Consider the following 227,547-nt stretch of genomic DNA (forward strand, 5'->3'; position numbering starts at 1 on the left):
AACGCCCGGTTACATTCCGAACCCGGAAGCTAAGCCTCACAGCGCCGATGGTACTGCAGGGGGGACCCTGTGGGAGAGTAGGACGCCGCCGAACTAATTTTGATAGGGCTGGCCCCTGAACTTCGGTTCAGGGGCCAGCCCTTTTTTGTTTTGCTTAACTTTGCGTTCACATTACCCCCGAAACATGGGGTCCATGGCTACCGCTGAAATGCTCAGAGCCGCCGGCGTGGGTGCCGGTCACGAGGTCGTCGTACCGGCCTTCGGGAACGCGGAGATCGCCGAGGCCGTGACCCGGGCGGGCGCGCTGCCGGCCTTCGCCGACATAGACCCCGTCACCTACTGCCTGGACGCCGCCGCCGTGGAGGCGGCCGTAACGTCCCGCACCGCGGCCCTCGTTGTCGTGCACCGCTTCGGACGGCAGGCGGACACCGGGGCGTTGCGCGAGGTCGCCGCGCGGCACGGGCTGTTCGTGCTGGAGCACGGCGAGTCCGAGACGCCGTACGACGAGCGGGCCTCCCGCCGGGAGCGGGCCGCGTATCTCGACGCGCGGCTCAGGGGAGTGCGGACGCCGGCCGGGGGTGCCGGGCACACCTATCAGCAGTACGTGGTGCGGGTGCCGGGCAACGGGCGGCCGGACCGGGACGCGTTCGCGCGCGCCTTGCGGGCCAGGGGAGTTGACTGCCGGGTGCCCGTGCGGACGCCCGTCCACCGGCTGCCCGGATTCCGGCGCTGTGTGTCCCTGCCGGAGACCGAGCGGGCCGCCGACGAGACGCTGGCGCTGCCCGTCGACGCCGCGCTGACGAAGCGGGACATGCACCGGATCGCCGCCGCCTGCAACGCCCTTGGGGGACTTCTTCAGCCCGCTTGATGATCGGGCCCGAACGGATTTGGGAACCCGTGCGTGTTCGGGGTACGATCTTCTTGTTGCCGCGAGGGAAACCTCAAAAACAACAAGGCCCCTATAGCTCAGTCGGCAGAGCGTCTCCATGGTAAGGAGAAGGTCAACGGTTCGATTCCGTTTGGGGGCTCAGCGAAAAAGACCCCGCCCATTCGGGCGGGGTCTTTCGCATGTCCGGGGGCCGGTGGCCCCGGGCCTCAGTCCTGCTGAAGGCCCGGAACCCGCATGGCCAGGATCGCCATGTCGTCGGACGGGGCGTCGGAGGCGAAGCGCTCCACCGCGCGCAGGATGCGGGCGGCCACCGCGCCCGCGGTGAGCCCCGTGCAGGTGGTGAGGACGTCGGCGAGACCGTCGTCGCCCAACATGCGCGTGCCCTCGCGGCGTTCGGTGACGCCGTCCGTGACGCACAGCAGCACGTCGCCGGGGTCGAGGGTGACCGTCTCCTCGTAGAGCTCCAGGTCCTCGATCACGCCGAGCAGGGGCTGCGGTTCGGCCGCCGCCTCCACCGTGCCGTCCTGACGCAGGCGCAGCGGGAGCGGGTGGCCGGCGCAGACCATCTTCATCTCGGCGCCGCCGTTCTCCTGCGGCCGCAACTCGCCGTAGAGCAGGGTGAGGAAGCGGCTGCGGTCGCCCTCGTCGAGGATCGCGGAGTTCAGCCGCTCCAGGACCGCCGGGCCGCTCAGGCCCTCGCGGGCGAGCAGGCGCAGGGCGTGCCGGGCCAGGCCGGTGACGGCGGCGGCGTTCGGTCCGGTGCCGCAGACGTCGCCGATGGCGAAGCCGTAGGCGCCGTCGCCGATCGGGAAGAGGTCGTAGAAGTCGCCGCCGACCTCGTTGCCCTCGCCGGCCGCGCGGTAGATGACGTCGACCTCGACGCCGTCGATGTGCGGCAGGCCCGGGGGCAGCAGGCTGCGCTGGAGGGACTGGCTGATGGCCGTGCGCTCCGAGTACAGGCGGGCGTTGTCCAGGGCGAGCGCGGCGCGGCGGGAGAGGTCCTCGGCCAGTTCCAGGATCTCCTGGCGGAAGTGTTCGTCCGTGGGCTTGCCGAGGATCAGCATGCCGATGACGCGGTTGCGGGCGACCAGCGGCAGGACCACGGTCTCGCCGCCGACGGCGGAGGCCGTCGCCAGGGTCGGGCCGATGCTGGAGGTGAGCTGCTGGGCGGAACCGCCGGACAGGCCGAGGCTGCGCATGGAGGTGCGCAGGGCCGCCTGGTGGGCGACCTCGCCGGGCAGCGCCCAGACCCGGGCGCCGGGGGTGAGGACCGGCTCGGGCGGGGGGATCTTCGACAGCAGGGACTTGATGCCGTCGATGAGTTCCTCGTCCTCGTGGAGGACGTACGACAGATAGGGGTCGGAGGCGGGGTCGGCGATCGTGTAGACCGCGCACCAGGTGGCCAGGGTCGGCACCGTCATCTGGGCCATGAGGGCCAGCGTCTGGTCGCGGTCGAGGGTGCCGGCCAGCAGGTCGGAGGCCTCGACCAGGAAGCTGAGCGAGCCGCGGCGCAGCCGTTCCAGTTCGCCGAGGCGGGCCGATTCGACAGCCAGGGCGATGCGGTCGGCGGCGAACTGCAGGCGCAGCGCCTCCTCGTTGGAGTAGCGCCCCGGCCCCTCGGCGGCGACGCCCAGGGAGCCGGTGAGGCGGCCCTCGACCTTGAGCGGCACCGTGACGACCGAGCGCATCCCGGTGCCGGCCAGGAGGGGCACCGCGCCGGGTACGGAGGTGAGGTCCTCGTGGACGGCGGGCATCCGCGCCGAGCCGTAGCGCCCGGGGCCCGCCTCGACGGGGACGCGGGCGAAGCGCTGGCGGGCGGAGGGCAGGCCGGTGGAGGCGCGGACCTCCAGTTCGGTCTCGTCGTCGGTGGCGAGCAGCAGGAAGGCGGAGTCGCCGTCGAGCATGTCGCGGGCGCGTTCGACCGTGCGCTGGAGGAGGCCGTCGAGGTCGTCCGGGGCGGGGGAGCCGATGAAGACCTCGAAGGGGTCGGCGCTCGGTCCTTCGGCGCCCTGGTCGCCCGTGGGCACGCGGGAGGGGGTCTGGAGGACGGCGCGCTCGTGGTCGCGGACCAGGAGGCAGACGGTGGAGGGCTCGCCGCCGGTGTCGCGGACCCTGAGGTGGGAGGCGTAGACGGGGGTGACGCGGCCGTCGGCGCGGCGGACGCCGTAGCTGCCCTCCCAGCGGGAGAGCTGGAGCGCCTCGGCGATGCCGGTGCCGGTGCCCGGGGTGTGCGGCCAGGCGGCGAGGTCGGTGAGGGGCTTGCCGACGACCTCGTCGGCCGCGTAGCCGAAGAGGTCCTCGGCGTCCTCGTTCCAGGCGCTGACCGAGCCCTTGCGGTCGATCTGGAGGACGGCGACGCGGACCCGGCCGTCGGCGGTCGGCAGCAGGTCGGTGGGCAGAGCGGGACCGGCGGTTCGGGTGCCGAGCGCGCGTTCGGGCAGGTCGAGCTGGAACCAGACGTTCTTGTGCGTGGAGGTGTACTCCACACCCCAGCGGGAGGCGAGGGCCGCGCAGAGCTGGAGGCCGCGGCCGCCCTCGCGGTCGGGGCTGCCCATGACCGCGTGCGCGTTCTGCAGCCGGACCTCGCGCTCGGGGTAGCGGTCGGAGACCTCGATGCGGACGCCGTGCTCGGTGCGCAGGCACAGGACCTCGGCCTCGGTGCCCGCGTGGACGACGGCGTTGGTCACCAGTTCGCTGGTGAGGACCACGGCGTCGTCGACGATGTCGGCGAAGCCCCAGCCCTGGAGGGTGTCGCGGACGAAGGACCGGGCGGTCGCGACCGAACGCCCCACGGGCTCGAAGCTGGCGGCCGCGCGCGCGGTGATCACAGAACTCCCTGACCTGTCGTCTACGTGCAAGGCGAGGGCACCGGCCGGCTCGCTCCGCTGCCGCGGCATCCGCTCGCCCTTCGGCCCCTGCTCCGGGGTCTGTTCCCCCGGAATCGCTCCGGTCATGCTCTGCGGCCGCCCCTCCGATAACCGCTCTTCGTCGTCTCGGCGCACAGGCCGGCCGGGCCGGTGCGGCTGGACAGCCCGGTGCAAGGTTACTTACCTTCGCCGTCCGAGCGGATGCCGGTCACCGGTGTTTACCCCCCAGGGTGTGCGGACGATGTGCGAAGCTGCCGAACTGTTATGGCCTGGTTCGGCCGGGGTGAAACACTGGGCAGGATTTCGACGAAGGTCCGGCCATGCCGCGTGGGCTCCGCGAGCGGCGGGCAGCAGCCCCTGGTGCGGCCGGGACTTCGCGGACAGCGGTAACGGCAGAAGTACCGGGCGGCCGTGCGGGCCGGGCGGTGACGAGTACGCGGAAAGCAATCCGGTGCGCCGGCCGGCGGCGCACCGGGCCGGCGCCGCCGGGCACGGCAGTGACGGTCTACCCCTCCGGGAGGGACACAGTGGAGTCTGGCGCAGCGACGCGGGGCACGAAGACGCGCGCGAAGGGCGGACCGTCCGCGCGGAGGGGCGGGGGCACCACCGTCGTGGACACGGCTGCCCTGAACCGGTTGCTCTCGGCTCTGGAGGCCATGCGGGACGGCAACTTCCGCAAGCGGCTCACGGTGTCCGGCGACGGGGTGATGTCGGAGATCGCGGCGGTGTTCAACGAGGTCGCCGACCGCAATCTGCATCTGACCGGTGAGCTGTCCCGGGTACGGCGCATGGTCGGCCGTGAGGGCAAGCTGACGGAGCGGCTGGAGACGGGGGCCTGCGAGGGCTCCTGGGCGGCCGCGGTGGAGAACTCCAACGCGCTGGTCGACGAGCTGGTGTGGCCGGTCTCGGAGGTCAGCCGGGTGCTGACGGCGGTCGCGGAGGGCGATCTGTCGCCGCGCATGGATCTGCGCACCGAGGCGCCGGACGGGACCGGGCATCCGCTGCGGGGCGAGTTCCTGAAGGTGGGCCGGACCGTCAACAACCTGGTGGACCAGCTGTCCACGTTCACCGACGAGGTGACGCGGGTCGCCATCGAGGTCGGCACCGAGGGCAAGCTCGGCGGCCAGGCCAAGGTGCGGGGCATGTCGGGTTCGTGGAAGGACCTGACGGAGTCCGTCAACACCATGGCGAACCGGCTCACCGCCCAGGTGCGCGACATCGCCCTGGTGACGACGGCGGTCGCGAGCGGTGATCTCTCCCGGAAGGTCACCGTGCAGGTGGCCGGCGAGATGCTGGAGCTGAAGAACACCGTCAACACGATGGTGGAGCAGCTGTCGTCGTTCTCCTCCGAGGTGACACGGGTCGCCCGTGAGGTGGGCACCGAGGGCATCCTGGGCGGCCAGGCGCAGGTGCCCGGGGTGGCCGGGGTGTGGAAGGAGCTCACCGACTCCGTCAACACGATGGCCGGGAACCTCACCGCGCAGGTGCGCGGGATCTCCCAGGTGACGACGGCGGTCGCGAACGGTGATCTGTCGCAGAAGGTGACCGTGCCCGCGCGCGGCGAGGTCGCGCAGCTTGCCGAGACGATCAACCAGATGACCGAGACGCTGCGGATCTTCGCGGACGAGGTCACGCGGGTGGCCAACGAGGTCGGGGCCGAGGGGCGGCTCGGCGGCCAGGCGAATGTGCCGGGCGCGGCGGGTACCTGGAAGGATCTGACGGACTCGGTCAACACGGTCTTCCGGAACCTGACCACGCAGGTGCGCGACATCGCGGCCGTGACGACCGCCGTGGCGAACGGCGATCTGTCGCAGAAGGTCACCGTGGACGTGGCCGGCGAGATGCTGGAGCTGAAGAACACCGTCAACGGCATGGTGGACCAGCTGTCGGCGTTCGGCGCGGAGGTGACCCGGGTCGCGCGGGAGATCGGTGTCGAGGGCGAGCTGGGCGGTCAGGCGCAGGTGTCCGGCGCGGCCGGTACCTGGAAGGACCTGACGGACTCGGTCAACACCGCGTTCCGCAACCTGACCGGTCAGGTGCGCAACATCGCCCAGGTGACGACGGCGGTGGCCAACGGCGACCTCTCGCAGAAGGTCACGGTGGACGTCTCCGGCGAGATGCTCAAGCTGAAGAACACCGTGAACACCATGGTGGACCAGCTCTCCAGCTTCGCCGACCAGGTGACGCGGATGGCCCGTGACGTGGGTACGGAGGGGCGGCTCGGCGGTCAGGCGCGGGTGGACGGCGTCTCGGGCACCTGGAAGGAGCTGACCGACTCCGTCAACCTGATGGCCAACAACCTGACCATGCAGGTGCGCAACATCTCCCAGGTGACGACGGCCGTGGCGCTCGGTGATCTGTCGCAGAAGATCGGCGTGGACGCGCGCGGGGAGATCCTGGAGCTGAAGAACACCATCAACACGATGGTGGACCAGCTCTCCGCCTTCGCCGACCAGGTGACCCGGGTCGCCCGTGACGTGGGCACGGAGGGGCGGCTCGGCGGTCAGGCGCAGGTGCCGGGTGTGGCCGGTGTGTGGCGGGACCTCACCGACTCGGTGAACGGCATGGCCGGCAACCTCACCGCCCAGGTGCGCAACATCGCCCAGGTGGCCACGGCCGTGGCGCGCGGTGACCTCTCCCAGAAGATCACCGTGGACGCGCGCGGGGAGATCCTGGAGCTGAAGAACACGCTGAACACGATGGTGGACCAGCTGTCGTCGTTCGCGCAGGAGGTCACGCGCGTCGCCCGTGAGGTGGGCACGGAGGGCATCCTCGGCGGCCAGGCCGAGGTCCAGGGTGTCTCGGGCACCTGGAAGGACCTCACGCAGTCCGTGAACTTCATGGCGAACAACCTGACGATCCAGGTGCGCAACATCGCCGAGGTGACGACGGCGGTGGCCAAGGGCGACCTGTCGAAGAAGATCACCGTCGACGCCAAGGGCGAGATCCTCGAACTGGTCACCACGGTCAACACGATGGTGGACCAGCTGTCGTCGTTCGCCGAGCAGGTGACCCGGGTGGCCCGTGAGGTGGGCACCGAGGGCATCCTGGGCGGCCAGGCGCATGTGCCGGGCGTCACGGGCATCTGGAAGGACCTCAGCAACAACGTCAACCTGATGGCCAACAACCTGACCATGCAGGTGCGCAACATCTCGCAGGTCGCCTCAGCGGTGGCCAACGGCGATCTGACCCGGCAGGTGACGATCGAGGCGCGCGGCGAGGTGGCGCAGCTCGCGGACACCATCAACATCATGGTGAAGACGCTGAGTTCGTTCGCGGACCAGGTGACCAAGGTGGCCCGCGAGGTGGGTACGGACGGCATCCTGGGCGGTCAGGCGCACGTTCCCGGTGTGGCCGGCACGTGGAAGGACCTCACCGAGTCGGTGAACGGCATGGCGTCCAACCTGACCGGTCAGGTGCGCAACATCGCCATGGTGACCACGGCCATCGCCAAGGGTGACCTGACGAAGAAGATCGATATCGACGCCCGGGGCGAGATCCTGGAGCTGAAGACGACGATCAACACGATGGTGGACCAGCTGTCGTCGTTCGCCCAGGAGGTCACCCGCGTGGCGCGCGAGGTGGGCACCGAGGGCATCCTCGGCGGCCAGGCGCGGGTGCGGGACGTGGACGGCACCTGGCGGGACCTGACGGAGTCCGTGAACGAGATGGCCGGGAACCTGACCCGGCAGGTGCGCGCGATCGCCAAGGTGGCGACCGCGGTGACGCGCGGCGACCTGAACCTGAAGATCGACGTGGACGCCTCCGGCGAGATCCAGGAGCTCCAGGACTCCATCAACAAGATGATCGCCAATCTGCGCGACACCACGATCGTCAACAACGAACAGGACTGGCTCAAGGGCAACCTGGCCCGGATCTCCGCGCTCATGCAGGGGCGCCGCGATCTGAAGGACGTGGCCTCGCTCATCATGAGCGAGCTGACGCCGGTGGTCTCCGCGCAGCACGGCGCGTTCTTCCTGGCGATGCCCCTGGTGGACGGGCAGGACGTCGGCGGCGACTCCGAGGACGAGTACGAGCTGCGGCTGCTGGGCTCGTACGGCTGCAGCAAGGGGGCGATGCCGACGTCGTTCCGGCCCGGTGAGGGGCTGATCGGCGCGGTGGCGCAGGAGAAGCACACGCTGCTCGTGGAGCCTCCGGCCGGCTACCTCAAGATCACCTCGGGGCTCGGGGAGGCGCGGCCCGCGCAGCTGATCGTGCTGCCGGTGGTCTTCGAGGGCAAGGTGCTCGGCGTGATCGAGCTGGCGTCGTTCACCAAGTTCACGCACATCCAGCGGGACTTCCTCAACCAGATCGCGGAGATGATCGCGACCAGCGTCAACACCATCTCGGTCAACACCAAGACCGAGCAGCTGCTGGCGCAGTCGCAGGAGCTGACCGAGCAACTGCGCGAACGATCGGAAGAGTTGGAGAACCGGCAGAAGGCGCTTCAGTCGTCCAACGCCGAACTGGAGGAGAAGGCCGAGCTGTTGGCCCAGCAGAACCGCGACATCGAGGTGAAGAACACCGAGATCGAGGAGGCGCGGCAGGTGCTGGAGGAGCGGGCCGAGCAGCTCGCGGTGTCGATGCGGTACAAGAGCGAGTTCCTCGCCAACATGTCGCACGAGCTGCGTACTCCGCTCAACTCCCTGCTGATCCTGGCCAAGTTGCTCGCCGACAACGCGGAGAGCAATCTCTCCCCGAAGCAGGTGGAGTTCGCCGAGACCATCCACGGCGCGGGCTCCGACCTGCTCCAGCTGATCAACGACATCCTCGATCTGTCGAAGGTCGAGGCGGGCAAGATGGACGTCTCGCCGACGCGGATCGCCCTCGTCCAGCTCGTGGACTACGTGGAGGCGACCTTCCGCCCGCTGACGGCGGAGAAGGGCCTGGATCTGTCCGTGCGGGTCTCCCCGGAGCTGCCCGCGACCCTGCACACCGACGAGCAGCGCCTGCTCCAGGTGCTGCGCAACCTGCTGTCCAACGCGGTGAAGTTCACCGACTCGGGCTCGGTGGAGCTGGTGATCCGGCCCGCCGGGGCGGACGTACCGCAGTCCATCCGGGAGCAGTTGCTGGAGGCGGGGTCGCTGACCGATCCGGACGCCCCGCTGATCGCGTTCTCGGTGACCGACACCGGCATCGGGATCGCCGCGAGCAAGATGCGGGTGATCTTCGAGGCGTTCAAGCAGGCCGACGGCACGACCAGCCGCAAGTACGGCGGCACCGGGCTCGGTCTGTCGATCTCCCGCGAGATCGCCCAGCTGCTCGGCGGTGAGATCCACGCGCAGAGCGAGCCGGGCCGCGGCTCGACGTTCACGCTGTATCTGCCGCTGCACCTCAACGGGCTGCCGCCGCAGGGCTATTACCAGCAGTCCGTGCCTCAGCTGGAGGCCGGAGAGCTGGTCGCCGCCTCCGAGGCGCGGCTGTCCTCGGAGCTGTCGGCGGTGGAGACGGAGACCCCGGCCGAGGTGAAGTCGTACCGGGAGACGCAGAACGGCCCCGCCGCGCTCTTCCGGCGGCGCCGGCGCTCCTCGGCGCCCGAACCCCGGCTCGAACTCGCGCAGACCCCCGCGGAGCAGCAGGAGGACGAGGTGCGGCCGGAGAGCGCCGTACGGTTCGGCGGTGAGAAGGTCTTGATCGTCGACGACGACGTGCGCAACGTGTTCGCGCTGACCAGCGTGCTGGAGCAGCACGGACTGGCGGTGCTGTACGCCGAGAACGGCCGGGAAGGCATCGAGGTGCTCGAGCAGCACGACGACGTGGTGGTCGTGCTGATGGACATCATGATGCCGGAGATGGACGGCTACGCGACCACCACGGCGATCCGCAGGATGCCGCAGTTCGCGGGGCTGCCCATCATCGCGCTGACGGCCAAGGCCATGAAGGGCGACCGGGAGAAGGCGCTGCAGTCGGGCGCCTCGGACTACGTCACCAAGCCGGTCGACCCCGACCATCTGCTGGGCGTCATGCGACAGTGGATGCGGCCGGAGCCGGACGGCGGCTGAGGCGGGCGATTTCGGCGGCCGGGGCGTAGTGGCGGTGCCGCGCGCCCCGGTGACGGTGTGACAGGAGGGGATGTGACCGAGAACTCACCTCCCCGGCAGGTGTCGGAATCCCGGATTCCGGGAACGTTCCGGGCCCGGCCCGCGTTTCCGCTTCGTGCACAGTGACATCACGGTGACAGGGTGTGGCGACGGGCGGGGTGCGGCTACGATGACCGGCACAAGGACGGGCGGCGTAAGGGAGTCGTCCCCTGGGGCGGCGCCCGGTGTACCGCCGGGGCGAGGAGGGCGGGCCATGGTGCAGAAGGCCAAGATCCTCCTGGTCGATGACCGGCCGGAGAATCTGCTGGCGCTGGAGGCCATCCTCTCGGCGCTCGATCAGACGCTGGTGCGGGCATCGTCCGGGGAGGAAGCGCTCAAAGCACTGCTCACGGACGATTTCGCGGTCATTCTGCTGGATGTCCAGATGCCGGGCATGGACGGCTTCGAGACCGCCGCGCACATCAAGCGGCGGGAGCGGACACGGGACATCCCGATCATCTTCCTGACCGCGATCAACCACGGCCCCCACCACACCTTCCGGGGGTACGCGGCGGGCGCGGTGGACTACATCTCCAAGCCGTTCGACCCCTGGGTGCTGCGCGCCAAGGTGTCGGTGTTCGTCGAGCTGTACATGAAGAACTGCCAACTGCGCGAGCAGGCGGCGCTGCTGCGGCTCCAGTTGGAGGGCGGCGGCAAGAACGCGGTCGGCGGCAAGGAGCCCGCCGGGCTGCTCGCGGAGCTGTCCGCGCGGCTCGCGGCCGTCGAGGAGCAGGCCGAGGCGCTCTCCAAGCAGCTGGACGAGGAGTCGGCGGACGCGGCGGCGGTCGCCACGGCCGCCCATCTGGAGCGCAAGCTCACGGGGCTGCGGCGCGCGCTGGACGCGCTGGAGCCGGGCGCGGACGGCGGGAACGCGCCGCTGCCCCCGCAGAACTGACGTGCCGGAACCGGCGCCCGCCCGGAGCGGGCGTCCGTGAGGGCGCGTCAGTTCCGTGCCCCGGCAAGGGCGACACGAACGGGTGAAGCTCTGGGCACACGTGTCCGCCGCAGTTCTCACCGGTAACCTCACACCCATGGCCTCACGTCCCTCCGCAGCCAAGAAGCAGCCCGCCAGAAAGGCGGCCGCTCCCGCGAAGGCTCCGGCGGGGAAGGCCCCCGCGAAGAAGGCCCCGGCCAAGAAGACGGCCGCCAAGAAGGCCCCCGCGCGCAGGCCCGCGCCGGCGAAGCCCGCACCCAGCCCCACCGGGGGCGTGTACCGGCTCGTGCGCGCCCTCTGGCTGGGTCTCGCGCACGCGGTCGGCGCCGTCTTCCGCGGCATAGGGCAGGGCGCGAAGAACCTGGACCCGGCCCACCGCAAGGACGGCGTGGCGCTCCTGCTGTTCGCCCTCGCGCTGATCGTGGCCGCCGGGACCTGGGCCGACCTGCGCGGCCCGGTCGGCGACCTGGTGGAGATCCTGGTCACCGGCGCCTTCGGCCGGCTCGACCTGCTGGTGCCGGTCCTGCTCGCGGTGATGGCCGTACGGTTCATCCGGCACCCGGAGCAGCCCGAGGCCAACGGGCGGATCGTGATCGGCCTGTCCGCGCTCGTCATCGGCGTCCTCGGCCAGGTCCACATCGCCTGCGGCTCGCCCGCCCGCAGCGACGGGATGCGGGCCATAAGAGACGCGGGCGGCCTCATCGGCTGGGCCGCCGCCACCCCGCTGACCTACACCATGACCGCGGTGCTCGCCGTACCGCTGCTGGTGCTGCTGACCCTGTTCGGGCTGCTCGTCGTCACCGCCACCCCGGTCAACGCCATTCCGCAGCGCCTGCGCGCGCTCGGCGTGCGCCTGGGCGTGGTGCACGACCCGGCGGCCGACGGCCTCGTGGACGACGAGTTCGCGGAGTACGACGAGGAGTGGCGCGAAAGCGCTCCCGGGCGCCCCCGGACGCGCCGGGGCGCCCCGGAGGGCCACGGCCCGGACAGCGCCGAGGAGGACGCCCTCGCGCGCCGCCGGGGCCGCCCCCGGCGCTCCGCCGTGCCCCAGCCCGACCCGAAGCGGCCGATGGACGCGGTCGACGTGGCCGCCGCCGCGGCCGCCGCGCTCGACGGGGCCGTGCTGCACGGGATGCCGCCCTCCCCGGTGGTCGCCGACCTCACCCAGGGCGTGAGCGTGGGCGACCGCGAGGAGACGACACCGGTGCCGGCGCCGTCCCCGGTGCCGGGCGCCCGGCCGCGGCGGGACACCCCCTCGGGCTCCGGTGGTGTCCCGTCGGACTCCGGCAGCGTCCCCGACCTCACCAAGTCGTCCCCGCCGCCCGCGCCCCGCGAGATGCCCGCGCGCGCCGAACAGCTCCAGCTCTCCGGGGACATCACCTACGCGCTGCCCTCGCTCGACCTGCTCACCCGCGGCGGCCCCGGCAAGTCGCGCAGCGCGGCCAACGACGCGATCGTGGCCTCGCTGCGCACGGTGTTCAGCGAGTTCAAGGTGGACGCCGACGTCACCGGCTTCACCCGGGGCCCGACGGTCACCCGCTACGAGGTCCAGCTCGGTCCCGCCGTGAAGGTCGAGCGGATCACCGCGCTCACCAAGAACATCGCGTACGCCGTCGCCAGCCCGGACGTGCGGATCATCAGCCCGATCCCCGGCAAGTCGGCGGTCGGCATCGAGATCCCCAACACCGACCGGGAGATGGTCAACCTCGGCGACGTGCTGCGCCTCGCGCAGTCCGCAGAGGACGACGACCCGATGCTGGTCGCCTTCGGCAAGGACGTCGAGGGCGGGTACGTCATGCACTCGCTGGCCAAGATGCCGCACATGCTGGTCGCCGGTGCCACCGGTTCCGGCAAGTCGTCCTGCATCAACTGCCTGATCACCTCCATCATGATGCGCGCGACCCCCGAGGACGTGCGGATGATCCTGGTCGACCCCAAGCGCGTGGAGCTGACCGCCTACGAGGGCATCCCGCACCTGATCACGCCCATCATCACCAACCCCAAGCGGGCCGCCGAGGCCCTGCAGTGGGTCGTGCGCGAGATGGACCTGCGCTACGACGACCTCGCCGCCTACGGCTACCGGCACATCGACGACTTCAACCGCGCGGTGCGCGAGGGCAAGGTCACGTCGCCGCCCGGCAGCGAGCGCGAGCTGCAGCCGTACCCGTATCTGCTGGTGATCGTGGACGAGCTGGCCGACCTGATGATGGTCGCTCCCCGCGATGTCGAGGACTCCATCGTGCGTATCACGCAGCTCGCCCGCGCGGCCGGCATCCACCTGGTGCTCGCCACCCAGCGGCCCTCCGTGGACGTGGTCACCGGTCTCATCAAGGCCAACGTGCCCTCCCGGCTGGCCTTCGCGACCTCCTCGCTGGCCGACTCCCGCGTCATCCTCGACCAGCCCGGCGCCGAGAAGCTCATCGGCAAGGGCGACGGCCTCTTCCTGCCCATGGGCGCCAACAAGCCGACCCGTATGCAGGGCGCGTTCGTCACGGAGGAGGAGGTGGCGGTCGTCGTCCAGCACTGCAAGGACCAGATGGCGCCGGTCTTCCGGGACGACGTCACCGTGGGCACCAAGCAGAAGAAGGAGATCGACGAGGACATCGGCGACGACCTCGACCTGCTGTGCCAGGCGGCCGAGCTGGTGGTCTCCACGCAGTTCGGCTCCACCTCGATGCTCCAGCGCAAGCTGCGCGTGGGCTTCGCCAAGGCGGGCCGGCTGATGGACCTCATGGAGTCCCGGAACATCGTGGGCCCGAGCGAGGGTTCGAAGGCGCGTGACGTTCTCGTGAAGCCTGACGAACTGGACGGAGTGCTCGCGGTCATCCGGGGGGAGTCTGACGGCTAGAGCCTGTCGCGAAGCGGGCTCTAACACGCTGAAGGAGAGCGGGCCACCCGGCGTGTCGGTGTTGCGCCGGGTGGCCGCATCGCCGTGATCCACCCGTTAGATCTCGGCGGGCAACCGTTTCCCTTCGCAGTACGTCAAGTTGAGCGAGATGCGGGGTAGAGGTTTCCTTCGGAAGCCGATTCCCCCGTCCCGCCGTCGGACTGACCGGCCATTCCGATGGCGTACAAAGTCCCGTCGCCCGCTTGCCCCACCCTTTCGTACCCCGCCTAGACTGAACCTCCAGCACAGGTGGCTCACACGCTCGAAAGGCGCCCCCGTGTCCATCGGCAGCAACTCCCCCGAAGACGAGCGTCCGTTCCACGACGTACCCGACGAAAAGCGTCCTTCCGTCGGCCATGCCCTCAAGCAGGCGCGCCTCGCCGCCGGTCTGACGGTCAGCGACGTCAGCAACGCCACGCGCGTCCGTCTCGCCATCGTGCACGCCATAGAAGCCGACGATTTCGCGCCCTGTGGCGGCGACGTGTACGCCCGTGGGCACATTCGCACACTCGCCCGCGCCGTGCACCTCGACCCCGCGCCGCTGGTCGCGCAGTTCGACGCCGACCATGGCGGCCGGCCCGCGCCCACCCCGGCCGCGCCGCTGTTCGAGGCCGAACGCATCCGACCCGAACGGCGGGGGCCCAACTGGACGGCCGCCATGGTCGCCGCGATCGTCGTCGTGATCGGTTTCGTCGGCTTCACCGCCGTCAAGGGCGGCGACGGCGGCGGTGCCGACACGCAGGCCGCCGACGGCAGCCCCTCGCCCACCGTCACCAAGTCCCCGTCCGCCACGCCGACCACGGCCAAGCCCGTCACGCCGAAGTCCGACCCGTCCGACAGCGCCATCGCCGCCGCCCCGCAGGACAAGGTGACGGTCCAGGTCAGCGCGGCCAACGGGCGCAGCTGGATCTCCGCCAAGGACCACAACGGCCGGATGCTCTTCGACGGGCTGCTCGACAAGGGCCAGTCCAAGACCTTCCAGGACAGCTCCAAGATCAACCTCATCCTCGGCGACGCCGGGGCGATCCAGCTCTACGTCAACGGCAAGAAGATCGACGACGACTTCCGGCCGGGTGCCGTGGAGCGTCTGACCTACACCAAGGGCGACCCCGAGGTGGGCTGACCTACCGGGGTGACCTGGGGGCGACCTCGGGGTGAGCGGTGTTCCGACGGGGTTGGCCGGGTGCGGCCAACCCCGTCGACATAGGGTGCCGGTCAGACAAAGTAGTCTTGAGCCCATGCCTGAACGCCGTACCGTCGCACTCGTCACTCTCGGCTGCGCCCGTAACGAGGTGGACTCGGAGGAGCTCGCAGGCCGCTTGGAGGCGGACGGCTGGCAGCTCGTCGAGGACGCCGCGGACGCGGACGTCGCCGTCGTCAACACCTGCGGATTCGTCGAAGCCGCCAAGAAGGACTCCGTCGACGCCCTCCTGGAGGCCAACGACCTCAAGGACCACGGCAGAACCCAGGCCGTCGTGGCCGTGGGCTGCATGGCCGAGCGGTACGGCAAGGAGCTGGCCGAGGCGCTGCCCGAGGCCGACGGCGTGCTCGGCTTCGACGACTACTCCGACATCTCCGACCGGCTGCAGACCATCCTGTCCGGCGGCATCCACGCCGCCCACACCCCGCGCGACCGCCGCAAACTGCTGCCGATCAGCCCGGCCGAGCGCCAGGAATCCGCCGCCTCCGTCGCCCTGCCCGGCCACGGCCCCGTCGACCTCCCCGAGGGCCTCGCGCCCTCCTCCGGCCCGCGCGCGCCCCTGCGCCGCCGCCTGGACGGCTCCCCGGTCGCCTCGGTCAAGCTCGCCTCCGGCTGCGACCGGCGCTGCTCCTTCTGCGCCATCCCGTCCTTCCGGGGCTCCTTCATCTCCCGCCGCCCCAGCGACGTCCTCAACGAGACGCGCTGGCTGGCCGAGCAGGGCGTCAAGGAGATCATGCTCGTCTCCGAGAACAACACCTCCTACGGCAAGGACCTGGGCGACATCCGCCTGCTCGAGTCCCTGCTGCCCGAGCTGGCGGACGTGGACGGCATCGAGCGGGTGCGCGTCAGCTACCTCCAGCCGGCCGAGATGCGGCCCGGTCTGATCGACGTGCTGACCTCCACCCCGAAGGTCGTCCCGTACTTCGACCTCTCCTTCCAGCACTCCGCGCCGAACGTGCTGCGCTCCATGCGCCGCTTCGGCGACACCGACCGCTTCCTGGAGCTGCTGGACACCATCCGGTCCAAGGCACCCCAGGCCGGTGTGCGCTCCAACTTCATCGTCGGCTTCCCCGGCGAGAGCGAGTCCGACCTGGCCGAGCTGGAGCGCTTCCTGACCGGCGCCCGCCTGGACGCCATCGGCGTCTTCGGCTACTCCGACGAGGACGGCACCGAGGCCGCGACCTACGAGGGCAAGCTCGACGAGGACGTGGTGGCCGAGCGCCTCGCCCGCGTCTCGCGGCTCGCCGAGGAACTGGTCTCGCAGCGCGCCGAGGAGCGCCTCGGGGAGACCGTGCACGTCCTCGTGGAGTCCGTCGACGGCGAGGACGGCACCTACGGCCGAGGCGCGCACCAGGCGCCCGAGACCGACGGCCAGGTGCTGCTCACGAGCGGCGAGGGCCTGAGCGTCGGACGTATCGTCGAGGCCAAGGTGGTCGGCACGGAGGGTGTCGACCTGGTGGCCGAGCCGCTTCCGGGCTCGTCGGTGTGTAGCGAGGAGGCGGCCAGATGACCGGAGTCCCGGCATCCGCCTCGGGTGGCTCCCCGGGCGCGCGCAGCGCCTCGGAGCGGGCCGCCGACGGTGTTCCGGAGGTCTCCGGCCCCGCCCTCGCACCGGACGCGCGGCCCCTGCGCGGCGGCAAGCTCGCGGCCGCCGCCGTCAACCAGGCCAGCGTCTGGAACGTCGCCAATCTGCTGACCATGCTCCGGCTGGTCCTGGTGCCCGCCTTCGTGGTCCTGATGCTGGAGGACGGCGGCTACGACCCGGCCTGGCGTTCGTTCGCCTGGGCGGCCTTCGCCGTCGCCATGATCACCGATCTGTTCGACGGGCATCTGGCCCGCACGTACAACCTGGTCACCGACTTCGGGAAGATCGCCGATCCGATAGCGGACAAGGCGATCATGGGCGCGGCGCTCATCTGCCTGTCCTCGCTCGGTGACCTGCCCTGGTGGGTGACGGCGGTCATCCTCGGCCGGGAACTCGGCATCACGCTGCTGCGTTTCGTGGTCATCCGGTACGGGGTGATCCCGGCCAGCCGGGGCGGCAAGCTCAAGACGCTCACCCAGGGCATCGCCGTCGGCATGTACGTGCTCGCGCTGACCGGCTGGCTGGCCACCCTCAGGTTCTGGGTGATGGCCGCCGCGGTGATCCTCACCGTGGTCACCGGGGCCGACTATGTGAGACAGGCCATCGTGCTGCGCCGCCGGGGAATCGCGGAGCGCGCGGCGGCGTTGGAGGAACAGGAAGCGTGACGACCACGGCCACCCAACTGGTCCGGCTACTGACGGTGAGCGGAGAGACGCTCGCCGTCGCCGAGTCGCTGACCGGTGGCCTGGTCGCCGCTGAGATCACGGCGGTACCGGGGGCGTCCCGGGTCTTCCGTGGTTCGGTCACCGCTTACGCCACCGAGCTGAAGCACCGGCTCCTCGGTGTCGACGCCGCTCTCCTCGAGCGGCGCGGTGCGGTGGACCCGCAGGTCGCGGCCCAGATGGCCGCAGGGGTGCGCCAGGCCCTCGGGGCCGACTGGGGCATCGCCACCACGGGCGTCGCCGGCCCCGATCCGCAGGACGGGAACCCGGTGGGAACGGTCTTCGTCGCCGTCGCCGGACCGGCCGGAAAAAGCCCTGATTCCGCCCCCGGCGGAAAAGTGGAGGCCCTGCGGTTGAACGGCAGCCGTGCGGAAATTCGTAGGGAGAGTGTACGGAGCGTACTCGCCCTGCTTCTACGGGAGCTTGCGGGCGAACAGACCGGAAATGAGCGGGCACAGGATACGGAACGGAACGGGGGGTTTTGATGTTTGCAGCCCTGAGTGAACACGACATCGCTCCCCGCACGGCCGCGGCGCGAGGCGGTACGGTGGGGCGAGAAGGATGCGGCTACGCGGTCCGAGGAGGGAGCCACCGATGATTCTGCTCCGTCGCCTGCTGGGTGACGTGCTGCGTCGGCAGCGCCAGCGCCAGGGCCGTACTCTGCGCGAAGTCTCCTCGTCCGCCCGAGTCTCACTCGGCTATCTCTCCGAGGTGGAGCGGGGGCAGAAGGAGGCATCCTCCGAACTGCTCTCCGCCATCTGCGACGCGCTGGACGTACGGATGTCGGAGCTCATGCGGGAAGTGAGCGACGAGCTCGCGCTCGCCGAGCTCGCCCAGTCCGCCGCGGTCACCGACGCCGTCCCGGCGCCGGTCCGTCCGATGCTGGGTTCCGTCTCGGTGACCGGTGTGCCACCGGAACGGGTGACCATCAAGGCACCGGCCGAGGCGGTCGACGTGGTCGCCGCGTGAGGGTTGCGCGCGCGGCCTGACAGCCCCGAACGTGTGAAGCCCCGGCTGGGCTTCCCAGGGAGATCCTGGTGAGGCCCGGCCGGGGCTTTCGCATGTCCGTGCCTGTTCGCGTGCGCCGACTTTCCGGGGGTGTGCGCCCGCACTCCTCCGATCGGCGGGGCCTGGGCCGGGGCCCGGCGTGGCGGCTTGCGTCCCGGGAGTCCACCGTTTGCCGGGGTCGGCGGGGCCGGTCATGGTGGAGGCAGGCCGATGGAGGCAGGCCGCTGGCGGCTGCCCGAGAACCCCGGAGGAACGGCGATGTACGTGGTGAAGAGCCCGCTGCCCGAAGACGCGCTGAAGACCGTCTCCGACGCCCTGCAGGGCGCGCTCGTCGATCTGGTGGACCTCTCGCTGGTCGCCAAGCAGATCCACTGGAACGTCGTCGGACCGCGCTTCCGCTCCATACACCTCCAGCTGGACGACGTGGTCGCCTCCGCGCGCGCCCACTCCGACACGGTGGCCGAGAGGGCCTCCGCGCTCGGTGTCCCGCCGGACGGGCGGGCGGCCTCCGTGGCCTCCGGCAGCGGCATCGAGTCCCCGCCCGCCGGCTGGATCAGGGACACGGACGCGGTCGGTGCGATGGTCGACGCCCTCGGCTCCGTCATCACCCGTATGCGTGAACGGGTGCACGCGACCGGTGACGCGGACCCGGTGACCGAGGACCTCCTCATCGGGATCACCGGCGATCTCGAAAAGCACCATTGGATGTGGCAGGCGGAGAACTCCCAGGCGTAGGCGAATGCAGGGCACGGGCGGGGAGCGTGGCTCCCGGCCCTGCTCCGGTGAGCCCTCGGTGCGCCTTCCTCGCGGGACAGGCGGCGGTCTAGCGTCCGGCTGGAGGTGGCGGGCCATGGTGCGTGTGATGCGCTGGGGGGCTGTTCTCGGGCTGGGCGCGGTGTGGTGGTGGGCGGCCCTGCGGCTGGCCTTCGGGGACGGCGCGGGTGTCCTGGAGGGCTCCGTGGTGCTCGGCGGGTGGGGGCTGGGGGTCCTGCCGGTGCACTGTGTGGCCAGGGAGCGGGCGGCGGGGGCCGTGGGGCCGGGGCGGTGGCGGGAGGCTTGGCGGGGGAGCGGGGGCGGGAGCGGGGTGGTTTCGGGGATGCCCGAGGCGGGTGTCTGCGGGGCGGCTGCTTCCGGGCCGCCTGTTTCGGTGTCGTCTGCGGTGGGGCCGTCTCTTGCGGTGCCGGGCGGTCCTGGGGCGGGCGTCGGGGTGCCGCCTGCTTCGGCGCCGGGCGCGCCGGCGGGGCCCGGGGCGGCTGTCGCGATGCCGTCCGTGGAGCGGGGGGCCGGGGCGGGGGCGGATGTCGCGGTGCCGGGTGCCTCGGGGCCGGGTGGTCCGGGGGCGTCTGTTGCGGGGGCGTCTGTGGAGCGGGAGACCGGGGCGGGGGAGGGGCGCGCGGGGTGAGTGTTTCGGTCAGGGCGGGCGGGGCTGCGGTCCTGCTGGCCTGGCGCTGGCGCTGGGGTGAGTCGGGCCGGGGGCGGCTGCGGGGCCGTCTGTTCTCCGGGGTGTCTGCTTCGGGGCTGCCCGTGGAGGGAGGGGGCCGAGGCCGGGGAGACGCGCGGGCGGAATGGGTGCTCCCGGTCAGGACCGGCGGGGCTGCCGGTCGCGCCAGCGCTGGGGTGAGCCGGGGGCCGGTGCGGGGCCCGGCTGGCAGGTGGGGCACCAGTAGGTGGGGCGCTCCTGGGAGCCGTCGCCCTGGTCGGCCACCCGGACCGAGGTGCCGCAGCGCAGGCAGGGGCGGGGTGCGCGGCCGTACACGAAGAGGTCCTGCCGGTGCAGGCCCGTCGTCTGGCGGACCGGGCGGTCGCGGTTGATCTCCAGGAGCCGCTGGGCGACGGCCGGCAGCTGGGCGGCGCGGTCCTCCGGCAGCGCGCCGACCGGCAGCCAGGGGGTCACACCGAGCAGGAAGCACAGCTCGCTCTTGTAGATGTTGCCGATGCCGGCCAGGTTGCGCTGGTCGAGCAGGGCCTCGCCGAGCGGGCGGTCGGGTTCCCTCCGGAGGTTGGCGAGGGCGATTCCCGGGTTCCAGTCGGGGCCGAGCAGGTCCGGGCCGAGGTGGCCCACGACACGTTCCTCGTCGGTGGTGCGCAGGAATTCCAGCACCTGGAGGCGGTAGCCGACGGCCGTACGGTCGTCCGCGCCCAGGATCGCGCGAATCTGGTGCCCGGGACCACCGCGCCAGCGCTCACCGGGGCCGTACACCTTCCACGCGCCCTCCATGCGCAGATGCGTGTGCAGGGTCAGCCCGCCCTCGAAGCGGGTGAGCAGGTGCTTGCCGCGCGGGGCGGTGCTCAGGACCCGGCGGCCGGTGAGGTCGAGCGTCGCGTACCTCGGCACCCGGAAGTCGCCGCGGGTCAGCACCCGGCCCGCGAGCGCGTCGTGCAGCCGTTTCGCGGCCTGCCAGACCGTGTCACCTTCGGGCATGGCTCCAGCGTGCCACGGCGGGGCGCGGTGCGACTTCGGTCACTCGGGCGTGCTCTCGACGGTGCCCCCGTGCTCAGGTTCTGAGCCGCAGGCCGCGCGGGGTCGCGATGAAGCCCGCGTTCTCCAGGAGGGTGCCTATGGGCGAGGTCAGGGCCGGGGAGCCGTTGATCCGCTCCACCGTGACGGTGCCGAGGGAACCCGCGCGGGCCGCCGTAGCCAGGGTCTCGGCCGCCGCGCGCAGGCGCGGGTCGTCGGTCTCGGCGCCGTCCGGGGTGGACGGCCAGGCCAGCAGGGTCTTGCCGCCGCGCTCCATGTACAGCGTCAGCTCGCCGTCCACCAGGACGACCAGCGCACCCGCCTTGCGCCCCGGCTTGTGCCCGGCACCGGTCGGCGAGTCGGGCCACGGGAGCGCGGCGCCGTACGCGTTGGCGGGGTCGGCGGCGGCCAGGACCACCGCGCGGGAGTCGGGGGTACGGCCCCGGCGGCTCGCATACGTGTGATGCGTGCTCGCGCGGTTCGCGGCGGGGCCGGACGGGGACGCGGGGGAGCCGCCCCGGGGACCGCCGTAGCCCGCGCCCGCGAAGGGGGCGGCCGGGGCGTACGCGTCCGGTGCGGTGCCGTCGGCCTGCGGGGGCCACGCGAAGTCGCCGTCCGGGCCGGCCTGGCCGAGGGCGCCCGGGAACGGCGGGGTGCCGTCGGACGGCGCGAAGCCGTCCGGCGTGGTGGCGGGCGCGGGCAGGGCCTCCCCGCGATCGCGCGCGTTGGACACCGCGCGGAGCCGGTCGACCGCGCCGTCCATCGCGAACTGCGCGGCGCCCAGGCCTTCGACCACGTAACCGCGCCGGGCCTGACCGCTCTCCTCGAAGGCGGACAGCACCCGGTACACCGCGGAGAAGCCGCCCTCCACGCCCTCCGCCGCGACCGCGCCCCGGGTCACCACGCCGTGCCGGTCGAGCAGGGCGCGGGCGCGTGCGTGGGCGCGCACGGTGGTGTCCTGCTCGGGCGCGGGCAGCAGGGACCAGCGGCCTCCGACGGTCGGCGGGCCCGTACGGGAAGCCGCGCGCGCGGCCGCCGTCAGGGAGCCGTACCGCCCGCGCGGGATGTTGCGCTTGGCGCGGTGAGCTGTCGAACCGGCCGTACGACCCGAGCCGAGCAGCGAACGCATGGGCGCCAGCGTGTCGTTGGTGAGACGGCCAGCCCAGGCCAGGTCCCAGAGGGCGTCGGCCAGGTGGGCGTCGCTCGCCGTGGGGTGCGTGGTGGCGCGGACCTGGTCGGCGATCTGCCGGAAGAACAGGCCGTAGCCGCCCGAGAGGGCGTCGAGCACCGACTGGTGGAGCGGGGTCAGCTCCAGCGGGGGCGGCGGGGGCAGGAGCAGCGGGGCCGTGTCCGCGAGGTAGAGCGAGACCCAGCCGTCCTTGCCGGGCAGCGCGCCCGCTCCGGCCCACACGATCTCTCCGGCGGCGGTGAGTTCGTCGAGCATCGCGGGGCTGTAGTCCGCCACGCGGGACGGCAGGATCAGCTTCTCCAGGGCGGACGCGGGTACGGGCGCGCCCTGCAACTGCTCTACGGCGCGCACCAGTCCGTCGATGCCGCGCAGGGCGTGGCCCTTGCCGATGTGCTGCCACTGCGGCAGGAACTGCGCGAGCGCGGGCGGCGGGACCGGCTCCAGCTCGTGCCGCAGCGCGGCCAGCGAACGACGGCGCAGCCGCCGCAGTACCGTCGCGTCGCACCACTCCTGGCCGATGCCCGCCGGATGGAACTCGCCCTGTACGACACGGCTGCTCGCGGCGAGCCGCTGGAGGGCGCCCTCGGTGACCGCCACGCCCAGACCGAAGCGCGCGGCCGCGCTGGTGGAGGTGAACGGGCCGTGGGTGCGCGCGTACCGCGCGAGGAGGTCGCCCAGTGGGTCCTTGACCGGTTCGGTGAAGGCCTCGGGGACCCCGACCGGCAGGGCGGTGCCGAGCGCGTCGCGCAGCCGGCCCGCGTCCTCGACGGCCGCCCAGTGCTCCCGGCCCGCGATACGGACCTTGATGGCGCGACGGGTGGCGGCCAGCTCCGGCGCCCACTGCGGTTCGGCGCCGCGCTCCGCCAACTCCTCGTCGGTCAGCGGGCCGAGGAGGCGCAGCCGGTCCGCGACGCCCTCGACGTCCTTGATCCGGCGGTCCTCGGTGAGCCACTGGAGTTCGCGCTCCAGCTCCGTGAGCACGTCCGCGTCGAGCAGTTCGCGCAGCTCCGCCTGGCCGAGCAGCTCGGACAGCAGCCGGGAGTCCAGGGAGAGCGCGGCGGCCCTGCGTTCGGCGAGCGGGGAGTCGCCCTCGTACAGGAACTGGGCGACGTAGCCGAACAGCAGGGAGCGGGCGAACGGGGACGGTTCGGGGGTGGTGACCTCGACCATGCGGACCTTGCGGGACTCCAGGTCGCCCATCAGCTCGACCAGGCCCGGCACGTCGAACACATCCTGGAGGCATTCGCGGATCGCCTCCAGGACGATCGGGAATGAGCCGAACTCGCTCGCCACCTCAAGGAGTTGGGCCGCGCGCTGGCGCTGCTGCCACAGCGGGGTGCGCTTGCCGGGGTTGCGGCGCGGCAACAGCAGCGCGCGGGCGGCGCACTCGCGGAACCGGGAGGCGAACAGCGCGGAACTGCCCACTTGTTCGGTGACGATCCGGTCCACCTCGGCCTTGTCGAAGGCGACGTCCGCCGCGCCGACCGGAGCCTGCTCGCTGTCGAACTCCGTTCCCGTGCGCACGGGTTCGTGGTCGAGGAGGTCGAGGCCCATCAGGTCGGCGTCGGGCAGCCGCAGCACGATGCCGTCGTCGGCGTGCATGACCTGGGCGTCCATGCCGTACCGCTCGGACAGGCGGGCGCCCAGCGCGAGCGCCCAGGGGGCGTGCACCTGGGCGCCGAAGGGGGAGTGGATGACGACGCGCCAGTCACCGAGTTCGTCACGGAAGCGCTCGACCACGATCGTGCGGTCGTCGGGGACATGGCCGCAGGCTTCTCGCTGTTCGTCCAGGTAGGACAGCACGTTGTCCGCCGCCCAGGCGTCCAGGCCCGCCGTGAGCAGGCGCAGCCGGGCGTCCTCCTTGGACAGCGAGCCGACCTCGCGCAGGAACGCGCCCACCGCGCGGCCCAGTTCGAGCGGGCGGCCCAGCTGGTCGCCCTTCCAGAACGGCAGTCTGCCCGGCACCCCGGGCGCGGGGGAGACCAGCACCCGGTCGCGGGTGATGTCCTCGATCCGCCAGGAACTCGTGCCCAGCGTGAACACGTCGCCCACGCGCGACTCGTAGACCATCTCCTCGTCCAGCTCGCCGACCCGGCCGCCGCCCTTCTTGGGGTCGGACCCGGCGAGGAACACGCCGAACAGGCCGCGGTCGGGGATCGTGCCGCCGGAGGTGACCGCGAGCCGCTGCGCGCCCGGACGGCCGCTGATCGTGCCAGCCACGCGGTCCCACACCACGCGCGGGCGCAGCTCCGCGAACGCGTCGGACGGGTAGCGCCCCGCGAGCATGTCCAGGGTGGCCGTGAACGCCGACTCGGGCAGGGAGGCGAAGGGCGCCGCGCGGCGCACCATGGCGAGCAGGTCGTCGTACTGCCAGGTGTCCAGCGCCGTCATGGCGACGAGCTGCTGGGCGAGCACGTCCAGCGGGTTGGACGGCACCTTCAGGGACTCGATGCGTCCCGAGCGCATCCGCTCGGTGACCACCGCGGCCTGCACCAGGTCGCCCCGGTACTTCGGGAAGACCACGCCGGTGGAGACCGCGCCGACCTGGTGGCCCGCGCGGCCCACGCGCTGGAGGCCGGAGGCGACCGAGGGCGCGGACTCCACCTGGACGACGAGATCGACCGCGCCCATGTCGATGCCCAGCTCCAGGCTGGAGGTGGCGACCACGGCGGGCAGCCGGCCCGCCTTCAGGTCCTCCTCGACCAGGGCGCGCTGCTCCTTGGAGACCGAGCCGTGGTGCGCGCGGGCGATCACCGGCGGCGCGCCCTGGGCGGCGCCCGAACCGCCCATCAGCTGGGCCGGGGCGTGGTGTTCGTCGAGCTTCTCGCCGGTGGCGCGCTCGTAGGCGATCTCGTTGAGCCGGTTGCACAGCCGCTCCGCCAGGCGGCGGGAGTTGGCGAACACGATGGTCGAGCGGTGGGACTGCACCAGGTCCGCGATCCGCTCCTCGACATGGGGCCAGATCGACGGCTTCTCGGCGCCCTCGCTCCCGTCGGCCGCCGGGGAGCCGCCCAGCTCGCCCATGTCCTCCACCGGGACGACCACCGACAGGTCGAACTCCTTGCCGGACTCCGGCTGGACGATCTCCACCTTGCGGCCGGGAGAGAGGAACCGGGCCACCTCGTCCACCGGGCGGACGGTCGCGGACAGGCCGATGCGGCGGGCGGGCCTGGGCAGCAGCTCGTCCAGCCGCTCCAGGGTCAGCGCGAGATGCGCGCCGCGCTTGGTGCCCGCGACCGCGTGCACCTCGTCCAGGATCACCGTCTCGATGCCGGTCAGCGCGTCGCGCGCGGCGGAGGTCAGCATGAGGAACAGCGACTCGGGGGTGGTGATCAGGATGTCCGGCGGGCGCGTGGTCAGCGCGCGGCGCTCGGCGGGCGGGGTGTCGCCGGAGCGGATGCCCACCTTGACCTCGGGCTCGGGCAGGCCGAGGCGGACCGACTCCTGGCGGATGCCGGTCAGCGGGCTGCGCAGATTGCGCTCCACGTCGACCGCGAGGGCCTTCAGCGGTGAGACGTACAGCACCCGGCAGCGCTTCTTCGGGTCGGCCGGGGGCGGTGTGGAGGTCAGCCGGTCCAGCGCGGCGAGGAACGCGGCCAGCGTCTTGCCGGAGCCGGTCGGGGCGACCACCAGCGCGTCCGAGTCCTCCTGAATGGCCCGCCAGGCGCCTTCCTGGGCCTCGGTGGGCGCGGAGAACGCCCCCGTGAACCAGCCGCGGGTCGCGGGGGAGAAGCCGTCGAGGGCCGAAGGCGCGGAGCTGACCATGCATCCATCCTGCACCCCGCCACTGACAATCCGCCTGACCTGCGCAAACGGGACGCAAGCGGGCCGCGCGGACCGGCCTTGCGTGGCGGAGAATGGGCCCATGTCTTCAGGGGAGCGGGCAGGGTCTTCGACGGAGGGGGCGTCGTCCTCGGCGGAGGGGGCGACGTCCTCGACGGAGCGCGCACGGCACTGGCGGTCCGATGAACTGCCCGGCGTGGATCTGCTGCGGGCCCGCTACATCCGCAAGACCTTCGTCCGGCACACCCACGAGAGCTTCGTGATCGCGGCCATCGCCGACGGGGTCGAGGTCTTCCAGCACGGCGGCAGCGACGTGTCGGCGGGCGCCGGAGCCCTCGCGCTGGTCAACCCGGACACCCCGCACACCGGCCGGGCCGGCGTCCCCGAGGGCTGGCGGTACGGCGCGGTCTACCCCTCGCCCGAGGTGGTGGCCCGGATCGCCGCCGAGACGACCACCCTCCGGGGCACCCCGGGCTTCGTCACCCCGGTGCTCGACGACCCGTACGCCGCCCGCCTGGTCCACCAGGTGCTGCGCGCTGTCGACGAGGGCAACGCGCTGGCCGCCGACACCCTGCTGAGCCTCGCCGTGACCAGGCTGCTGCGGCTCAACGGCGGCCCGCTGCCCGAGCGGCGCCCCCGGAGCGCCGGAGCCTTTCTCGCCGCACGCGCGCGTGCCGTGCTCCAGGAGCGGATGGCCGCCCCGCCCACGCTGGAGCGGCTCGCCGCCGACCTCGGCACCAGCCCGTTCGCCCTGCTGCGCGCCTTCCGCGCCGCCTACGGGATGCCGCCGCACACCTGGCTGACCGACGCCCGCGTGCGCCGCGCACGGCTCCTCCTGGACGCGGGCAGTGCGCCCGCCGAGGCCGCCGTCGCCGTCGGCTTCACCGACCAGCCCCACCTCAACCGGCACTTCACCCGGATCGTGGGGGTGCCGCCGGGGGCGTACCGGCGCGAGCGCCACCAGGGGCCCGCGAGCGGCACCGGAGGCTGAGAAGGCGGGCGCAAGAACGTACAAGACCCGCGCGCGCGAGCGGCCGTAACGTCCGGGGCGTGGCACAGCAACAGACAGCACCAGAGGACAGGGCCGCCCAGGAGGCGGCACGGCCGGACAGCGCCGTCGTACGGGACGCACTCGGGGTGGGCGTCGCCGTGGGGCTCTCCGGATTCGCCTTCGGCGTCACCTCGGCCGGCAGCGGGCTCGGGCTGCTCCAGACCTGCGCGCTCAGCCTCCTGGTGTTCACCGGCGCCTCCCAGTTCGCGCTGGTGGGGGCGCTCGCCGCCGGAGGCGGCCCGTACACGGCCGCCGCCGGGGCGTTCTTCCTCGGCGTGCGCAACGCGTTCTACGGACTGCGGCTGTCCCAGGTGCTGTCGCTCTCGCGCGCGGTACGGCCGTTCGCCGCGCAGTGGGTGATCGACGAGACCACCGCCGTCACCCTGGCGCAGCGCGACCGGCGCGGCGCGCGGCTCGGCTTCACCGTCACCGGGCTCAGCCTGTACGTGCTGTGGAACCTGACCACACTGCTCGGCGCGCTGGGCGCCCGCGCCATCGGCGACACCGACGCCTGGGGCCTGGACGCGGCCGGACCCGCCGTCTTCCTGGCCCTGCTCGCGCCCATGCTGCGCACCACCACCGAGCGCGCGGTCGCGGGCCTCGCGGTCCTGCTCGGCCTCGGCCTGCTGCCCGTGCTGCCCGCCGGAGTACCGGTCCTGGTGGCGGCGCTCGCGGCACCGCTCGCCCTGCTCGCGGAGCGCCGCGTCACCGGCCGGGACGGCGACGGCATCCCGGACCCGGCTCCCCTGCCGGACGGATCGGAGGAGGACCGTTGAACACCTGGATCGCGATCGGCATGACCGCCGTCGGCTGTTACGCCGTCAAGCTCGCCGGACTGCTCGTCCCCGCCGGAGCCATGGAACGGCCCCTGGTACGGCGCCTCGCCGCCCTGCTCCCCGTCGCCCTCCTGGCCGCGCTCACGGCCCAGCAGACCTTCTCCGACGGCCACGCCCTGGTCCTGGACGCGCGCGCGGCCGGTGTCGCGGCGGCCGCCGTCGCCCTGGTGCTGCGCGCGCCGTTCCTGGTGGTGGTCGCGGTGGCCGTGGCGGTGACGGCGGGGGTGCGGATGCTGGGTGGGTGACGGGAGCCGGCTTCACCCCACGTAGCGGCCGTACGCCCTGAGGGTGCGCAGCGCGTCGATCGTCACGGCGGGACGGGCCTCCAGGGCCGGTACCGGTGCCCACTGGCGCCAGCGGACCGGCCAGCCGCCGTCCTCCTCCTGCTCGCCGGCGAGGAAGTCCAGGGAGCGGGCCATCTCCTCGTCCGTGAACCACGCGCGCGCGAGCGAGTCCGGAGTACGCGCGAAGTCGTGCGGGAAGTGGTGCTCGGCCGGGGCGTAGCCCGGCGCGACCGGATACGCGTCGAGACGGTCCGGCTCCAGCGCCGCGAGCCGCTGTTCGCGCACCAGGCGCCCGAGCCGGTCGGCGGCCGCCTCCGCGCGCGGGCGGTCGGGCACGGAGTCCAGGAAGGCCACGGCCGCCTCCACCTCGTAGGGGTGGGACTTCTCCAGCGACTCCACCGCCTCCCAGCAGAAGTCGGTGGCCCGGAACAGCCACGCGTGCCACACCTCGTTGCGGTGCAGCAGCCCCACCACGGGCCCGGTCGCGAGCAGTTCGCTCGGCGGGTCGTCCACGATCGGCACGAACGGCGCCGCCGGATAGCCGCGCTGAGAGGGGTCCACGGCGGGCAGCGCGCCGTCCATGGTGGACACCGAGGTCAGATAACGGCACACGCGCTCCACCCGCTGTCCTCCGCACCGCCCCACCGCGTCCAGCACGTGCAGCGCGCGGGCGGTGTGCAGCGGCTGGCTCACCGGGCCGCGCAGATCGGGTTCGAGAGCGTGGCCGTAGCCGCCGTCGTCATTGCGATAGGCGTCCAGCGCCGCCTCCACCGGGTCGGCGGCGCCGTTCAGGAAGTGGAACGCGAACAGCCGCTGCTCCAGTACGCGCGCGGTGAGCCAGACGAACTGCTCGGCACGGAAGAGCGGGGAGTGCGCCGGGGGCACAGGGGGGCGTGGGGTGGCTCCTGAGTCGGACATGGGTCAGACCGTAGGCCGGAACGGGGTCCTTGTGTACGGTCCGGGACAGGCGCACCCCCAGGGCGGGACACCGGAGTCGTGCGGTTGACGGTCTTCTCGCGGCGGACGGGGCCGGCCGTGGTCGGGCCGGGCTGAACGGCACGGCGCGGGCCGCGTGCCGTTCAGGACGCGTCAGACGTGTGCCCACCCCTCGGGCACACCCGGTCCGGTCAGGCTCAGGCGCAGGCCAGTTCCCAGGGGCTGTAGGTGCCGGACACGTACGTGCCGCCGTCTTCCAGGCCGACCCGGAAGTAGAAGCAGGCACCCTCGGCGAAGTCCTCGTTGACGAGGTGGCCTTCCGCGAAATCGAGACCGTTGTATCCGCCGGTGTAGTCGACGTAGGTCCTTGGGTCGGAAGTGCTGGCGAGGCCCTTGGTCGGCTGCGTCCACTCCAGGCGAACGCCTCGGCCGTCCTTGCACGCGTCGAGGATCCGGAAGTTGTCCCCGTCGCTCTTGAACTGGGCGAAGCCGCATGAGTCCGGCGTGTCCGTCCAGGTGGTCAACGCACTGGCGGAGGTGGTGACCCCGAGGGTTATGGCAGCCGCTGCCGCCGCGACCACGGCGAACCGCTTGACGTGATTCATGATGCTCCTCATGCGATCCGGGTAGTGTCGTCGACTGCGACCAGATGCCCCCGTGATCTTGGTCAGGACTATGTCCAGCGGAGAGGCTCCCGGACAACCCCTCAAGTGCTCTCCTTTACCTGTGAAATACCTGAATTTGCCTTCAGGACACACAGGCACGTGCAAGGCGGCCTTCCTGGACACCCCCGGCGGTCGTACTCGGGCGCGAAGGGTGGGAACATGCAGGTCATAGCGGCTGTGGAGTGGATTCATGAGGTTGACGGTCTTTTGGCAGCGGATGGCGGAACACTTCGGCGCGGGGTACGCCGAGACGTTCGCGCGCGATCACGTGATGTCCGAACTGGGCGGACGCACGGTGAACGAGGCGCTGGACGCGGGCTGGGCCGCCAAGGACGTCTGGCGGGTCGTGTGCACGGTCATGGACGTGCCGGGCGAGAAGCGCTGATATCCGCGCACCTGTGACGACCTGCCGCGCCGGACGGAAGGCGCCCGCGACATACGCGGATCGCCCGGCCGCGGGGGCCGTCCGCCGGCGTATGTGTCCACGGTCATAGGCCGAGCCGGTCCCGAGCGGCACCGGCTGTCGGCGGCGTGGGCGAGACTTGGCCCGTGGCACCTACTGACGACCTCGACGACCGGCCCACGGCATCCCCGGCCGGGCCCCCGGCGCCCCCGGCCGAACCGGTGGCGCCCGCCGCTGCGACGGCCGACGGCACCGCCCCGCGCAACGCGCGCATGCCGCGCTGGCTGCCGCGCGCCATGGTGCTCGCGCTCGCGCTCATCGCCACGTTCCAGTTCGGCAGCTGGGCGTTCCACCAGCTGACCGGGCTGCTGATCAACATCCTGATCGCGTTCTTCCTGTCGCTCGCGATCGAACCGGCCGTCAGCCGGATGTCCGCGCGCGGGATGCGCCGGGGACTCGCCACCTTCCTGGTCTTCCTCGGCCTCGCGGTCGTCACGGCGGGCTTCGTCACCCTGCTCGGCTCCATGCTGGCCGGACAGATCATCAAGATGATCGAGGGTTTCCCGGAGTACCTGGACTCGTTGATCAACTGGATTAACCAGACCTTCCACACGCAGCTCAAGCGCGTCGACGTGCAGGAGGGGCTGCTGCACTCCGACTGGCTGCGCAAGTACGCGCAGAACAGCGCGGCCGGTGTCCTCGACGTGTCCGCCCAGGTGCTCGGCGGCCTCTTCCAGCTCCTCACCGTCGGGCTGTTCTCGTTCTACTTCGCCGCCGACGGGCCCCGGCTGCGGCGCGGCCTGTGCTCGGTCCTGCCGCCCGCGCGCCAGGCCGAGGTGCTGCGCGCCTGGGAGATCGCGGTCGACAAGACCGGCGGCTACATCTATTCGCGCGGCCTCATGGCGCTCATCTCCGGTGTCGCGCACTACGTCCTGCTCCAGGCGCTCGGCGTGCCGTACGCGCCCGTGCTCGGTGTCTGGGTGGGCCTGGTCTCGCAGTTCATCCCGACCATCGGCACCTACCTCGCGGGCGCGCTGCCGATGCTGATCGCGTTCACCGTGGCGCCCTGGTACGCGGTGTGGGTGCTGGTCTTCGTCGTGGTCTACCAGCAATTCGAGAACTACATGCTCCAGCCCAAGCTGACCTCCAAGACCGTCGACATCCACCCGGCGGTCGCCTTCGGCTCGGTCATCGCGGGCACCGCCCTGCTCGGCGCGGTCGGCGCCCTGATCGCCATCCCCGCGGTCGCCACGCTCCAGGCGTTCCTCGGCGCGTACGTGAAGCGCTACAAGGTCACGGACGACCCGCGCGTCCAGGGACACCGCCTGCGCGCCAACCGGCCCGGGATGCTTCCCCGCCTGCTGTGGGCGCGCGAGCGGCCGGCGGAGGAGGAGGCGCCGTCCTGACGGGACGGGCGTAGCGGGCCGGCTCAGTACGTCAGCACGGCCCACACCACGGCCCCGGCGACCGCCGCGGCGTAGCAGCCGGTGGCCGTCGCCACGATCCGCCACCGGGTCCGCGCGCTCGCGGAGGTGCGGGACAGCAGCCAGGCCAGCAGCGGCAGGACCAGCACGGCGTGCAGGCTCACCCCGTGCAGCGGCTTGAGTGGCGCCGTCGAGTGGTACGCGGCCTCCTGGTGGCCGGTGCGCGTGAGGACCACCCCGCGCGCGATCATGACCGCGCCGGAGGCGAGCGCCACCAGCAGGATCGCGAACCCGGAGCGCACCGCGAGCGCCATCCCCGCCGGTCCGCCGGGCCGGCGGCGGAAGGACGCGACGGCGAAGACGGCGAGCACCACCACCAGGACGCCGCCCCCGACCGCGAGCACCATGGAGACGCCCGCGTCGAACGGCGTCTCCATGTTCAGATGCGAGGGCACCCGCCGCCACGCCTGGAGCGTGATCCCGCCGACCTCCACCACACAGTCGGCGGCGAAGACGGCGAGCAGCACCACGCGCGTGCGCGCGCCGAGACGCACGTACGACGTGACCCAGGTGACGGCCATGAGGGTCACCCCGAAGGACAGCCCGAACGTGACCGGCTTGCGCCAGGAGACCGGGCCGTCCCACGGGCCGCCGTCGACCGCGAACACCACCAGGTGGACGAGACCGGAGAGCACGAGGAGCAGGCCGGTCGCATGGCAGAGGCGTTCGACGGCGCGTTCGGTGGCGCGTGGATTCTTCACGCGCCCCAGGTTTCCGGGGGCACCCGGGCGCGGTCGTCGTACGGCCGGAGGCACCTGCCGTACGACGCCGGGAGCAGCGGGGGGCGCGTGCCGCTCCAAGATCCGGTACTGGCACGCTGGCACCGCCCGATCCGTTCGGCCGAGAGGTGAGTGTCTTCGTGAGCGCCGGCAGCTACTACGAGCCCATCGACGAGTACCGCTACAAGCCCACCCCGCATGCCGGTGGCGCCTGGGACGCCGACGAACAGCACTTCAGCCCGCTGGGCGGTCTCGTCGTCCACGCCATCGACCGCCACCTGGCCGGACGGCCGGACAGCGCTCTGGTGCCGTCCCGGATCAGCTTCGACATCCTCGGGCGTCTCGCCCTCGACGAGTGCGAGATCAGGGTGGAGACCGTCCGGCCCGGCCGCACCATCGAGCTGGTCGAGGCCGTCGTGCTCATCGCGGGCCGCCCGGTGGTGCGTGGCCGCGTGTGGTTCCTCGCGGCCGGTGACACGGCACCGGTGGCCGGGGGAGCACCCGAACCGCTCACCCCGCCCGACGCGCTCGCGCCCTGGCCGATGTCCTCGCTCTGGCCGGGCGGCTACATCGCCTCCCTGGACGCGCGTCCGGTCACGCCCCCGTGCCCCGGCCGCGCGACGGTCTGGGTCACCAGCGGACTCGACCTGGTCGCCGGTCAGCCCGCGAGCCCGCTCGCCTCCTACGTGGCCCTCGTGGACACCGCCAACGGCATCGCGGTCCGTCAGCCGCCCACCGAGTGGATGTTCCCCAACGTCGACCTGACGATCCATCTGTACCGCCGCCCCGAGGGCCCCTGGACCGGCCTCGACACCTCGGTGGTCTTCGGCCCCACGGGTCAGGGCGTGACGAGCACGGTCCTGCACGACATCCACGGCCCGGTCGGCCAGGCGCAGCAGATGCTGACGGTCCGGCGCATGGGGAAGTCGTGACGGCCGGGAGCTGGCAGCTCAAGCGGGGCGACTCCCTCGTCGGAACGCTGACGCTCGAAGGCGCCGACATGTTCTGGACGGACTGCCTCTTCCGGCCCGGTCCCGCCTGGGAGACCGTCCGTCCGCTGTTCGAGGCGTCGGAGGAGGCATGGGAGCGCGACGACGAGGACGCCGCCCTGGCCGCCGAGGAGGCGGTCTACGAGGCGGGGCTCGTGCTGGTCCCCGGGGATGGCGGGGTTCCGCTGACGGACTTCCTGCTCCGTGTCTCCGGCGCGACCGCGCGCTTCCGGGTCTAGCGAGGGGGCCGCGCCAGGGCCCGGCGAGCGGACGCACCCGGGCCCACTCGACCACGCGGCTTTCACCCCCGGGGACGCTTGACACAAAAATCGAACATCCATTCTGATGGAAGCTCGGGCGAGGCTTCTGGTGGGCGTTTCGTGGTGTTTCAGGCAGAAACGTCCCCTAGTTATCCACAGGCCGGACCGGCGTCGGGGCGCGTTGTCAGTGGCAGGCGTTAGCGTCTTTGACGTGAAGCGATCGACTCAAGCAAACCGGGTGGAACCCATGGCAGGAACCGACCGCGAGAAGGCGCTCGACGCCGCGCTCGCACAGATTGAACGACAATTCGGCAAGGGCGCTGTCATGCGCATGGGCGAGCGGTCGATGGAGCCCATCGAGGTCATCCCCACCGGGTCGACCGCTCTCGACGTCGCCCTCGGCGTCGGCGGCCTGCCGCGCGGCCGCGTCGTGGAGATCTACGGCCCCGAATCCTCCGGCAAGACGACCCTGACCCTGCACGCCGTGGCCAACGCCCAGAGGGCCGGCGGCCAGGTCGCCTTCGTGGACGCGGAGCACGCCCTCGACCCCGAGTACGCGAAGAAGCTCGGCGTCGACATCGACAACCTGATCCTCTCCCAGCCCGACAACGGCGAGCAGGCGCTGGAGATCGTGGACATGCTGGTCCGCTCCGGCGCGCTCGACCTCATCGTCATCGACTCCGTCGCCGCGCTCGTCCCGCGCGCGGAGATCGAGGGCGAGATGGGCGACAGCCACGTCGGTCTCCAGGCCCGTCTGATGAGCCAGGCGCTCCGGAAGATCACCAGCGCGCTCAACCAGTCCAAGACCACCGCCATCTTCATCAACCAGCTCCGCGAGAAGATCGGCGTCATGTTCGGCTCGCCGGAGACCACGACCGGTGGCCGCGCGCTGAAGTTCTACGCCTCGGTGCGCATCGACATCCGCCGCATCGAGACCCTGAAGGACGGCACGGAGGCGGTCGGCAACCGCACCCGCTGCAAGGTCGTCAAGAACAAGGTCGCGCCGCCCTTCAAGCAGGCCGAGTTCGACATCCTCTACGGCCAGGGCATCAGCCGCGAGGGCGGTCTGATCGACATGGGCGTGGAGCACGGCTTCGTCCGCAAGGCCGGCGCCTGGTACACGTACGAGGGCGACCAGCTCGGCCAGGGCAAGGAGAACGCGCGCAACTTCCTCAAGGACAACCCCGACCTGGCCAACGAGATCGAGAAGAAGATCAAGGAGAAGCTGGGCGTCGGCGTCCGTCCCCAGGAGCCCGCGGCCGAGCCCGGCGCGGACGCGGCGGTCACCCCCGCTGCCGCCGCCGACACCAAGACGGCTCCGGCGGCCAAGGCCACCAAGCCCAAGGCCGCCGCAGCCAAGAGCTGACCCATGACGCGCCGAACCGACTGGGCCGAGCACGAGTACGCCTCCCCCGGTGCCCCACGGGGGAGGGGCATCGGGGGCGACTCCGCCTCCGCCACGGCCGGCGACGACCTGGGGTACGGGGACGAGGTGTACGGGGGCCGCGATCACCGGCCCGGTGACCACGGCCACGACACGCACGAGGTCCATGGTCACGGGGGCCATGGGGACGACGGGCACGACGGACGCGGCGGGTACGACGGACCCGGCGCATACGGCGACCCGGCGTACGACCGGCCCGGCCAGGACGGCCCGGGGCCGTCCGGCGGCCGCCGGGGGTCCGCCAGGCGCGGTCGACGACGCCGCTTCGGGGAGACGGGCGGAGAACCGGGCGGTGAGACCGAGGACTCCCTCTCCTCGTCGAGGGGCGAGCGCGGGGAGTCCTCGGCGTCGGCGGACCCGGCCGAGCGGGCGCGGAACATCTGTCTGCGCCTGCTCACCGGTACGCCGCGCACCCGCAAGCAGCTCGCGGACGCCCTGCGCAAGCGGGAGATCCCCGAGGAGGTGGCCGACGAGGTGCTGTCGCGGTTCGAGGAGGTCGGACTGATCAATGACAGTGCCTTCGCGGACGCCTGGGTGGAGTCACGGCACCACGGCCGGGGGCTCGCGCGTCGCGCCCTCGCCCGTGAACTGCGGACCAAGGGCGTCGACTCGGCGCTGATCGACGAGGCCGTGGGGCAGCTGGACTCCGAACAGGAGGAGGCGACCGCCCGCGACCTGGTGGACCGCAAGCTGCGGGCGACCCGGGGCCTCGACCGCGACAAGCGGCTCCGCCGCCTGGCCGGGATGCTCGCCCGCAAGGGCTACCCGGAGGGCATGGCCCTCCGCGTCGTCCGCCAGGCGCTGGAGGAGGAGGGGGAGGACACGGAGTTCCTGGAGGGCGAGGGCTACTGAGGGGAGCGTTCGGCGAAGGTTCCCGAGGAGCCCGGGGCAGCGGCTTCCGGTCGCGCCCTCCGAGGGCCCCGGCGCCGGACCCCGCCCTCAGCCCCCCGTCGACTCCACCGGCAGCCCCGCCGCACGCCACGCCTGGAAGCCGCCCACCACGTCCGTCGCCCGGCGCAGACCGAGCTGGTGGAGGGAGACGGCGGCCAGGCTGGAGGCATAGCCCTCGTTGCAGAGGACCAGGACGCGTACGTCGTGGCCGGTGGCCTCGGGGACGCGATGGCTGCCCTGAGGGTCGAGCCGCCACTCCAGTTCGTTGCGCTCGACGACGAGGGCGCCCGGGACCAGCCCGTCCCGCTCACGCAGCGCCGCGTACCGGATGTCGACCAGCAGGGCGTCACCGGCACGCGCCGCCTCGTACGCCTCGCGGGCCTCCACGCGCCGGTAACCCTGGCGCACCCGCTCCAGCAACTCGTCGATGCCGACGGGGTGTTCGTCCGTGCCGGGGCGGCCGTCGCTCACTGCCAGTCCTCCGGGAGTTCCACCTGCTCCAGGCGCAGTACCTGACCGGTGCGACTGTAGCGGCGGATGCGCGGCAGCGGCGGGTAGTAGGCGTGGACGGAGACGGCGTGCCGGTCGGGGGACTCGTTGAGCACCTCGTGCACATGGTGGCGGCCGAAGGCGCGGCCCTGTCCGGCCGGCAGCCGGCGTTCGCGGTCGACGCCGTCGGTGAGTTCGAGGGTCCGCCAGCCGTCGGTGGGGAGCCGGGCGGCCAGCGCGTTCTCCTTCAGCTCGCCCGAGGCGGTGAGGAAGGCGCCGACGGAGTCGGCGTGGTCGTGCCAGCCGGTGCCGGTGCCGGGCGGCCAGCCGATCAGCCAGGCCTCGCTGCCACCGGGACCCGTCAGCCGCACCCAGGTACGGCCCTCGGGATCGAGCGGGAGCGAGGCGATCAGCTCCGTGTCGGCGGCCGTACGCCGCACGAAGTCGAGCAGTTCCGCCTGCGTGGGGGCCGCGGCGGCGGCCGGAGACGGGAGAGGGGAAGAGGACACGGGGGAGACAGACACGTGCACCGTCCTGAGAAGGGTTCGCCGAACGGGCGCGCGACGGCGCCCGGAGAAGGGGATGCGAATTCAGCAGGACGGACGACACACGCAGCCCACGTAGCGGACGAGGTCCATATGGACCCTCCGCCACAGGCGCACACAGGTGTCGGTCACGATTCGGAGTACAGCACGCGCCGGACCCCGAATCAATCCATGGTCACCATGTGGACAGGGCGAAAGGAAGTGACGCCGGAGCACTCCGGCGCACGGTCAGCGCGCGGCCGAACCCGCCCGCGCCTCCTCCTTCACCTCGTCCTCCAGCCGCTCGGCACCCCCGAGTGCCGCCTCCGCCGCCGCGTACAGGTCGGCCGGCCGGACCCCGCTCAGCGCGGTGACCAGATGGCCGTCGGGACGGACGAGCAGCACGCTGTGGGCGGGAGCGCCCGGGTACTCCTCGGCGACGAGCAGTTCGGCCCGGTGCGGCAGCGCGGTCACGGCGGCCGCGAGCCGGGGCATCACCCCGGCCGACATCCAGTGCTTGCGGTCCCACACGCCCGTGCCCGGGGCGATCAGGACGGCCAGCAGCGCACCCCGGCCCAGCCGGTCGCGCAGCCGGACGAAGGAGCCGTCCTCCGCCGTGACCCGGACATCGGTGACCGGGGCGCCGGGCTCGGTGCCGACCGGGATCTCGCCCTCCAGGTACCGGGGCGCGAGCGGCGAGACGGTGTACGCCCCCGGCTCGCCGAGCGCGCCGCGCCCGAGGTGGCCGTCGGCGAGCAGCGTGTCCTGACCACGGGTCGCGCCGGGCACGTAGGCGCGCAGCCCGCCCCCGCCGCGCAGCACCGGCAACAGCTGGTCGGCGGCGCGCAGCCGGGCGGAGACCACCGCGCGCCGTTCGGCCTGGTAGCTGTCGAGCAGGGCCTCGTGCGGGCCGTGGTGCCAGGAGACGGCGAGCTTCCAGGCGAGGTTGTCGGCGTCCCGCAGCCCCTCGTCCAGGCCCTGGGTGCCGAGCGCGCCGAGGAGATGGGCCGCGTCACCGGCGAGGAAGACCCGGCCTGCGCGCCACCGCCGGGCCAGCCGGTGGTGCACCGTGTGGACACCGGTGTCGAGGAGGTCGTACGCCGGAACGGGACCGCCGGTCCAGCCGCCGAGGGTCTCGCGGACGCGGGTCACCAGCAGATCGGGTGTGACCAGCTCCTTGCCCGGGGGCAGCAGCCAGTCCAGGCGCCAGACGCCGTCCGGCAGCGGGCGGGCCGTGATCTCCGGGCAGGGAGGGCCCGAGGACCGCCACGGCGGCGTACGGTGCAGCAACGCGCGCCCCTCGGCGGGGAGTTCGACGCGCAGCGCGGCGACTGCGTGCCGCTCCACCGCCGTACGGCCGGGGAAGCGGATGTCCTGGAGCTTGCGGACCGTGGAACGGGGTCCGTCGCAGCCGACCAGGTAACTGCCGCGCCACCAGGTCCCGTTGGGGCCGCGGGTGTGTGCGGTGACACCGGAGCGCTCCTGCTCCAGGGAGTCGAGGCGGCTGTCCACGGCCACCTGGACCAGCGGCTCGGCGGCGGCCGCGGCCCGCAGGGCGCCGGTCAGGACATGCTGGGCGATGTGCGGCGGAGCGGGTTCGTCCGGCCCGAAGACGGTCTCGCCCGTCACCTGACGTCGGCGCATCGACCGCCAGCCGGTCCACCTCGCCCCGAGCGCGTCGGCGGGCACCGAGGTCAGCCGTTCCACCAGCGCGGCCGTGTCCTCGCGCAGGACGACGGTGCGCGCGAGACGGGCCTCGTCCTTGCCCGGGCCCTCGTCCAGGACGACGGACGGCACCTCCTGGCGGGCCAGCGCCAGGGCGAGCGTGAGCCCCACGGGCCCCGCTCCGACGATGATCACCGGGTCCACGGCGCGACGCCCCCTGCCCACAGCGGTGCCCTGACGGACTCGGACGAACAGGAAGGTGAAGCGGGGTGCACGATCACAGAACGTATGCAACCCATTGGCAGAGTATGCGTCAAGTGACCGGGGCCCGTGGCGATCACACCTTCAAGGATCGGGCAACGGCGGCGTGTCCGCAACGGGGCGGGGCGGTGACGTCCCCGTCACCGCCCCGCCCGTGAAACGCCTGTGACGCCAGGTCAGATCGCTCTGCCCCCGTCGATGACGTTGACCGTCTCCTTGGCCAGCACCGTGCCCGTGCCGCGCTTGCTGCGCCGCAGTCGGCGCTCCAGCCAGGAGGCGAAGGAGGTGAGCACGGCGTTGAGGACGATGTAGATGACCGCCACCACGACGAAGCTCTGGATCACGTTCGCGTAGTTCGCCGCGAGCGTGCTGCGCGCGCTGAGGAGTTCCGCGAACTGGAGCATGACGCCGCCGAGCGCGGTGTCCTTCACGATGACCACGAGCTGGCTCACGATGGCCGGGAGCATCACGGTGACGGCCTGCGGCAGCAGGATGCCCGCCATGGTCTGGCTCTTGCGCAGCCCGATGGCGTACGCGGCCTCCGTCTGGCCCTTCGGCAGGGCGAGGATGCCGGCCCGGACGACCTCGGCGAGCACCGAGGCGTTGTAGAGCACCAGGCCGGTGATGACGGCGTACAGCGGGCGCTCGTCGCTCGCGATGTCGGTGGAGCGGACGTACAGCTCGTTGGCGAACACCATGAGGAGCAGCACCGGGATCGCCCGGAAGAACTCCACGATCACCCCGGCGGGTATCCGTACCCAGCGGTGGTCGGACATCCGGGCTATGCCGAGCACCGCGCCCAGGGGCAGCGCGATGACCATGGACAGCGCGGCCGCCTCCAGCGTGCTGCCGAGCCCCGGCAGCAGATACGTCGTCCACGCCTGGGAGGTGGTGAAGGGCTGCCACAGGCTCCACTTGAGCTGGCCCTTGTCGTCCATCTTGACCGCGACCCACCAGGCCAGCAGCCCGAGGAGCGCGAAGAACAGGACGGAGACGACCACATTGCGCACCTTGGCGCGCGGGCCGGGCGTGTCGAAGAGGACGGAACTCATCGCTTCACCGCCAGTCGCTTGCCGAGCCAGCCGAGGAACAGGCCGGTGGGCAGGGTCAGAACCACGAACCCGAGGGCGAAGACGGCACCGATGGCCAGCGTCTGCGCCTCGTTCTCGATCATCGTCTTCATCAGGGTGGCGGCCTCGGCGACGCCGATGGCGGCCGCCACCGTGGTGTTCTTGGTGAGGGCGATCAGCACGTTGGCCAGCGGGCCGATCACCGACCGGAAAGCCTGCGGCAGCACGACGATCCGAAGCGTCTGGGAGAAGCTCAGCCCGATGGCGCGGGCCGCCTCGGCCTGGCCGACCGGAACCGTGTTGATGCCGGAACGGATCGCCTCGCAGACGAACGCGGCCGTGTAGGCGGTCAGTCCGAGCACCGCGAGCCGGAAGCCCTGGATCTTGAAGTCCTCGGTGCCCATGGTGACGCCGAAGATGTCGGCGAGGCCGAGCGAGGTGAACAGGATGATGATCGTCAGCGGGATGTTGCGGACGATGTTGACGTAGGCGGTGCCGAAGCCGCGCATCAGGGGGACGGGGCTGACCCGCATGGCGGCCAGCAGGACGCCCCAGACGAGGGAGCCGACGCCGGAGAGGACGGTCAGCTGCACCGTCGTCCAGAACGCCCCCAGGACGTCGTAGCCTTCAAGAAAGTCGAACACGTTCTCCCGCGCTTCCGGGTGTGTGGCGTAGGGGTGGGTCGGCCCGCGCCGCCGTCCGGGAAGCGGTGGACGGCGGCGCGGGCCGTGGGACCGTGCGGGGCCTGCCCGGTCCTCGCGTCCGCGGCGACGGGACTACTTGACAATCTGGCCGATCTTCGGGGCCTGCTCGTTCTTGTAGCCGGCCGCGCCGAAGTCCTTCTCCACGGCCTTGTCCCAGGACTTGTCGGAGACCATCTGCTCCAGCGCCTTGTTGATCTTGTCGACGGTCGCGGAGTCGCCCTTCTTGACGCCGATGCCGTAGTTCTCGTTGCTGAGCTTGAGCCCGGCGAGCTTGAACTGGCCCTTGTACTTGTCCTGCGCGGCGTAGCCCGCGAGGATCGAGTCGTCCGTGGTCAGCGCGTCCACGGCGCCGCTCTGCAGACCGGCGAGGCACTCCGAGTAGCCGGGCAGGTTGCGCAGGTTGGCCTTCGGCGCGATCGAGTCGTGGATGTTCTGCGCCGAGGTGGATCCGGTCACGGAACACAGCTTCTTGCCGTTGAGGTCCGTGCCCTTGGAGATCTTCGAGTCCTTCTTCACCAGCAGGTCCTGGTGGGCCAGCAGGTACGGACCGGCGAAGTCCACCTTCTGCTTGCGCTCGTCCGTGATGGAGTAGCTGGCCACGATGAACTTCACGTCACCGCGCTGGAGCGCGTTCTCGCGGTCGGCGCTCTTGGTCTCCACCCACTCGATCTGGCTGGGCTTGTAGCCGAGCTGCTTGGCGACGTACGTGGCCACGTCCACGTCGAAACCGGAGAAGGAGCCGTCGGGCTGCTTCAGGCCGAGGCCGGGCTGGTCGTACTTGATGCCGATCTTGACCTTGCTGCCGCTGCCCGACGAACCGGCGTCGTCCTTCTTGTCGCCGCCGCACGCGGTGGCGGTCACGGCGAGGGCGAGCACGACGGCCGAGGCGGCGGTGACCTTGCGGAGCTTCATGGTGGACATCCTTTGCGTGATGCGTGAGGGAGAGAACGAGGTCCGTGCGGGCGCGGGTGCCCGGCGGGCAGCCCGATCGGCGCGAGCCGCCCGGCGATCAGTGGGTGCGTCCGGTCAGTGGTGCAGGATCTTCGACAGGAAGTCCTTGGCCCGGTCGCTGCGCGGATTGCTGAAGAACTGCTCCGGCGTGGCCTGTTCGACGATGCGGCCGTCGGCCATGAAGACCACGCGGTTCGCCGCCGAGCGGGCGAAGCCCATCTCGTGGGTGACCACGATCATCGTCATGCCCTCGCGGGCCAGCTGCTGCATGACCTCCAGAACCTCGTTGATCATCTCGGGGTCCAGGGCCGAGGTCGGCTCGTCGAAGAGCATGACCTTCGGGTCCATCGCCAGGGCGCGCGCGATGGCGACCCGCTGCTGCTGACCGCCGGACAGCTGCGCGGGGTACTTGTCGGCCTGGGTGCCCACGCCGACCCGGTCGAGCAGGGCGCGGGCCTTCTCCTCGGCCTGCTTGCGGTCCGCCTTGCGGACCTTGAGCTGGCCCAGCATCACGTTTTCGAGCACGGTCTTGTGCGCGAACAGATTGAAGGACTGGAACACCATCCCGACGTCCGCCCGCAGCCGGGCCAGCGCCCTGCCCTCCTGGGGCAGCGGCTTGCCGTCGATCGTGATCGAGCCGGAGTCGGTCGTCTCCAGGCGGTTGATGGTGCGGCACAGCGTCGACTTGCCGGACCCGGAGGGCCCGATGACCACGACGACCTCGCCGCGGGCGATCGTCAGGTCGATGTCCTGGAGCACATGCAACGCGCCGAAGTGCTTGTTGACGCTCTTCAGGACGACCAGTTCGTCAGTGGCGGCCGCGTCCTCCTTGGCCACCGATACTTCGGTCATCGCTTTCGGGCTCCGTCCTCCTCGGTTTCCGGTGGACCTTAGTGAGGCGCGGCGACCAGCGTCATCAGATCTGAGGTGAATCTGAGCATCACGATCCGATAGCAATCGGACACGTGTCGTAGCACTTGCCCTCAGTGTGAATATCGGCCGGATAACGGAAGCAGCGGGCGACCCGAACGCTCTTGACGCCGTACTCCTCCATCGGCATCACTGCCATGGTGCACGCGCGCGTGCACCGCGTGACAACCGCACGCGAACCATGACCGTACGCACAACGAACCGGAGGGGGCCGGGATGAGACTGCTGCTCGTCGAGGACGACGACCACGTCGCCGCAGCTCTGTCCGCCGTCCTCACCCGGCACGGCTTCCACATCACCCACGCGCGCAGCGGCGAGGAGGCTCTTCAGGCACTCGTCCCCGACAGCGAGTGCTTCGGCGTGGTCCTGCTCGACCTGGGCCTGCCCGACCAGGACGGATACGAGGTCTGCGGCAAGATCCGCAAGCTGACCGCCACCCCGGTCATCATGGTCACCGCCCGCTCCGACGTGCGCTCGCGCATCCATGGGCTCAACCTCGGCGCCGACGACTACGTGGTGAAGCCGTACGACACCGGCGAACTGCTCGCCCGCATCCACGCCGTCAGCAGACGCACCGTCCAGGAGGACGCGGCGGCCGGCGCCGAGGGCACGGCCCTGCTTCTTGGTCCGGTCCGCATCGAACTGCCCACCCGGCAGGTCAGCGTCGGCGGCGCGGTCGTCCCGCTCACCCGCAAGGAGTTCGACCTGCTCGCCCTGCTCGCGCAACGGCCCGGCGTGGTGTTCCGGCGGGAGCAGATCATCAGCGAGGTCTGGCGCACCAGTTGGGAGGGCACCGGCCGCACGCTGGAGGTGCATGTGGCCTCCCTGCGCTCCAAGCTCCGGCTCCCCGCGCTGATCGAGACCGTGCGCGGCGTGGGCTACCGGCTCGTCGCCCCGGCCGGATAGCGGGCAGGGGTGCGCACCCGGCTGCTGCCGCTGCTCATCGTCCTGATGGCGGCCGTCCTGCTCTCCCTCGGTGTGCCGCTCGCCGTCAGCCTGGCCGCGGCCGAGCAGCAGAAGGTGGTCGTCGACCGCATCGACGACACCGCGCGCTTCGCCGCGCTCGCCCAGTTCGTCACCGACGCGCCCAAGGGAGCCCGCGCGGCCGTCCCCGACGAGCGTCTGGAGACGCTCCAGCGCGAACTGGACAGCTACTACGACGTCTACGGCATTCGCGCCGGTGTCTTCTACCGCAGCCGTACGGCCATGGGCAGCGCACCGGCCCACTGGCGGATACCGCGCACGGGTGAGCTCGGCGCCGCCTTCGACGAGGCGCTGCTCAGCCGGCGGAGCCACGACCCCGGTCAGGCGTGGCCATGGCAGCACAGCCGGCTGGTCGTGGCCTCACCGGTCATCCGGGACGGCGACGTCGTGGCCGTGGTCGTCACCGACTCGCCCACCGACGAGATGCGCGCGCGCACCCTGCGCGGCTGGCTGCTCATCGGGGCCGGGGAGGTCGCCGCGATGCTCCTGGCCGTCGGGGCCGCGCTACGGCTGACCGGCTGGGTGCTCAGGCCCGTACGGGTCCTGGACGCCACCACCCACGACATCGCCACCGGGCGCCTGAAGTCCCGTGTCGCGGCCGCCGGGGGACCGCCCGAACTCCGGCGCCTGGCGCACTCGTTCAACGAGATGGCGGACCACGTAGAAGACGTCCTGGAGCAGCAGCGCGCCTTCGTCGCCGACGCCTCCCACCAACTGCGCAACCCGCTCGCGGCCCTGCTGCTGCGCATCGAACTCCTCGCCCTCGAACTCCCCGAGGACAACGAGGAGATCGCCTCCGTCCGCACCGAGGGCAAGCGGCTCGCCCAGGTCCTCGACGACCTGCTCGACCTGGCGCTCGCCGAGCACGCCGAGGCCGACCTCCGGCTGACCGACATCGGCGCGCTGGCCGACGAGCGGGTCGCGGCCTGGACCCCGACCGCCCGCGCCAAGGGCGTACGGCTGTCCGGCGACTGTCCGCCCACCACCGCTTGGACCGACCCCATCGCCCTGTCCAGCGCGCTGGACGCGGTGATCGACAACGCCGTGAAGTTCACCCCCGAGGACGGCGAGGTGCGTGTCACCGTCTCCTCACGCGGCGACTTCGCGACCGTCGTCGTCACCGACACCGGGCCCGGCCTCACCGAGGACGAACTGGCGCGCGTGGGCGACCGCTTCTGGCGCAGCGGCCGGCACCAGAACGTCAAGGGTTCGGGCCTGGGCCTGTCCATCAGCCGCGCCCTGCTCGCGGCGGCCGGGGGTGGCATCGGCTACGGGCACCACGAGCCCGGGGGTCTGCGGGTGACGGTCACGGTGGCGCGGAATCCTTGAGCGGGCGGGGGCGCGTTGGAGCGTGCGGGGTCCTGCCGGAGAGGGCGGGCGGGGGCCTGCCGGAGCGGGCGTGCGGAGTCCTGCCGGAGTTCTGCCGGCACCCTGGTCCGGTTCCGCCGGAGTCCGGAGGCGGCCCGGTGACCGGGTCCGTCAGGGCTTGACGGACCGGTAGTAGCGCCGCGCCCCGTCGTGCAGGGCCAGCGGGTCGGTGTAGATGGCGGTGCGCAGATCGACCAGCTGGGCGGAGTGCACGCGCTCCCCGATGCGGTCACGGCTCTTGATCACCGTGCGGGTCACCCACTCGGTGAGCCGGGGGTCCATGTCCTTGCGGGTCACCAGCAGGTTGGACACCGCGATCGTGGCCACCGTGCCGCCCCGCTGCACCGACGGGTACGCCGACTCCGGCATGTTGGCCGTCCGGTAGTAGCGCGCCGCCTCCCCCTCGCTGTGCAGCTTGCCGACCAGCTTGCCGTCGATGGGCACGAACCGGAACGCCCACTTCTTCGCGAGCCCCGACAGCCCCTTCGTCGGCAGACCGCCCGACCAGAAGAAGGCGTCCACCGTGCCGTTCCGCAGCAGGTCCGGCCCGTTGTCTATCCCGACGGACATCGGGGTGATGTCCTTGTGCGGGTCGATGCCGGCGGAGCGCAGCACCCGCTCGGCTATCAGCTGGACCCCGGAGTCCTTCAGCCCGGTGGCCACCCGCTTGTGCCGCAGGTCCGCCACACTGGTGATCTTGGAATCGCGGGCCACGACGAGCTGGACGTAGTCGTCGTAGAGCCGGGCCACCCCACGCAGCCGGTCCGCCTTCGCGGGGTTCCTCAGCTCGTACGACTGCACCGCGTCGGCCGCCGCGATGGTGAAGTCGGCCTCGCCGTCCGCCACCCGCCGGACGTTCTCCTGCGAACCGGCGCTCGGCCTCAGCTCCACCTTCAGCCCCGGCATGTCCTTGGCCAGGGCGCTGCGCAGGTGCTCCCCGTACTCCTCGTACACCCCCCGGGAGGTGCCCGTGCTGAAGACGACCTTGCCGGTGGGCGGTTCGTCGCCCAGGGGCAGCAGCCACCACGCCAGGAGCCCGAGGAGCACGACGCCGACGGCCGTGCCCCACAGGACGGGCCGCCGGCCGGGCACGGGGAACGTTGTGGACATGCGGGGGATCCTGCCAGCCCGGACGGCGGCCTGCCAGAGCCTCCGGCGCACCTGTGGACAACTCCCGGGCCCGGCGGGGAGGGCCTGTGGACAACTCCGGGCGCTGTCGGTGGCGGCGGCTAGAGTCGCCCGCATGAGCACTTCTCCCGCCCGCCTCGTCCGAGAGTTCCACCGCGCCTTCGGCCTCGACGCCCGTGAGACCCCCGCCGAGGTCTCCCCGCGACTGGCCGCGCACCGAGGGGAACTGCTCGCGGAGGAGGCCGCCGAGGTCGCGGAGGTCTCGGTCGAGGGCCCCCTGGACCACCTTGCGCAGGAACTGGCGGACGTGGTCTACGTGGCCTACGGCACGGCCCTGGTCCACGGCATCGACCTCGACGAGGTGATCGCCGAGATTCACCGCGCCAACATGAGCAAGCTCGGCCCCGACGGCGAGGTCCTCCGCCGCGAGGACGGCAAGGTCCTCAAGGGCGAGCACTACCGCGCCCCGGACGTGTCGGCGGTGCTGCGCCGCCAGGGCTGGATACCCGGGGGCGCCTGACGCCGTCGCGCACCGGCGGCACTGCGATGGCGGCCTCCGGGGAGCGCCTACCCTTGATGCATGACCAGCAGCAGCGACCGGAGCCCCGTGGTGGACGTTCAATCATCGAAGACGTATGAAATCCGCACCTACGGATGCCAGATGAACGTCCACGACTCCGAGCGGCTGTCCGGCCTGCTCGAAGACGCCGGGTACGTGCGCGCGCCCGAGGGGGCGGACGGCGACGCCGACGTGGTCGTCTTCAACACCTGCGCGGTCCGTGAGAACGCCGACAACCGGCTCTACGGCAACCTCGGCCGTCTCGCGCCGCGCAAGGCGTCCCGGCCCGGGATGCAGATCGCGGTCGGCGGCTGCCTCGCGCAGAAGGACCGCGACACCATCGTGAAGCGGGCGCCGTGGGTCGACGTCGTCTTCGGCACGCACAACATCGGCAAGCTCCCCGTGCTGCTGGAGCGCGCCCGCGTCCAGGAGGAGGCGCAGGTCGAGATCGCGGAGTCGCTGGAGGCGTTCCCCTCCACGCTGCCGACCCGGCGCGAGAGCGCGTACGCGGCATGGGTGTCGATCTCCGTCGGCTGCAACAACACCTGCACCTTCTGCATCGTCCCGGCGCTGCGCGGCAAGGAGAAGGACCGCAGGACCGGTGACATCCTCGCCGAGATCGAGGCGCTGGTCGCCGAGGGCGTCAGCGAGATCACGCTGCTCGGCCAGAACGTCAACGCCTACGGCTCCGACATCGGCGACCGCGAGGCGTTCAGCAAGCTGCTGCGCGCCTGCGGCAACGTGCAGGGCCTGGAGCGCGTGCGCTTCACCTCCCCGCACCCTCGCGACTTCACCGACGACGTGATCGCCGCCATGGCCGAGACGCCGAACGTGATGCCGCAGCTGCACATGCCGCTCCAGTCCGGCTCGGACACGGTGCTGAAGGCCATGCGCCGCTCCTACCGTCAGGAGCGCTACCTCGGGATCATCGAGAAGGTCCGCGCGGCCATCCCGCACGCGGCCATCACCACCGACATCATCGTGGGCTTCCCCGGCGAGACCGAGGAGGACTTCGAGCAGACGCTGCACGTCGTGCGCGAGGCCCGCTTCACGCAGGCGTTCACCTTCCAGTACTCCAAGCGGCCCGGCACCCCGGCCGCGACCATGGAGGACCAGATCCCCAAGGAGGTCGTGCAGGCGCGCTACGAGCGTCTGGTCGCCCTCCAGGAGGAGATCTCCTGGGAGGAGAACAAGAAGCAGGTCGGCCGCACCCTGGAGCTGATGGTCGCGGAGGGCGAGGGCCGCAAGGACGGCGCCACCCACCGGCTGTCCGGCCGCGCCGCCGACAACCGCCTGGTGCACTTCACCAAGCCGGACGAGGAGGTCCGCCCCGGCGACATGGTCACCGTCGAGGTCACCTACGCCGCCCCGCACCACCTCCTCGCCGAAGGCCCCGTCCTCGCCGTGCGCCGCACCCGCGCGGGCGACGCCTGGGAGAAGCGCAACGCCGCCGAGGCCGCCCAGCAGCCCGGCGTGATGCTCGGCCTGCCCAAGATCGGCGTTCCCGAGCCGCTGCCGGTCGCGGCGAGCGGCTGCGGCTGCGACTGACCGGGTTACGACACCCCGGGGCACCGGGGTGTCCGACACGAGGTGGCCCCGGCCCGGACGAACTCCGGGCCGGGGCCACCGGCACGTTCACCGGCGCGCTCCGGTCATGACGGATTCACCGTCGTCCGGGGTTACGCTGCCGATCATGCTTGTCGCAGCCGCCGTCTGCCCCTGCCCGCCCCTGCTCGTCCCCGAGGTCGCCTCGGGTGCCGCGCCCGAGCTGGACGCCGCCCGCGCCGCGTGCGCGGACGCGCTGGGCGTCCTCGCGGCCGCCCGCCCGGACCGGCTGATGATCGTGGGCCCCGACGACCGCGGCGGCCTCTACGCGCAGGGCACGGGGGGTTCCTTCCGCGGGTTCGGCGTCGACCTGGCCGTACGGCTCGGCCCGGCTGCGGACGCCGGACCGACCACGGACACCGGACCGGCCGGCCCCGGGCTGCCGCACTCGCTGGCCGTGGCGGCGTGGCTGCTGGAGCGCTGCGGGTGGGTCGAGTTCCCCGTCGAGGGCGTCGGCGTGCAGGACACGCTCACACCCGAGCGGTGTGCCGCGCTGGGCCGGGTGATCGGCGCCGAGGACGGGCGCACCGCCCTGCTGGTGATGGGCGACGGCAGCGCCTGCCGCACCGTCAAGGCGCCCGGCTACCTCGACGAGCGCGCCGCCCCCTTCGACGCCGACGCCGCCCGCGCCCTCGCGACGGCCGACCTGGCCGCCCTCACCGCCCTGGACGCCGGGCTCGCCCGCGAACTCAAGGCATCCGGGCGAGCCCCCTGGCAGGTCCTCGCCGGAGCGGCCGACGGCGCGGACCTGGGCGGCAGCCTGCTGTACGACGACGCCCCCTACGGCGTCGGCTACCTGGTCGCCTCCTGGAGCTGACGCCCGGGCGTCAGGCCTTCGGCGGCGTCTGGGCACCCCCGTCGCCCGGCTTCGCGTCGTCCTGGTGGGCGAGCTTCTCCACGGCCTCCTTCGCCTTGTCCGTACCGGTGTGGATCTTGTCGCTGTACTTGCCCTTGGTCCGCTCGTCGACGAGGTGGGCGGCCTTGTCGATCCCGTCCTGGACCTTGTCGCCGTGCTCGCGGGCGAGGTCCGCCGCCTTCTCCTTGGCCGTGTCGAGTCCGGCCTTCACGTTGTCGAACAGACCCATGGTCCACCTTCCGGAAACACCCAATTGCGCGTGATGCGCCTGCTTGCGGGGAACGTCTACCCGTGCGTACCGCGTGTCACACCCCGCGTCCGCTCCGGTTCCGCATGTCACCGGCCGCCCCCGGATCATCACTCGTTGGAGGACGGGCCCCGGGGTTTGCGAAACTGGTGCGGTGAGCAGTGCATCCCGCGCCCCCCGTGTCATCGCCGTCGTCGGACCCACCGCGGCCGGAAAGTCCGATCTCGGCGTCTTCCTGGCCCAGCGGCTGGGCGGTGAGGTGATCAACGCCGACTCCATGCAGCTGTACCGGGGCATGGACATCGGCACCGCCAAGCTGACCCAGGAGGAGCGCGGCGGCGTACCGCACCACCTCATGGACATCTGGGACGTGACGGTCACCGCCTCCGTCGCCGAGTACCAGAAGCTCGCCCGCGCCCGGATCGACGCCCTGCTCGCCGAGGGCCGCTGGCCCGTCCTGGTCGGCGGCTCCGGCCTCTATGTGCGCGGAGCCATCGACAACCTGGAGTTCCCCGGCACCGACCCCGAGGTCAGGGCCCGCCTGGAGGAGGAGCTGACCCTGCGCGGCCCCGGCGCCCTGCACGCGCGCCTCGCCGCCGCCGACCCCGGCGCGGCCCGCGCCATCCTGCCCGGCAACGGCCGCCGCATCGTCCGCGCCCTCGAGGTGATCGAGATCACCGGCAAGCCCTTCACGGCCAACCTCCCCGGCCACGACTCGGTCTACGACACCGTCCAGATCGGCGTCGACGTCGCCCGCCCCGAACTCGACGAGCGCATCGCGCGCCGCGTCGACGTCATGTGGGAGACCGGACTCGTGGACGAGGTGCGCGCCCTGGAGGCCCAGGGGCTGCGCGAGGGCCGTACGGCGTCCCGCGCGCTCGGCTACCAGCAGCTCCTGACGGCGCTGGCCGGGGACTGCACCGAGGACGAGGCGCGCGCCGAGACCGTGCGCGCCACCAAGCGCTTCGCGCGCCGTCAGGACACCTGGTTCCGCCGCGATCCGCGCGTGGAGTGGCTGAGCGGCGCGGCGGCGGACCGGGGGGAACTCCCTGAGCGGGCGCTCGCATTGCTCGAACGACCGGTTACAGCCTGATCACGTCATGGCATCGGGATGCGCCGCCGGTCAACGCGGTCGGCGGCGCCGTGCCATCATCGAGCTTCGATCGACCAGTGGAAGTCCTAGTTGGGAGGGCGCGTGGCGATGGAGGCCGGCCCTCGTGACACCGCACCAGGCACCGAGCACGTCACCACCGACGGTGACGGGCCGGACCGGGGCGAGGACCGTCTGACCGACGACGGACCCGAGGACGTGGCGGGCGGCGTGACCGCCGACGGACCCACGCCCGAGGAGATGTACGCGAGCGGTCCGGAGGTCGAGGTCGAGCTGCGTCCGCAGCGGCGGCTGCGCATCTGGCAGCTGGCACCCATCGTGGGCCTCGCCTCGCTCGGCTCCCTGATGTTCGCCTTCCCGCTCGCCTTCGACTTCGGCGACAGCGGCGCGGTGATTGCCATGCTGGGCCTGCTGATCTGCTCCTGCGCGGCCGGCTGGGGCATGATGGCCGCCCGCCGCGTCGGCTACACCTGGCCGGGCCTGCCCGCGCGCGGCTCCGGCCGCCGCCCGGACTGGCGGGTCGTGCTCGCCTACGTGCTCGTGATCGCCGTCGTCGCCTTCCTCGCGGTGTGGCGCGTGGCCCGGCTGCGCTGACGTTCCGCGCACCGCCGACCACGCCTTTCACCAGGGCGGCGAGGCGTTGTCCACAGGGCCCGACGGGACGGCGGCGCGTTGTCCACAGGACGGGCGGCCCGCCCAACGGCCTCGCCCGTGACGCCGTACGATCGAATCCATGAGCACGCGGATCGCCTTCCTCAAGGGCCACGGCACCGAGAACGACTTCGTGATCGTTCCGGACCCCGAGAACGCCCTCGACCTGTCCCCGGCCGCCGTCGCCGCCCTGTGCGACCGCCGCGCCGGCATCGGCGGTGACGGGGTGCTGCACGTGGTGCGGTCCGCCGCCCACCCCGAGGCCAAGGACATGGCCGGCGAGGCCGAGTGGTTCATGGACTACCGCAACAGCGACGGCTCGATCGCGGAGATGTGCGGCAACGGCGTCCGGGTGTTCGCGCGCTACCTCCAGCACGCCGGACACGTGGGCGAAGGCGACCTCGCGATCGCCACGCGCGGCGGCGTGAAGCGTGTCCACATCGACAAGGCCACCTCCGCCGGCGCCCGGGGCGACATCACCGTCGGCATGGGCCGCGCGCGCCTGCCCGGGGGCGAGGTCACGGTGACCGTCGGCGAGCGCAGCTGGCCCGCGCGGAACGTGAACATGGGCAACCCGCACGCCGTCGCCTTCGTGGCCGACCTGGACCACGCCGGGAACCTGTACGACGCCCCGCCCGTGAGCCCGGCCGGCGCCTATCCCGACGGCGTCAACGTCGAGTTCGTGGCCGACCGGGCCCCCCGGCACGTCGCGATGCGCGTGCACGAGCGCGGCTCCGGCGAGACCCGCTCCTGCGGCACCGGCGCCTGCGCCGTAGCCGTGGCCACCGCCCGCCGCGACGGCGCCGACCCGGCCGTGACCGGCCTCCCCGCCACGTACACCGTGGACGTGCCCGGCGGCCGCCTGGTCATCACCGAGCGGCCCGACGGGGAGATCGAGATGACGGGCCCCGCCGTGATCGTCGCCGAGGGTGAGATCGACGCCATATGGCTGGCCGGCACCCTCGGCTGAGCAGGCCGGAAAACCGCCCCGGCGACGCGGGACGCCGGGGCGGTGACGGCCGCGCCACCGGTCCGGTTCGAAACCGCGGACGACTTCAGGCCAGGTGGCGCAAACCTCAAACCTCATTTCCATCGCTCGAATGGGTGATCCGTTTCACGCTCGGCGGGAGGCGGTCAATCGCGCGTGATGGGCTCGGTAGCATCAAGCACCGGCACGGACGGGGGAACGTCGCCATCCCTGAGCCGCGTACGCCCCGCAGCCCCGTCCACCGGTCCACGAGCCGGAGGTGCCCATGAGTGCGGAGGCCACGAACCCTGCGACCGCCGGCCCGGTCGCGCCCACAGCGCCCACCGTGGCCCGCAGGAAGGCCCGGCCCCGGATCGACCTGCGCCGCCTCGGCCGGGCCGCGCTGCTGGGCCCCGCCACCCGGGGCAAGCTCCCGGCCGCCATCGGACACGTGGCCGAGGCCCACCGCGCCCACCACCCCGACGCCGACCTCGACCCGCTGCGCCGCGCCTACGAACTCGCCGAGTCCTCGCACCGCGGCCAGATGCGCAAGAGCGGCGAGCCGTACATCACCCACCCCCTCGCCGTCACCCTGATCCTGGCCCAACTCGGCGCGGAGACGACCACGTTGGTGGCCTCGCTGCTGCACGACACCGTCGAGGACACCGAGGTGACGCTGGAGCAGGTGCGGGAGGAGTTCGGGGAGGAGGTCCGTTATCTGGTCGACGGCGTCACCAAGCTGGAGAAGGTCGACTACGGCGCCGCCGCCGAACCCGAGACCTTCCGCAAGATGCTCGTCGCCACCGGCAACGACGTACGCGTGATGTCGATCAAACTCGCGGACCGCCTGCACAACATGCGCACCCTCGGCGTGATGCGCCCCGAGAAACAGGAGCGCATCGCCAAGGTCACCCGCGACGTGCTCATCCCGCTCGCCGAACGCCTCGGTGTGCAGGCCCTCAAGACCGAGCTGGAGGACCTGGTCTTCGCCATCCTCCATCCCGAGGAGTACCGGACCGTCAGAGCACTCCTCGCGGAGAACGCCGCCCGCGCCGACGACCCGCTCGAAGAGATCGCGGAAGAGGTGCGCGCGGTGCTGCGCGAGGCCGACATCCCCGCCGAAGTCCTCATCCGCCCGCGCCACTTCGTCTCCGTCCACCGCGTCAGCCGCAAACGTGGCGAACTGCGCGGCACCGACTTTGGCCGGCTGCTCGTCCTGGTGAACGAGGACGCCGACTGCTACGCGGTCCTCGGAGAGCTGCACACCTGCATGACGCCCGTCGTCTCGGAGTTCAAGGACTTCATCGCCGTACCCAAGTTCAACCTGTACCAGTCGCTGCACACCGCCGTCGCGCGCGGCGACGGCCAGATCGCCGAAGTCCTCATCCGCACCCACCAGATGCACCGCACCGCGGAGGCGGGCGTGATCGCGCTCGGCAACCCCTACACGGCGCCCGAGGAGCAGTCCGCGGCGGCCGACGGCGAGCGCGCCGACCCCACCCGCCCCGGCTGGCTCTCCCGCCTCCTCGACTGGCAGCGCGCCGCGCCCGACCCCGACACCTTCTGGTCCACCCTGCGCGAGGACCTCGCCCAGGACCGGGAGATCACCGTCTTCCGCCCCGACGGCGGCACCCTGGGCCTGCCCGAGGGCGCCACCTGCGTCGACGCCGCCTACGCGCAGTACGGCGACGACGCCCACGCCTGCATCGGCGCCCGCGTCAACGGCCGCCTCGCGCGGCTGAGCACCGTCCTGCACGACGGCGACACCGTGCAGCTCCTCATGGGCCAGGACCCCGCCTCCGAACCCTCCCGCGAATGGCTGGAGCACGCCCATACCCCGGCCGCGCGCATCGCCATCCAGCGGTGGCTCGCGGCCCACCCCGTCGCCGACGACCGGCCCGACGAGACGCGGGCCCCCGCCGACGGCGCCGCCCCGGCCCGCCCCGCCGCCGGTGCCCCCGCCGAGCGCCGCCCGGGCGCCGACGTGATCGCGGACACGCCCGGGGCCGCCGTACGCCTCGCCGGGTGCTGTACGCCCGTGCCGCCCGACGGGATCAACGGCTTCGCCGTGCGCGGGGGAGTGGTGACCGTGCACCGCGCCGAGTGCGCGGTGGCGGAGCGCATGAGGGAGCGGGGGCGCGCGGAGGTCGGCGTGCGCTGGGGGGACAGCGCCGGATGCCGGGTCACCCTGGTCGCTGAATCGTTCGGCCGCCCGCATCTGCTGGCCGACCTGACCGAGGCGATGGCCCTGGAGGGCGCCGAGATCGTCTCCGCGACCGTGGCCCCGCCCACCGAGCAGCGCGTCCACCACAGCTACACCGTCCAACTCCCCGACGCCGCACGGCTCCCGGCCCTCATGCGGGCGATGCGCGACGTGCCGGGGGTGTACGACGTGAGCCGGGCACAGGGGCCGGCGTCCTGACCCCGCGTCACGCGCGCGTACCCGCGTCCAGCGTGGGCCACGGGCGCAACCCGATCGGGTGGGCCGGGCGCGCGCCGTCGCCGTGGGGGAGCGGCGCGCTGGTAGCGGTGGGGCATGCCGTTCAACCTCCACCCGCGTCCGATCCCCGGCCTCCGTCGCGCACGCCGCTCCAGGGCGGGCCTGCTCGCCTCCGCCGTCGCGGTCTGCCTGGTCGCCGCCGGAGCCCCCGCCGAGCCCCTGGGCCTTGGCGACCGGCTCTACCCGACCCTGGGCAACCCCGGCTACGACGTGGCGTCGTACGACCTCGCCTTCACCTACTCCGGCCGCAACGACAAGCCGCTGAGCGCCGTCACCACCATCCGGGCCCGGACGACCGCCACGCTCGACCGCCTCAACCTCGACTTCGCCCACGGCACCGTGAAGTCCGTCCAGGTCGACGGCCACCCGGCCGCGTTCACCGGCGCGGGGGAAGACCTGGTCGTGACGCCGGACCACCCGCTGCCGCTCGGCAGCTGGACCCGGATCACCGTGCGGCACACCAGCGACCCGGTCGCCGCGAAGGGCCAGGAGGGCGGCTGGGTGCGCACCAAGGACGGCCTCGCCATGGCCAACCAGGCCGACGCCGCGCACCTGGTCTTCCCGTGCAACGACCACCCGTCCGACAAGGCGATGTTCACCTTCCGGATCACCGCGCCGAACGGCTACACGGCCGTCGCCAACGGACTGCCCACCGGCACCGCCCGGGGCGCCCGCACCACCACCTGGGCCTACCGCTCCGCGCACCCCATGGCCACCGAACTCGCCCAGGTGTCCATCGGCCGCTCCACGGTCGTCCACCGCGAGGGTCCGCACGGTCTGCCGGTGCGCGACGTCGTCCCCACCGCCGACCGCGAGACCCTCGAACCCTGGCTCGCCAAGACGCCCGGCCAGATCGCCTGGCTGGAGAGCAAGGTCGGCACCTACCCCTTCGAGACCTACGGCGTGCTCATGGCGCAGGCCAGCACCGGGTTCGAGCTGGAGACCCAGACCCTCTCGCTCTTCGAGAAGGGCATCTTCACCGAGCCCGCCTACCCGAAGTGGTACATCGAGTCGGTCATGGTGCACGAACTGTCCCACCAGTGGTTCGGCGACAGTGTCAGCCCCCGCACCTGGTCCGACGTGTGGCTGAACGAGGGGCACGCCACCTGGTACGAGGAGCTGTACGCGCAGGAGAAGGGGGACCACCCCATGGCGGACCGGATGAAGGCCGCCTACGGCGCCTCCGACCGCTGGCGCGAGGCGGGCGGCCCGCCCGGACGCCCCAAGCCGCCCGCCCCCGGCCAGAAGATCGGCATCTTCCGCCCCAACATCTACGACGGCGCCGCGCTCGTCCTCTACGCCCTGCGCCAGGAGATCGGCCGCCCCGCCTTCGAGCGCCTGGAGAAGGTCTGGGTCCAGCAGAACCGGGACTCCAGCGTCGGCACCGCCGACTTCGTCCGGCTCGCCTCGGCGATCGGCGGCCGCGACCTCACCGGCTTCTTCCAGAAGTGGCTCTACGGCGCGAAGACCCCGCCCATGCCCGGCCACCCCGACTGGAAACCGGCCGCCCCGGCCCCGGCCAAGGGCGCCGGCGGCCCCAAGGGCGGCGCCTGAGCCCAGGCCCTGTTCCGACCCGCTTCCCGGCCCCGCGATAACGCGGTGACGGGACATGCCGTGCCGTGCGAACATCTTCGGGCGGCGCGGCACGGTACCCGGGGAATCTCCCGGGGTACCAGAACGTTGTCCCTGATGTCCGGTGCCGACTGCGGCGACCGGACCGCATCCCATCGACGTAAGGACCCAATGACCTCCTCTTCTTCCCCTTCCCAGGACTCCAAGCGCCGTGCGCACGCCTACCCCGAAGGGCTTCGGGCCGATGCCCTGATGGAAGAGGACGTCGCCTGGAGCCACGACATCGACGGTGCGCGGGACGGCGACCAGTTCGACCGCTCCGAGCGCGCGGCCCTGCGCCGGGTCGCGGGACTGTCCACCGAGCTGGAGGACGTCACCGAGGTCGAGTACCGGCAGCTCCGTCTGGAGCGGGTCGTGCTCGTCGGGGTGTGGACCACCGGCACCGCCGCGGACGCGGACAACTCCCTCGCGGAGCTGGCCGCCCTCGCGGAGACGGCGGGCGCCCTCGTGCTCGACGGCGTGATCCAGCGCCGCGACAAGCCCGACGCGGCCACCTACATCGGCTCCGGCAAGGCGCTCGAACTGCGCGACATCGTGCAGGAGACCGGCGCGGACACCGTGATCTGCGACGGTGAGCTGAGCCCCGGCCAGCTCATCCAGCTGGAGGACGTCGTCAAGGTCAAGGTCATCGACCGTACGGCCCTGATCCTCGACATCTTCGCCCAGCACGCCAAGTCCCGCGAGGGCAAGGCACAGGTCGCGCTGGCCCAGATGCAGTACATGCTGCCCAGGCTGCGCGGCTGGGGCCAGTCGCTCTCCCGGCAGATGGGCGGCGGCCGCGGCGGTCTCGCCACGCGTGGTCCCGGTGAGACCAAGATCGAGACGGACCGGCGCCGTATCCGCGAGAAGATGGCGAAGATGCGCCGGGAGATCGCGGAGATGAAGACCGGCCGCGAGGTCAAGCGGCAGGAGCGCCGGCGCAACAAGGTGCCCTCCGTCGCCATCGCGGGCTACACCAACGCGGGCAAGTCCTCCCTGCTCAACCGCCTCACGGGCGCCGGCGTCCTGGTCGAGAACGCGCTGTTCGCGACCCTGGACCCGACCGTCCGCCGCGCGGAGACCCCGAGCGGCCGGCTGTACACGCTGGCCGACACCGTGGGCTTCGTCCGGCACCTGCCCCACCACCTGGTCGAGGCGTTCCGCTCCACCATGGAGGAGGTCGGCGACGCCGACCTGATCCTGCACGTGGTGGACGGCTCGCACCCCGTCCCGGAGGAGCAGCTGGCCGCCGTGCGCGAGGTGATCCGGGACGTCGGCGCCACCAACGTGCCCGAGGTCGTCGTGATCAACAAGGCGGACGCGGCCGACCCGCTGGTCCTCCAGCGGCTGCTGCGCGTCGAGAAGCGGTCCATCGCCGTCTCGGCACGCACCGGCCAGGGCATCGAGGAACTGCTCACGCTGATCGACGACGAGCTGCCCCGCCCCTCGGTCGAGATCGAGGCGCTCGTCCCGTACACGCACGGCAAGCTCGTCGCCCGCGCCCACACCGAGGGCGAGGTGCTCTCCGAGGAGCACACGGGCGAGGGCACCCTGCTCAAGGTCCGGGTGCACGCCGAGCTGGCCGCCGAGCTGGCGCCGTACACGCCCGCGGCCACGGCCTGACGCACCCGCGGCCCGGCCCGGGGCACACACGACGAGGCCCCGCCGCCTCTTCCTCACGGAAGGGACGGCGGGGCCTCGTCGTACACGCGCCGCTCAGTTCCCGGCGAACTCCTTGCTCACCGAGTCGTACACGCCCTTGGCCACCTCACCGAGCCGGGGACCGGCCAGCCAGCCCGAGGAGGCCGGGCCGATCGAGGTGTTGGAGACCAGCGTCGGCTCGCCGCCCGCACCCGCCTCCACCCAGCCGCCGCCGGAGGAACCGCCCGTCATGGTGCAGCCGATGCGGTACATCGTCGGGTCCGCCTTGGCGATCGACAGCCGGCCCGGCTTGTCGGTGCACTGGTACAGCCGCTGCCCGTTGAACGGCGCCGCCGCCGGATAGCCGCTCGCCGTCAGGCTCCGCACGTCCGTGGCCGCGGGGGCGTTGAAGTCCACCGGCAGCGCGCCGCCGACCGTCTCCTCCAGCGACTTGCCGCCGCTGCCCTGCTCCGGCGTCACATGGATCACCGCGAAGTCGTACGAGGCACCGTTGCCGCCGGTCTCACCGCCGCCGTCGATCCACTGCTGCGAGGTCTTCGCCGAGTCGGCCCACCACACCCCGTACGGCGCGACCTCCGCGCGCGAGGCGGTCTTCATCCCGGCGGGCGACAGGCTCTGGTTGTTGTACGACGGCACGAAGGCGATGTTGCGGTACCAGCCGCCGTCCTTGCCCGCGTGCACACAGTGGCCGGCCGTCCAGATGAGGTTGGACTTGCCGGGGTGCGCCGGGTCCTGCACGACCGTCGCCGAGCAGACCATCGTGCCCTTGGGGGCGTCGAAGAACACCTTGCCGGAGGTGGCCGCGTTGACGTGGTACGGCGCCTTCACCGACTGCGCCTCGACCGGCTGCGGCGTCGGGTCCGTCACGCCCTCGTCGCCGGAGAGGTCGCCGTCACCGACGCTCTTGGCCGGGTCGTCGGCGTCGCGCATCCGGTCGGGGTCCCACAGACCCTTGATGATCGGGTTGATGAAGTCATTGGCCTCGCGCAGCCAGTCGTCCCGGTCCCAGTCCTTCCAGGCGCCGTTCTTCCACTTGTCCATGTCGATCCCGTGCTCCCTCAGCTTCTTGCCGAGGTCGCCCGGAACCCTGACCTTGCCGTCGCCCAGATCGCCCGCGCCCGCCGCTGCCGTCGGCGAACCGCTCGCGTTGTCGTCGCCTCCGCAGGCGGTCGCCGTCAGCGCGAGCGCGGAGGCCAGCGCGACAGCCGCCAGCGTTCGACGGGTGCCGCCCCCTCCCCGGCGAACGATGGACGACGGACGTATGGATCGCATGGTCGTGACTCCCCCTGCTGTGAAGGAACATGGTGCTCCGGCCCGTCATCGGCGGTCGACTCGGGGCGAGTTCGTGCCTAAGGCGGGACCGAACGGGAACGGGAACACACACTATGCGGTCCCCGTGGGCGACTTCCGACGGAACCGCAACGGTTACGTCACGGCAAGGATCTTGAGGCAACCCGTAACCCGGCGGCCGGTGCGCGGTTGGTAGCGGTTGGGAGCCCGTGGCAGGTGCCCGGTCCCCGACCAACACACTCGCCTGTGGACAACGGGGAGGACAGCGAGCCGTGGCCGTGACCGAGTCGGAGGCTGAAGGCGCGTACGGGGAAGCCCCGGCCGTGCACGAGGGGATTCTCGGGCGCCAGTCGGCGCGCGAGTCGGCGGCCCGCACCTATGCCCGCGCGCTGCCCATCGTGCCGGTGCGGGCGCGCGGTCTGACCATCGAGGGCGCCGACGGCCGCCGCTACCTGGACTGCCTCTCCGGCGCCGGAGCGCTCGCCCTCGGCCACAACCACCCGGTGGTCCTCGAAGCCATCCGCAAGGTCCTGGACTCGGGGGCCCCGCTCTCCGTCCTGGACCTGGCGACCCCGGTGAAGGACCGGTTCATCACCGAGCTGTTCCACACCCTGCCGCCCGGGCTGGTCGGCCGTGCCCGCGTCCAGTTCTGCGGGCCCGCGGGCACCGACGCGGTTGAGGCCGCGCTCAAACTGGTCCGGGCCGCCACCGGACGCACCGGCGTCCTCACCTTCACCGGCGCCTACCACGGCATGACCGCGGGCGCCCTCGCCGTCTCCGGCGGCGCCGACGAGGTCCGGGTCGCCCGGCTGCCCTACCCGCAGGACTACCGCTGCCCGTTCGGCGTCGGCGGCGCGCAGGGCGCCGAACTCTCCGCCCGCTGGACCGAATCCCTCCTCGACGACCCCAAGTCCGGGGTGCCGCTGCCCGCCGGGATGATCCTCGAACCCGTCCAGGGCGAGGGCGGGGTGCTCCCGGCCCCGGACGACTGGCTGCGCCGGATGCGCCGGATCACCGCCGAGCGGTCCGTCCCCCTCATCGCCGACGAGGTCCAGACCGGCGTCGGCCGGACCGGCGCCTTCTGGGCCGTCGACCACAGCGGCATCACCCCGGACGTGATGGTCCTGTCCAAGGCCATCGGTGGCAGCCTCCCGCTGGCCGTGGTCGTCTACCGCGAGGAACTCGACGTCTGGCGGCCCGGCGCCCACGCGGGCACCTTCCGCGGCAACCAGCTCGCCATGGCCGCGGGCACCGCCACCCTGGCCTACGTCCGCGAGAACGGCCTCGCCGACCGCGCCGCCGACCTCGGCGCCCGGATGCTGGCCCAGCTCGGCGAACTGAAGAGCCGGTTCCCCTGCGTCGGGGACGTGCGGGGACGCGGGCTGATGATCGGGGTCGAACTGGTGAACCCGGAGGGCCCGAGCGCCTCCCTGGGCGCCGGCTCCTGCGGACCCCGCGCCACGACGGCCCCGTACCCGGCCGACCCCGAACTGGCTCGCGCCGTCCAGCGGGAGTGCCTCGACCGCGGCCTGATCGTGGAACTCGGCGGACGCCACAACGCCGTCGTACGCCTGCTGCCACCCCTGACCATCACCGACGAGCAGGCGGCGGCCGTCCTGGACCGCCTCACCGACGCGGTGACGGCCGCGGCCCGCCACCACGCGGACCACACCACCCCGCTCCGAGGGCCCGCGATCCCGGCCGAACGCACCGGCTAGCGACAACGGCTCCAACTCCCCGGCCGAGCGCTCCGACCCGAACGCGCCGACCGACTGCGGCACCCCGAACACCGGGGCCCGCCGCAGCGGTTCTGCACCAACGGCCGACCACCGCGGCCCGGACACCACCGCCCACCACGGCGGCCCGGACCCACCGGACAGCCGACGCGGCCGGACCGTCCCGCCCACCGAAGCGGGGCGAACGGACCGTCCCCGCCGGCCCGGACACCACCACCGTCGCGCCCACCCGGCCGTACGACGGACAGGCGACCGCACCCGGGCGCCCCCACCCGCGCGCCGCGACTCCCTCATCCCTGCCCTCCTGACCGAAACAGCCACCCCGAACCACCCCGCACACCCGCACAGCCCCGAGGAGCCGTCTTGACCGCCACACCCGCACCCGACGGCCGTTCCGAGACCCCCGACGAACCGCTCGACCCCGGCACCCCGCCCGCGCCCGCTCCCCTCGCCGAGGCCGTCCCGCCGCAGAAGCGGCGCGCCCCGGACCCCGCGCGACCGGGGGAGTCCGGCGCCGATCCGCTGGAACATCCGGACCCGCTCACCGCCGCGCAGGCGGCCACCGTCGAGAACCTGCTGCGCTGCTGGGTCCGCGAGACGGGCATCGCCGCCCCGGACGACGGCACGCTGCACGTCCCGCTGCCCGCCAGCGGCACCGCCCTGACCGTGCCCGTCCGCCACTGGTCCCCGGCCGGCTGGCACCGCTTCGGACCGCCCCGCCTCGACGGCGCCCCCGAACAGGCGCCACCCGTCGACGCGGTGACCCTCGCCGCCCTGCTCTCCCGGGAGACGGCCGGCACCACCTCCGGCCCCGAACAGCCCACCGGCGACGGCGCCGACCTCGTCGCCCGGGTCGCCGACTCGCAGCGCAACACCGCCGCCTTCCTCACCGCACGCCGCGCACACCCTGCCGACGGACCCGACCTTTTCCTCAGCGCCGAACAGGCCCTGCTCCTCGGCCACCCCCTGCACCCGGCACCCAAGAGCCGCGAGGGACTGACCGAATCCGAGGCCCGCCGCTACGCCCCCGAGACGCACGGCTCCTTCCCGCTGCACTGGCTGGCCGTGTCCCCCTCCCTCCTCGCCGCCGACTCGGCCTGGACCGAGCGCGGCCGGACCGTCACCGCCGCCGAACTCACCCGGCGCCTCGCCGGAATCGACCTCTCCCTCCCCGAGGACTACGCCGCCCTGCCCCTGCACCCCTGGCAGGCCCGCGAACTACGGCACCGCCCGGCCGTCGCCGCGCTCCTCGACGCCGGCCTGCTGTGCGAACTCGGCCCCCTGGGCCCCGACTGGCATCCCACCTCCTCCGTACGCACCGTCCACCGCTCCGGCGCTCCCGCGATGCTCAAGCTCTCGCTCGGCCTGCGCATCACCAACTCCCGCCGCGAGAACCTGCGCAAGGAACTGCACCGGGGCGTCGAGGTGCACCGCCTGCTGCGCACCGGCCTGTCCGAGCAGTGGCGCGCCGCGCACCCCTCCTTCGACATCGTCCGCGACCCGGCCTGGCTCGCCGTGGACGGCCCGGACGGACAGCCGCTGCCCGGCCTGGACGTGATGATCCGGCACAACCCCTTCCTCCCGGCCGACGACGTGAACTGCGTCGCCGGACTGGTCTCCCCGCGCCCGCTCGCCGCCCCGGGCACCGACGCCGCACCCGCCCAGGACCCCTGGCCGCTGCGCTCCCGGCTGGCCCGGCTCGTCGCCCGCCTCGCCGGCCGCACCGGCCGCCCTGTGGGAGCCGTCGCCGCGGAGTGGTTCCTGCGCTATCTCGAACAGGTCGTCCGGCCCGTGCTGTGGCTCGACAGCGAGGCCGGGATCGCCCTGGAGGCCCACCAGCAGAACACCCTGCTGCTGCTCGACCGGGACGGCTGGCCCGCCGGTGGCCGCTACCGCGACAACCAGGGCTACTACTTCCGCGAGTCCCACCGCGCCGACCTCGACGCCCGGCTGCCGGGAATCGGTGAGCACAGCGACACCTTCGTCTCCGACGAGGTCACCGACGAACGCTTCGCCTACTACCTCGCCATCAACAACGTGCTCGGTCTGATCGGCGCGTTCGGCTCGCAGCGCCTGGCCGACGAGCACCTCCTGCTCGCCGCCTTCCGCCGCTTCCTCGGCGCCGCCGCCTCGGGACCCGCCGCACTGCGCAGCTCCCTGCCCGGCCACCTCCTCGACTCACCCGTCCTGCGCTGCAAGGCCAATCTGCTGACCCGGCTGCACGGCCTGGACGAACTGGTCGGCCCGGTCGACACGCAGTCCGTCTACGTCACCATCGCCAATCCCCTCCATTCCTGAGGACCCGTCCCTTCCCGAGGAGCCGTTGCTTTCCGAGGCACCTCCCCTTCCTTCCTGAGTCGCCCTCCTTCCCGAGCGGAGCAACCGGTGTTTCCCACAAGCGAGTTCGCCGTCACGCGCAGACCGGGGCCGCTCCTGGCGGACGGCGACCCGCTCGACGCCCCGGCCACCTGGGGAGCGGTCGCCACGGTGGTGGGCCGGTTCGAGCTGGTCCCGGTACGCCCGGACCGGGACCTCGCGCTCCTCCACCGCTGGATGAACGACCCGGCGGTGGCCGCCTTCTGGGAGCTGGCTGGCCCCCTGAGCGTCACCGAGAGCCATCTGCGGGCGCAGCTCGACGGCGACGGACGCAGCGCACCGTGTCTGGGCGTCCTGGACGGCACACCCGTCGGCTACTGGGAGATCTACCGGGCGGACCTGGACCCCCTGGCCCGGCACTACCCGGCCCGCCCTCACGACACGGGTATCCACCTGCTGATCGGCGACGCCTCCCGCCGCGGGCGCGGGCTGGGCTCGGTCCTGCTCACGGCCGTCGCCGGCCTGATCCTGGACCGCCGTCCCCTGTGCACCCGCGTCGTCGCGGAACCGGACATGCGCAACACCCCCTCCGTGGCCGCCTTCCTGAGCGCCGGATTCCGGCGCGCCGCCGAGGTCGACCTGCCCGGCAAGCGGGCCGCCCTCATGATCCGTGACCGGCCTCATCCCCTACTGCCGTGACGCAGGGTCGTCGGCCCGTCACCTGTTGTACGTTCGGCGGCGCGCGCGAGTTCCGCCCCTTCGAAAAAAGATCCGAGAAAGTTCGCCCGGGAAAACATGGTGATCGCACCCCCTGCCTCCGTCCCCCGCTCGGCCGCCCGATTGTCAGTCGGGGGCCGTAGGGTGGTCGGGCTATGACGAAGCCCTCACTCCCCGAACTCCTCCATGCCGCCGTCGCCGCCGTCGGCGGCACGGAGCGCCCCGGCCAGGTCGCGATGGCCGAAGCGGTCGCGGAAACGATCGACGACGGATCCCATCTGCTGGTCCAGGCCGGCACCGGCACCGGAAAGTCGCTCGGCTATCTCGTGCCCGCGCTCGCACACGGGGAGCGTGTCGTCGTCGCCACGGCCACGCTCGCGCTCCAGCGCCAGCTGGTCGAGCGCGACCTGCCGCGCACCGTGGACGCCCTGCACCCGCTGCTGCGCCGCCGCCCGGAGTTCGCCATGCTCAAGGGCCGGTCGAACTATCTCTGCCTGCACCGGCTGCACGAGGGGATGCCGCAGGACGAGGAGGACGGCCTCTTCGACCAGTTCGAGGCGGCCGCCCCCAGCAGCAAGCTGGGCCAGGACCTCCTCCGCCTGCGCGACTGGTCGGACGAGACGAAGAACGGCGACCGCGACGACCTCACCCCCGGCGTCTCCGACCGCGCCTGGGCCCAGGTGTCCGTGTCCTCGCGGGAGTGCCTGGGCGCGACCAAGTGCGCCTACGGTGCCGAGTGCTTCGCGGAGATGGCCCGGGAGCGCGCCAAGCTGGCCGACGTCGTCGTGACCAACCACGCCCTTCTCGCGATCGACGCCATCGAGGGCGCCCCGGTGCTGCCCCAGCACGAGGTGCTGATCGTGGACGAGGCGCACGAGCTCGTCTCCCGCGTCACCGGCGTCGCCACCGGCGAACTCACGCCGGGCCAGGTCAACCGTGCCGTCCGCCGGGCCGCGAAGCTCGTCAACGAGAAGGCCGCCGACCAGCTCCAGACCGCCGCCGAGGGCTTCGAGCGGCTGATGGAGCTGGCCCTGCCCGGCCGCCTGGAGGAGATCCCCGAAGACCTCGGCTACGCCCTGGCCGCGCTGCGCGACGCCGCCCGCACGGTCATCACCGCGCTCGGCTCGACCCGCGACAAGTCGGTCCAGGACGAGGACGCGGTCCGCAAGCAGGCACTGGCCGCCGTGGAGACGGTGCACGGCGTGGCCGAGCGTGTGCTGAACGGCTCGGAGTGGGACGTCGTCTGGTACGAACGCCACGACCGCTTCGGAGCCTCCCTGCGCGTCGCCCCCATGTCGGTCTCCGGCCTGCTCAGGGAGAAGCTCTTCGCGGACCGCAGCGTCGTCCTCGCCTCGGCGACCCTCAAGCTGGGCGGCGACTTCAACGGCGTCGGCGCCTCCCTCGGCCTCGCCCCCGAGGGGCAGGAGGGCGAGGATCTGCCCCAGTGGAAGGGGCTGGATGTCGGCTCGCCGTTCGACTACCCCAAGCAGGGCATCCTCTATGTCGCCAAGCACCTCTCCCGCCCCGCGCGGGACGGCGACCGCGCCGACATGCTCGACGAACTGACCGAGCTGATTCAGGCCGCGGGCGGCCGTACGCTCGGCCTCTTCTCCTCCATGCGGGCCGCCCAGCTCGCCGCCGAGGAGCTGCGCACCCGCATCCCCGAGTTCCCGATCCTGCTCCAGGGCGAGGAGACGCTCGGCGAGCTGATCAAGAACTTCGCGGCCGACCCGAAGACCTGTCTCTTCGGCACGCTGTCCCTGTGGCAGGGCGTCGATGTGCCGGGGCCGAGCTGTCAGCTGGTCGTCATGGACAAGATCCCGTTCCCGCGCCCCGACGACCCGCTGATGAGCGCCCGCCAGAAGGCGGTGGAGGACGGGGGCGGCAACGGCTTCATGGCGGTCGCCGCCACCCACGCCGCCCTGCTCATGGCGCAGGGCGCGGGCCGCCTCGTACGGGCCACCGGCGACCGGGGTGTGGTCGCGGTGCTGGACCAGCGCCTGGCCACGGCGCGGTACGGCCAGTATCTGAAGGCCTCACTGCCCGAGTTCTGGTACACCACGGACCGTAACCAGGTCCGCAAGTCGCTCGCGGCGATCGACGCGGCGGCGAAGCAGACGGAAGGCGAGTAGGCGCGGGGGCAGCGGACGCGGGGGAACAGCGGGAAAGGCAGGGGCCCCGGAACCGGCGCAGGGGTTCCGGGGCCCGGTCAGGGGACGGGCTGCCAGGGCCCGGTCCGCCGCGCGGGTGTCACACGCGGCGGAGCACCGCGACGACCTTGCCCAGGATCGTCGCGTCGTCGCCGGGGATCGGCTCGTAGGCGGCGTTGTGCGGGAGGAGCCAGACATGGCCGTCCTCGCGCTTGAAGCGCTTGACCGTGGCCTCGCCGTCGAGCATGGCGGCCACGATGTCGCCGTTCTCCGCGACGGGCTGGCGGCGCACGGCGACCCAGTCGCCGTCACAGATCGCGGCCTCGATCATGGAGTCGCCGACGACCTTGAGCACGAACAGCTCGCCGTCACCGACCAGCTGCCGGGGCAGCGGGAAGACGTCCTCGACCGACTCCTCGGCGAGGATCGGGCCGCCCGCCGCGATGCGGCCGACCAGCGGGACGTACGACGCGGCCGGCTTGCCCGCCGTGTCGGTGGGCTGGACGGTCACGGCCTGGTCCGATCCGCGCACCTCGTAGGCGCGCGGGCGGTGCGGATCGCGGCGCAGGAAGCCCTTGCGCTCCAGGGCCATCAGCTGGTGCGCGACCGAGGAGGTGCTGGAGAGGCCGACGGCCTGGCCGATCTCGCGCATGGACGGCGGGTAGCCCCGCCGCTGCACCGAGTCCCTGATGACCTCGATCACCCGGCGCTGCCGGTCGGTGAGTCCGGAGCTGTCCGCGCGGATGCCTGGAGGTCGGCCCGGCAGGGAGCGCTTGTGTCCCTCGGGATTCGTGGCTTCGTTCATCGCGTGCACCGGCTCGGGCCGGCCGTCGGCTCGGCCCTGGGCAGTGATGGTGGCACTGTCGGCGGTGGTGGTCACGTCGGCCCCTCTCGATGGTCTCCCTGCTGCTCAACGGTAGTTGCTTTCGAAAGGTTGCGCCAAACACACGTTCGAGTGAAAAAGCGCGATTCGCCTGACGTGATCAAGTGTCCAGGTGTATGGCTCACGCGGCCCACGGTGGGCAAAATGCCCATTGCTGTACTCTTCACCACCGTGCGGGCGGACTCGCGCGCGTCGCCCAGTGTGCCATCCGGGGATTCTTCGGCGGCTTCCGGGTGATGTCGGACCCCTGTGGAGCTCTCGGGCCGAACCCCTCCCGGGGCCCCGTCCCGGGTGAATCCGGCTCCCTCGCGGGCGGAGTTCCAGGTGACGTCCAACGTAGTCCCGGGCGCCTTCCCGCGGCACCCATGAGCCCCGCGTGTCCGGCCGGCACCGCCCCGCGCCCCGCCTCGCACCCGCTGTTTCACGGCGACACGCGCCCTTGCCTCGGTGTTCGAGGTGATCCCCACATGTAGTGGTTGGATGGCTACAGATACCCACAAGTTGTGTTCGTCGCCGGTCCAGGGGTCTTCCGCACCTCCGCGATCGCCTATGCTTAGGTGCTGCTTCGCGGGGCTCCTGAGGTCCGGCGAGGCCATTGAGTCTGCTGTGAGGAGGGTTGGAGATCATGCACTGCCCCTTCTGCAGGCACCCCGACAGCCGTGTGGTCGACAGTCGTACGACCGACGACGGCACGTCGATCCGCCGGCGCCGCCAGTGCCCTGACTGCTCCCGTCGTTTCACGACCGTGGAGACGTGCTCGCTCATGGTGGTCAAGCGGTCCGGAGTCACCGAGCCGTTCAGCCGTACCAAGGTCATCAATGGTGTGCGCAAGGCGTGCCAGGGACGGCCGGTCACCGAGGACGCGCTCGCCCAGCTCGGGCAGCGGGTCGAGGAGGCGGTACGGGCCACCGGAAGCGCCGAGCTGACCACCCACGACGTGGGGCTGGCCATACTCGGTCCGCTGCAGGAGCTCGACCTCGTCGCCTACCTGCGATTCGCCTCCGTCTACCGGGCGTTCGACTCGCTGGAGGACTTCGAGGCCGCGATCGCGGAGCTGAGGGAGACGACGCGCGGCCCCGCCGCGGACGGCGAGGACGCGGAAGCGGGGCGCCAGGAGGACCAAGCCGGGCAGCCGGGAACCGCTCAGGTTCCGGTGCCCGCGCACGCCGCCGAATGACCGGCCGGCCGGAAGACGGGAGCAGTCCCGGAGTCCGGCCGGAGGGCGGCTCACCAAGACCCGTCGCGGGTGGCGCCGATGGTGCCCGCGACGCAAGACACAACACGTGCCCTGGGAACATCGGGGCACTTCAGGGCGTTTTGCCCGACAGGGAGGCGGCATGACAGAGACGGCGAGCGGTCCGGCACGAGGTTCCCGGGCGAAGGGCACCAAGGCCACCAAGGGACTGCGCATCGAGCGCATCCACACGACCCCCGGCGTGCACCCGTACGACGAGGTCGAGTGGGCGCATCGCGACGTCGTCATGACCAACTGGCGCGACGGCTCGGTCAACTTCGAGCAGCGTGGCGTCGAGTTCCCCGACTTCTGGTCGGTGAACGCGGTCAACATCGTCACCAGCAAGTACTTCCGCGGTGCCGTCGGCACCCCGCAGCGCGAGGTCAGCCTCAAGCAGCTGATCGACCGCATCGTGAAGACGTACCGCAAGGCCGGCGAGGACTACACGTACTTCGCCACGCCCGCCGACGCCGAGATCTTCGAGCACGAGCTGGCCTACGCCCTCCTGCACCAGATCTTCAGCTTCAACAGCCCGGTCTGGTTCAACGTCGGCACGCCGCAGCCCCAGCAGGTCTCCGCCTGCTTCATCCTGTCCGTCGACGACTCCATGGAGTCGATCCTCGACTGGTACAAGGAAGAGGGCATGATCTTCAAGGGCGGTTCGGGCGCCGGTCTGAACCTGTCCCGCATCCGCTCCTCCAAGGAGCTGCTCTCCTCCGGCGGCAACGCCTCCGGCCCGGTCTCCTTCATGCGCGGTGCCGACGCCTCCGCCGGCACCATCAAGTCCGGTGGCGCCACCCGCCGCGCGGCCAAGATGGTCGTTCTCGACGTCGACCACCCCGACATCGAGGACTTCATCCAGACGAAGGTCAGCGAGGAGGAGAAGATCCGCGTCCTGCGCGACGCGGGCTTCGACATGGACCTGGGCGGCGACGACATCACGTCCGTCCAGTACCAGAACGCCAACAACTCCGTCCGCGTGAACGACGAGTTCATGAACGCGGTCGAGGCCGGCACCGACTTCGGCCTGCGTGCCCGTATGACCGGTGAAGTCATCGAGAAGGTCGATGCCAAGTCGCTCTTCCGCAAGATCGCGGAGGCGGCCTGGGCCTGCGCCGACCCGGGCATCCAGTACGACGACCAGATCAACCACTGGCACACCTGCCCCGAGTCCGGCCGGATCACCGCGTCGAACCCGTGCAGCGAGTACATGCACCTGGACAACACGTCCTGCAACCTCGCCTCGCTGAACCTGATGAAGTTCCTCAAGGACGACGGCAAGGGCAACCAGTCCTTCGAGAGCGAGCGCTTCCAGAAGGTCGTCGAGCTGGTCATCACCGCGATGGACATCTCGATCTGCTTCGCGGACTTCCCCACCGAGAAGATCGGTGAGAACACCCGCGCCTTCCGCCAGCTCGGCATCGGCTACGCCAACCTCGGCGCCCTGCTGATGGCCACCGGCCACGCGTACGACTCCGAGGGCGGCCGCACGCTCGCCGCCGCCATCACCTCCCTGATGACGGGCACCGCCTACCGCCGCTCCGCCGAACTGGCCGCGATCGTCGGCCCGTACGACGGCTACGCCCGCAACGCCGACGCCCACAAGCGCGTCATGAAGCAGCACGCCGACGCCAACGCCACGGCCATCCGCATGGACGACCTGGACAACCCGGTGTGGGCCGCCGCCACGGAGGCTTGGCAGGACGTCGTGCGCCTCGGCGAGCAGAACGGTTTCCGTAACTCCCAGGCGTCCGTGCTCGCCCCGACCGGCACCATCGGTCTGGCGATGTCCTGCGACACCACCGGTGTGGAGCCCGACCTCGCGCTGGTCAAGTTCAAGAAGCTCGTCGGCGGCGGCTCGATGCAGATCGTCAACGGCACGGTCCCGCAGGCCCTGCGCCGCCTGGGCTACCAGGAGGAGCAGATTGAGGCGATCGTCGCCCACATCGCCGAGCACGGCAATGTGATCGACGCCCCCGGTCTCAAGGCCGAGCACTACGAGGTCTTCGACTGCGCCATGGGCGAGCGCGCCATCTCCCCGATGGGCCACGTCCGCATGATGGCCGCGATCCAGCCGTGGATCTCCGGCGCCATCTCCAAGACGGTCAACATGCCGGAGACGGCGACCGTCGAGGAGGTCGAGGAGATCTACTTCGAGGCCTGGAAGCTCGGCGTCAAGGCGCTCGCGATCTACCGCGACAACTGCAAGGTCGGCCAGCCGCTCTCCGCCAAGAAGAAGGAGGACGAGAAGGCCGAGGTGACCGCGAAGGCCGAGGCGACCATCCGCGAGACGGTCGAGAAGGTCGTCGAGTACCGCCCGGTCCGCAAGCGCCTGCCCAAGGGCCGTCCCGGCATCACCACCTCCTTCACGGTCGGCGGCGCCGAGGGCTACATGACCGCCAACTCCTACCCGGACGACGGTCTCGGCGAGGTCTTCCTGAAGATGTCCAAGCAGGGCTCGACGCTCGCGGGCATGATGGACGCCTTCTCCATCGCCGTCTCGGTCGGCCTCCAGTACGGCGTGCCGCTGGAGACCTACGTCTCGAAGTTCACCAACATGCGCTTCGAGCCGGCCGGTATGACGGACGACCCGGACGTGCGGATGGCGCAGTCGATCGTCGACTACATCTTCCGCCGCCTGGCGCTGGACTTCCTGCCCTTCGAGACCCGCTCCGCGCTCGGCATCCACTCCGCCGAGGAGCGTCAGCGTCACCTGGAGACCGGCTCCTACGAGCCGGCCGACGACGAGGTCGACGTCGAGGGTCTGGCCCAGTCCGCCCCGCGCCAGACCGAGCTGAAGGCAGTCGCGACCCCCAAGGCCGAGGCCGAGTCGGTCAAGCCCGCTCCCAAGCAGGCCCACACCAGCGCCGAGCTCGTCGAGATGCAGCTGGGCATCCAGGCCGACGCCCCGCTCTGCTTCTCCTGCGGCACGAAGATGCAGCGGGCCGGCTCCTGCTACATCTGCGAGGGCTGCGGCTCGACCAGCGGCTGCAGCTGATCGGTGACGCCCTGAGGGGCACCGACTGAGCCGCGGGGCGGGGAAACCTTCATCGAGGTTTCCCCGCCCCACGGTGTTTCTCCGCCCCACGATGTTTCTCCGCCCGGCGGTCACCAAAGGCCGCAGTTCACAGGCGTGCGGCTTCGCTCTCCATCTCCGCCCTCAGCTCGGGAAGGGGCTCTTTCTCGGCCGCGGCCAGGAGGATCCCGCGGGCCTGCGGGGGCAGCGCGTCGGCCGGCCACGCCCGGATCGCCCTGAGCGCCATACGGCGGTTCCGGCTCGTGCGGTTGTCCAGGGCGGTTTCCAGCAACTCCCAGCCGTGGCCGGGGTGCGCGTCCAGCCGGCTCACGATCATGTCGAGGAGGCCGTCGGTCCCGTCCTTCTCGCCGAGGCCGGTCGCGGGCGTCGGGCCGGTGCGGAGGTCCTGGAGGGGCAGCAGGCGTACCGCCGCCGCGACGACCGCCGCGATGTCCTCGCCCGGGCACCCGTCGACGAGCAGGAACCACATCGTGCCGTCGTACGGAGCCGACTCCACACCCCGCAGCAGTGCCGGGCGTATGGGGATGTCCATCCGCTGTGCGGCCCATGCCGCGAGACGCACAGTGGCCGGGGCGTCGCCGGCGAGGCCGTCCAGGACGACTTGCCGTGTCGCCGGATCGGCGATGAGGCGCGCGTAACGGTGCCGCAGGTGCCGCCACTCGGGCTGCTCGCGGCCTGCCGTGCCCACGTAGGTCTGCAGATATCGGTGGATCGACAGGAGGGTCCACACGCGCCGCAGCGTGACGCCTCCCGCCGTGGACCGGTGGAGGTAGCCGTTCAGCGCCTGCGGCGCGTCGTCGTACGAGGCGAGTGCCGGTCCTGGTCCGTCCACGTCGGTGAGCGCCTGCAGAAGTCTGCCGGCGCCGTCCATGGCGGCCTCGGCCGGTGTGCCCCGGGCCAGGGCGCCGGCGAGATCGCCGACTCGTGCGGCGGTCAGCGCGAAGTAGCTGTCCAGTACGTCGCCCGTGCACGACTCACGGATCAGCCACTCCTTGATCGCGGGGTCGGAGGCTCCTTCGAGTCCGCGGACGGCGTCGACGCGGGCCCAGCCTTCCGCCCGCCGGGCCAGGTCGAAGAGAGCCCGATGAGGGTCGGTCTGGGAACGCGTCAGAGCCGCACAGCACGCGGTGGAGAACGCCCAGAAGACACCCAGCGTCGTCAGCACGCCGGCGTCGTCGTCGGTCCCGGCCATGCCCAGCAGCAGAATTCCGAACCGGACGGCGTTGGGGTGCTCGCCATGTGTCGCGAACCAGCGGCCCAACTGGCGTACACGGTCCGGCGGAAGGGACCGTGCGCGCAGCATGGCTTCGACGGCGCGCCCATGCTCGCGCCACACCATGCGCCGCAGTTGCGTGTCCAGGACGGAGGCCACCGAGCGCTCCGCACCGGAACGGATCAGACGGGTGGCGGCGGCGACCGCGCGCGCGGCGGCATCCTTGGCGTGGCGCCTCGGCTTCGACGCTGTCCTGGGAAGCGGCCGGGGGCGCGGGGGCGCCGCTTGCTCGTGGCGGACCGTCAGGGCGTGGCTGTAGAGAGGGGCCGCCATTGAGGGTGCCACCCAGGTCCCATGAAGTGGAGTGGCTCACCGGACGAGGGCCCGGTCGTCCTTTCGCTTGATCATGAGGCGATCTTCGCAGGCGATTCGGGGCCGGGCAAGGCGATATGACGCGAGGTAAGGGGCGACGGCAATGGCCGGTGCCCCTTACCTCCGCAGTCCTGCGTCAGGCCTCCCGGACCCTTCCCATCAGCCGCGTGAACGTCGTCGGGTCCTCCGCGAAGCCATGGACGCCCGCCCGGAACGACCACTCGCCCAGGCCGTCGCGGACGAACTCCGCGACCGTGGCCGCCGTCGCGTCGGGGACGGTGGTGAAGTCGTCCTCGGTGAGGTCGGTGTAGCCGGTGCGGACGCGGAGGGCGGGGGCGAGGATCTGGCCGAAGGTGAGGGTGCCGTCCTCCTGGCGGATGACGACGCCGACCACCACGCGCGCGTAGCGGCGGTCGAGACGGTGGAGTTCGAGGGTCATGACCTCGTCCCAGCCGAAGCCCTTGCCGTCCGGGCTGTCCCGGTTGAGGAAGATCGTGCCGTCCGGCGAACGGCTGTCGAAGTGCACCAGATGGGCGGCCTGCCCGTACGCGTCGTCCGCCGTGAAGACCGCGGCGACGAGGTCCAGGTCGGAGGGCGGCCGTCCCGCGGGACTGGGGTTCCACTTCAGCGCCACCTCGACACCGCGGATTCCCTTGCCGAATCCGGTCACAGGTTTCCCCTCTCCCGAAGGCCCGCTTTCTCAACTTCCGCTGCACTATGACTCGTTGTTCATCCTGCCACGCGAACAGGGCGTCCGCGCGGGGGATATGAGCCGGAGCGTGACCGACGCCACGTCCCGGGGCCTTACGATGGCGCAGTGCTGGTCAAGTGGATTCGCTGCACCGTCGTGGACCGCCGGGGGTTCGAACGGGGACAGCGGAAATGGGCGGGGCTTCTGGGGGAGCCGGGATTTCGGGGACAGGGCGGAGGCTGGAGCCGGCAGCGGCCGGGCGTGGCGCACATCTTCGCCTTCTGGGAGAGCCGCGCCTTCTACGACTCCTTCATGGCGCGCTCGCACGACCGCCTCGCCGCGTCGCAGTCCGGCACGTTCAAGGACAGCCAGGTCAAGCTGTTCGAGTACCGCTTCGACGTGAAGACCGGCTTCGAACCCCGGTTCACCGACGCCGACCTGATCCGCGTCGCCCTGTGCCGCGCGCACGAGGAGCGCGTCGAGCACTTCACCCTCATGCAGGAGAAGGTCTGGAACCCCGCCATGGCGGGCTCGCCGGGCATGATCAGGGGCATGTTCGCCGAGGCACCCGCGCACGAGTTCCTGGTGCTGTCCATGTGGCGCTCGGCCGCCGAACACGGCAAGTACCGCACCGAACGTGTGGAGCGCCTCGCCCTGCGCGCCCAGACCGAGGCGGACATCGCCGCCCTCTCCGGCGACATCGTGGAACTGGAGCCGTCCTGGACGGTCTGAGACGCCCGGAGCGTGTGACCTACGCCGTAGGAAACCGGTATGCGTGCGCGCCCGTTACCGGGGCGATCTAGGGTGCTGGCATGGCACGACCACGGCGCATCATCCTTGTCCGGCACGGCGAGTCAACGGGCAACGTCGATGACTCCGTGTACGAGCGCGAACCCGACCACGCCCTCGCCCTGACCGAGCGCGGCCGGCGACAGGCCGAGCACACCGGCGAGCGGCTCCGCGAGATCGTCGGCGACGAACGCGTGAGCGTGTACGTCTCCCCGTACCGCCGCACCCACGAGACCCTGGACGCCTTCGGCCTCGATCCCGTGCGCATACGCGTGCGCGAGGAGCCCCGGCTGCGCGAGCAGGACTGGGGCAACTGGCAGGAGCGCGGCGACGTACGCCTCCAGAAGGCCTACCGCGACGCGTACGGCCACTTCTTCTTCCGCTTCCCGCAGGGCGAGTCCGGCGCCGACGTGTACGACCGGGTCGGTGGCTTCCTGGAGAGCCTCTTCCGCAGCTTCGAGGAGCCCGACCACCCGCCGAACGTCCTCCTGGTGACCCACGGCCTGGCCATGCGGCTGTTCTGCATGCGCTGGTTCCACTGGACCGTGTCCGAATTCGAGTCGCTGTCCAACCCCGGGAACGCCGAGCTGCGGATGCTCGTTCTCGGGGAGAACGGCAAGTACGCCCTCGACCGGCCCTTCGAGCGCTGGCGCGAACCCGTGCCGTACTGGATAGGCGGTTGAGGGCACGACGCGGGTCCGGGGTGGCTGAATATCGGATGATCGAGCGCCGGGTCCATGGATAGGCTGACCGAAGATGACCTCCGACTCCTCCTCTTCCGGGCGCCTCGGCCGCGCCCTGGCCAGCCTGCGCGGACTCGCGGTGGGCGACGCGCTCGGCTCGCAGTTCTTCGTCCCGGTGAACTACCCCCTCCTGGGCCGGCGCGAGCTGCCCGAGGGGCTCTGGCAGTGGACCGACGACACGGAGATGGCCTGCTCGGTCGTGTCCGTCCTCGCGGCCCACGACCGGGTCCACCAGGACGCCCTGGCCCACTCCTTCGCCCACCACCACGACTTCGACCGCGGCTACGGCCCCGCCGTGAACCGTCTGCTGCGCCTCGTCCGCGAGGGTGGCGACTGGCGTGAACTGGCCGCCCGGCTCTTCCAGGGCCAGGGCTCCTGGGGCAACGGCGCCGCGATGCGGATCGCCCCGCTCGGCGCCTGGTACGCCGACGACCCCGAGCAGGCCACCCACCAGGCGGAGATCTCCGCCTACCCCACCCACCAGCACCGGGAGGCCGTCGCTGGCGCCATGGCGGTGGCGGCGGCCGCCGCCCTGGCCGCCTCCCCGGACGGCCCGCCGGCCCCTGAAGCGCTCCTGGACGGCGTCATCGCCCTGGTGCCGAGAAGCGCCGTGGCGGCGGGCCTCAGGCGGGCCCGGGACATGCTCGACTACGAGGACGCGGCCACCGTCGCGGCCGTCCTCGGCTGCGGCCGCCGTACCAGCGCCCACGACACCGTCCCGTTCGCCCTGTGGTCCGCCGCCCGCGCCCTCACCGACTTCGAGCAGGCGTTCTGGACGACCGCCCAGGCGGGCGGCGACGTGGACACGACCTGCGCCATCGTGGGCGGCGTCCTGGCCGCGGGCATGGCCGGCGCCCCGCCCAGGGCGTGGTCGGAGCGGACCGAGGAACTGCCCGCATGGGTTCCCGACGGCCGCTGACGACCGTGGGCGACGCACGCTTCGGACGCCGGACGGCCCCGCCCCGGCCGTCCGAGACGCCGTAGGGAGGGGCGGGGTGTCGCACCCCGCTCCGGGCGGCGTACGCTAAGGGCGCCATGCCGTACGAACCACCCACTCATACCGTCGAGCGCTCCCTGCGCGCCACGACCGGAGCGAAGGTCATCGCCGGCGTCGACGAGGTGGGACGCGGCGCCTGGGCCGGGCCCGTCACGGTCTGCGCGGCGGTCACCGGACTCCGGCGTCCGCCCGAGGGACTCACCGACTCCAAGCTGCTCACGGTCAAGCGGCGTACGGAACTGGCCGGAATACTCCAGACATGGGTGACGGCCTACGCCCTGGGACACGCCTCCCCCGAGGAGATCGACGACCTGGGCATGACCGCCGCACTGCGCCTGGCCGCCGTACGGGCGCTGGAGTCGCTCCCGGTGCGTCCTGACGCGGTGATCCTCGACGGCAAGCACGACTACCTCGGCGCTCCCTGGCAGGTGCGCACGGTGATCAAGGGCGACCGGTCGTGCGTGGCCGTCGCGGCGGCCTCGGTGATCGCCAAGGTGCGGCGCGACAAAATGATGGCCGAACTCGGCGTCGGCCATGCAGACTTCGGATTCGCGGACAACGCCGGGTATCCCTCACCCGTGCACAAGACCGCACTGGAGGAGCGGGGCCCCACCCCGTACCACCGCCTGTCGTGGGCGTATCTTGATGCGCTGCCCCAGTGGCGGCATCTCAAGAAGGTCCGCAGCCGGGCCGACGGAGGCGCTCCGGAGATCGAAGGCCAGCTCGGCTTCGACTTCTGACGGTTCCGTTCGCACTGATGTGCCACCCGGCCGTCAGTGTCGTTTCAATGTTTGATAAAAATCAGCTCATGCCTCTCATTCCCGAGGAGCCTCAGATTCACGAGAGTGCCCAGGGTTCCAGCGTCACGGCGGCCAGCGGCCGCGTCGCGCCGACCCCTCGCCCCGTACCCGGCCCCCGCCCCGCGGCTTCGGCCCGCCCCGGTCGTCCCGGCCCTCCGCGGCCGGCTCCGCCGGTGCAGCGCATGCCGCGTGACGTGGCCCCGGCCGAGCCGAGCCCGTCGGGCCCGGCCGCTGCCGCCGCCCCCGCGGCAACCCCGCAGATTCAGCTGATCCCGGTTTCGGCCGAGGGTGCGCTCGACGCCGCCGAGGAGGCGCTGGACCTGCTGCTCGACTCGGGCCGTTCCCCGGGTGAGGTGCTGGTGATCACCACCGGCGCCCAGCACCCGTGGACCGAGCACGAACTGTCCTTCGGTGAGGCGTCCTACTGGGCGCAGCACGACGCGGGTGACGACGTGTTCTACACGGACGCGTCCTTCGCCGCCCGCGCCGCCTCCCGTCCCGTGGTCGTCGTGGCCGTCAACGGGGGCAGCACCGAAACCGCCACCACCGCCCTCTCCGCGGCCCACTCCCGGGCCGGAGCCCTGCTGATCGTCTGCGGCGACCCGCAGCAGATCAACTCGGTTCTGGGCGCCGGCGTCTGACCCCGGGCGGCACGGGTCGCCGGTCGCTCCGGTGACGTCCGTGCCGTCGTACGGCCCCTGCCGTGCCCGGAGCGTCGTCCGGTGGCCGCCCCTGTCATGAGGGCGGCCACCGGACGACGATTCGCGTTCATGGTGCGTGAGCGTTCATGGTGCGCGATACCGATCGGGCGGCGGCTCTGTGCCGCCGCCGATTCGCGGGTGTACGTGCCGTGCAGCCGGGGTCAGCGGGCCGCCGCCCGGCGCAGCACCTCGGAGACCGGACCGCCGGTTCGCGGTGCCAGCGGCGGGACCTCCGACAGGGCGAACGGCTCCGGTGCCGAACCGGCGTGGGGACTACGGCCCCCGCGTCCCTCGCCCAGCACCTGCCAGCCCTCCTGGGTCAGCGTGATGTAGGCACCGCAGCGCAGCCCGTGCAGCGTGCACGCGTCGCGCAGCCCCCACATCCAGGCGCCGTCCTCCTCGGTCCAACGCGCTTCGCCCTCGCGGCAGTAGAGCAGCACGGCGGTGCGCACCGGGGTGCGGCGGCGCAGGTCGTGCGGGATGATCCGACGCAACTGGTCGAGCAGGGCGTTGCGGAACATCCAGCCGTCGGCCGGGGCCGGGCGCCGCGTGAACGAGGCGCTGGCACAGAGCCGTTCGTCGGGATCGAGCACGGCCACGACGGCCGTGGACGGTCTGGGGCGATGGCGGACGTGCAGCCCGCCCACGACCTCGCGCGGGTTGCGCAGCAGCGGGATTCCGGCGGCGGCCCACTCGGCGGGTTCGAGCAGACGGCTGGCGGAAGCGGCGGTCACGGACGTCGACAACGAGGCCGCCGAGGACGAGGCGAATCCGAAGGTCACGTTCCTCCCTTCGGCTACGCGCCCACACTGCGGGCGAGGTCGGATTCGGGGGAGCGCGCACCGCAGTAAAGCCCAGCCGGAACACGGGCGAGCCGTGCGGGGAGCGGACTTCAATTCTTCCTGTCGAACTTGGATGCGGCAACGAGCAATTGGGGCCGCCGACGGTTATCTGGTGGTCCGTTACTTATATCCCTACCCCCGATGACCACCCACGACGCCTCCGGCGACCGTTTCGCGCCCTTTCCGCGCCCCGGCGCCGACGCCCGCTCGCAAGGGGGTGCGTCGCGCCGGCCGGATTCGCCGATTGTCGGTGCCATCGGGTTGCATGGAGGCATGGACGATCTCACGCTCCGCACCGAAGCCGATGCGGTTCTCGCCGAGCTGGTCGGCGCCCCGGAGGGCACGGCACGGCTGCGGGAGGACCAGTGGCAGGCCGTCGCCGCCCTGGTGGAGGAGCACCGGCGGGCACTGGTCGTGCAGCGCACCGGCTGGGGCAAATCGGCGGTGTACTTCGTGGCCACCGCGCTGCTGCGCTGCCGCGGCGCCGGTCCCACTGTGATCGTCTCGCCCCTGCTGGCGCTCATGCGCAACCAGGTCGAGGCGGCGGAGCGGGCCGGCATCCGCGCCCGCACCATCAACTCGGCCAACCCGGAGGAGTGGGACACCATCCATGAAGAGGTCGAACGCGGCGGGACCGACGTCCTCCTGGTGAGCCCCGAGCGCCTCAACTCCGTGGACTTCCGGGAGAACATGCTGCCCAAGCTCGCCGCCACGGCCGGGCTGCTGGTGGTGGACGAGGCGCACTGCATCTCCGACTGGGGACACGACTTCCGGCCCGACTACCGACGGCTGCGCACCATGCTGGCCGAGCTGCCGGCGGACGTGCCCGTCCTGGCCACCACGGCGACCGCCAACGCGCGCGTGACGGCCGACGTGGCCGAGCAGCTGGGCACCGGTGGCGCCGGCGCCCTGGTGCTGCGCGGGCCGCTGGACCGCGAGAGCCTGCGGCTCGGCGTCCTGAAGCTGCCGGACGCGGCACACCGGCTGGCCTGGCTGGGAGAGCGGCTGGGCGATCTCCAGGGCTCCGGGATCATCTACACGCTGACGGTGGCGGCGGCCGAGGAGGTCGCGGCCTACCTGCGCCAGCGCGGCTATCCGGTGGCCTCCTACACCGGCAAGACCGAGAACGCGGACCGCCTCCAGGCGGAGGAGGACCTGCTCGCGAACCGGGTGAAGGCGCTGGTGGCGACCTCGGCCCTCGGCATGGGCTTCGACAAGCCCGACCTGGGCTTCGTGGTGCACCTGGGCTCGCCCTCGTCCCCGATCTCCTACTACCAGCAGGTGGGCCGCGCGGGACGAGGCGTGGAGCACGCGGACGTACTGCTCCTGCCCGGCCGCGAGGACGAGGCGATCTGGGCCTACTTCGCCTCGGTGGGCTTCCCGCCCGAGGAACAGGTACGGCGCACCCTGTCGGTGCTGGAGCAGGCGGGCCGCCCCCTGTCGCTGCCCGCCCTGGAGCCGCTGGTGGAGCTGCGGCGCTCCCGCCTGGAGACCATGCTGAAGGTCCTGGACGTCGACGGCGCGGTCAAGCGCGTCAAGGGCGGCTGGACCGCCACCGGTCAGCCATGGGTCTACGACGCCGAGCGGTACGCGCGCGTGGCCCACCAGCGCGAGGCCGAACAGCAGGCCATGCGGGACTACGTGGCGACCACCGACTGCCGGATGGAGTTCCTGCAGCGCCAGCTCGACGACGAGAAGGCCACCGCCTGCGGCCGCTGCGACAACTGCGCCGGACCGTGGCTCGACCCCGCCGTCGCACCCGGCGCCCTCGCCGCGGCGCGGGGCGAACTCGAACGCCCCGGCGTGGAGATCGAGCCGCGCCGGATGTGGCCCACCGGAATGCCCGCGATCGGAGTCGAGCTCAAGGGCCGCATCCCCGCAGGGCAGCAGGCGGCCGTGGGCCGCGCACTCGGCAGGCTCTCGGACATCGGCTGGGGCAACCGGCTCCGCCCCCTGCTGTCACCCCAGTCGCCCGACGGTCCCGTACCGGACGACGTGCTCTCCGCCGTCGTGACGGTGCTCGGCGACTGGGCCCGCTCCCCGGGCGGCTGGGCGAGCGGTGCGGCGGAGGCGACACCGCGCCCGGTGGGTGTGGTCGCGATGCCCTCCCGCACCCATCCCCACCTGGTCACCTCCCTCGCGGAAGGCGTCGCCCGCATCGGCTGGCTGCCCCTCCTCGGCACCCTCACCCTGACCGACGACCACCCCACCCCCCGCAGCAACTCCGCCCAGCGGCTGCGGACCCTGACCGCGTCCCTGGCGGTCGCGCCCGAGCTCGCCGCTGCCCTTACCGCTGCCCCTGGTCCGGTGCTCCTCGTGGACGACTACACGGACTCGGGCTGGTCTCTGGCGGTGGCGGCGCGGCTGTTGCGGCAGGCGGGGGCGGAGGGGGTTCTGCCGCTGGTGCTGGGGGTGGGCGGGTAGCGAGCGAGGGGCGGGTTCTGGGCGCCGGGTTCTGCACGGCTGGGGGCTGGCCGCCTGAGGGGTGGCCGCCTGTGGACTGTTTGCCGGTGGGCCGTTCGCCGGTCGGCGTCTTGGCGTGTCCCTGATCCGACTTATCCACAGGCCCCAGCGGGATTCGGCGAACTGCGAGATCGTCAGCGCATGACGAATCACGGCGAAACGGCTGGACCGTTCGAGAACGGTGAGAACAGGGACTTTCCGGGAGGCGGGGCGGGCTCCGGGGCGGGAGGTGGTGCCGGGGGCGGCCCGGCGGAGGTGCCGTTCGGCGGCCGGAGTGCGCACGACGCCCAGGTCACGTTGCGTACCCCGGCCGAGCTGGCCGACGCGCTGCCCTATCTGCTCGGGTACCGGCCCGAGGACAGCATGGTCCTGGTCGCGCTGTACGACAGCGACGGTCCGGGCAGGTTCGGCGGGCGGGCCCGGCTGGGCATTCCCGCGAGCGAGGAGGACTGGAGCGCGGCCGCCCGACAGGTGGCCAGGGGACTGGTGCTGGGCAGCGAGCGGCGCGGGGCGCGTGCGGAGCGGATGGTCGCGTACCTCTGCCAGGAGCCACGGCCCGGCGAGTCCGGGCGGGACGTCATGCGCCGGCTCGGCCCCCTGGCTCAGCTGCTGCGTACCGAGTGCGGCGGCCTGGACGTCCCGGTGATCGAGGCGCTGTGCATCTCGGACGGGCGCTTCTGGTCCTACGTGTGCCCGGTCGACGCGTGCTGTCCGGCCGAGGGCACCGTGATGGGGCTGCCCGGCACCTCGGTGCTGGCGGCGGCGGCCACCTATGCCGGGCTCCAGGTGCGGGGCACGCTGCGTGAACTCCGCGCCAGGATGCTGCCGTGGGAGACCTCCGCCGCCCTGGAACAGGAGATCGCCCTGGACGCGGCGGGCCTGTCCCTGGTGCCCCGCATCCTGGACGAGGCGAGCCGGGAAGAGGTGGCGGCCGAGACCCTGGACCTCGCCGAACGGGTCATCGGCCGCTTCGCGCAGGCGCCCCCGGTGTCCGGTACGCACCCGGCGGACCTGTGTGACGACACGCTGCTCGCGCACGATGAGGCGGCCGCGCTGATCCTCGGCCTCCAGGACCGCACGACACGTGACCGTGCGGCCGCCTGGATGGAGGGCGACGAAGCGGCACCCGCCCTGCGGCTCTGGCGTGCCCTGGCCCGCCGCTGCGTCGGCCCCTACCGCGAGCACGCCGCCGCCCCGCTGACCCTGGCCGGCTGGGTCGCCTGGTCCACCGGTGACCAGCTGGAGGCGCGAGAGGCCCTGGCGATGGCCCTCGGAGCGGACCCCGACTATCTCTTCGCCCGCCTGCTGCACCAGGCCTGCAACGAAGGAATCGACCCGGAGAAGGTCCGGCGCTGCCTCCGCGTGGAGCGGGCGAACCGGGGGCGGGGGGCGGGACCGGAGGGAGCCGGCGCCGAGCGGGCGGACCGGGAGTGGGAGGCGGACCCAGAGGGCGTCGCCGTGGATCAGGATCCGGGTGCGGGCGGGCCACCCGCACCGTGCGCTCCCGAGGGTGCCTCCGCCCCCGAACCGGACGATCAGACTCACCACGACGACCGGGCCGAGAGCGACCCCGCCACGCCACCCACGCCCCCCAACTCACGCCGTCGGCACCGAAGCCGGCCCTCGGGGCACACCGGCCCCGACAGCACCGGCCCCACCCGCGCGGGCACCGCCCGTCGGCGCCCTCCAGGCCGGCGCACGGACTCCTCCTCGGCCGCAGCCACCCGGCCGGGAAGCGTGAGGCGGGACACCACCCGGACGTGCGCGACCGACGGAGAGAGCTGACGACAGCCGTCCGTCTTCGCGACGGCGACCGGAGAAGGGAGTGTTTATCGTCAAGGAGACGACTAAGATCGCCTTATGCCCTACGACCCGTCAGCGTTTCCGCCGTTCGCCGTCACCGTGGACCTGGTCGTGTTGACCGTTCGCCGACATGCCCTGTGCGCGCTGGCGGTACGCAGAGGCGAGCAGCCTTTCCAGGGGCGTTGGGCGCTCCCCGGCGGATTCGTACGGGCCGACGAGGACCTGTCCCAGGCGGCGGCACGGGAACTGGCCGAGGAGACCGGGCTCCGGGCCCACGACCCCGCCGTCCCGGCCCAGGACAACGGCGCGCATCTGGAACAGCTCGCCACCTACGGCGATCCGAAGCGCGACCCGCGCATGCGGGTGGTCAGCGTGGCGCACCTCGCCCTCGCCCCGGACCTCCCCGCACCCCGCGCGGGCGGCGACGCGAGCAACGCCCGCTGGGCGCCGGTCGAGGAACTGCTCCAGCAGGGCGGGTACGGCCGGGACGGCGAGCCCGTGGCGCCGCTCGCCTTCGACCACGGCCAGATCCTCGCGGACGGGGTGGAGCGGGCCCGCTCGAAGATCGAGTACTCGTCGCTGGCCACGGCGTTCTGTCCGCCCGAGTTCACGGTCGGAGAGCTGCGCCGCGTCTACGAGGCGGTATGGGGTGTGGCTCTCGATCCGCGCAACTTCCACCGCAAGGTCACCGGGACGCCGGGCTTCCTCGTGCCGACCGGCGGGACGACCACCCGCCAGGGCGGCAGGCCCGCCCAGCTCTTCCGGGCCGGCGGTGCCACCCTGCTCAACCCGCCGATGCTCCGGCCCGAGGTCTGAGGCGGGTGCCCGAGGCGGGCGTCCGAGGTGTGCACGTCCCCGAACGGCGCACCCGGGTTGCGCGGCTCCGCATGCCACAGTAGAGCGAATCGGGTCATAGGCAATAAAACGGACTTCGCGCGCTATCTTGCTTCGGGTGATCCAGGCTGTCGGACTGACCAGCAATCCCCGCAAGGCCCAACCGCCCGTCGTGGACGACGTCTCCTTCGAGGCGCGCGCCGGGCACCTCACCGTTCTGCTCGGAGCGGCGGGGGCGGGCAAGACGACCGTGCTCGGGCTGATGCTCGAACTCCGGCAAGGGCGTGGCATCACCTACTTCAGAGGGCGCCCCCTGCACCGGATCGCCCACCCGTCCCGCGAGGTGGGTGTCGTGCTCGGCGACGTGCCCGGACACCCCGCCCGCACCGTCCGCGGCCACCTGCGGATGCTCTGCGCGGCGACCGGAGTCCCCGCCCGGCGTGCCGACGAAGTCCTCGAAGCGGTCGGGCTCGTCAGCCTGCGCGAGGAACGGCTCGGCACCCTGTCGCGCGGCATGGACCGTCGACTGGGTCTCGCCTGCGCCCTGCTGCCCGACCCGCACACGCTCGTTCTGGACGAGCCCACCGCCGGTCTCTCGCCCGCCGAGGCCCGCTGGACGCACACCGCCCTGCGCGCCTACGCCGACCAGGGCGGCACGGTGCTGCTCACCACCGCCGACCCCAAGGAGGCCGCGCGGACGGCCGATCACGTCGTCACCCTCGACGGCGGCAGAGTCGTCGCGGACCAGGAGGGAAGTGAGTTCGCCCGCACCAGACTCCGCCCCCGGGTCGCCGTACGCAGCCCTCAGGCGGCACGCCTGGCGACCCTGCTCACCAAAGAGGCGCGCATCGAGCGTCGTTCGGTCGAGGTCGTGGCGGAGGGAGGCAACCGTATTTCCGTGTACGGCAGTACGACCGCCGACATCGGTGAGACGGCGTACCGGCACCACATCATGGTTCATCAACTGGCCGACGAAATCGGCGACATGGGGCCTGGCGGGGAGCGGGTGGACGCCGCCGGGGCTGAGGGGGAGTCGGCCGCCGGGACCCCGGAGGCCGAGAGTGTCACCCCCGACGGCACTTCGCCGGTGGCCGAAGTCGCCCTGGCCGACAGTGCTTCGTCCCCCTTGCCGCCCCCCATCTCCGTGCGCTCCACGCCCAGTCCGCTGCGCCCCCTCCGGTACGAGCTGCGGCGTGCCGCCGGGATTCGTACCGGGTTTCTCGTCGGCGGGGTCGTCCTGCTGGTGTCCGCGCTCATCGCCGTACTGCTGGCCCGGATCGGGCACACCCCGCAGGAGCGGCTGTTCGCCGCCTGGCCGAGGGAGTTCCCGCTGCCGCCCGTGGCGCTGGCGGCGGGGCTGCTCGGCGCGCTGTCCTTCGGGGACGAGTTCCGCCATCCCGCGCTGGCGGTGGACCGCGTGACCGTGCCCCGGCGGCTGGGCCTGCTCATGGCGAAGCTCTCCGTCTCCGGGGTCACCGCCGCGATCCTGGCCTTCCTCGCGCTGGGATGCGACGCCGAGGCGCTCTATCTCCTCTACGGCCGGGAATTGACCCAGGTTCCCGAGGACTGGCTGTCGATGGGCGTGAGTTGGTTCGCGCTCGTGATCGGGTGCGCGTGGGCCGGAGTGCTGGCGGCCGGTGTCTTCCGCTCGACCACGGCGGGGCTCGCGGCCGTGCTCGCGGTGCCGGTGGCCGTCGTACCGCTGGTGCGGCAGGTGTTCGAAGGGACGACCGTGCGCACCGCGGCCGGAATCACGGTCCGGATGCACGACCTTCTGCTGCTCCAGTGGCCCTTCGGCGGCGAACGCTATGTGCTGGCGGTGATCCGTATCGTCGGCCAACCCGTCGGCGGCGCAATGGTGTTGTCGCTCGGCGCGCTGCTGTGCGCGTATCTGTTCACGGCGCCGCGCGTCAGGGTCAGGTGAGGCCCGGCGTACGGTTCCCGCTCCACTGTGCGCACAACTCCCCGCAGAAAGCCCGTTTCTTTACGATAAGGCGTCAATTGCGACGGGGTGAGCGATCACCCTTTCGTGTGCTTTTCACCAAAGCCCTCAAGGCAGTTGGAGGCAACGCCGACAAAGGATGCGTGAGTACCCTTGCGCACACCATGATGACCGCCGCCCGCTCCGCCGACTCCGGTCTGGCCGGCCCGGGCGAAATCGACCGTTACCCCTACGCCGAGGCTCCGGTGGCCGATCGCGCCGCCGTGCCCGCCTGGGAGGGGGCAGATTCCGAGCTGGTCCGTGTCGGCCGGCGTACCGCGGGCAGCCGCGGGCGCGGATTGCACGGCCAGCTCGTCCAGCAGCTGGGTCAGATGATCGTCTCGGGTGACCTCGGGGCGGACCGCCCGCTGGTGCCCGAGGAGATCGGCCAGCGTTTCGAGGTCTCCCGCACCGTCGTCCGCGAATCCCTCCGGGTCCTGGAGGCCAAGGGCCTCGTCAGCGCCCGGCCGAACGTCGGCACGCGGGTGCGCCCCGTGAGCGACTGGAACCTCCTCGATCCCGACATCATCGAGTGGCGGGCCTTCGGCCCACAGCGCGACGACCAGCGCCGCGAGCTGAACGAGCTGCGCTGGACGATCGAGCCGCTCGCCGCCCGCCTCGCCGCCGGGCACGGCCGCGAGGAGGTGCAGCAGCGCCTGTCCGACCTGGTCGAGATCATGAGCCACGCCCTCTCCGGCGGTGACGCGCTGACCTTCTCGCGGGCCGACACCGAGTTCCACGCCCTGCTCATCCAGGTCGCGGGCAACCGGATGCTGGAGCACCTTTCCGGGATCGTCTCCTCCGCGCTGCACGTCTCCGGCGGCCCCGTCACCGGCTGCGACCGGCCCACCGAGACCTCGCTCACCCAGCACGGCCGGATCGTGGACGCGCTCGGCGCGGGCGACGGCGGTGCGGCCGAGGCGGCCATGCGCCAGCTCCTCACCGTCCACCCCGAGGTGGAGCGCGTGGTCCCGGCGCCGCGCGAGCACTGACCGGCACCGCGAGCGAACGTGAGGCGAACGTGAGCTGAGGCGAGCGAAGCGGTCGTCGGCAGGTGGTGCCCCGCGCCGGGCCGGGTGCACCACGGATGAGGGTGGTCCTGTCGGTGGTGGTGATGGCGGTGCCGGGCTCGGGGCCCCGCCGTCGCGACCCCGCCGGTTCCCCCGGGGATGCGGTGTACGTCGCGCGGCGGGGCGGACCGTCGAGAGTGGTGGCTCCGGTCCCGGCCGAAAGCCGGCTCGTCTCGTTAGGATGAAAAGAGCCCGTTCTGCTCGTGTCCGACAACTTTTGACCGCTTACGGGGTGTGACTCGGGCCACGCAGATTGGGCGTAACGCTCGTGGAGACAGCGCGATGACCTAAGAGGTAAAGCCGCGGAGGGAATACGGACGCCGTACCAGGCGCTGTGTGACTTCCCCGGCCCCGCCCGCGCCGTCGGCCCATCCCCAGGCCGGTGGTCGGTTCCTGTCCGTGTCGGACGGAGCCGGAAGCCGTTTTCCAACGTTCCGAGAGGTTGTTCGTGTCGGCCAGCACATCCCGTACGCTCCCGCCGGAGATCGCCGAGTCCGTCTCTGTCATGGCGCTCATCGAGCGGGGAAAGGCTGAGGGGCAGATTGCCGGCGACGATGTGCGTCGGGCCTTCGAAGCCGACCAGATTCCGGCCACTCAGTGGAAGAACGTTCTGCGCAGCCTCAATCAGATCCTTGAGGAAGAGGGTGTGACGCTGATGGTCAGTGCCGCAGAGCCCAAGCGCACCCGCAAGAGCGTCGCAGCGAAGAGCCCCGCCAAGCGCACCACCACCAAGACGGTCGCGGCGAAGACGGTGACCACCCGCAAGGCCACGACTTCCACGACCGCCCCGGCCGCCTCCGCGGCGGGTGACGACGAGGACGCCGCCCCCGCCAAGAAGGCCGCGGCCAAGAAGACCACCGCCAAGAAGACGGCCGCGAAGAAGACCACGGCCAAGAAGACCGCGGCGAAGAAGACGACGTCCAAGAAGGACGACGGCGAGCTCCTCGAAGACGAGGTCATCGAGGAGACCAAGGCCGCCGACGAGCCCGAGGGCACCGAGGCCGCCGGCTTCGTGCTGTCCGACGAGGACGAGGACGACGCGCCCGCGCAGCAGGTCGCCGCGGCCGGCGCCACCGCCGACCCGGTCAAGGACTACCTGAAGCAGATCGGCAAGGTTCCCCTGCTCAACGCCGAGCAGGAAGTGGAGCTGGCCAAGCGCATCGAGGCGGGCCTGTTCGCCGAGGACAAGCTCGCCAACTCCGACAAGCTCGCCCCGAAGCTCAAGCGCGAGCTGGAGATCATCGCCGAGGACGGCCGCCGCGCCAAGAACCACCTGCTGGAGGCCAACCTCCGTCTGGTGGTCTCCCTGGCCAAGCGGTACACCGGCCGCGGAATGCTCTTCCTGGACCTGATCCAGGAGGGCAACCTCGGTCTGATCCGCGCTGTCGAGAAGTTCGACTACACCAAGGGCTACAAGTTCTCCACGTACGCCACCTGGTGGATCCGTCAGGCGATCACCCGCGCCATGGCCGACCAGGCCCGCACCATCCGTATCCCGGTGCACATGGTCGAGGTCATCAACAAGCTCGCCCGTGTGCAGCGCCAGATGCTCCAGGACCTGGGCCGCGAGCCCACCCCGGAGGAGCTGGCCAAGGAACTCGACATGACCCCCGAGAAGGTCATCGAGGTCCAGAAGTACGGCCGCGAGCCCATCTCGCTGCACACCCCGCTGGGCGAGGACGGCGACAGCGAGTTCGGTGACCTCATCGAGGACTCCGAGGCCGTCGTCCCCGCCGACGCCGTCAGCTTCACGCTCCTCCAGGAGCAGCTGCACTCGGTGCTCGACACGCTCTCCGAGCGCGAGGCCGGCGTCGTCTCGATGCGCTTCGGTCTCACCGACGGTCAGCCGAAGACCCTCGACGAGATCGGCAAGGTGTACGGCGTGACGCGCGAGCGCATCCGTCAGATCGAGTCGAAGACCATGTCGAAGCTGCGCCACCCGTCGCGCTCGCAGGTCCTGCGCGACTACCTGGACTAGTCCAGGCCGTATGACGGCGAAGGCCCGGTTCCCCCTGCGGGAGCCGGGCCTTCGTGCTGCGGGCGGGCGCGAAGTGGATCACTCTGGGTGTCTCATCGCCACCCTGAGTGAGGAGCGCCTCGATGCGTCGTACCGTTGCCCGGATGCTGATCCGGCCGCTGATCCTGGCGGCCGTCCTGACCGCGATACCCCTGGCCGGGGCGGCTCCCTCGGCCGCCGGCGGCGTGGTGGTCGGGGGATTCCCGATCGATGTCTCGACGGCGCCGTGGACGGTGGCGCTGTCCAGCCGTGACCGGTTCGGGGGTACGCGGGCGGGGCAGTTCTGCGGCGGGGTGGCCGTCGCGCCGACCACGGTGCTCACCGCGGCGCACTGCCTGTCCGAGGGCGCCCTGGGCGGGCCGCCCGAGAACGTCCGCGATCTCAAGGTCATCGCCAACCGCACCGATCTGCTGTCGGGGGACGGCGAGGAGATCCCCGTACGCAAGACCGAGGTCAACCCGGACTACGACGCCGCGGCGAACTCCGGCGACTTCGCCGTTCTCACGCTCGCCCGGCCGCTGCCGGAGAACACCCTCGTGCGCATGGCGGAAGCGGGTGACGCGGCCTACGCGGCCGGTACGGAGGCGCTGGTGTCGGGGTGGGGCGACACCAGCGGGCAGGGTGCCTACGCGAAGCAGCTGCACGCGGCCCGGCTGCACGTCCTCGCGGACGAGGTCTGCGCCCGCGCCTACCCGGGCGGGGCGGAGGGTGCCTACCGCGCCGACACGATGCTGTGCGCGGGCGAGGAGGCCGGTGGTCCCGATGCCTGCCAGGGGGACAGCGGTGGCCCGCTCGTCGCCGGCGGGCGGCTGATCGGGCTGGTGTCCTTCGGGAACGGCTGCGGGCGCCCCGGAAGCCCCGGCGTCTACACGCGGGTGTCCGAGGTCGCGAAGGTGCTGGGAACGGCTCAGGGGGCCGTCAGTCGCCGTACAGCCGCCTTCGGTGGCGGCTGAGGGGTCTCTTCCGGCTGTGAGTCCGGTTACGAGCGACGGGCGGCCGCTTCCGCGAGGGGAGCGGCCGCCCGCTCACCGGCCTGGTGCCGGGGCTGGCTCGTCGGGTGTGCGAGGTTCAGCGCTCTTCGGTGGAGGCGGTGCCCGGAAGGGACGTCAGCCGCTCCGTCTCGTCCTGTATCTCAGCGGCGATCTTCTTGAGTTCCGGCTCGAACTTGCGACCGTGGTGGGCGCAGAAGAGCAGTTCGCCGCCGCTGAGCAGGACGACGCGCAGGTATGCCTGGGCGCCGCAGCGGTCGCAGCGATCGGCGGCCGTCAGGGGGCTCGCGGGGGTCAGAACAGTAGTCACGTCGCCTCTTCTCTAGCTCGACGAGCTGTCGTACCAGGGTCAACATCCAACCAGCCCGAAATCGTTCCCGCTCGGGGGTTTCCGTCGGAAAAATCTTTCCGGGTGGCTGTCTGCTGCCGGTTGGCGGCGAATGTGCCGTAGTGCGTTTCTTGTGTGCTTACGGGTTCGCGCTCATTCGGTCTGTGTCCTCCCGGCTGGGTTGCCGGTTGTTCATGAGGACGTGCCCGGAGCCTAAATGGTTCATGCCTCGAAGGGAACGTGATGTGGGTTTCACTCCATCGTGTGATCGAACGCTCGTACGAGCGTGCACTAGGGTGAGTTCCCCGACGAGGGTGGCGTTACACCGGCTCTACCAGGCATCGGTACCCTCTGAGCGGCGACCGAAGCCGGCCCCTTACCCATGAGGGGCTCATCTGAAATTCAGCGAGGAGCGAACCGCGTGACCGCCGATACGTCCGTGCCGTCCACAGCGCTGCTGGCAGGAGCAGACCGCGACGGTTCCAACTACACCGCGCGGCACCTCCTCGTCCTCGAGGGCCTTGAGGCCGTGCGCAAGCGCCCGGGCATGTACATCGGCTCGACCGACAGCCGCGGTCTGATGCACTGCCTCTGGGAGATCATCGACAACTCCGTGGACGAGGCCCTCGGCGGCTACTGCGACCACATCGAGGTGATCCTCCACGACGACGGCTCCGTCGAGGTGCGGGACAACGGCCGCGGCATCCCCGTGGACGTGGAGCCGAAGACCGGCCTGTCCGGCGTCGAGGTCGTCATGACCAAGCTGCACGCGGGCGGCAAGTTCGGCGGCGGCTCCTACGCGGCCTCCGGCGGTCTGCACGGCGTGGGCGCCTCCGTGGTGAACGCGCTCTCCGCGCGCCTCGACGTCGAGGTCGACCGCGGCGGCCACACCCACGCGATCGGCTTCCGGCGCGGCGTGCCCGGCGCCTTCACCGGCGAGGGCGCCGACGCCAAGTTCGAGCCCAAGAGCGGCCTGGTCAAGACGAAGAAGATCGCCAAGGCCCGGACCGGCACGCGCGTGCGCTACTGGGCGGACCGGCAGATCTTCCTCAAGGACGCCAAGCTCTCGCTGGAGAACCTGCACCAGCGGGCCCGCCAGACCGCCTTCCTGGTGCCCGGCCTGACCATCGTCGTGCGCGACGAGATGGGTCTCGGCGAGGGCGGCAGCAAGGGTGAGGAATCCTTCCGCTTCGACGGCGGCATCAGCGAGTTCTGTGAGTACCTGGCCGCCGACAAGCCGGTGTGCGACGTGCTCCGCTTCTCGGGCCAGGGCACGTTCAAGGAGACCGTCCCGGTTCTGGACGAGCACGGTCAGATGACCCCGACCGAGGTCACCCGCGAGCTGGGCGTCGACGTCGCCCTGCGCTGGGGCACGGGCTACGACACGACCCTGAAGTCCTTCGTCAACATCATCGCCACCCCCAAGGGCGGCACCCATGTCGCCGGCTTCGAGCAGGCGATCACCAAGACGATGAACGAGATGCTGCGCGCCAAGAAGATGCTGCGCGTGGCCGAGGACGACGTCGTCAAGGACGACGCGCTGGAAGGCTTGACGGCGGTCGTCACGGTGCGTCTGGCCGAGCCGCAGTTCGAGGGCCAGACCAAGGAGGTGCTCGGCACCTCGGCCGCCCGCCGCATCGTGCACAACGTGGTCTCCAAGGAACTCAAGGCGTTCCTCACCTCCAGCAAGCGGGACGCCGCCGCCCAGGCCCGCGTGGTCATGGAGAAGGTCGTCGCCGCCGCCCGCACCCGGGTGGCCGCCCGCCAGCACAAGGACGCCCAGCGGCGCAAGACCGCCCTGGAGTCCTCGTCCCTGCCCGCCAAGCTGGCCGACTGCCGCAGCGACGACGTGGACCGCAGCGAGCTGTTCATCGTCGAGGGCGACTCCGCGCTCGGCACGGCCAAGCTCGCGCGCAACTCCGAGTTCCAGGCCCTGCTGCCCATCCGGGGCAAGATCCTCAACGTGCAGCGCTCGTCCGTGACCGACATGCTCAAGAACGCCGAGTGCGGCGCGATTATCCAGGTCATAGGGTCGGGCTCGGGGCGCACGTTCGACATCGACGCGGCCCGCTACGGCAAGATCATCATGATGACCGACGCCGATGTCGACGGCTCCCACATCCGCTGTCTGCTGCTGACGCTGTTCCAGCGCTACATGCGGCCGATGGTCGAGGCGGGCCGGGTCTTCGCCGCCGTGCCCCCGCTGCACCGCATCGAGCTGATCCAGCCGAAGAAGGGGCAGGACAAGTACGTCTACACGTACTCGGACCGTGAGCTGCGCGACAAGCTCATGGAGTTCCAGCGCAAGGGCATCCGGTACAAGGACTCCATCCAGCGCTACAAGGGCCTGGGCGAGATGGACGCCGACCAGCTGGCGGAGACCACGATGGACCCGCGCCACCGCACCCTGCGCCGCATCAACCTCGCCGACCTGGAGGCCGCCGAGGAGGTCTTCGACCTGCTGATGGGCAACGACGTGGCCCCGCGCAAGGAGTTCATCTCCAGCTCGGCGGCGACGCTGGACCGGTCGCGTATCGACGCGTAGGCGCTGCGCTCGGCTTCGGCCGGGGCTTCGGCCGGGGCATCGGTCGGGGCGTCGGTCGGGCGGGTGAAAGTGCCGGCGGCCCGAGGTGCCGGGTGGCCGTGGCGAGCTTGGAAGGGGCGGGGAGGGCCTGGGTGGGCCCTCCCCGCCCCTTCGGGGTTTCCCCCCAGGGCGTCTCCACCCGTGGGTGGAGGACAGGGCGGCTCGGGTTTCCACCCGTGATCCACCCCCGCTCCGATCTCCCGGCTCCCGGATTTCCGTAACTTCGAAGGCATCGGCAGCGCTCGCCGCCGAATCCCCTTCTCGCTCACGGAGGCAGCCATGTCCGGGCTGGTCAACGCGCTGGTGATCGTGGTCATCGCCGCCCTTGTGATCGCGCGGCAGTTCCGCGCCCGTGCGATCGACACCGACCGGCGCTGGTGGCTGCTGCCCGCGATCCTGGCCTTCATGGCGCTGCGCGGCCCCGGCATACTCGACGACCACCACCGCGTCGGCTCGGCCGCCCTGCTCGCCGTCGAGATCCTCGTCGGCCTGGCCGTCGGGGCCGGCTGGGCGTGGACCTCCCGGCTGTGGACGGCGGAGGACGGCGTCGTCTGGACCAAGAGCACCAGGGCGAGTGGGCTGGTGTGGGCCGTGGGCATAGCCCTCCGGGTCGGTCTCTTCGGACTCGGCCGCGGCTTCGGCATCCACCAGGACAGTTCCGCGCTGATGCTCGGTCTCGCCGCGACCCTGCTCGTCCGCACCGGGGTCCTGACCTGGCGGGCCCGGACGCTGGGCTCCGCGACCGTTTCGCCGGGCGCCGCCACTGCCTCTCCGGGCGCTGCCACTGTCCCTCCGGGCGCCCCCACCGTCGCTCCGGGCACCGCGACCGGCGGCCTGGGCTCCGCCGGAGGTTCGGGCCCGGCGTACGGTGACGGAACGCGGCCGGCCTGGAAGGAGCGCGTGTGAACGAGAACATGTGGACCCGCTGGCCGTCCCGCGAGGCGTTGGGCCGCAGCGGCGTCTCCCAGGCCAAGCGGCTGTACTCCCGGGCGGTCAGGGTGCTGCTGCTCGCCGTGCTGCTGTGGGGCGCCTTCAGCCGGAAACAGCTCGGCATCGGGAGCGCGGCCATAGCCGTCGCCGTCGTGCTGCTCGCGGCCGCCGCCGCGTGGGGCTTCTTCCGGACGACCTACGCACACCGGCTCCTGCCGTCCCTGGCCCTCGTCTCCGCCCTGCTGGGCATCGCGGTCTTCGCGCAGGCCACGGGCTTCGGCGGACCCGCCCTGGTGATCTGGTGCGGCTGCGGGATCACCGCGCTCCAGCGGCTGCCGCTCGGAGCCGCCGTGCCGGTGGCGGCGGTGGCCCTCGCCTCCTACTCCGCGGTCAACAACGACGTGTGGCTGACCACCGCCGCCACGGTGGTGGGGATGGCTCTGGCCGGCTACGTCCTGCGGCTGGACGCGGAGTCCCGGGGCAACGCGCAGCGGCTGCTCGCCCAGGAGCGGGCCGCCCGGGAGGCCGAGGCGGAGTCGGCGGCGCTGGGGGAGCGGGCGAGGATAGCCCGGGAGATCCACGACGTGCTGGCCCACAGCCTCTCCGCGCAGCTGGTCCACCTGGAAGCGGCCCGGCTGCTCATCGAACGCGGCGCCGACCGGGAACAGATCCTGGAGCGGGTGGTGGCCGCGCGGGGCATGGCCCGGGACGGACTCGACGAGACCCGGCAGGCGCTGTCGGCGCTGCGGGGCGAGCTGAGCCCGCTGGAGGAGTTCCTGACCGGTCTCGTCAGCGGGACCGACGGCGCCGAGGTCACCGTCACGGGTGAGCGCAGACCGCTGCCGGCCGAGTGCTCCCAGGCCGTGCGCCGGGTGGCCCAGGAGGCGATGACGAACGTCCGCAAGCACGCCCGGGGCGCCACCGTGCGGGTCCGGCTGGACTACGGCGAGCGCGAGGTGACGCTGGACGTCCGCGACGCCGGGGGCCGTCCGGGGGAACTCGCCGGCTCCGGCGGCGGATACGGTCTGCTCGGTATGCGGGAGCGCGCCGAACTGCTGGGCGGCTCGCTGGACGCGGGGCCGGACGAGGAAGGGTTCGCGGTGACATTGAAGGTGCCCGTATGACAGGGGCGGACGGAGGGAGGAAGGCCGCGCGCGTGGTGGTCGCCGACGACCAGACGGTCGTGCGGGAGGGCATCGTGATGCTGCTCGGGCTGCTGCCCGGCCTGGAGGTCGTCGGCGCGGCGCGGGACGGCGAGGACGCGGTGCGGCTCGTCGGTGAACTCGACCCGGACGTGGTGCTGATGGACCTCAGGATGCCCCGCTGCGACGGGGTGGAGGCCACCCGGCTCATCCGCGGCCGCTATCCGAGGACGCAGGTCGTGGTGCTGACCACCTTCGCGGACGACGACTCGCTGTTCGCGGCGCTGCGGGCGGGAGCGCGGGGCTATCTCACCAAGGACGCGGGCGGGGACGAGATCGTGCGGGCGGTGGAGAGCGTCCTGTCGGGAGACGCGGGGCTCGCCCCGAGTGTCCAACGCCGTCTGCTGGAGCGGCTGTCGGAGACCGAGGCCGCTGCCACGCCCCAGCCGCCAGAGGCGCCCGACGGACTCACCGCGCGCGAGATCGAGGTGCTGGTGCTGATCGCGGAGGGGCTCACCAACCAGGAGATCGCGCGTAAGTTGCACGTCTCCACGGCGACGGTGAAGACGCACATCAACAACCTGTTCGCGAAGACGGGGCTCAAGGACCGTGCCCAGGCGGTGCGTTACGCGTATGCGAAACGTCTGGTGCGGCCGAGGGCGGAGTGACTTGCCTCACCTGATGGGGTGAAGTGATACGGCAGGAGCTGTCGGGGAACTTCCCGATCTGTCCATCCTTGGGTATGCAGTCGAGCAACGGCCGGACCCACGGGGCCGAGGAGAGCCCCCGCGGTGCGGCCGACAACCAGGAAGAGCAGGGCGTGACTTCCCCCGATGTCCGGCACGAGGACCCTTGGTACGACACGCAGACCACCGGCCGCGCCGACCTGGACGGAGTGGGCCGGCCCGCGCCGGCCGTGCCGGCCGCGCGCGGTGAGGCCGAGGCGGTGACCGTCCGGGCCCGGGATGTGTACCTGGAGGTCCAGCGCAGCGACGCGTTCCAGGAAGTGCGCAGCCGGTACCGGCGGTTCGTGGTTCCGGCGGTCGCGGCCTTCTTCCTCTGGTACGTCGCCTATGTGGTCACCGCGACCGCCGCGCCGGGGCTCATGGCCCGGCCCGTGGCCGGTGCGGTGAACGTGGGAATGCTCGCGGGGCTGGGGCAGTTCGTCAGCACCTTCCTGCTCACCTGGGCCTACGCCCGGCACGCGCGGCTGCGCCGGGACCGGGCCGCGCTGGAACTGCGCTGGGACACGCAGGAATTGGCCCGAGGCGTCCGTGGAGGTGTGCTGTGACGAGCCATCACCAGACGCTGACGCTGGTGCTGTTCAGCGTCTTCGTGGCCGTGACGCTGGGCATCACGACGTGGGTGAGCCGTCGGCGGCACGGTTCGGCGGAGGAGTTCTACGCGGGCGGGCGGCTCTTCACCCCGCTGGAGAACGGGTTCGCGATCTCGGGCGACTATCTGTCGGCGGCCTCCTTCCTGGGGGTGGCGGGACTCATCGCGCTGTACGGCTACGACGGGCTGCTGTATGCCGTGGGGTTCCTCGTGGCGTGGCTGCTCGTGCTGTTCCTCGCGGCGGAACTGGTGCGCAACTGCGGGCGGTTCACCCTGGCCGACGTGCTGGCCGCGCGGATGAGCGAGCGGCCGGTGCGGATCGCGACCGGGACGTCCTCGGTCACGGTGTCGGTGCTCTACCTGGTGGCGCAGATGGTCGGCGCGGGCAGTCTGGTGGCGCTGCTGCTCGGGCGCACCAGCGCGGCCGCGCAGGCGTGGACGGTCATCGCGGTCGGCGCGCTGATGGTGGTCTATGTGTCCCTGGGCGGGATGCGGGCGACGACCTGGATCCAGATCGTGAAGGCGGTCCTGATGCTCGTCGGGACGATCGCGCTGACCGTGATGGTGCTGGTGCGGTTCCACGGCGACCTCAACCAGCTGCTGGTGACGGCGGCGGAGCGCAGCGGGCACGGGTTGCGGTATCTGGCGCCGGGGCTGAAGTACGGCGGGGGCTGGACGGCGCGGCTGGACTTCATCAGCCTGGGGCTCGCGCTGGTGTTCGGCACGGCGGGGCTGCCGCACATCCTGTCCCGGTTCTACACGGTGCCCACCGCGCGGGCGGCCCGGCGGTCCACGGTGTGGTCGATCGGGCTCATCGGCGGCTTCTATCTGATGGCGATCATCCTGGGGTTCGCGGCGACGGCGGTCGTCGGGGCGGACACCCTGCGCTCCTCCAACGCGGCCGGGAACACGGCGATTCCGCTGCTCGCGCTCGACCTGGGCGGCGGTGCCGAGTCGACCGGCGGCACCGTCCTGTTCGCGGTGGTGGCGGCCGTGGCCATCGCGACGATCCTCGCGGTGGTCGCCGGGATCACCCTGGCCTCCTCGGCGTCGGTGGCGCACGACCTGTACGCGTCGCTGCGGCGGCCGGGTGCCAAGGCGCGCAGCGAGGTGACCGTGGCGCGGGTCGCGGCGGCCTTCATCGGGGTCGTGGCCATCGCGCTCGGGCTGCTGGCCCGCGATCTGAACGTCGCCTTCCTGGTCGGGCTGGCCTTCGCGGTGGCCGCGTCGGCGAACCTGCCGGCGCTGCTGTACTCGCTGTTCTGGCGGGGGTTCACCACGCGGGGCGCGGTGTGGGCCGTATACGGCGGGCTGGTTCCGGCGCTGGTGCTCGTGGTGCTGTCGCCGGTGGTGTCGGGCAGTCCGGGGTCGCTGTTCCCGGACGTGGACTTCCAGTACTTCCCGTTGCAGAACCCGGGGATCGTCTCGATTCCGCTCGGTTTCCTGGCGGGCTGGCTGGGGACGGTCACCTCGGACGAGGTGCCGGACGAGGCCAAGTTCGCGGAGACCGAGGTGCGTTCGCTGACCGGGGCGGGCGCGGTGTGAGCGCGGGAGACGAGCAGTACGGGCAGCCGGAGGCACCGGTCGCGTTCAGGGGGTCACCCAGGCGTACCGGTGCTCGGGGCGTCCCGTGTCGCCGTACTTGAGGGAGAGGCGCAGGCGGCCCGACTGCTCCAGGCGGCGGAGGTAGCGCTGGGCGGTGGACCGGCTCAGGCCGGTCCGGGCCGCGACCTCGTGGGCCGACAGCGGGTGGTCGGCGTGGTGCAGGACCTCGCAGATGAGTTCGTTGGTGGGTTCCGAGTGGCCGCTGGGCAGTCCCGGCACGGACGGGGCCGGGGCGGTGCGCAGGGCGCCGAAGATGCGGTCGACCTGTTCCTGGCCGGTGACCTGGCGGCCGCCGACGCGTTCCATGGTGCGGCGCAGCGCGGCGTAGGAGTCCAGCCGGCCGCGCAGGGCGGCGAAGGTGAACGGCTTGACCAGGTAGTGCAGCGCACCGAGGCGCATGGCCTGCTGGACGGTCGCCACGTCGCCCGCCGCCGTGATCATGATGACGTCGGCGCCGTGGCCCTGCTGCCGCATGCGGTGGACGAGTTCGAGGCCGGTGCCGTCCGGCAGATAGTGGTCGAGCAGGACCAGGTCGATGCTGCCGCGCTCGACGGCGGCCAGGGCCTGGGCGGCGCTGTGCGCGCGGGCGGCGACCCGGAAGCCGGGAACCTTTCCCACGTACTTGGCGTTGATCTCGGCAACGCGGTAGTCGTCGTCCACCACCAGGACGTCAATCATGAGGCCCACCCTTCCCAGGCCGGCGTGCAGGGGGCCCGCGCGTTAAGCCCGTGTTTCGGCTCCGCAGTTCTAGCGTGAGCAGAACGAGCACAACAGCCTCTTGCGAGCAAAAGAACGGGTTGCGCTCACAAGACTGCTGCTGTGGCGGGGGCCACACCTACCGTCCCCCGGTATGAGCGCAGACACCAGCCCCGCCATCGAGCTGAGGGGCGCGACCAAGAGGTTCAGGACGCCGTCCGGCGAACTGCACACGGCTGTCCGGGAGTTGGACCTGACCGTGGGGCGCGGTGAGTTCGTCGCCGTCGTGGGCCCCACCGGCTGCGGCAAGTCCACGACGCTCACCCTCGTCAGCGGGCTAGAGGAGCCCAGCGAGGGTGAGGTGCTGGTGGCCGGGGAGCCGGTCGACGGGGTCGGCGGCAAGGTCGGGTTCGTCTTCCAGCAGGACGCGACCTTCCCCTGGCGGACCGTGCTGGCCAATGTGATGGCGGGCCCCCGTTTCCGGGGCGTGCCCAAGGCGGAGGCCAAGGAGAAGGCGCGCGCCTGGCTGGCCCGGGTCGGGCTCGCCGCGTTCGAGGACCGCTATCCGCACCAGCTCTCCGGCGGCCAGCGCAAGCGCGTCGCCCTCGCCGCGACCTTCGTCAACGACCCGGAGATCCTGCTCATGGACGAGCCGTTCTCCGCGCTCGACGTGCAGACCCGGGCGCTGATGTCCGACGAACTGCTGGAGCTGTGGGAGGGCACCGGCGCCTCCGTCGTGTTCGTCACCCACGACCTGGAGGAGTCCATCGCCCTGGCCGACAAGGTCGTGGTGATGACCGCCGGGCCCGCGACCGTCAAGCAGGTCTTCGACATCGACCTGCCCCGGCCGCGCAAGGTCGAGTCGGTGCGCCTGGAGCCGCGGTTCATCGAGATCTACCGCGAGATCTGGGCCTCCCTCGGCGAAGAGGTCCGCATCACCCGTGAGCGAGGTGCCGCGGATGTCGCCTGAGACGCTGTCCACGCCCCTGGTCACCACCGCCAAGCCCCAGGACCGCGCGCAGTCGCGGGCCCGGGCCGCCCGCAGGCGCAAGGCGGTCGTCCTGGTCGCCCGGATACTGCTCCTCGTGGCCGTGCTCGGCCTGTGGGAGGGGCTGTCCCGCGCGAAGGTCATCGACCCGTTCAACTTCTCGATGCCGTCGGCCATCTGGGACCAGATCCAGTCCTGGACGCTGCACGGGACGGCGCTCGGTTCGCTGGGCGAGCAGATCGCGTACACGCTGTACGAGGCGCTGCTCGGCTGGTTCATCGGGGTCGCGGCCGGTGTGGTGCTGGGCATCGCGTTCGGCCGGGTCGCCTTCCTCGCGGACCTGCTCGGCCCCTACATCAAGGTGCTCAACTCGATTCCCCGGATCGTTCTGGCGCCGGTCTTCCTGATCTGGTTCGGGCTCGGCCCGGCCTCCAAGGTCGCCTCCGCCGTGGTGCTGGTCTTCTTCCCGGTGTTCTTCAACGCCTTCCAGGGCGCCCGCGAGGTGGACCGCAACCTCGTCTCCAACGCGCGGATGCTCGGCGCGAGCGACCGTCAGGTGACGCTCCGGGTGGTCATCCCCTCGGCCACCTCGTGGATCTTCACCAGTCTGCACGTCAGCTTCGGCTTCGCGCTGATCGGCGCCATCGTGGGCGAGTACATCGGCGCCACCCGGGGCATCGGTCTGCTCGTCGCCCAGTCGCAGGGCACCCTCAACTCCGCCGGTGTGTACGCCGCGATGGTCATCCTCGCGGTCGTGGCCCTGCTCGCGGAGGGCCTGCTGACCTTCGCGGAGCGCCGCATCTTCCGCTGGAAGCCGACGAACTCCGAGCAGTGACCGCTCCGTTCCAAGGCCGCCGCCCCGCTCCGAACCCACCGCCGCCCGCGCCCCCGCTCACAAGGACGTGACTCCCATGCGCACCCGCGCCCGCTACGCCTCCCTCGCCACCGCCTGTCTCCTCGCCGTCTCCTCCCTCACCGCCTGCGCCAACGAGGTGGCGGGTACGACCTCTTCGGGCAGTGGCGGCAACGGTGAGAAGGTCAAGATCATGGTCGGTGGCCTGGACAAGGTCATCTACCTGCCCGCGATGCTCACCCAGCGCCTCGGCTACTTCCGTGACGCCGGGCTCAACGTGGAGCTGCTCACCGAGCCCGCCGGGGTCCAGGCCGAGACCGCGCTCGTCTCCGGCCAGGTCCAGGGCTGTGTCGGCTTCTACGACCACACCCTCGACCTCCAGGTGAACGGCAAGTCGGTGGAGTCCGTGGTGCAGTTCTCGCGGGCGCCCGGCGAGGTGGAGGTCGTCTCGGCCAAGCGGAAGGGCGAGATCACCTCGCCCGGCGACTTCAAGGGCCGCAAGCTCGGCGTCACCGGGCTGGGGTCGTCCACCGACTTCCTCACCAAGTACCTCGCGGTGAAGCACGGGGTGAAGGTCAACGAGTTCAGCCCGGTCGCGGTCGGCGCGGGACCGACGTTCATCGCCGCGCTCCAGCAGGGCTCCATCGACGCGGGCATGACGACCGACCCGACCGTGGCGACGATCCTGGAGAAGAAGGCCGGCAGCGTGCTCGTCGACATGCGCACGCCCGAGGGCTCGCAGAAGGCGCTCGGCGGGCCGTACCCCTCCTCCAGCCTGTACATGCGCACCGACTGGGTGAACGACCACAAGGCGACCGTGCAGAAGCTGGCCGACGCGTTCGTCCGCACGCTGCGGTGGATGTCCTCGCACAGCGCCGACCAGATCGCCGCGAAGATGCCCGCCGACTACTCCCAGGGCGACAAGAAGCTGTACGCCGAGGCGATCAAGAGCACGCTGCCGATGTTCACCAAGGACGGCGTGATGCCCGAGAACGGGCCCGAGACCGTCGAGAGGGTCCTCAAGGCCTTCAACCCGAACATCAAGAACGCCGACGTGGACCTGGAGAAGACCTACACCACCGAGTTCGCCGAGAAGGCGGCCAGGTGACGGCCCGTCGACACCCGGCCCGTTGACACCCGGCGCGCTGAGACCCCTCAGCGCGCCTCGGCGGTCAGCGCCTCCGGCAGCACCACCGTGAACTCCGCGCCCCCGCCCTCCGCCGCCCCCACCGTCGCGCTCCCGCCCTGCCGCTGCGCGAGCCGTCGTACCAGCGCGAGCCCGATGCCGCGCTTGCCGTGCGCGGGCGGCTCCTTGGTGGACCAGCCCTCGGTGAACGCCGACTCGCGCCGCCCCTCGGGCACGCCGGGACCGGTGTCCCGTACGCGCAGGACGACCGTACGGTCCTCGGCGTACAGCTCGGCCTCCACGCGCGCCCGCGGGGTGCCCGCGACGGCGTCCAGGGCGTTGTCCACGAGGTTGCCGACCACCGTGACCAGCGCGCGGGGATCGACCAGCCGGTCCGGGACCCAGGTGCGTTCGGACAGGCGCAGGGCGACCCCGCGTTCGGCGGCGACGGTCGCCTTTCCCACCAGCAGGGCGGCGAGCAGCGGGTCCTGGATCTTCTCGGTGACCTGTTCGGCGGTGGCCCGGTGGTCGCCGACCACCTCGCCGATGAAGTCCACCGCGTCGTCGTACATCTCCAGTTCCAGCAGGCCGAGCAGGGTGTGCAGCCGGTTGGCGTGCTCGTGGTCCTGGGCGCGCAGGGCGTCGATCAGGCCCCGGGTGGAGTCGAGTTCACGGCCGAGGCGCTCCAGTTCGGTGCGGTCGCGCAGGGTGGCCACGGCGCCGCCGTCGCCGGTGGGCATGCGGTTGGCGACCAGGACGCGGGGCCCGCGCACGGCGAGCAGATCGGTGCCGGTGACCCGGCCCGTCAGCACCTCCGTCACCCGGCCCTCGCCCAGCGCCTCGTCCGGGGAGCGGCCCACCGTCTCGTCACCGATGCCGAGGAGCCGGGCCGCCTCGTCGTTGAGCAGCCGTATCCGGCCCGCGCGGTCGAGCGCGACCACGCCCTCGCGGATGCCGTGCAGCATCGCCTCGCGTTCCGCGAGCAGCGCCGAGATGTCGGAGAACGCCAGGTCACGGGTCTGCCGCTGGACCCGGCGGGAGATCAGCCACCCGGCCAGCGCGCCCACCGCGAGCGCGCCCCCGGCGTACGCCAGGAGCCCCGGCACCGCGCTCACCAGCCGGGCGCGCACGCTGTCGTAGGCGATGCCGACCGAGACCGCCCCGACGATCCGGTGACCGGCGTCGTACAGCGGCACCTTGCCGCGCGCCGAGCGGCCGAGCGTGCCCCGGTCGATCTCCATGACCTGGGCGCCGGACAGGGGGCGCCTCGGGCTGGTGGAGACGGGATGGCCGATCTCGCCGGGTGTGGGGTGGGACCAGCGCACGCCCCGGGTGTCCATGACGACGACGTACTCGGCGCGGGTCGCGCGCCGGATCCGCTCCGCCTCGCGCTGCACCGGCCCTGTGCGGGTGGGCCGCGTCGTCAGGACGCCCTGGGCGATGGCGGGGTCCTGCGCCGTGGTCTGCGCGATGACCAGCGCGCGGCGCATCGCCTCCTGGTCCAGCTGTCTGCTCAGCGGCGCGAGGAACAGCCCGGTCGCCAGGATCGCGACACCGGCGGCGGTCGTCACCTGCATGAGCAGGACCTGCGAGAACGCCCGCCGGGGGAGTCCGAGGCGGACCCGGCGGGCGGGGGAAGCGGCACTCATGGGCTGGACCGTACGCGGCGGACGCGCGCGGGCCCAGGGGTCGCGCGGAAGACGTTCCGGCTGCTCAGCCCGCCGACGTGCTCAGGCCCGCCGGCATGGTCAGCCCGCCAGCGTCGCCGGCCGCAGCTCGTGGATCGCCACGGCGTCCAGGCGGCCCGGTGCTCCGAGTACCGTCGCGCCGCAGCTCTCCGGGCGCGGCGGCAGTGAAGCCGTCTGTTCGATGACGACGCGCCAGGCCCGGCCGTCCGTGTGGGTGACGGTGACCTCCCAGCGCGGGGCCGCGCCCTCGGTGCGTACGACGGAGAGCACGCCCGCCTCGTACACGTCCGCCGCCGACCGTACGGCCAGTTCGGCGGCCTGGCCCGGGCGTTCCCAGGCGGAGCAGCCCCGGTTGTCCTGGACCGTCACGCGCCCTTCCTCGGCGCTGTGCAGAGCCTGCTTGACGGTGTGGGCCTCGGCGCGGGCGTACGCGTAGCCGTACGGCAGGACGAGCACCGTCGGGGCGAAGCGGTGTCCACCCAGATGAGTGACCTCCCAGACGCCCGGGACCCCGGAGGCGACGAGTTCGGCGGCCAGCGGACGGCCGAGCAGGGCGCAGCAGCGGTCGCGCTTGCCGTTGGTGCACACCAGCGCGAGCGGGTCGCCGGTGTGCGGCCGGGCGCCCAGCACCGAGGTCAGGGAGCGCGGGTCGCCGGCGCCGAGCGCGGCGAAGTCCAGGCCGAGCAGCCGGTGGGGATCGCGGGTGGTGGCCTCGTACAGCCAGACGTTCCCGGGGACGGTGTGGGCCACGTACACCCGGCGCTCGGAGGGCGTTCCGTGGTCCGCGTGGCGCCCCGGGCGCCGGATCAGGACGACGCGCACTCCCGTGCCCTGGGCGGCCGCCTCCAGGGCGCGGCCCAGCACGGGGTCGAGGTGGCTCGACGTGAGCGCTTTGACGCCCCACGGCCCGGGCTGTTCCAGCAGCAGCCACGTCGTCGCCGTGGCCGCCGTACCGGAAACGGGCTCGTCGAGGCTCCGGGAGACGGTCGCGCACCTACTCACAGAGGTGAGCCTAACCTGACTTCCGCCCGGGTCGCTCACCGGCGGGGGTATGTCCGGGTCGCGGTGTGGGTAGGACTCGGGGTTCACGAGTGGATCTCCCCGGGGTCCCTGCCCGGCGTACGGTTTCCGCGCCCGGCGTACGTCCCGGTCCCGCGCGGGCGCCCCTCGTATCCTGGTCGGACAGTCCGTCCGCCGGGCGCCGCGCCCCGTGCCGGGACGCCGTGCCCGGTGAGAGCCGAAGGAAGGGTGCCGCCCGGTGGGGAGCAGTCACAGTCCGCAGCAGATCCCGGTCGTCGTGCTCGCCGGGTTCCTCGGGTCCGGGAAGACCACGCTCCTCAACCATCTGCTGCACCGCAGCGGGGGCAGCCGGATCGGGGCCGTCGTCAACGATTTCGGGGACATCGAGATCGACGCCATGGCGGTCGCGGGTGCGCTCGGGGACTCCACCGTCTCGCTCGGCAACGGCTGTCTGTGCTGCGCGGTCGACGCGAGCGAACTGGACTCCTACCTGGAGCGCCTCGCCGCGCCCGCCGCCGGCATCGACGTGATCGTCATCGAGGCCAGCGGGCTCGCGGAACCGCAGGAACTCGTGCGGATGGTGCTGGCCAGCGAGCTGCCCGGGATCGTGTACGGCGGGCTCGTGGAGGTCGTGGACGCGGCCGAGTTCGACGCCACCCGCGCCCGGCACCCCGAGATCGACCGGCACCTCGCGCTCGCGGACCTCGTCGTGGTCAACAAGCTCGACCGCGCCGAGGACGCCGAACGGGTCCTCGCGCAGGTGCGCGAACTCGCCGACGGCGCCCCGGTCGTCGCCGCCACCTACGGCCGCATCGACCCGGAGTTCCTCTTCGAGTGCAGGCCCAGTGAGGAGCGCGTCGGCCAGCTCTCCTTCGACGACCTCCACACGGACGGCGACGAGGACGACGACACGCACGCCTCCCACCTGCACACCGGCTACGACAGCCTGTCCTTCACCTCCACCGCGCCCATGAACCCCCGCGCGCTCATGCGGTTCCTGGACAGCAGGCCGGACGGGCTGTACCGGATCAAGGGGTACGTGGACTTCGGGGCGCACGACAGCGGCAACCGGTACGCCGTGCACGCCGTCGGCCGCTTCCTGCGCTTCTACCCCGAGCCCTGGCCGCAGCGGGACGGGGACCGTCTCACCCAGCTCGTGCTCATCGGCTCGGGCATCGACACCGAAGCGCTCCGCAAGGAACTCGACGCCTGCCGTGACGACAGCGCGCCTCAGCCGGACGAGCACGCCATGTGGGGCGTCCTGCGCTACGTACCGGGCTCCGAGGACGAGCCCGGCACCTAGCGACCGGCGGGAACCGCCGCTACACCACCGGTCCCGCCACCACGGCCACCGGCTTCGCCAGCGACGTACCGGAGCCGTCCCGGCGCGGATCCAGCTCCGGCAGCTCCGCCGGGAGACCGTTCTTCTGCGCCGCCCGCGCCGGGACCGGTCCCGCCCAGGCCAGGGACAGACAGTCCTCGCCCTTCAGGAACCGCTGGCAGCGGACACCACCCGTCGCCCGTCCCTTGCGCGGGAACTGGTCGAACGGGGTCAGCTTGGCCGTCGTGTGCACCGAGTCGTCCAGCGTGCCGCGGGAGCCCGCGACCGTGAACACCACCGCGTCGGCGGCCGGATCGACCGCCGTGAACGAGATCACCTTCGCGCCCTCGGTGAGCTTGATGCCCGCCACACCGCCCGCCGGACGGCCCTGTGGACGCACCTGGTTCGCCTGATAGCGCAGGAGCTGGGCGTCGTCGGTGATGAACACCAGGTCCTCCTCGCCGGTGCGCAGTTCCACCGCGCCGACGATCCGGTCACCCTCCCGGAGCGAGATGACCTCCAACTCGTCCTTGTTGGACGGGTAGTCGGGCACCACGCGCTTGACCACGCCCTGTTCGGTGCCGAGCGCGAGGCCCGGTGACGACTCGTCGAGGGTGCTCAGACAGATCACCGTCTCGTCGTCCTCCAGGGACACGAACTCCGCGAGCGGCGCGCCGCCGGAGAGGTTCGGCGCGGTCGCGGTGTCGGGCAGCTGGGGCAGATCGACCACGTTGACGCGCAGCAGCCGGCCTGCCGAGGTGACGGCGCCGACCTCGCCGCGCGCGGTCGTCCGTACCGCCGAGACGATCACGTCGTGCTTGGTGCGTCCGCCGTCCTGCGGAACGGGCTCGGCGTTCGACGTACGGGCCAGCAGGCCGGTCGAGGACAGCAGCACCCGGCACGGGTCGTCGGCCACCTGGAGCGGCACGGTGGCGACCTGGGAGGCGGTGGACTCCAGCAGGACCGTACGCCGGTCGGTGCCGAACTTCTTGGAGACGGCGGCCAGTTCGTCGGAGACCATCTTGCGCAGCTCGGTGTCCGACTCCAGGACCCGGGTCAGCTCCTCGATCTCCTGGTTGAGCCGGTCCTGCTCGGCCTCCAGCTCGATCCGGTCGAACTTCGTCAGGCGGCGCAGCGGGGTGTCCAGGATGTACTGCGTCTGGATGTCGCTCAGCCCGAAGCGCTCGATCAGGCGCTCCTTGGCCTGCGCGGAGTTCTCGCTGGAGCGGATCAGCCGGATGACCTCGTCGATGTCGGCCAGCGCGGTGAGCAGGCCCTCCACCAGGTGGAGCCGGTCGCGGCGCTTGCCGCGGCGGAACTCGCTGCGGCGGCGCACGACCTCGAAGCGGTGGTCGAGGTAGACCTCGAGGAGTTCCTTCAGGCCCAGCGTGAGGGGCTGGCCGTCGACCAGGGCGACGTTGTTGATGCCGAAGGACTCCTCCATGGGCGTCAGCTTGTACAGCTGCTCCAGGATGGCCTCCGGCACGAAGCCGTTCTTGATCTCGATGACCAGGCGCAGGCCGTGCTCGCGGTCGGTGAGGTCCTTGACGTCCGCGATGCCCTGGATCTTCTTCGCGTTGACCAGGTCCTTGATCTTCGCGATGACCTTCTCGGGGCCGACCGCGAAGGGCAGTTCGGTGACGACCAGGCCCTTGCGGCGGGCGGTGACCGTCTCGACGGCGACCGTGGCGCGGATCTTGAAGGTGCCGCGGCCCGTCGCGTACGCGTCGCGGATGCCGTCCAGGCCGACGATCCGGCCGCCGGTGGGCAGGTCGGGGCCCGGGACGTGCCGCATCAGGGCGTCCAGGTCCGCGCCCGGGTGCCGGATGAGGTGGCGGGCGGCCGCGACGACCTCGCGCAGGTTGTGCGGGGGCATGTTGGTCGCCATGCCGACCGCGATGCCGGAGGCGCCGTTGACCAGCAGGTTCGGGAACGCGGCCGGCAGGGCCACCGGTTCCTGCTCCTGGCCGTCGTAGTTCGGCGCGAAGTCGACCGTGTCCTCGTCGATGGACTCGGTCATCAGGCTCGTCGCCTCGGCCATCCGGCACTCGGTGTACCGCATGGCGGCCGGCGGGTCGTCGTTGCCCAGCGAGCCGAAGTTGCCGTGGCCGTCGACCAGCGGCACGCGCATCGAGAAGGGCTGGGCCATGCGCACGAGGGCGTCGTAGATCGACGTGTCGCCGTGCGGGTGCAGCTTGCCCATGACCTCGCCGACCACGCGGGCGCACTTCACGTACGCGCGCTCGGGGCGCAGGCCCATCTCGTTCATCTGGTAGACGATGCGCCGGTGCACCGGCTTCAGTCCGTCGCGGGCGTCCGGGAGGGCGCGCGAGTAGATGACCGAGTACGCGTATTCCAGATAGGAGCCGCGCATCTCGTCCACGACGTCGATGTCGAGGATCTTCTCCTCGTACGCATCGTCGGGCGGCGGGGTCTTCGTACTGCGGCGGGCCATCGCTGCCGGCTCCTTGCTGAGGCGGTTGACGGATCTGACGCGGACCATTGTGGACCGAGGCACTGACACTGCGGGCCGCGCCCCGGTCCGAGAGGGGGAAAGCCCCGACGCCCGGCGGTCCGCCCGGTCCGGCCGCCGCGATTCGGCGCCGTCCGGTACCGCGCCCGCCATGAGCACGTCTGACGCAGGCTACGCGATCCGCTCAGGGCGTACGTCCGGCGGGAACTCCGCCGGGCCCTCGCACGCTTTGCATACAGTGGCAGGAACGGCAGGAAAACAGCGGTTTCTTTCGACCGCCTCCGCTTGCGAAGGGACGTACATGCCCATGGGTCACACGACCACAGCCGAGGCAGGCTCCGGGGGCCTGACAGCGACCGAGCACCGCCTGGCCAACGGTCTGCGCGTGGTGCTCTCCGAGGACCACCTGACCCCGGTGGCGGCGGTCTGCCTCTGGTACGACGTCGGCTCCCGGCACGAGGTCAAGGGCCGCACCGGACTGGCCCACCTCTTCGAGCACCTGATGTTCCAGGGGTCCGGCCAGGTCAAGGGCAACGGCCACTTCGAGCTGGTCCAGGGCGCGGGCGGCTCGCTGAACGGCACGACCAGCTTCGAGCGCACCAACTACTTCGAGACGATGCCCGCCCATCAGCTGGAGCTCGCCCTCTGGCTGGAGGCCGACCGCATGGGCTCCCTGCTGGCCGCCCTGGACGACGAGTCCATGGAGAACCAGCGCGACGTCGTCAAGAACGAGCGCCGCCAGCGCTACGACAACGTCCCCTACGGCACCGCTTTCGAGAAGCTGACCGCCATGGCCTATCCCGAGGGCCACCCCTACCATCACACGCCGATCGGCTCCATGGCCGACCTGGACGCGGCGACGCTGGAGGACGCGCGCGCGTTCTTCCGCACCTACTACGCGCCGAACAACGCGGTGCTCTCCGTGGTCGGCGACATCGACCCCGAGCAGACGCTCGCCTGGATCGAGAAGTACTTCGGCTCCATCGCGGGCCACGACGGCAAGCCCGCCCCGCGCGACGGCGCGCTGCCCGAGGTGATCGGCGAGCAGCTGCGCGAGGTCGTCGTCGAGGAGGTCCCGGCGCGCGCCCTGATGGCCGCCTACCGGCTCCCCGAGGACGGCACGCGCGCGAGTGACGCGGCCGACCTCGCGCTGACCATCCTCGGCGGCGGCGAGTCCTCCCGGCTGTACAACCGCCTGGTGCGCCGCGACCGTACGGCCGTGGCGGCCGGGTTCGGCCTGCTGCGCCTGGCCGGCGCGCCCTCGCTGGGCTGGCTCGACGTGAAGACCTCCGGCGACGTCGAGGTGCCGGTCATCGAGGCCGCCATCGACGAGGAGCTGGCCCGCTTCGCGGCGGAGGGCCCGACTCCGGAGGAAATGGAGCGCGCCCAGGCCCAGTTGGAGCGCGAGTGGCTGGACCGGCTCGGCACGGTCGCGGGCCGCGCCGACGAACTGTGCCGGTACGCCGTCCTGTTCGGCGACCCGCAGCTCGCCCTGACGGCCGTCCAGCGCGTCCTGGAGGTGACCCCGGAGGAGGTCCAGGAGGTCGCCAAGGCGCGCCTGCGCCCGGACAACCGCGCGGTCCTCGTCTACGAGCCCAAGTCCCCGGAGACGGTCGAGGACGCCGACCTGCCCGACGACCCGGAGCACGAGGCCACCGTAGAGGCCGGCCACGACAACGAGGAGACGGCCAAGTGACCGAGCTCGCCACCATGGAGTTCCACCCCCAGCCGCAGCCGGGCGAGGCGAAGCCGTGGGCGTTCCCGGCGCCCGAGCGCTCCACGCTGGACAACGGCCTCACCGTGCTGCGCTGCCACCGCCCCGGCCAGCAGGTCGTCGCGGTGGAGGTGCTGCTCGACGCGCCCCTGGACGCCGAACCGGCCGGGCTCGACGGTGTCGCCACGATCATGGCGCGCGCCTTCTCCGAGGGCACCGGCGAGCTGAGCGCCGAGGACTTCGCCGCCGAGCTGGAGCGCGCGGGCGCCACGCTGGACGCGCACGCCGACCACCCCGGCGTCCGGCTCAGCCTGGAGGTCCCGGTCTCCCGGCTGCCCAAGGGCCTCGGCCTGCTCGCGGACGCCCTGCGCGACCCGGCCTTCGCGGAGAGCGAGGTCGAGCGCCTGGTCCGCAACCGCCTGGACGAGATCCCGCACGAGCTGGCCAACCCGGCCCGCCGCGCGGCCAAGGAGCTGTCCAAGGAGCTGTTCCCGGCCTCCGCGCGCATGTCGCGCCCGCGCCAGGGCACCGAGGACACCGTCGAGAAGATCGACGCGGCCGCCGTGCGCGCCTTCTACGACCGCCATGTGCGCCCGGCCACGGCCACCGTGGTCGTCGTCGGCGACCTGACCGACACCGACCTGGACGGGCTCCTCACCGAGACCCTGGGCGCCTGGACGGGCACGCCGGGCACGCCCCGCCCGGTGCCGCCGGTGACGTCCGACGACACCGGCCGCGTGGTCATCGTGGACCGGCCCGGCGCCGTCCAGACCCAGCTGCTCATCGGCCGTACCGGCTCCGACCGGCACGACCGGGTGTGGCCCGCGCAGGTGCTCGGCACCTACTGCCTCGGCGGCACCCTCACCTCCCGCCTGGACCGCGTCCTGCGCGAGGAGAAGGGCTACACCTACGGGGTGCGCGCCTTCGGCCAGGTGCTGCGCTCCTCCGCCGACGGCACGGGCGCCTCCATGCTCGCCATCAGCGGCTCGGTGGACACGCCGAACACCGGTCCGGCGCTCGCGGACCTGTGGACCGTGCTGAACACCCTCGCGGCGGAGGGCCTGACCGACGCCGAGCGGGACGTGGCCGTGCAGAACCTGGTGGGCGTGGCCCCGCTGAAGTACGAGACGGCCGCCGCCGTCGCCGGGACGCTGGCCGACCAGGTCGAGCAGCACCTGCCCGACGACTACCAGGCCGAGCTGTACCGCCGGCTGGCCGCGACCGGCACCGTGGAGGCCACCGCCGCCGTCGTGAACGCCTTCCCGGCGGACCGGCTGGTGACCGTCCTCGTCGGTGACGCCGCTCAGATCAAGGAGCCGGTGGAGGCCCTCGGCATCGGTCCGGTCACCGTGGTGCCGGCCGAGTAGCGACGAGCAGCGAGGGGCGGAGACGCCCGTACGCGCGCAGGGGCCCTGACGGCAGACGATCCGTCAGGGCCCCTTTGTGTTCGCCCCGGTCGGCAAATGTCCGGATTGATGCGGAGGTTGCCCGTCTGCCCTGTGTCGTGCGCTACAAATGCCCGGAGTCGTTTGAGTATCGGCCGCCGTCCCCATTAGCTTCGTCCGGGCTGTCCGTCAGGCAGTGCGCCGCGCCCGCGGCACCGGACAGCCGACGCCGAGTCCCCGCATGGCGCGAGCCTGGGGAGCCGGGGAACCATGTTCCCGAGGTGAATCGGGCGCCCACGCGCGAGCGGGGGAGTCCGTAGGAGACCTTCCTCTCCGAACCTGTCAGCTAACCCGGTAGGCGTGAGGGAAGGAAAGGACCAGCCACCACATGGCGTTCATGTGCGCCACCGGGAAGCACCGCAGGCCCGGACGTGTCACGCGTACCACCGCTCGGGCGGCCGGAGTCGCGGCCCTCACCACCACCGGTGTCGTCGGCACCCTGACGGCCTCCCCGGCCCTCGCCGCCGACCACTCCGCCGAGCAGACCGGTCTCACCCCGGTCATCAGCGTCAACGACGACCTCGCCGCCGAGATCGACGCCCAGGCGGCCGCCCAGCGGGCCGCCGCCGAGCGCAAGGCCGCCCAGGAGGCCGCCGCCGCGCGCGTGAAGGAGGCGCGCGCCGCCGAGGTCCGCGCGGCCCGTGCCGCCGAGCGCGAGCGGCTCAACGCCTTCGTCGCGCCGATCGCCCACTCCTACGTCTCCACCGGCTACAAGACCGGCGGCTCCCTGTGGTCCTCCGGCAGCCACACCGGCATCGACTTCCACGCCGCGAGCGGGACCCCGGTCCACGCGGTCGGCGCGGGCACCGTCGTCTCCGCCGGCTGGGGCGGGGCGTACGGCAACGAGGTGGTGATCCGGATGGCCGACGGGATGTACACCCAGTACGGCCATCTGTCGTCCCTCGGCGTCACGGTGGGCCAGAAGGTCACGCCGGGTCAGCAGATCGGCCTGTCCGGCGCGACCGGCAACGCGACCGGACCGCATCTGCACTTCGAGGCCCGTACGGGCCCCGAGTACGGCTCGGACGTCGACCCGGTCGGCTACCTCCGCAAGCACGGCCTGGACGTCTGAGGCCGGCCCGCGTTTCGCGCCGTACCCCAGGGAGCCCCGGTCCGCACCGCCGCCGGGGCTCCCGCCCTTTCCGTACCGTTTCCGGCGCGTCGGCCGTCCGGCGGCCTGCCCCGCTGTCCAAAAAAGAACCATGAATTCCGGTCCGCCGTCGGAAATTCCCGCGCATTGCAATAGAGTCACGGAACGGGCGTCCATCGTCGACGTTTCACGGGGATTAAGGCGGAGGTGGCTCATGCGTATTCCGGCGCATTCGGTGTGCACGGCGATCCGGGACGACATCGTCGCCGGGGTCCACGAGCGCGGCAGCCGCCTCACCGAGGAGGTCCTCGCCCGCCGCTACGGCGTCTCGCGCGTCCCCGTCCGCGAGGCGCTGCGCACGCTGGAGGCGGAGGGGTTCGTGGTGACCCGGCGGCACGCGGGCGCGTGTGTGGCCGAGCCGACCGAGCGGGAGGCCGCCGACCTGCTGGAGATGCGCAGGCTGCTGGAGCCGCTGGGGGCCGCCCGGGCCGCGCAGCGGCGCACCGAGGCCCATCTCAAGGTGCTGCGCGGTCTGGTCCGACTCGGCCAGGAGCGGGCCAGGCGCGGGAACAGCGAGGATCTGCGGGCGCTGGGCGGCTGGTTCCACGAGACGCTGGGGCAGGCCGCGGCCAGCCAGTCGCTGACCGCGATGCTCACCCAGGTGCGGCACAAGATCGCCTGGATGTACACGGTGGACGCCCCCGCGAACCCGGTCGAGTCCTGGGCGGAGCACGGCGCGATCGTGGACGCGGTGGCGCGCGGGGACGGCGACCGCGCGCGGTCGCTCACCGCGCTGCACGCCGAGCGCGCGGCCTTCGCGCACCGGCTGCGGTTCGCCTCCGGCGACGGCTCGCGGCAGCCGCAACATGTTGTAAACACAGCGGGTCAGCGGAATTAACACGGGCGCTGTATACAAAGAAAAGCTCTTTCGGTGGCGGTGTTTTCTGCTGCTCTTTTTCTTTCCGCAACCTGAATTCGAGGACGCGTTCCGCGCTTATCCGTGAAAACGCGGAAGCCGCGCCACCGTGAACAGGTGACGCGGCTTTCCGTGCGGAACGGAGGCGAGACTCAGACGGTCTCGGGCAGCTCGTCCAGGCCCTCGGCGACCAGCTTGGCCAGACGCTCCAGCGCGGCCTCGGCGCCCTCGGCGTCGGAGGCGAGGACGATCTCCTCGCCCCCCTGGGCGCCCAGGCCGAGGACGGCGAGCATCGAGCCCGCGTTGACCGGGTTGCCGCCGGACTTGGCGATCGTGACCGGGACGCCTGTGGCCGTGGCGGCTCGGACGAAGATGGAAGCGGGGCGGGCGTGGAGGCCCTCGGCCCAGCCGACGTTGACGCGGCGCTCAGCCATGTGATGCTGCCCTTCAGTCTCTCAGGTTGTCTAGACCAGTTTCCCACACGGGGAAGCGTGCCCGGAGCGGCACTTCACCCCTCCGGAGCTCCTCCGGACCGGTCGTCGGACCGCGGCCTCGGCCCGACTCCCGTTTCCCACAGACTGCCTCGCGCTGTTGTCGTACGCGAGCCGTACTCTGGGGCCCATGCAGACCCCGGCGGACCCGCAGGACCGGCACGAGTACCCCGCCCACTGGGAGGCGGACGTGGTGCTGCGCGACGGTGGCACCGCGCGCATCCGGCCCATCACCACCGACGACGCCGATCGCCTCGTCAGCTTCTACGAGCAGGTGTCCGACGAGTCGAAGTACTACCGCTTCTTCGCCCCGTACCCCCGGCTCTCCGCCAAGGACGTCCACCGCTTCACGCACCACGACTTCGTGGACCGTGTGGGGCTCGCCGCCACGGTCGGCGGCGAGTTCATCGCCACCGTACGCTACGACCGGATCGGCGCCGACGGCATGGCCGCCTCGGCGCCGGCCGACGAGGCGGAGGTCGCCTTCCTGGTGCAGGACGCGCACCAGGGCAGGGGTGTCGCCTCCGCCCTCCTGGAGCACATCGCGGCCGTCGCGCGCGAGCGGGGCATCCGCCGGTTCGCCGCCGAGGTGCTGCCCGCCAACACCAAGATGATCAAGGTGTTCACCGATGCCGGGTACACCCAGAAGCGGAGCTTCGAGGACGGGGTCGTCCGGCTGGAGCTGGACCTCGAACCCACGGACCGCTCCCTCGCGGTGCAGTGGGCCCGGGAGCAGCGGGCGGAGGCGCGGTCGGTACGGCGGCTGCTGGCGCCCGGGTCCGTCGCCGTCATCGGGGTCGGGCGCGCGCCGGGCGGGGTCGGGCGCAGCGTGCTCGGCAACATCCGCGACGCCGGGTACCGGGGGCCGCTGCACGCCGTCAACACCGCCTTCCCCGAGGACGTCAAGGAGATCGACGGGGTGCGGGCCTACCGCTCGGTGCGGGACATCGAGGGTCCGGTGGACCTCGCGGTGGTGGCCGTCCCCGCGGACCGCGTGCCCGCCGTCGTCGCCGAGTGCGGGGAACACGGTGTGCAGGGTCTGGTCGTGCTCTCCGCCGGGTACGCCGAGATCGGGCCCGAGGGGCGCGAGCGGCAGCGGGCGCTGGTGCGGCAGGCGCGGGCGTACGGCATGCGGATCATCGGCCCCAACGCCTTCGGGGTCATCAACACGGCGTCCGACGTGCGGCTCAACGCCTCGCTCGCGCCGGAGATGCCCCGGCCCGGCCGGATCGGGATGTTCGCGCAGTCCGGTGCCATCGGGATAGCCCTTCTGTCCCGGCTGCACCGGCGCGGCGGCGGCATCACCGGGGTCACCGGTGTCTCCACCTTCGTCTCCTCCGGCAACCGCGCCGACGTCTCCGGCAACGACGTCCTCCAGTACTGGTTCGACGACCCCGACACCGATGTCGTCCTCATGTACCTGGAGTCCATCGGCAACCCCCGCAAGTTCACGCGCCTGGCCCGGCGTACGGCCGCCGCCAAGCCGCTGGTCGTGGTGCAGAGCGCGGGTTCGACTCCCCAGGGTCACGCGGTGCGCGTCACCCGGCTCCCGCACGACACGGTGTCCGCGCTGCTCCGCCAGGCGGGCGTCATCCGCGTCGACACCATCACGGAACTGGTCGACGCGGGGCTCCTGCTGGCCCGTCAGCCCCTGCCCGCCGGCCCCCGCGTGGCGATCCTCGGCAACTCCGAGTCGCTGGGGATGCTCACCTACGACCGCTGCCTGGCCGAAGGCCTCCAGCCCTCGACGCCGATCGACCTGACGACCTCGGCGACCGCCGCCGACTTCCACCGCGCCCTGTCCCACGCGCTGGCGGACGACACGTCCGACGCGGTGGTCGTCACCGCGATTCCGGCGATCGGCGAGGCGTCCCCCGACGACGCGGAACTGGCCGAAGCGCTGCGCACGGCGGCCGCCGCGGTCCCCGGCAAGCCGGTGCTCGTGGTCCATGTCGAGCTGGGCGGCCTGGCGGAGGCGCTGTCGCTGGCGACGAGCACGGCGCCGGTGCCTCCGGCGGACGGAGCGGATGAGACGGGGCCCGCTGGGGTGGGCTCCGCCCGGGAGACGGAGGGGAGCGCGGCCGGCGCGGGAAGCGGGGCCGAGGCTGAAGGGTTCACGTCCGCCGCGGGCGACCTGGCAGCGGGGCAGGGCTCCGCCGTCGCGGGCAGCCGGGAAGTCGGGCAGGGCTCCGCCGTCGCGGGCGGCCGGGAAGTCGGGCGGGGCTCCGCCGTCGCGGGCGGCCGGGCCGCCGAGCGGCACTCCACCGTCGCGGGCGACCAGGCAGCCGGGCAGCGCTCCGCCGTCGCCCCCACGCCCTCCGTCCGGCCACCCGCCGTACGCGGCACGCCCCCGACGTCGGGGCTCTTCGCCCCCGGCACGCCGAGTGCCTCGGTATCGAGCGGTGCCGGGCGGGGCGTCGCCGTGTCGGGCGCCCCCGCTTCCGGCGCCCCGGTGGGGAGCGGGTCCATGCTCGTACCCACCACTCCGCACCCCCGCCTCATCCCCGCCTACCCCGCCGCCGAACGCGCCGTCCGCGCCCTCGCCGAGGCCGTCAAGTACGCCCAGTGGCGGCGGGAGGCGGCGGAGCCCGGGCCCGTGCCGGAGTACGACGACATCGACGAGCGGCGGGCGGCCAAGCTGATCGCCGGGCTGCTGGAGCGCGGGGAGGGGCTGGCGGTCGGGCCCGAGGAGACCCGGGAACTGCTGGCCGCCTACGGGATCCGGGTCCGCCCCGCGCTGCCCGCGCCCACCCCCGACGCCGCCGCCGAGGCCGCCCACGCGCTCGGCTATCCCGTCGCGCTCAAGGCCACCGCCCCGCATCTACGGCATCGGGCCGACCTCGGGGGAGTACGGCTCGACCTCGCCGACGAGGAGCAACTGCGGCGGGCTTACGCGGAGTTGACCGAGCTGTTCGGGCCGGCGGAGCAGCTGCGCCCGGTGGTGCAGGCGATGGCGGCGCGCGGAGTGGACACCGTCGTGCGCGCGGTCATCGACCCGGCGGCCGGAGCGGTGCTGTCCTTCGGCCTGGCCGGAGCCGCGTCCCAGCTGCTCGGCGACACCGCGCACCGGCTGGTCCCGGTCACCGCCCGCGAGGCGTCCTCCCTGGTCCGCTCCATCCGCACCGCGCCCCTGCTGTTCGGCTGGCGCGGCTCCACCCCCGTGGACACGCCCGCCCTGGAGGAGCTGCTGCTCCGGGTCTCCCGCCTGGTCGACGACCACCCGGAGGTCGTCGCGGTCACCCTGGAGCCGGTCGTCGTCGCCCAGCACGGCCTGACGGTCCTGGACGCCACGATCCGCCTGGCACCACCCCCGGCCCGCGACGACCTGGGCCCGCGCACGCTGCCGGTGTACTGAACGGGAGGGAAGCCGACGGGGCCGGTCCCGGCCCCGTCCGAGCGTGCCCGGCGTCACGGCGCGCAAGCCCCCGTCCGCCCCCCTGACTGGCCCGGAGCGCCCCCCTCCACGGATTAGGATGGACGCCATGGCCAAGACCAGTACGACGACCCAGGGGCTCCGCGCGGCGATCGAGCGCAGCGGCTACTACCCGGCCCTCGTGGCCGAGGCGGTGGAGGCCGCTGTGGGCGGCGAGCCCGTGCGGTCGTACCTGGTGCACCAGGAGACCACGTTCGACCAGAACGAGGTCCGCCGTCATGTCACCGTGCTGGTCCTGACCGACACCCGCTTCCTCGTCAGCCACACCGACGAGCAGGCCGCCGACAGCACCTCCCCGACGCCGTACGCCACCACCTCCACGGAGTCGGTGAAGATCGGCCGCATCTCGTCCGTGGTGGTCAGCCGGGTCGTGGCGAACCCGGAGAAGTACACCCCCGGCACCCTGCCCCGCGAGGTCGTGCTGACCGTCGGCTGGGGCGCGGTCAGCCGCCTGGACCTGGAGCCCGCCGCCTGCGGCGACCCCAACTGCGACGCCGACCACGGCTACACCGGCAGCTCCACCGCCGACGACCTCAGCCTGCGCGTCAGCGAGGCCGGGGACGGCCCGGAGACCGTGCGCGAGGCGCTCGCCTTCGCCCAGGCCGTCTCCGAGGCGACGGCGACCGCGGGCTCCACCCGCTGATGTCGCAGCCCGCCGCCTGGGACGCCTACGAACCCCTCGCCCTGGACACCGCGCCGCTGCCGGAGTACGGCAGCGGTTCGCTCGCCGACCTCCTGCCCACCCTCGCGGCGGGCCTCGGCGTACCCGGCCTGAGCAGCACCATCACCGAGCTGACCCCCGCCGACCGCGTCTGCGTGTTCCTGGTCGACGGCCTCGGCTGGGAGCAGCTGCGGGCCCACCCCGACGAGGCGCCGTTCCTCAACTCCCTGCTCGGCACCTCGCGCGGCGGCACCGGGCGCCCGCTCACCGCCGGTTACCCGGCGACCACCGCGACCTCCCTCGGCTCCGTCGGCACCGGGCTGCCCCCCGGCGCCCACGGCCTGCCCGGCTACACGGTCCGCAACCCCGAGACCGGCGAGCTGATGAACCAGCTCCGCTGGCGCCCCTGGACCCCGCCGCACGTCTGGCAGCCGTACCCGACCGTCTTCGAGCTGGCCGAGCGCGCCGGCGTGCACGCCGCCCAGGTCTCCTCGCCCACCTTCCGCGACACCCCGCTCACGCAGGTCGCGCTCAGCGGCGGCACCTTCGTCGGCCGGCTCACCGGCGAGGAGCGCATGGACGCCGCCGCCGAGCAGCTCGCCGCGGGCGACCGCTCGCTGGTCTACACGTACTACGCCGAGCTGGACGGCGCCGGCCACCGCTACGGCGTCGGCTCCGACACCTGGCGCGGCCAGCTCATGACGGTCGACCGCCTCGCCCAGCGCCTGGCCGAGCAGCTGCCCCCACGCGGCGCGCTCTACGTCACCGCCGACCACGGCATGATCGACATCCCCTTCGACGACGAGCACCGCATCGACTTCGACGAGGACTGGGAGCTGCGCGCGGGCGTCGCCCTGCTCGGCGGCGAGGGCCGCGCCCGCCATGTGTACGCCGTCCCCGGCGCCGAGTCCGACGTCCTCACCTGCTGGCGCGAGGTGCTCGGCGACCGCTTCTGGATCGCCTCGCGCGACGAGGCCATCGCGGCGGGCTGGTTCGGCCCCCACGTGGACGACCGCGTGTACCTGCGCATCGGGGACGTGGTCGCGGCCGCGTACGACGACGTACTGATCACCGCGTCCGAGCGGGAGCCGAAGGAGTCGCTCATGGTGGGCAACCACGGCTCGATGACCCCCGCCGAGCAGCTCGTCCCGCTGCTCGAAGTACGCTCCTGACCCGTCCCCCCCCCACTCCCCGAAAGGTGCTCAACTCCTCATGCCCGAGCTGGTGTTCTTCTCCGGAACGATGGACTGCGGGAAGTCGACGCTGGCTCTGCAGATCGAGCACAACCGCTCCGCGCGCGGCCTCGTCGGCCTGATCTTCACCCGCGACGACCGCGCGGGCGAGGGCAAGCTGTCCTCCCGCCTCGGTCTGGTCACCGACGCGGTGGAGGCGGCCGACGGCATGGACCTCTACGGCTACCTCGTCCGCCGGCTGTCCGAGGGCGGCAAGGTCGACTATGTGATCGCCGACGAGGCGCAGTTCCTCACCCCCGAGCAGATCGACCAGCTCGCCCGCGTCGTGGACGACCTCGGCCTCGACGTCTTCGCCTTCGGCATCACCACCGACTTCCGCACCCGGCTCTTCCCCGGCTCCCAGCGGCTGATCGAACTCGCCGACCGCATAGAGGCCCTCCAGGTCGAGGCCCTGTGCTGGTGCGGCGCCCGCGCCACCCACAACGCCCGCACCGTCGGCGGCGAGATGGTCGTCGAGGGCGCCCAGGTCGTCATCGGCGACGTCAACCGCCCCGAGCAGGAGGTCGGCTACGAGGTCCTGTGCCGCCGCCACCACCTGCGCCGCATGACGGCGGCATCGGCCCAGGCGGCGACGCTGTCCCCGGACGTGCTGCCGGTCACGTCGGGCTGAGAACCGGGGCCCGCCCCCGCGACCGCACCGCCCCCGCGACCGCACCGCCCCGCGATCTCACCGCCCCCGCCCGGCAGCCGCCCGGCGCCCGGTGATCGCCGCCAGCACCGACGCGGCCAGGAACGCCACCGACGCGATGACCGCCGACGTGTGCAGCCCGGCCGTCATGCCGCCCGTCGCGCCCAGGAGCGTGCCGAAGAGGGCCACGCCCACGGCGCTGCCCACCTGGCGGGAGACGTTGAACACCGCCGACGCCACGCCCGCCTTGTCCGCGGGGCTCGCCTCCATGACGGCCACGGTGGCGGCCACGACGGTGACGGGTGTCGCCAGGCCGGTGGCCATGAGCGCGAAGAGCAGCACGGGGTAGGGGGTGCCGGGCCCGGCCGCCAGCCAGCCCAGGAAACCGGCGCTGCCGAGCAGCAGCGCACCGGCCATGGGCGGATACGGCCCGCCGCGCGCGGTCAGCCGGCTCGACAGCGGCGCCGCGAGGAAGCCCATGCAGACCGACGGCAGCAGGGCGAAGCCCGTGCTCAGCGGGCTCAGATGACGTTCCTGCTGGAAGTACAGCGCGGCGGCGAAGAGCAGTCCGTAGTAGCCGAAGCTGAGCAGCAGCCCGACGAGGTTCGTCGTGGTGAGCCGGACCTCGCGGAAGAGCGACAGCGGCAGCAGCGGCCGCCTGCCCTCCGGGCGCAGGGCGGCGCCCCGCTCCAGCCGCAGCTCGACCACGGCGAAGGCGGCCAGGGACACCGCACCCCCCGCGAACAGCGCCAGCACCTTGGGCGAGAGCCACCCCGCGGTGCCCGCCTCGTTGAGCGCGCCCGCCACGCCGAGCAGCCCGGTCACGCCGAGCACCAGGCCGGCCGGATCCATGCGGCCGGTCCGGACCCCACGGCCGGGGTCCGGCACGTGACGTACGGTCAGCAGCGCCGCCACCGCGGCCACGGGCACGTTCACCCAGAACACCGCACGCCAGCCGAAGCCCGCGACCAGCAGCCCGCCGGCCACGGGCCCACCGCCGAAGGCGACCGCCGAGACGAGCCCCCAGTAGCCGACCGCCCGGGCACGCTGGACCCGGTCGGGGTAGGCGGCCCGCACCAGGGCGAACGACGCGGGGACCAGCAGCGCGGCCCCGGCGCCCTGGGCGAGCCGGGCCACGATCAGGACCGGCGCCGAGAACGCCGCCCCGCAGCCCACCGAGGCGGCCGCGAAGACCCCGAGGCCCACGAGGAACAGCCCGCGGTGTCCGAAACGGTCACCGAGCCCGCCGCCGAGCAGCAGCAGTCCGGCGAAGAAGGCGCTGTAGCCGTCGACGATCCACTGCATGGCCGACGGACCGGCGCCCAGCGCGTCCTGGACGGACGGCACGGCCACGTTCACCACCGTGACGTCGAGCATCACCAGGAAGTGGCCGAGGCTCAGCGCGATGAGCGGCGGCAGCGCCAGCGCAGGCCGGCCGGGCGGCGGACCGGCGGCGACGGGGGTGCGCGCGGGAGAGAAGGAGGGGTCCGTGGAGGTCATGTGTCGCAGTCTCGGGGCGCGAAACTTCGTCACGTGTCGAAATGTCGCCGCCCTACGCTTGCCGCATGACCAGGACGACAACCGGCCTGCGCCGCGACCGGGTTCACCACCAGCCCGACATCGCCCGCGCCGCCGCCCTGATCGCCGACCCCTCCCGCGCCCGGATGCTGAAGGCGCTCGGTGACGGCCGCGCCCTGCCCGCGGGGCTGCTCGCCGCGGAGGCGGGCGTGAGCGCCGCGACGGCGAGCGCGCATCTGGGCAAACTCGTCGCAGCGGGTCTGGTCCGCGTGGAAAGCGCGGGCCGGTGCCGGTACTACCGTCTGGCCGGCCCCGACATCAGCCTCGCCCTGGAGGCGCTGGCCGTCATCGCGCCGCCCCTCCCGGTCACCTCGCTGCGGGAGAGCAGCACCGCCGGCGCCCTGCGCCGTTCGCGCACGTGTTACGACCATCTCGCCGGGCGGCTGGGCGTGGCCCTGCTGGACTCCCTGCTCCAGGGCGGGCTGCTCGCCGGGCACGACGGCACCCACCGGCCCGCCGAGGCGGTGCGCGACGGCGCGGCCGGATACGGACACGACGCCGACTACCGGCTCACCGAGACCGGCCGGCGGGCACTGGGCCGGTTCGGCGTCGACCTGACCCGGCTGCCGGCCCGCCGTCCCCCGATCCGCTACTGCGTGGACTGGAGCGAGCAGCGCCATCACCTCGCCGGGGCGGTGGGCGCGGCGCTGACGGCACGGCTCTTCGCGCTGCGCTGGCTGCGCTACGGCGCCAGCCCCCGCGTCGTCCACGTGACCGAGACCGGCGCCGACGGCCTGGCCGGCACCTTCGGAGTGCGCCTGGCGGACTGACCGAGGGCCCCGGCAGCCGGCCGCGACGCGCCGCTTTCCCTGCGGTTGACCCAAACCTGGGACAGGCTTTCCGCTCTCAGCTTGTAGTTGCAAGCAATGTGCAGAAACCTGGAGGCTGGGCACTTTCACGTGCCCGAAGCTCCACAGCCGAGAAAGCGAGGCCCGCCTCCCCATGACCGTCCCGCCCGATCCCGTGCTCACCCGCCCCACCACCGGACGCGCCATATCCTGGCACCGCGTCCGCGCCTCGATGAGCCGCAGGGAATGGGCGAGTCTCGGGGGCATGGCCGCCTTCATCGTGGCGCTGCACGTCATCGGGTGGTTCACGCTCGTGTGGATCGTCGCGCCGGAGCACTACAGCCTGGGCACGAAGACGTTCGGCATCGGCATCGGCGTGACCGCGTACACCCTCGGCATGCGGCACGCCTTCGACGCCGACCACATCGCGGCCATCGACAACACCACCCGCAAGCTGATGAACGAGGGGCGCCGCCCGCTCTCGGTCGGCTTCTGGTTCTCGCTCGGCCACTCCAGCATCGTCTTCGCGCTGGCCTTCCTGCTCTCGCTGGGCGTGAAGGCGCTCGCGGGACCGGTCGAGAACGACGACTCCACCCTGCACAGCGTCACCGGCTGGATCGGCACCACCGTCTCCGGTGTCTTCCTCTACGTCATCGCGATCATCAACCTGCTGATCCTCGCCGGTATCTGGAAGGTCTTCCGGCAGATGCGCGGCGGCCACTTCGACGAGGCCGCCCTCGAGGAGCAGCTCAACAACCGCGGCCTGATGAACCGCATCCTCGGCCGGCTGATGAAGTCGATCACCAAGCCCTGGCAGATGTACCCGCTCGGCCTGCTCTTCGGCCTCGGCTTCGACACCGCGACCGAGATCGCCCTGCTCGTCCTCGCCGGTTCGGGCGCGGCCTCCGGGCTGCCCTGGTACGCGATCCTGTGCCTGCCGGTGCTGTTCGCGGCGGGCATGTGCCTGCTCGACACCATCGACGGCTCGTTCATGAACTTCGCCTACGGCTGGGCCTTCTCCAAGCCGGTCCGCAAGGTCTACTACAACCTCACGATCACCGGCCTGTCCGTCGCCGTCGCCCTGATCATCGGCACGGTCGAACTCCTCGGCCTGATCGCCGAGAAGGCCCACCTCCACGGCGCCTTCTGGGACTGGGTCTCCGGCCTGGACCTCAACATCATCGGCTACGTCATCGTCGGCCTGTTCTTCCTCACCTGGATCCTCGCCCTGGTCATCTGGAAGGTCGCCCGCATCGAGGAGAAGTGGACGGCGGACCTGGCTCAGCCGGCCCCGGCCGACTCCGAGTAGCCGGACCGCAGCGCCGTACCGCCCGCCCGCCACGCGCCGAGCAGCCGCTGCGCCAGCCGGTCCTCCAGATACGTCGTCGCGCGGACGCCGAACACCACGTCACCGGCGAGGTGCGGCTCGTGCTCCAGCAGGCCCGCGACCACGTCGTGCCGTACGACCTGCTCGTGCACGGCGTCCGCCTCGACGTGCTCGGTGTAGAACCGCACGGCCGCCGGGCCCGCGCCGAGCCGCTCCAGCGCCCGGGCCAGGCGGCGGGAGGCGGGGGAGGAGGTCACCTCGACCGTGGCGAAGTGCCCGACGAGCGCGCCGCGCAGCGAGCGGTGCAGCCCGAACAGGGACATCAGGTTCACCGTGGCGAGGGCCTCGGCGGGGGCCGCGTCGAGGTACGTCCCGTACGCGGTGTCCAGGCCCAGGTCCGCCATCAGGTCCGCGAAGAGCTGGGCGTGGATCTCGTCCGCGCGCCCCGCGCCGAACTCGTCGTACTCCACCGCGACCATCGCCGCCTTGGCCCGCCCGCGCAGCCGGGGGATGACCCAGGCGTGCGGGTCGGCCTCCTTGAGGTGGTACAGCGAGCGCAGCGCCGCGTACTCGCGCGCGTGCCGGAGCGTGCCGTGATCCCGCAGGAAGTACGAGACACCGCTCCCGTCGGTGGGCTCCACCTGGAGTTCGTCCAGCGCGGCCTCGGGGGTGTCGTCCGGGCGTACGGGTACGTCCGCGCGCAGGACCTCCAGGAAACCGTCCTCCAGGCGGGCGCGCAGGGCCAGCAGACCGGGGTCCCACTCCAGGTGCTCGGGTACGCCGGCGAAGCCCTGGTAGTGGAGTTCGTAGAGCGTGTACAGGGCCAGCTGGAGGTCGTCGCCGTAGGGGTCGGGCGGCACGGGTACGTGAGTTTCCGTGCCGTCGCGCAGGGCGGTCAGCACGGCGGCCGACAGGGGGCCGCGTGCGGTGGGGAGCGGGGGCGGGCGCAGGAGGGCCGTCGTCATGCCGGGTCCTCCCCGCACCGCTTGGTACGGCGGCGGTGACTGGTGTCGCACCAGGGGTACATCCGGCTGCGGCGACAGGTGCACACCGCCACCAGGAAGCGGTCGGACACCGACACCCGGCCGCTCTCGTCCACCACCTCCACCGGCCCCTCGATCAGCAGCGGTCCTTCGCGCTGGACGCGGACACGGACGCGGCGGGCGCGTTCAGGCGTGTTCGGCACGGATCACCACCAGCTCCTCGGTCGTGCCCTCCGCCGACAGACCGCGCTCGCGCAGCCAGGCCAGCCGGGAGCGCAGCACGCGGCCGTAGGGCAGCCGGGCGCGGTCCACGACCTCGCCGTACAGCCCCGCCGCCGCGAGGCGGGTCAGGGTGTCGTCCACACCGCACAGATGCGAGTGCACCAGCAACAGCGTGCCCGCGGGCCGCAGGACCGCCGGCGCGGCCTCGCAGATGCGGTCGATCACCATGCGGCCGTCCGCCCCGGCGTCCCAGGCGCGGGCGGGGCCGCGCGGGGGAGCGGCGGCGGGCGCCGGGACGTACGGCGGGTTCGTCACCACCAGGTCGAACCGGCGGCCCGGCACCGCCGAGGCCAGATCGCCGTGGCGCACCCGGACCGACTGGCCGTTCAGCCGCGCGTTGCACCAGGCCGTCAGCACCGCCCGCCAGGAGATGTCCACCGCGGTCACCCGGCCGCCCAGCCGGGCCGCCTCCACGGCGAGCAGCCCGCTGCCGGTGCCGAGGTCCAGGACCTCCGTACGGCCGGGGGCGATGCGCTCGCGGCGCAGGGCCCGGCGCAGCAGGCCCGTGTCGAACTGGGGGGAGTAGACACCCCGGGGAACCCAGCAGCGCAGCCGCCCGGGGGCGGTCAGGGTCTGGGCGGTGGTCATGGGGTCACCTCGCGCACGGCTCCTCCGGGGGCTGGGGTCGCCAGGCAGGCCGGGCAATTCCGGCATTTCATTCCGTGCGGGTACCCCTGACCCCGGGCGTCACTCCGCTGACCTCGGGCATCACCCCGTCGGCCACCGCGCGCCCGCCCGCAGCGCGGCCAGCAGCGCGGCCGGGTCGGCGTACACGCTGTCCGCGCCCGCCTCCTCCAGGTCCGCGCGCGGGATGCCGCCGCAGAGCACGGCCACGCACCGCACCCCCGCACGGGTGCCCGCCCCCATGTCCCACACGGTGTCCCCGACGAACACGGCGTCCTCCGCCGGCACCCCCGCCAGCTCCAGCGCCTGCTCGACCGGCTCGGGGTGGGGCTTGCCCTCGGACACGTCGTCGGCGCTCGCGGTGGCCGTGATCGCCTCGTCGGCGTCGAGCGCGCGCCGCAGCGCGGACAGCTCCTGCCCGCCCGCCGAGGTGGCGAGCACCACCCGCCATCCGTCCCCGGCCAGGTGCCGCAGCAGGTCCCCCGCCCCGGGCAGGGGCGCGAGCCGACCGAAGTACTGGCCGTAGAGCGCCTTGTGTGCCGCGCCGAGCGCCTCCGCCTCCTCGCGGGCCCGCTCCTCGCCGAGCAGCCGGGCGACGAGGTCGGCGGACCGCAGCCCGACCGAGCGGTGGATGTCGTGCGCCGTCACCGTGTGCCCGGCCTGGCGGAACGCCTCCCACCAGGTCACCACGTGCAGGGCGTTGGTGTCGACGAGGGTTCCGTCCACGTCGAACACGGCGGCGCGCGGCCGGTCGTCGCTGCTGGGCATGTGCGGCACCTCGCCGGGGGGAGGGGGCGTACGGACGAGGTGCCGAGTACCCCGGACGCGCGCGATCGTGCGTCGTGTCACCCGCCGGGGAACGGGTACTGGGGCGGCCCGAAGGTACGTCCGGCGGTCCGGCCGGTCCGGTCGGCGACGACACGGAGGATTCCCATGGCCCTGCGTCTGCTGCCGCGCACGACGCGCTTCGCGTACCGCGTGGCCCGTCACGTACCCCGCTCGGCGTGGCCCCCTCCGGCGCGGTTCGCGTACCGGGCGGCCCGGCTGGCGCCCCACGTCGTCCCGCACGTCCCGCACGTGCCGCGCGCGGTGTCCCTCGCGGCGGCGGGTACGGCCTGGCGGCACCGGCGGCACGACGGTGGCCCGCGGGTCCCCGAGGCGTATCCCCAGGACACGGCCCGCCCCGGCGAGGCGGAGCACGCCGGCCACCGGTTCCCGCTGCTCGGCGTCCTGTCGCTGTGGGTGGTGCCCGCGGCGGCGGACTGGTGGCTGCGCCGCCGTACGCACATCGAGCGCACCAGCGGCACCGAGGAGTCCGCGGTGCACGCGCTGAGGGTGGCCGGGGCCGGGATGCCGGTGGTCCTCGGGCTGGTCGCGCGGGTCAACCCGCTGGTGCTCACGGTGATGGGCGGCGCGGCCGTCGTCCAGGGCGCCACGGCCGTCCACGACGCCTCCCCGGCCGCTGCCCGGCGCGAGATCCGCCCCGTGGAGCAGCGCTTCCACACCTTCCTGGAGGTACTGCCCCTCACCGCGCTCGCCGTCACCGCCTGCCTCCACCCCGACCAGCTCCGCGCGACCCTCCACGGCGGCCCGGGCCCGCACGACTGGCGTCTGCTGCCCAAGGAGCCCCCGCTCCCGGCCGCGTACCTGGCGGCCATCGGCGCGATCGTCACGGCGGGCGTGGTCCTGCCGTACGCGGAGGAGGTGTGGCGCTGCCGGCGGGAAGAGCGGGCCCGCGCCCATTCCCATGCCCGTGCCCGGGAGGCGTGAGCGGGCGACTCCTCGCCCGCCCGGCTTGTGCGGGTCCCGGCCCGCAGACCACAAAGACTTCTTTGCGAAGAACCCTTTGCGAAGAAGTCTTTGCGGTCTAGGGTTCACGGCATGGCTGACATCAGCGCGGGGCCGGACGGCCCGCACACCGACGTGAACGCGGTCGTCCTCGACGCCAAGGGGCTGCGCGCCCTGGCACACCCGGTGCGGGTGCAGCTGGTCGGGCTGCTGCGGAAGTACGGCCCCTCCACCGCCACCCGGCTCGCGGAGCGACTGGGCGTCAACTCCGGTACGGCCAGCTACCACTTGCGCCAGCTCGGCGCGGCCGGCTTCGTCGAGGAGGACACGGAACGCGGCAACGCCCGGGAGCGCTGGTGGCGTTCGGTGCATCAGGTGACGGAGCTCAAGGACCGGGACCTGGCCGACCGGGAGCCCGAGGCCACGCTCGCCTACCTGCAGTCCGTCGCCGCCGCCTACACCCTGCGCACCCAGCGGATGCTGAACGAGCTGCTGACGATGCCCCGCGAGTGGCGGGACACCTTCGACATGAGCGACGCGGCCCTGCGGCTCACCCCCGGCGAAGCCCTCGCGCTGCGCGAGGAGTTGAGGGCCGTCATCGGCCGGTACCGCCGCGACACACCGGAGGAGGCGGCCACGGCCCCCGAGGGCGCCGCACGGGTCGCCGTGATCACGCACCTCCTCCCCGAGCTGGACGCCCCCGCGCCCCGGGAGGCGACGGGGGAGGAGCCGTCATGACGGAGGACGTCCAAGTCGCCGACGGCATGCGCGGCAAGCGGTCTTTACGGCCGCTGGGCGGTGTGCTGGCGGCCATGGCCGTGTCGTTGACCGGTACGCGGATCTCGGCCGTGGCGCTGCCCTGGTTCGTCCTCGTCACCACCGGCAGCGCCACCCGGACCGGACTGGTGGCCTTCTGCGAGATGGCCCCCTATGTGCTGGTCAAGGCGTTCACCGGGCCACTGGTGGACCGGGCCGGACCGCGTGTCGTGTCCTGGAGCACGGACCTGGTCAGCGCGGCCGCCGTCGCCGCGGTGCCCCTGCTCCACGCGCCGCACGTGCTGTCCTTCCCGCTCCTGTTGGCCCTGGTCGCGGTGATCGGCGCCGCCCGCGGCCCCGGTGACCTGGCCAAGGAGGTCATGGTCCCGGAGGCCGCCGAGCACGGCGGGGTGCCGCTGGAGCGGGCGACCGGCCTGTCCGGCACGACCGAACGGCTCGCCGCGACCGTCGGCCCGGTGGCCGGCGGCTCCCTGGTGGCGCTGGCCGGCCCGCTGACGGGACTCTTCGTCAACGCGGGCTGTTTCGCGCTCGGTTCGGTGATCACCGCACTGGCGCTGCCCCGGGGCACGGGTCGCGCGGCCGAGGAGGCCGCACCGCGGGACGGGGGCGGACGGCCGGGCTACTGGCGGCGGTTCGGCGAGGGCTTCACCTTCCTGCGCGGCGAGCCGTTGCTGCTCACCGTCGTCGTCATGGTGGCGGTCACCAACCTGCTGGACGCGGCGTTCACCACGGTCCTCCTGCCCGTCTGGGCCAGGGAGTCCGGCAACGGGCCGACCGTGATCGGCCTCATCGGGAGCGTGCTGGGAGCCGCAGCCGTCGGCGGCAGCCTGATCGCCGCCATGGCCGCGCACCGGCTGCCGCGCAGGGCGGTGTTCTTCACCGGGTTCCTCCTGGCGGGAGCCCCGAGATTCCTGGTCCTCGCCGGCGACGCGCCCCTGGGCGTGATCCTCGCCGTCTTCGCCGTCAGCGGTTTCGGCTCCGGCTTCCTCAACCCGGTGCTGGGCGCCGTCCTCCTCGAACGGGTGCCGCGCCGGATGCTCGGCCGGGTCAACGCGCTCGGCGACTCGCTGGCCTGGGCCGGTATCCCGCTCGGCGGTCTGCTCGCCGGGGCGGTGGTGACCGCCACCGGACTCGTACCGGTGCTGCTGGCCTGCGGGGCCGCGTACTTCCTCACCACGAACCTGACCGGACTGCGCCCGGAGTGGCGCGAGATGGACCGCCCGGGCGGCCGGAGCGACCCGAAGCGGCACCCCGAGCACCCCGAGCACCCCGAGCACCTCCAGCACCCCGAGCACCCCGAGCACCTCCAGCGTCCCCAACACCTCCAGCACCCCGAGCCCCCGGAGGAGAACGACACCGCACAGCCCGGCGCCCGCGCCACGACATGACGACGACGCCAGCGGCGGCCGCCGCCGGACGTCACCCCGGAAGCTGAAGCACCGCGAAGACCGCCCCCTCCGGGTCCGCCACCGTCGCCGCCCGCCCGGCCGCGTCCTCCCGGACCGCCTCCAGCACCCGCCCGCCGAGCGCCGTCACCCGTGCGTGTGCCCGCTCCACGTCCGTGACCCGGAAATGGGTGAGCCAGTGCGCGCCCCGGTCGCGGGGCACCGCCCGGCCCGCGCCGCGCAGCCCGGCCACCGGGCGGCCGTCGCCGCGCAGGGTCACCCGGCCGGGGCCGGGCGGGACGGGATCCTGTTCGTAGCCGCACACCGTCTCGTAGAACTTGACGACGCGTTCGGTCTCGTACGTGATCAGCTCGGCCCACACCGGCAGGCCGTGGCGGTCGTCGCCCGGTGCCGGGGAGGCGCCCTTGTCCTCGCGCAGGCCGAAGACCGCGCCCGCCGGGTCCGCCGCCACCACCGCGCGGCCCTCCCCGGCGCTGTCGAGCGGGCCGACGGCCACCGTGCCGCCGCACAGCCGGACCTGACCGGCCGCCACGTCCACGTCGGACGAGGTGAAGAACGGCGTCCAGGCGGCCGGAAGCTGACGGTCCGGCGGGGATTGGCCGATACCCGCCACCTCCTGCCCGTCCAGCAGCGCCCGCGTCCGGCGGCCGGGCCCGGACGCGAACTCCCAGCCGAACAGCGCCCCGTAGAACTCCTTGGCGGCCGCCGGCCGGTGTGTCAGCAGGCTCACCCGCCAGGGTGCGCCGGGCGCACGTGACGCCCGGGGAACCGCCGCCCGCTGTGCCTGGGTCATCCGCCACTCTCCCTCCGGCCCCGCACAGGAGCCGTGTCGCGTCCGCTCACCCGGAAGGGGCGCGCGTCACCCGATGGGGGCGCACGCCCGGGCGGAACCGGTGTCGGGTGTGCCGTACGCGCCCGGTGTCCCGTACGGAGGAACAGCCGTCCTCCCGCGCACGCGCCCGGCGCACGATGCGTGCCCGGTCGCGTACGCCCCGTGATCGTGTCCGTCCGGCCGAGCAGAGTAGCCGTACCTGGACGCCGGGGCTACCCCTGGCGTATGGATGGACCCCATGACAGTCATCATTTCCCCATCCGAGCTGGCCCAGGAGCTGTCCGGGCAGGCGCCTCCCGTGCTGCTGGACGTCCGCTGGCAGCTCTCCGCGGCCAAGGCGGCGGGGGCGCCCGCCTTCGACGGGCGGGCCGCGTACACGGCCGGGCACATCCCCGGCGCCGTCTACGTCGACCTGGACCGCGAACTGGCCTCCACACCCGGTGAGAAGGGCCGCCACCCGCTGCCCGACCTGGAGGTGTTCGGCGCGGCCATGCGCCGTGCGGGAGTGTCCGCCGGGCGGCCCGTCGTGGTCTACGACGGCGGGCAGGGGTGGGCGGCCGCCCGCGCCTGGTGGCTGCTGCGCTGGACGGGTCACCCGGACGTGAAGGTGCTCGACGGCGGGTTGACGGCCTGGGACGGTCCGCTGTCCACCGACCATCCCGCCCCGGCGGAGGGCGACTTCGAGCCGTCTCCCGCCGCGGCCGGCGTTCTGGACGCGGACGCCGCCGCCGAACTGGCGGGCGTCGGTGTGCTGCTCGACGCGCGGGCGGGGGAGCGGTACCGCGGCGAGGTCGAGCCCATCGACCGCGTCGGCGGCCACATCCCGGGCGCGCTGTCGGCGCCGACGACGGAGAACGTGGGCCCCGACGGCCGCTTCCTGCCCGCCGCCGACCTGCGCGACCGCTTCAAGGCGCTGGGCGTCTCCGGCGAGGCCCCGGTGGGCGTCTACTGCGGCTCGGGCGTCTCGGGCGCGCACGAGGTGCTGGCCCTCGCGGTCGCGGGCATCCCGGCGGCGCTGTACGTCGGTTCGTGGTCGGAGTGGTCCGCCGATCCGTCCCGTCCGGTGGCTACGGGGCCGGACCCCCGGTAGGGACACGAGGGAACGAGCACGCGGAAGCGGGGGCGCGCTGAACACGCCCCCGCGATACACCTATTCGCACAAACGGTCGTACAACCCGTTTGCTCCCGCCGCTACTCCTGCTTCTTGCGCCGCGTGCCGAAGACGATCTCGTCCCAGCTGGGCACGGCGGCCCGGCGTCCGGGGCGCACCCCGTCGGCCTCGGCCTGGCGGTCGGTGGCGCCCACGAGCCGGTCGCGGTGGCTGCCGACCGAGCGGGGCATGAGCACGTCCGCGTAGGCGGAACCGGCCGACGCGGCGGGCGCCGGGGGCTCCTCCGCCTCGGGCTCCTCGGGGGGTTCCTCGTCGGTCTCGGGCGGCCGCTCCGGCACCACCAGGTCGCCCCGGAAGCTGGGTACGGCCTCCAACAGGCTGGTCAGCGAGTCGCGTTCACCGGCGGTGGACTCCTCGTCGGACTCCGGCGCCGGCGCGGGCAGGCCGGGCCGGTCGAGGGCGCGGTCCATCGTGCGGTCGCGCGGCAGCCGGGCGATGCGCGGGACGAACGGGAAGCTCGGCTCCGCCGAGGCGAGGTCGTCGGACTCCCCGATCAGCGAGCGCGCCTCGTCGTCCACGGCCTGGACCAGGCGGCGCGGCGGGTCGTAGGTCCAGCTCGCGGTGTGCGTCTCACCGGCGACCCGGTAGACGAGCAGCACCTCCCAGGTGCCGTCGTCGCGGCGCCAGGAGTCCCACTGCACGGTGTCCTTCTCGGCGCCCCGCAGCAGCAGCCGCTCCTGCACGGCCTCGCCGAGCGGCGGGCCGGAGTTCTCGCCGGGGCGGCGGACGGAGGTCTTGCGGGCGCGCTCGGCCATGAAGGCGCGCTCGGCGAGGACGGGGCCCTCGAAGCGCCGGACCCGGTCGACGGGGATGCCGGCGAGCTGGGCGACCTCTTCCGCGGTGGCCCCTGCTCGTATCCGCGCCTGGATGTCACGGGGGCGGAGGTGGCTCTCCACCTCGATCTCGATCTGGCCGAGCCGGGGACGGTCGCCGCGCACGGCGGCGCGCAGCCGCTCGTCGATCGGAAGGGTGTACTCCGTCGCGTCGGCAGCCTTGAGCACCAGCCGTGTGCCGTCATTCGAGACGGCCACGACACGCAGTTCGGGCATGGGGACCTCCCGGGTGGTGCCTGCCGACGTCACGTGCGTCGCTGCTTCCGCTAGTCGAGTGTGGCCTGCCCGGGTGCAGCCTGCCACAACCTTGCCGAGTTGCCCGGCGTGTCGGGCTCGGACCCGAGTTCGCCGTTATGGCACGGTTACCTGTTCGCAACGCTAAGTGACGAACTCCATCACCCTGTGCAAGTAGCCCCCTCCCGGCGGTCCTGCCAGGCTCCGGACACCCTGGTGGGAGACCGGACCCAGGGCTCGCAACAGTACTCCATTCGGACCACTCGCGTGGATTGGCGCGCCGCCCGAGTTCTGACAAGGGGTGCGTCTCGGCCGCGCGCGAGTCGGTCTGATCGGTCGTCAACGTGGCGAACTTCACGCAATGGCCCGAAACGGAACTAAAGGTTTCGCCCGTACGTCCCTCTCTCGTGCACAGAGCCGGTCAAGGCCGGTCAGGCAGGGGAAAGGCAGGCAGGTTCCGGGTATGGGTGAGACGCCCGAGAGGGGTCGCAAGCGGTTCGACCTGAGCGTGCCCCAGGTGGCGGGCAGCGCGCTGGCCGCCGTGGTGGCGGCCAAGCTGGCCTCCTACTTCGGGGTGTACGGCACGATCCTCGGCGCGGGGGTCGTCAGTGTGGTGGCCACCTGCGGCGGTTCCCTCTTCCAGCAGGTCTTCCGGCGTACCGGCGAGCAGCTGCGCGAGGTCAAGGGCGTACGTCCGAGGCCGCAGGCGGCCGGTCAGACGGCGGTCCTGCCGGGGGAGTTCGGCATGGGAACCGTCTACCGGGCGCGGGTCAAGAGCTGGAAGCGCCCGCTCGTCGCGGCCGCGCTCGTCTTCGGCGTGACCATGGCCGGTATCACCGTCTACGAGCTGGTCTCCGGCAGCAGTTTCAGCGGCGGCCGGGGCACCACGGTCAGCGACGCGGTGGGCGGCCGTAGCGCCTCCCACCACAAGTCCCCGGCTCCCACGCCCTCCTGGACGCCGTCCACCGGTGCCGGGACGGCCTCCCCGGACGGGACCGCCCCCTCCGGAAGCAGCGGTACGACGAGCCCGGCGAGCCCCGACCCGAGCCGGAGCCCGGACCGGTACGGGAAGCAGGACGCCGTGCCCAGCCCCGGGGCGACCACCCCGGCCCCCACGACGGACGCCCCGGCCGCGAGTCCTACTCCCCGAGAATCCGCCGGGAGTAGTCGTTCCGGAACAGCCGTTCCGGATCCAGCCGGTTCCGCAACTCCCTGAACTCACCGAAGCGCGGATACACCCGATCGAAGTACTCCGCGTCACGGGTGTGCACCTTCCCCCAATGGGGTCGCCCCTCGTGCGCGGTGAAGATCCGCTCGGCCGCGCTGAAGTAGGCGTGGTACGGCGTGCCCCGGTACATGTGGACCGCGATGTACGCGCTGTCCCGGCCCGAGGCGGTGGAGAGCGTGATGTCGTCGGCCGGGGCGGTGCGCACCTCCACCGGGAAGCTGACCCGCAGCCCCGAGCGCTCGACCGCGGCCTTCAGCTCCCGGAGCGTCCCGGCGAGGGCCGCGCGCGGTACCGCGTACTCCATCTCCAGGAACCGCACCCGGCGCGGCGAGGTGAACACCTTGTACGGGATGTCGGTGTACGAGCGCGCGGACAGGGCCCGGCTGGAGATCCGGGCGATGGCCGGGACGCTCGCGGGCGCCGCGCGGCCGACCCACTGGGCCACCTGGAAGACGCCGTTGGAGAGGAACTCGTCCTCGAACCAGCCGGCCGGCTGCCCCACCGGCCGCGCCGGGCCCGCGCTGCGGTTGTTGCGCTTGGTGTTGGTGCTGCCGGTGTGCGGGAACCAGTAGAACTCGAAGTGCTCGTTCTCCGCCCAGAGTTGATCGAACTCGGCCAGCACCCGGTCCAGCGGCATCGGCTCCTCGCGCGCGTGCAGCAGGAACAGCGGCTCCACGGCGAAGGTGACGGCCGTGACGATCCCGAGGACGCCGAGCCCGATCCGGGCCGCCGCGAAGACCTCGGGGTTCTCCTCCCGCGAGCAGGTGAGCACCGAGCCGTCGGCGGTGACCAGTTCGAGCGCGGTGATCTGCGCCGCGATCGAGCCCGACTCGCGGCCCGTGCCATGGGTGCCGGTGCTGATTGCCCCGGCCACGGTCTGCTCCATGATGTCGCCCATGTTGGCCAGCGACAGGCCCTCGCGCGCCAGGGCCGCGTTGAGCCGCTTGAGCGGGGTGCCCGCCTCGACGGTGACCGTCATCGTCGTGCGGTCGATCTCCCGGATGCCGGCCAGCAGTCCGGGCCGTATCAGCACCCCGCCGGTCGCGGCTATGGACGTGAACGAGTGGCCCGAGCCCACCGCCTTGACGGGCAGCCCCTCCTCGGCTGCCCTGCGTACCTCGGCCGCCAGCTCCTCCACCGAGGCCGGAGTCGCCTCCCGGGCCGGACGGGCGGTCACATTGCCGCCCCAGTTACGCCACGTGCCGTGCTTCCCGCTCGCCGTGCTGCTCAACGGTGCCTCCCCGACCCGCGGCCGGCCTGCTCAGCCGGCGGTACCCGAGGAACCCGACCGCGACCGCGACGGCTCCGGCGGCGGCCGGAACCCCGTACCCGGCGCGTGCCCCGGCGGCGTCGATCACCCAGCCGGCCGCGGACGAGCCGAGCGCGACACCGACGGCGAGGCCGGTACCCACCCAGGTCATGCCCTCGGTGAGGTTCGCGCGAGGTACGTGCTCTTCGATCAGGGACATCGTCGTGATCATCGTCGGTGCGACGGACAGCCCCGCCACGAACAGCGCCACGGCCAGGAGCGGCAGGTTCCCGACCAGTAGGAGGGGGATCATACTCACGGCCATCGTCGCCAGGCCCAGCACCCACCGGCGCTCGGGCCGCCCGGCGAACCGCAGCAGGCCGAAGACCAGCCCGGCCGTGCAGGAACCGGCCGCGTACACGGCGAGGACCACGCTGGCCGCGGCCTTGTGTCCGCGCTCCTCGGCGAAGGCCACGGTCGCCACGTCCACCGCGCCGAAGATGGTGCCCGTCGCCGTGAAGGCGGCCACCAGCACCTGGAGCCCCTTCGAGCGCAGCACGCTGCCGCCGACGTGGTTCTCGTCGCGCGGGTGCGGCACCGGCTCGGTGGCCCGCTGGGCGGTCAGCCAGAAGACGCCGACGGCCAGGAAGCAGCCCGCGAGCAGCGGGCCCGCCTCCGGGAACCAGGCCGTGGACAGGCCCACCGAGACGATCGGGCCGACGATGAAGCACACCTCGTCGACGACCGACTCGAACGAGTACGCCGTGTGCAGCTTCGGGGTGCCGCCGTACAGCGCCGCCCAGCGGGCGCGGACCATCGCGCCGAGGCTCGGCACCGAGCCGATCGCCGCGCAGAACACGAACAGCGTCCAGTCCGGCCAGCCCAGGTGCGCGGCCAGCAGCAGTCCGGTGGCGGCGCTCAGCGCGACCATGGTGGCCGGGCGCAGCACCCTGCGCTGCCCGTGCCGGTCCACCAGCCGGGATATCTGCGGCCCGATCAGGGCGGCGGACAGCGCGATGGTGGCCGTGAGCGCGCCCGCGAGGCCGTAGCGCCCGGTGAGCTGCGAAATCATCGTGATCACGCCGATGCCCATCATGGACAGCGGCATCCGGCCGACGAGACCGGCGGCGGCGAAACCCTTGGTGCCGGGCTCGGCGAACAGGGCGCGGTAGGGGCTGGGCACGGCGGTCTCCGTTGTCCGGTGCGGGCGGTCCTGCGGAAGTGCGGACGGTCGCGCTGTCGAGCTGTAAGGCGTGAAAGGGGCGCATACAGCTTACGAGTTAGGCAACCCTAACGCACCAGGTCAGCGCGGGACACGGGGCGGCGGCCCCGGCCCGTTTTCCCAGCTGTCGGTGCCTGGTGGCAGGATCGGAGACATGCCAGACGCGCTCGATGTCCCCCCGCCGGACGCCGGTCCCTACGACGCCCTCCTCCTGCTCTCCTTCGGCGGCCCCGAGGGCCCCGACGACGTGGTCCCGTTCCTGGAGAACGTGACGCGCGGGCGCGGCATCCCGAGGGAACGCCTCAAGGAGGTCGGGCAGCACTACTTCCTGTTCGGCGGCGTCAGCCCGATCAACGAGCAGAACCGCGCGCTGCTCGACGCCCTGCGCAAGGACTTCGCCGAGCACGGCCTGGACCTGCCGGTCTACTGGGGCAACCGCAACTGGCAGCCGTATCTGACCGACACCCTGCGCGAGATGACCGCCGACGGCCGCCGCCGCGTCCTGGTGCTCGCCACCAGCGCCTACGCGTCGTACTCCGGCTGCCGCCAGTACCGCGAGAACCTGGCCGACGCGCTCGCCACGCTGGAGGCGGAGGGGCTGACGCCCCCCAAGGTCGACAAGCTGCGGCACTACTTCAACCACCCCGGCTTCGTCGAGCCCATGACCGAGGGCGTGCTGCGCGCCCTCGCCGACCTCCCCGAGGAGGTCCGCGACGGCGCCCACATCGCCTTCACCACGCACTCCATCCCGCTCACCGCCGCCGACACCTCGGGTCCCGTCGAGGACCACGGGGACGGCGGCGCCTACGTCCGCCAGCACCTGGAGGTCGCCGGGCTGATCGCCGACGCGGTGCGTGAGCGCACCGGCGTGGACCACCCCTGGCAGCTCGTCTACCAGTCCCGCTCCGGCGCCCCGCACATCCCCTGGCTGGAGCCGGACATCTGCGACCACCTGGAGGAGCGGCACGCGGCCGGGGTCCCCGCCGTCGTCATGGCGCCCATCGGCTTCGTCTCGGACCACATGGAGGTCCTCTACGACCTCGACACCGAGGCCACCGCCAAGGCGGCCGAGCTGGGCCTGCCGGTGCGTCGCTCGGCCACGGTCGGCGCCGACCCGCGCTTCGCCGCCGCCGTGCGCGAGCTGATCGAGGAGCGCGCCGCCACCGAGCGCGGCGAGAAGGTCACCCCGTGCGCGCTCGGCTCCCTCGGCGCGAGCCACGACCTCTGCCCCGTCGGCTGCTGCCCGGCCCGCGCCCCGCGCCCGGCCGCCGCCGGCGCCGACAGCCCCTACGCGTGAGGAGCCACGTGACGACCCCGCACCCCGACCTGCTCGACGGCCTGCTCGGCATCGCCCTGGAGGCCGCCGGCCGCGCCGGTGAGCTGCTGCGGGACGGCCGCCCGGCCGACCTCGCCGTGGCCAGGACCAAGTCCAGCCCCATCGACGTCGTCACCGAGATGGACATCGCCGCGGAGAAGCTGATCACCGGCCTGATCGCCGGGCACCGCCCCGACGACGGCTTCCTCGGCGAGGAGGGCGCCGCCGCCGAGGGCACCAGCGGGGTCCGCTGGGTGATCGACCCGCTCGACGGCACGGTGAACTACCTCTACGGCCTGCCGACCTGGGCCGTGTCCATCGCCGCCGAACTGGACGGCGAGACCGTCGTCGGCGTCGTCGCGGCCCCGATGCGCGGCGAGACGTACCACGCGGTGCGCGGCGGCGGCGCCTTCGCCACCGGCGCCTGGGAGGGCGAGCGAGCCCTCGCCTGCCGCCCGGCCGCGCCGCTGGACCAGGCGCTCGTCTCGACCGGCTTCAACTACGTCACCGAGGTCCGCACCCACCAGGCCCAGGTGGCCGCCCGGCTGCTCCCGCTGCTCCGGGACATCCGGCGCGGCGGCTCGGCGGCGATCGAGCTGTGCGACGTGGCCGCGGGCCGGCTCGACGGCTATTGGGAGCGCGGACTCCACCCGTGGGACTACGCGGCCGGTGCCCTCATCGCCCGTGAGGCGGGCGCCGTGACCGGTGGACGCCCCGGAGGGCCCGAGTCACCCGCCCTCGCCCTCGCGGCCACCCCGGCCGTCTTCGAGGCCCTCCAGCCCCTCCTGGAGGACTTCGGCGCCTGGCACGACTGACCGGCGTCCGACCCGTGACGCGTGTGGGCCCCGGCGGATCCGATCCGCCGGGGCCCCCACGCGTCACGGGGTCGGTCAGTGCTGTGACACGGCGACTTCCACGCCGTGCTCGGCCGCGAGACGGCGCAGGTCGTCCAGCTCTCCCTGCTCCACCTCGGCGAGGAAGTCGTCGCCCTCGTCACGAGCGCGCGACAGGTCGGACTCGGTCGTCTTTATGCGCTGCAGAAGTCCTGCGGTGAAAGCGTCCATGCTGCGCCCCCTCGTCCTGGGTCGTGGGTCGGTGGCACGGGGGTGTGCCGGTAGGGAAGGGGCGATCACGTGGCCCGCGGATGCCCGGCACAGCCCTGCCGGGGCGGCTGCGGTGCCGGACACCCGCGCCCGCTCCGCCGGGGCTGATCGCGGAGTGACCGCATGGTGCCTCGGCACATGCGGAGCGTGATCGCGGGGTGTAAAGCCGTCCTCCCCCCGCTGCTCGCCCGGGAAACCTCCGGCGCCGCAGAAAATCCCGCTTTCCCGCCCCCCGACCGCCGTACCTGCGGCGACCGTCCTCGGCTTACCGCCGACTTATGGCCGAAAAGGGCAGGATGGAGGGCACAATCCCACGGACCCCCCGCCCGCCCGCGCCCCGGCGCGCGTGGGCGGGCATGAGGAAGGACAAGCGACGTGCGCGTACTCGTCGTCGAGGACGAGCAGCTGCTCGCCGATGCGGTGGCCACCGGACTGCGCCGGGAGGCCATGGCCGTCGACGTCGTGTACGACGGTGCGGCCGCCCTGGAACGCATCGGCGTCAACGACTACGACGTGGTCGTCCTCGACCGCGACCTCCCCCTCGTGCACGGCGACGACGTCTGCCGCCGGATCGTGGAGCTGGGCATCGCCACCCGCGTGCTCATGCTCACCGCCTCCGGTGACGTCAGCGACCGTGTCGAGGGCCTGGAGATCGGCGCCGACGACTATCTGCCCAAGCCCTTCGCCTTCAGCGAGCTGATCGCGCGCGTACGCGCGCTCGGCCGCCGCACCAGCGTGCCCCTGCCGCCGGTCCTGGAGCGCGCCGGGATCAAGCTCGACCCCAACCGCCGCGAGGTCTTCCGCGACGGCCGCGAGGTCCAGCTCGCGCCGAAGGAGTTCGCCGTCCTGGAGGTGCTGATGCGCAGCGAGGGCGCGGTCGTCTCGGCCGAGCAGCTGCTGGAGAAGGCCTGGGACGAGAACACGGACCCGTTCACCAACGTGGTCCGGGTGACCGTGATGACGCTGCGCCGCAAACTCGGCGAGCCTCCCGTCATCGTCACCGTGCCCGGCTCCGGCTACCGGATCTGATCCCCCATGGCCACCACCCCCGCGCCGCCCCAGACGCCCCCGAAGCCCACCTGGGACCCCCGCCGCCCCCAGCCGCCCTTCCCATGGCTGCGCCCGACCATCCGCATACGGCTGACCCTGCTGTACGGCGGCATGTTCCTGATCGCCGGCATCCTGCTGCTGTCGATCATCTACCTCCTGGCCGCGCAGGCGATCAGCTCCGGCAACCAGCCGCTGTTCAAGATCGTCAGCTTCCAGCCGCCGCTGAAGGTCTCCAGCGACAACTGTCCGGCGATCAACGCCAACAGCCTGTCGCTCCAGGAGTTCAACGACGTGATCAGCCGGTGCGTCGACCAGCAGCGCCAGGTCGCCCTCGACGAGCTGCTCAGCCGCTCGCTGCTCGCCCTGCTCGGCCTCGCCGTGATCGCCTTCGCGTTCGGCTACGCCATGGCGGGCCGCGTCCTGTCCCCGCTCGGCCGGATCACCCGCACCGCGCGCCAGGTGGCCGGCTCGGACCTGTCCCGCCGGATCGAGCTGGACGGCCCCGACGACGAGCTCAAAGAGCTGGCGGACACCTTCGACGACATGCTGGAACGCCTGCAACGGGCCTTCACCGCCCAGCAGCGCTTCGTCGGCAACGCCTCCCACGAGCTGCGCACCCCGCTGGCGATCAACCGCACGCTCCTGGAGGTCCACCTCTCGGACCCGGGCGCGCCCGTGGAGCTGCAACAGCTCGGCAAGACCCTGCTCGCCACCAACGAACGCAGCGAGCAGCTCGTCGAGGGCCTGCTGCTGCTCGCCCGCAGCGACAACCAGATCGTCGAGCGCGGGCCCGTGGACCTCGCCGAGGTCGCCGGGCAGGCCGTCGACCAGGTGCGCGCCGAGGCGGACGCCAAGGGCGTCGAGATCCGCGGCGAGCAGAAGCGCGCGGTGGTGCTGGGCAACGGCGTGCTCCTGGAGCGCATCGCGCTGAACCTCGTGCAGAACGCGGTGCGGTACAACATCCCGGAGGACGGCTGGGTCGAGGTCACCACCGACACCGAGCACAACCAGGCGGTGCTGACCGTCTCCAACACCGGGCCCGTGGTCCCGGCGTACGAGATCGACAACCTCTTCGAGCCCTTCAGGCGGCTGCGTACCGAGCGCACGGGCAGCGACAAGGGCGTGGGGCTCGGGCTGTCCATCGTCCGGTCCGTGGCCCGCGCGCACGGCGGTCATATCGCGGCCCGGCCGCGCGAGGGCGGAGGGCTGGTGATGCGCGTCACCCTGCCGCTGTGAGCGGGTATCCGGCACGCCCGGAGATTGTTCGCTTCGCGCGGAATTTTCCACCACCCTGCCGGGGTTGTCCCTGTGTGATCAATCACATGTGTGGATTTCCGGCCATGTACTGAACGTGATCAAGAAGTGGGCTACAAAGCCTGGAAAGTCCGGGTTTTCAGCCCTCCTGATCACGGGAAGTACACGATGAGGCGCCTTTGAGGTGCGGCATTCCAACCGTGTACGGTCCTCACCGCCAGCCAAGCCGATCACTCTTGAGGGATCGGGTTGGGTGTCGATTGAGTAACAGACCTTGATGTGAGGCAAAATCTCCGCCTCAGGTCGGGCACAAGTCCGGCCTCTCACGCGTTACGTGCGCTGAAGACACCGCAGACACCCAGAGGGGGAGAGCGACCATGGCAACCGATTACGACACTCCACGCAAGACCGACGACGACGTCGACTCGGACAGTCTCGAAGAGCTGAAGGCCCGGCGGAACGACAAGTCCACCTCCGCGGTGGACGTCGACGAGTTCGAGGCCGCAGAGGGCCTCGAACTGCCCGGCGCCGACCTCTCCAACGAGGAGCTGGCCGTCCGTGTGCTGCCCAAGCAGCAGGACGAGTTCACCTGCATGAGCTGCTTCCTCGTCCACCACCGCAGCCAGCTGGCCCGCGAGAAGAACGGCCAGCCGATCTGCCGCGACTGCGACTGAGGACGGGTCGGCCGTGACTGGCTCGACCCCTCCGCGGAAGCGCCGTTTCCGGTTCCCGGGAGCGGACAAAGGGCCGTTCGGCGGCTCGCACGGCACGCGTGACCACGAGCGGGGCTCACCGGAAGCGGGAGCCTCGCTCGAACCACCGGCGGAGCGCCACGCTCCGCGGGCCGGGACGGGGGAGTCCGCCGGCCCCGACACCGGTCATGACACCGGCCATGACGCACCGGTCCGTCACCCACGGGCCGCGGCGATCCGCGGCAAGGCCCGTCATCTGGCGCGCGAAGGCGCACGCCGGGGCGGCGGCCACGCCCGCGCGGGCATCGCCTACGTCGCGGACCGGATCATCGACATCGCCCCGCGCGTCCCCGTACGGGACCTCGCGACGCTGCGGCGGCAGTTCCCTGGCCTCGGGCCCGAACAGCTCGCGGACAAGCTCGTGGCGGGCGCCGCGAAAGCCACCTCCACCGTCGGCGCCGGAGTCGGAGCGGCGGCCATGCTGCCCGTACCCCCTGCCCTGCCGACCGAACTCGCCGCGGAGATCACCGCGGTGGCCGCGATCGAGCTGAAGCTCATCGCCGAGCTCCACGAGGTGTACGGGCAGCGCGCCCCCGGCGGCCTCGGCGCCCGCAGCACCGCGTATCTGGGCTCCTGGTCCGGAGAGCGCGGCATCGACGTGATGAAGCCGTCGACCATCGACGCGGCCCTGGGCGGCCGCATGAAACGCGAACTGCGCCAGCAGATCATGAAGCGCATGGTCCGCAACCTGCCCAACCTGACGCCCTTCATGGTGGGCGCCGCCGTCGGCGCGGTCATGAACCGCCGGGACACCAGAAGGCTCGCCGACCGCGTCCGGGCCGATCTGCGCACCGTCCAGGTCCCCTGGGACGAGCTGGCCGCGCAGCCCCCGCTGGACCAGCCCGAACACCCCGTACGGATCGAGGAGACGCCCGAGGACCCCGGGGCGCCGGGAAACCCGAAGAGCTGACCTCAGGCCGCGCTCTCGGCCGTCTTCGCCGCCTCGATGGCCGCCGCGAGGCGCTCCGGCTCCCGCGTCGACAGGTACAGGTACGGCGTCGGGTCCTGCGGGTCGGTGACCTCCACGCGCAGCGCCGTCGGGATGTACGCGCGCAGCAGCAGGAACGCGCGCGTGTCCGCCTTGTAGGTCCGCCAGGCCCGCGCCTCCTCCGCGTCGAGGACCTCGCTGGCACCGAGCGCGGACACCGGGATCCTCGCCTCGCCCGCGATCAGCGCGTCGCCCACGATCCGGATGCGCTGGGAGCCGTACGCGCTCGCCATCACCGCCGCCACGGCGGTGCCCCCGACCAGCCCTCCGAGCAGCGGCAGCACGCCGAAGGGAAGCAGGATCAGGGCGAAGGAGACACCCACGAGGAAGCTGATCAGCCACCACGAGCGGGGGGCGGTCAGACGTTCTTCGTAGGGGGTGGCGGCAAGCTGCATGGAGCCAAGCTTGGCACGCCGACGCCGGGCACCGGGCGGCCGGGTAAGGTCTGCGCCTGTGAGTGGTAGTTCCCCAGCCCTTGAGCCGCCCGCCGACGCGGTGCGCCCCGTACGGCACCCCGACGCGCCCGCCCCCGGCCAACCGCTGGGCACCCACTACGAACACTGTTTCGGATGCGGGCCCGGGCAGCCGCACGGGCTGCACCTGGAGGCCCGCGCGGGCGACGGCGTCTCGCTGACCGCCGAGTTCACCGTCCAGCCCGCCCACCAGGGCGCCCCCGGCCTCGCGCACGGCGGGGTGCTCGCCACCGCCCTGGACGAGACGCTGGGCTCCCTGAACTGGCTGCTGCGGACCATCGCCGTCACCGGCAGACTGGAGACGGACTTCGTACGGCCCGTCCCCGTGGGCACCACGCTCCATCTGGAGGCCGAGGTCACCGCCGTCGCCGGACGGAAGATCTACTCCACCGCCACCGGCCGCATCGGCGGCCCCGAGGGCCCCGTCGCCGTCCGTGCCGACGCCCTCTTCATCGAGGTCAAGGTCGACCACTTCGTCGACCACGGCCGCGAGGAGGAGATCAGGGCCGCCATGAGCGACCCGGACCAGATCCGCCGTACCCGCGCCTTCGAGGTGAACCCGTGAACACCGACCGGACCGCCCCGCTGGACGTCCGTATCCGCCGCGTCGACCCCGACGTCCCCCTCCCGGCGTACGAGCACCCCGGAGACGCCGGGGCCGACCTGCGCACCACCGAGCCCCGCGAACTGAGCCCCGGAGAGCGCGCCGTACTGCCCACGGGCATCGCGATCGCGCTCCCCGAGGGGTACGCGGCCTTCGTGCACCCCCGTTCGGGCCTGGCCGCCCGCTGCGGTGTGGCGCTCGTGAACGCCCCCGGGACGGTGGATGCCGGGTACCGTGGAGAGATCAAGGTAATCGTGGTGAACCTCGATCCGCGCGAGACCGTGCGGTTCGAACGCTTCGACCGGATTGCCCAACTGGTCGTCCAGCAGGTCGAGAGGGTCCGCTTCCAGGAGGTCGCGGAACTTCCCGCCTCGGTACGCGCCGAGGGGGGCTTCGGGTCCACCGGAGGCCATGCCTCCGTGGACGACGACAGCGGCACAGAGGGTCGGTCCGCCGACGGCGGCCCGACGGGTGGGAATCGATACGCTTCGGTCGTATCCGACCGGGAAGGACAGTGACGTGTTCGGACGTCGCAACAAGAAGGGTGCCGCCGAGGGCGCGGCCGGCGAGGCCGAGCAGGTCGTCGACAGCGTCGGCACCGAGGCGGACGGAGACCGTGAGCGCGTGCGCCTCGAACCCGAGCCGCGGCCCGACGGACCCTGGGACTCCACCGAGGTACGCGACCCGGCCGAGGGCCGTGTCGATCTCGGCGGCCTGTTCGTGCCGGGTGTGGACGGCATGGAGCTGCGCGTCGAGGTCGCCGGTGACGCGATCGTCGCCGCGACCGTCGTCCTGCGGGACAGCGCCATCCAGCTGCAGGCCTTCGCCGCCCCCAAGCGCGAGGGCATCTGGGGCGAGGTCCGCGAGGAGATCGCGGGCGGCATCACCCAGCAGGGCGGCATCATCGACGAGGTCGAGGGCCCGCTCGGCTGGGAACTGCGCGCGCAGGTCCCGGTCCAGCTGCCCGACGGCACCGGCGGCTTCCAGGTCGTGCGCTTCGTCGGCGTGGACGGACCGCGCTGGTTCCTGCGCGGTGTGATCTCCGGCCAGGGCGCGGTGCAGCCGCAGGCCGCGGGGCTTCTCGAGCAGATCTTCCGGGACACGGTCGTGGTCCGCGGCGAGGGTCCGATGGCCCCGCGCGACCCGATCGTCCTCAAGCTGCCCAACGACGCCCAGATGGTCCCCGAGAACGTCCAGCAGGAGGAGGGCTCCCGCTTCTCCGGCGGCATGGGCCAGCTCCAGCGCGGCCCGGAGATCACCGAGGTGCGCTGACCGGCGGTACGACTGGTACGACGAGCGAGGGGCCGTACTCCCCCGGGGGTACGGCCCCTTCCGTGTGCCCGGGCCCCGGGTGTCCGGGTCCCCGTGCGCGTCAGGGTTGTGTCAAAGCGCCCCGGTGCGGTGGCCCCCCGCCCGCTTTGTCCGCATCGTTGGCCGTAAGGTCGACGCCGGACGGGGGAGCGGACACCGGAAGACAATGGGGCCATGGCACGCGGCAAGCTTCGGATCTACCTCGGCGCCGCACCGGGCGTGGGCAAGACCTACGCGATGCTCTCCGAGGCGCACCGGCGCGTCGAGCGCGGCACCGACTGCGTCGTGGCCCACGTCGAACACCACGGCAGACCCCGCACCGAGGTCATGCTGCACGGCCTGGAGCGCGTCCCCGGCCGGGAGCTGGAGCACCGGGGCGCCGTCTTCACCGAGATGGACGTGGACGCCGTACTGCGCCGCGCCCCCGCCGTCGCCCTCGTCGACGAGCTCGCCCACACCAACGTCCCCGGCTCGCGCAACGCCAAGCGCTGGCAGGACGTGGAGGAACTGCTCGCGGCCGGCGTCGACGTGGTCTCCACGGTCAACATCCAGCACCTGGAGTCGCTGGGCGACGTGGTCGAGTCGATCACCGGGGTGCGCCAGCGCGAGACCGTGCCCGACGAGGTCGTCCGCCGGGCCGACCAGATCGAGCTGGTGGACATGTCCCCGCAGGCCCTGCGCCGCCGCATGGCGCACGGCAACATCTACCAGCCGGACAAGGTCGACGCGGCCCTCTCCAACTACTTCCGCCCCGGCAACCTCACCGCCCTGCGCGAGCTGGCGCTGCTGTGGGTGGCCGACCGGGTCGACGAGTACCTGAACGAGTACCGCAGTGCGCACGAGGTCTCCCGGATCTGGGGCTCGCGCGAACGCATCGTGGTCGGCCTGACCGGCGGACCCGAGGGCCGCACCCTCATCCGCCGCGCCGCCCGGCTCGCCGAGAAGGGCGCGGGCGGCGAGGTGCTCGCCGTCTACATCGCCCGCAGCGACGGCCTCACCGCCGCCTCCCCGAAGGAACTCGCCCTCCAGCGCACCCTGGTGGAGGACCTCGGCGGCACCTTCCACCACGTGGTCGGCGACGACATACCCGCCGCCCTGCTGGACTTCGCGCGCGGCGTCAACGCCACCCAGATCGTGCTCGGCTCCTCGCGCCGCAAGACCTGGCAGTACGTCTTCGGACCCGGCGTCGGCGCCACGGTCGCCCGTGAGTCGGGCCCCGACCTGGACGTCCACATCGTCACCCACGAGGCGGTCGCCCGGGGCCGGGGACTGCCCGTCGCCCGGGGCGCGCGGCTCGGCCGGGGCCGGATCGTCTGGGGCTGGCTGGTGGGCGTCGGCGGCCCGGCCGGTCTCGCGGTGCTGCTCAACACCGTGGACCTCGGCCTCGCCAACGACATGCTGCTCTTCCTGGCCCTCACGGTCGCCGCCGCCCTGCTCGGCGGACTGCTGCCCGCGCTGGCCTCGGCGGCCATCGGGTCCTTCCTGCTGAACTACTTCTACACCCCGCCCCTGCACCGGCTGACCGTCGCCGACCCGAAGAACATCGTCGCCATCGCGATCTTCTTCGGCGTCGGGATGTCCGTCGCCTCCGTGGTGGACCTCGCCGCCCGGCGCACCCACCAGGCCGCCCGGCTGCGCGCCGAGTCGGAGATCCTGTCCTTCCTCGCGGGCAACGTCCTGCGCGGCGAAACGGGCCTGGAGGAACTCCTCGAACGGGTCCGGGAGACCTTCGCCATGGAGTCCGCCGCCCTGCTGGAGCGGGCCAGCGACGTGGACCCCTGGACCTGCCAGGGCCGCGTCGGCGTCGGACCGCCGCCGGAGCGCCCCGAGGACGCCGACGTGGACATGCCGGTCGGGGACCACATGGCGCTCGCGCTCACCGGCCGGGTGCTGCCCGCCGAGGACCGCCGGGTGCTCGCCGCCTTCGCCGCCCAGGCCGCCGTCGTACTGGACCGGCGCCGCCTCCAGGCCGAGGCCGACCAGGCCCGCACCCTCGCCGAGGGCAACCGCATCCGTACTGCCCTGCTCGCCGCCGTCAGCCACGACCTGCGCACCCCGCTGGCCGGCATCAAGGCAGCGGTCTCGTCCCTGCGCTCCGACGACGTGGCCTGGTCCGAGGAGGACCGCGCGGAGCTGCTCGAAGGCATCGAGGAGGGCGCCGACCGGCTCGACCACCTCGTCGGCAACCTCCTGGACATGTCCCGCCTCCAGACCGGCACCGTCACCCCGCTCATCCGCGAGATCGACGTGGACGAGGTGGTCCCGATGGCGCTGGTCGGGGTGCCCGAGGACAGCATCGACCTGGACGTGCCCGAGACGCTGCCCATGGTCGCCGTCGACCCCGGTCTGCTGGAGCGCTCGGTGGCCAACCTGGTCGAGAACGCCGTCAAGTACAGTCCGCCCGGCCGCCGCGTCCTGGTCGCCGCCAGCGCCCTGGACGACCGGGTCGAGGTGCGCGTGGTGGACCGGGGGCCCGGCGTGCCCGACGACGCCAAGGACCGCATCTTCGAGCCCTTCCAGCGCCACGGCGACGCCCCGCGCGGTGCCGGGGTCGGCCTCGGCCTCGCCGTCGCCCGGGGCTTCGCCGAGGCCATGGGCGGCACGCTGATCGCCGAGGACACCCCGGGCGGCGGGCTGACCATGGTGCTGAGCTTGCGCGCGGCGGGGCGGGGCACGCAGGAGCGCGCCACGCAAGACGGTGGGCACGCCACGCAAGACGGCGGGCACACCACGCAACGAGAAAGGCAGGCCCTATGACCAGGGTGCTGGTGGTCGACGACGAACCGCAGATTGTGCGGGCCCTCGTGATCAACCTCAAGGCGCGCCAGTACGAGGTGGACTCCGCCGCCGACGGCAGGACCGCCCTCGAACTCGCCGCCTCCCGCCACCCCGACGTCGTCGTCCTCGACCTCGGCCTGCCCGACATGGACGGCGTCGAGGTCATCCGGGGCCTGCGCGGCTGGACCCGGGTGCCCGTCCTGGTCCTCTCCGCCCGGCACTCCTCCGACGAGAAGGTCGAGGCCCTCGACGCCGGCGCCGACGACTACGTCACCAAGCCCTTCGGCATGGACGAACTGCTCGCCCGGCTGCGGGCCGCCGTACGCCGGGCCGAGCCCGTCGGCGCGGGCGAGGGCGAGGTGACCACCGTGGAGACCGCGGGCTTCACCGTCGACCTGGCCGCCAAGAAGGTCCACCGCGCGGGCAAGGACGTACGCCTCACCCCCACCGAATGGCACCTCCTGGAGGTCCTGGTCCGCAACACGGGCCGCCTGGTCGGGCAGAAGCAGCTGCTGCGCGAGGTGTGGGGTCCTTCGTACGGCACCGAGACCAACTATCTGCGCGTCTACATGGCCCAGTTGCGCCGCAAACTGGAGGCCGACCCCGCCCACCCCCGCCACTTCATCACCGAGCCGGGGATGGGGTACCGCTTCGAGAAGTGACCGGCGGTGGCGGCGCGTCCGGTGGCGCGGGGGAGGCCGGGGCGCCACGAGTACGGCCTTGTCGGCCTGCCCCGGTACGCTTCAGACATGAGTGCCGTTCCTCGTTCCGAAAAGCCGGTCGGCCGGTTCCGCCGCATGCTGGACCGGCTCTCCTCGTCGCAGGAGGACCTGGAGTCGGAGGAGCTGCGGGAGGACGCCGACACGGCCGGCTGCACTCGCATCGGCGACTGCCACGACCGGCAGATCGTCACCGTAACTGGTACCTTGCGCACGGTCACTCTGCGCCCGCGCGCCGGAGTCCCGGCCCTGGAGGCGGAGCTGTTCGACGGCACCGCCGCACTGGACGTGGTGTGGCTCGGCAGGCGTTCCATCACGGGGATAGAACCGGGGCGCAGGCTGATCGCATCGGGCCGGATCTCGATGAGCCGTGGCCGCCGCGTGCTGTTCAACCCGAAATACGAACTGCGACCCCTCGGACGGGAGTAGCCGGTGACGTCCCTCGACAAGCCGACCCAGGACAGCGGACCGACACCACCGGACGACGGCCACGACTCGCGCGCGGTGACCGAGGCCGCGCTGTTCGAGGCGTTCGGCGGGGTCCGGGGGATGGTCGAGACGGTCCTGCCCGGACTGCTCTTCGTCACGATCTACACCATCAACAAGGACGTGCACCTCTCCGCGCTCGCCGCGCTCGGCGTGGCGGTCGTGATGCTGGTCGTCCGGCTGCTGCGCCGGGACACCCTCAAGCACGCCTTCAGCGGCGTCTTCGGTGTGGCCTTCGGTGTCGCCTTCGCGATGTTCACGGGCAACGCCAAGAACTTCTACCTGCCCGGCATGCTCTACACGCTGGGCCTGGCGCTCGCCTACATCGTCACCACCCTCGCCGGGGTGCCCCTGATCGGCCTGATGCTCGGCCCGGTCTTCAAGGAGAACCTCTCCTGGCGCACCCGCAACCCCGGCCGCAAGGCGGCCTACACCAAGGCCAGCTGGGCCTGGGGCCTGATCCTGCTCGCCAAGTGCGCGATCCTCTTCCCGCTCTACTTCTGGGCCGACACCACCCAGCTCGGCTGGGTCCTGGTCATCCTGAAGATCCCGCCCTTCCTGCTGGCGGTCTGGCTCACCTGGGTCTTCCTCGCCAAGGCGCCGCCGCCGATCGACGTGTTCGCCGAGATGGAGGCCGCCGAGCAGGCGGAGAAGGCCGAGAAGGCCGAGCGGGAGCGCGCGGCGGCCGAGTCGGGCGAGCCGACCGGTGGACGGCACCGCAGGGGCGCGTAGACGCGTGGAACGCGGAGAACCCCGGCTGCCAACGTTGGCAGCCGGGGTTCTCCGTCGTACGGCCGTACGGGACTCAGCTGTCCTCGCGCCGTACCGACAACAGGTCCTCCAGCTGCTCCTCCCGGGCCTGCGCGGCCACGAAGAGGAGTTCGTCGCCCGGCTCCAGGGAGTCCTCCTTGGAGGGGGTCAGCACCCGGGTGCCGCGGATGATCGTGACCAGGGAGGTGTCTTCCGGCCAGGCCACGTCCCCGACCTGGGTGCCGGCAAGCGCCGACTCCTCCGGCAGGGTCAGCTCGACCAGGTTGGCGTCGCCGTGGCTGAAGCGGAGCAGCCGGACCAGGTCGCCGACGCTCACCGCCTCCTCGACCAGGGCGGACATCAGGCGCGGGGTGGAGACGGCCACGTCCACGCCCCAGGACTCGTTGAAGAGCCACTCGTTCTTGGGGTTGTTCACCCGGGCGACGACGCGCGGGACGCCGTACTCCGTCTTGGCGAGCAGCGAGACGACCAGGTTGACCTTGTCGTCACCGGTCGCGGCGATGACGACGTTGCAGCGCTGGAGCGCGGCCTCGTCCAGGGAGGTGATCTCGCAGGCGTCGGCGAGCAGCCACTCCGCCTGCGGCACGCGCTCGACCGAGATGGCGGTCGGCGCCTTGTCGATCAGCAGGACCTCGTGGCCGTTCTCCAGCAGCTCGGCCGCGATCGAGCGGCCGACGGCACCGGCACCGGCAATGGCGACCCTCATCAGTGACCGCTCTCCTCTTCCGGGCCCCCGGCGAACGCCGCCTCGACCTTCTCCACGTCGTCCGTGCGCATCATCACGTGCACCAGGTCACCTTCTTGCAGGACCGTCTGCGAGGTGGGCAGCACGGCCTCGCCCAGGCGGGTCAGGAACGCCACGCGGACGCCCGTCTCCTCCTGCAGCTTGCTGATCTTGTGGCCGACCCACTTCTCGGAGGCGTGCACCTCGGCGAGCTGCACCCCACCGGTGGGATCGCGCCACAGCGGCTCGGCTCCGGAGGGCAGCAGACGGCGCAGCATCTGGTCGGCGGTCCAGCGGACCGTGGCCACCGTCGGGATGCCCAGGCGCTGGTAGACCTCGGCCCGGCGGGGGTCGTAGATGCGGGCGGCCACGTTCTCCACACCGAACATCTCGCGGGCGACGCGTGCGGAGATGATGTTGGAGTTGTCACCGCTGGATACGGCGGCGAAGGCGCCCGCCTCCTCGATGCCGGCCTCGCGCAGGGTGTCCTGGTCGAAGCCGACGCCGGTGACCCGGCGGCCGCCGAATCCCGGCCCCAGCCGGCGGAAGGCGGTGGGGTCCCGGTCGATCACCGCGACCGTGTGGCCCTGTTGCTCCAGGGTCTGCGCGAGCGCGGAACCCACGCGTCCGCAGCCCATGATGACGATGTGCACGACCGTCCTTCCGGTGTCCAAAAGTTACTGCTCAGCCTCAGGGTCTCAGACCGACGCCCAAAGCTACACACGCGCGGTCCCCGTAAGGCCCCCGCTGGTCACGTGCTCACCTGTGCCGCTCGGTGACGCCCGTCACCCCGGGTTCCCCGCGTCGCGTGATGCTGCGCACGCTGCACCGGGTCAGGACGGCGAGGGCGAGCAGCGCGAGGGTGGCGCCGATCAGTTCCGCGGCCGCGGGCATGGGACCTCCGAAGGGCGATGAACTGCGACGACGGGCCGGTCTGCCATCTAGGCACGGGGGGCGCGGGGACCACGGAAACCGCGGTTCCGCGCGCCCCTGATTTCACTCGTGAGGCAGAATGCGTCTTTCGGGTGGGCGGCTGCCTGTTCGAAGCCTTACGATCCTCTGTCGTGTCCAAACTGACCGACGTGCCCAAACGCATTCTGATCGGGCGCGCCTTGCGCAGTGACCGGCTGGGCGAAACGCTCCTGCCGAAGCGCATCGCCCTCCCCGTCTTCGCCTCCGACCCGCTGTCCTCCGTCGCCTACGCGCCGGGGGAGGTTCTGCTGGTCCTGTCCATCGCGGGCGTGTCGGCGTACCACTTCAGCCCCTGGATCGCCGTCGCGGTCGTCGTGCTGATGTTCACCGTGGTCGCCTCCTACCGGCAGAACGTCCACGCGTACCCCAGCGGCGGCGGCGACTACGAGGTGGCGAACACCAACCTCGGTCCCCGGGCCGGCCTCACCGTCGCCAGCGCCCTGCTGGTGGACTACGTGCTCACCGTCGCCGTGTCCATCACCTCGGGCATCGAGAACCTGGGCTCCGCGATCCCCTTCGTGATCGAGCACAAGGTGCTCTGCGCGTGCGCGGTGATCCTCCTGCTGACGCTGATGAACCTGCGCGGCATGAAGGAGTCGGGCAAGCTCTTCGCCATCCCGACGTACGTGTTCGTCGGCGGCGTCTTCATCATGATCGTCTGGGGTGCGATCCGGGGCCTGGTCCTCGGCGAGACCATGCACGCCCCCACGGCCGGTTTCCACATCAAGGCCGAGCACCAGGGACTCGCGGGCTTCGCGCTGATCTTCCTGCTGCTGCGGGCCTTCTCCTCCGGCTGTGCCGCGCTCACCGGCGTGGAGGCCATCTCCAACGGCGTGCCGGCCTTCCGCAAGCCCAAGTCCAAGAACGCGGCGACCACGCTCGCCATGATGGGCCTGCTGGCCGTCACGATGTTCTGCGGCATCATCGGCCTCGCGATGTCCACCGGCGTCCGCATGGCCGAGAACCCGGCCACCGACCTGCTCAAGGGCGGCGTGCCGATCGGCCCCGGCTACGTCCAGAACCCGGTGATCTCCCAGGTGGCCGAGGCGGTCTTCGGCAAGGGCAGCCTCCTGTTCGTCGTCCTCGCGGCGGCGACGGCCCTGGTCCTCTTCCTCGCGGCGAACACGGCGTACAACGGCTTCCCGCTGCTCGGCTCGATCCTCGCCCAGGACCGCTATCTGCCCCGCCAGCTGCACACCCGCGGCGACCGCCTCGCCTTCTCCAACGGCATCGTGCTGCTGGCCGGTACGGCGATGCTGCTCGTGGTCATCTACGGCGCCGACTCCACGCGGCTGATCCAGCTGTACATCGTCGGCGTGTTCGTGTCCTTCACGCTCAGCCAGACGGGCATGGTCCGGCACTGGAACCGCCACCTCGCGGCCGAGAGGGACCCGGCCAAGCGCAGCCGCATGATCCGCTCCCGCGCGATCAACGCGTTCGGCGCCTTCTTCACCGGCCTGGTGCTGGTCGTCGTGCTGTTCACCAAGTTCACCCACGGCGCGTGGGTGGCCCTGCTCGGCATGTGCATCTTCTACGCCACGATGACCGCGATCCGTAAGCACTACGACCGCGTCGCCGACGAGATCGCCGCCCCCGAGGGCCCCAGCGACGACAGCGTGCGCCCCTCCCGGGTGCACTCGCTCGTCCTCATCTCCAAGATCCACCGCCCCACCCTGCGCGCCCTCGCCTACGCCAAGCTGATGCGCTCCGACACGCTGGAGGCGCTCACGGTCAACGTCGACCCGGCCGAGACGAAGGCGCTCCGCGCGGAGTGGGAGCGCCGGGGCATCGACGTCCCGCTCAAGGTCCTCGACTCGCCCTACCGCGAGATCACCCGCCCGATCATCGAGTACGTCAAGAACCTGCGCCGCGAGTCCCCGCGCGACGCGGTCTCCGTGATCATCCCCGAGTACGTCGTCGGCCACTGGTACGAGCATCTGCTGCACAACCAGAGCGCGCTGCGGCTCAAGGGGCGGCTGCTGTTCACGCCGGGCGTGATGGTGACGTCCGTGCCGTACCAGCTGGAGTCCTCCCAGGTCGCCCGCGACCGTGCGCGGCGCCGGCAGGAGTGGAGCGCGCCGGGTGCGGTGCGGCGGGGGCCTGCGGAGCGGGCCAAGGAGGGGGCGGGGGTTCGGGAGTAGTCGGAGGCTCGGGAGTGGCCGGACGGGCTGCCGGGGTTTTCGGCCGAGGGGGGCCGGGGTCTCCAGGGACGGCCGCTTGCTCCGGGGTCCTGGGGTGGCCGGGGACGCCGTAGACTGGTGGGCTGTTGTCCCCCCAGGGCGCCGTACCGGCCCCCAGCCCCTTGATCTGGAGTCCCCCCACCATGCAGGCAGAATCGACGAAGTCTCTGGTGGGCCGGGAGTACGAGGTCGAGGTCGGCCCCGTCGCCCACGGCGGCCACTGCATCGCCCGTACGTCCGAGGGCCAGGTGCTGTTCGTCCGGCACACGCTGCCGGGGGAGCGGATCGTGGCCCGGGTGACGGAGGGCGAGGAGGGCGCGCGGTTCCTGCGTGCCGACGCGGTGGAGATCCTGGACGCGTCCAAGGACCGTATCGAGGCGCCGTGCCCGTTCGCCGGCCCCGGCAAGTGCGGCGGCTGCGACTGGCAGCACGCGAAGCCGGGCGCGCAGCGCCGCCTCAAGGGCGAGGTGATCGCCGAGCAGCTGCAGCGGCTCGCGGGCCTCACCCCGGAGGACGTCGGCTGGGACGGCACGGTGATGCCGGCCGAGGGCGACAAGCTGCCCGCCGGTGAGGTGCCCCAGTGGCGCACGCGCGTGCAGTACGCGGTGGACGCCGAGGGCCACGCGGGCCTGCGCCGGCACCGCTCGCACGAGGTCGAGCGGATCGACCGCTGCATGATCGCGGCGGAGGGCGTCAGCGAGCTGGGCATCGAGTCCCGCGACTGGTCCGGTATGGCCTCCGTCGACGCGATCGCGGCGACGGGCTCGCAGGACCGCATGGTCATCCTGGAGCCCCGCCCCGGCGCCCGCCTCCCGATCGTCGAGCTGGACAAGCCGGTCTCGGTCATGCGGGTCGGCGAGAAGGACGGCGGCGTCCACCGCGTCCACGGCCGCCCCTTCGTCCGCGAGCGCGCCGACGGCCGTACGTACCGTGTCGGCAGCGGCGGCTTCTGGCAGGTCCACCCGAAGGCGGCCGACACCCTGGTGAAGGCGGTCATGCAGGGCCTGCTCCCGCGCAAGGGCGAGATGGCCCTCGACCTCTACTGCGGCGCCGGCCTCTTCGCCGGCGCCCTCGCCGACCGCCTCGGCGAAAAGGGCGCGGTCCTCGGCATCGAATCCGGCAAGCGCGCCGTGGAAGACGCCCGCCACAACCTCGCCGACTTCCCCCGCGTCCGCATCGAACAGGGCAAGGTCGAATCCGTCCTCCCCCGCACGGGCATCACGGAGGTCGACCTGATCGTCCTGGACCCCCCGCGCGCGGGAGCGGGCCGCAACACGGTCCAGCACCTGGCCGGCCTTGGCGCCCGCCGGATCGCGTACGTGGCGTGTGATCCTGCCGCGCTGGCCCGGGATCTGAAGTACTTCGGGGAGCACGGGTATCGGGTTCGGACGCTTCGGGCGTTCGATCTTTTTCCGATGACGCATCATGTGGAGTGTGTGGCGATTCTGGAGCCGGTGAAGTAGGACGGCGGCCGTTGGGGTCAGTTCGGGAAGTCGAGGCTTTCCTGGTCCGGGCCGGGGCTGCGGCGGGAGCTCCGTGGTGGCTTCGGTTCTTCGGCCGCGTAGGCGGACACCGGCAGGACGCCCTCGTGGCGGAGGTCGTCGGTGGGGTGAGGGGGCCGCTGCTCTCACGGCGTCCAGGAGCCGGGCCTGCCGGGGTTCGAGGGCTATGAGGAGCCGGTCTGCGCTTGCGGAAGCCGAACCACTTGCGGATCACCTGCACCTCGCCGATCCGATAATCCCAGACCTCCGGCGCCACCGGACGTATGCGGCCGGTGCCCACGGTCAGGGTGCGCGTGGGCGCGTCGTAGGAGATGTCCTCCGGCGGCCCGTCGTCCTCTCCGATCGCGACGACGGCGTCGGGTCGCTCCTCCGGCGGAAGTCTCGGGGCCGTTCCGGGCGGACTGTCCTGCTGGTGGGAGGCGAAGCGCCGGCCGTACGTGCGGAGCCACACCGTGCGCCTGCCGACGTCCACCACCTTTGCCCACAGGACCGGGTCGCGCGTCAGGGGGATACGGGTGGCCCCGCTCGGCGAGGTGCGCGGAGAAGCGCCGGGTGCAGCCGCTGTGGCCGGCCGTGCCCGCGATGTACGCGAAGAGGTCTTCGGCCGTGACCGTCACTCCGTGCACCTTGGTGAGCAGTTGCAGCAGGCCGGGGGTCACGTTCGGCTCTGCTTGGTGAGGGTGGCGGTAGAGGGGTGCTACGCGGCCGCCTTCGGTGCCTTTGAAGTGATGAACGTCGGGAAGAAGGGCGGTGAAGCTCACCGCCGGGCCCGGACGGCCTGATTCCGTGTGGAGTTCGGACAGGTAGATCTGACGCTGGTCGTCGTGCGCGAACCACAGGGCCGGTCGCGGCCGGTCGATCACTCTTCGGTCCGCGATGACGTACTGCCGGTCGAAGGTCATCCGGCCGTACGGGACGATGACCGGAACCGTCTCCTTCTCTGCGGCGAGACTGCCCGTCTCCTGCTGCCCGGGCAGGGGCGGTTCCAGTTTGTCCGGACGGCGGTCTCCAGTGCTCTTCATCAACGCCGCCTTGGCGTCCGCAGGGGCCTTGACGAGCCTGCGCCGGCGCTCTTCCAGAATGTCCCGGCTGGGTGAGACGGGCCAGTTGCGGTTGTTGGTGTTGCGGGTGCTCGTCCAGGGCAGCAAGGCGTTCACCGGTGGCATGGGCGACCACTCGGGGGCGGGCGGGACCTGAAGAGGCGCGGTCCACTGTGTGGGGCAGGGCTGCCAGGCCGTTCCGTCGAGGGACCTTCGGGGGAGAGCCCGATGATCCAGCCCTCGTCGGCGGCCTCGCGCAGACAGTGACGCATGCCGGCCGTGCCCTCGCTGTCCAGGTAACCGGAGTTGGTGATGAGGGCGACGATCTCGCTGGGGGCCTTCGACGCTGACGTAGAGGTTGTCGAGGGTGTACCCGACGCGCCCGTTGTCCTCGGGGTGGAAGCGGGCGAGGATCGGGCCCTGGCCGTTCGGGTTGCCCTCGGTGACCCAGCGGCCGACGCCGGAGTTCGGCGACCGCGTACGGTCCCGTGTGCTTCTCCAACCCGACGAGCCGGCCCGAGAGTTCGCGGAGAAGCCCTGCCTTGAGGTCCTTGCTGTACGTCAGTGACAGGGACTTGGCGACGTGGTCGATGATGTTGATGAGGAAGGTCCCGGTACCCATGGCCGGGTCGACCACGGTGACCTCCTCGCTTCCGTACCCGTCCGCCCGTCGCAGTTCCGGGTCGTAGGCGCTCAGAAAGCCCTCGTACAGGGGGAGGCAGGCGTCTCCGGTCTCGTCCTTGAACATCTCGGGATCGACGGCCGATATGACGTCGATCAGAGGGTCGGTGATCCCTCGCAGATCGTCGAGGGCCTCGTCCGTCAGCACCGCCAGCGCCTTGCCCATCAGGGAATGGCGTTTGCCCAGGCGGATGGCGACATCGGGGAGGGAGAGCCGGTGGAAATCGATGCGTTCGAGGCGCGCCCGAGTGATCCGGCTCGTGTTGGTGGCGGTGGAGAGCCCCCTGCCCCAACATCGGATGCCTCGCGCCGCCTTGGTCACGACTGGGTCTCGCTTGGCAAGTGAAGGCAACCTCACAGCGTCTTCACAAGTCGCACACACGCAAGACGTGACAACAGCCCCAGGGGAGACCATGAACCATCCGCAGCAACCGCCTCTCGGAGCACGCGAGTCGAGGCGGCCGCGAGTCCCCGTGCGCGGAAACGGCAAGGCGTGGCGTACGGGCCTCGGCGTCTCCGCGCTGATATGCGCGCTCCTGACGGGCTGCGGCAGCGGCGGCGACGAGCCGGTGAAGGCGAAGTCCACGCCCACCGTGACCGTCACCGCGACCGTCACGGCCACCCCCGAGGCGATGACCAGTCAGGTGAGCAGCACGCTCGCGGATGCCACCGGCGTCGCCGAGAAGCACGGATACGACGTCTCCGCGCACGACGCGAGCGACAAGGACGCCTCCCCGGGTGACGACTGGACGGTGTGCTTCGAGAAGTACACCTACGACAGCGTCGAGTTCGCCGCCGTGACCTCGAACGCGCCGTGCCCCAAGGCGGACGGCCGCCCGATCCCGTGGCCGGCCATGCCGACCGCGGTCGGCGGCACTTACGCGCACGCCGTCAAGACCGTCGCCAAGGCGACCACCGGCGACATCACGGTCAAGGCGTCCTACAAGGACGAGGACGTCGACGACTCCCAGGCCTCCGACGGTGACTACGACGACTGGAAGGTGTGCTTCCAGACCCCCGCTCCCAACACCCGGCTCGTCGGCGACCCTGACGTCACGCTGTGGCTGACCGAGAGCAACTGCCCTGCGACGAAGGGCACGTACCAGGACCCGGCCAACGACCCGGACTACACGCCGCCGAGCCACACCAGCGGCAGCGGTTCTTCTTCGGCCTCCTCCGCCTCGGGCGGTGGTTCGTCCAGCACCGGCGGCGCGACGACGTGCGAGATCCGTTCCAACGCGGGGAACTGCTACAACGCCGGCCAGTTCTGCCGCAACAGCGACGTGGGAAGCTCCACCCACGCCGGAAACGGCCGCCTCATCTACTGCCGCGACGAGGGCGGCCGGAACCGCTGGAACTACTGACCCGGCATCCGCGCGGCCGACCCCGCCTCGGCTCCGGACGACACCCGGAGGGGGCCGCCCGTCCCCTCCGGACCGGCCGTCGAGAGCCGCACCGGGAGTTCGCTGCCCCGGGATTCGCCCCGGAATGTCAGCGCCGCCCTCTACGGTGGCTATTCGAAGGCCCGGGGTACGGCGCTCGGGGAAGAGCTGGTGGCCGATGTGCTGTTGGAGGACCTCGCCGGGGCGGTGCGGGGCTGCGGGCCGGTTCGATAATGGCGGCATGATCAAGGGGCGTCTGCGTGTCGTGCTCGCCGAGGATTCCGTCGTGCTTAGGGACGGGATGGTCGAGCTTCTCGGAGCCCGGGGGTGTGAGGTGGTGGCTACCGCCGGGACGGCGGATGAGCTGCTCGCGGGGGTGGGGGAGCATCGGCCGGATGTGGCCGTGGTGGATGTGCGGATGCCGCCCACGCACAGGGACGAGGGGATTCGTGCCGCTGTCGAGATCCGGGAGAGGATGCCGGAGGTGGGGATTCTGGTGTTCTCGCAGCATGTGGAGGCGGCCTGGGCGTCCCGGCTGCTGGGCGGGGGTGCGGCCGGGGTCGGGTATCTGCTGAAGGAACGGGTCGCGCGGACCTCGGAGTTCGTGGACGCGTTGCACCGGGTCGCCGAAGGGGGCGTGGCGCTTGATCCGGAGGTGGTCAGCGTCATGATGCGCGGGGGTCGGCGTAGTCGGGTGGATACGTTGACCTCGCGGGAGCGCGAGGTGGTGGAGTTGATGGCGCAAGGCCATTCCAACCGTTCCATCGCCGCGCTGCTGGTGGTGTCGGAGCGTGCGGTGGAGAAGCATGTCGCCGCTGTCTTCGGCAAGTTCGGGCTGCGGGCGACGCACACCGACAACAGGCGGGTGAAGGCCGTTCTGGCCTACCTGGGGGAGAGCGGCGGCTGATTCAGCGCAGGCGCGTCGGCAACTCGGCGGTCACCAACGTGGGGCCGCCGGGTGGGCTGTCCACCCGTAGGGTCCCGTCCACCGCCGCCAGTCGCTCGGCGAGGCCGGTCAGGCCGGTGCCGGTGCTGGTGCCCGTGCCTGGCGTCGCTCCGCCGCAGCCGTTGTCTCGTACGACCAGACGCGTGCGGCCGTCTGCCGCGGATGCCCTGAGTTCCGCCGAGCGGGCACCGCTGTGCCTGGCGATGTTGGTGAGGAGTTCGGCGGCGCAGAAGTAGAGGGTGCGGGCTACCGCCGGGTGGGGGTCCTCCCGTAGGTCCAGGTGGACGGTGACCGGTATCGGCGAGGTGGCGGCCAGGCCCGGCAGTGCCTCGTCGAGGCCGCCGTCCAGGGCCAGGGGGTGGATGCCCTGGGTGAGCCGTCGTAGTCCGGTGATGGTGTCGTCGGTCTGGGTACGGGCGCGGTCCACCAGGGTCCGTAGCCGCTCCGGGTCCGGGCCGTCGGGGGAGGAGAGCGCGTCGTCGGCCAGCGAGAGCGTGATGGCCAGGGCGACGAGCTGGGCCTGGGTGCCGTCGTGCAGGTCGCGCTCCAGGCGGCGGAACTGGTCGGTGCTCTCCGCGAGCAGGGTGGCCCGGGCGGTCTCCAGCTCCCGGACGCGCCGCTGGGTACGGGCCGGGCCGAGCAGCAGCCGTGCGAGACGGCGGTTCGCCTCGCTCAGGATCCGGATCGCGCCGGGCACCGCGTACAGGAGAAGCGGGCCCAGCATCATGGAGGCCGCGTTCAGCCGGCCGGCCGGCCGCGCACCCGGCTGCAGCAGACGGCTCCAGAGGGGGAAACCGGTCAGCCAGACACAGCCGAGGGGGATCACCACGGCGGTGACGAACCCGAGCACGCCGAGCGGCAGCCGCAGTACGAGATAGAGCAGCGCCCGCCAGGCGACCGGATCTGTCAGTGCGATACGGCCACGGGCGATCAGGCCCGCCGGGCGGGGCAACTTCGCGGGGGCCTCGACCTGTTTGCCGAGCAACCCGTCGACCAGCCGCCGGTGCAGCCCGCCCAGGCCCCGCGCCCCCAGCAGCGCGGCGACCACGAACGGCAGACCGAGCACCGTGAGCGAGAGCAGCGCGCCCGCGTACAGGACGGCGAAGGCGTAGACACCGCCGAGCAGGGCGAGCGGCAGTCCGACGACGGCGAAGGTCCATTCGCCGCCCCGCACGGACAGGTGACGCGGCCACCGCTCAGCCATCTGCGGGCCCGGGTGTCGTGGCCGCCGGCGTACGACGTTCCGTACGGCTCGCCGCGCGAAGTCCCGTACAAAATAAGAGAGTTCGTGCTCCTGACCCACCCACCCCGCCCCCGCCGTACTCAGTCACGCGCACCCCCCACCAACTCCGCCGCCCGCCCCTGGACCGCTCGCAGACCGGTGGCCAGGATGGCCGGTACGGTCAGCAGCGCCGGGCCCGCGACGATGAACCAGCAGGCGGCCAAAGGGAGATACGGCATCGGCGAGCCGGTCACCGCCGTGCTGAACGCCGCCGACGCGGCACCCGCGACCGCCGCGCCGAGCAGGACGCCCCCGGCCGTGGTCAGGACCGCTTCCACCGTCAGCATGCGTATCAGCTGCGGCCGGGTGGCGCCGACCAGTCGTAACAGGGCGAATTCACGGCGCCGTTCGGCGGTCACGGCGACCAGGGTGTTGAGGGTGGAGACGGCGGCGAAACAGGCCAGGAGCGTCAGCTCGGCCTGGCGCAGCCAGCTGTCCGTCGCCGAAGTGGCGCTCGTCGCCGCCGAGTTCACGGCGTGCTCGGCGGTGCTTGTCATGGTGAGCATGGTGCCCGACAGCCCCACGAGCAGTGCCACCGGTACGACGGCGGACGACAAACGCCGGGCGTAGCCACGGAGGTTGGCGTCGGCCAGCCATCCCGCGCCCGGTGCCAGTGTCCGTACCGGCGCGCCCAGGGCGGCCGTCAGGAGACGTACCGTGAACGGCCCGGTCAGGGCGACGGCGGTCAGCAGGACCAGCGAAGCGAGCAGGGCCGCCTGCCCCGCCTTGTCCGCCTGCGCCGCCGACCGCGTCGCGGCCAGTCGTAGGAGCAGAACTCCCCCTGTCAGTACGACAGTTCCGGCAAGCAGACGTGGTACGCCCGTCCGCCCGTGCTCCGTTGAGCTCGCGGCGAGGGCCGCGGCGGGCGCGATACGGGAGATCCGGCGAGCCGCGACGGCCGAGGCGGCCAGGCTTACGGCGAGTACGGCGGCCGGGGCGACCAGCAGCGGTACCGGCGCCACCGGTACCCGTATGTCCGGTGCCGCAAGCCCCAGTTGCTGCACTTCGGCGAGGAAGCGACGGGCCAGGGCCACTCCGGCGAGCCAGCCCGGCACGGTCGTCAGCAAGGTGGTCGCGCAGACCTGGACGCGGACCAGCCGCCGGGTCTGCCGGGGCGTCGCCGCGATGGTGCGCAGCAGGGCCAGCTCACGGTGTTGCTGACGCAGCGCGAAACCCAGGGAGTTGACCACGACGAAGAACGCGACCAGGACGGAGATCTCGCCGAAGGCGCCGGCGATCACCATCAGCCCGGGACCCGTGGCCGCCTCCCGGGCGGAGGCGGGCGCGGTGACATCGGCGGCGAACAGGGAACCGAACATCGTCAGGGTGGCGATGGCGAGGAAAAGCGCAACCGCCAGACCTGCGAAGGCGGTTGGGCGGCGGCGCAGCTGTGCCAGGGCGATCAGGGTCATCGGGTTCACCCGCCCAGCCGGCTCAGGCGTTCGGCGACCCGCGCGGCGGTGGGCCGGTCGAACGCGTCCACCACCAGACCGTCGGCGAGCAGCAGCACCCGGTCCGCGTATCCGGCGGCGACCGGATCGTGGGTCACCATCACACAGGTCTGGCCCTCCCGGTCCACACCGGCGCGCAGCAGCGCGAGGATCTCGTGCCCCGTCCGCCGGTCGAGCGCCCCGGTCGGCTCGTCGGCGAAGAGCACCTCGGGGCGGGAGACCAGGGCACGGGCGATCGCCACCCGCTGCTGCTGGCCGCCGGACAGCTCCCCGGGCCGGTGCCGCTCACGCCCGGCCAGTCCGACCCGGGCGAGCGCGTCCGTCACGCGGCCCCGGCCGGGCCGCTTCCCGGCCAGCCGGCCGGGGAGTTCGACGTTCTGCGCGACCGTCAGCGCCGGCATCAGATTGAACGCCTGGAAGACGAACCCGACCCGGCCGCGCCGCAGCTCCGCCAGCCGCCGCTCGGGCAGCCGGGACACCTCCGTACCGCCCCACCAGACCGAGCCCCGGGAGGGCCGGTCCATCCCCGCGAGACAGTGCAGCAAGGTGGTCTTGCCGGACCCCGAGGGCCCCATCACCGCCGTGAACGTCCCCGGCGCGAGCGCCACCGACACCCCGCGCAGCGCGTGCACGGCGGCCGCGCCGCGCCCGTACTCCCTGTGCAGCCCCTCCGCCCGTGCGGCGGCTCCGGTCCCGACATCCGTCGTCGTCTCAGCCATGCCCCCATCCTTGGCGGGCCCGGCACGGCGGTCGATCGTGGCAGCACCCGAGCCGGGGGTTCGGGAAACCGCACCCCATGCCCTCTTACCGGCACCCGCGGAGTTCCGTGGGCCAGGTGATGGTCCGGGATTCGTTCGCTGCGTGGGGCGCGCCGCGGAAGGTGCGGCGGTATGCCACCGGCGTTACGCCGATCGTCGCGTGCAGGTGTTCGCGCAGGGAGGTGCCGGTGGCGAAGCCGACCTGGGTGGCGATGTCGTCCACGGGGAGGTCGGTGGTTTCCAGGAGGTGGCGGGCGCGGTCGACGCGGCGCTGGATCAGCCAGCGGCCCGGGCTGGTGCCGACCTCCTCGGTGAAGCGGCGGGCGAAGGTGCGGACGCTCATGCGGGCGTGTTCGGCCAGCTCCGCCAGGGAGAGGGGTTCGTGGAGGTGCTCCAGGGCCCAATGGCGGGTGGCCGAGGTGCTGTTGGCGGAGTCCTCGGGGACCGGGTGCTGGATGTACTGCGCCTGGCCGCCGTCCCGCCACGGGGGTACGACACACGCCCGGGCGACCTCGTTGGCGACGGCGGCGCCGTGATCCCGCCGTACGACGTGCAGGCAGACGTCGACCCCCGAGGCGGCGCCCGCCGAGGTGAGGACGTCGCCGTCGTCCACGAACAGCACGTCCGGGTCGAGCGTCACCCGTGGGTACCAGGAGCGGAAGAGGTCCGCGAGGGCCCAGTGCGTGGTGGCCGGGCGGCCGTCGAGCCGTCCGGTGGCGGCCAGCGCGAAGGCGCCGGTGCAGACGGATACGATCCGCGTGCCGGGCGGTACGGCGGCGAGCGCCTCGGCGGCCTTCGGCGGCAGATCGCGGCTGAGCCGCTGGATGTCGAACGGCGGCAGCACCACCGTGTCCGCCGTCGCCAGCACCTCGGGCCCGTGGCCGACCGTGACCGAGAAGTCGGAGTTGGTGGCGACGGGGCCGCCGTCGGCCGAGCAGGTCAGCACCTCGTAGCGGCCCCCGGCCGAACCGAAGACCCGGCTGGGGATGCCCAGCTCGAAGGGGTAGACCCCGTCGAGGGCGAGGACGACGACACGGTGAGCGGTCATGGCACGATCCCGGTGGAAGTGGTGGCACGATCCCGTTGAAAGATGGCTTTCATGCCATGGTACGCGCGGCCGGCCCCGGCGAACCTGGACGTATGACGAATCACGCCACCATGCGCGCCATCAGCCAGGACGAGTACGGCACCCCCGAGGTCCTGAAGGAGACCGAGCTGCCCCGCCCGCAGCCGGGCCCCAGCGAGATCCTGGTCGCCGTCCGCGCCGCCGGTCTCAACCCGACCGACTGGAAGCACCGGGCCCACCGCGTCTTCCTCGACCGGCTCCCCCTCGTCCTCGGCTGGGAGGCGTCCGGCGTCGTGGAGGCGGTCGGCTTCGGCGTGACCCTCTTCAAGCCCGGCGACGAGGTCTTCGGGATGCTGCCCTACCCGCACGGGGTCGGCGCCCACGCCGAGTACGTCACCGGTCCCGCCCGCGCCTTCACGCACAAGCCCGCCGCGATCGGCCACGTCCAGGCGGCCGCGCTGCCGCTGGCCGCGCTCACGGCGTACCAGGCGCTCGTGGACACCGCTCAAGTCCAGCCCGGGCAGCGGGTGTTGGTGCATGCCGCCGCCGGTGGCGTCGGGCACCTCGCCGTGCAGATCGCCAAGTCGCTCGGGGCGTACGTGATCGGTACGGCGAGCGCGCCGAAGCACGAGTTCCTGCGGTCGCTCGGGGCGGACGAGGTGATCGACTACCGGTCCGTCGACTTCCGGGAGGCCGTGCGGGACGTGGACGTGGTGCTGGACGCCATCTCCGGTGACACACGCGCCCGTTCGCTCGACGTGCTGCGTCCCGGCGGGGTCCTCGTCTCGCTGCTGCCCGGCACCGATCCGGAGGAGGCGGCGAAGGCCGCGGCCCGTGGGGTACGGGTGGAGACGCTGCTCGTGGAGGCCGACCAGGCGGGGATGAAGGCCGTCGCCGAACTGGCGGCCTCCGGCGCGCTGCGGGCCCACATCGAGGAGGTGTTCCCGCTGGCGGAGGCGGCGAAGGCGCATGCGCTGGGGGAGACGGGGCGGACGACTGGGAAGATCGTGTTGGTGGTTGACGCGGGCTGAGGCCTCTTGGCGGGGCTGGTAGGGCTGACTGGCCTGGCGGGGCTGACTGGCTTGACGGGCTCCAGGTGTGATGATCCGGCTCGCGTCGGCGGTGGCGAATCCCACCGCCGACGCGAGCCGGAGCCGTATCGGGGGCTACTTCTCGAACGCGTTCACGCCCGTCAGCTCCGCCGACAGCTCCCACAGCCGCGCCGCCTGCTCCGGGTCGGTCGCCCAGGCCTTCACACCGGACCAGGCGCCGTCCTCCGGGGTGAGTTCGGCGATGTCGCAGTCTTCGAGGTAGAGGCCGCCGAGGGTGTCGAGCTGGGGGGAGGTGGCGGCCCAGACCTGGGTCGCGGCGCCCTGCTCGGGGGTCTTGAAACCGGGGTTCGCGGGGTTGCCCTGTTCGTCGATCCAGCCGCGCTCGATCATCTCCTCCTTGGCCAGGTGGCGCTGGAGGGGCGTCATGATCCCGCCGGGGTGCAGGGAGAAGGCGCGGACGCCGGAGTCGCGGCCGAGCTTGTCGAGGTGGAGGGCGAAGAGGGCGTTCGCGGTCTTGGCCTGGCCGTAGGCCTGCCACTTGTCGTAGCCCTCGTTCCACTGGACGTCGTCCCAGCGGATGGGGGAGAGACGGTGGCCGCTGGAGGACACCGACACCACCCGGGCGCCGCCGTCCGCGAGCGCCGGCCACAGTCGGTTGGCCAGGGCGAAGTGGCCGAGGTGGTTGGTGGCGAACTGGGCTTCCCAGCCGGGTCCCACCCGGGTCTCCGGGCACGCCATGATCCCGGCGCTGTCGATCAGGATGTCCACGGTGCGGCCCGATGCGAGGAACCGCTCCGCGAACGCGCGCACGCTGTCCAGGTCGCCGAGGTCGAGCTCGTCCACCTCCACGTTGTCGAGGCCCGCGAGTGCGGCTTGGGCGGTTTCGGTACGGCGCGCCGGCACGACGACATGCGCGCCCGCCTTCGCCAGGGCGCGGGTCGTCTCCAGGCCGATGCCCGAGTAGCCGCCGGTGACGATCGCGAGCTTGCCGGTGAGGTCGATGCCGTGCAGGACCTCGTCGGCGGTGGTGTCGGCCCCGAAGCCGGAACCGATCTTGTGCTGTGCGGGAGTGGTCATGTCGGGAACGGTACGGATTTGAGTGCACGCGAAGTCAAGGGGGCTTGCGGGGGGGTGGGGGGAGGTGGGCTCGGTTGGGGGTCAGTGGGGGTGTGGGGGGTCGTGTTTCGGGGTGGGGGTTTGGTTGACGCTGTCCACGTAGCGTAGGGCGATTTGGACGTCGGACTCTGTTACGCCTTTTTCTGCGAGTTCGAGGAGGAGCTGCTTTGCTTCTGGGCGCTCGGGCCAGGCGAGGGTGAGGAGTTTCAGGGGCACGTCACTTGTATCGCGGAGGGTTGCCGCTGCGTTTGGTACGCAGGTGTAGGTGTCTTCCTGGTCCGGCCACCGTTCTCCAAGCGCTCGCAGAGCAGCAGGTGTCACCCCGGTGGGCCAGGGCGGCCGGGCAAGTTGGACGGCTTCACGCGGGGTACGGCACAGCGCCGCGGCGACGACATGCGGCGTGCTTCCCGGATCGAAATCCATCCATGTGCGGTGCCAGCGCTGGAAGCGCTCCCGGCCCGTCCAGGACCAGGGGAAGGCCATCAAGGCGGGAACCGCGCCGTCCAGATTGACGTAAGGGTTGTTCACCAGCTGGGCGATCAGGGAATCCAGGACGGCATTCGGTACGGGAAGGCGCACGCGGAATCCGGTGGGCCTCGGCCAGAACCCGGATGGCGAATTCCAGGAACGCCGACCGCAACCGAAAGTCCCGGTGCGACCGATTGTCCCGGTGCATCCGGAGAAGCCGCGCGATGAACGTGGCGTGTTCCGCCTCCGCCTGTCGGCTGATCTCCCCGATGAACAGCAGGATGACCTCGTGCCAGACAGGATTCACGGCGCGCTCGGCCAGCATGTCGATCAGCTGTTCCGGGGTCCACTCGCGTCCCGCGTACCGCTGGCCGAGGTCTCGTGCGGCCAGGTATTCCAGGAACGTCCGGTGGACGAAGTCGTACATGCCCGCGCCGTAGGGGTGCAGCAGGAACGCGCGGTCCTGGAGGCGTTCGACCATGGCGTGGGCGACGATGCGGCCGACGTTGGGCTCGTAGTTCATGTCGGTGGTGACGTAGTCGGCGATCATGACGGTGAGGTCGGCGCGGGAGATGAGGGGGCTGCCGCCGGGGGTGCTCGCGCTCTCCTGGAGGCGGCGGGCGAGGCGTTCGAGGAGTTCTTGCAGGAGGCCCGTGTCGAGTTCGTCGAGGGCGGCGGCGACCTCGGGGTGGTGCCGGCGGGGGAGCGTGAGGTGTTTGGCGTCGCGGTCCCAGCGGCCGGTGAGGACCTCGACGGCGTGACCGTAGACCTGGCGGCGGTCGCGGGGGATGGTCGCGCCGAGGCCGATGGAGGACAGGATGGTCAACAGCAGTGGGTTGCCCGCGAGTTCGGCCACCGAGGTGAACCCCCGTACCGCGCCGATCAGACGCTCGCTCAGACGCGACGCCTCGCCGGGCTCGTCGGGGTGGGCGGCGGCGTACCAGCGGCGGATGAACGACTCGATCTGCCGCCGGGACAGGTTCTCGATCTTGGCCCGGCTGAAGCCCGCGTTGGTGAACACCTCCGGGGCGAAGCCGATGACACGCGAGGTGACGACGACGCGTACGTGCGTGTGCACCTCGGCGAACGCGGCCACCTGGCGCGCGACTTCGGCCCGTCTGCACGGGTCGAAGATCTCGTCCAGGCCGTCGAAGACGACCAGCACCGGCCGGTGCGTACGCTCCAACAGGTATTCCAGAACGTGCCGGGGCAACCCCATGCGTTCGGTGGCGTCGAACTCCTCCCAGAAGTCCTCCACGGTCCGCCCCTGCCACTGCTTGCCGTCGGCGAGCCGGCGCAGTTCCACCACGACCGGCACCGCCCCGGCCGCCACCAGCTCGCGCAGTTCGGAAGGCACCTCCGGCAGGCCGCCGGCGAGGGCCAGCGCGAGATAGCGCGACAGTGTCGACTTGCCCGCCCCGGGGTCTCCCAGCAGCACCAGGCGTCGTCCCTTGGGCGAGGCGACCGCCTCCAGCACCGGCACCGGTGGCCGCTCCACCCGCGACTTGTGCCACGCGTGGACCTGATCCGCGCGCAGACCGGGTGGCGGTTCCTCGGCCGGCACCTCGCCGCGTTCCACGAGTTCCTGCCAGAGGCGGGCCGGCAGGTCAGACTTCGGCGCGTCCCAGGATGCGGGCGGTGCCTCGAAGACCTGCGGCAGCCGGATCGCGGGCTGCTCACCGGCCCGCTCGCTCCCGCCGAGCACATCGAGGTTCAGCCGGCCGCACGTCTGCATCAGGCGCGTGAAGTACCGCTCCACGGCGGCGTCCGCCTCCGCCTCCTCGCCGGAAGCGGAGGTGGACGCCGCCGACGCCTTGCGCCGGACCGCCCCGGCGTTCTCCCGGTGCGCGGCCTCCAGGAGCCTCCGCCAGTCCCGGCCGCCCACGTCGGAAGCGAGCCACGCCCGCCTCACCCGGCCGTCGCCTTCGAGCGTCCGGGCGCCGGTCCAGGACGCCCACACCGCGACCATCGCGAGTACCTGATCGGCGCTGCCCGGCTGCGGAACGCTGAAGCTTGCGAGCGTGCTCGGCGCCCAGCGGCTGGCGACCTTGCCCTCCCACGAAGACGTACCCGACAGCCCGGTCCCGCGGACCTGCTTCTCCAACGGCCTTTGCAGACCGCGCCCTCCGTGCCGTTGGCGATAGGCGGCCTCCGCCTCAACTCGCAGCGCACGCAGCCTGCGATACAGCGCCTCACGGTGAACTCCCACAGGCCTCGGCGCCCTTCGACGCCGTTCACCCGAAACAGGTGAACCGGGCAACCGGCCCCCACCGGCGCGGACCAGCAGATTAGTACCCGACTCGCCTCACGCGCCCGGTACTTGGGACCACATCACCCCCACCAGGCCAGTCTTGAATCAACGCCGGGCCCGGCGCACCGACCGAGACCAACACCGCCACCTGGGGGAGACCCGCCATGGCACACCGCCGCCGCAAGCCCGCGAAGCCCGGCACCCGTACCCGTACCACCTTGTCGCAGGGGTGGAGTGGTGGCTGCGCGCCCAGTGACGGCTCCTCTGTCTGTGCCAGACGGCGCGCGCTACTTCCGCCAGAACAAGTGATGCGTCACCCCGCTCGGGCTCGGTACGACGTCCATATGGAAGCGGTCCAGGAGGTCGTCGGGGGAGTCCCACAGGCGCAGGCCGTGGCCGAGTTTCACGGGGGAGACCGCCACATGGAGCGTGTCGACCAGGTCGGCGTCGAGGAACTGCCGGATGGTCGAGACGCCGCCGCCGAGCCGGACATCCTTGCCCTGCGCGGCCTCCCGCGCCTGCGCGAGGACGGTCGCCGGGTCGCCCGACACGAAGTGGAACGTGGTGTCCGAGAGCGTCAGCGGGGGACGCTCGTGGTGGGTCAGGACGAAGACCGGGGTGTGGAACGGGGGTTCGTCGCCCCACCAGCCGCGCCACTCGTCGCCCTGCCAAGGCCCGCGTACGGGGCCGAACTTGTTGCGGCCCATGATCTCGGCGCCGATGTTCCGTGGGTAGTCCCGGGTCAGGTAGTCGTCCAGGCCCCGGCTGCCCCCGGGGTCGGTCCGCATGGGCCAGCTGGCCGTCGCCCCGGCCCAGGCGAACAGCCGCCCGGGATCGACGTGGCCGAACGGCCGTTCCAGGCTCTGGTCCTCCCCGGCGCCGATGCCGTCGCTGGAGACGTTGAAGTTCTGGACCCGCAGCAGCTGTGTCATGTGTTCCCTCCGAAGCGGAAGCCTGTGCCGGCACCTCGCCGACGGGACTTGGACCGTGTGGAACGACGGAACTCATCGGGTGGATACGGAGTCCCTTCTCCCCACGCCCGTACGGACGCGAGGCATACGTGAGAGTCGCACGGGCACGCGAAGCAGAAGTCGTAGAGGACGGATGAAGACCGTCTTCAAGAAAGCTTCCGGCGGGCGGAGTTCATGAGCGGCAACGACGACGAGAGCCAGAAGGACGGCAAGAACACGGAAGAGCGGCTGGACCTGCCGACGGTCGTCAGCCGGGCGGGCAGCCAGCTCTCCGCGTTGCTGCAACGCGAGGCGGGCGCGGTCTCGGCGGTGCGGGCGACCGATGACGGGTGGTCCGCGGAAGTCGAAGTGGTCGAACTGGAAAGGGTGCCGGACACGATGAGCGTCATGGCGTCCTACCGCATCGAACTCGACCACCGCGGCCGCCTCCTCGGCTACGAACGGCTGCGCCGTTACGCCAGGGGCCAGATCGACCGCCGCTGAACCGCGGTCGCACGGAAAGGAGTTCACCATGACACTCGTCCAGCAGAGCAGTACCACCTCCGGAGGGAGCGGCTCGGGAAATCTCTACGACGTCCTCGAACTCATCCTCGACCGGGGGCTCGTGATCGACGCGTTCGTCCGCGTCTCGCTGGTCGGCATCGAGATTCTCAAGATCGACGTACGGGTCGTCGTCGCCAGCGTGGACACCTATCTCCGGTTCGCCGAGGCGTGCAACCGCCTCGACCTGGAGTCGGGCCGCAAGGCGCCCAGTCAACTCACCGACCTCGTGGGTGACATGACCGAGAGCGGGGCGAAGGGGAAGTCGAAAGGAGCGCTGACGGGAGCGGTCGAGGCCTTCACGGACTCCCTCCAGGGCAAGCACGACGAGCCCGAGGAGGAGCCCCGCAAGCGCACCGCCCGCAAGTCGACGTCCAGCCGCCAGTCCGCCCGCCGCGAGGAGTAGGAAGTGCCCACTTACGTGTACGGCATCACCGGTGCCGATCATCCCCTGCGCCTCGACGACGTACGCGGCGTCGGCGAACCCCCGGCCGAGCTGCGGACCGTACGGACCGGCACGCTCACCGCCGTCGTCAGCGACGCGCCCGAGGGGCTGCGCGCCAAACGCCGTGACGTCCGCGCCCACCAGGGGGTCCTGGAGGCGCTGATGGCCGACGGCGCGACGCTTCCCATGCGCTTCGGACTCCTCGCGCCGGACGACGACGAGGTCGCGGCGGCGCTCGACGCCGAGAGCGACGGCTACCGCAGCCGCCTGGCCCAGCTCGACGGCCAGGTCGAGTACCACCTCAGGGTCGTGCGCGACGAGGACGACCTGCTGCGCGAGATCGTCAACAACTCCGAGCGGGTACGGGAGTTGCGGCAGCGCACGCTGGCCGACCCGGGCGCGCACGACGAGCGGATCGCCCTCGGCGAGACGGTCTCCCACGAGGTGGAGGCCCGCCGCGCCGCCGAGGCGCGGGTGCTGTCCGACGCGCTGTCCCCCCACGCGACCAGCGTCTCCCCCGGGGAGCCCGGCACCGACATCCTCAGCGTCTCGTTCCTCGTCGAGGACGCGAAGGCGGACACGTTCGTCCAGACCGTGCAGCGCGAGGCCGAACGCCTGGGTGACGCCTACACGTTCACCCTCACCGGTCCGCTGCCGCCGTACAGCTTCGTCTGAAGCGGCCGCACGCGGCCATCGCCGGAAGGGAGTCGGCCATGGGCCTGATCACCGGCATCCTCACCCTCCCGCTCGCCCCGGTCCGGGGCACGGCCTGGGTCATCGGCCAGGTACTGACGGCGGCGGAGCGCGAGTACTACGACCCCGAGCCGGTGCGTCGCCAACTCACCCAGTTGGAGAGCGAGTTGACCGAGGGGCGCATCTCCGAGGAGGAGTACGACCGCCTGGAGGACGAGCTGCTCGACCGGCTGGACGAGATCGAGCGGTACCGGCAAGGGGGTTGACCGGCAAAGGGGTTCAGAGAGGCGGGTGCGGTGAGGAGGCCGAGCCGGTCCATGAGGAACCGCGACGAGAGAAGAACGGAAGAAACCGGGGTGCACACACCATGACGAAGAACGCCAAGATAGCCGTCGCTCTCGTGGGCGGATACGTCCTCGGGCGCACGAAGAAGGCCAAACTGGCCCTCGGGCTGGGCATGTTCCTGGCCGGCAAGAAACTCGACCTCGACCCCCGGCGGGTCGGCAAGCTCATCGCCAACTCGCCCGCGCTCGGCGGACTCAACGACCAGGTACGGTCGCAGCTGGTCGACGCCACGCGCACGGCGGCCACCGAGGCGCTGACGCAGCGGGCCGCCGGACTGGCCTCGTCGCTCGCGAAGCGTACGGAGGCCCTGCAGGACCCCACGGGCGTCAGCGACAAGGTGCGGGACGGCGACGGCGGCTACGCGGACGACTCCGCCGACGCCACGGACTCCGCCGACTCCGCCGGTGAGGAGCCGGCCCGCCGCAGGTCCTCCGGCGACAGCGGCCGCGCCCCCGCCCAGCGGGCCCGCTCGGCCCGCTCCTCCGCCGAGGGCGGCACGCGCCGTACCGCCGGGACCGCCCGCAAGCGCACCGGCGGCACCGCGAAGTCCGCCGCCACGAAGGCGAGCAGCGGCGCCCGCAGCGCCAAGAAGCGGACCACCTCCACGCGCAAGAGCGGCGGTGACAGCGATGCCTGACTCCACCGTCGGCAAGATCCGCGACGACGTGCTGTCGAACCCCGCCACCGACCGGCTCAAGGAAGAGCTGCGCAACTACCTGGTCGCGCGCGCCGAGCACACGGTCACCGGCCTCGGCCGGCGGCTCGGGGAGGGTGTCTCCAGGCTGGCGGAGCCCGGTGCCGCCTCCGGCCCGCTGAAGAGTCTCGCCAAGGGCGGGCAGGCGCTGGCCGACGGCAAGTCCCCGGCGCAGGCCGCGATGAGCGCGGGCGTCTCCCACCTCAAGGAGACCGTGAAGGACAAGGTCAAGGGCCTGTTCGGCAAGGGCCGCAAGGCGGGTGGCGGCAAGTCCAAGAGCGTCACCATCGTCGAGGACATCGACGTGGGCGTGCCGGTGCGCGAGGCGTACGACCAGTGGACCCAGTTCCAGGAGTTCAGCACCTTCGCCAAGGGCGTGGTGAGCGTCGAGAAGGCGGACGACACCAGCAGCAACTGGAAGGTCAAGGTCGCCAAGTCCACGCGGAGTTGGAAGGCCAACGTCACCGAGCAGGTCCCCGACGAGCGGATCAGCTGGACGACCGAGGGCGCCAAGGGCACCGTCAAGGGCGTCGTCACCTTCCACGCCGTCACCGACGACCTCACCAAGGTGCTGCTCGTCCTGGAGTACTTCCCCAAGGGCCTGTTCGAGAAGACGGGCAACATCTGGCGCGCCCAGGGCCGCCGCGCCCGGCTCGACCTCAAGCTCTACCGCAAGTTCCTCATGATGCGCGGCGAGGCCACCGACGGCTGGCGCGGCGAGATCCGCGACGGCGAGGTCGTCGTCCCGCACGAGGAGGCGGTCGAGCGCGAAGAGGCCGAGGAACAAGAGCAGTTGGAAGGCCCCGCGGAGGAGGAGCGGGACTCGGAGGCCCCGGAGCGCGACGAGTCCGACGAGTCCGACGAGTCCGGCGACGAGGCCTACGAAGACGACGACGAACTCGATGCCTATGACGACGAGTTGACGGACGAGGAGCCGTACGACGAGGAGGAGCCGGAGGGTTACGAGGACGAGGCCGAACTCTCCGACGGCGAGCCGTCCGAGGCCGCCGACGAAGAGACCGCGCTCTCCGACGACGACGAGCCCGAGCCTTCCGACGACGAGCCCGCTCCCCGGGGCTCCCGGCGCCGCCGCCGTACCGCCGGCGCGCGGGCGTGAGCGGGGACCGGCCGACAGACAAGGGGTGACGACGTGACCGATTCACTCAGCGGCCGCCTGCCCGCTCCCACGCGCTCCGCGTCCCCGTACGCGGGACAGGGGTCGTCCGCGAACCTGGCCGACATCCTGGAGCGAGTCCTCGACAAGGGCATCGTGATCGCGGGTGACATCCAGATCAATCTGCTCGACATCGAGCTGCTGACCATCAAACTCCGCCTGCTGGTGGCCTCGGTGGACAAGGCCAAGGAGATGGGCATCGACTGGTGGGAGCACGACCCCTCCCTCTCCTCGCGGGCGCCCTCCCGTGCCCCGGCCCCCGAACTCGCCGAGGAGAACGAGCGGTTGCGCGCCGAGATCGCCCGGCTGCGCACGGCCGCCGGCCAGGAACCCGCGCTGGAGGCGGAGTCCGAGGGGAGGCCCGGTCATGAGTGACGCGGAACTGCGGTACGTCTACGCGGTCGGCCGGGACGAGCGGGCGCTCGACCGGGTGACGGGCCTGGTCACCGGGGTGGACGGGCACGATCTGCGCACCGTGCGCGGCGGCGGGCTGGCCGCCCTGGTGTCCGCCGTCCCGGCCGGCCGGTTCGACGAGGCCGCGCTGACCGCCCAGTTGGAGGATCTGGACCGCCTGGAGAGCCTGGCCCGCGCACACCACGCCGTCGTGGACGCGGCCTTCGCCGAGGCGACGGTCCTGCCGCTGCGCCTCGTCACGGTGTACCGCGACGACGCACGGGTGGCGGCGATGCTCGACGAGCGGCGGGTGCCGTTCGGCGAGCTGCTGGACCTGCTCGACGGCCAGGTGGAACTCGGCGTGAAGGTGTACGCCGTACCGCACGCCGCCGCGCCGGCACCCGCGTCCGAGGTCCCTGAGCAGGCCACCACACCCGGACGTGACTATCTGCGGCGCCGCAGGGCCCAGCGGGACACCGCGCGGCACGCGTACCGCGTCGCGACCGGCGTCGCGGAGGCCGCGGCGCGGGAGGCGGAGGCGCTGGCGGCGGCCCGGGTGACGCACCGGCCCCAGCAGGGGGAGTGGTCCGACGGACGGGGCGAGAACGTGGCGAACGAGGCGTACCTCGTGCCGCTGGGCGCGATGGCGGAGTTCCGCGACCGGCTGGAGGCGCTCGCGCGGCCGGGGGCGGTGGTGGAGGTGACCGGGCCGTGGGCGCCGTACTCGTTCGCGACGTGGGAGCCGCGGGAGTCGCAGGAGCCGCGGCCGGCTGAGGAGGCCCCGGCGGGCGGGGGGCGGCCATGAGCGTACGTACCGCCGGCGTCCACGACCCCGAGCCCCTCTCCGGCCCGCCCGTCGCCCTCATCGACCTGCTGGACCGGCTGCTGAACGGCGGCGCCGTCCTCACCGGCGATCTGGTGCTGAGTATCGCCGACGTGGATCTGGTCCATATCAATCTCCGCGCGGTCATCCGGTCGATCACCTCCGGCGAACCGGCTCCCCAGGAGGCTTTTCCCCGGCCGCGCGGTCAGGAGTGCTGAGCGATGTCCGAAAGCCAGGGAATGGCGAGTCCGCGGTGGAAGACCGATTCCGACACGGTGGAGCGGGACCTCATCAAACTGGTCCTCACCATCGTGGAACTGCTGCGCCAGCTGATGGAGCGGACCGCGATCCACCGCGTCGACCAGGGGGACCTCAGCGAGGAGCAGGAGGAACGCATCGGCGTGACGTTGATGATCCTCCAGGAACGAATGGAGGAATTGTGTGAACGGTACGGCCTCACGATGGATGATCTGAATATGGATCTCGGCCCGCTGGGATCATTGCTCCCGCGTGAATTCTGAGCGATTTCCGATGCGGTGCCGAAAACCTGTTTGGGTTACAGAACCCGGGACAGAAGGAGCATCATGACCACCGAGAACAAGAACACCCGGAATTCGACCGCCAACGGCGCCAAGAAGGCCGCCGCTTCTCGGACGGCCACCGCGCGGGACACCGCCCGCGAGGCGAAGGACACGGCGCTGGACGCCAAGGAGACGGCGCACGAGGCGACGGGCACGACCGCCGCCGGGGTCCAGGCGGCCGGTCAGGCCGCCCAGCGTGTGAGCAAGGCGGCGGCCGTGGGTCTCCAGAGCGGGCAGCAGGCCGTGACGGCCAACGCCGCCAAGGTCGCCGCGGCCGCCGGGTCGGCGTGGACGGTCGTCAAGCACCGCAAGGCGATCGCCGCCGGAACCGCCGCCGCGGTGGCGGGCGTCGCCGGAGCGGCCTTCGCGATAGGCCGCTCGACGGCCAGGACCCAGGCGGGCCCCCTGACCCGCCTCACCGGCGGCCGCATCTGAGGCCCCACCCCGGCCCGCACCCGGACGCCCCAACGACGAGGCCGGTCCCGCCAATTCGACGGCGGGACCGGCTTTGCCGTGTCCGTACGACGCCGACGTACGACGTCCGCTGCCCGGCGCCCGCTCACCCCGGCAGCGTGCTGACCTCGCCCCCGTCGGCATAGAGGACCGCGCCGTTGACGTAACTGCTCGCGGGGCCGGCCAGGAAGGCGGCGGCGTCGGCGATCTCCTCGGCCTCGCCCACCCGGCCGCGCGCGTTGACCCGGTCGAGTACGTCAAGGCCGTCCCCGAAGATGGCGGAGAGGCCCTCGGTCCGCACCGGGCCCGGGGAGACGGCGTTGACGCGTACACCGCTGCCGCCGAACTCGGTGGCCCAGTAGCGGGTCAGGGTCTCGACGGCCGCCTTCGAGGCCGCGTAGGCGCCGCCGATCGGTGCGGGGCTCCTGGCCGCGCTGGAGCCGATGGTGACGATCGCGCCGCGGCCGCGTCGGACCATGCCCGGCGCGAGGGCGCCCACAAGGAGGAACGGCGCCCGGGTGTTGACGGCGAAGTGCCGGTCGAAGGCGGCGGCGTCGGTCCGCGCGGTCGGCCTCAGGTCGTACACCCCCGCGTTGTTCACCAGGATGTCCACCTCCCCCGCCTCGGCGGCCAGCCGGAGCGTGTCCTCGGCGTCGGTCAGGTCGGCGGCGACGAAACGGGCCGTGCCGCCCTGGCGCGTGATCTCCTTCTCCACGGCCTCGCCCCGGGCCCGGTCCCGGCCGTGCAGGACGACCCGCGCCCCCTGCTCGGCCAGCCGCTGCGCCACCGCCCGGCCGATGCCCGAGGTGGCTCCGGTCACCAGGGCGGTGCTGCCGCTCGGGCCGGTACTGCCCCGCAGGTCGGTGCTGCTCATCGCACATCCCACTTCCCGTATGTGTCCACATGGGCCGCGCGTCACAGGTGTGCCCTGCGCATATGTGTCCGCAGCCCCTGCTGGAAACTATGCTCGACAGATGTTCTGTTCGCAAGAACATCTTGGGGGCAGAGGGGTCGTGCGATAGGTTGAGCCCGTGAGTGACACGCCTTCCGCAGCCGACGCCGGACCGCCCGGGGACACCGGCCTCGCCTCGGACCTCGGCTGGAGCATCCGCATGGTCTCCACCGCGTTCCGCCGCGTGGCCACCAGCTCGGTGGAGGACCTGCCCGGCGGCCCCCGGGGCTATCTGGTCCTGGTCGCCCTGGCCTCCGGCGAGACGCCTTCCCAGCTCGCCCTCGGCCGGCAGGTGCACCTCGACCGCACCGTCATGACCTATCTGCTGGACGACCTCGAAGCACGCGGCCTGATCACCCGCAGGCCCGACCCCCGCGACCGCCGCGCCCGCCAGGTCCTGATCACCGACGAGGGCCGCACCCTCCTCGACCAGGCCCGCGCCCGTATCGCCCACGCCGAGTCCCGCCTCCTCGCCGACCTCGACGAACCCGACGCCCGCCGACTCCGCGAACTGCTGGCCCGGGTGGCGCGAACGGCTCAGCGGGAGGCGTTGGCGTCCGAGGGCGGGTGCTGAGAGACGGGCTCCGCGAGCTTCGCGGCGAGGTCGTGGTGGCCCAGGGTCGCCAGGGCGGCGCCGAGGAGCTTCAGGAGATCCTCGGCGGTGTCCTCGGTGATGCGCTCGCCGAAGGTCTGGAGCACCCGCGCGGTCACCACCCAGCGTGACTCGGGGTGCCAGCGGTGGGCGTCGTCGACCAGCTTGTCCAGGTCGGCGCCCGGGAGCGGTCCGCCCAGGCGCGGGGACGGCGGGAGCAGGCTGTACAGGAGGGCGGAGGACGGGTCGGCGAGGAGTTCGTCGCGGAGGAACTCCATGCGGGCGCGGGCCTGCCGGCGCTCCAGTTCGTCGAGTTCACAGGCGTGCAGCGTCTGCTGCCTGCGGCGGGCCGCCGCCACCACGGCGTCGTCGACCCGGACGGAGGCCGTCACGGCCGTCACCGTCACGTCGTCGCCGAGCGGGACCTCCTCGCGCAGTACGGCCGCCAGGTCCTGTTCCGCCGCGTGCGGGCGCAGGACGGACGACTCGTTCAGCGTCTTCTCGATGAACCGCCGCACCAGACGTCCGGCGACACGCGGGGCGTCGGCCGGTGCCGGGCCCCGCTTCGACCAGTGCCACTCGACGCGGGCGGACACCTCGAAGGCGAGCCCCGCGTCCTCGCTCTCGCACACGTCGGTGAAGACGTGCACGGACCGGGTACGGCGCCGTCCCGGCCACCTCACGCGGGAGCCCCGGCCCCGGCGGCGCGGGAGAGCCGGCTCCGGAAGCTGTCCACGAGACCGTCGTCCAGCAGATGGGTCAGGGCCGTGTACACGGCCGTACGGCTCGGGGCGTTCGCCGGCAGCTCGCAGGCGCCGGGTGCGGACGCGTCGGGGTCCGGGGTCCGGGCCCAGGTGCGGACGATCGCCCGGAGCCGGTCGCGGGGGTTCTCCGCCGGTGCGGCCGGTTCCTCGCCGGCTTCGGTACGGACCGCCGTGGCGAGAACCGTGAGAACTTCGCGCAGCAGGCCCGGGTAGCGCCGCGCCGCGTCCAGCCAGAGCCGGACGGCCGTCGCGTCGGCGTCGTCCGGTTCGAGGCCGCGCGCGCCGCACAGCACCGCGCGCCAGCCGGTGGTGAGCTCCTCCGTCGACGGGGCGAAGTCGCTGTCGCCGTCGCGGGTGAGCAGGACGGGGAGGGCGGAGGCGGCGGCGTCCGTGGTGGAGGCCAGCGTGCGGAACGACTCGCGCCCGGCCTCCCGGGTCGCCTCGGCGCCGCACCAGGTCACCACGTAGGAGAACAGGTCGGAGCGGGCGGTGGGTTCGGACCACAGCGCCCGCACCGCGCCCTGGAGTGCCCGGCGCACCTCGGGCTCCGGACCGCCGGCGGCGTGGCGCAGACGTCGTAGCGCCTTCACGGTGTGCTGTCTGCCGAATTCGCCCGCGCACACCTCGATCACGGCGAGACGCAGGGCCGGGGAGTCGGTCTGCGCCCACTGCCGCAGCATCTCGTGGATGTACGGCGCGCTCGCGGCATGGACGCCGGCCGAGGTGAGGATCTCGATCAGCGTGGGCCACAGCACCTCCCCGTGCCAGCCCAGCGCGAGCTGCCGCAACGGCTCCTGCCGCCGCTGGCGTACGGCCCACTGCACGGCGAAGGAGCCGATGCGCAGCGCCATGGCCTGCTGCTGTGCTCGGCTGAGGCTGTCCAGGGACCGCCGGCTGGTCTTCAGCGGTGCGGCGGCCAGCCATTCCAGGAACTTGGTGCGGGACAGCGGGCGGTCCACCCAGAAGTACTCCAGCGCCGCGTCGTCCCAGTCGGGCCGGCCGAAGACGACGGTGCCGTCCTCCGTCAGCTCGCCGTCGATGGAGGCGACCATCTCGATGACCCCGGGCTCCTGCTGGCCGCCGAGGGAGACCTTGGGTTCGCGCAGTCGCTTCCCCAAGTCGGCGGCCGCGGCGTAGAGATGGGCGACCGGGGCGCCCCGCAGCGCGGAACAGGACACGAGGAAGTTGCGCTGGAAGGCGGTACGTCCCGTCTCCCGGTGCCAACCGAGCAGCTGAGCACGCCAGTTGGAGCGAGCGGCGAGGACGCTCAGTACCTGGCGGTCGAACGGGGTGCGGCCCTCGCGCTTGTACTTCCGCGCCAGCGCCTCCAGCGCCTCCAGTTGCGGCAGCCGGTCGTCGTCCGACCGGTGGGCGTGCAGGATGTGGCCGACGATCTCCAGTACGTCCACCGGGGGCCGGCCGTCGAGCAGCGCCGCGATGTGCCCGTCCGTGAGCCACCGGTCCACCGGGAATCCGGGGGACTCCGCCGTGAGCCACTTGCGGGCGATCTCCAGCGGGGGCGGCGTTCCCAGGGGCTGCCGGGTGCCCACCGGGGCGCCGGAGCCGATGCGCCGCCACTGCTCCGGAGTGGTCAGCACGACGAGCCGTGCCCTGCGGTGGGCCAGCTGGTCCCGCAGTCCGCCAAGGGTCGCACCGAAGGTGTCGGCCACCGCGAAGTCGTCCTCGTCGGGCGGGAGTTCCATCACATAGGCCCAGTCGGTGACGTGGGGGAGCCGGTGCGCGGGGAAGTCGGGGGAGGCGCCGAAGCCGAGCCGGCCGACCCGTACGTCCGGGTGCTCGTGCCGCAGTTCGGCCAGCAGGGCGCGGGCGGCGGTGGTGCGGCCCCTGCCCGGGCCCTCGGCGAGAACGGTGACCGAGCCGGGTTGCCTGAACGACCCGTAGACGGCGCCGAAATCCGTGCCGCCCTCCGGGGCGACGAACACGGCGCGTACCGCTTCCATGAAGTCGTCGGAGAACGCGCCGTGTTCGAGCGGCATGTCGAATCCCGCGCTGACCTTGACGGCGTTCATCTCGCCGAAGTTCAGCAGGGCGAGCTGGCGCAGCCGGGCGACGGCGTCGCTCTCCAGCAGCGCTGCCAGGCCCAACGGATCGGGCGGCGCGGGATGTTCGTCGTGCATGGCGTGCGTTTCCTGACCTTGTGACGTCGAGAGGGGCGCGGAACCGGCGGGGATTCAGCCGAGGGTGCCTTCGACATGCAGGCCGGTGACCTCACCGCCAGGACGCACGGTGCGCGCGGTCTGCTCGATGTCGACGGCTGCCCGGTCGGTCACGTGGCGCGCCTTGACGCCCTGCGCCACGGCGTTCGCCTCGATGTCGTCCAAGCGCTGGACGACCCTGACGCCGGGCGCCGGCCGGCGCTCACCCGCGAAGGTGAAGCGCTGGGCGTAGACCACTTCGAGGTCGTCGCGCACCTGGCTCAGTGTCCGCAGCAGGTTCGCGTCCTCCGGCCGGATCAGGTCCGGGTCGCGCCTGTACCTGCTCAACTCCTGCTCCGCGCGGGTGAGTCGGGCGAGGCGGTCTTCGGTCAGGGCTCCCGGATGGAGGACATAGGGGGCCGGAGGCTCCGCGAGTGCCGGGCGGAACTCCCCGTCCGCACGGGATTCCGCGCACCGGTCGAGTGCCTCCCCGAGCCGCCCGAAGAGGAATCCGAAGATCTGCGGCAGCGCGGTCGTGGCCACGGTCGCCAGCGAAAGCTGGTCCGTCATGGTGGTTCCCCCGGTGTGATCGTGCTGTGGAGCGGCTGAGATCGTCACCAAGGTTAGGGTTTCGGGGGGTTCTGAGGTGAAGAGGGGATTTTGCCAGTTGTGGGGGGAGCTGGGCCGGGTTGTGTTCGGCGCGCCGATTCGAACTGGGTCCCTCGGAGGTGGTGACGTAACGGGTCAGGGGCCTTACGCGCTCCACAGGGGCGTATTCGGCGGCGTTCGAGCGGCGGGGGGTGCGGGTACGCGCCATGGCCTGGCCGGAAACGGCGCCGGCCCGCCGCGCGAGAGGTACGGGCGCGGCGGGCCGGGGTGTCGGGGCGGGGGTGCCGGAGCGGTCAGCCGGCGGTGGGCCGCAGCCGTACCGGCAGGCTCTGGTGCCCGTTGCTGATCAGGGAGTGGACCGGCTTCAACTCGTGCGCGGGGACCGCCGGTTCCATGTCCGGGAAGCGCTCGAAGAGCTGCCGGAGCGCGGCGGCGATCTCCATGCGGGCGAGCGGGGCGCCGATGCAGAAGTGGACGCCGTGTCCGAAGGCGAGGTGCTCCTTGGAGAGGCGGGTCACGTCGAACCGGTCGGCGGTCGGCCCGTGCCAGTCCGGGTGGCGGTTGGCCGCGGCGTAGGAGGCGAGGATCGCGTCGCCCTTGGGGATGACCCGGCCGTCGGGCAGCGTGATGTCGTTGACGGCGTAGCGCAGCGGAAGGTGCTTGACCGAGGGCTCGAAGCGCAGGGTCTCCTCGACCACGTCCTCCCACGCCGCGCGCCCGGCCCGCAGATGCTCCAGCTGCTCGCGGTCGGCCAGCAGGGCGGTGACGGCCTGGTCGATGGCGTTGACCGTGGTCTCGTACCCGGCGCTGATCATCAGCAGCAGGGTGTCGCGCAGCTCCTCGTCCGTCATGCCCTTGCCGTCGCCCTCCTCGTCGCGGGTGGCGATCAGCAGGGAGGTCATGTCGTCGCCGGGCTCGGCGCGCTTGGCCGCGATCAGCTCGTCCAGCGCCGCGTAGAGGCCGGCCGTGTTCTTCATGGCCTCCTCGGTGGTCAGCGTGGTGTCGAAGACACCGTCCACCGTGGTGCGGAACACGGCGGTCTGGTCCATGGGCACGCCCATGAGCCGCCCGATCACGGTGATGGGCAGCGGGTACGCCAACTGCTCGCGCAGATCGGAGACTTCGTCGGCGGGCCGGGCGGCGAGGGCGTCGAGCAGACCGGTCACCGTCTCCTCCACGACCGGTTTGAGCACGGCGATGCGGCGGGCGCTGAAGGCGGGCGCGACCATGCGGCGCAGCCTGCGGTGGTCGCCGCCGTACGCGGTGAACATGTTGTTCACCGCGACCCAGAGCACCAGCGGCCAGGTGGTCAGCGCCTGCTCGAAGCCGGGCCAGTGCGCGCGGGGGTCCTTCGAGACGTCCGGGCTGGTCAGGAGCTGCTTGAGGAGGTCGGGGTCGGTCACGGACCACGCGGTGACCCCGAGGATGTCCACCTGGGTGGCCGCACCCCGGGCGCGCAGCGCCTTCAGTTCGGCGTGGTGGTCGCCGCCGGTGGGGTCGAGGACGAGGACGGACTGCTCGGTCGCGGATATCGACTGTTCGGGCACGGGGCTCCTTCAGCGATGGACGGGGAACAGGACGGGAAGGGCTTCCAGGGCGCGGTGGAACGGGCCGGGGCGCCACCGCAGTTCGGACGGCGGGACGGCGAGGTCCATCTCCGGGAGGGCGTCCAGGAGATGACTCAGCGCGGTCTCCGCGATCAGATACGCGTGGGAGCGCGCCGGACAGGTGTGGGGGCCGATGCTCCACGCGAGGTGGGCACGGTTGCCGCTGACGCTCGACGCGGGCGTCCCGAGGGTGAGTTCGGGGTCGTTGTTGCACGCGGACAGGGAGATCACCACCGGCTGGTGGGCCGGGAGCAGGTAGCCGTCGATGTCCGTGGGGTACGGCGGATAGCTGATGCAGTAGTTCGCCATCGGCGGGTCGCTGTAGAGGACGGTGTCCAGCGCGTCGCGCAACGTCGACTGACCGGCGTGGAGTTCGGCGGAGAAGTCGTCGTCGGTGAGGATCTTCAGCTGGGTGTTGGCGATGAGGTTGGTCAGCGGCTCGATGCCCGCGCCGTAGAGCGTGACGAGCTGGTGGGCCATCTCCTCGTCGCCCAGGGCGGCTTCGTGCGCGATCAGCCGGGAGGTCACGTCGTCGCCGGGCCGTTCGCGGCGCAGCCCGACCAACTCCCCGATGGCCTGGGCGAGAAGCGCGTTGCCGTGGTCGGCGTCCTTCGCCTCGAAGATCTTCGCCATGCCGTCCGCGATGCGCGCCCCGATGTCGTCCGGGCAGCCGAGCAGCGCGCTGAGCACCCGGAAACTGATCGGCCACGCGTACTGGGTGAGCAGGTCGGCCCGCCCGGTGTCGCCGAACCCGGCGATCGCCTCCTCCGCGATCGTCTCGACCAGCGCCCGGAGCCGGTGCTGGTCCACCGCGTCCAGGCTCGCGGTGTTGGCGCCCCGGTAGCGGGCGTGATCGGTGCCGCCGCTGCGCAGCGCGTTGGGCCGCCACTCCATCATCGGCAGCACCGGGCAGGTGCGCGGCACCGCCTTCTGCCACACCCGGGGGTCGGCGGGGAAGCGCAGCGGGTCGTTGAGGATGCGGCGCGCGGCGTCGTAGCCGATCACCAGCGTGGCGGGGATGCCCGGGGACAGCTCGACGGGCACCAGCGTGCCGTACGTGCTCCGCATCCGCTCGTAGGCGGCGTGCGGATCGGCGGCGAACTCCGGTGCGTACAGCGGGATACGGGCCGGGGCTTCGAGATCGGCGGAGGTCATCGCAGGGACTCCAGGGAAGCGGCGGGGCCGAGCCCGACCAGGTGTTCCGTGAGGGTGATCAGGGCGCGCAGGGAGGAGACCCGGTCGCGGGCGTCGCAGCTGGTCAGCGGGGTGTCGGGGTCGAGGGCGAGGGCTTCGCGCAGTTCCGCCTCGGGGTAGACGGGGGCGTCCGGGAAGGTGTTGACCGCCACCGCGTACGGCGTGCCCCGGTCCTCCAGGAGCCCGAGGGCGCCGTGGCTGGCGTCCAGGTCCCGGGTGTCGGCCAGCACGAGGCAGCCGAGCGCGCCCTCGGACAGGTCCTCCCACAGCGGCTTGAAGCGGACCTGCCCCGGCAGCCCGAACAGGTACAACGCGAGGGCGCCGTCGGCGAGATGGATGCGGCCGAAGTCCATGCCGACGGTCGTGGTGGTCTTGTCCGGGGTGCCGCGCATGTCGTCGATGCCGACGCTGACCTCGGTGATGGGCTCCTCCATGCGCAGCGGCCGTACCTCGGACACGCTGCCGATGAAGGTTGTCTTGCCGACCCCGAACCCGCCGGCTATCACGATCTTGGCCGACTGCGTCACCGTGTGGGGCACGTAAGTGACGGGCGGGTCAGAGGAGTTGTCGAAGTCCATGGAGCACCCTTACGAGAATGTCGTCCTGCGGCTGGTCGGAGTCGGCGTCCACCGGGCTGGTGAGCCGGCCGGTGTCCATGAGGCGGGAGACGAGAATGCGGACGGTGGAGGGCGGCAGTTGCAGCGCGGCGGCGATGTCGGCCACGGCCAGACCGCCGCAGCCGGGTGAGAACAGGCTCATCACCCGGCGTTCGTCCGTGGCGAGTTCACCGGCGGAGCCGGCCGCGGCGATGACCACGCTCTCCCAGCGCACGTCGTCCCGTGGGCGGATCTGGCCGCCGGTACGGACGTAGGGCCGGATCATGTCCGGGTCGCGCCGCGGCCCGCTCATGCCCCGAGACTCCCGTCGCGCTGCGGAACCGGAGTCCGTTCGCCGGTCGAGAGCCGCGTGCCCAACTGCACCGCGAGGCGCACCATGTGATCGGTGATCAGGCCGACGTCCGCCAGGGGTCCGGTCGTACAGACCATCAGCGTCGTGTTCTGCCCGGCGGCCGTCGTCAGACAGAAGTTGTCCGCGCACTCCACGAGATGCTGGCGCACCCCGCCACCGCCGGTGAACTCGTCCCACGCCTTGGCCGAGGCTCGCAGCGAGGCGGTCAGCGCGGCCAGTTTCTCGCCGCCCTCCTGGTCGATGGTGTGCGTACGGGCCTTGAGCAGGCCGTCGCCGCTCACCAGCACCGCGTACCGGACCCCCTCGACCGAGCCGAGCTGTTCGTCCAGCAGCCAGCCCAGGGAGTTGGCGTGAGTCTCCGACATGGTGTTCAACGTCCTTCTTCCGTGCGGGGGGTGCTGCTGTGGTGGTGGTTCCGGCCCCGCCGGGTGCCCGCCATCCAGGAGGCGGCGACGCCGGGGGTGCCCGGCTGGACCGAGGGGGCGGCCGGCTTGGCGGCGGGGGCGGCCTGCGTGCCCGGCTCGGCGGAGGCGGAGGCCGAGGCGGAGGCGGATCCCACGGCGGATGCGGATGCGGATCCGGAGGCCGCGTTGCGCGGGGCGCGCTTGCGGACCGTGAGGCCGCTCGCCGTCGTGGTGGCCGGCTCCGGCCGGGTCCGCTGCGGCGCGGCCGGCGTCTGCTGCCCCGGGAGGGCGGCCCTGGTGCGGGCCGCGGTGCGGGACGGCACCGACCTGGCCGCCTCGGGGCTGGTCAGCAGGTTCTGCGGGAGCACGATGACGGCGCGGGTGCCGCCGTAGATGTTCGGCGTGGTGATGTCGACGCGGAAGCCGTAGTCCTTGGCCAGCGCGGCGGCCACCCGGAGCCCGGTCTGCGGGTAGGCGCCGAGCGCGGTGATGTCGTCGCGCTGTTCGCCGGAGAGCACCTTGCGGGCCCACAGCACGCGCTCGTCGTCCATGCGCAGTCCGGCGTCGTCCACGATCAGGAAGGCCGCGTTGTGGCCGTGGTCGAGGGTGACGTGCACGCGCGCGGCGGGCGGCGAGTAACGCAGGGCGTTGCTGAGCAGCACCGCGAGGGTGTGGATGACGGCCTCGACGGCCCGGCTCTCGACCGCGAGCGTCTCCATCTCCGGGTGCTGGACGCGCTCGTACCCCTCGACGCGGCCCATGGCGGCGCGCACGATGTCGGTCAGGGTGGTCGCCCGCCAGCGGGCGGAGAGCTTGTCCCCGGCGAGCACGGAGAACCCGGAGGCGATGAGCAGCATCTGCTGCGAGAGGTGGTCGATCTCGTTGAGCGTGGCGTACGCCTCGTCGGAGATGTGGACCTTGCGCACCCCCGCGCTCACCGAACGGCTCAGGTTCTTCGCCCGCTGCACCAGGCTGGAGGCGAACGCGCGCACGGTGGCCCGGGCGACATCGACCGACTCCCGCCGGGCGTCCGCGACTTGGGCGTCCGCCGTCTGCTGGATCGCGGCGGCGCGCTCCTCGGACCGCTTCTCCGCGCGCCGCTCCAGGAGCGCCACGGCGTTCCGGGTCTCCTCGCTCAGCCCGGTCAGCGCCTGAGCGAGCGGGGTGCCGGCGAGCTGGGGCGGCAGGGCGGGGGCGTCGGCCGGTTCGGCCGGTTCGGCCGTGGAGGACGTGACGGAGGCGGCGATCCGCCCCACGAACTGCTCGGCGGCGCGCAGCTGTTGGGACAGCGTCTCGGCGCGCTCCCGCAGTTGCTCGGCCCGCCGCCGCTGACGTGCCGCGACGCGTGCGTAGTACGCCACCGCCGCTGCGCCGGCCGCCACGAGCACCAGGAAAAGAATCGGTTCGGTCATCGGGCCGTCCTCGCGACGATGGTGCGGGGGGTGCCGGCGGCGAGCCGGACGCGGTGGCGGGACGGGCCGGTGCCCGGGGCCACGGCCGACGGGATCGCCCTGGCGGGTAACCCCGTTGCCGGTCCGTGCGCCTCCGGCGGCGCCGACGAGGCGCGAGCGGTACGGGCTGCCCGTAAGAGACGCATGACTGAACTCCTGCTGGGGAACGGCCGGGTCGCGCTGCGGAGCGCGCGTGTGCGACGGACCTGAGCGTGCGGTGGGCGGCGTCGGGCGAACCGGGATGTCCAGCGGGGGCCGTCGGTGCGGGCGGCGGCGGTCGGGCCACACGTCACGCGCTGGAGCAAGACGTTGGTCCTGGGGCGCCCCTCCCGGTCCGCCGCGGCGTGCTGCCGCGCATGTCGGCAGCTCTTTGACGACGGTGAGAATACGGTCCGTAACGTAGTCCTCGCAACGCCGGACGAAAATGCGGATATGCGTGATCTCGCGTACTCCGTACGGCAGTTGGCGCGGACGCGGCCAGGCCGAATACCGCACCCCCGGCACTCCCGCGAGGCCGCGCGGGGCGGCCGGGGCGGGGGTGGCGGGGGCTGAGGTGATCCGGTGAAGATTTCACCACGTGTGTGAACGAGGGAACCGTCGGCGGTCTTGCGGACTCACCCGTGCGCGTGACTCACCACGGCAGCACCCCCGCCGCGTTCTGGAACGTCCCCGTCGGCCCCTCCGCGCCCACGCACGCCAGCCGGACGACGACCTCGGCGCCCTCCTCGACGGTCTGGGTGCCGGTGCGGTGGTTGAGGTCGGTGGACGTGAAGCCGGGGTCGGCGGCGTTGATCCGGACGCGGTCGAACGCCTTGGCGTACTGGACGGTGAGCATGTTCAGGGCGGCCTTGGACGCGGGGTAGGCCAGGCCCGGGTAGAAGTGCTCGGGGGCGGCCGGGTCGGCCAGGGCCGGGGTGTACGCCAGACCGCTGCTGACGTTGACCACGACCGGCCGGTCCGAGCGGAGCAGCAGTGGGAGGAAGGCGTGCAGGGTGCGGACGGCGCCGAAGACGTTCGTCTCGAAGACGGCGCGTACGTCGTCGGCCGTGGTCTCGGCGGGCAGGACGAAGCCGCCGTCCGGGTGGCGCGGTTCGATGCCGGCGTTGTTGACCAGCACGTCCAGTCCGCCTTCGGCCTCGATCGTCCGCACCGCGGCGGCCACGGAGGCGTCGTCGGTGACGTCGAGCGGGACGAAGCGGGCGCCCAGCTCCTCGGCGGCGCGCCGTCCGCGCTCGGGGTCGCGGGCGCCCGCGTAGACGGTGTGCCCGGCGGCGAGCAGACGGCGGGCGGTCTCGCGGCCGATGCCCTTGTTGGCTCCGGTGATCAGTGTTCTCGTCATGCGTCCAGCCTGCGCCGGGCGTCCGCCACCAGCCAGAAGACCGCTTTTCCTGGGACTGGCGGTACCAGGCACGGCCCGCCGCGCGGCGGCACACTGGGGGCATGACGACCACGGACCTGGGCGACGCGATCCGCCGCTGGCGGGACCGGCTGGCCCCCGGTGACGTGGGGCTGCCGGCCGGGGGCCGCAGACGGGCGGCGGGGCTGCGCCGCGAGGAGCTGGCGCAGCTCGCGGGGATCTCCGTCGACTATGTGACCCGCCTGGAGCAGGGGCGCGCGGCCAACCCCTCCTCGCAGGTCGTGCAGGCGCTGACCCGCGCGCTCCGGCTCTCGGCGCAGGAGCGGGACCACCTCCACCGGCTGGCCGGACTCGCGCCGCCCGGACCGAGGACCGTACCCGTCTTCATCCCGCCCAGCGTGCACCGGCTGCTCGACCGGCTGGCCCACACCCCGGTCGCCGTGTACGACGCCGCCTGGACCCTGCTCGCCGCCAACCCGCCCTACGCCGCGCTGATGGGCGACTCCACCCGGTGGCGCGGGCGTGAACTCAACGGTGTCTGGCGCCACTTCCTCGGTCCCGGCGGACCCGTCACCTATACCCCCGAGGCGCGCGCCGCCTTCGAGTCCGCCCTCGTCGCCGACCTCCGCGCGGCGGCCGCCCGCTACCCGGCCGACCGCCAGCTGCGCGCCCTGGTGGCCGAACTGCGGGGCGGAAGTCCGGAGTTCGCCCGGCTGTGGGACTCCGGAGCGGTCGGCGTGCACGAGGCGGCGCGCAAGACCATCGGCCATCCGGCGGTCGGTCCCGTGACCCTCGACTGCGACATCCTCTCGGTCGCGGGCAGCGACCTGCGCGTCATGGTCTACACGGCGCAGCCGGGCACCGAGGACGCGCAGCGGCTGGAGCTGCTGATGGTGTGGGGGACCCAGCGGGTGGAGCCTCAGCCGCCGCTGCCCGGCGCCACCGGATAGCGGTGCACCGGCGGCAGACACGGCAGCAGCCCCGGCCACACCGTGTCGATCACATGCGCGCTCGGGGTGAAGAGCGGCTGGGGGAGCGTGGGCAGGTCGGCGGGGTCGTGCCACTTCCAGCGGTCGATCAAGTGCGGCTCCTCGACGGACGGTTCACCGGTGAAGGCGTGCACGCGGACGGCGGCGGTCAGCCGGGGCAGACCGTGGACGGAGTCCATCAGCAGCGCCACCGTCCGCGTCGTCTCCGGATCGGCCCGCAGACCGGTCTCCTCGGCCAACTCCCGTACGCCCGCTGCCGTGAAGTCCTCGCCCGCGTCGTTCTTGCCACCGGGCAGCTCCCAGACCTCGCGCTTCCTGGACCAGCCGAGCAGCACCCGGCCCGCCGGGTCGGTCACGACGACACCGGCGCCGGTGAGCGCGTGCGGCGAGGGGCGCCCCTTGTCGGCGTACGGGATGCGGTCGGTCTCTGTCACGGTTCTCCCTGCTCCTTCTGCCATGCCCGGACCCCCAGTCTGCCCGTCGTACCGAGATCCAGTTCGGGGGTCACCATCACGGGCGCGGCGCCCGCCCTGGCACGGACGCGGAGGTAGGGGGCGTTCACGGGGGCGCCGACCGTCAGCACGGTGTTGCGCCAGGCGATGGTCGAGAGGGCCCGCTCGCCGGGGTTCAGGGTGACGGGGCGGACGACATCGGGGCTGCCGTCGAGGTTGGCGACCTCGTCGCCGGGCACGAGGCGGATGCCCTCGACCGGCTTGTGCCCGGCGTCGAGGATCTGGAGTTCGGGGCGGCCCTCCAGCGGGTACGGGCTCCTGCCGCAGTTCTCCAGATGCAGGCCCGTCACGCGCAGCCCCATCGCGGCGTCCCCCCGGTCGGCCCACACCCGCACCCCGGACGCCGGACACGGCCCGCTCTCGGACGGCGCCTCGGCGGTCGGGACGCTGCGGACGGACACGACCGACACGTGCGGACCGCCCACCGAATCGCCGAGACTCCGGCGCATCGCCACCGTCCCGCGCAGGGTCTTCCCCGGCCGGACGGGACCGACGATCCGGGTCACCCCGGTGTACCCCCCGGCGTCGAGGACGATCGTGTACGTCATGTCCTGCGTGTCGGGGCTGGTCACCGAGAACGCCGCCGTCAGGCCGTTCGGCCGGCAGACGCCGTGCTCGTCGACGGCGCCGGAGTACACCCCGGTGACCCGCACCCCGTCCCGCTCGGTGTCCGTGGCCGACGGGACCGGGCTGGGCGTGCCCGGCGGGCGTGAGGCGTCCGCGGTGGCCGTGGGCCGGGTGAGCGGGGGCGTGCTGCCGGGGGTGGGCGTCGCCGAGGGGCACGACGGTGCGGCGCCCACCCCGCCGGCCGCGGGCGGGTCCGTCTGCCCGGCGCCGCATCCGGCGAGGGCGAGAGCCGTGGTCACGGCGAGCGTGCCGACGGTGATCCGGTCGGCAAATGGTCTGCGCATCAAGCGAGTCGACCAGCACCGGAGCACTCCGGCTGTGACGGAGGCCACTGTTCCGGTCACGGCTCTGTCACAGGTGCGCCGCGCCCGCCCCGAGCCCCGCGAAGGCGTCCCGCACCGCCGCGAGTCCCGCCTCCCGCTCGGCCTCGGTCATCCGGGCCGGGCCGTAGGTGACGACCGGGGGCAGCGGCTCGTAGCCGACGAACTCCAGCATTCCCCGGTGGACGTGGAAGAGGAATTGGTCCAGCGCGCCGAACGCCCCGCCCGGTGCGAACGCCTCCTCGGAGCCGCCCGTCGTGATCAGCGCCATCGCCCGCCTGCCGCGCAGCGCGGCCCGGTCGAACAGCCCGAATTCCCCGCCGAACACCGCCCCCATGACGAACACCCGGTCGATCCAGCCCTTGAGGATCGCGGGCATCGAGAACCACCACAACGGAAAGGACAGGACGAGCAGATCGGCCGACAGTACGGCGTCCAGATGTGCGCGCACCTCGGCGGACAGGGTGCCTTCGCGTACGGCCCGCATCTGCTCGGCCTGCGGCTTGAACGGCCCTTCGGGCGACGGGAATTCAGCGCGGTCGAGCACGGGGTTCCAGCCGTCGGCGTAGAGGTCCAGCACCCGCACGGAGTAGCCGGAGCGGCGCAACTCCTCGACGGCCGCCCGCATTTGAGCCGAGGCGAACGAGTCGGGCTCCGGGTGGGCGTGCACGACGAGAGCGGACGGCTGAACGTCCATGGCGGGATCCACGGTGGGCGCGATGTCCATACCGCCGATCGTATCGCAATATTCCGATGTGTCGATGTGAAGCGATGGCATGCGGCCGCCGTGGCAGCGGTCGAGCCGGGGGTGGCCCGGCCGGGGACGGCCCCGCCGTGAGCGGTCGCTCAGATCAGCCCGCCGACCGCCTCCGACAGCCGCCGCAGCCGCTCCTCGTCCCGCCGGTAGTGGGTCCACTTGCCGACCCGCGTCGAGCGGACGAGACCCGCCCGCTCCAGGGTCGCCATGTACGAGGAGACGGTGGACTGGGCCAGCCCGCTCTTGGCCTGGATGTGGCTGACGCACACCCCGACGGTGTCGCGGTCCGCGATCGGCTCGTACGCCGCGAACTCCGCGTCCGGGTTCCGCAGCCAGCGCATGATCTGGAGCCGGACCGGGTTGGCCAGCGCCTTGAACGCCTCCAGCGTCTCCACGGTGTCGGGTGCTTCCGCGGCCTGCGTGGCCGTCTCGTCGTTCCTGCTCATGTCCACCCAGGGTCCTGTCCGGTCACCGTCACGTCGACATACCAGGATATCTCGATGGATGAGGACCCGGGTCAGGGCTCCCGCCGTATCCCGTCCTCGAACGCCCGCAGAATCCGCTCCGCCGCCAGCGTCGCCGTCAACGTCCCCTCCCGTACCCGCTGTTCGAGCCCGGGTGCGGTCTCGCGGACGGCCGGGTCCGAGCGGAGGCGGCCGAGGAGTTCGTCGCGGACCATGGACCAGGTCCAGCCCACCTGCTGGTCGCGCCGCTTGGCGGTGAGCCGGCCCGTGGAATCGAGCAGCGCGCGGTGCTGCTCCAGGCGCTCCCACACGGTGTCCAGACCGTTCGCCTCGCGTGCGCTGCAGTGCAGGACCGGCGGAGTCCAGAACGCGTCCTTGCCGTGCATCAGCCGCAGCGCGCCCGCGAGTTCACGTGCGGCCGTCTTCGCGTCGCGCTCGTGCGGGCCGTCCGCCTTGTTGACGGCGATCACGTCCGCCAGCTCCAGGACGCCCTTCTTGATGCCCTGGAGCTGGTCGCCGGTGCGGGCCAGGGTGAGGAGCAGGAAGGAGTCGACCATGTCGGCGACCGCCGTCTCCGACTGGCCGACGCCGACCGTCTCGACCAGGATCACGTCGTAGCCCGCCGCCTCCATGACGATCATGGACTCCCGGGTCGCCTTGGCCACCCCGCCCAGCGTGCCCGCGCTGGGGGAGGGCCGTACGAAGGCGTCCGGGTCCACGGCGAGGCGCTCCATGCGGGTCTTGTCGCCCAGGATCGAGCCGCCGGTGCGCGTCGAGGACGGGTCCACGGCGAGCACCGCCACCCGGTGTCCCAGCGAGGTCAGCATGGTGCCGAACGCGTCGATGAACGTGGACTTGCCCACGCCCGGCACCCCGCTCACCCCGATCCGCCGCGCCCGCCCGCTGTGCGGCAGCAGCTCGGTCAGCAACTCCTGCGCCAGCGCTCGGTGTTGCGGTCGGGTGGACTCGACGAGGGTGATGGCACGGGCCACCACCGCCCGCTTCCCGTCGAGCACGCCCTTGACATAGGCGTCGAGATCCATCGCGGCCATCGGCGCCTACAGATCGTGGCCGAGATCGGCGGCGAGCCGCTTCACCAGGTCGTGCGCCGCGTCCGGGATGACCGTGCCCGGCGGGAACACCGCCGTCGCGCCCATCTCCAGCAGCGTCGGCACGTCCTGCGGCGGGATCACCCCGCCCACCACGATCATGATGTCCTCCCGGCCCTCCTCGGCCAGCTTCTCCTTCAGTGCCGGGACCAGCGTGAGGTGACCCGCGGCCAGCGAGGACACCCCGACCACGTGCACGTCCGCCTCCACCGCCTGCCGGGCGACCTCCTCCGGCGTCTGGAACAGCGGGCCGACGTCGACGTCGAAGCCCAGGTCGGCGAAGGCGGTCGCGATCACCTTCTGGCCCCGGTCGTGTCCGTCCTGGCCCATCTTGGCGACCAGGATGCGCGGCCTGCGCCCCTCGGCCTCCTCGAAGGCGTCCACCAGGGCACGGGTGCGGTCCACGGAGGGCGACTCCCCTGCTTCGTTGCGGTACACGCCGGAAATCGTACGGATCTGGCCCGCGTGCCGGCCGTACACCTTCTCCAGGGCGTCGGAGATCTCGCCCACCGTCGCCTTCGCGCGGGCCGCGTTCACCGCCAGCTCCAGCAGGTTGCCCTCGCCGTCCGCCGCCCGGGTCAGCGCGTCGAGCGCGTCCCGGCACGCGACGTCGTCCCGCTCCGCGCGCAGCCGCCGCAGCTTCTCGATCTGCTGGGCGCGCACCGAGGAGTTGTCGACCTTGAGGACCTCGATCTGCTCGTCGGAGTCCACCCGGTACTTGTTCACGCCGATCACCGGCTGCCGGCCGGAGTCGATCCGCGCCTGGGTGCGGGCCGCCGCCTCCTCCACGCGCAGCTTCGGGATGCCCGCGTCGATGGCCTGCGCCATGCCGCCCGCCGCCTCGACCTCCTGGATGTGCTGCCACGCCTTGCGCGCGAGGTCGTACGTCAGCCGCTCGACGTACGCGCTGCCGCCCCACGGGTCGATCACCCGCGTGGTGCCGGACTCCTGCTGGATCAGCAACTGCGTGTTGCGCGCGATCCGCGCCGAGAAGTCGGTCGGCAACGCCAGCGCCTCGTCCAGGGCGTTGGTGTGCAGCGACTGGGTGTGCCCCTGGGTCGCCGCCATCGCCTCGACACACGTCCGCGTGACGTTGTTGAACACGTCCTGCGCGGTCAGCGACCAGCCCGAGGTCTGCGAATGCGTGCGCAGCGAAAGCGACTTGGCGTTCTGCGGATCGAACTGCTTGACCAGCTTGGCCCAAAGGAGCCGGGCGGCGCGCAACTTGGCGATCTCCATGAAGAAGTTCATGCCGATCGCCCAGAAGAACGACAGCCGGGGCGCGAACGCGTCGACGTCCAGTCCCGCTTCACGCCCCGCGCGGATGTACTCCACGCCGTCCGCGAGCGTGTACGCCAGCTCCAAGTCGGCTGTCGCACCCGCCTCTTGGATGTGGTAGCCGGAGATGGAGATGGAGTTGTAGCGCGGCATCCGCTGCGAGGTGTACGCGAAGATGTCGGAGATGATCCGCATCGACGGCTTCGGCGGATAGATGTAGGTGTTGCGGACCATGAACTCCTTGAGGATGTCGTTCTGGATGGTCCCGGCCAGCTTCTCGGGCGGTACGCCCTGTTCCTCCGCCGCCACGATGTAGAGCGCGAGCACCGGTAGCACGGCGCCGTTCATCGTCATCGACACGGTCATCCGGTCCAGCGGAATCCCGTCGAACAGCTGCCGCATGTCCAGGATCGAGTCGATGGCCACGCCGGCCATGCCGACGTCACCGGTCACGCGCGGGTGGTCGCTGTCGTACCCCCGGTGCGTGGGCAGGTCGAAGGCGACCGACAGACCCTTCTGCCCGGCCGCCAGGTTGCGCCGGTAGAACGCGTTGGACTCCTCGGCGGTGGAGAAGCCCGCGTACTGCCTGATCGTCCAGGGCTGGTTGACGTACATCGTCGGGTAAGGCCCGCGCAGATACGGCGCGATGCCCGGGTACGTCTCCAGGAAGTCCAGGCCCTCCAGGTCACGCCCGGTGTAGAGCTGCTTCACCCCGATGCCCTCGGGGGTCTCCCACACCGGCTCGGCGCCCCCGGTCGCCCGCTTGACGGCCGTACGCCACTCCTCGGCACCACCGTCCACGGCCGGGGTGCCCAGTTCGATCCCGGAGAAGTCGGGGATTCCCATCAGGACGCTCCCATGCGGTCGAGAGTCGCGGACAGTACGGCGACGGCGTCGCAGCCCGCGAAGACGTAACTGTCGACGCCCGGGTACCCGGCGGGGCGTCCGGCCAGGGCCACATGGCGGGCCCCTGCCGCGCGCAGGGCCTCGGCGGCCTGCTCGGCCTCCTCCGCGTACCGGCTGTCGCTGGAGCAGAGGACGGCCTCGGTGGCGCCGCTGTCCTCGAAGTTCCCGCCCGTGACGGGTTCGATGCCGCCCGCCTGGAAGAGGTTCGCGGCGAAGGAGGCCCGGGCGGTGTGCTCGGCGGCGGGGCCGAGCGTGGCCAGGAAGACGCGGGGGCGGGTGCCGGTGGCCGCCAGGTGGGCGTCGGAGCGGGCCCGCAGCGCCTCGTAGGCCTCGTCCCGGCGCACGCGCGGCAGGCCGCCGGAGCGCGGCTCGGGCGCGGGTTCGCGGACGACCGGCTTCTCGGCCAGGAACGGGAACTCGCTGACACCGGTGATGGGTTCACGCCGCTTGGCGAGCCCGCCGGACCGCTCCCGCCAGGTCCTCGCGAGGTCCTCGCGCAGCCGGCCCGAGCGCAACACGGCCGTCTGGCCGCCGTCCTGCTCGATCGACCGGAAGAACTCCCAGGCGGCCTCGGCGAGTTCGTCGGTCAGCCGCTCCACGTACCAGGAGCCGCCCGCCGGGTCGATCACCCGGGCCAGATGCGACTCCTCCAGCAGGATCGTGGAGGTGTTGCGCGCGATACGGCGGGCGAACGCGTCCGGCAGGCCCAGGGCGTGGTCGAAGGGCAGCACGGTCACCGAGTCGGCGCCGCCGACCCCGGCCGCGAGCGTGGCGATCGTGGTGCGCAGCATGTTCACCCACGGGTCGCGGCGGGACATCATCACCGGCGAGGTCACCGCGTGCTGCGTCTGCGCGCCCGGCGCCCCGCACACCTCCGCGACCCGCGCCCACAGCCGGCGCGCGGCGCGCAGCTTGGCGACGGTCAGGAACTGGTCGGCGGTCGCGGCGTAGCGGAACTCCAGCTGGGCGGCGGCCTGTTCGACGCTCAGCCCGGCCTCGGTCAGCTCCCGCAGATACGCCACGGCGGTGGCCAGCGAGGCACCCAGCTCCTGCGCGGCCGAGCCGCCCGCCTCGTGGTACGGCAGCGCGTCCACGGTGAGCGTGCGCAGCCCCGGGTACGTCCCGGCGACGCGCTGGGCCAGCGCGGCCACCGGAGCGAAGTCCGGCGCGGTGCCGGTGCGGGCCTCGTGGCCCAGCGGATCGGTGCCGAGGTTGCCGCGTACGGCCTCGGGCGCGACGCCGCGCTCCTCGTACAGCCGCAGCAGCGCGGCCGCGGCCGCCTCGGTGCCGGCGCCCGCGTCCAGTACGACGGGGGCGAGGTCCAGGTAGACGCCGTCGAGCGCCCGGCCGAGGTCCGCCACGGGGATGCCGCCCTCGCCGAGGACCAGCCAGAGCGAGGTGACACCGTTCTCCAGGTCGGCCAGGACGGTGCCGTCGCCGAGCGCCGCGTGCCGCTGCCGTACGTCCCAGCCGCCCGCGGTGTTGCCCTCGGGCCTGCCGCCGCGCGTGAACGGGGCGAAGCCCGGCAGCCCGGGGTCGGGGGCGGCGTCGCGCGCGGTGTACAGGGGACGGGTGCGCAGCCCGTCCTCCAGCGTCGTGGACAGGGCGTCCTCAGCGGCGTTGCCGGAGACTTCCTTGCCGGACTTGCGCAGTACACCCTCGACCAGGCGTTGCCACTGCTCGTGCGTCGCGTCAGGGAACTCGGCGGCCAGGGAGAGCCCGTCGTCAGGCAGGACCGTCATGCTCGGATGTTAGGACAGGGGGCTCAGATGGCAGCAGAAGGCCGGGCTGTGACGTTTCCCTCGTTGCGGTTGTGATCCGGACCTCTGGACGGCCCATGTGACGCCGTGCGCACGGCGGATGGCGCCACGAGCGGACATGCGGAGGGTCGCACAGTGTGTCGCTGTTGGGCTGAACGGGTGACTTGGCGTAAGAATTGGCAGGTGCAGGCATCGCAAGCGAGTCAGGTCAGGGGTTGCCGGTGAGCCGTTACGACGTCACCGATGAACAGTGGGAAGGGCTCGCCCAGGTCGTGCCGCTGCGGGGCCGGGACGCGTGGCCGTCCGCGGTGAACCACCGCTCGCTGCCGGACGCCGACACCGAGACACGCCGCCGGTTCGTCGTTCTGCGGGTCAATGTGTTCGCGGACGCACGCGACGTGGCCGAGACCCTCATGGCCGGGATCCCGGTGCTGCTCGACCTGTCCAGCGCGGAGACCGAGGTCGCCAAGCGCGTCCTGGACTTCAGCACCGGCGTGGTCTTCGGGCTGGCCAGCGGGATGCACCGGGTGGACCGCAACGTCTTCCTGCTGACGCCGCCGGGGACCGAGGTCAGCGGGCTGATGGGCATGGAGGCGTCGGGGGGCTGAGGGGCCGTCACGGCGGCACGGTGTCACGGCGTCACGGCGTCACGGCGTCACGGCGTCTCCGCGTCGCGCGGGTGGCGCTCGTAGGACGGTTGGGCCGGGCGGGTGATGTGGTCGCTGATGACCCGGTCGCCCGATCGTAGGAAGGTCCGAGGGCAAAACGGTTCGGCGCTCCGGGGCGGTCCTACGGTCCGCGTATGTCCGTGCCTTCCTTGTCCGCCGAGCCGTCCGCCCCGGCCTCTGCCGTGCCTTCCGCGGAGCCCGCCGTGCCCGTGGACCCGGGCGCCCTCATCGACGTCCGCGCCCGGATCACCGAGCTGCGGCTGTCCGCCTTCGCCGGGCACCGCAGGGCCGCGTTCCCGCTCGGCGCGGTCACCCTGTTCGCGGGGCCCAGCGGTACGGGCAAGTCCACCGCGCTCGCGGCCTTCGAGGCGCTGGCCCGGCTCGGCGGCGGGGCGCGCCTCGCCGAGGTGTTCCCGGACCCGCCCGCCTGGGTGCCGGAGCGGGCGCGCCCGGACCGCGAGGGCAGGCGCGGCTTCCGCATCGGCTGTACGGCGGACGGGGCCGCGGGGCCGGTACTGCTCGATGTCGCGGTCCAGGCCGAGCCGCAGCTCAGGATCGTGGGGGAGCGGCTGACGGCGGGCGGGACGGTCCTGCTGGAGACCGCGCTGCGCGATCCGGCGCGCCGGGCCGTGCAGGCCGCCTGGCACACGGCGGGCACCGCCCCGGTGACCCGCGCCCCGCTCCCCGACGACCGCCTGGGCACCCCGCTGCTGCCGTTGCGCGTGGCCGGGAAGACGGACGGGCAGCGCCGGGTGCTGGCGGCGGCCGAGCAGATGATCGTCGCGCTGCGCTCGGTCTTCCCGTGCGATCCGCGTCCGGAGTTCATGCGGGTGCCCGTCCCCACCGGTTCGGGACGGCTGCTGCCGGGCTGCGACAACCTGGCCGACGTCGTCGCCCGCACCCGCACCGAATGCGGGCGGCGGCACGCCCTGCTGGTCGAGACGGTGCGCGCGGGCTGCGCGGGCCCGGTCGCCGGCCTGCTGGCCGAACGGCTGCCGGACGGCACGGTACGGGCGCTGCTCGACCGGGGCGACGGCCACCGCACCGATCTGGCCCGCCTCGGCGAGGGCGAACTGCGCTACATCGCGCTCGCCCTGGTGCTGATGACCGGGCCCGGCGTGCTGGACGTGGACGCGCCGGGGGAGGTGCCCGACGCGCTGCGCACCCTCACCGTGCTGGCCGACGGCTTCGACCGCTGTCTCGACCCCGGCCGGCGCCGTGAACTCCTCGGTCTCGCCGCCCGGATGGGCGAGCGCGGTCATGTGCGCTGCGTGGGGGCGGTGAGCGACGGCTCCTGGGCCTCGGGGACACCGGGCGTCACGGTGGTAGACCTGGGGGCGTGACCGAACGCCCCGATCTCCCCGGACTCCAGCGCAGGCTGGCCGAGTTCGCCGCCGCGCGCGACTGGCAGCCGTACCACACCCCGAAGAACCTCGTCTCCGCGCTCAGCGTCGAGGCATCCGAACTCCTGGAGATCTTCCAGTGGCTGACGCCCGAGGAGTCCTCCCGGGTGATGGCGGACCCGGACACCGCGCACCGTGTCACCGACGAGGTGGCCGACGTGCTCGCCTATCTCCTCCAGTTCTGCGAGGTGCTCGGCATCGACCCGCTGACGGCGCTCGCGGCGAAGATCGAGCGGAACGAGAAGCGGTTTCCCGTGCGGGGTGAAGGGACCGGCGAGGGGGATGAGGGAGCGGCGCCACCGCTCCAATAACCGGACTATCAGACTCCGTTATTACTCTATGGAGTCAACTTCCCTGCCGATTCCGAATTGTTGTCCACAGATTTCCGTCTTCCTCTGGCTTTTCGCACCAAGCGCCCTCACTCTGGGTAGTGAACAGAAGAAGCGTGGACAGATGTACGGCGGCTTCGGCGGACCGGGGGCAGCGGATGGAAGCGGTGCGGCTCATCGAGACGAGCAGGCGTGCCCTGGCGGCGGAGGCCGAGGCACCCGAGGGCATGGCGGAGGTGTGGCAGGCACAGGCCCTGGCCCAGGCGATAGGCAGCCGCCTGGCGGTCTCCGGTCCGCCGGAGCTGCGCGGAGAGGCGCTGGGGCTGACCGAGCTGGCGGGCCGGGGCTGCGGCGTCCTCGACCCTCCCGAACTGGAGCTGGGCGACCTGCGCGCTGCCCAGCTCACCGAACTGGCCGACGCCCGCCAGACTCTGCTGTGCCTGTGCGGACTGCTCGGCGAGGTGGGCATCGCCCTGGTCGGCATGGCCAGCGCGGCGGCGGACGAGACGACGTACTGGCAGTGCATGGAGGCCATCGACGCGGCCGACGAGTCCCGCGACCGGGTCCTGGAGATGCTGCGCAAACTGGCGGCGCGGGAGGAGATGGTGCACGAGAGAGAGGCGGGCTGAGCTGCGTCCTTGCCACCGGTGGGGGAGAGGGGTGTTGCAGGATGGATGTATGGACCTTCGAATCTTCACCGAGCCCCAGCAGGGGGCCACCTACGACACCTTGCTGACCGTGGCCAAGGCCACCGAGGACCTGGGCTTCGACGCCTTCTTCCGGTCGGACCACTATCTGCGCATGGGCAACGTCAGCGGTCTGCCCGGCCCCACCGACGCCTGGATCACCCTGGCCGGCCTCGCCCGCGAGACCCGGCGCATCCGCCTCGGCACCCTCATGACGGCCGGTACGTTCCGGCTGCCCGGCGTGCTCGCCATCCAGGTCGCGCAGGTGGACCAGATGTCCGGCGGCCGGGTCGAGCTGGGCCTGGGCGCGGGCTGGTTCGAGGAGGAGCACAAGGCGTACGGCATCCCCTTCCCCAAGGACAAGTTCGCCCGCCTGGAGGAGCAGCTGGAGATCGTCACCGGGCTGTGGGCGACCGAGACCGGCAAGACCTACGACTTCCACGGCACGTACTACGACCTCACCGAGTCGCCCGCGCTGCCCAAGCCCGCCCAGGCGAAGGTGCCGGTGATCATCGGCGGCCACGGCGCGAAGCGCACCCCGCGCCTCGCGGCGCGCTACGCGGACGAGTTCAACATCCCCTTCGCGTCCGTCGAGGACTCCGCCCGCCAGTTCGGCCGGGTCCGCGCGGCGGCCGAGGAGGAGGGCCGGGCGCCCGACTCGCTCGTGTACTCCAACGCGCTCGTGGTGTGCGTCGGCCGCGACGACCAGGAGGTCGCCCGCCGCGCCGCCGCCATCGGCCGCGAGCCCGAGGAGCTGAAGGCCAACGGACTGGCGGGCACCCCGGCCGAGGTCGTCGAGAAGATCGGCCGCTACGCCGGGGCCGGCTCCGAGCGGATCTACCTCCAGCTCCTGGACCTGACCGACCTCGACCAGCTGGAGCTGATCTCCGCCGAGGTCATGCCGCAGCTGTCCTGAATTGCGCCCCGGGGCGGCCGGCTGTGACGGTCCTGTGACCGGAACTGTGGCCTCCATCACGGCCCTTGACGGGCCGTGATGGTCCTCTCGGGCGATGGAAGTCCTGCGCTCGATCATCTTCGCCCTGTTGTTCTTCCCGGCCGTCATCGGGGCCTTCGTCTGGTGTGTGGTCCTGCTCGGCAAGATCCTCTCCGTCGCGCTCCCCGGACGCCGCCCCGACTGGCGGGACAGCCTGCTGCGCTGGGGGGCCTGGATGGCGGGGGCGGCGGCGGTGATCCTCTACTTCCTGGGCGCCGGAAGCGTCGCGATGTCCGTGAACGAGTCCTCCCACGGCGCGGACTCCACCCCCGCCCTCGAATGCCGGGACGACTACCCCATGGACCGGATCAGGGGCCAGCGGGGCTCCTACTTCCCCCTCGGCTTCGACTGCGTCCTCGACGACGGCAGCACCGGCTCCAGCGCGAACGGCTACTTCTGGCTCAACACCTCCATCGCCGTCTCCGCGCTGACCTCCTTCGGGCTGGTGATCACCATGGGCGGGATCGCCGAACACAGAGCCCGCGTCGCCCTGCGAAAACCACTGGTCACCGCACCGGACAATCCACCAGACTCGGACACGTGTTCCTGACGATCTCCACGCGCGGCACCGCCGCCACACCGGCCACCGACCTCGGGTATCTGCTGCACAAGCACCCCGATCACGCCCAGACGTTCGCCACGTCCCACGGCACGGCGCACGTCTTCTACCCCCAGGCGGACGCCGGGCGCTGCACGGCGGCGCTGCTGCTGGAGATCGATCCCGTCGCGCTCGTCCGCAAGGGCAAGGGGAAGGGCCGGGGCGGCGCTCCCGACACCGCGCTCGCGCAGTACGTCAACGACCGCCCCTACGCGGCCTCCTCGCTGCTCGCCGTCGCCCTCAGCTCGGTCTTCTCCAGCGCCATGCGCGGTGTCTGCAAGGCCCGCCCGGAGCGCGCCGCCGCCCCGCTGCCGCTGCGCGTCGAGGTGCCCGCGCTGCCCGCCCGGGGCGGCCCGGAGCTGGTACGCCGCCTCTTCGCGCCGCTGGGCTGGACCGTGGGCGTCGAGGCCGTCCCCCTGGACCTCCGGTTCCCGGAGTGGGGCGACTCGCGCTACGTCCGGCTCGTCCTGGAGTCCGACACCCTCACCCTGGCCGAGGCGCTGCGCCATCTGTACGTCCTGCTCCCGGTCCTCGACGACGCCAAGCACTACTGGGCCTCCGCCGACGAGGTGGACAAGCTGCTGCGCGCCGGTGAGGGCTGGCTTGCGGACCACCCCGAGCAGAAGCTGATCACCAGCCGCTACCTCTCCCGCCGCTGGTCCCTGACCCGGCAGGCGATGGAGCGACTTGAGCTGGCCCGGCTCGCCGAGGCCGACGACAGCGAGATCGAGGACATCGACAACGCGGTGGCGCAGGAGACGCGGGAGTCCGAGGAGTCCGGAGGCGAGGACGGCACGGGCGGCACCGGGACGGGAGCCGGCATCGGCGGTACCGAGCCCGGAGCCGGCACCGGCGGCATCGCGGTCGGCGTCGGAATCCGCACCGGGGCCCAAGCGGGCGCTCCCGCCGCCGAGGTCGCCCAGGGCGCCGAGGCCGCCGACGGCACCCCCGCCGGCGCCAAGACCCTCCCCCTCGCCGTCCACCGCCGCGAGGCGATCCTCGCCGCCCTCCATGACTCCGGCGCCGCCCGCGTCCTCGACCTCGGCTGCGGTGAGGGCACCCTGCTGCGCGCCCTGCTCCAGGACCCGCGCTTCACCGAGATCGTCGGCATGGACGTGTCCGCCCGTGCCCTCGCCATCGCCGGGCGCCGGCTGAAGCTGGACCGCATGGGGGAACGCCAGGCGTCCCGCATCACCCTGCTCCAGGGCTCGCTGGCCTACACCGACAAGCGGCTCGCTGGCTACGACGCCGCCGTGCTCAGCGAGGTGATCGAACACCTCGACCTGCCCCGGCTGCCCGCGCTGGAGTACGCGGTGTTCGGCGCCGCCCGCCCGCGCACGGTGATCGTGACGACCCCGAACGTCGAGTACAACGTCCGCTGGGAGTCGCTGCCCGCCGGACACGTCCGGCACGGCGACCACCGCTTCGAGTGGACCCGCGCCGAGTTCCGCGCCTGGGCCGACCAGGTCGCCCAACGGCACGGCTACACCGTCGAGTTCCGCGCCGTGGGACCCGACGACCCCGAGGTGGGACCGCCCACCCAGCTGGCCCTGTTCCAGCAGCACACCACCACCCAGGAAGAGAAGAAGGAGGCGAAGGCGGCATGACCGGAAACAGCGAGGGGCGCGTGCTGCCCGTCACCGACCTCTCCCTCGTGGTGCTCGTCGGCGCCTCCGGCTCCGGCAAGTCCACGTTCGCCGGGCGGCACTTCAAGCCCACCGAGGTGATCTCCTCCGACTTCTGCCGGGGCCTGGTCTCCGACGACGAGAACGACCAGAGCGCCACCCGCGACGCCTTCGACGTCCTGCACTACATCGCGGGCAAGCGGCTGGCCGCCGGGCGCCGCACCGTCGTGGACGCCACCAGCGTGCAGCCGGACGCCCGCCGTCAACTGATCGACCTGGCCAGGCAGTACGACGTGCTGCCCATCGCCATCGTGCTCGACGTGCCCGAGGAGGTGTGCGCCGAGCGCAACGCGGCCCGGGCCGACCGCGCCGACATGCCCCGCCGGGTCGTCCAGCGGCACATCCGCGAACTGCGCCGTTCGCTCCGGCACTTGGAGCGCGAGGGCTTCCGCAAGGTGCATGTGCTGCGCGGTGTGGAAGAGGTCGAGCACGCCACCGTCGTCACCGAGAAGCGCTTCAACGACCTGCGCCACCTCACCGGCCCGTTCGACATCATCGGCGACATCCACGGCTGCTCGTCCGAACTGGAGTCGCTGCTCGCCAAGTTGGGTTATGAGAACGGCGTGCACCCCGAGGGCCGTACCGCCGTGTTCGTCGGCGACCTGGTCGACCGGGGGCCCGACTCCCCGGGCGTGCTGCGCCGGGTGATGGGCATGGTCGCCGGGGGAAGCGCGCTGTGCGTGCCGGGCAACCACGAGAACAAGTACGGCCGTTACCTCCGGGGCCGCAAGGTCCAGCACACCCACGGCCTCGCCGAGACCATCGCCCAGATGGAGGGCGAGAGCGAGGAGTTCAAGGAGGAGGTGCGCCGCTTCCTGGACGGCCTGGTCAGCCACTACGTCCTGGACGACGGCCGGCTCGTCGTCTGCCACGCCGGCCTGCCGGAAAAGTACCACGGCCGCACCTCGGGCCGCGTCCGCTCGCACGCCCTGTACGGCGACACCACCGGCGAGACCGACGAGTTCGGCCTGCCCGTGCGCTACCCGTGGGCCGAGGACTACCGGGGCCGCGCCGCCGTGGTCTACGGCCACACCCCGGTGCCCGAGGCCACGTGGCTCAACAACACCCTCTGCTTGGACACCGGCGCCGTCTTCGGCGGCAAGCTCACCGCGCTGCGCTGGCCGGAGCGCGAAGTGGTCGACGTACCCGCAGAGCGCGTCTGGTACGAGCCGGCCAGGCCGCTGCGCACCGAGGCGCCCGGCGGCCGCGACGGCCGTCCGCTGGACCTGACGGACGTACGCGGACGCGGTGGCGTGGAGACGCGGTACCAGGGCCGGGTCGCGGTCCGCGAGGAGAACGCGGCCGCCGCCCTGGAGGTGATGAGCCGCTTCGCGGTCGACCCGCGCCTGCTGCCGTACCTCCCGCCCACCATGGCCCCGACCCCCACCTCGCGGGAGGACGGCTACCTGGAGCACCCGGTTGAGGCCTTCGCGCAGTACGCGCGGGACGGTGTCGCCCGGGTCGTGTGCGAGGAGAAGCACATGGGCTCGCGGGCCATCGCCCTGGTCTGCCGGGACGCGGAGGCCGCGCGCGAGCGGTTCGACGTGGAGGACGGCCGCACCGGCTCGCTCTACACCCGCACCGGGCGCCCCTTCTTCGACGACGGGAAGGTGACGGAGGAGATCCTCGGCCGGCTGCGCTCGGCGGTCACGGAAGCGGGGCTGTGGGACGAACTCGACACCGACTGGCTGCTGTTGGATGCCGAGCTGATGCCGTGGTCGCTGAAGGCGGGCGGGCTGCTGCGCCGCCAGTACGCGGCGGTGGGCGCCGCCTCCGGGGCGGTATTCCCGGACGCGCTCGCCGCCCTGGAGTCCGCCGCCGCACGCGGCGCCGAGGTGACGGAGCTGCTCGGCCGGCAGCGTGAACGCGCCGTGGACGCGGCCGCGTTCACCGACGCCTACCGGCGCTACTGCTGGCCGACCGACGGCCTGGACGGCGTCCGTCTGGCACCCTTCCAACTGCTCGCGGTACGCGGCCGCAGCCTCGCCGCGCTCCCGCACGACGAGCAACTCGCCCTGCTGGACCGGCTGGTGGAGCACGACTCCAGCGGACTGCTGCAGACCACCCGGCGCCTCTACGTCGACACCGGCGACCCCGAGTCGGTGCGCGCGGGCGTCGACTGGTGGCTGGAGATGACCGGGCGGGGCGGCGAGGGCATGGTCGTCAAGCCGCTCGGCGCCCTGGTCCGCGACGACAAGGGCCGCCTGGTGCAGCCGGGCGTCAAGTGCCGGGGCCGGGAGTACCTGCGGATCATCTACGGCCCGGAGTACACCCGCCCCGACAACCTCGCCCGGCTCCGGCAGCGCTTCCTGAACCACAAGCGCTCCCTCGCGGTCCGCGAGTACGCCCTCGGCCTGGAGGCCCTGGACCGCCTCGCCGACGGCGAGCCGCTGTGGCGGGTGCACGAGGCGGTCTTCGGGGTGCTCGCGCTGGAGTCGGAGCCGGTGGACCCGCGCCTCTAGCGGACCGGGGTTCTGGTGCGGACTACCCGTGCCAGGGCCCCGTCACCGCGAACGTGGTGCCGGGCGTGTAGCAGTTGACGTACATCGTCTCCCCGTCCGGGGAGAAGGTGACGCCCGCGAACTCGCCCCACTCCGGCTGCTCGGGCGTGCCGATGTTCTGCCGGCCCCGGGCCATCGCGTACACCTCGCCGCCCCGGGTGACGCCGAAGACGTGCTGGGCCCCGTTGCCGTCCTCGCACACCATCAGGCCGCCGCTCGGGGCGAGGCAGATGTTGTCCGGGGACTCGCCGGGCAACTGGACGTCCGTGTCCGGGCCGAAGACGATCACCAGGGTGAGCCGGCGCCGGTGCGGGTCGTAGCGCCAGATCTGGCCGTAGTGGTCGGCGGCCGAGCCCTCCGCGCTGTGGGCGAAGGACGACACGAAGTACACGCAGGTGCCGCCCCAGTAGCAGCCCTCCAGCTTCTGGGCGTGGGTGATGCCGCCGGTGCCGTAGTCCTGGAGCCGGGTCGGGGTGGCGGCGGCCAGCGGGTCGGGGACGTCCACCCACTCGACGCCGTCGAAGCTCGCCCCCGTCTCCTGGACGGTCGACAGGTCGGGTACCCCGGGTACCCGCATCGCCTGGAGCCGGCCGCCCGCGCGCAGCGAGCCCACTCCGCCGAGCGGCTTGTGCGGCAGGAAGCGGTAGAAGAGGCCGAAGGGCTTGAGGAAGGCGTCCTCGGTCTCGTAGACGACGCCGGTGCGCGGGTCGATCGCGATCGCCTCGTGCTGGAAGCGGCCCATCGCGGTCAGCGGGACGGCGCCGGTGCGGTGCGGGTCGGCGGGGTGGACCTCGAAGATGAAGCCGTGGTCCTTGGTGTGGCCGTTGTCGCCCGCCCGGTCCTCGGTCTCCTCGCAGGTCAGCCAGGTGCCCCAGGGGGTGCGGCCGCCCGCGCAGTTCACCGCCGTACCGGCGATGGCCACACGCTCCGACAGCACCCGGTTGCGCGAGTCCAGCTCCAGGGCCGTACAGCCGCCGTGGCCCTCCGGGTCGTAGGTGAGGCCCTCGACGGCGGGCACCCGGATCTTGGCGGTGGGGCGGTTCTCGTGGTTGCGCACGAGGTGGGTGCGGCCGCCCCGGCCGGAGAAGGCGGCCATGCCGTCGTGGTGGGAGGGCACCGGGCCCTCGCCGGAGCGCAGCGGGGCGCCCTCGCGGGAGAGCACCCGGTAGCGGAAGCCCTTCGGCAGGTCGAGCAGTCCTTCGGGGTCGGGCACGAGCGGACCGTAACCGGTACGGCCCAGCGAGCGGGCGGCGGCGGTGCCCGCGAAGAGCTCGGAGAGCGCGCCGGTGAAGACGATGCCCGCCCCCACCGCGCTCGCGGAGGCCAGGACCTGGCGTCGTGTCGTGGACATGGGGCGGCAGCCTTCCCGTTGGCGGACAGGAACTGTGCGTCGCCTGTGTCTACCACCGCGCACGGATCACGGGAACCATGCGTGCGCCGGCTGTCACTCTCCGAGCACGGGTCACGCCGGACCCCGCCCGTCGCGTCGCCCGACGAAAGCCCAGACGAAAGCCCCGACGAAAGCCCCGACGGAACCCGCAGCGAAAACCAGCGCGCGTAAACGGTCGGGAAGCGCGTGAACCCGGTCGCGGACGGCCAGGATGAAGGCATGGCATTCCACGTCGATTCCGAGGCCGGACGGCTGCGCCGGGTGATCCTCCACCGCCCCGACCTCGAACTGAAACGGCTCACCCCGAGCAACAAGGACGCCCTGCTCTTCGACGACGTCCTGTGGGTGCGCCGGGCGCGCGCCGAGCACGACGGGTTCGCCGACGTGCTGCGCGACCGAGGGGTCGAGGTCCACCTCTTCGGCGACCTGCTCACCGAGACGCTGGCGGTCCCCGAGGCCCGCGCCCTGGTCCTGGACCGGGTCTTCGACGAGAAGGAGTACGGCCCGCTCGCCACCGACCATCTGCGCGCCGCCTTCGACCGGATGACCCCGGACGCGCTGGCCGAGGCGCTGGTCGGCGGCATGACCAAGCGGGAGTTCCTGGACGCGTACGCGGAGCCCACCTCGGTCCGCTTCCACGTCATGGAGCTGGACGACTTCCTGCTCGGCCCGCTGCCCAACCACCTCTTCACCCGCGACACCTCGGCGTGGATCTACGACGGTGTCTCCATCAACGCCATGCGCTGGCCCGCCCGGCAGCGCGAGACCGTGCACTTCGAGGCGATCTACCGGCACCATCCGCTGTTCCGCGACGAGACCTTCCATATCTGGTCGCGCGGCCAGGCCGACTACCCCTCCACCATCGAGGGCGGCGACGTGCTGGTGATCGGCAACGGCGCGGTCCTCATCGGCATGAGCGAGCGCACCACCCCGCAGGCCGTGGAGATGCTCGCGCACAAGCTGTTCGCGGCGGGCTCCGCGCGCACCATCGTGGCGCTCGACATGCCCAAGCGGCGGGCCTTCATGCACCTCGACACGGTGATGACCATGGTCGACGGCGACACCTTCACCCAGTACGCCGGGCTCGGCATGCTGCGCTCGTACACCATCGAGCCGGGCGCGGGCGACAAGGAGCTGAAGGTCACCGACCACCCGCCGGAGCATATGCACCGGGCCATCGCCGCCGCCCTCGGCCTCGGCGAGATCCGTGTCCTCACCGCCACCCAGGACGTCCACGCGGCCGAGCGCGAGCAGTGGGACGACGGCTGCAACGTCCTCGCCGTCGAACCCGGCGTCGTCGTCGCGTACGAGCGCAACGCCACCACCAACACGCATCTGCGCAAGCAGGGCATCGAGGTGATCGAGATCCCGGGCAGCGAACTGGGCCGGGGGAGAGGCGGGCCGCGCTGCATGAGCTGTCCGGTGGAGCGCGAGGCGGTGTGACGCGGGGCGGGGCCTCGGCGGCAGCCCGTTGTGAGACTCCGCATAATCATGCCGCGAAATGAATAGCCATGCCGAGCCTCGTATAGAATTACCGCAGTCCCCGCACCCGTACCCCTGGAGCGCCCCCATGGCGACAGTCCCGAACGCCCTCGCCGGCCGCCACTTCCTCAAGGAGATCGACTTCTCCGCCGAGGAGTTCCGCGGTCTGGTCGAGCTGGCCGCGGAACTGAAGGCCGCCAAGCGCGCCGGGACCGAGACACGGCACCTGACCGGCAAGAACATCGCGCTGATCTTCGAGAAGACCTCGACGCGCACCCGCTGCGCGTTCGAGGTCGCCGCCGCCGACCAGGGCGCCCACACCACCTACCTCGACCCGGCCGGCTCCCAGATCGGGCACAAGGAGTCCGTGAAGGACACCGCCCGCGTGCTGGGGCGGATGTACGACGCGATCGAGTACCGGGGCCACGGCCAGGGCGTCGTCGAGGAGCTGGCCGCCCACGCGGGCGTCCCCGTCTACAACGGGCTCACCGACGAGTGGCACCCCACCCAGATGCTCGCCGACGTGCTCACCATGACCGAGCACAGCGACAAGCCCCTGGACGGGATCGCCTTCGCCTACCTCGGCGACGCCCGCTACAACATGGGCAACTCCTACCTGGTTACCGGCGCCCTGCTCGGCATGGACGTCCGGATCGTCGCCCCCCGTGTGCTCTGGCCCGACGAGACGATCGTCGCCCTGGCCCGGCAGCTCGCCGAGGCATCCGGCGCCCGCGTCACCCTCACCGAGGACGTGCAGGAGGGCGTGCGCGGCGCCGACTTCGTCGCCACCGACGTCTGGGTGTCCATGGGCGAGCCCAAGGAGGTCTGGGACGAGCGGATCGCGCTGCTCGGCCCGTACGCCGTCACCATGGACGTGCTGCGCGCCACCGGGAACCCGGACGTGAAGTTCCTGCACTGCCTGCCCGCCTTCCACGACCTCGGCACCGCCGTCGGCCGCGAGATCTTCGAGCGGCACGGACTGACCGAGCTGGAAGTCAGCGACGAGGTCTTCGAGTCGGCGCACTCGGTGGTCTTCGACGAGGCCGAGAACCGTATGCACACGATCAAGGCGGTGCTGGTCGCGACGCTCGGCGATATCTCACAAACCCTTGCGTGACCCTCCTCACCTGGCCTTATCCTGACCGACGGCCTGGCCCCACCCCCGCCGCGCCGACGCAGCGGCCTCACCCGGGCCGTCCGCACCACCCAGAAACGAGCACCACCCCTATGCCCGCTCCCCGCATCAAGTCCCCGCACCTGCTCGTCGCCGAATCGGGCGCCGACCGCGAGGGCCACGGTCTGAAGCGCACCATGGGCCTCTTCCAGCTCATCTGCTTCGGCGTCGGCGCCATCGTCGGTACCGGCATCTTCGTCGGCCTCTCCTCCTCCGTCGCGCAGGCCGGTCCCGCCGTCGTCATCTCGTACATCCTCGCCGCGATCACCTGCGTGTTCACCGCCTTCTCCTTCGCGGAGCTGGGCGGCGCGATCCCGGTCTCCGGCTCCTCGTACTCCTTCGCCTACGCCGGTCTCGGCGAGACCACCGCCTTCCTGGTCGGCTGGTGCCTGCTCCTGGAGTACGGCATCTCCATCTCGGCCGTCGCGGTCGGCTGGAGCGAGTACGTCAACGAACTCCTGCACAGCCTCACCGGCTGGCAGATCCCGGCCGCGCTCTCCGCCGGGCCGGGCGACGGCGGCATCGTGAACCTGCCCGCCGTCATCGTCATCGCCATGGCCTCCGTGCTGCTGGTGCGCGGCGTGCGCGAGAGCGCGCGGGCCACCGCCGCCATGGCCGCGGTCAAGCTCGTCATCCTGCTCGCGTTCTGCGCCATCGGCTACAGCGCCTTCAAGCACGGCAACCTCACGCCGTTCTCCCCGGCGGGCCTCGGCGGCATCGGCGCGGGCACCACCGCCGCGTTCTTCTCCTACATCGGCTTCGACGCGATCACCACGGCCGGTGAAGAGGCCAAGAACCCGCGCCGGGACATCCCCGTGGCGATCCTCGTCTGCATGGGCCTGGTCACGCTGCTGTACTGCGCGGTCGCGCTCGCCGCGATCGGCGCCATCGGCGGCAAGGAGGTCGGCAGCCGCCCGGCCGCGCTGTCCTACGTCGTCAACGAGGTCACCGGCTCCGCCGTCGGCGGCGCGGTCATCGCCTTCGGCGCGGTCGTCGCCATCGCCTCGGTGGTCCTCGCCGTGATGTACGGCCAGACCCGCATCCTGCTGTCGATGTCCCGCGACGGCCTGGTCCCGCGCGTCTTCGAGAAGGTCTCCCCGAAGACCTCCACGCCGGTCGCGGGCACGCTGATCGTCGCCGTCGTCTTCGCGATCCCGGCGGCCTTCGCCTCGCTGGACGCCACGGTGAACCTGTGCACCATCGGCACGCTGGCCATCATGGCCGTCGTCAACATCGCGGTGATCGCCCTGCGCCGCCGCCAGCCGGACCTCAAGCGCGGCTTCCGGGTCCCGCTGTACCCGGTCGCGCCGCTGCTCGGCGTCGCCTTCTGCCTGTACCTGATGTACGAGACGGGCTGGCGGACCTGGGCGCAGTTCGCGGTGTTCCTCGTGGTGGGCCTCGGCGTGTACTTCGCCTACGGGCGCCGGCACTCGCTGATGGCCAAGGGCGCGGGCACCGAAGCCGCTGAGGCCGCTGAGGCCCCCGAGGTCACGCCGAGCGCCGCTGAGCGGGAACCACAGGCAGTCTGAACCAGACCGCCTTGCCCGACGAGGTGGGGCGGTGACCGCAGGACGAACTGAGGGCGCGGATCAGCAACAGGCCGCGCCCTCCCTCCTGCCAGGGGTCGGGCTCCTCGATCACGGGCCGCGTCAGATGGCCCGGCGGCGCCGGGTCCGGGTCGTGCACCTCGACCTGGCAGCCGCTCGGGCGCAGCTCCACCACCAGCTCGATCGGTCCGCTCCCGGCGGTGTGCTCCACCGCGTTGGCGACCAGCTCGGCCGTGAGCAGCTCGGCGGTGTCGCTGTCGGCGGTGTGCTCCACCCCGGCCAGCGCCGAACGCACCAGCGCGCGCGCCACCGGCACCGCGGCCGCGGTGTGCGGCAGCGCGATGCGCCAGGAGGCCGATTCGGTGGGGCGTTCGTGCAAGGCGAGTAGTCCGTTCATGGAGCAGGCTGTCCTGCTTTCGACTGTAGGAAATGGTACGGGCCCGCCCTCACGGTCGGTCGGCGGCCGCCGGACGGCGCCCGAGGGCCCCGCCAAGCCGCTGCCTACCCGCCCGGGAACCCCGCCGCACCTGCCCGTGCCAGCCGTTACGGCATGGTGGAACCCCGGTGACACGTGTGACGCGGCCGGGCTCGGGGGAGTGTCCGGCCGCACCTACGTGACGACATTCACAAACGATCCGGGGGCACGCGAGGTCACTTCCGTACGCGTCCGTACACGCGCGCGCACGAGGCGTGGGCGCGGTCACTGCGCGCGGACGGGGACTCACGCCCCGCCGCCGGCGGCGCGCGGGGTCACACGGGGGCGAACCCGGCCTCACACTCCGGCGAACCCGGCCCCCGCGTCGCGCAGCCGCTCGCGCAGGGCGCGGAAGACCTCCGCCGAGGCGGTGCCGGGCCAGTCGGCGGGCAGCAGCCGGGCGGGCAGCCCGGGGTCGGCGTAGGGGAGATGGCGGAAGGAGTCCAGGGCGAGCAGATAGTCGCGGTAGGCGTCCTCGGCCGGGGTGTCCGCGCGCTGCCGCCAGGCCCGCAGCACGGGCTCGTGGGCGTCCAGGAACCGCTCGTGCTCCTTGGCGATCGCCGCGAGGTCCCACCAGCGGGCGACGGCCTCGCCGGTCGGCGCGAAACCGAGGTGCTCACCCCGGAACAGATCGACGTACGGGGCCAGGCCCAGCCGGCCGAGCACGTGCCGGGTCTCCTCGTACAGCCGCGCCGGGGCCACCCACACCCCGGGCGCCGCCGTGCCGAAGCCGAGCGCGGCCAGCCGTGAGCGCAGTACGTGCCGCTTCTGGCGCTCCGACTCGGGCACCGAGAACACCGCGAGCACCCAGCCCGCGTCCTCGGCGGGCCCTGCGGTACGGGTACGGCGGTCGCTGTCGTCCAGCAGCCGGCGTGCCTCGGCGGAGAGCTCGTACCCTGCGGCGCCCTCGGCCGTGCGGGCGGGCAGCAGCAGACCTCGGCGCTTGAGCCGGGACACCGAGGAGCGCACCGAAGGGGCGTCGACGCCGACCGCGGCCAGCAGCCGGATCAGCTCCGCGACGGGCATCGGACCCGGCATGGAGCGGCCGTACGCGCCGTAGAGCGTGACGATGAGAGACCTGGGGGCGTGCTGCTCGGACACGTTGATCATTTTAGATCTTCGACATCAGTGCTGGTCACCACCGGTGTGACGAGCGGGTGGTATGCCCGGCCCAGTGACGTGCCACCGCTCGGGTGATGATCGCGCCCGGCCTTGGGGGCGCCCGGCGGCGAGGGGAAGTCCCACCCAGAGGCACCCCCTTCGAACCCGACTGGAACCCCGCCCGGAAGGTACCCCCATGTCCGTACGCCCCGCCCTCGCCGTCGCGCTCGGCGCCGCCGCGTTGCTCTGCGCGCTCGCCGCACCGGCCGCCACCGCCACCGCCGCCCCGTCCGAGAACGTCACCGTCGACGCGGTCGCCACGATCGAGGAGGACGGCACCGTGACCCTCTCCGGCACCTACCGCTGTCTGCCCGCCACCGGCCCGGTCTTCGTCAGCTCCTCGATCGACCAGGACGACTCACGCGTCAAGTACGGCATCGGCGGCACCCGCGCCCGGTGCGACGGCACACGGCACCACTGGACCAACTCCGGCCAGGTCCCGGACGACGCGCTGCGCGTCGGTCCGGCCCATGTGGAGGCGACGGTGATGGAGCTGCGGCCGTCGGGCATCGCGTTTCTGCCGGTGTTCCACGCGCGGGGGGAGCGGGATGTGCGGCTGGTGGAGGACTGAGGGCGGGGAGGGCTGAGGGGCGGGGGCTGAGGGGTGAGGGACGAGTGCCGGGCCGCGCCGCCGGTTCGGCACCCGTCCCCGCTACCCGGGCGGCATCTTCCCGGTCAGCGCCCGCCACTTCAGCCGTTCGGCCTCCAACTCCTCCCGCGCGGTGCGCAGATGAGGGTTGTCCTTGTTGCGCTCCTGGACCCGGGCCAGCCGTTCGCGCGCCCGCTCCTGGGCGGCGGTGTCCTCGCGGACGCGGTCGAGGTCGGCCTCCGCCTTCTTCAGGCGCTCGGGGAGGCGGGCGCGGAAGGTGTTCTCCGTGGCAGCGGTGTCCCGGACGGTGTCCGCGAAGTCCCGTACCTGCTTCTCGGTGAAGCGCGTCTCCTGCCGCTCCTTCTGCTCCGCCTCGTCCGGGCTCACGCCGACGCGGGCGTAGTCGGCCCGGACCCGCCGCCCGTCCGTGCGGACTAGGTAGAGGTAGTAGCTCTCCTCGCTCCATTCGAACTCGACGCCGAGCCCCGCGAGTTGAAGGGTGTGCCGAACCCCCTTGGCGTCCTTCGCCACCACCACGTGCTCGTACAGGGCCACTTCACCAAGACCCGCCAGCCGCTTGCCCGTTCCGGGTTCGTTCAGCGACGCGATGAGCCGCTCCCGGGTCCGCAGCTCGCTCTTGTACCGCTGCTCCTGCTCGGCCACCTCGGCCCGCGCCGCCGACTCGTCCGCGCGGGCGGTGCCCTCCAGTCCGCGTACCTTCGAGCGCGCGTGGGCCAGTTCGCCCCGCTCGGCGGCGAACCGGGACGCCAGGGCGTACCCCCAGCCCCCAGGGAACAGATGCCGCCGCCACCCGGCGAACGCCCCGACCGCGACCGCCACCACCACGATCAGCCACATGGCCCCCATACCGCCCCCCCGCACCCGGCCGCAGTACCGTCCCGGAGGGGTTCTGCTCACCACCGAAGCGGACCAAACGGGCTGCGGGAGAAGGGAGTTGGAGCCACAGGAGGCCGGCCTGCGGGAGCGGTCGCCGGAGAACCGGGGAAGCGGTCTCCGGCAGTGCCGCACCCCGGTGCCGTCCGGCCTCGTTGTTCTGGTCGGACACCCCCTCACCGGAGAACGGACCACCCATGCACAAGCTCTCCCTGGACGCCGAGGCCCGACTGCAGCTGCAGCGCGCGAAGGAGGCCTCCGCCGGACGCAGCGCGACGACGGTCTACGGCGGCCACGAGCACACGCTGCGGCAGACCCTCCTGGCCCTGACCGCCGGCACCGTCCTGGCCGAACACGAGAACCCGGGCGAGGCGACCGTCCTGGTGCTCGGCGGACGGGTACGGCTCACCAGCGGCGACACCTCCTGGGACGGGCGCACCGGCGACTTCCTCGTCGTACCGCCCAGCCGGCACGCGCTGGAGGCGCTGGAGGACTCGACGGTGCTGCTGACGGTGGCGAAGGAGGTCTGAGGGGGCGCCGGCAGCCGACTCGCCCGGTTCCCGCACGCGGCATACGCTGGGGTGGGGAACGCCCCGAGGCCCCGGCCGCGGTGGAGGACCACCTCCCGCAGGCGACTGTCCGGCCCCGGCTCCGGCTCACCCTCGACATCATTCACCCGGAGGACCTCCCCGTCCGCGCCCGGCGCCCTCGTACCCGGTGGCTTCGCGCCCGGCCGGGGCGGCCCCGCGTACCCCTGGAGCGGTTCGTCATGCTCTCGGAAACCTCCCGGCCCGTCGTCGCCGCCACGCTGCCTGTGGTCGCCGAGCACATAGGGGAGATCGCCCAGCGCTTCTACCGGCACATGTTCGCCGCGCACCCCGAACTGCTCGACGGTGTGTTCAACCGGGGCAACCAGGCCCACAGCGACCAGCAGAAGGCCCTGGCCGGATCGGTGGCGGCGTTCGCGACCGGACTCGTGGAGTCGCCGGAGCACGTGCCCGGGCATCTGCTCTCCCGCATCGCGCACAAGCACGCCTCGCTCGGCATCCGCCCCGAGCAGTACCAGATCGTCCACGACCACCTGATGTGGGCCATCGGCGACGTGCTCGGCGAGGCGGTCACCCCCGAGGTCGCCGCCGCCTGGGACGAGGTCTACTGGCTGATGGCCGACTCCCTGGTCAACGAGGAGCGCGGCCTGTACAGCGCGCGCGGCGCGCGCCCGGAGACGGTCTGGCGGGAGTGGGAGGTCGAGAAGAAGATCCGCGAGACCGCCGACGTGGTCACCTTCGTGCTGAAGCGGATCGACGACCGCCTGGTGAAGAGCTCGCTGCCCGGCCAGTACGTCACCGTGCGGATGCGGATGCCCGACGGGGTGCGCCAGCCGCGCCAGTACAGCCTGACCCGGGCCGACGACGGCGAACACCGCCAGTTCTCGGTCAAGCGCGTCCGGGGCGACGGCATCGACCCCGACGGCGAGATGTCCACCCTCCTGCACGAGGTGGTCCAGGTGGGCGACACGGTCACGACGTCCCTGCCGTACGGCGACGTCGTCCTCGACGACGCGGGCCGCCCCGTCGTCTTCGCCACCGCCGGCATCGGCATCGCCCCGGCCGCCGGCATGCTCTCCCACCTCGTCAAAGCGGGCTCCGGCCTGCACGTCAAGCTCCTCCACGCCGACCTCGACGAGGCCTCCTTCCCCCTGCGCCGCCAGGTCGTCGGAGACATTCTGGAAATGCGCGACGCGGAACTCTACGCCTGGTACGAAACCGGCGCCGAGACCATGGAACCCCTGACCGGCGTCTTCCAGGGCCGCCTGAACGTCCAGGACATCGACCTCCCCGACGACGCCCTCTACTACCTCTGCGGCCCCCTCCCCTTCATGCAGGCGGCACGCACGAAACTCCTCGAACGGGGGGTCGCGCCGGGGGACATCCAGTACGAGGTGTTCGGACCGGATCTTTGGCAGGCGGATCTGGACTAGGCGGGGGCGGCGCCGTCCCTCACCGGCACATCGATGTCCGGGAGCGCGACGGAAGCAGGCCACATCGACGCCACGAAGAGGGGGAGGACCACCGATGGCGTGGTACGAGTGAGAACAGTTCAAGGCGGGTGCGGGCCGGCAGACGCGCATCGACCATGGGGACGATCAGGGCGGGGGAGGCGGAGGACGGAGTGGCTCACCGAATACGAGGAAGCGCCGACGGCTGGGGCAACGTCAGTTACCGCGTGGACGTCGCACGCATCCGGGACCTGACCCGGTTGAGCCGCGACCACCGCCATCTGCGCGGCAAATGCGGTCTCGTCCGCACGAACCTGAACGGTCTCGCACAGAGGAAACCGAGCCGCCGGGCCGGGCTGCTGCTTCGTTCCGTACGGCCTGGCATCGCTCTTGCCGCCGCCCTGTGCTCCGGGTTCCTGCTGTGTGCGCTGTCCGCCTGCTCGTCCTCGCCCACCGCTGCTCCTTCGCGCGGTGGGAACGGTGTGCCTCATTGGGTTCCCAAAACGACGCCGCAGGAGGTGGCGGACCGGCTTCACGTCGCCGTTCCCCCGAAGGCGACGGACCTCCGGGCCGCGTATCAGGACGGCCCGCAGGACGACGGCCTGCTTCTCGCGTTCGTCCTGCCCGGCGCGGAAACTCCCGCCTTCCTCAAGGAGTTGGCGCCCGAAAACCCCCTGTCGCATCGCGCCGAGCCGCTCCTGTCGGCCGATGAGGTCAAACCGGCCACGCCCTTCGCCCGCCTCGGTCTGAAGGAACCCGAGGCGCTGCCCGACGTGACGGAAGGTCCGGTCTGCGGTCCCTGTGAGGACGACCTGAACTCGCTGTCGGTCTCGGTGCACCCTCTGGACGCGCAGCGCGACCAGGTGTACTTGAGGGGTGTGGACTGAGGCCCCGAGGTGAAGGTTCCGTCCCGCCCGTCACGCCTGGCACACTGACCCCCATGTCTCAGGGCCTCAGGGTCGGGTTGCTCGGGGCGGCTGCCATTGCGCCGGCCGCGTTGGTCAAGCCCGCGCGTCGGACTCCGCGGGTCACGGTGACCGCGGTTGCCGCTCGTGATCGGCGGCGTGCGGGGGAGTTCGCGCGGCGGCATGGTATTCCCGTCGTGCACAGTGGGTACGACGAGCTGCTCGCCGATCCTCAAGTGGACGCCGTTTACGTGCCGTTGCCCAACGGGCTGCACGCGGAGTGGACGTTGAAGGCGCTGGAGGCCGGAAAGCACGTCCTGTGCGAGAAGCCGCTGACCGCCAATCGCGCGGAGGCGGAGCGTGTCGCGGAGGCCGCCGACGAGGCGTACGCGCGCAGTGGACTGGTGGTGATGGAGGCGTTCCACTACCGCCATCACCCCCTGGCCGCGCGGATGCGGGAGATCGTGGAGGGCGGCGAACTCGGTGAGTTGCGGCATGTCGAGGCCGAAGTCTGTTTTCCGCTGCCCCGGTTCGGCGACATCCGGTACGACTACGGGCTGGCGGGCGGCGCGACCATGGACGCCGGCTGTTACGCGGTCCACGTCGCCCGTCTCCTCGGCGGCGGCGCCCCGGCGGTGACGGCAGCCCGGATGCTGACCCTGCGCAAGGACCCGCGCGTCGACCGCGCGATGAGCGCCGACCTCGCCTTTCCGGGCGGAGTGAGCGGGCGGGTGCGCGCATCCATGTGGTCGCGCCGGCTGCTGTCGATCCGGGCTCGCGCGATCGGGTCCGCCGGTGAACTGCACGTCACCAACTTCGTGATGCCGCAGCTCTACCACCGGCTCACCGTCCGCGCCCCACGTGCGGAGGGCGGACGCGTGCTGCGGCGCGAGCGCCTCCGGCACACCCCCTCCAGCTACGCCTGCCAGCTGTCGGCCTTCGCGTCGGCCGTGCTGGACAAGGCCCCGGTCCTCACCTCACCCGCCGACGCCGTGACGAACATGGGCGTCCTGGACGAGATCTACCGCGCCTGCGGCCTCCCGGTCCGCGGCGAGCCGCAGCAGTCATGAGGCAAGCCGCAGGATTCATGCGGCGAGCCGCAGGAGCGATGAGCTGAAGCCGGCACCCGGCTCACGGGAGGGCAGCGCACGCCGGACAACAGCTCAGCCGCCCCCGGAGGGCGAGTCCGGCTCCGGCGGGCCGTCCGCGTCGGCCGGGGTGAACAGTCGGCGCGGTCCGGGCCCCGACTTGCCCAGCGAGTCGTACGGATTGGTGAGCGGGCAGTTGGACACCGACAGGCAGCCGCAGCCGATGCAGTCGCTGAGGCTGTCGCGCAGGACGGTCAACTCCCTGATGCGGGAGTCCAGATCGGCCCTCCAGATCCGGGACAGCTCCTCCCAGTCCTGCCGGTTGGGCGTGCGGTTGCTGGGCAGCGACTGCAGCGCCGCCCGCACCACGGCCAGCGGGATGCCCAGCCGCTGGGCCACCCGGATCACCGCCACCCGCCGGAGCGTGTCACGGGTGTAGCGGCGCTGGTTGCCGGACGTACGACGGCTCTTGATCAGCCCCTTCGACTCGTAGAAGTGCAGCGCGGTCACGGCGACTCCGGTGCGCGTGGACACCTGTCCGACCGTGAGTTCCCGGGCGGTGGGGGAAAGCGGGTTCAGGCGGGGCGACATGCGCTCCATCAACCTCCGGTGTCGTCAGCCGACTTCGGTCCGTTCGTTCCAGGCGGTCTCCAGGGCCGCGGTCAACCGGTCGGCCGACGGTGTCCCCGAGGCGCCGTCGATTCCGGCGGTCCCGTCGATACGGAAGGCCGGTACCGCCCTGAACCCGGCCGTGGCCGCGAGCCGTTCGTCCTCGCGCACCGCGTCGGCGAAGCCGTCGCCCGCCAGGACGGCGGCGGCCGCCGCGCCGTCGAGGCCGACGTCCTCGGCGACGGCCGACAGCACCGCGTGGTCGGCGATGTTGCGGTGCTCGGTGAAGTACGCGCGGAAGAGCCGGTCCTTCGTCCGGGTGGCCAGTCCCCGCCTCGCGGCGAGGTGGACGAGCCGGTGCGCGTCGAAGGAGTTGACCGGCCGCAGGTCCGACAGCACGATGCCGGCCCCCTCGCGCGCCCCCAGTTCCTCGATGTGCCGGAACAGCGTGGCCACCCGGGCGGCGTCCAGGCCGTAGTCGGTGGCCATCATCTCGGCGAGGGTGCGTCCCGGCAGTCCCGGCTGCCCCGGGCGGAGTTCGAAGGCGCGCCAGACCGTCAGCACCTGCTCGCGGTGCGCGAACCGGGACAGCGCGGTACGCAGCCGCAGATGCCCCAGGTAGCACCACGGGCACATCAGGTCCGACCAGATCTCCAGCCTCATCGGCCCCTTCCTCTCGTCCCCCTGCGGGGCGGTCGGGTCGGCGACGGCCTTCGGCGCCGACGGTGTACACACGCGCCTCCGCTCAGGAGCCGGCGGGCCCACGCTGCCGTATCAGGAGGGACACCAGGACGCCCAGCACCAGCAGACAGCCGCTGACCAGGTACACGGTGCTCATCGAAGCGGTCATGGCGTCCAGCAGCGGGCGGGCCAGCCGAGGGTCCGCGCTCTTCAGGAACGACGTGTCGTCGAGGTTCAGGCTGCCGTCCATGCCCTTCAGCAGCACCCGGTTGGCGGGCGCCGAGGCCACGGCCGGGTCGTGCGCGGCGGCCTGGAATACGGGGCTGTCCGCGGCCTCGGCGTAGGCGTCCGCGACCCGGCCGCCCACCGTTCCGAAGAAGACCGCCAGGAAGACGGCGGCCCCGGCGGTGCCGCCGATCTGGCGGAAGAACGAGTACGACGAGACGGCGGCGCCCATGGTGCCGGGTTCCGCGCCCCGCTGGATCGCCACCAGCATGACCTGCCAGGAGAAACCGACACCGGCGCCCATCAGCAGAGCGGCCCCGCCGGTCTGCCACAGCGCGGTGTCCGTCCCGGTGGCGCTCAGCCACCAGGACGCGGCGGTCATCAGGGCCACCCCGGAGACGATGACCGGCTTGTAGTTGCCGGTCCTCGCGACGTACGGTCCGGCCACCCGGCCGGAGACGACGATGCCGACCGTCTGCGGGAGCAGCATCAGCCCCGCCTGCGTGGGGGACAGGCCCCTGACGATCTGCACGTACAGGGGCAGCACGGTGAGCACCCCGAACAGAGCCATGCCGACGATGACGTTGACCACGTTGACCAGGGTGAACACCCGGTCGCGGAACAGGCTCAGGGGCAGCAGCGCGCTCTGCCCGGCGCGCCGCTCGGCGAGCACGAACAGCACCAGGCCGAGCGCGCCCACCGCGAACAGACCGAGCGTCGGCCCCGCGCCCCAGCCCCACTCGCGGCCCTGTCCGGCCGCCGTCAGCAGGGGCACCAGGCAGACGACCAGGGCGAGGAGGCCGAGGACGTCGACGCGCCCGACGGCCGCCCGTGGTCTGGGCAGTTTCAGGAGCAGCCCGATCAGGAGCATCGCGACGGCGCCGATCGGCAGGTTGACGAGGAACGCCCAGCGCCAGCCGGTGACTCCGAGGACGCTGTCCGCCCCGGCGAACCACCCTCCCAGGACGGGCCCGGCCACCGCCGAGACACCGAAGACCGAGCCGAACCAGGCCTGGTACCGGGTACGTTCCGGAAGCGGCACCAGGTCCGCGAGGACGGTGAACGCCAGGCTCATCAGCCCGCCGGCGCCCAGTCCCTGGACGGCCCGGAAGGCGGTCAGCTCCCCCATCGACCGGGCCAGCCCGCACAGCAGCGAGCCGAGCAGGAAGACCCCGACGGCGATCAGGTACAGCGGCCGGCGTCCGTACAGGTCCGAGAACCTGCCGTACAACGCGGTGGAGATGACGGAGGTGATCAGATAGGCCGTGGTCACCCAGGCCTGTTCGGTGAGCCCGTCGAGATCGTCCGTGATGGTCCGCATGGCGGTGGAGACCACGGTCTGGTCCAGCGAGGACAGGAACATGCCAAGCATCAGTCCGAAGACGATCAGGCCGGCCGGAGCCCTGGGGATGGCCGGCCCCTCGGTCTCCGTCTGCGCGACATCGGTCATGAGGTGGCTTCCTCCACAGCACGGTCCGGGACAAGGGTGTCCGGCGCGCGCCTCCCGCGCCGCCGGCACCGCAAGCCTGCAACCTCTACTTAGGTCGAGGTCAAGCCCGGCCGGCGTGCCGCGAAGTCCCGGAAACGCCGCCGCGCCCCGTCCACCCGGCCGAGCGGCGGGGTGGACGGGGCGCGACGGTGTCCGTGCCTCAGATGTCCCGGAAGATCTCGATCTGCGCCCCGATCGAGTTCAGCCGCTCCGCCAGGTCCTCGTACCCGCGGTTGATGACGTACACGTTGCGGAGCACCGACGTGCCCTCCGCCGCCATCATCGCCAGGAGGACGACCACGGCGGGCCGGAGGGCCGGCGGGCACATCATCTCGGCGGCGCGCCAGCGGGTGGGGCCTTCCACCAACACGCGGTGGGGGTCGAGGAGTTGGAGGCGGCCGCCGAGGCGGTTGAGGTCGGTGAGGTAGATCGCGCGGTTGTCGTAGACCCAGTCGTGGATCAGGGTCTTGCCCTGGGCGACGGCGGCGATCGCCGCGAAGAAGGGGACGTTGTCGATGTTGAGGCCGGGGAACGGCATCGGGTGGATTTTGTCGATCGGCGCCTCCAGCTTGGAGGGGCGGACCGTGAGGTCGACCAGGCGGGTACGGCCGTTGTCGGCGAAGTACTCGCGGCTGCGGTCGTGGTCGAGGCCCATCTCCTCCAGGACCGCCAGCTCGATCTCCAGGAACTCGATCGGCACCCGGCGGACCGTCAGCTCCGACTCCGTCACCACGGCGGCGGCGACCAGGCTCATCGCCTCGACCGGGTCCTCGGAGGGGGAGTAGTCGACGTCGATGTCGATGTTGGGGACGCCGTGCACGGTGAGGGTGGTGGTGCCGATGCCCTCGACCCGTACGCCCAGGGCCTCCAGGAAGAAGCAGAGGTCCTGGACCATGTAGTTGGAGGAGGCGTTGCGGATGACGGTCACGCCGTCGTGGCGGGCGGCCGCCAGCAGCGCGTTCTCGGTCACGGTGTCGCCGCGCTCGGTCAGGACGATCGGGCGGTCCGGGCGGACCGTGCGGTCCACCACCGCGTGGTACTGCCCCTCGGTCGCCGCGATGTCCAGGCCGAAGCGGCGCAGCGCGATCATGTGCGGCTCGATGGTGCGGGTGCCGAGGTCGCAGCCGCCCGCGTACGGCAGCATGAAGCGGTCCATGCGGTGCAGCAGCGGGCCGAGGAACATGATGATCGAGCGGGTGCGGACGGCCGCCTCCGCGTCGATGGCGTCCATCTCCAGCTGGGCCGGGGGGACGAGTTCGAGGTCGACGCCGTCGTTGATCCAGCGGGTGCGGACGCCGATGGAGTTGAGCACCTCCAGGAGGCGGTACACCTCCTCGATCCGGGCGACCCGGCGCAGGACCGTACGGCCCTTGTTCAGCAGGGACGCGCACAGCAGGGCGACGCAGGCGTTCTTGCTCGTCTTGACGTCGATGGCGCCGGAGAGGCGGCGGCCGCCGACGACGCGCAGATGCATCGGACCCGCGTAGCCCAGCGACACGATCTCGCTGTCCAGGGCCTCCCCGATGCGGGCGATCATCTCAAGGCTGATGTTCTGGTTCCCGCGCTCGATGCGGTTGACCGCGCTCTGACTCGTGCCGAGAGCGTCCGCGAGCTGGGTCTGAGTCCAGCCGCGGTGCTGCCGGGCGTCACGGATGAGCTTGCCGATGCGTGCGAGGTAGTCGTCTGACATGAGGTTGAGGCTATCTCAGATATGAGATGGCGCCCCGCCGGGGGGTCCATTCGGGTGATGCCGGGTCAACGGCGCCCGGTCAGTGGCCCTTGGTCGTGGTCTTGCGCCAGCCGAACGGGCCGGGCAGATCCATCGAGGTCGTACGGCGTCCCGTGCTGCTGTGGGTGTGGCGGGGGCCGTGCTTGCCGCCGCCGGTCGTGAGGGACCAGGAGTGGCGGTTGATGTTCAGGCGGACTCCGGGCAGGATGCGGAAGCTCTTGCGGAATGTGAGGCCCATGACTGTCTCCTCCGATTGTCGGTGCGGCGGAAGGCCGCTCAACCCGGATACCCCCGAACGGGTTACTGATGGCCGCGCCTTCAGCGTCCTTGCTTCTTCTGCTTCTTCTGCTTCTTCCGCTCCTCCCTGCGCAGTGCCCGCCGCTGCTTTCCCGGCAGCGCTCCGGACAGTTCGCCCACCCGGGAGACGTGGTGGCCGCCGGCCTCCGTACCTCCCGGACACCACCAGGTGACCGCCTCCGCGTCGGACCGCACATGTGCTCCCAGCTTGTGCGCCGGGCAGACCGGCCACACCTGCCAGGCCATCTCCATCACCGTCTCCTGGGCGGCGTCGGCGGTCCGGGTGAGCAGGTCGGCGGGGTCGGCCGGCTCCGGTGCGCCGGAGTCGTACGTCACGTCGTCGGGGTGCACGGGATTGCCCTGCCGGCGGCCGTCAGGCAGCGCCACGTACAGCCGCTCGGGCTCGCCCGCCTCGTGCGCCGGCTCCACCATCAGCACCAGAGGCGGATGCTCGGGCAGGGTGGCCGCGAGGTCCCGGTTCACGGCCTCCAGCGCCTTCTCGAACCCCGGCCACGCGCCGGACTCCGCGCGCCGGGGCTCGGGGATGTGGAAGCGGGCGGCCGGCACGCCCTCGGGGAGCGAGTGGTACGAGAAGTGGCTCACCGGGGGATGGTCTCACCGGGTACGGGCGTCCGGCGAGGAAATTCACCTGGGCGGCGGTGTCCGGGAGGGGTGGGGGTGTGCCAGGCGGTCGTCCGGTGGGAGGGTGGCGGAATCCGATGATCATGCGCCGCCCGCCACGGTGGGACGTGCCGCCCGCCACGGTGAGACGTGCCGCCCGCCACGGTGGGACGTGCCGCCCGCCACGAGGAGACGAGATGGCCCAGCACGACGAGACGACCCGGCACGACGGGACCGTCCGGCACTTCGTACGACCCGACGGCGCGCCGCCCGTGAACGGCTACAGCCACGCCGTGGCGTTCGGCGCGGCCGGGAACCTCGTCGCCGTCTCCGGGCAGGTGCCGCTCGACGCCGAGGGGCGGCTCGTGGGGGAGGGGGACGCGGAGGCGCAGGTGCGGCAGGTGTACGCCAACCTGGCCACGGCCCTCGCGGCGGCGGGCACCGGCCTCGGCCATGTGGTCAAGCTGACCGTCTTCCTCACCGACCTCGCGGACCTCCCCGCCTTCCGCCGGGTGCGCGACGAACACCAGGACTCCGCGCGCCCGCCCGCCTGCTCGCTGGTCCAGGTCGCCGGGCTCGTCCACCCCGCGTTCCGGGTGGAGATCGAGGCGTGGGCCGTGGTGCCGGGCTGAGGCGGGTCCTTCACCGCTCGGCCGCCCGAGCCGCCGCCTCCAGCCGGCCCCGGTACGTCTCCCACCACTGCGCGTCGCCCGGCGGCAGACCGGCGTTGTCCCGGCCCACCCCGACGGCGCCGTCGAGGAGTTCGCGGAGGATGTCGGCGTGCCCCGCGTGGCGCTGGGTGTCGGCCGTGACCCGGACGACCGCGTGATGCAACGTCACCTCGTCCTTCCCCTCCGGCCACCACGGCACCCTGCCCACCGTGTCCAGCGGCAGCGCGTCGACCGTGGCGTCCGCGTGCGCCCACGCCCTGCGGTAGAGGTCCACGATGTCCGCGCGTGACTCCTCGGCGGTGGCCCACATGTCCGCGTTGGTCTCGGCGCCGTCGTCCAGCCAGGGCAGCGGCTCGCCCGACGGCCGCCCGAAGACGTCCCCGAGGTAGCCCAGCTCCACCCCGGCCGCGTGCTTCACCAGCCCCAGGAGGTTGGTCCCGGTCGGGGTGAGCGGGCGGCGGATGTCGTACTCCCCGAGACCGTCGAGCTTCCACAGGAGGGCATCGCGGGCGGACTGGAGGTAGAGGCGCAGGTCGGCCTTGGGGGTTGAGGCGGTCATGGGGTGAGTCTGCCGTCACCCGCGCACGCGGTACGGAGGTTTTCCCGACCCTGTCCTGTGAGCTCCGGCCCCACCCTGCGGGCCGGCCGCTCCAGTGGGCTGTCAGCCCGCCTGGGGTCCGCCCAGCGGCAGGCCCGTCTCGCGCAGCCAGGCCTGGGCGGCGGGGGTCCAGGCGCTGCGGGCGCCGAGGGAGATCCAGACGCCGAACTCGCCGGGGGCCGGCTCGGCGTGCTGTGCGGTCCAGACGCTGTTCAGGCAGAGCTGGACACCGCAGCCCTTGGCGTCGGGCAGGCCACGCCAGCGGCAGTCCCAACCGGCGTCCAGGGCCAGGGGTCCGAGTGCCAGGACCATCTGGTCCAGTTCCTCCTCGGTGCACTCGTCCTCGGGCTCGGTGCCGGGGCCGCCGAAGGGCGGCGTCAGGCTCAGGATGAGCTCCAAGTCCTCGGGCAGCGGCCAGAGTTCGGCCAGTTCCGGGCGGAGCCGTGCGTCCACCATGAACAGCCAGTCCGGCCCCCGGCGTTCGAACGCCACGCCACGGCGGGTCAGTTCGCCCAGGAACGGGCCGACGGCGGACGGCGCCGGTTCCCCGGCGAACCGGCCGGTGCCGAAGGTGCGTACGGCGTGGACGTACTGCGCGGCCGTGGTGACCGGGCTCAACTGGGGCCAGGGGAGGCCCTGCCACTCGGCCAGTTCACGCATGATCGCGCGCGCCCGCGACAGCGCGCTCGCCGCGTCGGGGAAGGGTTCGAGGACCCGGTGGAGGATCGACTTGGACAAGAGGGTTTCTCCCGCACGGAGTTCAGGGGCGGACGCGCGGGCCCGCTCTGTGCCGCAGTAGTACCCCCGTGCGCCGGGGGCGCTCAATCATCGGCGGGCAAAGTCCTTACGGCGGGCGGCGGTTCAGGTCGTGGGCGCGTTCGCGGGGGTCGGGGCGGGTGTCGGCAGGGCGTTCTGCCGGGTCCGTGCCCAGCGGACGGCGAGGGGTGCCGCCAGGCCCGTCAGCGCGAACATGGCGCCCACGACGTACCACCCGGGCCGGCCCCAGGTGATGCAGAGCCAGATGAGCAGTCCGGGACCGAGGGCCTCGGCCAGTCCGGCGCCGAGGCCGAACACGCCCAGGTACTGCCCCGTGGCGTGCCGTGGCGCCAGCGCGAAGGACACCTCGAAGCCGGCGGCGGAGTGCCACAGCTCGCCGACCGTGTGGACCACCACCGCGGCGATGAGCAGCGCGGCGGCGGCCCACGCCGGTCTCCCCGAGGACAGCGAGATCATCGAGCAGGCGATGAGGAAGGCGACGCCCGCCCGCCGGTAGGCGTTACCGCCGGCTTCGGGGGAGTCGACGTCCCGTCCTGCCCGCACCTGGAACGCGACGACGATGACGGTGCCGGTGAGCATGGTGCCCGAGATCAGCCAGTGCGGGGCGCTGGTGGCGCCGACGATCCAGAGCGGGATGGCCACCGTGAGCACCTTGAACTGGATGGCCATGACGCCGTCGAGGGCGGTGAGCAGCAGGTAGGGGCGGTCGCGCAGGGCGATCCAGCGGGGGCCGCCGGTGGCGGGGGCGGGCTCGACCGGCGGGAGGGAGACCAGGAGCGCCGCGGAGACGACGAAGGCGATCGCGTTGCCGACGGCCATGAGCTGGTAGGCGGTGAGGGTGCCCACTTGCACGACCCACCCCGCGCCCACGGCGCCGAGGGAGATGCCGACGTTCGTCACCGCGCGGAGATAGGCCCGGAACTCCTGCGGCCGGTCCCCTCCGTAGTGCCTGATGAGCGGCGAGCGGGCGGCGATTCCGGCGGCCTTCGCACCGGCGGCCGCGCACACCACGAGGACGAACGACCAGAAGCTGTCCACCAGGACGAAACAGGCGGTGGCCAGCGCCTGGACGACGAGGGTGGCCGCGTAGACGCCGCGGGCGCCGCGCCGGTCCGCGAGATGCCCGCCGCCGATGCCCAGGGCCAGCGAGACACCTCCGGCGATCCCGAGCCCGAGTCCCACCCGGCCGGCGGGCAGCTGGGCCGCCTCGGTGAAGTACAGGACACCCGCGGTCAGATAGAGCCCGCTGCCGACGGTGTAGACGAAGTTCGAGGCGGCCAGGACGCGTTGGGGCCCGGTATCCGGCAGCAGGTGGGGCACGGCTGACTCCGCGTTCACGACAGGCGGTAAGGACCCCGGTAGCTTGTTGCATATTACTTGCAATAGCAAGAGAGTTGCCGGTGTTGGACCCGCTCGGCTTCCTCGCCGGGGTCGCCATGGCGGTGCGGGCTTGGGGAATGCGCCGGGTGAGGGAGTCGCTCGTCCCATAGGACGGGGTCGGTCCGTCAGTACCGCCCCAAGCTCCGGCCGCCCCGGGCGGGCCCCGGCCGCCTCCACGCAGGCATGCCGGCCGAACCCGGGCATGACCATCCAGCCCCTATGTACTAGAGTTATCTCGACATCGAGATATCTGCCGAGGCGCACCGCAGCAGCCGTACCGGTAAGGGTTACCTAACTTAGCCTTACCTTAGCGGATTGGCCAGACCGGCGTGGCGGCAGGATGCGGTGGAACGCGCACATCAATGAAGGAGACTGTCGTGTCGGCGAACAGCTTCGACGCCCGCAGCACGCTGCAGGTGGGCGACGAGTCGTACGAGATCTTCCGGCTGGACAAGGTCGAGGGCTCGGCCCGCCTGCCGTACAGCCTGAAGGTCCTGCTGGAGAACCTGCTCCGCACGGAGGACGGCGCGAACATCACCGCCGACCACATCCGCGCCCTCGGCGGCTGGGACTCGCAGGCTCAGCCCAGCCAGGAGATCCAGTTCACGCCGGCCCGCGTGATCATGCAGGACTTCACCGGCGTCCCCTGTGTCGTGGACCTCGCGACCATGCGTGAGGCCGTCGCGGCGCTCGGCGGCGACCCGGCGAAGATCAACCCGCTCTCCCCGGCCGAGATGGTCATCGACCACTCCGTCATCGCCGACAAGTTCGGCACCCACGACGCGTTCAAGCAGAACGTCGACCTGGAGTACGGCCGCAACAAGGAGCGCTACCAGTTCCTGCGCTGGGGCCAGACCGCGTTCGACGACTTCAAGGTCGTCCCGCCGGGCACCGGCATCGTCCACCAGGTGAACATCGAGCACCTGGCCCGCGTCGTCATGGTCCGTGACGGCAAGGCGTACCCCGACACCCTGGTCGGCACCGACTCGCACACCACCATGGTCAACGGCCTCGGTGTGCTCGGCTGGGGCGTCGGCGGCATCGAGGCCGAGGCCGCCATGCTCGGCCAGCCGGTCTCCATGCTGATCCCGCGCGTCGTCGGCTTCAAGCTCACCGGTGAGCTGACCCCCGGCACCACCGCCACCGACCTGGTGCTCACCATCACCGAGATGCTGCGCCAGCACGGTGTGGTCGGCAAGTTCGTCGAGTTCTACGGCGAGGGTGTGGCCGCCACCTCCCTGGCCAACCGCGCCACCATCGGCAACATGTCGCCGGAGTTCGGCTCGACGGCCGCCATCTTCCCGATCGACGACGAGACCCTGAACTACCTCAAGCTCACCGGCCGCTCCGAGCAGCAGGTCGCGCTGGTCGAGGCGTACGCCAAGGAGCAGGGCCTCTGGCTGGACCCGAAGGCCGAGCC

The 227,547-nt window shown here is 72.2% G+C and carries 201 protein-coding genes, 1 tRNA gene, 1 rRNA gene, 2 pseudogenes and 1 riboswitch (1 of these 206 only partly in view); of the genes and pseudogenes, 125 read left to right on the forward strand and 80 right to left on the reverse strand.

The window, feature by feature from the left end; all coding sequences use genetic code 11:
• The 3 genes from rrf to AB0898_RS14320 form a co-directional block, all read left to right on the forward strand.
• A 5S ribosomal RNA gene (gene rrf / locus AB0898_RS14310) occupies positions 1-94 on the forward strand; the annotation flags it as partial.
• A 114-nt stretch (positions 95-208) separates the two neighbouring features.
• Positions 209-868, forward strand: coding sequence for a DegT/DnrJ/EryC1/StrS family aminotransferase (locus AB0898_RS14315; protein WP_366803423.1), 660 nt, complete (start codon positions 209-211; stop codon positions 866-868).
• An 87-nt stretch (positions 869-955) separates the two neighbouring features.
• A tRNA-Thr gene (locus AB0898_RS14320) sits at positions 956-1,028 on the forward strand.
• Between the two features lie 67 nt (positions 1,029-1,095).
• Here the strand turns inward: AB0898_RS14320 and AB0898_RS14325 are convergent.
• Positions 1,096-3,843 (reverse strand): SpoIIE family protein phosphatase, encoded by a 2,748-nt coding sequence (locus AB0898_RS14325; RefSeq protein WP_366803209.1) that lies wholly within the window; start codon positions 3,841-3,843, stop codon positions 1,096-1,098.
• Positions 3,844-4,283: 440 nt separating this feature from the next.
• Here AB0898_RS14325 and AB0898_RS14330 point away from each other — a divergent pair, with 440 nt between their 5' ends.
• The 9 genes from AB0898_RS14330 (at position 4,284) to AB0898_RS14370 (ending at position 18,908) form a co-directional block, all read left to right on the forward strand.
• The gene (locus tag AB0898_RS14330) at positions 4,284-9,758 is read left to right on the forward strand and encodes a HAMP domain-containing protein (protein ID WP_366803210.1); all 5,475 of its coding nucleotides are present in this window, start codon (positions 4,284-4,286) and stop codon (positions 9,756-9,758) included.
• Positions 9,759-10,050: 292 nt separating this feature from the next.
• Positions 10,051-10,731, forward strand: a complete 681-nt coding sequence (locus AB0898_RS14335) for a response regulator (protein WP_366803211.1) — start codon at positions 10,051-10,053, stop codon at positions 10,729-10,731.
• 136 nt (positions 10,732-10,867) lie between these two features.
• Complete coding sequence (locus AB0898_RS14340) at positions 10,868-13,618, forward strand: DNA translocase FtsK (protein WP_366803212.1); 2,751 nt, start codon at positions 10,868-10,870, stop codon at positions 13,616-13,618.
• A gap of 316 nt (positions 13,619-13,934) precedes the next feature.
• Entirely contained in the window at positions 13,935-14,780 is an 846-nt protein-coding gene (locus tag AB0898_RS14345; RefSeq protein ID WP_366803213.1) for a RodZ domain-containing protein, read from the forward strand.
• Positions 14,781-14,895: 115 nt separating this feature from the next.
• Entirely contained in the window at positions 14,896-16,368 is a 1,473-nt protein-coding gene (gene rimO, locus AB0898_RS14350; RefSeq protein WP_366803214.1) for a 30S ribosomal protein S12 methylthiotransferase RimO, read from the forward strand.
• On the forward strand, positions 16,365-17,108 hold the full coding sequence (gene pgsA, locus AB0898_RS14355) for a CDP-diacylglycerol--glycerol-3-phosphate 3-phosphatidyltransferase (RefSeq protein WP_366803215.1): 744 nt from the start codon (positions 16,365-16,367) through the stop codon (positions 17,106-17,108). The genes rimO and pgsA overlap by 4 nt, the downstream gene beginning before the upstream one ends.
• A complete protein-coding gene (locus AB0898_RS14360) occupies positions 17,105-17,650 on the forward strand; it encodes a nicotinamide-nucleotide amidohydrolase family protein (protein WP_366803216.1) in 546 nt (181 codons plus the stop codon). The genes pgsA and AB0898_RS14360 overlap by 4 nt, the downstream gene beginning before the upstream one ends.
• A 109-nt stretch (positions 17,651-17,759) precedes the next feature.
• Positions 17,760-18,134, forward strand: a complete 375-nt coding sequence (locus tag AB0898_RS14365) for a helix-turn-helix domain-containing protein (protein WP_018547420.1) — start codon at positions 17,760-17,762, stop codon at positions 18,132-18,134.
• Between the two features lie 297 nt (positions 18,135-18,431).
• Positions 18,432-18,908, forward strand: coding sequence for a DNA starvation/stationary phase protection protein (locus tag AB0898_RS14370; protein ID WP_366803424.1), 477 nt, complete (start codon positions 18,432-18,434; stop codon positions 18,906-18,908).
• An 844-nt stretch (positions 18,909-19,752) separates the two neighbouring features.
• On the opposite strand, the gene AB0898_RS14380 is transcribed toward AB0898_RS14370, so the two are convergent.
• Positions 19,753-20,595, reverse strand: coding sequence for a DNA-formamidopyrimidine glycosylase family protein (locus AB0898_RS14380; RefSeq protein WP_366803217.1), 843 nt, complete (start codon positions 20,593-20,595; stop codon positions 19,753-19,755).
• 73 nt (positions 20,596-20,668) lie between these two features.
• Positions 20,669-25,585: an ATP-dependent helicase gene (locus tag AB0898_RS14385; RefSeq protein WP_366803218.1), complete on the reverse strand. Its 4,917-nt coding sequence runs from the start codon at positions 25,583-25,585 to the stop codon at positions 20,669-20,671.
• A 100-nt stretch (positions 25,586-25,685) separates the two neighbouring features.
• On the opposite strand from AB0898_RS14385, the gene AB0898_RS14390 reads away from it, so the two are divergent.
• From AB0898_RS14390 to AB0898_RS14400, 3 genes are read left to right on the forward strand one after another with little or no spacing between them, the layout of a single operon-like run.
• Complete coding sequence (locus AB0898_RS14390) at positions 25,686-26,594, forward strand: AraC family transcriptional regulator (protein WP_366803219.1); 909 nt, start codon at positions 25,686-25,688, stop codon at positions 26,592-26,594.
• Positions 26,595-26,653: 59 nt separating this feature from the next.
• Positions 26,654-27,430 (forward strand): AzlC family ABC transporter permease, encoded by a 777-nt coding sequence (locus AB0898_RS14395; protein ID WP_366803221.1) that lies wholly within the window; start codon positions 26,654-26,656, stop codon positions 27,428-27,430.
• Entirely contained in the window at positions 27,427-27,735 is a 309-nt protein-coding gene (locus tag AB0898_RS14400) for an AzlD domain-containing protein (protein WP_366803222.1), read from the forward strand. The genes AB0898_RS14395 and AB0898_RS14400 overlap by 4 nt, the downstream gene beginning before the upstream one ends.
• Positions 27,736-27,747: 12 nt before the next feature.
• Here AB0898_RS14400 and AB0898_RS14405 read toward each other — a convergent pair whose 3' ends face one another.
• Both AB0898_RS14405 and AB0898_RS14410 read right to left on the reverse strand, forming a co-directional pair.
• Positions 27,748-28,692 (reverse strand): hypothetical protein, encoded by a 945-nt coding sequence (locus tag AB0898_RS14405; protein WP_366803223.1) that lies wholly within the window; start codon positions 28,690-28,692, stop codon positions 27,748-27,750.
• A 215-nt stretch (positions 28,693-28,907) separates the two neighbouring features.
• Entirely contained in the window at positions 28,908-29,315 is a 408-nt protein-coding gene (locus tag AB0898_RS14410) for a hypothetical protein (RefSeq protein ID WP_366803224.1), read from the reverse strand.
• A 250-nt stretch (positions 29,316-29,565) separates the two neighbouring features.
• On the opposite strand from AB0898_RS14410, the gene AB0898_RS14415 reads away from it, so the two are divergent.
• Together AB0898_RS14415 and AB0898_RS14420 are read left to right on the forward strand one after the other, a co-directional pair.
• Positions 29,566-29,760, forward strand: a complete 195-nt coding sequence (locus AB0898_RS14415; RefSeq protein WP_366803225.1) for a DUF3046 domain-containing protein — start codon at positions 29,566-29,568, stop codon at positions 29,758-29,760.
• A gap of 164 nt (positions 29,761-29,924) precedes the next feature.
• Positions 29,925-31,184, forward strand: a complete 1,260-nt coding sequence (locus AB0898_RS14420) for an AI-2E family transporter (RefSeq protein ID WP_407078342.1) — start codon at positions 29,925-29,927, stop codon at positions 31,182-31,184.
• Between the two features lie 23 nt (positions 31,185-31,207).
• Here AB0898_RS14420 and AB0898_RS14425 read toward each other — a convergent pair whose 3' ends face one another.
• Entirely contained in the window at positions 31,208-31,963 is a 756-nt protein-coding gene (locus AB0898_RS14425) for a hypothetical protein (RefSeq protein ID WP_366803226.1), read from the reverse strand.
• A gap of 158 nt (positions 31,964-32,121) precedes the next feature.
• Between AB0898_RS14425 and AB0898_RS14430 the strand changes: the two genes are divergently transcribed.
• From AB0898_RS14430 to recX, 4 genes are all read left to right on the forward strand, one after another.
• Complete coding sequence (locus tag AB0898_RS14430) at positions 32,122-32,913, forward strand: thioesterase family protein (protein WP_366803227.1); 792 nt, start codon at positions 32,122-32,124, stop codon at positions 32,911-32,913.
• Positions 32,910-33,209 (forward strand): hypothetical protein, encoded by a 300-nt coding sequence (locus AB0898_RS14435; protein ID WP_366803228.1) that lies wholly within the window; start codon positions 32,910-32,912, stop codon positions 33,207-33,209. The genes AB0898_RS14430 and AB0898_RS14435 overlap by 4 nt, the downstream gene beginning before the upstream one ends.
• 268 nt (positions 33,210-33,477) lie before the next feature.
• The gene (recA, locus tag AB0898_RS14440; RefSeq protein ID WP_366803229.1) at positions 33,478-34,596 is read left to right on the forward strand and encodes a recombinase RecA; all 1,119 of its coding nucleotides are present in this window, start codon (positions 33,478-33,480) and stop codon (positions 34,594-34,596) included.
• 3 nt (positions 34,597-34,599) lie between these two features.
• Positions 34,600-35,526 carry a recombination regulator RecX gene (gene recX / locus AB0898_RS14445; protein ID WP_366803230.1) on the forward strand — a complete coding sequence of 309 codons (927 nt, stop codon included), beginning with the start codon at positions 34,600-34,602 and terminating at the stop codon, positions 35,524-35,526.
• 87 nt (positions 35,527-35,613) lie between these two features.
• Here recX and AB0898_RS14450 read toward each other — a convergent pair whose 3' ends face one another.
• From AB0898_RS14450 to AB0898_RS14480, 7 genes are all read right to left on the reverse strand, one after another.
• Positions 35,614-36,036: a rhodanese-like domain-containing protein gene (locus AB0898_RS14450; RefSeq protein ID WP_366803231.1), complete on the reverse strand. Its 423-nt coding sequence runs from the start codon at positions 36,034-36,036 to the stop codon at positions 35,614-35,616.
• A complete protein-coding gene (locus tag AB0898_RS14455; RefSeq protein WP_366803232.1) occupies positions 36,033-36,578 on the reverse strand; it encodes a cysteine dioxygenase in 546 nt (181 codons plus the stop codon). The genes AB0898_RS14450 and AB0898_RS14455 overlap by 4 nt, the downstream gene beginning before the upstream one ends.
• Positions 36,579-36,827: 249 nt before the next feature.
• Positions 36,828-38,447, reverse strand: coding sequence for an FAD-dependent monooxygenase (locus tag AB0898_RS14460; RefSeq protein ID WP_366803233.1), 1,620 nt, complete (start codon positions 38,445-38,447; stop codon positions 36,828-36,830).
• A 233-nt stretch (positions 38,448-38,680) separates the two neighbouring features.
• Positions 38,681-39,556, reverse strand: coding sequence for an amino acid ABC transporter permease (locus AB0898_RS14465; protein WP_366803234.1), 876 nt, complete (start codon positions 39,554-39,556; stop codon positions 38,681-38,683).
• Positions 39,553-40,218: an amino acid ABC transporter permease gene (locus AB0898_RS14470; protein WP_366803235.1), complete on the reverse strand. Its 666-nt coding sequence runs from the start codon at positions 40,216-40,218 to the stop codon at positions 39,553-39,555. Before AB0898_RS14470 ends, AB0898_RS14465 begins: the two co-directional genes overlap by 4 nt.
• A gap of 132 nt (positions 40,219-40,350) precedes the next feature.
• On the reverse strand, positions 40,351-41,190 hold the full coding sequence (locus AB0898_RS14475; RefSeq protein ID WP_366803236.1) for a glutamate ABC transporter substrate-binding protein: 840 nt from the start codon (positions 41,188-41,190) through the stop codon (positions 40,351-40,353).
• 114 nt (positions 41,191-41,304) lie between these two features.
• A complete protein-coding gene (locus tag AB0898_RS14480; protein ID WP_366803237.1) occupies positions 41,305-42,081 on the reverse strand; it encodes an amino acid ABC transporter ATP-binding protein in 777 nt (258 codons plus the stop codon).
• A 294-nt stretch (positions 42,082-42,375) separates the two neighbouring features.
• Here AB0898_RS14480 and AB0898_RS14485 point away from each other — a divergent pair, with 294 nt between their 5' ends.
• Positions 42,376-43,065 (forward strand): response regulator transcription factor, encoded by a 690-nt coding sequence (locus tag AB0898_RS14485; protein WP_366803238.1) that lies wholly within the window; start codon positions 42,376-42,378, stop codon positions 43,063-43,065.
• Between the two features lie 9 nt (positions 43,066-43,074).
• A complete protein-coding gene (locus AB0898_RS14490; RefSeq protein WP_366803239.1) occupies positions 43,075-44,472 on the forward strand; it encodes a HAMP domain-containing sensor histidine kinase in 1,398 nt (465 codons plus the stop codon).
• A gap of 150 nt (positions 44,473-44,622) precedes the next feature.
• On the opposite strand, the gene AB0898_RS14495 is transcribed toward AB0898_RS14490, so the two are convergent.
• Positions 44,623-45,621: a TAXI family TRAP transporter solute-binding subunit gene (locus AB0898_RS14495; protein WP_366803240.1), complete on the reverse strand. Its 999-nt coding sequence runs from the start codon at positions 45,619-45,621 to the stop codon at positions 44,623-44,625.
• 133 nt (positions 45,622-45,754) lie between these two features.
• On the opposite strand from AB0898_RS14495, the gene AB0898_RS14500 reads away from it, so the two are divergent.
• The 3 genes from AB0898_RS14500 to AB0898_RS14510 all read left to right on the forward strand — a co-directional run bounded on the left by AB0898_RS14500 (position 45,755) and on the right by AB0898_RS14510 (position 48,620).
• A complete protein-coding gene (locus tag AB0898_RS14500; protein WP_366803241.1) occupies positions 45,755-46,159 on the forward strand; it encodes a MazG nucleotide pyrophosphohydrolase domain-containing protein in 405 nt (134 codons plus the stop codon).
• Between the two features lie 60 nt (positions 46,160-46,219).
• Positions 46,220-47,746: a tRNA (N6-isopentenyl adenosine(37)-C2)-methylthiotransferase MiaB gene (gene miaB, locus AB0898_RS14505; RefSeq protein ID WP_366803242.1), complete on the forward strand. Its 1,527-nt coding sequence runs from the start codon at positions 46,220-46,222 to the stop codon at positions 47,744-47,746.
• A gap of 145 nt (positions 47,747-47,891) precedes the next feature.
• Positions 47,892-48,620: a class III extradiol dioxygenase subunit B-like domain-containing protein gene (locus tag AB0898_RS14510; RefSeq protein ID WP_366803243.1), complete on the forward strand. Its 729-nt coding sequence runs from the start codon at positions 47,892-47,894 to the stop codon at positions 48,618-48,620.
• A 10-nt stretch (positions 48,621-48,630) separates the two neighbouring features.
• Here the strand turns inward: AB0898_RS14510 and AB0898_RS14515 are convergent, their stop codons facing one another.
• Positions 48,631-48,888 (reverse strand): antitoxin, encoded by a 258-nt coding sequence (locus AB0898_RS14515; RefSeq protein ID WP_366803244.1) that lies wholly within the window; start codon positions 48,886-48,888, stop codon positions 48,631-48,633.
• Positions 48,889-49,060: 172 nt separating this feature from the next.
• Between AB0898_RS14515 and miaA the strand changes: the two genes are divergently transcribed.
• The 6 genes from miaA (at position 49,061) to hflX (ending at position 57,369) form a co-directional block, all read left to right on the forward strand.
• Positions 49,061-49,999: a tRNA (adenosine(37)-N6)-dimethylallyltransferase MiaA gene (miaA, locus tag AB0898_RS14520; RefSeq protein ID WP_366803245.1), complete on the forward strand. Its 939-nt coding sequence runs from the start codon at positions 49,061-49,063 to the stop codon at positions 49,997-49,999.
• A gap of 108 nt (positions 50,000-50,107) precedes the next feature.
• Positions 50,108-50,611: a hypothetical protein gene (locus AB0898_RS14525; RefSeq protein ID WP_366803426.1), complete on the forward strand. Its 504-nt coding sequence runs from the start codon at positions 50,108-50,110 to the stop codon at positions 50,609-50,611.
• Between the two features lie 139 nt (positions 50,612-50,750).
• Positions 50,751-51,638, forward strand: coding sequence for a diaminopimelate epimerase (dapF, locus tag AB0898_RS14530; RefSeq protein WP_366803246.1), 888 nt, complete (start codon positions 50,751-50,753; stop codon positions 51,636-51,638).
• 283 nt (positions 51,639-51,921) lie between these two features.
• Positions 51,922-54,057, forward strand: a complete 2,136-nt coding sequence (locus tag AB0898_RS14535) for an HD domain-containing protein (RefSeq protein WP_366803247.1) — start codon at positions 51,922-51,924, stop codon at positions 54,055-54,057.
• Positions 54,058-54,171: 114 nt separating this feature from the next.
• Entirely contained in the window at positions 54,172-55,689 is a 1,518-nt protein-coding gene (locus AB0898_RS14540) for a M1 family metallopeptidase (protein WP_366803248.1), read from the forward strand.
• 189 nt (positions 55,690-55,878) lie between these two features.
• Positions 55,879-57,369: a GTPase HflX gene (gene hflX / locus AB0898_RS14545; RefSeq protein ID WP_366803249.1), complete on the forward strand. Its 1,491-nt coding sequence runs from the start codon at positions 55,879-55,881 to the stop codon at positions 57,367-57,369.
• A gap of 93 nt (positions 57,370-57,462) precedes the next feature.
• Here hflX and AB0898_RS14550 read toward each other — a convergent pair whose 3' ends face one another.
• Complete coding sequence (locus tag AB0898_RS14550; RefSeq protein ID WP_366803250.1) at positions 57,463-58,680, reverse strand: hypothetical protein; 1,218 nt, start codon at positions 58,678-58,680, stop codon at positions 57,463-57,465.
• Positions 58,681-58,970: 290 nt separating this feature from the next.
• On the opposite strand from AB0898_RS14550, the gene AB0898_RS14555 reads away from it, so the two are divergent.
• The 4 genes from AB0898_RS14555 to AB0898_RS14570 all read left to right on the forward strand — a co-directional run bounded on the left by AB0898_RS14555 (position 58,971) and on the right by AB0898_RS14570 (position 65,599).
• A complete protein-coding gene (locus AB0898_RS14555; RefSeq protein WP_366803251.1) occupies positions 58,971-60,416 on the forward strand; it encodes a diaminobutyrate--2-oxoglutarate transaminase family protein in 1,446 nt (481 codons plus the stop codon).
• A gap of 381 nt (positions 60,417-60,797) precedes the next feature.
• Positions 60,798-62,732 (forward strand): IucA/IucC family protein, encoded by a 1,935-nt coding sequence (locus tag AB0898_RS14560; protein ID WP_366803252.1) that lies wholly within the window; start codon positions 60,798-60,800, stop codon positions 62,730-62,732.
• Positions 62,733-62,819: 87 nt separating this feature from the next.
• Positions 62,820-63,449, forward strand: a complete 630-nt coding sequence (locus AB0898_RS14565) for a GNAT family N-acetyltransferase (RefSeq protein ID WP_407078343.1) — start codon at positions 62,820-62,822, stop codon at positions 63,447-63,449.
• A gap of 173 nt (positions 63,450-63,622) precedes the next feature.
• Positions 63,623-65,599: an ATP-dependent DNA helicase gene (locus tag AB0898_RS14570; protein ID WP_366803253.1), complete on the forward strand. Its 1,977-nt coding sequence runs from the start codon at positions 63,623-63,625 to the stop codon at positions 65,597-65,599.
• 118 nt (positions 65,600-65,717) lie between these two features.
• On the opposite strand, the gene lexA is transcribed toward AB0898_RS14570, so the two are convergent.
• Positions 65,718-66,497, reverse strand: coding sequence for a transcriptional repressor LexA (gene lexA, locus AB0898_RS14575; RefSeq protein WP_366803254.1), 780 nt, complete (start codon positions 66,495-66,497; stop codon positions 65,718-65,720).
• 628 nt (positions 66,498-67,125) lie between these two features.
• Between lexA and nrdR the strand changes: the two genes are divergently transcribed.
• Together nrdR and AB0898_RS14585 are read left to right on the forward strand one after the other, a co-directional pair.
• Entirely contained in the window at positions 67,126-67,677 is a 552-nt protein-coding gene (nrdR, locus tag AB0898_RS14580; protein WP_366803255.1) for a transcriptional regulator NrdR, read from the forward strand.
• Between the two features lie 160 nt (positions 67,678-67,837).
• A complete protein-coding gene (locus tag AB0898_RS14585; protein WP_366803256.1) occupies positions 67,838-70,732 on the forward strand; it encodes a vitamin B12-dependent ribonucleotide reductase in 2,895 nt (964 codons plus the stop codon).
• A 127-nt stretch (positions 70,733-70,859) separates the two neighbouring features.
• Here AB0898_RS14585 and AB0898_RS14590 read toward each other — a convergent pair whose 3' ends face one another.
• Together AB0898_RS14590 and AB0898_RS14595 are read right to left on the reverse strand one after the other, a co-directional pair.
• Positions 70,860-72,317, reverse strand: coding sequence for a hypothetical protein (locus AB0898_RS14590; protein WP_366803257.1), 1,458 nt, complete (start codon positions 72,315-72,317; stop codon positions 70,860-70,862).
• Between the two features lie 175 nt (positions 72,318-72,492).
• Positions 72,493-73,026, reverse strand: a complete 534-nt coding sequence (locus tag AB0898_RS14595; protein WP_366803258.1) for a TerD family protein — start codon at positions 73,024-73,026, stop codon at positions 72,493-72,495.
• 147 nt (positions 73,027-73,173) lie between these two features.
• Here AB0898_RS14595 and AB0898_RS14600 point away from each other — a divergent pair, with 147 nt between their 5' ends.
• The 5 genes from AB0898_RS14600 to AB0898_RS14620 all read left to right on the forward strand — a co-directional run bounded on the left by AB0898_RS14600 (position 73,174) and on the right by AB0898_RS14620 (position 77,017).
• On the forward strand, positions 73,174-73,779 hold the full coding sequence (locus AB0898_RS14600) for a YdbC family protein (RefSeq protein WP_361117428.1): 606 nt from the start codon (positions 73,174-73,176) through the stop codon (positions 73,777-73,779).
• A gap of 80 nt (positions 73,780-73,859) precedes the next feature.
• Positions 73,860-74,519 carry a histidine phosphatase family protein gene (locus AB0898_RS14605; RefSeq protein WP_366803259.1) on the forward strand — a complete coding sequence of 220 codons (660 nt, stop codon included), beginning with the start codon at positions 73,860-73,862 and terminating at the stop codon, positions 74,517-74,519.
• 73 nt (positions 74,520-74,592) lie between these two features.
• Positions 74,593-75,498, forward strand: coding sequence for an ADP-ribosylglycohydrolase family protein (locus AB0898_RS14610; protein ID WP_366803260.1), 906 nt, complete (start codon positions 74,593-74,595; stop codon positions 75,496-75,498).
• Positions 75,499-75,614: 116 nt separating this feature from the next.
• Positions 75,615-76,316, forward strand: coding sequence for a ribonuclease HII (locus AB0898_RS14615; RefSeq protein ID WP_366803261.1), 702 nt, complete (start codon positions 75,615-75,617; stop codon positions 76,314-76,316).
• Positions 76,317-76,384: 68 nt separating this feature from the next.
• The gene (locus AB0898_RS14620; RefSeq protein ID WP_366803262.1) at positions 76,385-77,017 is read left to right on the forward strand and encodes a hypothetical protein; all 633 of its coding nucleotides are present in this window, start codon (positions 76,385-76,387) and stop codon (positions 77,015-77,017) included.
• Between the two features lie 221 nt (positions 77,018-77,238).
• Here AB0898_RS14620 and AB0898_RS14625 read toward each other — a convergent pair whose 3' ends face one another.
• Positions 77,239-77,859: a hypothetical protein gene (locus tag AB0898_RS14625; protein ID WP_366803263.1), complete on the reverse strand. Its 621-nt coding sequence runs from the start codon at positions 77,857-77,859 to the stop codon at positions 77,239-77,241.
• A gap of 333 nt (positions 77,860-78,192) precedes the next feature.
• Here AB0898_RS14625 and AB0898_RS14630 point away from each other — a divergent pair, with 333 nt between their 5' ends.
• From AB0898_RS14630 to AB0898_RS14660, 7 genes are all read left to right on the forward strand, one after another.
• On the forward strand, positions 78,193-80,343 hold the full coding sequence (locus tag AB0898_RS14630; RefSeq protein WP_366803264.1) for a RecQ family ATP-dependent DNA helicase: 2,151 nt from the start codon (positions 78,193-78,195) through the stop codon (positions 80,341-80,343).
• A gap of 180 nt (positions 80,344-80,523) precedes the next feature.
• On the forward strand, positions 80,524-82,167 hold the full coding sequence (locus tag AB0898_RS14635) for a DUF4192 domain-containing protein (protein WP_366803265.1): 1,644 nt from the start codon (positions 80,524-80,526) through the stop codon (positions 82,165-82,167).
• A 75-nt stretch (positions 82,168-82,242) separates the two neighbouring features.
• A complete protein-coding gene (locus AB0898_RS14640) occupies positions 82,243-83,001 on the forward strand; it encodes an NUDIX domain-containing protein (RefSeq protein ID WP_018547362.1) in 759 nt (252 codons plus the stop codon).
• A gap of 136 nt (positions 83,002-83,137) precedes the next feature.
• Positions 83,138-84,943 (forward strand): ABC transporter ATP-binding protein, encoded by a 1,806-nt coding sequence (locus tag AB0898_RS14645; protein WP_366803266.1) that lies wholly within the window; start codon positions 83,138-83,140, stop codon positions 84,941-84,943.
• Between the two features lie 161 nt (positions 84,944-85,104).
• Positions 85,105-85,992 carry an FCD domain-containing protein gene (locus AB0898_RS14650; protein ID WP_366803268.1) on the forward strand — a complete coding sequence of 296 codons (888 nt, stop codon included), beginning with the start codon at positions 85,105-85,107 and terminating at the stop codon, positions 85,990-85,992.
• A 526-nt stretch (positions 85,993-86,518) separates the two neighbouring features.
• Entirely contained in the window at positions 86,519-88,048 is a 1,530-nt protein-coding gene (locus tag AB0898_RS14655) for an RNA polymerase sigma factor (protein WP_366803269.1), read from the forward strand.
• A gap of 122 nt (positions 88,049-88,170) precedes the next feature.
• Positions 88,171-89,040 carry a serine protease gene (locus AB0898_RS14660; RefSeq protein WP_366803270.1) on the forward strand — a complete coding sequence of 290 codons (870 nt, stop codon included), beginning with the start codon at positions 88,171-88,173 and terminating at the stop codon, positions 89,038-89,040.
• Positions 89,041-89,155: 115 nt separating this feature from the next.
• Here AB0898_RS14660 and AB0898_RS14665 read toward each other — a convergent pair whose 3' ends face one another.
• Positions 89,156-89,386, reverse strand: a complete 231-nt coding sequence (locus tag AB0898_RS14665) for a hypothetical protein (protein WP_366803271.1) — start codon at positions 89,384-89,386, stop codon at positions 89,156-89,158.
• A gap of 439 nt (positions 89,387-89,825) precedes the next feature.
• On the opposite strand from AB0898_RS14665, the gene AB0898_RS14670 reads away from it, so the two are divergent.
• From AB0898_RS14670 to AB0898_RS14695, 6 genes are all read left to right on the forward strand, one after another.
• Positions 89,826-91,949, forward strand: a complete 2,124-nt coding sequence (locus AB0898_RS14670; RefSeq protein ID WP_366803272.1) for a DNA topoisomerase IV subunit B — start codon at positions 89,826-89,828, stop codon at positions 91,947-91,949.
• A 318-nt stretch (positions 91,950-92,267) separates the two neighbouring features.
• On the forward strand, positions 92,268-92,894 hold the full coding sequence (locus AB0898_RS14675) for a DUF1453 domain-containing protein (protein WP_407078344.1): 627 nt from the start codon (positions 92,268-92,270) through the stop codon (positions 92,892-92,894).
• Positions 92,891-94,042: a histidine kinase gene (locus tag AB0898_RS14680; RefSeq protein ID WP_366803273.1), complete on the forward strand. Its 1,152-nt coding sequence runs from the start codon at positions 92,891-92,893 to the stop codon at positions 94,040-94,042. The genes AB0898_RS14675 and AB0898_RS14680 overlap by 4 nt, the downstream gene beginning before the upstream one ends.
• Complete coding sequence (locus tag AB0898_RS14685) at positions 94,039-94,728, forward strand: response regulator transcription factor (protein ID WP_366803274.1); 690 nt, start codon at positions 94,039-94,041, stop codon at positions 94,726-94,728. The genes AB0898_RS14680 and AB0898_RS14685 overlap by 4 nt, the downstream gene beginning before the upstream one ends.
• A 74-nt stretch (positions 94,729-94,802) precedes the next feature.
• Positions 94,803-95,351: a DUF485 domain-containing protein gene (locus tag AB0898_RS14690; protein ID WP_366803275.1), complete on the forward strand. Its 549-nt coding sequence runs from the start codon at positions 94,803-94,805 to the stop codon at positions 95,349-95,351.
• Positions 95,348-96,940: a cation acetate symporter gene (locus tag AB0898_RS14695; protein ID WP_366803276.1), complete on the forward strand. Its 1,593-nt coding sequence runs from the start codon at positions 95,348-95,350 to the stop codon at positions 96,938-96,940. Before AB0898_RS14690 ends, AB0898_RS14695 begins: the two co-directional genes overlap by 4 nt.
• Positions 96,941-96,985: 45 nt before the next feature.
• Here AB0898_RS14695 and AB0898_RS14700 read toward each other — a convergent pair whose 3' ends face one another.
• Positions 96,986-97,678, reverse strand: a complete 693-nt coding sequence (locus AB0898_RS14700; protein ID WP_366803277.1) for a response regulator — start codon at positions 97,676-97,678, stop codon at positions 96,986-96,988.
• A gap of 172 nt (positions 97,679-97,850) precedes the next feature.
• Between AB0898_RS14700 and AB0898_RS14705 the strand changes: the two genes are divergently transcribed.
• The 3 genes from AB0898_RS14705 to AB0898_RS14715 all read left to right on the forward strand — a co-directional run bounded on the left by AB0898_RS14705 (position 97,851) and on the right by AB0898_RS14715 (position 100,645).
• Positions 97,851-98,666: an ABC transporter ATP-binding protein gene (locus AB0898_RS14705; protein ID WP_366803278.1), complete on the forward strand. Its 816-nt coding sequence runs from the start codon at positions 97,851-97,853 to the stop codon at positions 98,664-98,666.
• A complete protein-coding gene (locus AB0898_RS14710) occupies positions 98,656-99,519 on the forward strand; it encodes an ABC transporter permease (RefSeq protein ID WP_366803279.1) in 864 nt (287 codons plus the stop codon). Before AB0898_RS14705 ends, AB0898_RS14710 begins: the two co-directional genes overlap by 11 nt.
• 76 nt (positions 99,520-99,595) lie before the next feature.
• Positions 99,596-100,645, forward strand: coding sequence for an ABC transporter substrate-binding protein (locus tag AB0898_RS14715; RefSeq protein ID WP_366803280.1), 1,050 nt, complete (start codon positions 99,596-99,598; stop codon positions 100,643-100,645).
• A gap of 47 nt (positions 100,646-100,692) precedes the next feature.
• Here AB0898_RS14715 and AB0898_RS14720 read toward each other — a convergent pair whose 3' ends face one another.
• Both AB0898_RS14720 and AB0898_RS14725 read right to left on the reverse strand, forming a co-directional pair.
• Positions 100,693-102,312, reverse strand: a complete 1,620-nt coding sequence (locus tag AB0898_RS14720; protein WP_366803281.1) for a sensor histidine kinase — start codon at positions 102,310-102,312, stop codon at positions 100,693-100,695.
• A 99-nt stretch (positions 102,313-102,411) separates the two neighbouring features.
• Positions 102,412-103,353, reverse strand: coding sequence for a sucrase ferredoxin (locus tag AB0898_RS14725; protein ID WP_366803282.1), 942 nt, complete (start codon positions 103,351-103,353; stop codon positions 102,412-102,414).
• Positions 103,354-103,609: 256 nt separating this feature from the next.
• Between AB0898_RS14725 and AB0898_RS14730 the strand changes: the two genes are divergently transcribed.
• Complete coding sequence (locus AB0898_RS14730; RefSeq protein ID WP_366803283.1) at positions 103,610-104,674, forward strand: GTP-binding protein; 1,065 nt, start codon at positions 103,610-103,612, stop codon at positions 104,672-104,674.
• A gap of 19 nt (positions 104,675-104,693) precedes the next feature.
• Here the strand turns inward: AB0898_RS14730 and AB0898_RS14735 are convergent, their stop codons facing one another.
• Positions 104,694-107,147, reverse strand: coding sequence for a DNA topoisomerase IV subunit A (locus tag AB0898_RS14735; RefSeq protein WP_366803284.1), 2,454 nt, complete (start codon positions 107,145-107,147; stop codon positions 104,694-104,696).
• A gap of 319 nt (positions 107,148-107,466) precedes the next feature.
• Here AB0898_RS14735 and AB0898_RS14740 point away from each other — a divergent pair, with 319 nt between their 5' ends.
• The 4 genes from AB0898_RS14740 (at position 107,467) to AB0898_RS14755 (ending at position 112,312) form a co-directional block, all read left to right on the forward strand.
• Complete coding sequence (locus AB0898_RS14740) at positions 107,467-108,861, forward strand: pitrilysin family protein (RefSeq protein WP_366803285.1); 1,395 nt, start codon at positions 107,467-107,469, stop codon at positions 108,859-108,861.
• On the forward strand, positions 108,858-110,246 hold the full coding sequence (locus AB0898_RS14745; protein ID WP_366803286.1) for a pitrilysin family protein: 1,389 nt from the start codon (positions 108,858-108,860) through the stop codon (positions 110,244-110,246). The genes AB0898_RS14740 and AB0898_RS14745 overlap by 4 nt, the downstream gene beginning before the upstream one ends.
• A gap of 235 nt (positions 110,247-110,481) precedes the next feature.
• Positions 110,482-110,640, forward strand: a riboswitch (cyclic di-AMP (ydaO/yuaA leader).
• Between the two features lie 12 nt (positions 110,641-110,652).
• Entirely contained in the window at positions 110,653-111,396 is a 744-nt protein-coding gene (locus AB0898_RS14750) for a M23 family metallopeptidase (RefSeq protein ID WP_366803287.1), read from the forward strand.
• A gap of 232 nt (positions 111,397-111,628) precedes the next feature.
• The gene (locus tag AB0898_RS14755; RefSeq protein WP_366803288.1) at positions 111,629-112,312 is read left to right on the forward strand and encodes a GntR family transcriptional regulator; all 684 of its coding nucleotides are present in this window, start codon (positions 111,629-111,631) and stop codon (positions 112,310-112,312) included.
• Between the two features lie 170 nt (positions 112,313-112,482).
• Here the strand turns inward: AB0898_RS14755 and AB0898_RS14760 are convergent, their stop codons facing one another.
• Positions 112,483-112,764 (reverse strand): HPr family phosphocarrier protein, encoded by a 282-nt coding sequence (locus tag AB0898_RS14760; protein WP_366803289.1) that lies wholly within the window; start codon positions 112,762-112,764, stop codon positions 112,483-112,485.
• A 187-nt stretch (positions 112,765-112,951) separates the two neighbouring features.
• Here AB0898_RS14760 and AB0898_RS14765 point away from each other — a divergent pair, with 187 nt between their 5' ends.
• From AB0898_RS14765 to AB0898_RS14780, 4 genes are all read left to right on the forward strand, one after another.
• Positions 112,952-116,176, forward strand: coding sequence for a GNAT family N-acetyltransferase (locus tag AB0898_RS14765; RefSeq protein WP_366803290.1), 3,225 nt, complete (start codon positions 112,952-112,954; stop codon positions 116,174-116,176).
• A 118-nt stretch (positions 116,177-116,294) separates the two neighbouring features.
• Complete coding sequence (locus tag AB0898_RS14770; RefSeq protein WP_366803291.1) at positions 116,295-116,897, forward strand: DUF5998 family protein; 603 nt, start codon at positions 116,295-116,297, stop codon at positions 116,895-116,897.
• Complete coding sequence (locus AB0898_RS14775) at positions 116,897-118,087, forward strand: nucleotide pyrophosphatase/phosphodiesterase family protein (RefSeq protein WP_366803292.1); 1,191 nt, start codon at positions 116,897-116,899, stop codon at positions 118,085-118,087. The genes AB0898_RS14770 and AB0898_RS14775 overlap by 1 nt, the downstream gene beginning before the upstream one ends.
• 40 nt (positions 118,088-118,127) lie before the next feature.
• Positions 118,128-118,778, forward strand: a complete 651-nt coding sequence (locus tag AB0898_RS14780) for a thymidine kinase (protein ID WP_366803293.1) — start codon at positions 118,128-118,130, stop codon at positions 118,776-118,778.
• Between the two features lie 57 nt (positions 118,779-118,835).
• Here AB0898_RS14780 and AB0898_RS14785 read toward each other — a convergent pair whose 3' ends face one another.
• Positions 118,836-120,296 carry an MFS transporter gene (locus AB0898_RS14785; protein ID WP_366803294.1) on the reverse strand — a complete coding sequence of 487 codons (1,461 nt, stop codon included), beginning with the start codon at positions 120,294-120,296 and terminating at the stop codon, positions 118,836-118,838.
• Positions 120,297-120,361: 65 nt separating this feature from the next.
• Between AB0898_RS14785 and AB0898_RS14790 the strand changes: the two genes are divergently transcribed.
• Together AB0898_RS14790 and AB0898_RS14795 are read left to right on the forward strand one after the other, a co-directional pair.
• A complete protein-coding gene (locus tag AB0898_RS14790) occupies positions 120,362-121,144 on the forward strand; it encodes a winged helix-turn-helix domain-containing protein (protein WP_366803295.1) in 783 nt (260 codons plus the stop codon).
• A gap of 172 nt (positions 121,145-121,316) precedes the next feature.
• Entirely contained in the window at positions 121,317-122,471 is a 1,155-nt protein-coding gene (locus tag AB0898_RS14795) for a HoxN/HupN/NixA family nickel/cobalt transporter (RefSeq protein WP_407078345.1), read from the forward strand.
• Here the strand turns inward: AB0898_RS14795 and AB0898_RS14800 are convergent.
• The 4 genes from AB0898_RS14800 to AB0898_RS14815 form a co-directional block, all read right to left on the reverse strand.
• Positions 122,444-123,454, reverse strand: coding sequence for an iron-containing redox enzyme family protein (locus tag AB0898_RS14800; RefSeq protein WP_366803296.1), 1,011 nt, complete (start codon positions 123,452-123,454; stop codon positions 122,444-122,446). The genes AB0898_RS14795 and AB0898_RS14800 overlap by 28 nt on opposite strands.
• The gene (locus AB0898_RS14805) at positions 123,451-123,675 is read right to left on the reverse strand and encodes a CDGSH iron-sulfur domain-containing protein (RefSeq protein ID WP_366803297.1); all 225 of its coding nucleotides are present in this window, start codon (positions 123,673-123,675) and stop codon (positions 123,451-123,453) included. The genes AB0898_RS14800 and AB0898_RS14805 overlap by 4 nt, the downstream gene beginning before the upstream one ends.
• A complete protein-coding gene (locus tag AB0898_RS14810) occupies positions 123,659-124,342 on the reverse strand; it encodes a HemK2/MTQ2 family protein methyltransferase (RefSeq protein ID WP_366803298.1) in 684 nt (227 codons plus the stop codon). Before AB0898_RS14810 ends, AB0898_RS14805 begins: the two co-directional genes overlap by 17 nt.
• A 120-nt stretch (positions 124,343-124,462) precedes the next feature.
• Complete coding sequence (locus tag AB0898_RS14815; RefSeq protein WP_366803299.1) at positions 124,463-125,146, reverse strand: HAD family hydrolase; 684 nt, start codon at positions 125,144-125,146, stop codon at positions 124,463-124,465.
• Positions 125,147-125,311: 165 nt separating this feature from the next.
• Between AB0898_RS14815 and AB0898_RS14820 the strand changes: the two genes are divergently transcribed.
• The 3 genes from AB0898_RS14820 (at position 125,312) to AB0898_RS14830 (ending at position 128,331) form a co-directional block, all read left to right on the forward strand.
• Entirely contained in the window at positions 125,312-126,148 is an 837-nt protein-coding gene (locus AB0898_RS14820) for a diguanylate cyclase (protein ID WP_366803300.1), read from the forward strand.
• Positions 126,149-126,259: 111 nt separating this feature from the next.
• Positions 126,260-126,904: a helix-turn-helix domain-containing protein gene (locus AB0898_RS14825; RefSeq protein WP_366803301.1), complete on the forward strand. Its 645-nt coding sequence runs from the start codon at positions 126,260-126,262 to the stop codon at positions 126,902-126,904.
• On the forward strand, positions 126,901-128,331 hold the full coding sequence (locus AB0898_RS14830) for an MFS transporter (RefSeq protein WP_366803302.1): 1,431 nt from the start codon (positions 126,901-126,903) through the stop codon (positions 128,329-128,331). Before AB0898_RS14825 ends, AB0898_RS14830 begins: the two co-directional genes overlap by 4 nt.
• Positions 128,332-128,362: 31 nt before the next feature.
• Here the strand turns inward: AB0898_RS14830 and AB0898_RS14835 are convergent, their stop codons facing one another.
• Positions 128,363-129,142, reverse strand: a complete 780-nt coding sequence (locus AB0898_RS14835; protein WP_366803303.1) for a VOC family protein — start codon at positions 129,140-129,142, stop codon at positions 128,363-128,365.
• 277 nt (positions 129,143-129,419) lie between these two features.
• On the opposite strand from AB0898_RS14835, the gene AB0898_RS14840 reads away from it, so the two are divergent.
• A complete protein-coding gene (locus AB0898_RS14840) occupies positions 129,420-130,271 on the forward strand; it encodes a sulfurtransferase (RefSeq protein WP_366803304.1) in 852 nt (283 codons plus the stop codon).
• Between the two features lie 101 nt (positions 130,272-130,372).
• On the opposite strand, the gene sepH is transcribed toward AB0898_RS14840, so the two are convergent.
• On the reverse strand, positions 130,373-131,401 hold the full coding sequence (gene sepH / locus AB0898_RS14845; protein ID WP_366803305.1) for a septation protein SepH: 1,029 nt from the start codon (positions 131,399-131,401) through the stop codon (positions 130,373-130,375).
• Positions 131,402-131,882: 481 nt separating this feature from the next.
• Here sepH and AB0898_RS14850 point away from each other — a divergent pair, with 481 nt between their 5' ends.
• The gene (locus AB0898_RS14850) at positions 131,883-132,635 is read left to right on the forward strand and encodes a hypothetical protein (RefSeq protein ID WP_366803306.1); all 753 of its coding nucleotides are present in this window, start codon (positions 131,883-131,885) and stop codon (positions 132,633-132,635) included.
• On the opposite strand, the gene AB0898_RS14855 is transcribed toward AB0898_RS14850, so the two are convergent.
• Complete coding sequence (locus AB0898_RS14855; protein ID WP_366803307.1) at positions 132,559-133,878, reverse strand: D-arabinono-1,4-lactone oxidase; 1,320 nt, start codon at positions 133,876-133,878, stop codon at positions 132,559-132,561. The genes AB0898_RS14850 and AB0898_RS14855 overlap by 77 nt on opposite strands.
• On the reverse strand, positions 133,838-135,079 hold the full coding sequence (locus tag AB0898_RS14860; RefSeq protein ID WP_366803308.1) for an MFS transporter: 1,242 nt from the start codon (positions 135,077-135,079) through the stop codon (positions 133,838-133,840). The genes AB0898_RS14855 and AB0898_RS14860 overlap by 41 nt, the downstream gene beginning before the upstream one ends.
• Before the next feature lie 193 nt (positions 135,080-135,272).
• Here AB0898_RS14860 and AB0898_RS14865 point away from each other — a divergent pair, with 193 nt between their 5' ends.
• Both AB0898_RS14865 and AB0898_RS14870 read left to right on the forward strand, forming a co-directional pair.
• A complete protein-coding gene (locus AB0898_RS14865) occupies positions 135,273-136,415 on the forward strand; it encodes a ferrochelatase (protein WP_366803309.1) in 1,143 nt (380 codons plus the stop codon).
• An 8-nt stretch (positions 136,416-136,423) separates the two neighbouring features.
• Complete coding sequence (locus AB0898_RS14870; protein ID WP_366803310.1) at positions 136,424-137,248, forward strand: inositol monophosphatase family protein; 825 nt, start codon at positions 136,424-136,426, stop codon at positions 137,246-137,248.
• A gap of 75 nt (positions 137,249-137,323) precedes the next feature.
• Here the strand turns inward: AB0898_RS14870 and AB0898_RS14875 are convergent, their stop codons facing one another.
• The gene (locus AB0898_RS14875) at positions 137,324-137,497 is read right to left on the reverse strand and encodes a hypothetical protein (RefSeq protein WP_366803311.1); all 174 of its coding nucleotides are present in this window, start codon (positions 137,495-137,497) and stop codon (positions 137,324-137,326) included.
• A 414-nt stretch (positions 137,498-137,911) separates the two neighbouring features.
• Here AB0898_RS14875 and AB0898_RS14880 point away from each other — a divergent pair, with 414 nt between their 5' ends.
• The 4 genes from AB0898_RS14880 to AB0898_RS14895 all read left to right on the forward strand — a co-directional run bounded on the left by AB0898_RS14880 (position 137,912) and on the right by AB0898_RS14895 (position 141,502).
• The gene (locus AB0898_RS14880) at positions 137,912-138,565 is read left to right on the forward strand and encodes a response regulator transcription factor (RefSeq protein ID WP_018547315.1); all 654 of its coding nucleotides are present in this window, start codon (positions 137,912-137,914) and stop codon (positions 138,563-138,565) included.
• Positions 138,566-138,571: 6 nt separating this feature from the next.
• Complete coding sequence (locus AB0898_RS14885; RefSeq protein WP_366803312.1) at positions 138,572-139,822, forward strand: HAMP domain-containing sensor histidine kinase; 1,251 nt, start codon at positions 138,572-138,574, stop codon at positions 139,820-139,822.
• Between the two features lie 395 nt (positions 139,823-140,217).
• A complete protein-coding gene (locus AB0898_RS14890) occupies positions 140,218-140,514 on the forward strand; it encodes a DUF4193 domain-containing protein (RefSeq protein ID WP_005481602.1) in 297 nt (98 codons plus the stop codon).
• Between the two features lie 13 nt (positions 140,515-140,527).
• A complete protein-coding gene (locus tag AB0898_RS14895) occupies positions 140,528-141,502 on the forward strand; it encodes a hypothetical protein (protein ID WP_366803313.1) in 975 nt (324 codons plus the stop codon).
• A gap of 2 nt (positions 141,503-141,504) precedes the next feature.
• Here the strand turns inward: AB0898_RS14895 and AB0898_RS14900 are convergent, their stop codons facing one another.
• Positions 141,505-141,975, reverse strand: coding sequence for a DUF3093 domain-containing protein (locus tag AB0898_RS14900; RefSeq protein WP_366803314.1), 471 nt, complete (start codon positions 141,973-141,975; stop codon positions 141,505-141,507).
• A gap of 58 nt (positions 141,976-142,033) precedes the next feature.
• Between AB0898_RS14900 and AB0898_RS14905 the strand changes: the two genes are divergently transcribed.
• The 7 genes from AB0898_RS14905 to AB0898_RS14935 all read left to right on the forward strand — a co-directional run bounded on the left by AB0898_RS14905 (position 142,034) and on the right by AB0898_RS14935 (position 148,683).
• Complete coding sequence (locus AB0898_RS14905; protein ID WP_366803315.1) at positions 142,034-142,618, forward strand: PaaI family thioesterase; 585 nt, start codon at positions 142,034-142,036, stop codon at positions 142,616-142,618.
• Positions 142,615-143,175, forward strand: a complete 561-nt coding sequence (gene dut / locus AB0898_RS14910; protein WP_366803316.1) for a dUTP diphosphatase — start codon at positions 142,615-142,617, stop codon at positions 143,173-143,175. Before AB0898_RS14905 ends, dut begins: the two co-directional genes overlap by 4 nt.
• Position 143,176: 1 nt before the next feature.
• On the forward strand, positions 143,177-143,929 hold the full coding sequence (locus tag AB0898_RS14915) for a DUF3710 domain-containing protein (protein WP_366803317.1): 753 nt from the start codon (positions 143,177-143,179) through the stop codon (positions 143,927-143,929).
• Between the two features lie 213 nt (positions 143,930-144,142).
• Positions 144,143-146,725 carry a sensor histidine kinase KdpD gene (locus AB0898_RS14920; protein ID WP_366803318.1) on the forward strand — a complete coding sequence of 861 codons (2,583 nt, stop codon included), beginning with the start codon at positions 144,143-144,145 and terminating at the stop codon, positions 146,723-146,725.
• Positions 146,722-147,408, forward strand: a complete 687-nt coding sequence (locus tag AB0898_RS14925) for a response regulator (RefSeq protein WP_366803319.1) — start codon at positions 146,722-146,724, stop codon at positions 147,406-147,408. Before AB0898_RS14920 ends, AB0898_RS14925 begins: the two co-directional genes overlap by 4 nt.
• Positions 147,409-147,495: 87 nt before the next feature.
• Positions 147,496-147,894, forward strand: a complete 399-nt coding sequence (locus AB0898_RS14930; RefSeq protein ID WP_161181104.1) for an OB-fold nucleic acid binding domain-containing protein — start codon at positions 147,496-147,498, stop codon at positions 147,892-147,894.
• Positions 147,895-147,897: 3 nt separating this feature from the next.
• Positions 147,898-148,683: a DUF3159 domain-containing protein gene (locus tag AB0898_RS14935; RefSeq protein WP_366803320.1), complete on the forward strand. Its 786-nt coding sequence runs from the start codon at positions 147,898-147,900 to the stop codon at positions 148,681-148,683.
• A 73-nt stretch (positions 148,684-148,756) separates the two neighbouring features.
• Here the strand turns inward: AB0898_RS14935 and AB0898_RS14940 are convergent, their stop codons facing one another.
• The 3 genes from AB0898_RS14940 to AB0898_RS14950 all read right to left on the reverse strand — a co-directional run bounded on the left by AB0898_RS14940 (position 148,757) and on the right by AB0898_RS14950 (position 150,340).
• A complete protein-coding gene (locus tag AB0898_RS14940; RefSeq protein ID WP_018547304.1) occupies positions 148,757-149,428 on the reverse strand; it encodes a TrkA family potassium uptake protein in 672 nt (223 codons plus the stop codon).
• Positions 149,428-150,099: a TrkA family potassium uptake protein gene (locus AB0898_RS14945; RefSeq protein WP_018547303.1), complete on the reverse strand. Its 672-nt coding sequence runs from the start codon at positions 150,097-150,099 to the stop codon at positions 149,428-149,430. The genes AB0898_RS14940 and AB0898_RS14945 overlap by 1 nt, the downstream gene beginning before the upstream one ends.
• Positions 150,100-150,205: 106 nt before the next feature.
• Complete coding sequence (locus AB0898_RS14950; protein WP_366803321.1) at positions 150,206-150,340, reverse strand: hypothetical protein; 135 nt, start codon at positions 150,338-150,340, stop codon at positions 150,206-150,208.
• A 170-nt stretch (positions 150,341-150,510) separates the two neighbouring features.
• Between AB0898_RS14950 and AB0898_RS14955 the strand changes: the two genes are divergently transcribed.
• Complete coding sequence (locus tag AB0898_RS14955; protein WP_366803322.1) at positions 150,511-152,559, forward strand: APC family permease; 2,049 nt, start codon at positions 150,511-150,513, stop codon at positions 152,557-152,559.
• A 182-nt stretch (positions 152,560-152,741) separates the two neighbouring features.
• Complete coding sequence (locus AB0898_RS14960) at positions 152,742-154,061, forward strand: TRAM domain-containing protein (protein WP_366803323.1); 1,320 nt, start codon at positions 152,742-152,744, stop codon at positions 154,059-154,061.
• A gap of 217 nt (positions 154,062-154,278) precedes the next feature.
• On the opposite strand, the pseudogene AB0898_RS14965 reads toward AB0898_RS14960, so the two are convergent.
• Both AB0898_RS14965 and AB0898_RS14970 read right to left on the reverse strand, forming a co-directional pair.
• Positions 154,279-154,611: pseudogene (locus tag AB0898_RS14965) on the reverse strand (type ISP restriction/modification enzyme); the annotation flags it as partial.
• A 70-nt stretch (positions 154,612-154,681) separates the two neighbouring features.
• Positions 154,682-155,188, reverse strand: a pseudogene (locus tag AB0898_RS14970) (type ISP restriction/modification enzyme); the annotation flags it as partial.
• Between the two features lie 535 nt (positions 155,189-155,723).
• Between AB0898_RS14970 and AB0898_RS14975 the strand changes: the two are divergent.
• From AB0898_RS14975 to AB0898_RS14985, 3 genes are all read left to right on the forward strand, one after another.
• A complete protein-coding gene (locus tag AB0898_RS14975) occupies positions 155,724-156,167 on the forward strand; it encodes a hypothetical protein (protein WP_366803324.1) in 444 nt (147 codons plus the stop codon).
• 127 nt (positions 156,168-156,294) lie between these two features.
• Positions 156,295-157,185, forward strand: coding sequence for a hypothetical protein (locus tag AB0898_RS14980; protein ID WP_366803325.1), 891 nt, complete (start codon positions 156,295-156,297; stop codon positions 157,183-157,185).
• Positions 157,186-157,444: 259 nt separating this feature from the next.
• Positions 157,445-158,110 carry a response regulator transcription factor gene (locus AB0898_RS14985; RefSeq protein WP_366803326.1) on the forward strand — a complete coding sequence of 222 codons (666 nt, stop codon included), beginning with the start codon at positions 157,445-157,447 and terminating at the stop codon, positions 158,108-158,110.
• Between the two features lies 1 nt (position 158,111).
• On the opposite strand, the gene AB0898_RS14990 is transcribed toward AB0898_RS14985, so the two are convergent.
• The 4 genes from AB0898_RS14990 to AB0898_RS15005 form a co-directional block, all read right to left on the reverse strand.
• A complete protein-coding gene (locus AB0898_RS14990; RefSeq protein WP_366803327.1) occupies positions 158,112-159,353 on the reverse strand; it encodes a sensor domain-containing protein in 1,242 nt (413 codons plus the stop codon).
• Between the two features lie 119 nt (positions 159,354-159,472).
• Positions 159,473-160,843, reverse strand: a complete 1,371-nt coding sequence (locus tag AB0898_RS14995; protein ID WP_366803328.1) for an FtsX-like permease family protein — start codon at positions 160,841-160,843, stop codon at positions 159,473-159,475.
• 5 nt (positions 160,844-160,848) lie between these two features.
• Positions 160,849-161,601, reverse strand: coding sequence for an ABC transporter ATP-binding protein (locus tag AB0898_RS15000; RefSeq protein WP_366803329.1), 753 nt, complete (start codon positions 161,599-161,601; stop codon positions 160,849-160,851).
• A gap of 85 nt (positions 161,602-161,686) precedes the next feature.
• A complete protein-coding gene (locus AB0898_RS15005; RefSeq protein ID WP_366803330.1) occupies positions 161,687-162,688 on the reverse strand; it encodes a helix-turn-helix domain-containing protein in 1,002 nt (333 codons plus the stop codon).
• Between the two features lie 110 nt (positions 162,689-162,798).
• Between AB0898_RS15005 and AB0898_RS15010 the strand changes: the two genes are divergently transcribed.
• Positions 162,799-163,737: an NADP-dependent oxidoreductase gene (locus AB0898_RS15010; RefSeq protein WP_366803429.1), complete on the forward strand. Its 939-nt coding sequence runs from the start codon at positions 162,799-162,801 to the stop codon at positions 163,735-163,737.
• 135 nt (positions 163,738-163,872) lie between these two features.
• Here AB0898_RS15010 and AB0898_RS15015 read toward each other — a convergent pair whose 3' ends face one another.
• From AB0898_RS15015 to AB0898_RS15025, 3 genes are all read right to left on the reverse strand, one after another.
• Positions 163,873-164,835 carry an SDR family NAD(P)-dependent oxidoreductase gene (locus AB0898_RS15015; protein WP_366803331.1) on the reverse strand — a complete coding sequence of 321 codons (963 nt, stop codon included), beginning with the start codon at positions 164,833-164,835 and terminating at the stop codon, positions 163,873-163,875.
• A gap of 397 nt (positions 164,836-165,232) precedes the next feature.
• Positions 165,233-167,446, reverse strand: coding sequence for an NACHT domain-containing protein (locus AB0898_RS15020; protein ID WP_366803332.1), 2,214 nt, complete (start codon positions 167,444-167,446; stop codon positions 165,233-165,235).
• Between the two features lie 434 nt (positions 167,447-167,880).
• Positions 167,881-168,525 carry a dihydrofolate reductase family protein gene (locus tag AB0898_RS15025; protein ID WP_366803333.1) on the reverse strand — a complete coding sequence of 215 codons (645 nt, stop codon included), beginning with the start codon at positions 168,523-168,525 and terminating at the stop codon, positions 167,881-167,883.
• A gap of 213 nt (positions 168,526-168,738) precedes the next feature.
• Between AB0898_RS15025 and gvpO the strand changes: the two genes are divergently transcribed.
• From gvpO to AB0898_RS15080, 11 genes are all read left to right on the forward strand, one after another.
• Positions 168,739-169,047, forward strand: a complete 309-nt coding sequence (gene gvpO, locus AB0898_RS15030; protein ID WP_366803334.1) for a gas vesicle protein GvpO — start codon at positions 168,739-168,741, stop codon at positions 169,045-169,047.
• 28 nt (positions 169,048-169,075) lie between these two features.
• Positions 169,076-169,510 carry a gas vesicle structural protein GvpA gene (locus AB0898_RS15035; protein WP_366803335.1) on the forward strand — a complete coding sequence of 145 codons (435 nt, stop codon included), beginning with the start codon at positions 169,076-169,078 and terminating at the stop codon, positions 169,508-169,510.
• Between the two features lie 3 nt (positions 169,511-169,513).
• The gene (locus AB0898_RS15040) at positions 169,514-170,224 is read left to right on the forward strand and encodes a GvpL/GvpF family gas vesicle protein (protein WP_366803336.1); all 711 of its coding nucleotides are present in this window, start codon (positions 169,514-169,516) and stop codon (positions 170,222-170,224) included.
• 38 nt (positions 170,225-170,262) lie between these two features.
• Entirely contained in the window at positions 170,263-170,508 is a 246-nt protein-coding gene (locus AB0898_RS15045; RefSeq protein WP_366803337.1) for a gas vesicle protein GvpG, read from the forward strand.
• A gap of 101 nt (positions 170,509-170,609) precedes the next feature.
• Complete coding sequence (locus AB0898_RS15050) at positions 170,610-171,224, forward strand: hypothetical protein (protein ID WP_366803338.1); 615 nt, start codon at positions 170,610-170,612, stop codon at positions 171,222-171,224.
• Complete coding sequence (locus AB0898_RS15055) at positions 171,217-172,398, forward strand: SRPBCC family protein (protein WP_366803339.1); 1,182 nt, start codon at positions 171,217-171,219, stop codon at positions 172,396-172,398. Before AB0898_RS15050 ends, AB0898_RS15055 begins: the two co-directional genes overlap by 8 nt.
• 33 nt (positions 172,399-172,431) lie before the next feature.
• The gene (locus AB0898_RS15060) at positions 172,432-172,830 is read left to right on the forward strand and encodes a gas vesicle protein (protein ID WP_366803340.1); all 399 of its coding nucleotides are present in this window, start codon (positions 172,432-172,434) and stop codon (positions 172,828-172,830) included.
• Positions 172,823-173,653: a GvpL/GvpF family gas vesicle protein gene (locus AB0898_RS15065; RefSeq protein WP_366803341.1), complete on the forward strand. Its 831-nt coding sequence runs from the start codon at positions 172,823-172,825 to the stop codon at positions 173,651-173,653. The genes AB0898_RS15060 and AB0898_RS15065 overlap by 8 nt, the downstream gene beginning before the upstream one ends.
• A complete protein-coding gene (locus AB0898_RS15070; RefSeq protein ID WP_366803342.1) occupies positions 173,650-173,889 on the forward strand; it encodes a gas vesicle protein in 240 nt (79 codons plus the stop codon). The genes AB0898_RS15065 and AB0898_RS15070 overlap by 4 nt, the downstream gene beginning before the upstream one ends.
• A gap of 3 nt (positions 173,890-173,892) precedes the next feature.
• Positions 173,893-174,192: a gas vesicle protein K gene (locus AB0898_RS15075; RefSeq protein ID WP_366803343.1), complete on the forward strand. Its 300-nt coding sequence runs from the start codon at positions 173,893-173,895 to the stop codon at positions 174,190-174,192.
• Between the two features lie 63 nt (positions 174,193-174,255).
• Positions 174,256-174,687 carry a hypothetical protein gene (locus tag AB0898_RS15080; protein WP_366803344.1) on the forward strand — a complete coding sequence of 144 codons (432 nt, stop codon included), beginning with the start codon at positions 174,256-174,258 and terminating at the stop codon, positions 174,685-174,687.
• A gap of 124 nt (positions 174,688-174,811) precedes the next feature.
• On the opposite strand, the gene AB0898_RS15085 is transcribed toward AB0898_RS15080, so the two are convergent.
• Positions 174,812-175,579: an SDR family oxidoreductase gene (locus AB0898_RS15085; RefSeq protein WP_366803345.1), complete on the reverse strand. Its 768-nt coding sequence runs from the start codon at positions 175,577-175,579 to the stop codon at positions 174,812-174,814.
• Between the two features lie 157 nt (positions 175,580-175,736).
• On the opposite strand from AB0898_RS15085, the gene AB0898_RS15090 reads away from it, so the two are divergent.
• Entirely contained in the window at positions 175,737-176,231 is a 495-nt protein-coding gene (locus AB0898_RS15090; RefSeq protein ID WP_366803346.1) for a MarR family winged helix-turn-helix transcriptional regulator, read from the forward strand.
• Here the strand turns inward: AB0898_RS15090 and AB0898_RS15095 are convergent.
• The 10 genes from AB0898_RS15095 to AB0898_RS15140 form a co-directional block, all read right to left on the reverse strand.
• Positions 176,195-176,899 carry a hypothetical protein gene (locus AB0898_RS15095; RefSeq protein WP_366803347.1) on the reverse strand — a complete coding sequence of 235 codons (705 nt, stop codon included), beginning with the start codon at positions 176,897-176,899 and terminating at the stop codon, positions 176,195-176,197. The two genes, AB0898_RS15090 and AB0898_RS15095, sit on opposite strands and share 37 nt — an antisense overlap.
• Positions 176,900-176,928: 29 nt before the next feature.
• Positions 176,929-179,151, reverse strand: coding sequence for a hypothetical protein (locus AB0898_RS15100; protein ID WP_366803348.1), 2,223 nt, complete (start codon positions 179,149-179,151; stop codon positions 176,929-176,931).
• A 54-nt stretch (positions 179,152-179,205) separates the two neighbouring features.
• Entirely contained in the window at positions 179,206-179,739 is a 534-nt protein-coding gene (locus AB0898_RS15105; RefSeq protein WP_366803349.1) for a hypothetical protein, read from the reverse strand.
• Between the two features lie 332 nt (positions 179,740-180,071).
• On the reverse strand, positions 180,072-181,325 hold the full coding sequence (locus tag AB0898_RS15110; RefSeq protein ID WP_366803350.1) for a cytochrome P450: 1,254 nt from the start codon (positions 181,323-181,325) through the stop codon (positions 180,072-180,074).
• A gap of 9 nt (positions 181,326-181,334) precedes the next feature.
• Entirely contained in the window at positions 181,335-182,540 is a 1,206-nt protein-coding gene (locus tag AB0898_RS15115; protein WP_366803351.1) for a cytochrome P450, read from the reverse strand.
• A complete protein-coding gene (locus tag AB0898_RS15120; RefSeq protein WP_366803352.1) occupies positions 182,537-183,157 on the reverse strand; it encodes an ATP/GTP-binding protein in 621 nt (206 codons plus the stop codon). The genes AB0898_RS15115 and AB0898_RS15120 overlap by 4 nt, the downstream gene beginning before the upstream one ends.
• Entirely contained in the window at positions 183,135-183,488 is a 354-nt protein-coding gene (locus AB0898_RS15125) for a DUF742 domain-containing protein (RefSeq protein ID WP_366803353.1), read from the reverse strand. Before AB0898_RS15125 ends, AB0898_RS15120 begins: the two co-directional genes overlap by 23 nt.
• Entirely contained in the window at positions 183,485-183,913 is a 429-nt protein-coding gene (locus AB0898_RS15130; protein ID WP_366803354.1) for a roadblock/LC7 domain-containing protein, read from the reverse strand. The genes AB0898_RS15125 and AB0898_RS15130 overlap by 4 nt, the downstream gene beginning before the upstream one ends.
• A gap of 5 nt (positions 183,914-183,918) precedes the next feature.
• A complete protein-coding gene (locus tag AB0898_RS15135; protein ID WP_366803355.1) occupies positions 183,919-185,364 on the reverse strand; it encodes an ATP-binding protein in 1,446 nt (481 codons plus the stop codon).
• Between the two features lie 670 nt (positions 185,365-186,034).
• The gene (locus AB0898_RS15140; protein ID WP_366803356.1) at positions 186,035-186,742 is read right to left on the reverse strand and encodes an SDR family NAD(P)-dependent oxidoreductase; all 708 of its coding nucleotides are present in this window, start codon (positions 186,740-186,742) and stop codon (positions 186,035-186,037) included.
• Between the two features lie 101 nt (positions 186,743-186,843).
• Between AB0898_RS15140 and AB0898_RS15145 the strand changes: the two genes are divergently transcribed.
• Positions 186,844-187,710, forward strand: coding sequence for a helix-turn-helix transcriptional regulator (locus AB0898_RS15145; protein WP_366803357.1), 867 nt, complete (start codon positions 186,844-186,846; stop codon positions 187,708-187,710).
• On the opposite strand, the gene AB0898_RS15150 is transcribed toward AB0898_RS15145, so the two are convergent.
• The 7 genes from AB0898_RS15150 to AB0898_RS15180 form a co-directional block, all read right to left on the reverse strand.
• Positions 187,680-188,183 (reverse strand): NUDIX domain-containing protein, encoded by a 504-nt coding sequence (locus AB0898_RS15150; protein WP_366803358.1) that lies wholly within the window; start codon positions 188,181-188,183, stop codon positions 187,680-187,682. The genes AB0898_RS15145 and AB0898_RS15150 overlap by 31 nt on opposite strands.
• Complete coding sequence (locus AB0898_RS15155) at positions 188,180-189,172, reverse strand: DUF4232 domain-containing protein (protein WP_366803359.1); 993 nt, start codon at positions 189,170-189,172, stop codon at positions 188,180-188,182. Before AB0898_RS15155 ends, AB0898_RS15150 begins: the two co-directional genes overlap by 4 nt.
• A gap of 67 nt (positions 189,173-189,239) precedes the next feature.
• The gene (locus AB0898_RS15160; protein ID WP_366803360.1) at positions 189,240-189,935 is read right to left on the reverse strand and encodes an NAD(P)H-dependent oxidoreductase; all 696 of its coding nucleotides are present in this window, start codon (positions 189,933-189,935) and stop codon (positions 189,240-189,242) included.
• A gap of 119 nt (positions 189,936-190,054) precedes the next feature.
• Positions 190,055-190,411, reverse strand: a complete 357-nt coding sequence (locus AB0898_RS15165) for a metalloregulator ArsR/SmtB family transcription factor (protein WP_366803361.1) — start codon at positions 190,409-190,411, stop codon at positions 190,055-190,057.
• Between the two features lie 71 nt (positions 190,412-190,482).
• The gene (meaB, locus tag AB0898_RS15170; RefSeq protein WP_366803362.1) at positions 190,483-191,481 is read right to left on the reverse strand and encodes a methylmalonyl Co-A mutase-associated GTPase MeaB; all 999 of its coding nucleotides are present in this window, start codon (positions 191,479-191,481) and stop codon (positions 190,483-190,485) included.
• A gap of 6 nt (positions 191,482-191,487) precedes the next feature.
• Positions 191,488-193,662 (reverse strand): methylmalonyl-CoA mutase, encoded by a 2,175-nt coding sequence (gene scpA / locus AB0898_RS15175; RefSeq protein WP_366803363.1) that lies wholly within the window; start codon positions 193,660-193,662, stop codon positions 191,488-191,490.
• A complete protein-coding gene (locus AB0898_RS15180; RefSeq protein WP_366803365.1) occupies positions 193,662-195,464 on the reverse strand; it encodes a methylmalonyl-CoA mutase family protein in 1,803 nt (600 codons plus the stop codon). Before AB0898_RS15180 ends, scpA begins: the two co-directional genes overlap by 1 nt.
• A gap of 233 nt (positions 195,465-195,697) precedes the next feature.
• On the opposite strand from AB0898_RS15180, the gene AB0898_RS15185 reads away from it, so the two are divergent.
• The 8 genes from AB0898_RS15185 to AB0898_RS15220 all read left to right on the forward strand — a co-directional run bounded on the left by AB0898_RS15185 (position 195,698) and on the right by AB0898_RS15220 (position 204,307).
• Complete coding sequence (locus AB0898_RS15185; RefSeq protein ID WP_366803367.1) at positions 195,698-196,090, forward strand: cell division protein SepF; 393 nt, start codon at positions 195,698-195,700, stop codon at positions 196,088-196,090.
• Positions 196,091-196,284: 194 nt separating this feature from the next.
• Positions 196,285-197,493 carry an ATP-binding protein gene (locus AB0898_RS15190; RefSeq protein ID WP_366803368.1) on the forward strand — a complete coding sequence of 403 codons (1,209 nt, stop codon included), beginning with the start codon at positions 196,285-196,287 and terminating at the stop codon, positions 197,491-197,493.
• Positions 197,490-197,864 (forward strand): nucleotide pyrophosphohydrolase, encoded by a 375-nt coding sequence (locus AB0898_RS15195; protein ID WP_366803369.1) that lies wholly within the window; start codon positions 197,490-197,492, stop codon positions 197,862-197,864. The genes AB0898_RS15190 and AB0898_RS15195 overlap by 4 nt, the downstream gene beginning before the upstream one ends.
• A 176-nt stretch (positions 197,865-198,040) precedes the next feature.
• Entirely contained in the window at positions 198,041-198,511 is a 471-nt protein-coding gene (locus tag AB0898_RS15200; RefSeq protein ID WP_366803430.1) for a DUF6099 family protein, read from the forward strand.
• A 49-nt stretch (positions 198,512-198,560) separates the two neighbouring features.
• Positions 198,561-199,484 carry an LLM class F420-dependent oxidoreductase gene (locus AB0898_RS15205; RefSeq protein WP_366803370.1) on the forward strand — a complete coding sequence of 308 codons (924 nt, stop codon included), beginning with the start codon at positions 198,561-198,563 and terminating at the stop codon, positions 199,482-199,484.
• A gap of 94 nt (positions 199,485-199,578) precedes the next feature.
• Positions 199,579-200,112: a hypothetical protein gene (locus tag AB0898_RS15210; protein ID WP_366803371.1), complete on the forward strand. Its 534-nt coding sequence runs from the start codon at positions 199,579-199,581 to the stop codon at positions 200,110-200,112.
• Complete coding sequence (locus tag AB0898_RS15215; protein WP_366803372.1) at positions 200,103-201,767, forward strand: 3' terminal RNA ribose 2'-O-methyltransferase Hen1; 1,665 nt, start codon at positions 200,103-200,105, stop codon at positions 201,765-201,767. The genes AB0898_RS15210 and AB0898_RS15215 overlap by 10 nt, the downstream gene beginning before the upstream one ends.
• Positions 201,764-204,307 (forward strand): polynucleotide kinase-phosphatase, encoded by a 2,544-nt coding sequence (locus AB0898_RS15220; protein ID WP_366803373.1) that lies wholly within the window; start codon positions 201,764-201,766, stop codon positions 204,305-204,307. The genes AB0898_RS15215 and AB0898_RS15220 overlap by 4 nt, the downstream gene beginning before the upstream one ends.
• 22 nt (positions 204,308-204,329) lie before the next feature.
• On the opposite strand, the gene AB0898_RS15225 is transcribed toward AB0898_RS15220, so the two are convergent.
• Entirely contained in the window at positions 204,330-205,697 is a 1,368-nt protein-coding gene (locus AB0898_RS15225; protein WP_366803374.1) for an alkaline phosphatase PhoX, read from the reverse strand.
• A gap of 258 nt (positions 205,698-205,955) precedes the next feature.
• On the opposite strand from AB0898_RS15225, the gene AB0898_RS15230 reads away from it, so the two are divergent.
• The 3 genes from AB0898_RS15230 to AB0898_RS15240 all read left to right on the forward strand — a co-directional run bounded on the left by AB0898_RS15230 (position 205,956) and on the right by AB0898_RS15240 (position 209,921).
• Positions 205,956-207,179: an arginine deiminase gene (locus AB0898_RS15230; protein WP_366803375.1), complete on the forward strand. Its 1,224-nt coding sequence runs from the start codon at positions 205,956-205,958 to the stop codon at positions 207,177-207,179.
• Positions 207,180-207,306: 127 nt separating this feature from the next.
• Entirely contained in the window at positions 207,307-208,335 is a 1,029-nt protein-coding gene (argF, locus tag AB0898_RS15235) for an ornithine carbamoyltransferase (protein ID WP_366803376.1), read from the forward strand.
• Between the two features lie 110 nt (positions 208,336-208,445).
• Positions 208,446-209,921: an amino acid permease gene (locus AB0898_RS15240; protein ID WP_366803377.1), complete on the forward strand. Its 1,476-nt coding sequence runs from the start codon at positions 208,446-208,448 to the stop codon at positions 209,919-209,921.
• Here AB0898_RS15240 and AB0898_RS15245 read toward each other — a convergent pair.
• Positions 209,881-210,336, reverse strand: coding sequence for an ATP-binding protein (locus AB0898_RS15245; RefSeq protein ID WP_366803378.1), 456 nt, complete (start codon positions 210,334-210,336; stop codon positions 209,881-209,883). The two genes, AB0898_RS15240 and AB0898_RS15245, sit on opposite strands and share 41 nt — an antisense overlap.
• 375 nt (positions 210,337-210,711) lie before the next feature.
• On the reverse strand, positions 210,712-211,524 hold the full coding sequence (locus tag AB0898_RS15250) for a PaaX family transcriptional regulator C-terminal domain-containing protein (RefSeq protein WP_366803379.1): 813 nt from the start codon (positions 211,522-211,524) through the stop codon (positions 210,712-210,714).
• A 187-nt stretch (positions 211,525-211,711) separates the two neighbouring features.
• Between AB0898_RS15250 and AB0898_RS15255 the strand changes: the two genes are divergently transcribed.
• Entirely contained in the window at positions 211,712-212,146 is a 435-nt protein-coding gene (locus tag AB0898_RS15255) for a DUF6299 family protein (protein WP_366803380.1), read from the forward strand.
• Between the two features lie 81 nt (positions 212,147-212,227).
• Here AB0898_RS15255 and AB0898_RS15260 read toward each other — a convergent pair whose 3' ends face one another.
• Positions 212,228-213,031: a hypothetical protein gene (locus AB0898_RS15260; RefSeq protein ID WP_366803381.1), complete on the reverse strand. Its 804-nt coding sequence runs from the start codon at positions 213,029-213,031 to the stop codon at positions 212,228-212,230.
• Between the two features lie 224 nt (positions 213,032-213,255).
• Between AB0898_RS15260 and AB0898_RS15265 the strand changes: the two genes are divergently transcribed.
• From AB0898_RS15265 to AB0898_RS15280, 4 genes are all read left to right on the forward strand, one after another.
• Positions 213,256-213,588 carry a cupin domain-containing protein gene (locus AB0898_RS15265; protein WP_366803382.1) on the forward strand — a complete coding sequence of 111 codons (333 nt, stop codon included), beginning with the start codon at positions 213,256-213,258 and terminating at the stop codon, positions 213,586-213,588.
• A gap of 239 nt (positions 213,589-213,827) precedes the next feature.
• The gene (locus AB0898_RS15270; protein WP_366803383.1) at positions 213,828-215,039 is read left to right on the forward strand and encodes a globin domain-containing protein; all 1,212 of its coding nucleotides are present in this window, start codon (positions 213,828-213,830) and stop codon (positions 215,037-215,039) included.
• 245 nt (positions 215,040-215,284) lie between these two features.
• Positions 215,285-215,944, forward strand: a complete 660-nt coding sequence (locus tag AB0898_RS15275; protein WP_366803384.1) for a hypothetical protein — start codon at positions 215,285-215,287, stop codon at positions 215,942-215,944.
• Positions 215,945-215,997: 53 nt separating this feature from the next.
• On the forward strand, positions 215,998-217,032 hold the full coding sequence (locus AB0898_RS15280; RefSeq protein WP_366803385.1) for a Gfo/Idh/MocA family oxidoreductase: 1,035 nt from the start codon (positions 215,998-216,000) through the stop codon (positions 217,030-217,032).
• 93 nt (positions 217,033-217,125) lie between these two features.
• Here AB0898_RS15280 and soxR read toward each other — a convergent pair whose 3' ends face one another.
• From soxR to AB0898_RS15310, 6 genes are all read right to left on the reverse strand, one after another.
• Positions 217,126-217,641: a redox-sensitive transcriptional activator SoxR gene (gene soxR / locus AB0898_RS15285; RefSeq protein ID WP_407078346.1), complete on the reverse strand. Its 516-nt coding sequence runs from the start codon at positions 217,639-217,641 to the stop codon at positions 217,126-217,128.
• A 24-nt stretch (positions 217,642-217,665) separates the two neighbouring features.
• The gene (locus AB0898_RS15290) at positions 217,666-218,322 is read right to left on the reverse strand and encodes a DsbA family oxidoreductase (protein WP_366803387.1); all 657 of its coding nucleotides are present in this window, start codon (positions 218,320-218,322) and stop codon (positions 217,666-217,668) included.
• Positions 218,323-218,404: 82 nt separating this feature from the next.
• Positions 218,405-220,015, reverse strand: a complete 1,611-nt coding sequence (locus AB0898_RS15295; protein ID WP_366803388.1) for an MDR family MFS transporter — start codon at positions 220,013-220,015, stop codon at positions 218,405-218,407.
• Between the two features lie 199 nt (positions 220,016-220,214).
• A complete protein-coding gene (locus AB0898_RS15300; RefSeq protein ID WP_199584154.1) occupies positions 220,215-221,744 on the reverse strand; it encodes a UDP-N-acetylglucosamine 1-carboxyvinyltransferase in 1,530 nt (509 codons plus the stop codon).
• 79 nt (positions 221,745-221,823) lie between these two features.
• Positions 221,824-222,021: a DUF4236 domain-containing protein gene (locus tag AB0898_RS15305; RefSeq protein WP_366803389.1), complete on the reverse strand. Its 198-nt coding sequence runs from the start codon at positions 222,019-222,021 to the stop codon at positions 221,824-221,826.
• Between the two features lie 80 nt (positions 222,022-222,101).
• Complete coding sequence (locus AB0898_RS15310) at positions 222,102-222,683, reverse strand: hypothetical protein (RefSeq protein WP_366803390.1); 582 nt, start codon at positions 222,681-222,683, stop codon at positions 222,102-222,104.
• Between the two features lie 215 nt (positions 222,684-222,898).
• Between AB0898_RS15310 and AB0898_RS15315 the strand changes: the two genes are divergently transcribed.
• The gene (locus AB0898_RS15315) at positions 222,899-223,333 is read left to right on the forward strand and encodes a RidA family protein (RefSeq protein WP_366803391.1); all 435 of its coding nucleotides are present in this window, start codon (positions 222,899-222,901) and stop codon (positions 223,331-223,333) included.
• Between the two features lie 10 nt (positions 223,334-223,343).
• On the opposite strand, the gene AB0898_RS15320 is transcribed toward AB0898_RS15315, so the two are convergent.
• The 3 genes from AB0898_RS15320 to AB0898_RS15330 form a co-directional block, all read right to left on the reverse strand.
• Complete coding sequence (locus tag AB0898_RS15320; RefSeq protein WP_366803392.1) at positions 223,344-223,931, reverse strand: DinB family protein; 588 nt, start codon at positions 223,929-223,931, stop codon at positions 223,344-223,346.
• Between the two features lie 102 nt (positions 223,932-224,033).
• Positions 224,034-224,708: a hypothetical protein gene (locus tag AB0898_RS15325; protein WP_366803393.1), complete on the reverse strand. Its 675-nt coding sequence runs from the start codon at positions 224,706-224,708 to the stop codon at positions 224,034-224,036.
• A gap of 123 nt (positions 224,709-224,831) precedes the next feature.
• Positions 224,832-226,067, reverse strand: coding sequence for an MFS transporter (locus AB0898_RS15330; RefSeq protein ID WP_366803394.1), 1,236 nt, complete (start codon positions 226,065-226,067; stop codon positions 224,832-224,834).
• A 437-nt stretch (positions 226,068-226,504) separates the two neighbouring features.
• Here AB0898_RS15330 and acnA point away from each other — a divergent pair, with 437 nt between their 5' ends.
• Positions 226,505-227,547: the 5' end (the start) of an aconitate hydratase AcnA gene (gene acnA / locus AB0898_RS15335; RefSeq protein ID WP_366803395.1), read on the forward strand. 1,675 nt of this gene lie beyond the right edge of the window; only the first 1,043 of its 2,718 coding nucleotides appear in the window; it begins with the start codon at positions 226,505-226,507; the stop codon falls past the right edge of the window.

It is taken from the genome of Streptomyces sp. NPDC005435 (genome assembly GCF_040703155.1).
GTDB lineage: Bacteria > Actinomycetota > Actinomycetes > Streptomycetales > Streptomycetaceae > Streptomyces.

Excerpts from the sequence above, each read along its gene's own strand:
- AB0898_RS15125 (WP_366803353.1), bottom strand. The coding sequence starts at position 183,488 with ATGAGCGGGCCGCGGCGCGACCCGGACATGATCCGGCCCTACGTCCGT.
- AB0898_RS14340 (WP_366803212.1), top strand. The coding sequence starts at position 10,868 with ATGGCCTCACGTCCCTCCGCAGCCAAGAAGCAGCCCGCCAGAAAGGCG.
- AB0898_RS15200 (WP_366803430.1), top strand. The coding sequence starts at position 198,041 with ATGGAAGCGGTGCGGCTCATCGAGACGAGCAGGCGTGCCCTGGCGGCG.
- AB0898_RS15220 (WP_366803373.1), top strand. The coding sequence starts at position 201,764 with ATGACCGGAAACAGCGAGGGGCGCGTGCTGCCCGTCACCGACCTCTCC.
- AB0898_RS15225 (WP_366803374.1), bottom strand. The coding sequence starts at position 205,697 with ATGTCCACGACACGACGCCAGGTCCTGGCCTCCGCGAGCGCGGTGGGG.
- AB0898_RS14760 (WP_366803289.1), bottom strand. The coding sequence starts at position 112,764 with ATGGCTGAGCGCCGCGTCAACGTCGGCTGGGCCGAGGGCCTCCACGCC.
- AB0898_RS14465 (WP_366803234.1), bottom strand. The coding sequence starts at position 39,556 with ATGAGTTCCGTCCTCTTCGACACGCCCGGCCCGCGCGCCAAGGTGCGC.
- scpA (WP_366803363.1), bottom strand. The coding sequence starts at position 193,662 with ATGGGAATCCCCGACTTCTCCGGGATCGAACTGGGCACCCCGGCCGTG.
- AB0898_RS15210 (WP_366803371.1), top strand. The coding sequence starts at position 199,579 with ATGGAAGTCCTGCGCTCGATCATCTTCGCCCTGTTGTTCTTCCCGGCC.
- gvpO (WP_366803334.1), top strand. The coding sequence starts at position 168,739 with ATGAGCGGCAACGACGACGAGAGCCAGAAGGACGGCAAGAACACGGAA.
- AB0898_RS15270 (WP_366803383.1), top strand. The coding sequence starts at position 213,828 with ATGCTCTCGGAAACCTCCCGGCCCGTCGTCGCCGCCACGCTGCCTGTG.
- AB0898_RS14985 (WP_366803326.1), top strand. The coding sequence starts at position 157,445 with ATGATCAAGGGGCGTCTGCGTGTCGTGCTCGCCGAGGATTCCGTCGTG.
- AB0898_RS15250 (WP_366803379.1), bottom strand. The coding sequence starts at position 211,524 with ATGATCAACGTGTCCGAGCAGCACGCCCCCAGGTCTCTCATCGTCACG.
- AB0898_RS14315 (WP_366803423.1), top strand. The coding sequence starts at position 209 with ATGCTCAGAGCCGCCGGCGTGGGTGCCGGTCACGAGGTCGTCGTACCG.
- AB0898_RS14930 (WP_161181104.1), top strand. The coding sequence starts at position 147,496 with ATGAGTGCCGTTCCTCGTTCCGAAAAGCCGGTCGGCCGGTTCCGCCGC.
- argF (WP_366803376.1), top strand. The coding sequence starts at position 207,307 with ATGGCGACAGTCCCGAACGCCCTCGCCGGCCGCCACTTCCTCAAGGAG.
- AB0898_RS15130 (WP_366803354.1), bottom strand. The coding sequence starts at position 183,913 with ATGTCGGAGACTCACGCCAACTCCCTGGGCTGGCTGCTGGACGAACAG.
- AB0898_RS15180 (WP_366803365.1), bottom strand. The coding sequence starts at position 195,464 with ATGACGGTCCTGCCTGACGACGGGCTCTCCCTGGCCGCCGAGTTCCCT.
- AB0898_RS14550 (WP_366803250.1), bottom strand. The coding sequence starts at position 58,680 with ATGCGATCCATACGTCCGTCGTCCATCGTTCGCCGGGGAGGGGGCGGC.
- AB0898_RS15025 (WP_366803333.1), bottom strand. The coding sequence starts at position 168,525 with ATGACACAGCTGCTGCGGGTCCAGAACTTCAACGTCTCCAGCGACGGC.
- AB0898_RS14605 (WP_366803259.1), top strand. The coding sequence starts at position 73,860 with ATGGCACGACCACGGCGCATCATCCTTGTCCGGCACGGCGAGTCAACG.
- AB0898_RS14615 (WP_366803261.1), top strand. The coding sequence starts at position 75,615 with ATGCCGTACGAACCACCCACTCATACCGTCGAGCGCTCCCTGCGCGCC.
- AB0898_RS14710 (WP_366803279.1), top strand. The coding sequence starts at position 98,656 with ATGTCGCCTGAGACGCTGTCCACGCCCCTGGTCACCACCGCCAAGCCC.
- rimO (WP_366803214.1), top strand. The coding sequence starts at position 14,896 with ATGCCTGAACGCCGTACCGTCGCACTCGTCACTCTCGGCTGCGCCCGT.
- recX (WP_366803230.1), top strand. The coding sequence starts at position 34,600 with ATGACGCGCCGAACCGACTGGGCCGAGCACGAGTACGCCTCCCCCGGT.
- AB0898_RS15075 (WP_366803343.1), top strand. The coding sequence starts at position 173,893 with ATGTCCGAAAGCCAGGGAATGGCGAGTCCGCGGTGGAAGACCGATTCC.
- AB0898_RS14795 (WP_407078345.1), top strand. The coding sequence starts at position 121,317 with ATGACCGTCCCGCCCGATCCCGTGCTCACCCGCCCCACCACCGGACGC.
- AB0898_RS15260 (WP_366803381.1), bottom strand. The coding sequence starts at position 213,031 with ATGGGGGCCATGTGGCTGATCGTGGTGGTGGCGGTCGCGGTCGGGGCG.
- AB0898_RS14380 (WP_366803217.1), bottom strand. The coding sequence starts at position 20,595 with ATGCCCGAAGGTGACACGGTCTGGCAGGCCGCGAAACGGCTGCACGAC.
- AB0898_RS14635 (WP_366803265.1), top strand. The coding sequence starts at position 80,524 with ATGACGAATCACGGCGAAACGGCTGGACCGTTCGAGAACGGTGAGAAC.
- AB0898_RS15045 (WP_366803337.1), top strand. The coding sequence starts at position 170,263 with ATGGGCCTGATCACCGGCATCCTCACCCTCCCGCTCGCCCCGGTCCGG.
- AB0898_RS15085 (WP_366803345.1), bottom strand. The coding sequence starts at position 175,579 with ATGAGCAGCACCGACCTGCGGGGCAGTACCGGCCCGAGCGGCAGCACC.
- miaB (WP_366803242.1), top strand. The coding sequence starts at position 46,220 with ATGACCAGCAGCAGCGACCGGAGCCCCGTGGTGGACGTTCAATCATCG.
- AB0898_RS15035 (WP_366803335.1), top strand. The coding sequence starts at position 169,076 with ATGACACTCGTCCAGCAGAGCAGTACCACCTCCGGAGGGAGCGGCTCG.
- AB0898_RS15295 (WP_366803388.1), bottom strand. The coding sequence starts at position 220,015 with ATGACCGATGTCGCGCAGACGGAGACCGAGGGGCCGGCCATCCCCAGG.
- AB0898_RS14690 (WP_366803275.1), top strand. The coding sequence starts at position 94,803 with ATGCAGTCGAGCAACGGCCGGACCCACGGGGCCGAGGAGAGCCCCCGC.
- soxR (WP_407078346.1), bottom strand. The coding sequence starts at position 217,641 with ATGTCGCCCCGCCTGAACCCGCTTTCCCCCACCGCCCGGGAACTCACG.
- AB0898_RS14720 (WP_366803281.1), bottom strand. The coding sequence starts at position 102,312 with ATGAGTGCCGCTTCCCCCGCCCGCCGGGTCCGCCTCGGACTCCCCCGG.
- AB0898_RS15300 (WP_199584154.1), bottom strand. The coding sequence starts at position 221,744 with ATGTCAGACGACTACCTCGCACGCATCGGCAAGCTCATCCGTGACGCC.
- AB0898_RS15100 (WP_366803348.1), bottom strand. The coding sequence starts at position 179,151 with ATGCACGACGAACATCCCGCGCCGCCCGATCCGTTGGGCCTGGCAGCG.
- AB0898_RS14705 (WP_366803278.1), top strand. The coding sequence starts at position 97,851 with ATGAGCGCAGACACCAGCCCCGCCATCGAGCTGAGGGGCGCGACCAAG.
- AB0898_RS14415 (WP_366803225.1), top strand. The coding sequence starts at position 29,566 with ATGAGGTTGACGGTCTTTTGGCAGCGGATGGCGGAACACTTCGGCGCG.
- AB0898_RS14500 (WP_366803241.1), top strand. The coding sequence starts at position 45,755 with ATGAGCACTTCTCCCGCCCGCCTCGTCCGAGAGTTCCACCGCGCCTTC.
- AB0898_RS15120 (WP_366803352.1), bottom strand. The coding sequence starts at position 183,157 with ATGGACTTCGACAACTCCTCTGACCCGCCCGTCACTTACGTGCCCCAC.
- meaB (WP_366803362.1), bottom strand. The coding sequence starts at position 191,481 with ATGGCCGCGATGGATCTCGACGCCTATGTCAAGGGCGTGCTCGACGGG.
- AB0898_RS14840 (WP_366803304.1), top strand. The coding sequence starts at position 129,420 with ATGACAGTCATCATTTCCCCATCCGAGCTGGCCCAGGAGCTGTCCGGG.
- AB0898_RS14765 (WP_366803290.1), top strand. The coding sequence starts at position 112,952 with ATGCAGACCCCGGCGGACCCGCAGGACCGGCACGAGTACCCCGCCCAC.
- AB0898_RS14755 (WP_366803288.1), top strand. The coding sequence starts at position 111,629 with ATGCGTATTCCGGCGCATTCGGTGTGCACGGCGATCCGGGACGACATC.
- AB0898_RS14770 (WP_366803291.1), top strand. The coding sequence starts at position 116,295 with ATGGACGCCATGGCCAAGACCAGTACGACGACCCAGGGGCTCCGCGCG.
- AB0898_RS15230 (WP_366803375.1), top strand. The coding sequence starts at position 205,956 with ATGGCATTCCACGTCGATTCCGAGGCCGGACGGCTGCGCCGGGTGATC.
- AB0898_RS14405 (WP_366803223.1), bottom strand. The coding sequence starts at position 28,692 with ATGTCCGACTCAGGAGCCACCCCACGCCCCCCTGTGCCCCCGGCGCAC.
- hflX (WP_366803249.1), top strand. The coding sequence starts at position 55,879 with ATGACCTCCTCTTCTTCCCCTTCCCAGGACTCCAAGCGCCGTGCGCAC.
- AB0898_RS14390 (WP_366803219.1), top strand. The coding sequence starts at position 25,686 with ATGTCTTCAGGGGAGCGGGCAGGGTCTTCGACGGAGGGGGCGTCGTCC.
- AB0898_RS14335 (WP_366803211.1), top strand. The coding sequence starts at position 10,051 with ATGGTGCAGAAGGCCAAGATCCTCCTGGTCGATGACCGGCCGGAGAAT.
- AB0898_RS14535 (WP_366803247.1), top strand. The coding sequence starts at position 51,922 with ATGAGTGCGGAGGCCACGAACCCTGCGACCGCCGGCCCGGTCGCGCCC.
- AB0898_RS14525 (WP_366803426.1), top strand. The coding sequence starts at position 50,108 with ATGGAGGCCGGCCCTCGTGACACCGCACCAGGCACCGAGCACGTCACC.
- AB0898_RS14590 (WP_366803257.1), bottom strand. The coding sequence starts at position 72,317 with ATGGCGGCCCCTCTCTACAGCCACGCCCTGACGGTCCGCCACGAGCAA.
- dapF (WP_366803246.1), top strand. The coding sequence starts at position 50,751 with ATGAGCACGCGGATCGCCTTCCTCAAGGGCCACGGCACCGAGAACGAC.
- AB0898_RS14365 (WP_018547420.1), top strand. The coding sequence starts at position 17,760 with ATGATTCTGCTCCGTCGCCTGCTGGGTGACGTGCTGCGTCGGCAGCGC.
- AB0898_RS15140 (WP_366803356.1), bottom strand. The coding sequence starts at position 186,742 with ATGACGAGAACACTGATCACCGGAGCCAACAAGGGCATCGGCCGCGAG.
- AB0898_RS15245 (WP_366803378.1), bottom strand. The coding sequence starts at position 210,336 with ATGAACGGACTACTCGCCTTGCACGAACGCCCCACCGAATCGGCCTCC.
- AB0898_RS15255 (WP_366803380.1), top strand. The coding sequence starts at position 211,712 with ATGTCCGTACGCCCCGCCCTCGCCGTCGCGCTCGGCGCCGCCGCGTTG.
- AB0898_RS15240 (WP_366803377.1), top strand. The coding sequence starts at position 208,446 with ATGCCCGCTCCCCGCATCAAGTCCCCGCACCTGCTCGTCGCCGAATCG.
- AB0898_RS14750 (WP_366803287.1), top strand. The coding sequence starts at position 110,653 with ATGGCGTTCATGTGCGCCACCGGGAAGCACCGCAGGCCCGGACGTGTC.
- pgsA (WP_366803215.1), top strand. The coding sequence starts at position 16,365 with ATGACCGGAGTCCCGGCATCCGCCTCGGGTGGCTCCCCGGGCGCGCGC.
- AB0898_RS15115 (WP_366803351.1), bottom strand. The coding sequence starts at position 182,540 with ATGACCTCCGCCGATCTCGAAGCCCCGGCCCGTATCCCGCTGTACGCA.
- AB0898_RS15050 (WP_366803338.1), top strand. The coding sequence starts at position 170,610 with ATGACGAAGAACGCCAAGATAGCCGTCGCTCTCGTGGGCGGATACGTC.
- AB0898_RS15265 (WP_366803382.1), top strand. The coding sequence starts at position 213,256 with ATGCACAAGCTCTCCCTGGACGCCGAGGCCCGACTGCAGCTGCAGCGC.
- AB0898_RS14510 (WP_366803243.1), top strand. The coding sequence starts at position 47,892 with ATGCTTGTCGCAGCCGCCGTCTGCCCCTGCCCGCCCCTGCTCGTCCCC.
- AB0898_RS14865 (WP_366803309.1), top strand. The coding sequence starts at position 135,273 with ATGCCAGACGCGCTCGATGTCCCCCCGCCGGACGCCGGTCCCTACGAC.
- AB0898_RS14875 (WP_366803311.1), bottom strand. The coding sequence starts at position 137,497 with ATGGACGCTTTCACCGCAGGACTTCTGCAGCGCATAAAGACGACCGAG.
- AB0898_RS15165 (WP_366803361.1), bottom strand. The coding sequence starts at position 190,411 with ATGAGCAGGAACGACGAGACGGCCACGCAGGCCGCGGAAGCACCCGAC.
- AB0898_RS14495 (WP_366803240.1), bottom strand. The coding sequence starts at position 45,621 with ATGTCCACAACGTTCCCCGTGCCCGGCCGGCGGCCCGTCCTGTGGGGC.
- AB0898_RS14995 (WP_366803328.1), bottom strand. The coding sequence starts at position 160,843 with ATGACCCTGATCGCCCTGGCACAGCTGCGCCGCCGCCCAACCGCCTTC.
- AB0898_RS14800 (WP_366803296.1), bottom strand. The coding sequence starts at position 123,454 with ATGACGACGGCCCTCCTGCGCCCGCCCCCGCTCCCCACCGCACGCGGC.
- AB0898_RS14815 (WP_366803299.1), bottom strand. The coding sequence starts at position 125,146 with ATGCCCAGCAGCGACGACCGGCCGCGCGCCGCCGTGTTCGACGTGGAC.
- AB0898_RS14660 (WP_366803270.1), top strand. The coding sequence starts at position 88,171 with ATGCGTCGTACCGTTGCCCGGATGCTGATCCGGCCGCTGATCCTGGCG.
- AB0898_RS15005 (WP_366803330.1), bottom strand. The coding sequence starts at position 162,688 with ATGACCGCTCACCGTGTCGTCGTCCTCGCCCTCGACGGGGTCTACCCC.
- AB0898_RS15155 (WP_366803359.1), bottom strand. The coding sequence starts at position 189,172 with ATGCGCAGACCATTTGCCGACCGGATCACCGTCGGCACGCTCGCCGTG.
- AB0898_RS15000 (WP_366803329.1), bottom strand. The coding sequence starts at position 161,601 with ATGGCTGAGACGACGACGGATGTCGGGACCGGAGCCGCCGCACGGGCG.
- AB0898_RS14675 (WP_407078344.1), top strand. The coding sequence starts at position 92,268 with ATGTCCGGGCTGGTCAACGCGCTGGTGATCGTGGTCATCGCCGCCCTT.
- AB0898_RS15080 (WP_366803344.1), top strand. The coding sequence starts at position 174,256 with ATGACCACCGAGAACAAGAACACCCGGAATTCGACCGCCAACGGCGCC.
- AB0898_RS14780 (WP_366803293.1), top strand. The coding sequence starts at position 118,128 with ATGCCCGAGCTGGTGTTCTTCTCCGGAACGATGGACTGCGGGAAGTCG.
- AB0898_RS15320 (WP_366803392.1), bottom strand. The coding sequence starts at position 223,931 with ATGACCGCCTCAACCCCCAAGGCCGACCTGCGCCTCTACCTCCAGTCC.
- AB0898_RS14735 (WP_366803284.1), bottom strand. The coding sequence starts at position 107,147 with ATGGCCCGCCGCAGTACGAAGACCCCGCCGCCCGACGATGCGTACGAG.
- AB0898_RS14480 (WP_366803237.1), bottom strand. The coding sequence starts at position 42,081 with ATGACCGAAGTATCGGTGGCCAAGGAGGACGCGGCCGCCACTGACGAA.
- AB0898_RS14890 (WP_005481602.1), top strand. The coding sequence starts at position 140,218 with ATGGCAACCGATTACGACACTCCACGCAAGACCGACGACGACGTCGAC.
- AB0898_RS14630 (WP_366803264.1), top strand. The coding sequence starts at position 78,193 with ATGGACGATCTCACGCTCCGCACCGAAGCCGATGCGGTTCTCGCCGAG.
- AB0898_RS14740 (WP_366803285.1), top strand. The coding sequence starts at position 107,467 with ATGCCCATGGGTCACACGACCACAGCCGAGGCAGGCTCCGGGGGCCTG.
- AB0898_RS14835 (WP_366803303.1), bottom strand. The coding sequence starts at position 129,142 with ATGACCCAGGCACAGCGGGCGGCGGTTCCCCGGGCGTCACGTGCGCCC.
- AB0898_RS15010 (WP_366803429.1), top strand. The coding sequence starts at position 162,799 with ATGCGCGCCATCAGCCAGGACGAGTACGGCACCCCCGAGGTCCTGAAG.
- AB0898_RS14900 (WP_366803314.1), bottom strand. The coding sequence starts at position 141,975 with ATGCAGCTTGCCGCCACCCCCTACGAAGAACGTCTGACCGCCCCCCGC.
- AB0898_RS14715 (WP_366803280.1), top strand. The coding sequence starts at position 99,596 with ATGCGCACCCGCGCCCGCTACGCCTCCCTCGCCACCGCCTGTCTCCTC.
- AB0898_RS14570 (WP_366803253.1), top strand. The coding sequence starts at position 63,623 with ATGACGAAGCCCTCACTCCCCGAACTCCTCCATGCCGCCGTCGCCGCC.
- AB0898_RS14370 (WP_366803424.1), top strand. The coding sequence starts at position 18,432 with ATGTACGTGGTGAAGAGCCCGCTGCCCGAAGACGCGCTGAAGACCGTC.
- AB0898_RS14410 (WP_366803224.1), bottom strand. The coding sequence starts at position 29,315 with ATGAATCACGTCAAGCGGTTCGCCGTGGTCGCGGCGGCAGCGGCTGCC.
- AB0898_RS15105 (WP_366803349.1), bottom strand. The coding sequence starts at position 179,739 with ATGACGGACCAGCTTTCGCTGGCGACCGTGGCCACGACCGCGCTGCCG.
- AB0898_RS15205 (WP_366803370.1), top strand. The coding sequence starts at position 198,561 with ATGGACCTTCGAATCTTCACCGAGCCCCAGCAGGGGGCCACCTACGAC.
- AB0898_RS15315 (WP_366803391.1), top strand. The coding sequence starts at position 222,899 with ATGGCCCAGCACGACGAGACGACCCGGCACGACGGGACCGTCCGGCAC.
- AB0898_RS14825 (WP_366803301.1), top strand. The coding sequence starts at position 126,260 with ATGGCTGACATCAGCGCGGGGCCGGACGGCCCGCACACCGACGTGAAC.
- AB0898_RS14585 (WP_366803256.1), top strand. The coding sequence starts at position 67,838 with ATGACAGAGACGGCGAGCGGTCCGGCACGAGGTTCCCGGGCGAAGGGC.
- AB0898_RS14485 (WP_366803238.1), top strand. The coding sequence starts at position 42,376 with ATGAGACTGCTGCTCGTCGAGGACGACGACCACGTCGCCGCAGCTCTG.
- AB0898_RS14920 (WP_366803318.1), top strand. The coding sequence starts at position 144,143 with ATGGCACGCGGCAAGCTTCGGATCTACCTCGGCGCCGCACCGGGCGTG.
- AB0898_RS15305 (WP_366803389.1), bottom strand. The coding sequence starts at position 222,021 with ATGGGCCTCACATTCCGCAAGAGCTTCCGCATCCTGCCCGGAGTCCGC.
- AB0898_RS15280 (WP_366803385.1), top strand. The coding sequence starts at position 215,998 with ATGTCTCAGGGCCTCAGGGTCGGGTTGCTCGGGGCGGCTGCCATTGCG.
- AB0898_RS14820 (WP_366803300.1), top strand. The coding sequence starts at position 125,312 with ATGGCCCTGCGTCTGCTGCCGCGCACGACGCGCTTCGCGTACCGCGTG.
- AB0898_RS14775 (WP_366803292.1), top strand. The coding sequence starts at position 116,897 with ATGTCGCAGCCCGCCGCCTGGGACGCCTACGAACCCCTCGCCCTGGAC.
- AB0898_RS14940 (WP_018547304.1), bottom strand. The coding sequence starts at position 149,428 with ATGAGGGTCGCCATTGCCGGTGCCGGTGCCGTCGGCCGCTCGATCGCG.
- AB0898_RS15065 (WP_366803341.1), top strand. The coding sequence starts at position 172,823 with ATGAGTGACGCGGAACTGCGGTACGTCTACGCGGTCGGCCGGGACGAG.
- AB0898_RS14785 (WP_366803294.1), bottom strand. The coding sequence starts at position 120,296 with ATGACCTCCACGGACCCCTCCTTCTCTCCCGCGCGCACCCCCGTCGCC.
- AB0898_RS14990 (WP_366803327.1), bottom strand. The coding sequence starts at position 159,353 with ATGGCTGAGCGGTGGCCGCGTCACCTGTCCGTGCGGGGCGGCGAATGG.
- AB0898_RS14700 (WP_366803277.1), bottom strand. The coding sequence starts at position 97,678 with ATGATTGACGTCCTGGTGGTGGACGACGACTACCGCGTTGCCGAGATC.
- AB0898_RS14950 (WP_366803321.1), bottom strand. The coding sequence starts at position 150,340 with ATGCCCGCGGCCGCGGAACTGATCGGCGCCACCCTCGCGCTGCTCGCC.
- AB0898_RS14385 (WP_366803218.1), bottom strand. The coding sequence starts at position 25,585 with ATGGTCAGCTCCGCGCCTTCGGCCCTCGACGGCTTCTCCCCCGCGACC.
- AB0898_RS15135 (WP_366803355.1), bottom strand. The coding sequence starts at position 185,364 with ATGACCGAACCGATTCTTTTCCTGGTGCTCGTGGCGGCCGGCGCAGCG.
- AB0898_RS14540 (WP_366803248.1), top strand. The coding sequence starts at position 54,172 with ATGCCGTTCAACCTCCACCCGCGTCCGATCCCCGGCCTCCGTCGCGCA.
- AB0898_RS15160 (WP_366803360.1), bottom strand. The coding sequence starts at position 189,935 with ATGGACATCGCGCCCACCGTGGATCCCGCCATGGACGTTCAGCCGTCC.
- AB0898_RS15190 (WP_366803368.1), top strand. The coding sequence starts at position 196,285 with ATGTCCGTGCCTTCCTTGTCCGCCGAGCCGTCCGCCCCGGCCTCTGCC.
- recA (WP_366803229.1), top strand. The coding sequence starts at position 33,478 with ATGGCAGGAACCGACCGCGAGAAGGCGCTCGACGCCGCGCTCGCACAG.
- AB0898_RS14685 (WP_366803274.1), top strand. The coding sequence starts at position 94,039 with ATGACAGGGGCGGACGGAGGGAGGAAGGCCGCGCGCGTGGTGGTCGCC.
- AB0898_RS14925 (WP_366803319.1), top strand. The coding sequence starts at position 146,722 with ATGACCAGGGTGCTGGTGGTCGACGACGAACCGCAGATTGTGCGGGCC.
- AB0898_RS15145 (WP_366803357.1), top strand. The coding sequence starts at position 186,844 with ATGACGACCACGGACCTGGGCGACGCGATCCGCCGCTGGCGGGACCGG.
- nrdR (WP_366803255.1), top strand. The coding sequence starts at position 67,126 with ATGCACTGCCCCTTCTGCAGGCACCCCGACAGCCGTGTGGTCGACAGT.
- sepH (WP_366803305.1), bottom strand. The coding sequence starts at position 131,401 with ATGCCCGAACTGCGTGTCGTGGCCGTCTCGAATGACGGCACACGGCTG.
- AB0898_RS14620 (WP_366803262.1), top strand. The coding sequence starts at position 76,385 with ATGCCTCTCATTCCCGAGGAGCCTCAGATTCACGAGAGTGCCCAGGGT.
- AB0898_RS14515 (WP_366803244.1), bottom strand. The coding sequence starts at position 48,888 with ATGGGTCTGTTCGACAACGTGAAGGCCGGACTCGACACGGCCAAGGAG.
- AB0898_RS15070 (WP_366803342.1), top strand. The coding sequence starts at position 173,650 with ATGAGCGTACGTACCGCCGGCGTCCACGACCCCGAGCCCCTCTCCGGC.
- AB0898_RS14640 (WP_018547362.1), top strand. The coding sequence starts at position 82,243 with ATGCCCTACGACCCGTCAGCGTTTCCGCCGTTCGCCGTCACCGTGGAC.
- AB0898_RS14610 (WP_366803260.1), top strand. The coding sequence starts at position 74,593 with ATGACCTCCGACTCCTCCTCTTCCGGGCGCCTCGGCCGCGCCCTGGCC.
- AB0898_RS15290 (WP_366803387.1), bottom strand. The coding sequence starts at position 218,322 with ATGAGGCTGGAGATCTGGTCGGACCTGATGTGCCCGTGGTGCTACCTG.
- AB0898_RS14810 (WP_366803298.1), bottom strand. The coding sequence starts at position 124,342 with ATGACCACCGCCCAGACCCTGACCGCCCCCGGGCGGCTGCGCTGCTGG.
- AB0898_RS14790 (WP_366803295.1), top strand. The coding sequence starts at position 120,362 with ATGACCAGGACGACAACCGGCCTGCGCCGCGACCGGGTTCACCACCAG.
- AB0898_RS15015 (WP_366803331.1), bottom strand. The coding sequence starts at position 164,835 with ATGACCACTCCCGCACAGCACAAGATCGGTTCCGGCTTCGGGGCCGAC.
- AB0898_RS14830 (WP_366803302.1), top strand. The coding sequence starts at position 126,901 with ATGACGGAGGACGTCCAAGTCGCCGACGGCATGCGCGGCAAGCGGTCT.
- AB0898_RS14850 (WP_366803306.1), top strand. The coding sequence starts at position 131,883 with ATGGGTGAGACGCCCGAGAGGGGTCGCAAGCGGTTCGACCTGAGCGTG.
- AB0898_RS15055 (WP_366803339.1), top strand. The coding sequence starts at position 171,217 with ATGCCTGACTCCACCGTCGGCAAGATCCGCGACGACGTGCTGTCGAAC.
- AB0898_RS14885 (WP_366803312.1), top strand. The coding sequence starts at position 138,572 with ATGGCCACCACCCCCGCGCCGCCCCAGACGCCCCCGAAGCCCACCTGG.
- AB0898_RS14475 (WP_366803236.1), bottom strand. The coding sequence starts at position 41,190 with ATGAAGCTCCGCAAGGTCACCGCCGCCTCGGCCGTCGTGCTCGCCCTC.
- AB0898_RS14325 (WP_366803209.1), bottom strand. The coding sequence starts at position 3,843 with ATGACCGGAGCGATTCCGGGGGAACAGACCCCGGAGCAGGGGCCGAAG.
- AB0898_RS14960 (WP_366803323.1), top strand. The coding sequence starts at position 152,742 with ATGCAGGCAGAATCGACGAAGTCTCTGGTGGGCCGGGAGTACGAGGTC.